This is a genomic window from Litorihabitans aurantiacus (assembly GCF_030161595.1).
GTDB lineage: Bacteria > Actinomycetota > Actinomycetes > Actinomycetales > Beutenbergiaceae > Litorihabitans > Litorihabitans aurantiacus.
Genome location: NZ_BSUM01000001.1, coordinates 979,507 through 1,210,192, shown reverse-complemented (window position 1 = coordinate 1,210,192; position 230,686 = coordinate 979,507). Strand labels below are relative to the sequence as shown.

Below are 230,686 nucleotides of genomic sequence, written 5' to 3'. Positions count from 1 at the left end.
GACGCCTGCTTGCGGTGCACGACGCCGAAGCCGTCGGAGACGAACGCGTCGACGCCGCCGCCCAGGGCCGCGAGCTCCGCGGCGAGCTCGGCGCGCTCGGCGTCGACCTTTGAGGTCTCGCGCGCGTCGAAGCGCACGTTCTCGAGCAGCGCGAGCGAGCCGTCGGTCAGCGCGGCGACCGTGGCCTGCGCGCTCTCGCCGACGAGGTCGCCCGCGAGCGCGACGTCCTGGCCGAGCAGCTCGCCGAGGCGGGCCGCGACCGGGGCGAGCGAGTACTTCTCCTCCGGCGCGCCCTTGGGGCGGCCGAGGTGCGCGGTGACGACGACCTTCGCACCGCCGTCGAGCAGCGCCTGGAGCGTCGGGAGCGCGGCGCGGATGCGGCCGTCGTCCGTGATGGTGGTGCCGTCGAGCGGCACGTTGAAGTCCGAGCGGACGAGCACGGTCCTACCGCGCAGGTCACCGAGGTCGGCGAGCGTCTTCACTGGGGGTGTCTCCTCTCCGCCCACGGGGCGGACGACAGGGATGGAACGGGGCCGAGATGCGCCCGCGCCCGCACCCCGGCAGGGGTACGGACGCGGGCGGCGGTCACATCGGGCAGGTCAGAGCTTGCCGCCGACGTACTCGGTGAGCTTCACGAGGCTGGAGCTGTAGCCCCACTCGTTGTCGTACCAGGAGACGACCTTGACCAGGTCGCCCGACACCTTGGTGAGGCCGGCGTCGAAGATGCTCTGGTGCGGGTTGGTGATGATGTCCGAGGAGACGATCGGGTCCTCGGTGTACTCGAGCGTGCCGGCCATGGGGCCCTCGGCGGCGGCCTTGACCGCAGCGTTGACCTCCTCGACCGTGACCTCGCGCGAGGCGGTGAAGGTCAGGTCCGTGGCGGAACCGGTGATGGTCGGCACGCGCAGCGCGTAGCCGTCCAGCTTGCCCTTGAGCTCCGGCAGCACGAGCGCGACGGCCTTGGCGGCGCCGGTCGTGGTGGGGACGATGTTCTGCGCGGCGGCGCGGGCGCGACGCAGGTCCTTGTGCGGACCGTCCTGCAGGTTCTGGTCACCCGTGTAGGCGTGGATCGTGGTCATGAGACCACGCTCGATGCCGAACGCGTCGTTGAGCGCCTTGGCCAGGGGGGCGAGGCAGTTCGTGGTGCAGGACGCGTTGGAGATGATGTGGTGCGCGGCCGGGTCGTAGTCGGTGTGGTTCACACCGACGACGAACGTGGCGTCCTCGTTCGAGGCGGGCGCGGAGATGATGACCTTCTTGGCGCCGGCGTCGATGTGCGCCTTGGCCTTGGTGGCGTCGGTGAAGAAGCCGGTCGACTCGATGACGATGTCGGCGCCCAGCTCGGCCCAGGGGAGGTTGCTGGGGTCGCGCTCGGCGAGGGCGCGGATGGCCTTGCCGTCGACGACGATGCTGCTGTCGTCGTAGGTGACCTCGGCGGGCAGCACACCCAGGACCGTGTCGTACTTGAGCAGGTGGGCGAGCGTCTTGTTGTCCGTGAGGTCGTTGACACCGACAACCTCGATGTCGGCGCCCGAGGCGACGATGGCGCGGTAGAAGTTGCGGCCGATGCGGCCGAACCCGTTGATCCCGACGCGGATGGTCACGATTGGTCCTCCAAGCGTGCAGTGCACGCGGTCGTCCGTGGCTCGCCCTGCACGGGCGGCCGGAGGGGGTCGTCCCTTTTCTCCGTGCTCAACCGTACTACGCCAGGACCCCTCGGGGCCCGGGACCTCCGGCCCCCGGCCGGGCGTCTCGCAGGGCGGAAGCCGACGTCGGACGGGCGCGTCAGAGGTCGAGCATCTCCGGCGTCAGGATGCTCTCGGTGTCGGGGACGCCGAGCTCGCCGGCGCGCTTGTCGGCCGTCGCGAGGAGGCGGCGGATCCGGCCGGCGACGGCGTCCTTCGTGAGCTGCGGGTCCGAGAGCGCACCGAGCTCCTCGAGCGAGGCCTCGCGGTGCTCGAGCCGGAGCCGGCCGGCCTCCACCAGGTGGTCGGGGACCTCGTCCCCGAGGATCTCGAACGCGCGCTGCACGCGTGCGCTGGCGGCGACGGCGGCGCGGGCCGACCGGCGCAGGTTGGCGTCGTCGAAGTTGGCCAAACGGTTCGCGGTCCCCCGCACCTCGCGGCGCATGCGCCGCTCCTCCCACACGAGCACCGCGTCGTGCGCGCCCATCCGGGTGAGCAGCGCGGCGATCGCGTCGCCGTCGCGCACCACGACGCGGTCGACGCCGCGGACCTCGCGCGCCTTTGCGGCGAGGCCGAGCCGGCGCGCGGCGCCCACAAGGGCGAGCGCCGCCTCGGGACCGGGGCAGGTCACCTCGAGCGCGGCCGAGCGACCGGGTTCGGTGAGCGACCCGTGGGCGAGGAACGCGCCGCGCCAGGCGGCGACGGTGTCGGTCACGCTGGCGGAGACCACCTGCGGCGGCAGGCCGCGGACCGGGCGGCCGCGCGAGTCCAGCAGGCCGGTCTGGCGGGCGAGCGCCTCGCCGTCGCGCACCACGCGGACCACGTACCGGTTGCCCTTGCGCAGGGCGCCCCCCGACACCACGATGATGTCGCTCGCGTGCCCGTAGACCTCCGCGATCGCGACGCGGATGCGGCGCGCGGCCGCGGCGTTGTCGAGCTCCGCCTCGATGACGATGCGGCCCGAGATGATGTGCAGACCACCGGCGAACCGCAGGGTCGCGGAGACCTCGGCCTTGCGGCTGGAGATGCGATCGACGCGGACCCTGGCCAGTTCGTCCTTCACGGCAGCGGTCAGAGACATGCCGGACATCCTGCCACGGCCCTCACCCGCGGGCGACGTCGCCCCAGGTCGCCGAGAAGGCGTCCCGGTAGGCGGCGGCGAGGCGGAGCGGGTCGTGCCGGGCGGTGCCGTCGTCGGCCCGCACCTGCCGCAGCAGCAGCCGGGCGCCGAGCCCCGCCGCCACGCGCTCGAGGTCGCCGACGTCGTCGACCCACCCCGGATCCGCGATCACGACGTCGAGCCGCAGCTCCGGATCGACCTCGGCCAGGACCCGTACGTGGTCCGCGGCCGAGAACCCGTCCGTCTCCCCTCCTGCTGCTGCAGGTTCAGCGTGAGCGCGAGGTGGTCGGCGGCGTGGATCGCCTCGCGCAGCCGCGGCACCTGGAGGTGCGGGAGCACGGAGGTGTACCAGGAACCCGGTCCGAGCACGACCCAGTCGGCCGCGTCGATCGCCTCCAGCGTCTCGGGGCACATCTCGGGGTCCTCGGGCAGGAGGCGGACGCGCGAGACCCGGCCGCTCGTCACGGCCACGCGGCTCTGGCCGCGCACCACGATCTCGGCCTGCCCGCGGGTGACGTCCGCCTCGATCACGAGCGGTTCGGCCACCATCGGCAGCACACGGCCACGCACGCCGATGAGCTCACCGATCTGGTTCAGGCCCGCGACGGCGGAGCCCGCGTGCTGCCACGCCGCGGCGAGCAGCAGGTTGCCGAGCGCGTGCCCGTCGAGGTCACCGTTGGTGGTGAACCGGTGCTGCAGTATGTCGTGCCACGCGCGACCGCGCGGCGTGTCGTCGCACAGCGACGCCATCGCCATCCGCAGGTCGCCGGGCGGGAGGACCCCCATCTCGCTGCGCAGCCGACCGGAGGAGCCGCCGTCGTCCGCGACCGTGACCACGGCCGTGAGATCGGGTGTGAGGTGGCGCAGCGCGAGCAGCGACGCACCCAGCCCGTGCCCTCCCCGAGGGCGACGATCCGCTGCGGCTGCAGGCGCAGCGGGTCCAGGGCGCGCTCGGCCACGGCTACTCCCGCCCCAGGTCGCGGTGCAGGTTGCGCACCGAGAAGCCGCGCTCGCGCAGGATGTCCCCGAGCCGCTCCGACATCGCGACGGACCGGTGCTTGCCGCCGGTGCACCCGAACGCGATCGTCAGGTACGGCTTCTGCTCGGCGAGGTAGCCGGCCGTGATCGGTTCGACGAGGTCGGCGTAGCGCTCGACGAACGCGGCCGCTCCCGGGAGGTCGAGCACGTAGCTCGAGACGGCCTCGTCCCGGCCCGTGAGGTGCCGCAGCTCCGTGACCCAGTAGGGGTTCGACAGGAAGCGGACGTCCACGACGTGGTCGGCATCCAGCGGGATCCCGTACTTGAAGCCGAAGGACACCACGGTGATCGCCAGCGGCCGCTGCCCCTCCCCGCGACCTCCGACCGCACGCGGGCCGCGAGCTCGTGCACGTTGAGGCGCGAGGTGTCGAGGTAGACGTCGGCACGGCGGCGCAGGTGCTCGGTGAGCGTCCGCTCGGCCGCGATCCCGTCGAGGATCGTGCCGGCGTCCTGCAGCGGGTGGGGCCGCCGGACCTGCTCGTAGCGGCGCACGAGCGTGGCGTCGTCGGCGTCGAGGAAGACGATCCGGTACTCGATGCCGTGCGCCCGGAACGACTCGATGACGCCCTCGAGCTCGTTGAAGAACTCCTTGCCCCGGGCGTCGACGACGGCGGCGAGCCGGCGGACCCCGCCCGTCGGGGACATCATCCCGACCAGCGGTGCGAGGAGCCGCGGGGGCAGGTTGTCGACGACGTACCAGTCCAGGTCCTGCAGGACGGCGGCGACCCGCGTGCGCCCCGCACCCGACATCCCGGTGACGATCAGCACCTCCGTGCTCTCGGCAGCCGGCTTGGTGGCCGTCGCCTCGAGCAGCGGGATGCCGCCGGGAACCGTGGGTGGGTCGTGCTGGTCGCGGCTGTCGGGGTGCTTGGGCTGCGCAGGCGGGGGGCGATCGGCTGAGCGTCGGGCGCGTCGGCGGTCATGACTCCAGGATGCCAGCACCGCCCAGCGCCTCGTGGATCACGACGGCGAGCTTCGGCCCGATCCCCGGCACCTCCGCGATCACGTCGGGGCTCGCGGCGCGCACCGCCTTGACCGACCCGAACCGCGACAGGAGCGCGGCCTGCCGGGACGGTCCCAGACCGGGCACGTCGTCGAGCACCGACCGGGTCATCGCCCCGCTGCGACGCTTGCGGTGGTGCGTGATCGCGAACCGGTGCGCCTCGTCGCGCACGCGCTGCAGCAGGTACAGGCCCTCGCTCGTGCGCGGCAGCACGAGCGGGAACTCCTCGTCCGGCAGCCAGACCTCCTCGAGGCGCTTGGCGAGGCCGACGAGCGCGACGTCGGTGACGCCCAGCTCGTCCATGGCCCGCTTCGCAGCCGCGACCTGGGGCGGTCCGCCGTCGACCACGACCAGCTGCGGGGCGTAGGCGAAGCGCTGCGGCCGGCCGGTCGCGGGGTCGATGCCCCGCACGATCGGGACGCCGTCGTCGTCGACCTCGTCCTGGCCCGCGCGCTCCGCCGCCATCCGCTTGAAGCGGCGCGTGATGACCTCGTGCATCGCCTCGGTGTCGTCGCGCGCACCCTCGCCGTCGGCGCCGCGCACGACGAACTGGCGGTAGGCGCTCTTGCGCGGCAGCCCGTCCTCGAACACCACCATCGACCCGACCTGGTGGGTGCCCTGGAGGGTGGAGATGTCGTAGCACTCGATGCGCAGCGGGGAGGCCGGCAGCTCGAGTTCGGTCTCCAGGTCCGACAGCGCCTTCGAGCGGGCCGTGAGGTCGCCCGCACGGCGCGTCTTGTGGAGCGCGAGGGCGCCCTCGGCGTTGGTGCGGACCGTGGCGGCGAGCGCGCGTTTGTCGCCGCGCTGCGGCACCCGCACGCCCACCTTCGCTCCCCTGATCCCCCGCAGCCACGTCTCGAGCTCGCTCGCGTCCTCCGGGAGCGCGGGGACGAGGACCTCGCGAGGGACGTCCGCGCCCTTCTCGGCGTAGATCTGCTGCAGGAGGCGCTCGACGAGCGCGCCGTCGTCGAGGTCCTCGACGCGCTCGGAGATCCAGCCCCGCTGCCCGCGGATGCGGCCGCCGCGCACGTGGAAGACCTGCACCGAGACCTCGAGGTCGTCCTGCGCGAGGGCGAAGACGTCGGCGTCCGTGCCGTCGTCGAGCACGACGGCGTTCTTCTCGACCACGCGACGCAGGGCGCCGAGGTCGTCCCGCAGGCGGGCCGCGCGCTCGTAGTCCATCTCGGCTGCCGCCTCGCCCATCTGCCGCTCGAGCCGGCGGACGAAGGACCCGGTGTCGCCCGCCATGAAGCGGCAGAAGTCCTCGGCCAGGGCGCGGTGGTCCTCGGGCGAGATCTTGCCCACGCACGGGGCCGCGCACTTCTCGATGTAGCCGAGCAGGCACGGCCGCCCGCTCGCGGCCGCGGTCCGGTAGACGCCGGAGGTGCAGCTGCGGATGGGGAAGACGCGCAGGAGGAGGTCGACCGTCTCGCGGATCGCCCAGGCGTGGGAGTAGGGCCCGAAGTACCGCGTGCCCGTCCGCTTGGCGCCTCGCATCACCGAGACGCGCGGCACGGTCTCGCCCATGGTGACGGCGAGGTAGGGGTAGGACTTGTCGTCGCGGTACTTGACGTTGAAGCGCGGGTCGAACTCCTTGATCCAGGAGTACTCCAGCGACAGGGCCTCGACCTCGGTCCCGACCACCGTCCACTCCACCCGGCTGGCCGTGGTGACCATCCGGGCCGTGCGCGGGTGGAGCGAGGGCAGCGGCTGGAAGTAGTTCGCCAGCCGCTGCCGCAGGCTCTTGGCCTTGCCCACGTAGATCACACGGCCCGAGGGGTCGCTGAAGCGGTAGACCCCGGGGCGGTCGGGGATCTCCCCGGCGCCGGCCGGTAGTCGCTGGGGTTCGTCACAGTGTCTCAGGCTGCCTCAGGCACCGGCGCCCACGCGCTGCTCGACCGGGAGGAGGTCCTGCAGGAACGCGCCCGTGTGGCTCTCGGGCACCCGGGCGATGCGCTCGGGGGTGCCCTCCGCGACGACGGTGCCGCCCCCGGCACCACCCTCCGGGCCCATGTCGATGACCCAGTCGGCGCTGCGCACGACGTCGAGGTTGTGCTCGATCACGAGGACCGAGTTCCCCTTGTCCACGAGACCCTGCAGCACCTGCAGGAGCTTGCGGATGTCCTCGAAGTGCAGACCGGTGGTGGGTTCGTCCAGCACGTAGAACGTGCGGCCGTTGGACCGCTTCTGCAGCTCGCTCGCGAGCTTGACGCGCTGCGCCTCGCCGCCCGACAGCGTGGTCGCGCTCTGCCCGAGGCGGACGTAGCCGAGACCGACGTCGACCAGCGTGGTGAGGTGCCGCGCGATCGCGGGCGAGGCCGCGAAGAAGTCGGCGGCCTCGGCGATCGGCATGTTGAGGACGTCGGCGACCGTCTTCCCCTTGAAGTGCACCTCGAGCGTCTCGCGGTTGTAGCGCGCGCCGTGGCACACCTCGCACTGGACGTAGACGTCGGGCAGGAAGTTCATCTCGATCTTCAGCGTGCCGTCGCCCGAGCACGCCTCGCAGCGGCCGCCCTTGACGTTGAAGGAGAACCGACCGGGCGTGTATCCGCGGACCTTCGCCTCCGTGGTCTCGGCGAACAGCTTGCGCACGTGGTCCCACACCCCGGTGTAGGTGGCCGGATTGGAGCGCGGGGTGCGCCCGATCGGGCCCTGGTCGACGTGCACGACCTTGTCGAGGTTGTCGAGGCCGGTCACGCGCTTGTGCCGCCCGGCCACGCGCCGGGCGCCGTTGAGCTCGTTGGCCATCACGGTGTGCAGGATCGAGTTGACCAGGGTCGACTTGCCCGAGCCGGAGACGCCCGTGACGGCGACGAGCTGCCCCAGCGGGAACGTCACCGTGACGTTCTTGAGGTTGTTCTCGTGCGCACCGACCACGGTGACCTCGCGCCCCTTCGTGCGGGGACGCCGCTTCTCGGGCACCGGGATGCTGCGGCGCCCCGAGAGGTAGGCACCCGTGAGCGACTCCTTCGACGCCAGCAGGCCCGCGTAGTCGCCCGAGTGGACGACGTGACCGCCGTGCTCGCCGGCGCCTGGACCGATGTCGACGATCCAGTCGGCCATCCGGATGGTGTCCTCGTCGTGCTCGACGACGATGAGCGTGTTGCCGAGGTCGCGCAGCCGCGTGAGGGTGTCGATGAGGCGGCGGTTGTCGCGCTGGTGCAGGCCGATGCTCGGTTCGTCCAGCACGTACAGGACGCCGACGAGTCCGGAGCCGATCTGCGTGGCGAGTCGGATCCGCTGCGCCTCACCGCCCGACAGCGTCGCCGACGGGCGGCCGAGGGTGAGGTAGTCCAGCCCGACGTCGAGGAGGAAGCCCAGCCGGGCGTCGATCTCCTTCAGCACGGCGCCGGCGATCGCACGCTCGCGGACGCCGAGCTCGAGGCCCTCGAGGTAGCTGCGCGCGTCCCGGATCGAGAGGTTGCAGACGTCGGCGATGGAGTGCCCGGCGACGCGCACCGCGAGCACCTCGGGCTTGAGTCGCGCGCCGTCACAGACGGGGCACGCGACCTCGCGCATGTAACCCTCGTAGCGGTCCTTGGACCAGTCCGACTCGGTCTCGGCGTGCCGGCGCTGGATGAACGAGATGACGCCCTCGAACCCGGTCGAGTACTGACGCTCACGACCCCAGCGGTTCTTGTAGCGGACCTTGACCTCGTGGTCCTGGCCGTACAGGACGGCCTTGCGGGCCCGCTCGGGGAGCGCGCGCCACGGCACGTCGACCGAGAACCCGAGCTGCGCACCGAGCGCCTCGAGCTGGCGCTTGTAGTAGTCGGCCTGCCCCTGCGCCCACGGCGCGACGGCGCCCTCGGCGAGGGTGCGCTCGTCGTCGGGCACCACGAGGTCGGGGTCCACCTCGAGCCGGGTGCCGATGCCGGTGCACTCCGGACAGGCGCCGTAGGGCGCGTTGAAGGAGAAGGTCCGCGGCTCGATCTCCTCGAGGGTCAGCGGGTGCTCGTTCGGGCACGCGCGCGTCTCGGAGTAGCGCCGCTCGCGCTCCGGGTCCTCCGCCTCCCGGTCCACCAGCTCGACCAGCAGGACACCCTCCGCGAGGCGGAGCGCCGTCTCGACCGAGTCGGTGATGCGCTGCTTCGCGCTGGCCCGGACGACGAGGCGGTCGACGACGACCTCGATGTCGTGCTTGAGCTTCTTCTCCAGCGTCGGGGGCGAGGCGAGCTGGGCGACCTCGCCGTCGACCCGGGCCCGCGCGAAACCCTGCGCCTGGAGGTCGCGGAACATGTCGGAGTACTCGCCCTTGCGGCCGCGGACGACCGGCGCCAGCACCTGGAAGCGCGTGCCCTCCTCGAGCTCGAGGAGCTGGTCCACGATCTGTTGTGGGGTCTGCGACGTCACCCGCTCGCCGCACGTGGGGCAGAACTGCGTCCCGGCGCGCGCGAACAGCAGCCGCAGGTAGTCGTAGACCTCGGTGATCGTGCCGACGGTCGAGCGCGGGTTGCGGTTGGTGGACTTCTGGTCGATCGACACCGCGGGCGAGAGGCCCTCGATGAGGTCGACGTCGGGCTTGTCCATCTGCCCGAGGAACTGCCGCGCGTAGGACGAGAGCGACTCGACGTAGCGACGCTGGCCCTCGGCGAAGATCGTGTCGAACGCGAGGGAGGACTTGCCCGACCCGGACAGGCCGGTGAAGACGATGATGCGGTCACGGGGAAGCTCGAGGGAGACGTCGCGGAGGTTGTGCTCGCGGGCGCCCGAGATGATGAGACTCACCCGAGGAGCCTACTCGCCCCCTCTGACATCTCGTACATCCGTTCGACCTCCCACCTCCCCGCGAGAGGATTACCGACCCTCGCCGAGAGCATTGCCGACCCTCCCCGAGAGGATCGCCGACGCTCCTCGGGGATGATGGTCGCCGCCCGGGATTCTCCTGGGTCGTGCCCACCCGAGGAGATCCCCGTGCCCGTGTTCGCCGTCGAGTACACCTACGACGCCCGCGCCGACGAGCGCGCCGCCGTCCGGCCCGCCCACCGCGAGTTCCTCGCCGGCCTGCTCGAGCGGGGGACCTGCTCGCCTCCGGACCGTTCGACGACGGATCGGGCGCGCTCCTGGTCGTCGTCGCCGACTCGGCCGACGGCGCACTCGCCGTCCTCGACCCCGACCCGTTCCGCGCGGCGGACCTCCTCGGCGGGCGGTCCGTGCGCGCGTGGACTCCCGTGATCGGGCCCTGGTCCGACGTGTCCTGAGGCGTCACCGCGCCGCCACGCTGCCGAGTCGGCGCGCGGGCGAGAACGACGAACGGCCCCGCCTCGTGGCGGGGCCGTTCGTCGTCGGGGTGACATCCGACCGGTATCGACAGGCATCGACCGGCGCTGCGCCGGCCGGTGCCGTGACGGTCGGCGTCGCGAGAGTCGGCGCCGGCTGCGTCAGTCGGTGCTGCGGGGATCCGCCGGGACGGTCGGGCTGGGGCTCTTCTCGGGGTTGCGCCGCTTCCCGATCGTGAGCGAGGCCCACGTCGTGATCGCGAGGACGACGACGATGACCACCAGCGAGAGCCACGTCGGCACCTCGGGGATGATCTCGATGTGCTCGCCACCGTTGAGCCACGAGAGCTCGTTGGTGTGCATGGCGTGGATGATCAGCTTGACGCCGATGAAGCCGAGGATCGCGGCCAGGCCATAGTTGAGGTAGACGAGCTTGTCGAGCAGGCCGTCGATGAGGAAGAAGAGCTGGCGCAGGCCGAGCAGCGAGAACGCGTTGGCGGCGAAGATGATGAAGATCTGCTCGCCGCCCGAGAGCTGCGTGGTGACTCCGAAGATCGCCGGGATCGAGTCGACCGCGAACAGCAGGTCGGCCGAGCCGATGGCCAGCATCACGATGAGCATCGGCGTGATGAAGCGGCGGCCGTTCTGCTTCACGACCATCTTGTCGCCCACGTAGTCCTCGGTGGTCGGCAGCACGCGGCGCGCGAGCCGGACGAACCAGTTCTCCTTGAACTCCTCGTCCTCGTCGGCCTTGTGGCGGGCCTGCGCCCACGCCGTGTAGAGGAGGAACGCACCGAACAGCCAGAAGATCCACGAGAAGTTCTCGACGAAGGCGTTGCCCGCGATGATGAAGACGGTCCGCATCACCAGGGCGATGACGATGCCGATGAGGAGCACCTTCTGCTGGTACTCCCGCGGCACGCGGAAGCTCGCCATGATCAGGACGAACACGAACAGGTTGTCGATGCTGAGGGACTTCTCGAGCAGGTAGCCCGAGAAGTAGGCGACGCCGTGCGTCGTGTCCCAGGCGAGCAGGATGGCGACGCCGAAGACCAGCGCGATCGCGACGTAGGCCGCCGACCAGATGCCGGCCTCCTTCAGCGTCGGCGCGTGCGGCGTGCGCACGTGGCCGACGAAGTCGACGGTCAGCATGACGACGATGAGGGTTCCGGTGACGATCCAGAACCAGGTGAGCACGTCCAAGGGTTACCTCCGGTGGGGACAGCTGGGACACCGGAGGTCTCCCCCACCGCAGGTTCGCGGTCGGCCGCACCGAGCCGCGCCGGGCGCGAACCGTGATGACGATGCTGGCTGTTGCGGGGTACTCCCCTCCATCGGGCTCGATGCTAGTGCACGGCGCGCGCGACGGGCACGAGCCGTCACGCCGACGCGGCCACCATCTGTCTCAGCTCCTTCTTCAGGTCGGAGATCTCGTCACGCAGCCGCGCCGCCACCTCGAACTGCAGCTCGGCCGCCGCGGTGTGCATCTGGTCGGACAGCTCCTGGATCAGGGAGGCGAGGTCGGACGCGGCCGCGCCGGCCAGCCGCTCCCTGGCCGAGGACCCGCCCGCGGCGGCGGACGTCGAGGACCCCGACTTCTTCTTGCCCGCCTGGCGGTAGCCGCCGGCGAGCAGCTCCTTGGTGTCGACGTCCTCGCGCGCGAGCTGGTCGGTGATGTCGACGATGCGCTTGCGCAGCGGCGTCGGGTCGATCCCGTTCGCGACGTTGTAGGCGACCTGCTTCTCGCGCCGCCGGTTGGTCTCCTCGATCGCCAGCGCCATCGAGGGAGTGATCTTGTCCGCGTACATGTGGACCTGACCCGAGACGTTGCGCGCCGCGCGACCGATCGTCTGGATCAGCGAGGTGCCCGAGCGCAGGAAGCCCTCCTTGTCGGCGTCGAGGATCGCGACGAGGGAGACCTCCGGCAGGTCGAGGCCCTCGCGCAGCAGGTTGATGCCCACCAGGACGTCGAAGACACCCATGCGGAGCTCGCGCAGCAGCTCGATCCGGCGCAGGGTGTCGACCTCGGAGTGCAGGTAGGCGACCTTGATCCCGCGCTCCACCAGGTAGTCGGTGAGGTCCTCAGCCATCTTCTTCGTCAGCGTCGTGACCAGCACGCGTTCGTCGCGCTCGGCCCGCTCCCGGATCTCGCCCAGGAGGTCGTCGATCTGCCCCTTGGTCGGCTTGATGACCACCTCGGGGTCGACGAGACCGGTGGGCCGGATGACCTGCTCCACGACGCCGTCGGACTGACCGAGCTCGTACGCGCCCGGCGTCGCCGAGAGGAAGACCGTCTGACCGATCCGCTCGAGGAACTCCTCCCACCGCAGCGGTCGGTTGTCCATCGCGCTCGGCAGTCGGAACCCGTGCTCCACGAGCGTCCGCTTGCGCGAGGCGTCCCCCTCGAACATCGCACCGATCTGCGGGACGGTCTGGTGCGACTCGTCGATGACCAGGAGGAAGTCCTCGGGGAAGTAGTCCAGGAGCGTGTGGGGCGGCGAGCCGCCCTCGCGTCCGTCGATGTGGCGCGAGTAGTTCTCGATGCCCGAGCAGGTGCCGATCTGGCGCATCATCTCGAGGTCGTAGGTCGTGCGCATGCGCAGGCGCTGTGCCTCGAGCAGGCGGCCGGACTGCTCGAGCTCGGCCAGCCGCTCCTCGAGCTCGGCCTCGATCGTGCCGACGGCGCGCGTCATCCGCTCCGGTCCGGCCACGTAGTGGGTCGCCGGGAAGATGTGGGTCTCGGTCTCCTGGCGCACCACGTCACCCGTGAGCGGGTGGAGGGTCGCGATCGACTCGATCTCGTCCCCGAAGAACTCGATCCGGATCGCCAGCTCCTCGTACACGGGGATGATCTCGACCGTGTCGCCCCGCACCCGGAACGTCCCGCGGTTGAAGGCCATGTCGTTGCGCGTGTACTGCATCGTGACGAACTGGCGCAGCAGAACGTCGCGCTCCACGACGTCGCCCACGCGCAGCTGCACCATCCGCTCCACGTACTCCTGCGGCGTACCGAGGCCGTAGATGCACGAGACGGAGGCGACCACGACGACATCGCGCCGCGTCAGCAGCGAGTTGGTCGCGGAGTGGCGCAGGCGCTCCACCTCGTCGTTGATCGAGGAGTCCTTCTCGATGTAGGTGTCCGACGAGGGCACGTACGCCTCGGGCTGGTAGTAGTCGTAGTACGAGACGAAGTACTCCACCGCGTTGTTCGGCAGCAGCTCGCGGAACTCCGTGGCGAGCTGCGCGGCGAGCGTCTTGTTCGGCGCCATCACGAGGGTCGGCCGCTGCACCTGCTCGATGAGCCACGCCGTCGTCGCGGACTTGCCGGTACCCGTGGCGCCCAGGAGCACGATGTCCTTCTCGCCGCCCTTCAGGCGCGACGTCAGCTCGCTGATCGCCTGCGGCTGGTCACCCGCCGGCTGGTACTCGGAGACCACCTCGAACGGGGCGACGGTGCGCTGCAGGTCGGTCACGGGTCTCATGTCTCCACGTTACGTCCGACCACCGACATCGACGGTCGGGGAGTCCCGGGGGCAGGATGGAGCGAGAGACCGGGACAGCCCCGGCGGTCACACCAGGAGGACACCATGCCCAGGCCCGTCATCAGCAACGCCAGCACCGCATGGAAGGGCGACCTCGCCTCCGGCTCCGGCACGACCACGGTCGCGAGCGGGGCGTTCCCCGCCGTCGACGTCAGCTGGCGCACCCGCGCCGAGGGCGAGGGCGGCCAGACGACGCCCGAGGAGCTCATCGCCGCGGCGCACGCGTCCTGCTACGCGATGGCGCTCTCGCACGAGCTCGCCGGCAAGGGCACGCCGCCCACCACGGTCGACACCTCCGCCTCGGTCACGTTCGTGGCGGGCGAGGGCATCACGGGCATCGCCCTCACCGTGAGCGCGACCGTGCCGGACATCTCCGAGGAGGACTTCCTCGCCGTCGCCGAGGCCGCCAAGGCCGGGTGCCCGGTCAGCGCGGCGCTCGCCTCGGTGCCGATCACGCTCGAGGCGACGCTGCAGGGCTGACCCACCGGGTCACCCCACCGCACGGACGACGGGACCGGACCGCGACGCACCACGCCGCGGTCCGGTCCCGTCGCTCGTCCCACCGACGCGGGGAGCGCGACCCGGCCCTCGTCAGAAACCCACGCGCGCCGCCGCGAGCGGCACGATCCGCTGGTCCCAGAGCCGGGCGACGGCGTCGGTCGTCACCTCGATCGCCGCACCGGTGTCGATCAGCACGTCCGCGACGGCGCGTCGGTCGGCGTCGCTCGCCTGGGCCGCGATCCGCGCGGCCGCCTGCTCCCGCGTCATGCCGCGGGCGACGGCGCGCTCGAGCCGCACCGGCTCGGGCGCGTCGGCCACGACGACGAGGTCGTAGCGCGGGGCCAGGCCGTTCTCCACCAGCAGCGGGACGTCGTGGACGATCACCTCTCCCGCGGCCGCCGCGTCCACCACGCGGGCGAAGCGCTCCCCCACCGCCGGGTGGACGACGCCCTCCAGGTCGCGGCGCGCGGCCTCGTCCGCGAACACGACGCGTGCGAGCGCCGCGCGGTCCAGCACCCCGTCGGGTCCGAGCACGCCGGACCCGAAGCGCTCGACCACAGCGGCCAGCCCCGGTGTGCCCGGCTCGAGCACCTCACGCGCGAGCGCGTCGGCGTCGACGACCTGCGCACCCCGCTCCGCGAGCAGCCGCGCGATCGTGGACTTGCCCGAGGCGATGCCTCCCGTGAGTCCGACCAGCACCGGCCCCGCGCCGGCCCGCGCGGCGGTCACGAGATCTCCCCGCCCACGACGTGCAGGTCGGCTCCCGCGTGCCCGAGCGCCGCCCGGACGATCTCACGAATCGCTCGCACCGTCTCGGCGAGGGCGAGATCCTCCACGGCCGGGACGTGGACGAACCCCACGCGGGCCTGCGGCGCGAGGTCGAGCGCGTGCACGAAGGTCGCGTTGCACACGAAGGTCCCGGCCGACAGCGAGATCTCGACCGGGAGGTCCTGCGCTCGGCACGCTGCGAGCGCCGCCTTCACGGGCAGTGTCGCCTGCCGGGCGAGCGGCGCCCCGGGTGAGACCTCGGCGTCGATCGGCTGCCCGCCGTCGTTGTCGGGGATGCGGGCGTCGGCGAGGTTCAGCGCCACGCGCTCGATCCGGACGCGGGCCGAACCACCCGCGAGACCGGTGGCGATCACGACGGCGGGGGCGTGCTCCTCCACCAGATCGGCGAGCCGCTCGCGCACCTGGTCGAAGACGACCGGCAGCCGGGCGACGGCGAGCCGCGCCCCCTCCGCGCGCTCGTCCCAGTCGCGCGCGAGCACAGCGACCGCGTCCCAGGAGGGGTTCGTGTCGGCGCCGGCGAACGGGTCGAACCCGGTGAGCAGGACGGTCGGGAGCTCGCTGGTCGAGGGCGGTGCGGTCACCGACCGAGCCTAGGCGTTCGCCGGCGAGGCCCGACCGTCCGCGTCACGCCTCCGTCGCCGTCATCACGTGCTTGACGCGCGTGTAGTCCTCGAGGCCGTAGACCGACAGGTCCTTGCCGTACCCCGAGTGCTTGAAGCCGCCGTGCGGCATCTCCGCCACGAGCGGGATGTGGGTGTTGATCCACACGCACCCCGCGTCCAGGTCGCCCGCGAGTCTCGCCGCCTGCGCGACGTCGCGGGTCCAGACGCTCGCCGCGAGCCCGTACTCGACGCCGTTCGCGAGCTCCAGCGCCTCCGCCTCATCGTCGAAGGGCTGGACCGTGAGGACCGGGCCGAACGTCTCGGTCTGCACGATCGCGTCGTCCTGGCGGACACCGGTCACGACGGTCGGCGCCAGGAAGTACCCGACGTCGCCGACACGACCTCCGCCCGTGGCGATGCGGGCGTGCGCGGGCAGGTCCGCGAGCACCCCGGTCACCCGGGCGAAGTGGGTCGCGCTGTTCAGCGGGCCGTAGTAGGCGTCCTCGGCGCCGCCGACCGTGAGCGCCTCGCTGGAGGCGACCAGGGCCTCGACCATCGCGTCGTGGATCTCGCGCGCCACGAGCACGCGCGTGACGGCGGTGCAGTCCTGGCCGGCGTTGAAGAAGGCGGCCCCCACCAGCGCCTCCGCCGTCGCCGCGACGTCGACCCCCGCGAACACGAGCGCGGGTGCCTTGCCGCCGAGCTCGAGGTGCGCACGCGCGAGCGTCCCGGCGGCGGCTCCCGCCACGGCTCGACCCGCCCGCACCGATCCGGTGATGGCCACCAGCCCGGGCGTGGGGTGGGAGGTGACCAGCTCGCCGGTGGAGGCGTCGCCGAGCACGAGGTTCACCACGCCGTCGGGCAGGATCCCCGCCGTCAGGCGGACGAGCACGAGCGTCGAGGACGGCGTCGTGTCGCTCGGCTTGATGACGACCGTGTTCCCCGCCGCCAGCGCCGGCGCGAGCTTCCACAGCGCCATCATGATCGGGTAGTTCCAGGGCGTGACCTGGCCGACCACACCGATCGGCTCGCGCCGTACCTGCGACGTGTGGCCCTCGAGGTACTCCCCCGACGCCGTACCCGTCATCGTCCGCGCGGCGCCGGCGAAGAACCGGACGTGGTCCGCCCCGGTGAGGACCTCCTCGGCGCGGATCGCCTCGCGGGGCTGGCCCGTCTCGCCGTGCTGGGAGTCGACGAGCTCGTCGGCGGCCGCCTCGATCGCGTCCGCCCAGGCGAGCAGCATCCGCTGCCGCTGCCCCGGCGTCGTGCGGCGCCAGGCACCCCGGGCGCGCGACGCCGCGGCGTAGGCGGCGTCGACGTCGACCGCGTCGCTCACGGGCGAGACCGCGACGACCTCCTCGGTCACCGGGCTCACGACGTCGAGCCGCCCCGTGCCGTGCGCGTCCACGAGACGACCGTCGATCCAGTTCTGCAGCACCATGGGTGGGTCTCCTTCTCAGGCGGGGGTGAGCGCGTACTTCACGGACTGGTACTCCTCCAGGCCCTCGGACCCGCCCTCGCGGCCGAGGCCCGAGGCCTTGACGCCGCCGAAGGGCGCGGCCGCGTTGGAGACGACGCCGACGTTGATCCCGGTCATGCCGGTCTCGAGTCGCTCCACGAGACGCTGCGCGCGGGCGAGGTCGCGCGTGTAGGCGTAGGACACGAGCCCGAACTCGGTGCCGTTCGCCAGCGCGACCGCCTCGTCCTCGTCGGCGAAGGTCTGGATCGTCACCACGGGTCCGAAGATCTCCTCGCGCAGGATCGCCGCGTGGGCGGGGACGTCGACGACGACGGCGGGGGCGAGGTAGCTGCCGCCGGGCGGCAGGTCGTCGGGCAGGTCGCGCGAGGTCAGGACCCGCGCGCCGGCCGCGACGGCGTCGTCGACCAGCGCGGTGATGCGCTCGACGGCGCGCGCGTCCACGAGCGGTCCGATCGTCGTGCCTTCCCGATCCCCCGGCCCGACCCGGAGCGCCTCGACCTGCGCCACGAGCCGAGCCGTGACGTCCGCCGCGACGGACTCGTGGACCAGGAAGCGGTTGGCGGCGGTGCACGCCTGCCCGACGTTGCGGAACTTCGCCTGCATCGCGCCCGCGACGGCGGCCTCGACGTCGGCGTCGTCGAACACGAGGAACGGCGCGTTCCCTCCGAGCTCCATCGACGTGCGCAGCACCCTCCGCCGCCTGCGCCAGCAGCGTGCGGCCGACCGGGGTCGACCCCGTGAAGGACAGCTTGCGCAGCCGCGGGTCGGCGATGATCGGGCCGCTCACGCCGCGCGAGTCGCTGGTGGGGATCGCGTTCACGACGCCGTCGGGCAGGCCCACCTCGCGGAGCAGATCGACGAACGCGAGGGTCGTGAGCGGCGTCAGCTCGGCGGGTTTGACGACGCTCGTGCATCCCGCGGCGAGGGCCGGAGCGATCTTGCGGGTGGCCATCGCGAGGGGGAAGTTCCAGGGGGTGATGAGCAGGCACGGCCCGACGGGCACCCGCGTGACGATCACCCGCCCGGTGCCCTCGGGGTTGCGCCCGTAGTGACCGCCGATCCGTGCCGCCTCCTCGCTGAACCAGCGCAGGAACTCCCCGCCGTAGGTGACCTCGCCGCGGGACTCCGCCAGGGGCTTGCCCATCTCCGCCGTCATGAGCGCGGCGAACTGCTCGCGGCGCTCCATCAGGAGGTCGAACGCGTCGCGCAGGATCGTCGACCGCGCGCGGGGGCGGTCGCGCCCCACTCCGCCTGCGCGGCCACGGCGGTGTCGAGGGCGGCGGCACCGTCGGCCACCGAGGCGTCGGCGACGGCGGCGATCACCTCGCCCGTGGCGGGATCGACGACGTCGAAGGTCGCGCCGGTCGAGGCGTCGCGCCAGGCGCCGCCGATGAAGAGCTGGTGCGGGGTGGTGGGTGCCGTCACGTCGGGTCCGTTTCGTCGGGGCGAGAAAGTTCGGACGGGTGTCAGGAGGCCGCGAGGGCGCCGAGCAGCACGTCGAGACCCTCGTCGAGGAGGTCGAGGGGGATGGTGAGCGGCGGGAGCAGCCGGACGACGTTGCCCCACGTCCCGCACGTCAGCACGATGACGCCCTGGGCGTGCGCGGCCGCGACCACGCGCCGGGTGAGGTCCGCGTCCGGCGCACCGCTCGGATCCACGAGCTCCATCGCGATCATGGCACCCCGGCCCCGGACGTCGCCGATGCGCGGGTCAACGGCCTGCGCGGCGCGCAGACGGGCGAGAACGCGTGACTCGATCGCGCGTGCCGCGCCCGTGAGATCGTCGGCCTCGTAGGTCTCGATGGCTGCGAGGGCGGCGGCGCACGCGAGCGGGTTCCCGCCGTAGGTGCCGCCCAGACCACCCGCACCCGGGGCCTCCATGAGCTCGGCCCGGCCGGTCACGGCCGAGAGCGGCAGCCCGCCGGCGATGCCCTTCGCCGTGACGACGAGGTCGGGGACGATCCCCGCGTGCTCGCTCGCGAACATCGCCCCGGTCCGCGCGAACCCCGTCTGCACCTCGTCGGCGACGAACACGACGCCGTGCTCTCGGCACCACTGCGCGAGGCCCTCGAGGAAACCGTCGGCGGGGACGACGAAACCGCCCTCCCCTGGATGGGCTCGATGATGACGGCGGCCAGGTCCTCGACGTCGACCTGCGTGGTGATGCGGTCGATCGCGCCCGCCAGCGCCTGCGGACCGGTCAGGCCGTCGCGGTAGGGGTAGGAGGTCGGCGCGCGGTACACCTCGGGCGCGAACGGGCCGAAGCCCTGCTTGTACGGCTTGACCTTGGCGGTCAGGGCCATGGTGAGGCTCGTGCGGCCGTGGTAGGCGTGGTCGAAGGCGACGACGGCGGTGCGCCCGGTCGCGGCGCGCGCGACCTTGATCGCGTTCTCGACCGCCTCGGCGCCCGAGCTGAACAGCGCCGTCCGCTTCTCATGGCCGCCGGGGGTGAGCGCGTTCAGCTTCTCGGCGACGGCCACGTACTCCTCGTACGGCGTGACCATGAAGCAGGTGTGGGTGAAGTCCGCGACCTGCGCCGTCACGGCCGCGACGACCCTGGGGGCGCTGCTGCCGACCCCCGTGACCGCGATGCCCGACCCGAGGTCGATGAGCGAGTTGCCGTCGACGTCGACCACGACACCACCGCCCGCCCGGGCCGCGAAGACCGGCATCGTCGTCCCCACGGCCGTGGGGACGGCCGCCCGCTTGCGGCGCATGAGCCCGGCCGAGATCGGCCCGGGGATCGCCGTCACCAGCGATCGGACCTGCGGGAGGTCACCTTCCCGCGGGGCTGCGCCGCACCCGTGCCGGACTCGCTCGGCGGGGAGGTGGTGGTGGTCACGTGGATCTCCTTCGGCGCGGTCGCGGGCCGCAGCGGTGCGGCTCCTCGCCCAGGGTAGACGCCGCCACCGACGACGACGGCGCCCGCCACCTCCGCAGAGGTGGCGGGCGCCGTCGGTGCTACGCGTGGAGCCTGAGGATCAGGCGCCGGTGAGCTTCTCGCGGAGGGCGGCGAGAGCCTCGTCGGACGCGAGCGTGCCGCTCGGGCCGGACGGCGTCGAGGAGTAGCTCGACGACGAGTCGCTCGACGAGGAGGAGCTGCTGCTGCTCGTGGCCTCGGCCGGAGCCTCGGCGTCGGCCTCGATCGCGCTGGCGACCTGCTTCTTGTGCGCCTCCCAGCGGGACTGGGCCTCGGCGTACTGACGCTCCCACTCCTCGCGCTGCGCGTCGAAGCCCTCGAGCCACTCGTTGGTCTCGGGGTCGAAGCCCTCGGGGTACTTGTAGTTGCCGGCCTCGTCGTACTCCGCCGCCATGCCGTAGAGGCTGGGGTCGAAGTCGTCGGAGCTCGGGTCCACACCCTCGTTGGCCTGCTTGAGCGAGAGCGAGATGCGGCGACGCTCGAGGTCGATGTCGATGACCTTGACGAAGACCTCCTCGCCGACCTTCGCGACCTGCTCCGGCAGCTCGACGTGGCGCACGGCGAGCTCGGAGATGTGCACGAGGCCCTCGATGCCGTCCTCGACGCGCACGAACGCACCGAACGGGACGAGCTTGGTGACCTTGCCCGGGACGACCTGGCCGATGGCGTGGGTCCGGGCGAACTGCTGCCACGGGTCCTCCTGCGTCGCCTTGAGCGACAGCGAGACGCGCTCGCGGTCGAGCTCGACGTCGAGGACCTCGACCGTGACCTCCTGGCCGACCTCGACGACCTCGGAGGGGTGGTCGATGTGCTTCCAGGACAGCTCGGAGACGTGGACGAGACCGTCGACCCCGCCGAGGTCCACGAACGCACCGAAGTTCACGATGGAGGACACGACACCCGGACGCACCTGGCCCTTGGCCAGCGTCGACAGGAAGGTCGAGCGGACCTCGGACTGCGTCTGCTCGAGCCAGGCGCGGCGCGAGAGGACGACGTTGTTGCGGTTCTTGTCCAGCTCGATGATCTTCGCCTCGATCTCCTTGCCGACGTACGGCTGGAGGTCGCGGACGCGACGCATCTCCACGAGGGACGCGGGCAGGAAGCCACGCAGACCGATGTCGAGGATGAGGCCACCCTTGACGACCTCGATGACGGTGCCGGTGACGACGCCGTCCTCCTCCTTGATCTTCTCGATCGTGCCCCAGGCGCGCTCGTACTGGGCGCGCTTCTTGGACAGGAGGAGACGTCCCTCCTTGTCCTCCTTCTGGAGGACCAGGGCCTCGACGACCTCGCCGACCTTGACGACCTCGTCCGGGTCGACGTCGTGCTTGATCGAGAGCTCGCGGGAGAGGATGACCCCCTCCGTCTTGTAACCGATGTCGAGGAGGACCTCATCGCGGTCGACCTTGACGATGGTGCCCTCGACGATGTCGCCGTCGTTGAAGTACTTGATGGTCGCGTCGACGGCGGCGAGGAAGTCCTCGGCCGAACCGATGTCGTTGACCGCGACCTGCGGGACAGCCGGGGCGGGGGTGGAGATGGTCATGTAGGAGAGACTCCGTTGCGGACAGAAGTAGTGCGGACAGGTGGTCGGCGCCGGTGATCGCCGCCAACCCGATCGCAGGCGATCAGGGCGCGACGGACGCACGGCACCGCCGAGAAGCCTACCGCGCGCGGGAGACCGCGGCAAAGCCGAGGCGTGACACGCTGATCTGCACCAGCCCCTGGCGCGTTCGTTACCAAAACGTTATGTTCGATGTGTCAGGCATCACCCGAACGTCAGGAACGAGAGGTGAACGAACCATGAGCACGACGCACACGTCGAGCAGCACTCGTCGCACGCTCCGCACCATCCTCACCGTCGGGGCCGCCAGCGCCCTCCTCGCCGCCCCCACCGCCGCCGCGTCGGCCGACACGGTCAGTCCGCAGGGTGTCTGCGGCGGCGAGGCGATCTTCGAGGTCCTCTCCTCGGAGAGCACGTTCACCCGAGTGGGTGAGACGCAGCACAACATCAACAGCACAGCGTCCCCGCAGACGGCGACCTTCAGCTCGCAGACGTCGGGCACCGTGTCCGTGTCGACGACGGCGACGATCTCCGGCGGGATCTCGACCGCCTTCGCCAAGATCGAGGCGAGCGTGGGGGTGACGGCGTCGGAGAGCCTGACCGTCACGACCGGGAACTCGACCACCGTGGACGTCCCGGCCAACTCCACGGCCTACGCGGAGTACGGCGCCAACACGGTGACGGTCCGCGGGAAGTCCTACACCCTGAACAACGCCTGCAACCCGATCAACGTCACCTACCCGACGATCACGGCTCCGACCTCGGTCGGCTGGAAGACCTACTGAGCGACGCCCGCCCCGCACGGGGCGACGAGACACGGCCCCGGGTCCCCGTGCGGGACCGGGGCCGTGCTCACGCCAGGGCGCGTGCGACGTCGAGCAGGCTGTCCGGCACGTGCTTGACGCGACCCGCCACCTCGGCGAGCGGGACCAGGACGACCTCGCCGTCCTGCACCGCGGTCATCACCCGGTCCTCGCCCCGCGTCACGGCGTCGATCGCCGCGACGCCGAACCGCGACCCGAGGATGCGGTCGGCCGCCGTCGGCGTGCCTCCGCGCTGGATGTGACCGAGGACGGTCACGCGCGTGTCGAACCCCGTCCGCTGCTCGATCTCGTGCTTGAGGCGGTCGCTGATGCCGCCGGCGACGATCTGCCCGAACTGACCGACCTGCATCTCGTAGTCCATCGACGTGCCCTCCGCCGGCGTCGCCCCCTCGGCGACCACGACGATCGAGAACGAGGCGTGCGCGCGGTGGCGGTGCTTGAGGAAGCGGACGACCTGGTCGATGTCGAAGGGACGCTCCGGCGCCAGGACGATCTCGGCGCCGCCGGCGATCCCCGCGGTGGCGGCGATCCAGCCCGCGGTCCGGCCCATGACCTCGACGATCATGACGCGGTTGTGGGACTCCGCCGTCGTGTGGATGCGGTCGATCGCCTCGGTCGCGATGGTGACGGCCGTGTCGAAGCCGATCGACGACTCGGTCGCCCACACGTCGTTGTCGATCGTCTTGGGGATCGCAACGACCTTGACGCCAGCCTCGGCGACCTTGCTCGCGGCGTGCAGCGTGCCGTCCCCGCCGATGCAGATGAGGGCGTCGATGTGCTCGTTCTCGATCGTCGACATCACGGCGTCCATCCCGCCCTCGACGGCGTGCGGGTGGAACCGCGCCGTCCCCAGGAGTGTGCCGCCGATCGGCAGCACGTTGCGGATGTCGGCGCGCGTCAGCGGCTGGATGTCGCCCTCGGCGACGCCCTTCCAGCCGTTGCGGAACCCGACGATGTGGTGCCCGTGCTCCCCCACACCACGCTTCACGACGGCGCGGATCGCGGCGTTGAGGCCGGGGACGTCGCCGCCTCCGGTGAGCAGTCCGACTCGCATGGGCAGGGGTCTCCGTCTCGCTGGGGATCGTGGGGAGGCCGCCGTCGGCGTGCCGGATCCAGACTATCGCCGGGCGCGGCGCGCGCCGCGAGACGAAGGTCCCGGACGGAGGATGGCGGGGTGACTGACGACGGACGGACGCCGCCCCCGCTCCCCCGCTGGCCGAGGCGGGGTACGGCCCCGTCGAGCACGACGCCGGCGCGACCGCCCGGCGCTGGTGGGACGCCGAGGCCGGCGACTACCTGGCGGAGCACGGTGACGCGCTGGGCGACGTCTCGTTCACCTGGGGCCCCGAGGGCCTCACGGAGCTGGACGCCGAGGCGCTCGGCACACCCGTGTCGCTCGCCGCCGCCCGGGTGCTCGAGGTGGGCGCGGGCAGCGCACCCTGCGCCCGGTGGCTCGCGAGCCGCGGGGTCGACGTCGTGGCCAGCGACGTCTCCGGCGGCATGCTCGCGGCGGCGCGCGAGGCCAACCGGCGCACCGGGGTGACGCTCCCCCTCGTCCAGGCCGATGCGCTCGCGCTGCCGTTCGCGGACGCGAGCCTCGACGTCGTGTTCACGTCCTACGGCGTGGTGCCCTTCGTGCCTGACGTCGGTGCGCTGCACCGCGAGGTCGCGCGCGTCCTGCGCCCGGGCGGGCGGTGGGCGTTCTCGACCACGCACCCCGTGCGGTGGGCGTTCCCGGACGACCCGGGACCGGGCGGGCTCACCGCGACCCGCTCCTACTTCGACCCCACGCCCTACCGCGAGCTCGACGACGGCGGTCGCGTCCTCTACGCCGAGCACCACCGCACGCTCGCCCAGCACCTGGCAGAGGTGACCGCGGCCGGGCTGACCCTCACCCGCATCATCGAGCCCGAGTGGCAGCCCGGGCGCAGCACGTGGGGTGGCTGGAGCGAGCTGCGGGCCCGGCACCTGCCGGGCACGCTCCTGGTCGTGGCGGACCGGCCCGCGTGAGCTCGTTCAGTGACCGGCGTCGCGCCAGGACCGGCCGAACCCGACGCTGACGTCGAGCGGGACCTCGAGCGCCGCCGCGGCCCCCATCTGCGTGCGCACGAGGTCGGTGACCTCCTCGCGCTCGCCCGGAGCGACCTCGAGCACGAGCTCGTCGTGGACCTGGAGGAGCAGGCGGGAGGCCAGGCCCCGACGCTCGAGCTCGCCGGTCACACCGATCATCGCCACCTTGACGACGTCGGCCGCCGACCCCTGGATCGGCGCGTTCAGCGCCATCCGCTCCGCCATCTCGCGCCGCTGGCGGTTGTCGCTCGTGAGGTCGGGCAGGTAGCGCCGCCGGCCGAGGATGGTCGACGTCCAGCCCTCGCCGCGCGCCTCGTCGACGACGCCGGTCAGGTAGTCGCGCACACCTCCGAACCGGTCGAAGTAGTCGTCCATCAACCCCTTGGCCTCGCCGGCGCTGATGCCCAGCTGCTTCGACAGCCCGAACGCCGACAGGCCGTAGGCGAGCCCGTAGGACATCGCCTTGATCTTGGCGCGCATGGCCGAGGTGACCTCGGCCGGCTCGACGTGGAAGACCCGCGACCCGACGTAGCGGTGCAGGTCCTCGCCGGAGCGGAACGCGTCGATCAGACCCTCGTCGCGCGAGAGGTGCGCCATGATGCGCATCTCGATCTGCGAGTAGTCCGCCGTCAGCAGGCCCTCGTACCCCTCACCGACGACGAAGCCCTCGCGGATGCGATAGCCCTCGGCCGTGCGGATCGGGATGTTCTGGAGATTCGGGTCGGTGGAGGACAGTCGTCCCGTCGCCGCGACCGTCTGCTGGAAGGTGGTGTGGATGCGGCCGTCCGGTGCGACGGACTTCAGCAGGCCCTCGACCGTCTGCCGCAGCCGGATCGCCTCGCGGTGCGCGAGCAGGTTGCCGAGGAAGGGGTGCTCGGTTCGGGCGAAGAGGTCGGCGAGCGCATCCGCGTCCGTGGTCCAGCCGGTCTTGGTCCGCCGCGTCTTCGGCATGTCGAGCTCGACGAACAGGACCTCCTGGAGCTGCTTGGGCGAACCGAGGTTGACCTCGTGCCCGATGGCCTCGTAGGCGCCCAGCGCGGCACGCTCGACCGCGGCGTCGAACTCACCCGCCAGACCCTCGACGTAGGCGACGTCGGCGGCGATCCCCGCGCGCTCCATGCCGACGAGCGTGGCGAGGACGGGCAGCTCGACCTGGGCCATCAGGGCCGTGGCGCCGCGCGAGGCGAGATCGGTGCGCAGCGGTTCGGCCAGCTCGCGGACCGCCACGGCGCGTGCCGCCGCCGTGCGGGCGCCCGAGTGGTCGCCGTCGAGCCCGAGGTCGAGCATGCCGTCGGACTCCGCGTCGACCCCGGTGGGCAGCTCGCGCTGCAGGTAGCGCACGGTGAGGTCGCCGAGGTCGTAGGTGCGCTGGTCGGGGTGGCACAGGTAGGCGGCCAGCAGCGTGTCGACGGCGACGCCGGCGAGCGTGAGGCCGCGACCGTGCAGCGCGTGCGAGGCCGTCTTGGCGTCGTGCACCGCGATCGGGGCCGCGGGGTCGGCCAGCCACGCACCCAGGGCCTCGAGGTCGGCGTCGTCGATCGTGGCGAGGTCGAGCGCGACGGACGTGCCGCTCTCGTCCGCGATCGCCACCGCCCACGCGTCGCCGCCGCCCTGCAGGGCACGACCCGCGACGTCGAGCCCCAGCTCCTGGCCGGCGCGGTCCGCCAGCCACGAGCCGAGGTCCCCCGGGGCCAGGTCCGTGACGGTCAGCGCGAGGCCCTCCACCGACTCGGCCGCGGCGTCGTCCTCGGGGAGCATCTGCAGCAGCCGGTCGCGCAGCACCCGGAACTGCAGCGCGTCGAAGACCTGGTGGACCGCCTCGCGGTCGATGGGCGCCCGCGCGAGGTCCTCGAGCGTGAGGGCGATGTCGACGTCGCGCAGCAGTCCGTTGATCTGACGGTTGGTGACCACCTGGGCGAGGTGGGTGCGGAGGTTCTCCCCGCCTTCCCCTTGATCTGGTCCGCCGAGGCCACCACGTTCTGGAGGCCGTCGTAGGCGGTGATCCACTTCGCGGCCGTCTTCGGCCCGACGCCGGGCACGCCGGGGAGGTTGTCGCTCGTCTCGCCGACGAGCGCGGCGAGGTCGGGGTAGCGCTCGGGCGGGACACCGTACTTCTCCTCGACCGCCTCGGGCGTCATCCGAGCGAGGTCCGAGACCCCCTTGCGCGGGTAGAGGACGGTGACGCGGTCGGTCACGAGCTGGAAGGTGTCGCGGTCGCCGGAGCAGATGAGCACCTCGGCGCCCCGCTCCTGCGCGCGCGTCGCGATGGTCGCCAGGACGTCGTCGGCCTCGATCCCCTCGATCCCGAGGTGCGGGACCGTGAGGGCGCCGAGCACCTCCTGGATGAGCGCCACCTGCCCGCGGAACTCGTCGGGCGACGCCGAGCGCGTGCCCTTGTACTCGGGGTACTGCTCGGTCCGGAACGTCGGACCGGAGCGGTCCCACGCGACGAACACGTGCGTCGGCTTCTCGTCGCGGACCAGGTTGATGAGCATGGAGGTGAAGCCGTAGACGGCGTTCGTGGGCTGACCGTCGGTCGTCGCGAAGTTCTCCACGGGGAGCGCGAAGAACGCGCGGTAGGCCATCGAGTGCCCGTCGATCAGGAGCAGCTTCGCCCCGTCGACCAGGTCGATCGATGTGGTGGCCGGTGCGTCGATGTCGTCGTGGTCGCTCACGGTGCCAGCCTAGGTGGCATGTCCGACATCGAGACCGACGACGCCCCCCGGGCGACGGCGCCCCGCCCGGCCGCGCTCCCCCGCACGCACGGCACGCTGATCGACAGGCTGGGGATGGAGATCGACCCCGACTCGGTCTCCCCGTCCTCCTGCACCGCCCGCATGCCCGTCGAGGGCAACACCCAGCCCTTCGGGCTGCTGCACGGCGGCGCGACGGCGGCGCTCGCCGAGACGGTGGGCTCCTACGCCGCCCAGGCGCACGCGGGCCCGGGACGCTCCGCCGTCGGGCTCGAGCTCTCGATCACCCACCACCGCGGGGCGCGGGACGGGACCGTCACCGCCGTCGCGACCGCGGTCCACCTGGGTCGCACCAGCGCGACCTACCTGGTGGAGGTGACCGACGAGGCCGAGCGACGCATCAGCTCGGCGCGCCTGACCTGCCTCCTGCTCGACGGCGCAGGCTCGCCGCCCGCGTCGACGTCCGGCGCGTCCTGACCGCCGGCACCGTCCACCAGCGGCAACCCGCGGGGCGGCGTGCTCCCGGTCATGGCGCGCCGCCGCGCGATGAGCGACTCCAGCCCGGAGCGCGGCGCGTCGTGGTCGAGGCGGCGCTGGAGGACGGCGGTCGCGCAGGAGCGCCGGGACCCGACGGCGGAGAACCCGAGGCGGGAGAGGAATCGCTGCTCGCTGCGCGAACCCGAGACCGGCAGCGTGACGATCGTGGCGACGTCGGCGCCTGCCGCGAACGCCACCTGGTCGGACATCAGCGCGCGACCGACGCCGCGGCGGCGCCACTCGGGCCGGACGAAGAGCACCTCGATCTGGAGCCACGGCACCTCGGCGAACAGACCGGGCTGCTGCACCTGCGAGATCGCCGCCCCGACGTGCACGTCGCCGACCGTCGCGACGGACACCCGGCCCGGGTGGTGCTCGACGAACGCGCGCAGGCGTTGCAGCAGCACGCCGGGGGCCGGGACGCCGAGCTGGGCACCCATCGGGTGCTCCCCTCCGGCCTCTCCCAGCACGACGGCGAGCATGGGGAGGTCGCCGGCCTGCGCCGACCGAACCACGACCTTGTCACGACCCACCGGTCCACTCCCTTGCTGCTCGAGCCCCGGGATGGAACATTACGCCCAGCGTGACAACCTGGTGTCCCGCTCTCGTTAACACGATCGTCACACTCGACAACCCGTCTGACACACGACGGGCCTAGGTTCTGCCAAGCCGAGCGCCGCCCCGAGGCGGTGAGCGGCGACCGACCTCTGCCCCACGACTTGGAGCTGCTCGTGCTCGACACAGCCCACCGAGCCGCGCCCCGCCGACACCGGCGGCGCGGCATCGGACTCCGTCCCGGCATCCTGCTGGGACTGCTCGTCACCGCCCTGCTCGGCATCGTCGCCGTGCCCGCGGTGGCCGCCCCGACCGACGCCGCGTGCGTCCCCGACACCTCGACCGCCTGCATCCAGGGGACCCTGCGCACCTCCGGCGGGGACCCCGCCGTCGGCGTCCGGTTCACGGTGACCGGCCCCGCGGGCGAGTTCGAGGCCACCACGAACGACGCCGGCCAGTGGAGCGTCGCCGTCACCGAGGCCGGCCCCTACGACGTCACCCTCGACGAGGCCACCCTCCCCGCCGGTGAGACCCTGCGCGACCCTTCCGGCAATCCCAAGACCGTCCAGGCGGACCTCGGTCGTCGCCCGGGCGCGCTGTTCGCGCTCGGCGACCCCGCCGCGGCGCCCGCGCCGTCGCCGACCGCGTCCAGCGACGCCGGCTCGGGCGAGGGATCGGGCGACGAGCCCGCCTCCCCCGCCCCGGCACCCGACGCCGGCGCGGGTTCGGAGGCGGGCGCGTCGGGCGAGAGCGCGGCGGCCGAGAGCTCGGGGAACAACCGGATCCTGCAGCTCGTCGTCTCCGGTCTCGTGTTCGGCCTGCTCCTCGCGCTCGCCTCGGTGGGCGCGAACCTCATCTACGGCACCACGGGCCTGAGCAACTTCGCGCACGGTGACCTCGTGACGCTGGGAGGCCTGCTGGCCTTCTCGGCCGTCCGCTGGTGGGGTATGCCGCTGTGGTCGGCCATCATCCTCGCGACCGTCGGTGGCATGGTGATCGGGTGGGTGCTCGACGCCGCGATCTTCGGCCCCCTGCGCCGCCGCGGTGTCGGTGTGACGCAGCAGCTGATCGTGACGATCGGTCTCGCCCTGGCGATGATCAACCTGTACCTCGTGCTCTACGGGGCCAGCCCGCTGCCGATCGTCTCGAGCATCTCCGAGCGGATCAACCTCGGACCGGTCTCGCTCTCGCAGCAGACGATGGTCTCGGTGGTGATCGCCGGTGTCGTGCTCGCGGCGGTCGCCCTCGTGCTCCAGCGGACCCGCATCGGTCGTGCGACGCGCGCTGTCTCCGACAACCCCGCGCTCGCCGCCGCCTCGGGCATCAAGGTCGCCTCGATCATCCGCGGCGTCTGGGTCTCCTCGGCGGGACTGGCCTCCCTCGGCGGTGTCCTCATGGGCCTCTACCTCGGGTCGACCCGGTTCAACTTCGGGTCGGTCCTGCTGCTGCTCATGTTTGCCGCGATCACGCTCGGCGGTCTCGGCTCCCCGCTGGGCGGCCTCCTCGGGGCGCTGGTCATCGGGCTCGTCGTCGAGCTCTCGACCCTCGTGCTCCCCAACGACCTGCGCTACGCCAGCGCGCTGGTCATCCTCATCGTCGTCCTGCTCGTGAGACCGCAGGGCATCCTGGGCCGAGCCCAGCGGATCGGATAGGTGCTCGATCATGGACTTCGCATCCCTGCTCACTGACGTCCTGCGCGAGGCGACGGGCCCCACGGCCATCGCCTACGCGCTCGCGGCCATCGGACTCAACGTCCACTTCGGCCTCACCGGCCTCATCAACATGGGTCAGGCCGGCTTCATGCTGCTGGGCGCCTACGGCTTCGCCATCTCGACCATCGCCGGGCTCCCGCTCGTGGTCGCGTTCCTGATCGCCGTCGCCGTCGCCGTCGTGTTCGCGCTGATCCTCGGACTCCCGACGCTCAAGCTCCGCGGCGACTACCTCGCCATCGTCACGATCGCCGCCGCGGAGATCGTCCGCTTCATCGGACGGTCCGTCGGCCTGAACGACCTGACGGGCGGCTCCCAGGGCCTCCTCGGGAACCAGTTCAAGCACACCTTCGAGGGCGCCTCACCCTTCGCCGACGGGCTCGTCGCGATCGGTCCGATCTCGCTCCAGATGAACTCCTCCAACTCCTGGTGGCTGCGGATCGTGGGATGGAGCCTGGTGGCGCTCGCCTGCCTGATCGTGTTCCTGCTGCTGCGCAGCCCGTGGGGCCGCGTCCTGCGCGGCATCCGCGAGGACGAGGACGCCGTGCGCTCGCTCGGGAAGAACGTTTACACGTTCAAGCTCCAGGCGCTCGTGCTCGGAGGCGTGTTCGGAGCCGTGGGAGGGATCGTCATCTCGCTGGCGAGCTCGGTGCAACCGGACTCCCTCGGCCGCCCCGTCACGTTCAACACCTGGACGATCCTGCTCCTGGGCGGTGCCGCCACCGTGTTCGGACCCGTCCTCGGGTCGATCCTGTTCTGGGCGGCGCTCGTGCTGGTCCGCGGGATCATGCGTGGCGTCATCCCCCCGGACGTCCTGTCCTCGACCGAGATCGAGCCGCTCGGCTTCGTCCTGGTCGGCATCACCCTCGTCCTGCTGATCGTCTTCCGACCACAGGGGATACTCGGAGACAAGAAGGAGCTGGCGATCAATGGCTGAGTCACCCGTGACGACCCCGTCCACCCTCTCGGGCCCCGACGGCGGCGTGGTCGACGTCCAGGCCGCGCGCGCGGCCCTGGCCGGAGTCGCCCACTCCCCCGGCGTCGCCAAGCCCACCCCCTGCTCGTGGCCGACGGCGTGCGCCGCACCTTCGGCGGAGTCAACGCGGTCGACGTCGAGCACCTCGAGGTGCAGAGCAACGTCATCACCGCGCTCATCGGGCCGAACGGCGCCGGCAAGACCACGTTCTTCAACCTCATGACCGGGTTCGACCGGCCCGACGCCGGCACGTGGACCTTCGACGGAAAGTCCCTCGCGGGCATCCCGGCGTCCCGCGTGTCGAAGTCGGGCATGGTCCGCACGTTCCAGCTCACGAAGGCGCTCTCGCGCATGACGGTGCTCGAGAACATGCGGCTCGGCGCGCGTGCGCAGGTCGGCGAGGGCATGGGCGCGGCCCTGCTGCGCCCCCTGTGGCGCAGGCAGGAGCGCGCGATCACCGAGAAGGCGATGGACCTCCTCGTCCGCTTCAAGCTCGACGCGAAGAAGGACGACTTCGCCGGATCGCTCTCGGGCGGTCAGCGCAAGCTGCTCGAGATGGCGCGGGCGCTGATGTCCGACCCGACGCTCGTGATGCTGGACGAGCCGATGGCCGGCGTGAACCCGGCGCTGACGCAGTCGCTGCTCGGTCACATCACCGACCTGCGCGACAGCGGTACGAGCGTGCTGTTCGTCGAGCACGACATGCACATGGTGCGTCACATCTCCGACTGGGTCGTCGTGATGGCCGAGGGCAAGGTCGTCGCGGAGGGTCCGCCCAAGGAGGTCATGGACGACCAGGCCGTGATCGACGCCTACCTCGGGTCGCACCACGACACCGACCTCGGCGACGACTCGCTGCTGGACGAGGACACGACGATCTCCGCCGAGGCGATGGCCGAGGCAGAGGCTGAGGCGCAGGAGGACGCGAAGTGAGCACGACGATCGACCGCGAGACGGTCCACCGCGGCGCGCCGTCCGGCGAGCCGCTGCTGTTCGCCGACAACCTCGAGGCCGGGTACCTCCCCGGCGTCAACATCCTCCAGGGCTGTTCGCTCGTGCTCCACCCGGGCGAGCTGGTCGGCATCATCGGCCCGAACGGTGCCGGGAAGTCGACGCTGCTCAAGGCGCTCTTCGGCCTGGTGAACATCCGCTCGGGCAGCCTCACCCTCGAGGGGCAGGAGATCACCAACCTCCGCGCCGACGCGCTGGTCAAGCGGGGCGTCGGTTTCGTCCCGCAGACGAACAACGTCTTCCCGAGCCTGACGATCGAGGAGAACCTGCAGATGGGCGTCTACCAGACGCCCGCGAAGTTCGCCGAGCGGGTCGGGGTCGTGATGGACCTGTTCCCCGAGCTCGGCAAGCGCCGTCGGCAGCGCGCCGGGGCCCTCTCGGGCGGTGAGCGACAGATGGTCGCGATGGCCCGGGCGCTCATGCCCGAGCCGTCGGTCCTCCTGCTCGACGAGCCGTCGGCGGGTCTGTCCCCCGTCCGCCAGGACGAGGCGTTCCTGCGCACGCGTCGGATCAACAAGACCGGTGTCTCGGTCATCATCGTCGAGCAGAACGCGCGCCGCGCGCTGCAGATCTGCGATCGCGCCTACGTGCTCGACCAGGGACGCAACGCCTACTCCGGGCCCGGTCGCGAGCTGATGAACGACCCGAAGGTCATCGAGCTGTACCTCGGGACCCTGGCGGCCGACGTCGACGCGGCGCGCGCCGCCGAGGACGCCTGAGCCAGGGCTCTCACCGAGGCCCGAGACGCACGACGGCGCCCGCCTCCCCTCGGGGAGGCGGGCGCCGTCGTCGTCCCACCACGACCCCGCGCCTGCAGCAGCGCGCACGCGCCCCAGCGCCTCTGTGCCCCGAGGCCCCCTCCCTCGCGCCGGCGCACGCGCATGACGCCGCGGCCCGGACCCCCGCGGCCACGCACCACGCGGGGGGATGCCGAGGAAGGACCAGGGGTCGTGGGGAAGGACTGCTCTGGTCCTTCCCCACGACCCCTGGTCCTTCCTCAACGGAGGGTGGCGCGATGGACGGCCGTCTGCTCGAGGACGTCCAACGGGGCTGCGGAGACGTGGGGAGGCCCGGAGCGACCTGGGAGGGGCGAGGGTGAGGAGGAAGCACGACCGGACCGGGCAACCGGGTAGCAGCGAGCCACGGGCGCAGCGGCGCGCGAGCGGACCGCAGCACGACGACGGCCCCGGTGCAGGTGCACCGGGGCCGTCGGGTGCCGAGCGGGCTCAGCGTGGTTCAGCGGCGATCAGGAGGAGGGAACCTCGCCCTGGACCGACTCGACGAACGTGTACGTGTTGTCGGCGCCGAACTGGTAGATGCCGATGAACGCCGAGGACGGGTCGTTGGCGTCGTTGAACGGACCGACACCGGAGACGGCCTGGTAGGCGATGTCCTCGCCGTCCTCGATCAGCGCCGAGCACTCCTCCCAGCCGGTGCACTCGGTGCCGCCGTCGGCGCCCGAGACGGCCGCCATGTTCTCCTGGATCGCCTGGCCGGAGGCCTCGCCACCCTTGAGCGCGGCGAGGGCCGCGAGCATCGTGGCGTCGTAGGACTCGGCGCCGTAGGAGAAGTCGTTCAGGCCCGGGTCGACCTCGAGCAGGCGACCCTGGAACTCCTCGGTCGGGAAGGCACCCGGGAGGGTGCCCTTCGCGCCCTCGAGCGTGCCTTCGGGGAAGCCGACGTCACCCTCGGTGCCGAAGTTCTGCAGGTTGCCGTCGACGAAGTAGACGCGGCTCATGTCCCAGCCCTGCGCGGCGAGCTCGCGCACGATCAGCGGCGTCTGCGTCGTGAACGCGATGACCGCGATCGCGTCGGGGCTCGCGGCGATGGTGTCGGAGACGATCGAGGAGAAGTTGCTCTCGTTGGGGTCGAACTCCTGGCCCTGCGAGCCGTAGACGAGCGTGCCGCCGGCCTCGGTCACGACACCCTCGACGACGTCGCGCAGCGAGGTGCCGTAGGGGTCGTTGAAGACGATGGTCGCGACGTCCGCGGCGCCGTCGGCGATCATGAGGTTCGCGAGCGCGTCACCCTGGACCGTGTCCGGCGGCGCGGTGCGGAAGTAGAAGTCGCTGTAGCCCGAGAGGTCGGTGGCCGTGTTGGCCGGCGAGATCTCGACGATGTTGGCGCCCGTGATGTCGTCGATGACGTTGAAGGTCACGCCCGAGGAGGCGGCGCCGATGATCGCGTGCACGCCCTCCGAGATGAGGCGCTGCGACGACTCCGTCGCGACGGCCGCGTTCTCGGTGTCGGAGGAGTCCGTGTGGGTCACCTGGACGTCACTGCCGAAGATGCCACCGGCCTCGTTGATCTCCTGGACCGCGAGGTCGACACCCGCGATCTCGGGCGGGCCGAGCTGGGCGAGCGAACCGGTCACCGGCAGCAGCGTGCCGATGTGGAGGGCGTCGCCGCCGCCGTCGCCGGAGCCGCCGCCGTCGGTGTCGGTCGAGTCGCCCTCGTTGCCGCTGCTGCACGCAGCCAGGACGAGCGCGACAGCGCCCGCAACCGCCGCGACGCGCGCGATGGATCGGTTCATGTGGTTCTCCTTGTCATGGCCAGCCACCGGACGGCGGCACGGTCGTAGGGGAAGCACACCTCAGTTGTGTGTCGGGCGTGTGACGCGATAGTCACGCTGCTATCACGGTTGACAACGATGCGGTAACGCCCGCTGCCGCCGCGCACCCGACAGGGACGGCGTCAGTCCTCGTCGCCGACCTGGTCGATGACGGCGTCGGCGACCTCGCGCATGGTGAGTCGGCGGTCCATGGACGTCTTCTGGATCCAGCGGAACGCCTCGGGCTCGGTCAGGCCCATCCGGGTCATGAGGAGGCCCTTGGCGCGGTCGACGCGCTTGCGAGTCTCGAAGCGGTCGGCGAAGTCGGCGACCTCACCCTCGAGCGCCACGATCTCGGAGTGGCGGTGGAGGGCGATCTCGATCGCGGGCAGCAGGTCTGCCTGCGTGAAGGGCTTCACGACGTAGGCCATGGCTCCGGCGTCGCGAGCGCGCTCGACCAGCTCGGTCTGCGAGAACGCCGTGAGGAGCACCACGGGCGCGATGCGGTCGCGGCCGATGCGCTCGGCGGCGGAGATCCCGTCGAGGACGGGCATCTTCACGTCCATCACCACGAGGTCGGGCTTGAGGTCGGTGGCGAGCTGCACCGCGGTCTCGCCGTCGCCGGCCTCGCCGACGACGTCGAAGCCCGCGTCCACGAGCGTCTCCACGACGTCCATGCGGATGAGGGCCTCGTCCTCGGCCACGACGACGCGCCGACCCCGGCCGATGCCCGCGGGGGTCTCCTGCGACTCGTCCTGCGGGGCGGCGTCGTCGGCGGCGAAGTTCTCGTTCTCGGTGCTCACCCGGGTAGCCTAGTGCCCCGCGCGCCCCGGTAGCCCAACTGGCAGAGGCAGTCGGCTCAAACCCGGCACAGTGTGGGTTCGAATCCCACCCGGGGCACCCCCGTCGCACCCGTCGGACCGGCCGTGACGGCCCGTGACCTGCGACGACACCCCAGACGGTCGGTGACGGAGCCGTCAGTGAGATGGCTCACGAACGTCGGCCGAACCGCCTCCGGCGAGGTGTCGCAGAGCCCCGCGCCCCGCCTGCGCCCCGGTGCTGAAGCACGCCTGGAGCAGGTACCCGCCCGTCGGCGCCTCCCAGTCGAGCATCTCGCCCGCCAGGAAGACACCCGGGAGCCGACGCAGCATGAGGTGCTCGTCCACCTCCGACCACGCCACTCCCCCGGCGCTCGAGATGGCACGCTCGATCGGCATGGTAGCCGTCACCGTCACGGGGGCGGCCTTGACCAGTGCGGCGACGACGGCGGGGTCGGCCGGCAGCGCACCGCCGCCGGCCTCGCGCAGCAGACCGATCGCCGCGAGATCCAGCCCGAGCGTGCGACGCAGCCAGGTGGTGCCCGAGTCCCGCGGGCGACGGCGGCGCAGGCGCCCCTCGAGGTCGCCGGCGGTCGCGTCCGGACGCAGGTCGACCTCCAGCGTGCAGGTGCCCCGGGCGTCCAGCGCCGCGCGGACCGCCGCGCCGAGCGCGTAGACAGGGCCGCCCTCGACACCCGTCGCCGTGAGCATCGCGTCGCCGCGCACCTCGGCACGGCGCTCTCCCCGCACGCGCAGCGCCACGTGCTTGAGGGGGACCCCGGCGAAGCGCTCGACGAACACCTCCGACCACGCCACGCGCAGCCCGACGTTGGCGGCGCGCCAGGGGGCGAGCTCGACACCCCGTACCGCGAGATGGTCGGTCCAGGAACCGTCCGAGCCGAGACGCGGCCACGACGCACCCCCGAGCGCCAGGACGACGACGTCGGGCGCCACCGTGCGCACGTCACCGTCGGGCGCGGCGACCAGCAGCGCGGGCGGCCCGCCCGACGGTGCCGCCCCGTCGGCCCACCCGACCCAGCGCTGCCGGGTCTCGATCCGCACCCCCTGCTCGGCCAGTCGCCCACGCCACGCGCGCACGAGCGGGTTGGCCCGGAACGCCTCGGGGAAGACCCTTCGGCTGGACCCGACGAAGGTCGGCTGTCCGAGCCCGGCGCACCACGCCCTCAGGTCGGCGGGGTGAACGCGTCCCACCCAGGTGCCAGGTGGTCCGCAGCAGCGCCGTAGCGGCGCAGGAACACCTCCCGCTCGTCGGTGTGGGTGAGGTTGAGACCGCCGTGGCCCGCCAGGAGGAACTTGCGCAGCACCGACGGCATGCGCTCGTGGACCGTGACGGCCGCTCCCCCGCGGCGAGCACCTCGGCCGCCATCAGCCCGGCCGGACCACCGCCGACCACGCTCGCCGTCGGGCGCACGTCGTGCCCGCCGAGCGGCGACGTCGGGGGACGCCGACGGCCGGCCTCCCCGAGGGAGACCGGCCGTCGTCGGGACCCGGTGCGATGACCGGCTCAGGCCTGCGGCTGGTGCCGGTCGGTGTCGTCACCGATCGTGTGCACCTGCACCAGGTTGGTGGTGCCGGAGCGGCCCACCGGGGCGCCGGAGACGACGACCACGCGGTCGCCCGGGGCGACGTAACCGCCGTCCTGGAGCGAGGCGTCCACGGCCGCCACCATCGCGTCGGTGTGCGGCACGGTCGGGGTGACGATCGTCGTCACGCCCCAGCTGAGCGCGAGCTGGCGGCGCGTGGCGGCGTCGGGCGTGAACGCGATGAGCGGCAGCTCCGAGCGCAGGCGCGACATGCGGCGCGCCGAGTCGCCCGACTGCGTGAACGTCACGAGGTACTTGGCGTCCAGCGTCTTGCCGATCTGGTTCGCGGCCGCCGTGATCACGCCGCCGCGCGTGTGCGGCGTCCACGTGAAGGCGGCGATGCGCTCCAGGCCGTGCTCCTCGGTCGCCTCGATGATGCGGGCCATCGTGCGCACGCAGTCGATCGGGAACTGGCCCACGGAGGTCTCGCCGGACAGCATGACCGCGTCCGCGCCGTCGAGCACCGCGTTGGCGCAGTCGGACGTCTCCGCGCGCGTCGGGCGCGGCGAGCTGATCATCGACTCGAGCACCTGCGTGGCGACGATGACCGGCTTGGCGTTGCGACGGGCGAGCGCGACGGCCTCCTTCTGCACGAGCGGCACGCGCTCGAGCGGGAGCTCCACACCGAGGTCGCCGCGGGCGACCATGATGCCGTCGAACGCGTCGACGATCTCGGCGAGGTTGTCGACCGCCTGCGGCTTCTCGATCTTCGCGATGACGGGGGCCTTGTAGCCCTCCTCCGCCATGATCGCCGCGACGTCGTCGTAGTCCTTCGCGCTGCGCACGAACGAGAGCGCGATGAAGTCCGCACGCAGGCCCAGCGCCCAGCGCAGGTCCTCCTCGTCCTTGTCGCTCATCGCGGGCACGGAGACGGCCACGCCGGGCAGGTTGATGCCCTTGTTGTTCGAGACGGGCCCGGGGACCTCGACGACCGTGACGACGTCGGTGTCGGTCACGTCCGTGACGCGCACGGTGACCTTGCCGTCGTCGATGAGCAGGCGGTCGCCCGGCGTGCAGTCGCCCGGCAGGCCCTTGTAGGTCGTGCCGACGAGCTCCTTGGTGCCCTCGACGTCGCGCGTCGTGATGGTGAAGACGTCGCCGACGGCGAGGTCGTGCCTGCCCTCGACGAACCGCTCGAGGCGGATCTTCGGACCCTGGAGGTCGACCAGGATCGCGACGGCGCGGCCCGCGCGGTCGGCCGCGGCGCGCACGTGCTCGATGATCTCGGCGTGCTCGGACGCCTCGCCGTGGCTGCGGTTGATGCGCGCGACATCCATGCCGGCGTCGACCAGCTCCTGGATCTTCTCGGGGAGGCCGTCGCGGGGCCCATGGTGCAGACGATCTTTGCTCTACGCATGTCTTCAGCCTAGTTGGGGTCGGGAGTGCGTCACGCCGCGCTCAGGCGGCGAAACCGTGGTCGGAGGGGGTCACGGGCGAGGGGAGCTCGGTGGACCCGGTGAGGTAGGTGTCGACGGCGGCCGCGCACGCCCGGCCCTCCGCGATCGCCCACACGATGAGGGACTGGCCGCGGCCGGCGTCGCCCGCCACGAAGACGCCGGGGACGGCGGTGGCGTAGTCGTCGCCCCGCTCGATCGGCCCGCGCGGCGAGACCGCGAGGCCGATCTGGTCCGCGGCGGTCGTCGCGTCGGGGCCGGTGAAGCCCATGGCGATCAGCACGAGGTCGGCCGGCACCTCGCGCTCGGTGCCAGCCTTCGGAGCGCGCCGCCCGTCCTCGAGGTACTCGGTCTCGGCCACGCGCAGACCGGTGACGCGGTCGGTGCCGAGCAGCTGCACGGTCGAGGCGAGGAACTCGCGGTCCCCGCCCTCCTCGTGCGAGCTCGAGATCTCCATGATGCGCGGCGTCGTCGGCCACGGCTGGTCGGCCGGGCGCTCGATCGGCGGCTCCTGCCCGATGGCCAGCGTGGTGACGCTCGCGGCACCCTGGCGCAGCGCGGTGCCGAGGCAGTCCGATCCGGTGTCACCGCCGCCGATGATGACGACGTTCTTGCCCTGCGCTGAGATCTGGTCGGTCACCTCGGCACCGCCCACGACCGCGTTGGCCTGCGAGAGGTAGGACATGGCCCACTCGACGCCCGGGAGGTCGTCCCCCTCGACCTTGAGGCCGCGCGGGACGCTCGCGCCGACCGCGACCACGACGGCGTCGAACCGCGCGCGCAGGTCGTCCCACGTCATGTCCTGCCCGATGGTGACGCCGGTGCGGAAGCGCGTGCCCTCCGCCTCCATCTGCGCCACGCGGCGGTCGATGTGGTGCTTGCCGAGCTTGAAGTCCGGGACGCCGTAGCGCAGCAGACCGCCGATCGCGTCGTCCTTCTCGAACACGACCACGGTGTGACCGGCGCGGGTGAGCTGCTGCGCGGCGGCGAGCCCGGCGGGGCCCGAGCCGACGACGGCGACGGTGGAGTCGGTGAGCCGCTCCGGCACGACCGGGACGACGAGCCCGCGCTCCCACGCCTCGTCGATGATCGAGACCTCGACGTTCTTGATCGTCACCGGCGGCTGGTTGATCCCCAGCACGCAGCTGCTCTCGCACGGCGCGGGGCAGATGCGGCCCGTGAACTCGGGGAAGTTGTTGGTCTCGTGCAGCCGGTCGATGGCGTCGGCCGGCTGGTCGCGCCACACCAGGTCGTTCCACTCCGGGATGAGGTTCCCGAGCGGGCACCCCTGGTGGCAGAACGGCACGCCGCAGTCCATGCAGCGGCCGGCCTGCCGCTTGAGGTACGGGCTGCCCTCGGTGCGCTGCTCGTGCACCTCCGCCCAGTCCGCCAGCCGCAGCTCGACGGGCCGGTAGGTCGGGAGCTCGCGCTCGCGGGTGCGGAGGAATCCGCGGGGATCAGCCATGAGCGGCCTCCAGGATCTCGTCCCAGGCGCCGGGCGCGGCGGGGTCCAGGCCCCGGTCCGCGGCCTCGGCGAGCACCCGGGTCATGCGGGCGTAGTCGGCGGGCACGATGCGCGTGAAGCGGTCCAGCGTGCCGGAGAGGTCGGTCAGGAGCGAGGCCGCGAGCGGGGAGTCCGTCTCCTCGCGGTGGCGTCGGAGCAGGTCCGCGACGAGCTCGCGGTCGGTGTCGGACAGCGGCGAGAGCTCGAGCTCGCCCGACGCGGCCGCGGCCGCGTTGACCTGGCGGCTGTCGAGGTCGAGGACGTACGCGGTACCGCCGGACATCCCGGCCCCGACGTTGCGGCCCGTGCGGCCTAGCACGAGCACGACGCCACCGGTCATGTACTCCAGGGCGTGGTCCCCCGTGCCCTCGACCACGAGCGTGGCGCCGGAGTTGCGGACGCCGAAGCGCTCGCCGGCGAGACCGGAGAGGAAGACCTCGCCCGAGGTCGCGCCGTAGCCGACGACGTTGCCCGCGATGACGTGCGCGGCGGGGTCGAAGCTCGCGGCCCGGTCGGGGCGCACGACGATCCGTCCGCCCGAGAGCCCCTTGCCGACGTAGTCGTTGGCGTCGCCGAGCAGGCGCAGGGTGATGCCGCCGGGCAGGAAGGCACCGAGCGACTGACCCGCCGACCCCGTGAGGGTGATGTCGATCGTGTCGGGTGCCAGGCCGCCGTCGCCGTAGCGCTTGGCGACCTCGTGGCCGAGCATCGTGCCGACGGTGCGGTTGACGTTGCGGACCGGCAGCGAGATGCGGACCGGCTCGGCGCGCTCGAGCGCGTCGGTGCTGAGGGCGATGAGCTGGTTGTCCAGCGCGCGGTCGAGCCCGTGGTCCTGCGCCTGCGTGCGCACGAGCGAGGACCCGGGCACGGGCTCGGGTCGGGCCAGCACGGGCCCGAGGTCGAGCCCGCGCGCCTTCCAGTGGTCGACGGCGTCGCGCGCGTCGAGCACCTGGACCTGGCCGACGGCCTCGTCCAGCGTGCGGAAGCCGAGCTCGGCGAGCAGCTCGCGGACCTCCTGAGCGATGTACTCGAAGAACGTCACGACGAACTCCGGCTTCCCGGTGAACCGGGCGCGCAGCTCGGGGTTCTGCGTGGCGACGCCGACCGGGCAGGTGTCCAGGTGGCACACGCGCATCATGATGCAGCCCGAGACGACCATCGGCGCCGTCGCGAAGCCGTACTCCTCCGCCCCCATGAGGGCGGCGATCACGACGTCGCGACCCGTCTTGAGCTGCCCGTCCACCTGGACGGTGATGCGGTCGCGCAGGTTGTTCAGCACCAGCGTCTGCTGGGTCTCGGCCAGGCCGATCTCCCAGGGCGTCCCCGCGTGCTTGAGCGAGGTGAGCGGACTCGCGCCCGTGCCGCCGTCGTGCCCCGAGATGAGGACGACGTCGGCGTGCGCCTTGGAGACGCCGGCCGCCACGGTACCGACGCCGAACTCGCTGACGAGCTTGACGTGCACGCGCGAGGCGGGGTTGGCGTTCTTGAGGTCGTGGATCAGCTGGGCGAGATCCTCGATCGAGTAGATGTCGTGGTGCGGGGGCGGCGAGATGAGCCCGACGCCGGGGGTCGAGTGCCGCGTCGCCGCGACCCACGGGTACACCTTGTGGCCCGGGAGCTGACCGCCCTCGCCGGGCTTGGCACCCTGCGCGAGCTTGATCTGGAGATCGTCGGCGTTGGTGAGGTACTCGGCCGTGACGCCGAAGCGACCCGAGGCGATCTGCTTGACCCGGCTGCGGCGCTCGGGGTCGTGCAGGCGGTCGACCTGCTCGCCGCCCTCCCCCGTGTTGGAGCGCCCGCCGAGCCGGTTCATCGCGATCGCGAGGGTCTCGTGCGTCTCCTGCGAGATGGAGCCGTAGGACATCGCCCCGGTGTTGAAGCGCTTGACGATCTCGCTGACGGGCTCGACCTCGTCGATCGGCACGCTCGGCCGGTCGGAGTCGAGCTTCAGGAGCCCGCGCAGCGTCATCAGGCGCGTCGAGGCGTCGTTCACCCGGTCGGTGTACTTCCGGAAGATGTCGTAACGGCGCTCGCGCGTGGCGTGCTGCAGCCGGAACACCGTCTCGGGGTCGAACAGGTGCTCCTCGCCGCCGCGGCGCCACTGGTACTCGCCGCCGACGTCGAGGTTGCCGTGCGCGGCCTGGTTGCCCGACGGCGGGTAGGCCACCGCGTGCCGCGCCGCGACCTCGGCGGCGACGACGTCGAGGCCGATGCCGCCCAGGCGCGAGGTCGTGCCCGTGAAGTAGGCGTCCACGAGCTCGTGGCTGAGCCCGACCGCCTCGAACACCTGCGCACCGCGGTAGGAGGAGATCGTCGAGATCCCCATCTTGCTCATGACCTTGAGCACGCCCTTGCCCAGGCCCTTGATGAGGTTGGCGACCGCCTGCTCGGGCGAGACGCTCAGGTACCCGGTCCGCGCGAGCTCCTCGACCGACTCCATCGCGAGGTAGGGGTTCACCGCGGCGGCGCCGTAGCCCACCAGCAGCGCCACGTGGTGCACCTCGCGCACGTCACCGGCCTCGACCACGAGCGAGATCTGCGTGCGGGTGTGCTTGCGCAGGGTGTGGTGGTGCACCGCCGCGAGCAGCAGGAGGGACGGGATGGGCGCGAACTCGTGGTCGGAGTTGCGGTCGGAGAGCACGAGGAAGCTCGCGCCGTTGGCGACCGCGCGGTCGACCTGCCGGCAGATCTCGCGCAGGCGCTCGCGCAGGCCCTCCTCGCCCTCGGCGACGCGGTAGGTCCCGCGCACGACGACGGAGCGGAACTTCCCGATCATCTCCGGGTCGCGGTCGACCTTGACGATCTTGGCGAGCTGGTCGTTGTCGAGCACCGGGAAGGGCAGCACGAGCTTGCGCGCGTGCAGCGGCGTGTCGTGCAGGAGGTTCGGCTCGGGGCCGATCGCCCCGCCGAGCGAGGTCACGAGCTCCTCGCGGATCGCGTCCAGCGGCGGGTTGGTCACCTGCGCGAACATCTGCGTGAAGTAGTCGAACAGCATCCGCGGGCGGCCCGAGAGGACCGCGATGGGCGTGTCGGTGCCCATCGCCCCGAGCGGCTCGGCCGCGTTCGAGGCCATCGGGGTCAGGAGGATCCGGAGCTCCTCCTCGGTGTAGCCGAAGGTCCGCTGCCGGCGCAGCACCGAGGCCGCCGTGTGGCGCACGTGCTCGCGGTCCGGGAGCTGGTCGAGGGAGACCGAGTGCTCGGCGAGCCACTGCGCGTACGGGCGCTCGGCCGACAGGGCGGCCTTGATCTCGTGGTTGGCCACGATGCGGCCGGCGCCGGTGTCGACGAGGAACATCTTGCCGGGCTCGAGGCGGCCCTTGCTCACGACCGTGGCGGGGTCGATGTCGAGCACACCGGCCTCCGACGCCATCACGACGAGACCGTCCTGCGTGACCCAGTAGCGGCCGGGGCGCAGCCCGTTGCGGTCCAGCACGGCGCCGATGAGGGTGCCGTCGGTGAAGGTGAGGCAGGCAGGGCCGTCCCACGGCTCCATGAGCGCCGAGTGGTACTCGTAGAACGCCTTCAGCGCCGGATCCATCGTGGCGTGGTTCTCCCACGCCTCGGGGATCATCATCAGGACGGAGTGCGGCAGCGACCGGCCGCCGAGGTGCAGCAGCTCCACCACCTCGTCGAACGTCTGGCTGTCGCTCGCCCCCGGGGTGACCACGGGCATCAGCGGCGCGAGCTCGCCCAGGACGTCGCTGCGCAGCATCCTCGCGCGCGGCCATCCAGTTCCGGTTGCCCTTGACGGTGTTGATCTCGCCGTTGTGCGCGATCGAGCGGAACGGCTGGGCCAGCGGCCAGGACGGGAACGTGTTCGTCGAGAACCGCGAGTGGACCAGCGCGAGCTCGCTCGCGTAGCGCGCGTCCGACAGGTCGGGGAAGAACGGCTCGAGCTGTGCCGTCGTGAGCATGCCCTTGTAGACGATGGTCCGCGAGGACAGCGAGGCGAGGTAGATCTCGAGCTGGCGCTCGATCCGCTTGCGCACGCGGTAGGCGCGGCGCTCCAGGTCCATCCCGGAGAGGGCGGCGCCGTCGCCGTCCGACCCGGCCACCACGAGCTGGCGGAAGGTGGGCATGCTGGCGCGCGCCGAGGGGCCGACGAGGTCGACGACGACGGGGACGTCGCGCCAGGCGAGGAGGTCCAGCCCCTCGTCGGCCACGATCGCCGCGATGTCCTGCTGCGCGCGGGCGGCGTCGGCCTCCTCGCGCGGGAGGAAGGCCATGCCGATCGCGTAGCTGCCGAGCGGCGGGAGCTCGGCGTCGATCACGTCGCGCAGGAACGCGTCGGGCACCTGCGTGAGGATCCCCGCGCCGTCGCCGGTGTTGACCTCGGCGCCCACCGCGCCGCGGTGGTCGAGGTTCAGCAGCGCCGTGAGGCCGGCGTCCACGATGTCGCGGCCGGGCGTGCCGCGCATCGTCGCCACGAAGGCGACGCCGCACGCGTCGTGCTCGTCCTCGGGTCGGTACAGCCCGGTCGGCCCGGGGGCCGCGACGGCCTCACCCGAGGTCCGTGCGGACTCGTGCGCCCACTGCGTGCTCACCATGCGGCGACCGTCCTCACTCCCCGTCCGTTCGACGGGGACTCAACGCCAGAGAAGTACGGGACGTCGTCGGCCCACAGATCCACGAATATACCTGCCTTTTACTCTTCCGCCACCGAACGACCAGGTGCTGGACGCTCGGCTGTCGCGGTCCGATCACGTGCCGCCGCGTCGAGCGGGTCCTCCTCGACGAGGGCCTCGGGGTCGCCGTCGCCGGCCTCCTCCGCGGTGCCCGCCCCGGCGCCCGCCCCGGCGCCCCGACCGGACTCGGGTGCCGGCTCCGGCGCCCGCCCGGGCAGCCAGATCTCCTCGGCCTCACCCGTGCGCCCACCGGGGTGCCGGCGGCCCACGACCACGAACGCGACGAGCGCCGCGACGCCCACGAGGATGGACGTCCACACGTTGAGCCGCAGCCCGGCGATCAGCTGCGCCTCGTCGATCCGCAGCGACTCGATGACGCCGCGGCCGGCCGTGTACAGGACGACGTACAGCAGGAACACCCGCCCGTGGCCGAGCCGGAACCGCCGCTCGGCCGCGATGAGCGCGGCCGCCGCCACGAGGTTCCAGATCAGCTCGTACAGGAACGTGGGGTGGAACAGGACGTCCGGGAACCGGTCGATCTGCAGACCCCACGGCAGGGTGGTCTCCCGGCCGTAGAGCTCCTGGTTGAAGTAGTTGCCGATGCGGCCCACCGCCTGCGCGACCAGCAGGCCGGGCGCGAGCGCGTCGGCGAACGGCGCGAACCGCAGTCCGGCGCGGCGCAGGCCGATCCACGCGCCGACGGCGCCGAGCGAGATCGCACCCCAGATCCCGAGCCCGCCGTTCCAGATCTGCGGGATGAGCTTCAGGTCGCCGTCGGGGCCGAAGTAGGCGTCGGGCGAGGTGATCACGTGGTAGATCCGCGCACCGATGATGCCCATCACGACCGCCCAGGTCACGACCGTCCCGACCTGCTCCTCGGGTCCGCCGCGCGCGCGGTAGCGGCGCACCAGCAGCACGTAGGCGAGGATGCCGCCGATGAGGATGGCCAGGGCGTAGGCCCGCAGCGGGAACGGCCCGAGGTACCAGGTGCCCTGGGTCGGGCTCGGGATGCCGGCGGCCAGCGTGGTCATCGGCCCTCTCCCCGCACTCCGGCGGCCAGCGCGGCCGTCGTGGATCGCAGCGCCTCGAGGTCGCCGTCCGTGCCCAGCGCCCGCACGAGCGCCGAGCCGACGATCACGCCGTCGGCGTAGGTCGCGATCTCGGCCGCCTGCACCGGGGTGGAGACGCCGAGGCCGACGCAGACGCGCTCGGCACCCGCGGCGCGGGTGTCGGCCACGAGCCGCTGGGCGGCCTCGCCGACGCTCGTGCGCGTCCCCGTGACCCCCATGACGGAGGCGGCGTAGACGAAGCCGCGGCTCGCCGCGGCGGTGAGCGCGAGCCGCTCCGGCGTCGAGCTGGGCGCGACGAGGAAGACGCGATCGAGCCCGTGCGCGTCGGAGGCGGCGACCCAGTCGGCGCCCTCGTCGGGGACGAGGTCCGGCGTGATCAGACCCGCTCCCCCGGCGGCGGCCAGGTCGCGCGCGAAGGCGTCGACGCCGTAGCGCAGGATCGGGTTCCAGTAGCTCATGACCGCGACGGCGGCGCCGGTCTCCGCGATCCGCTCGACCGCCCCGAACACGTCGCGCGTGCGCACCCCGCCCGCGAGCGCGCGGTCGGCGGCGTGCTGGATCACCGGACCGTCGAGGACCGGATCGGTGTAGGGCAGACCGAGCTCGACGACGTCGGCACCCGCCTGGACCATCGCGCGCGCGGCGGCGACCGACGTCTCGAGGTCGGGGAAGCCGAGCGGCAGGTAGCCGATGAGCGCGGCGCGACCCTCCGCGCGCGCCGCGTCGATCGCGGCGGCGGTCGTGGTCCCCGTGGCGCGGGACGCCGCGGTCACGCGCGTCCCTCCTTCGCCTCGGCGTCGCCGGGTTCGAGGACCTCGAACCAGCGGCCCGCCGTCGCCACGTCCTTGTCCCCGCGACCCGAGAGGTTGATGAGGATCACGGGGAGCTCCTCGGCGTCGGCGTGCGCGGCCTTCACGCGGTCGGCCACGCGGATCGCGCCGGCGAGCGCGTGCGCGCTCTCGATCGCCGGGATGATGCCCTCGGTCAGGCACAGCAGGCGGAAGGCGTCCATCGCCTCGGTGTCGGTCACGGGCGCGTAGGTGACCCGGCCGATCTGGTGCAGCCACGCGTGCTCGGGGCCGACGCTCGCGTAGTCGAGACCGGCGGAGATCGAGTCGGTGGGGAGGATCTGGCCGTCGGCGTCGTGCAGGACGTAGCTCTTGGCGCCCTGCAGCACCCCGACCGATCCGCCGGCGAACCGGGCAGCGTGCTCGCCCTCACCGGAACCGTGACCGCCGGCCTCGAAGCCGAACAGCGCCACGCCGTCGTCGTCGAGGAAGGCGTTGAAGATGCCGATCGCGTTCGACCCGCCCCCGACGCACGCGGTGACTGCAGCCGGCAGCGCGCCGGTGCGCTCGAGCAGCTGCGCGCGCGCCTCCTCGCCGATGATCCGCTGGAAGTCGCGCACCATCTGCGGGAACGGGTGCGGACCGGCGGCGGTGCCGAGCAGGTAGTGGGTGGTCTCGACGTTCGCGACCCAGTCGCGCAGCGCCTCGTTGACCGCGTCCTTGAGCGTGCGCGAGCCGATCGTCACCGGCACGACCGTGGCGCCGAGCAGCCGCATCCGCGCGACGTTCAGCGCCTGCCGCTCGGTGTCCTTCTCCCCCATGTAGACGATGCACTCCAGGCCGAGCATCGCGCACGCGGTCGCCGTCGCGACGCCGTGCTGACCCGCGCCCGTCTCCGCGATGACGCGGGTCTTGCCCATGCGCTTCACGAGCAGCGCCTGGCCGAGCACGTTGTTGATCTTGTGCGAGCCGGTGTGGTTGAGGTCCTCGCGCTTGAGGAAGACCCGGACACCGCCGATCCGCTCGGCGAACCGCGGCGCCTCGGTCAGCGGCGAGGGCCGACCGACGTACTCGCGCTGCAGCCGCCCGAGCTCGGCGACGAACTCGGGGTCGAGCTGCGCCTTCTGCCAGACCTCCGTCAGCTCGTCGAGCGCCGCGACCAGGGCCTCGGGGACCCAGCGACCGCCGAAGTCGCCGAAGTAGGGGCCGGCGGCGTCGGCCATGGGCGTGGTCGGCGGTGCCGGTGCGGGGGGCGGCGGGACTTCGCTCGTGGACACGGTGCTGGACCTTTCTGCGGCGGGTGCCGGGGCTGGTGCGGTTGCTGGGGTGCGGGGCGCTGCGGATCGGGGGTGGGCCTGCGCACGCGCCGCCGGTTCCGGGCCGCCCGCGTCCGCGCCGTCGTGCTCGGGGCGTCCCGCGGCCGCGGCCGGACGCGCGTCCTGCCCGGTGGCGGTCAGTGCCGCAGGGCGCGCAGCGCCGGGTGCGCCCCGGCGGCCACGAGGTCGGCGACGGCGGAGCGCGGGTCGCCCGAGCGCACGAGCGTCTCGCCGACCAGCACCGCGTCGGCGCCCGCACGGGCGTGCTCGACGACGTCGTGCGGGCCGCGCACGGCGGACTCGGCGATCTTGGCGACCCGGTCGGGCAGCACGTCCACGACCGCGGCGAACGTGCGCCGGTCGACCTCGAGGGTCTTGAGGTCGCGCGCGTTGATACCGACGATCTGGGCGCCGGCGTCGACGGCGCGGCGCGCCTCCTCGGCGTTGTGCGCCTCGACGAGGGCCGACATCCCGAGGGAGTGGATGCGCTCCACGAACGAGGTCAGCACGGTCTGCTCGAGCGCCGCCACGATGAGCAGCACGAGGTCGGCGCCGTGCGCGCGCGCCTCCCAGATCTGGTACGGGGTGACGACGAAGTCCTTGCGCAGCACCGGGATGTCGACGGCGCCGCGCACGGCGTCGAGGTCGGCCAGCGACCCCTTGAAACGACGCTCCTCGGTCAGCACGGACACGACCGCGGCGCCACCGGACTCGTACGAGCTCGCGAGGGCGGCGGGATCGGGGATCTCGGCCAGGTCGCCCTTGCTGGGACTCGCCCGCTTGATCTCGGCGATCACCTGGACGGCCTCGGCGACCTTGAGACGGTCGTGGCAGGTCTTCGCCGAGGGTCGGGCGGCAGCGCGCTGCTTGAGCTCGTCGAGGCTCGTGACGGCCTTCCTGGCAGCCACGTCCTGCTGAACTCCGGCGACGATGTCCTCGAGCACGCTCACGACGGTTCCCTCCGTTTGCTGTGCACCAGGGTAGGCCCCCGCGCACCGCGCCCACGACCACGCCTACCACCGCAGTCCGTCACGGCACCGCGAGAGGTCCGAGGAAGGGGGTCAGCACCGGGATGTTCCGCGCCACCGTGAACAGGACGAGGACGACCGCGACGGTGACGGCCGCACCGGTCGGCGGGCTCCACGGCGTCACGCCGCGCGCGGCGTCGCGCGTCCACCGCACCACGAGCACGAGGGCGACGGCGACGCCCACCACGACCAGGGGGTTGTGGGCCCACGCGCCCGCGAGATCGCCGTGCACCAGGTCGTGCGTCGCGCGCAGCCCGCCGCAGCCGGGGCAGGCGAACCCCAGGACGGCGCTCGGGCACACGCCGTAGCTCCCCGCGACGTGCGGCGAGCGGACGGCGAGGAGGGCGCCGCCACCGAGCAGCACGCCCGCGAGACCGGCCGGGAGCGACCACGCCCCACGCCCGCGGCGGGTGGCCGCGGGCGTGGGGCGTGGTTCGATCAACGGTCGAGCGCCGACGACGTCGGACTCAGTTGAAGTCGTTCATCATGTCGGCGAACTCGGGGCTGTTCAGCACGACGACCAGCATGATGATGCTCGCGACGATGCCGACCCCGCCGAGGATGACACCGGTGAGGCTGAGGCCCCGGTTGGTCGCGCGCCCCTTCGAGGCGGCGGAGAGGCCGAAGATGCCGACGACGACGGCACCGATGCCGATGAGCGTGGCGATCCACGTCGTGCAGAACAGCACGACCGACGCGATGCCGAGGCACAGCGCCACGATGCCGAGCGCGTTGCGCTGGGTCGGGTTCGACCCGCCGTAGGCACCCTGACCGGAGTAGGGCGAGGCGGCGTAGGCCGGGGGCTGACCGTAGGAACCGTCGTTCGGGGCTCCGGAACCGCCGGCGGCGCCGTAGGGGTTGGGGCTGGGCGGAACCGGTGCACCCTGGCCCTCGGAGTAGCCGCCGTACGCGGGCGGCTGCGAGGGCTGACCCTCCGAGCGGGCGCCGTAGCGGGGCTCGTCGTCGCTGGAGCCGTTCGAGGGCGGCGGGGGAAGGACACGGTGTCTCCTTGGCTTCGAGGTCGTGAGACCGGACGTCGGTCGAGCCTACTGGCCCTGCGCCGTCGCGAGGGGACCCAGCCACGGCGCGAGGGCGGGCAGGTTGCGCGCGACGGCGTAGCCGACCACCAGGGCGGCACCCGTCAGCAGGACCCACGGTCGGGCGGGCCGGCTCCGCGCTCGACCCCGGACCGCGCGCACCGCCCACGCCACCCAGAACCCGACCAGCAGCGCGACCGCGACGAGGGCGAGCGGGTTGTAGGCCCAGGCCGTGGCGACGTCGCCGTGGCCCAGCGACGCGAGCGCGCGCATCGATCCGCAGCCCGGGCACGCCAGACCGGTCAGAGCCAGCACGGGGCAGGTCGGGTACAGGCCCGGGGTGCGCGGGTCGCGCAGGACGAGGAGCACCAGACCGGCGACGGCGAGGGTGGCCGTGCCGATCACGGGCACCAGGCGCCGGGCCGGCCCGCCGGTCGCGGCATCGCCGTCGGCGGAGCCGTCGGACGACGGTGCGGCCGCGGGACGGCCCACGGCGACCACCGCCGTCAGTCCAGCGCGCCGGCGGCCAGCGCGATGACCAGGAAGATCGCGGCGACGACGGCGGAGACGATCGCCCAGGTGCGGGCGTTGTCCGAGGACCGCCGCGCTCCGTGCACGTCACCCGCGTACCACTTGGAGTTCACCTGCGCCGCGAACACGATCGAGACGACCCCGGCCGGGAGGCAGCACAGCACGGTCGTCAGGATCGCCCAGACGAGGTGGTTGGGCGGCGGGTACCCCGCGGGAGCGCTGCCGAACGGCGCCCCGGGAGTGCGGTAGGGACCGGGGGCGGCCCCGGGCCCGTACCCGCCCGGTCCGTACCCGGGGGCCGAGGCGGGCGGCGGGGGCGGAGGCGGGGGTGGTGTTCCGTAGCCCGACCCGTCGCCGTAGCCCGGCGGGGCGCCGTCGGTGGCGCCGCCGTCGTCGCGCGCGTCCTGCGTGCGGCCGTCACCGCCCCACCCGCCGCTCGGGCCGGGGAAACCGGCGTCCTCCGGCGTGCCGTAGCGCGGGGGCAGGTTCGCGTCGTCGTCGTCATCGCGCGACGGCGGGGGCGTGGAGCTCATCGCGCGGTGCTGGACGCCCCGGCGGCGGCCGCCTGCTCGCGGCGCTTGTGCGCGGCGGGCTCCGGCGCCGGCTGCCCGAGGCCGGCGGCGCGCAGCGCGACGCCGGCGACCAGGGTGAGCGCCATGACGATTCCGCCGGCCCAGACCATCGGCATGATGGCGGCGATCATCCCGGCACCCAGGACGGCGGACCCGATCATGAGGCCGTAGCAGACGAGCCACCCGGCGACCGTGCGGCCCTCGTTGTGGAAGGGCGAGGCGGGGGCAGCCGGTCGCCCTCGGGCTGGACGAGGACGAGGTCGCGGTGGGCCACAGGTGCTCCAGAGGTCGTGCGATCAGGGATGGTGCCATCGTAGTCGGCGCGCGGTGCGGGCCGCCGTCACCGGGTCGGGTCCTCGCCGCGCGTGAGGGCGTCCCAGTCGTCGACCTGGGCGGCCCGGGCCGCCGGCGTGTCGGTGGCGCCGCTGGACCGGGTCCCGGGTGCCTGCCCGCGAGGTGTCGACGACGCAGCAGACGCAGCCGACTCCGCCGTCGTCGCACCGGCTCGGGTCGGCCGCTCGTACCGGCTGGACCCGGCGGCCGCGGGGGCGGCGGAGGTGAGCACCCCGGCCGCCACGGCGAGCAGCACGGCGGTACCCGTCGCCCCCCAGCCCCAGGGCGTCGTGACGGGGTCGCCGCTGAGCTCGGGGACACCGCTCACCTCGGCGGCGGCGCGGAGCAGCGGCGTCGCGGGGTCGCGCAGCGCCGCCACGCAGGCGGCGACGGCGGCCAGGGCGGCCAGGGTCGCGGCGGCGGCCACGACGCGTGCGAGCACCCCGCGCGCCAGGAGGTGCGCGAGGCACGCGGCACCGACCACGAGCAGCAGCGCGCCCAGCACCGGGGACGCCGAGGTCCCCGGGACGGAGACCACCTCGGTCCCGGCGACCGGTCTGACCTCGGCGTGGAACCACGGCAGGGCGGCCAGCCCGAAGGTCACGGCCGCCAGCAGCGCGACGGCGGCCAGGGACCGGGTGCGGCGGCGAGACCCGCGCGCTGCCGGGGCGGCCGGGGCGGCCGGGTCCGTCGTCCCCGTCGGCGACGTCGTCATCGCTCCCCCGACCGCAGGCGCGCGGCGAGCTGCACGGCGCGGACGACGGCGGCCGCCTTGTTCACGCACTCGGCGTGCTCGGCGCTCGGCCTCGAGTCGGCCACGATCCCCGCCCCCGCCTGCACGTGCGCGGTGCCGTCCTTGATGACGGCGGTGCGGATCGCGATGGCCATGTCGAGGTTGCCGGCCAGGTCGAGGTAGCCGACCGTCCCGCCGTAGACGCCCCGGCGCGCGGGTTCGAGCTCGTCGATGATCGCCACGGCACGCGGCTTCGGCGCGCCGCTGAGGGTGCCCGCCGGGAACGTCGCGGTCAGCGCGTCCAGGGCGCCGGCGCCCGGACGCCGCACGCCCGTGACCGTCGAGCACAGGTGCATCACGTGGCTGAACCGGCGCACGTCCATGAACTCGCTCACCCGGATGGTGCTCGGGTCGGTGACCTTGGACAGGTCGTTGCGCCCCAGGTCGACGAGCATGAGGTGCTCGGCACGCTCCTTGGGGTCGGCCAGCAGCTCCGCGGTCAGCTCGGCGTCCTGCGCCGCGTCCTTGCCCCGGGGACGCGAGCCGGCGATCGGGTAGGTCATCACGGCGTCGCCCTGCACCTGGGCGAGGGTCTCCGGGCTCGAGCCGACGACGGCGAACGGGGCGCCGTCGGCGTCGGTCAGGTGCACGCAGTACATGTACGGGCTCGGGTTGACCGCGCGGAGCGCGCGGTAGACGTCGATCGGCGGCGCCGGGCAGTCCAGGTCGAACCGCTGGGAGAGCACGATCTGGAACGCCTCGCCGTCGCGGATGCGCTGCTGGGCGATCTCGACGGCGGCCTCGTAGTCCTCCTGCGTGGTCCGCGGGCGCACCTGCGGGACGTCGGCACCGGTCTCGGCACCGCCGTCGCCCACCCCCGCCGCGACGGTGACGGGCGCGGCGAGGTCGCGCGCCATCGCATCGAGTCGCGCGACGGCGGCGGCGTGCGCCTGCTCGACGCGCGCGCTCGTGCCGTCCCCGTTGATGGCGTTCGCGATCAGCCATACGGCGCCGGAGTGGTGGTCCACCACCGCGAGGTCCTCCACGAGGCAGAGCGCGACGTCGGGCACGTCGACCTCGACGACGGAGCGCGGCACCAGCGTCGGCTCCCAGTAGCGGATCGCGTCCCACCCGATCGCGCCGACGAACCCGCTCGTCAGCGGCGGCAGCCCGGCCACCGGATCGGTGGCGAGCTCTCGCAGCGCGTCCGCCAGGACCGTCAGCGGGTCGCCCTGCGTCATGACGCCCGCCGGGACGTCGCCGGTCCAGACGGCACGGCCGTCGCGCGAGGTGAGCGTGGCGCGCGAGCGGACGCCGATGAAGGAGTAGCGCCCCCACGACCCGTCGGCGGCCGCCGACTCCAGGATGAACGAGCCCGGCCGGGCCTGCGCGAGGGCCCGGTAGACCCCGACCGGGGTGAGGTGGTCCGCCAGCAGCCGGCGCACGACCGGGACGACGCGGTGGGTGGCGCCCAGGTCGCGGAACTCGGGCAGCTCCGGCCAGGTGCGGCCCCAGCCCAGGTCCTCCGGCAGCGCCGCGCTCACGCGGGCACCTGCGGGTCGGTGTCCGCCGGTCCAGTCGCCGCCGCGGCGCTCCCGAGGACGACGGGCAGCTCGCCCCCGGCCAGGAAGCAGGTTCGCTCCCCCGTGTGGCATGCAGCGCCGACCTGCTCGACGCGCACGAGGAGCGCGTCGCCGTCGCAGTCGATCGCGACCGAGCGGACGTGCTGGGTGTGACCGGAGGTGTCGCCCTTGCGCCAGTACTCGCCGCGCGAGCGGCTCCAGAACGTCACGCGGCCCGTGGTCAGCGTGCGGTGCAGCGCCTCGTCGTCCATCCACCCGAGCATGAGGACCTCGTCGGAGCCGTCGTCCTGGACGATCGCGGCGACGAGGCCGGCGGCGTCGCGCGTCAGGCGCGCGGCGATGGTGGGATCGAGGGAGGTCACCCGAGCATCCTTCCACGGTGGCCGCCGTGCCAGGATCGAGCCATGAGCCACGCACACGGCTTCCGCGCCGACCCCCGCACGGGCCCCCGGGCCGATCTCGTGGCCGCCCTGCGCGCCGCCGACCCGGAGGATCCGACGCTGTGCGAGGGGTGGCGGGCGCGCCACCTCGCCGCCCACGTCGTGCTGCGCGAGCGCCGTCCCTGGAGCGTCGCGGTCGGAGCCGTCCGGGGCCAGGACCCGACGGCGGACCTGGCGGCCACCGCCACCGACGCGGCGGGCTACGCGCGTCTCGTCGACCAGGTCGAGCAGGGCCCCTCCCGGCTCAGTCCCCTGGAGTGGGTCCCCGCCGCGAACCTGATGGAGTTCGTCGTCCACGCGGAGGACGTGCGCCGCGGGGACGGCCCACCCGCGCAGCCGCGCGAGCTCCCGGAGCGCCTGCAGGTGGGCCTGTGGCGGTCGGTCCGGGCGATGGCGTCCCTGCGCTACCGCCGCGCGGCCGCCCGCGGCGGCGTCGGGCTCGTGCTGGTCTCCCCCACCGCCCGCGCCGTGCTCGCCCGTGGCCCGCGCAGCGCGGTGCTCAGCGGGACGCCGACCGAGCTCGCGCTGTGGATCACCGGCAGGGAGCGCGCGTCGCTCGCGCAGGTCACCGGCCCGGACGACGCCGTCGCGGCGTTCCTCGCGGCGGTCTAGCTGGTCGAGGCCAGCCAGGAGGCGAACATGCCCGCGTAGCCGCGCCCGTCGGCGAGCAGCTGCTCGTGCGTGCCGACCTCCGCGATCTCGCCGTCGTGCACGACGACCACGAGGTCGGACTGCGCGGCCGTCGAGAGCCGGTGGGCGATCGTGATCGAGGTGCGGCCGGCCATCGCCCGCGTCAGCGCGCGCGCCGTGCGCAGCTCCGTGGCCGGATCGACGGCGGAGGTCGCCTCGTCCAGCACGAGCAGATCGGCCCCGACCACCTGGGTGCGCAGCAGCGCCACCAGCTGGCGCTCCCCCGCCGACAGCGACTCCCCGCGCTGACCCACGGGCGTGTCGAGCCCCTGCGGCAGCGAGGCGACCCAGTCGCCGAGCTCGAGCTCGGCGACGGCGGCCTCGACCCGTGCCCGCGCGTCGGGGGCGCCGGGGTCGGGCAGCCCGTAGGCCACGTTCGCCGCGACCGTGGTGTCGAACAGGAAGCCCTCCTGGGTGAGGGTGACGACACGGCGGCGCAGGTCGCCGTCGGCCACCTCGCGCAGGTCGACGCCGCCCACCAGCACCCGCCCGGTCCCGGGATCGGTGAACCGCGTGACGAGGCGCGCGATCGTCGTCTTGCCCGACCCCGTGCGCCCCACGACGGCCACCCGCGTGGTGGCCGGCACCTCGAGCGTGACGTCGCGCAGCACCGGCGGACCACCGGGGTAGGCGAACGTGACCCCCTCGAGGCGGACGTCGAGCGCACCGGCCGGGAGCGGCGTCGGGCGCGCCGGCGCCACGACGTCGACGGGCGTCTCGAGCAGCGACAGCACGCGCCGCCAGCCGGCCACGGCGTTCTGGAGCTCGTTCAGCACCTCGGTCGCGTTCTGGACCGGGCCGACGAACAGCTGGACCAGGAACAGCACCGCCAGGAGGTGCCCCACGCTGATGTCGCCGGCCACGCCGAGGAACGAGCCCACGACGACCACGACGGCGAGCGCGAGGCCCGACAGCAGGACGCCCGTGGAGAACGCGGCTGCGGCGAGCGTCTGGGCCCGCACGGCCGAGTCCCGGTGCTCCCGCACCGCCGTGTCGAGGCGGTGCTGCGTCCGGCCGCCGATGCCGTAGGCGCGGATGGTGTGCGCGCCGACAACCGACTCCGACACCGCTGCGAGCATGGTCCCGACGCGCACGCGCACCGTCAGGTAGGCGGCGTTCAGCGCCTTCTGCGCGCGCGGCGCCAGCAGCGCCATCGGCAGCAGGCAGAGCCACACCAGGAGCGTGAGCTGCCAGGAGTAGATCGCCATCGCGACCGTGGCGGCGAGGATCTGCAGCGAGGACAGCACCAGCATGATGCCGCCCCACTGCACGAACTGGCTGATCGTGTCGACGTCGCTCGTCACGCGCGAGACCAGCGCGCCGCGGCGCTCGGAGTTCTGGCTCAGCACCGACAGGTCGTGCACGTGCCGGAACGCGGTGGTGCGCAGCTGCGCGAGGCCCGCCTCGGCCGCCGCGAAGAGGCGGGCGTTCGAGATCGCCGAGCACGCCGAGGCCACCAGCAGCACGCACGCGGCGATCAGCGCCGTCGTGACGACGACGCCGACGTCCGGCCCGCCGGGCGCGAGGACACCCAGGTCGGTGGCCCGCTGGACGGCGAACGGCACGACGACGCGCCCCGCCGTCGCCAGCGCCGCCAGCAGCAGCGTCAGCCCGATCCCGCGCAGCATCAGCGGGGACTCCCGGACGCCGCGCCGGACCGTCGCGACGACGCCGAGCTCGGCCGCGGGCGTGACGCCCGCGCTGCCGGCGCTCATCGCTGCACCTCGCTGTCGTGTCGCGCACCGTCCGCGCCGGCGCCGTCGACGCCGTCGTCGTCGCGGTCGCGCTCGTAGGCCTGCAGGAGGTCGGCGAAAGCGGGCGAGGTGCGCTGCAGCTCACCGACGGGTCCGACCGCCGTGACGCGGCCGCGCTCGAGCAGCACCACGACGTCGGCGAGCGCGATCGTCGCCGGCCGGTAGGCGGCCATCACGACGGTCGGCGGCTGCTCCTCGGACTCGGCGAGGCCCGCGAGGATCTCGCGCTCGACCACCGGGTCGAGCGCGGAGGTCGCGTCGTCCAGGAGCAGCAGGCGCGGGCGGCGCACGAGCGCCCGCGCGATCGCGACCCGCTGACGCTGCCCGCCGGACAGGCTCGTGCCGCGCTCGCCGAGCACGGTGTCGAGGCCGTCCGGCAGCGCGCGGACGACGTCGTCGACCCGCGCGCGCCGCAGCGCGGACCACACCTCCTCGTCCGGGGTCGGCTCGGCGTCGGGCGCGTCCAGCGCGACGTTGCCGCGCACGGAGTCGTCGAAGACGAACGCGTCCTGCGCCGCGTAGGCGACCATCCGGGAGAGCTCCGCGTGCCCGAGGCCGGCGGCGTCCACGCCGTCGATGCGGACGGTGCCGGTGGTCGGACGGGTGAGCTGGCTGACGACGTCGAGCAGCGTCGACTTGCCCGCGCCCGTCGCCCCGACCACCGCGACCCGCGTGCCGGGCGCGACGTCGAGGTCGACGTCCCGCAGCAACGTCGCCTCGCCCTCGGGACCGCTCACGACCAGGCCGACGCCCCGGAGCTCGACGCCGGCGCCGCCCGGGTGCTCCCCCGCGGCGAGGGCGCCCGTGCGGTGGTGGTCGGTGGGCGCCTCGAGCACGCTCGAGATGCGGTCGTGCCCGACCAGCGAGCGCGGCAGCTCGCCCAGCACGAAACCGATCGCGCGGACCGGGAAGGTCATGACCGTCAGCAGGTACGCGGCGGTGACGACGTCACCGGTGGCTGCTCCGCCGTCGCGCACCTGGACGGCACCGACGACCAGGACCAGGAGCGTGGCGGCGGCCGGGATCAGGTCGATGACGGGGTCGAAGACCGCGCGGATGCGGCCGGCGCGGGTGCTCGCCGCCCGCAGCCGGTCGGTCGCGACGGCGAACGCCGCCTCCTCGCGGTCCGCCGTCCCGAGCGACTTGACCACGAGCGCGGCCTCGAAGCTGGCGTGCGCGGCGTCGGCCACGCGACCACGCTCCTCCTGGGTCTGGGCGACCACCGGTGAGACGGCGCGGCGGTAGACGGCGTTGGCGATCACGACGACGGGCAGCACGGCCAGCCCGATGAGCCCGAGCGCCCAGTTGGCCGCGAACATCGCGCCACTCGCGGCGACCAGCATGATCAGCACGCCGATGGCGAACGGCAGCGGGACGAAGACCCCGGCCGCCGCCTCGACGTCGGAGCTCGCGTGCGCCAGCAGCTTGCCGGTGGGGTTCCTGCGGTGCCACGCCATCGGCACCCGGAGGTAGTGCCGCGTGACGCGGCGGCGGTGCGCCGCCTGGACGTCGAACGCGACCATGCCGGCGTAGATGCGACGCAGGGCGACCGAGACGCTCGTGACGACCGTGGCCAGCAGCAGGACCCCGCCCATCAGCCACACCTGGCCGGTCGTGACACCCTCGCCCTGGACCGCGGGCACGATGACGGTGTCGGTGGCGCGGCCCAGGAGCCAGCCCGAGGCGACCGTCCCGAGGCCGTAGAGCGTCGAGAACACGATCGCGATGGTCGCGGCCCGCCGCTGCTCGCGCAGCCCGCGGCCGATCAGCGTCGCGGACCGCCTCAGCTCACCCCCGCGCAGCCTGGCGCCGCTCACCGGACCACGTGGCCCGCACCACGCAGCGCGTCCTTGACGGCGCCGATGCTCAGCGTGCCGAAGTGGAAGACGCTCGCGGCGAGCACGGCGTCGGCGCCCGTGGCTGCCGCCTCGACGAAGTGGTCGGTGCTCCCCGCGCCCCCGCTCGCGACCAGCGGCACGTCGACGGCGGCGCGCACCGCGGTCAGCATGGCCACGTCGAAGCCGTCGGTCGTCCCGTCCGCGTCGATGGAGTTCAGCAGGACCTCGCCGGCGCCGCGGTCGGCGGCCTCCGCCGCCCACGCGACCGCGTCGATACCGGTGCCGCGCCGCCCGCCGTGCGTGGTGACCTCGAACCCGGACTCCGTCTCGACACCGGGGGCGCACCGGCGCGCGTCGACCGACACCACGAGGACCTGGTTGCCGAACCGGCGGGTGATCTCGCCGATGAGCTCGGGGCGGGCGATCGCCGCGGTGTTGACGCCGACCTTGTCGGCCCCGGCGCGCAGGAGCGCCTCGACGTCGGCGACGCTGCGCACGCCTCCCCCGACGGTGAGCGGGACGAAGACCTGCTCGGCGGCGGCGGTGACGGTCTCGAGCGTCGTGGCGCGGCCGGAGCTCGACGCGCTGACGTCGAGGAACGTGATCTCGTCGGCACCCTCGGCGTCGTAGCGTCGGGCGAGCTCCACCGGATCGCCCGCGTCCCGCAGCCCCGCGAACCGGACCCCCTTGACCACCCGGCCGGCGTCGACGTCCAGGCAGGGGACAACGCGCAGAGCAACGGGCATGACGTCCAGTTTACGCCCGCGGGAGTCCGTCACCGGCCCCCGGAGGAGCTACTGGCCCGACGGCGGCGGGTCGGTCGGGCGGGTGTCGCCCGGCGGCTGCAGGTCCTGCTCCGGATCGGGGACGGGCTCGAGGTCGGTGCCCTCGGACGGGTCGGCCTCGGTGCCCGTGGGGACCGCGACGTCCGCGGTCGCGAGCACGTCGAGGACCGTCACGAGCGTCTCGTTCGAACCCGCCTCGCCGGAGGGTGCCACCACGAGGATCTGCGAGCCGACCGTCTGCTCGAGCAGGGCGCCGCGCAGCGGCGGGGTCAGGTCGGACAGGGCGAGCGAGCGGGGAGCGCTGCCCCACGTCGAGTCCACCACCGCGCCGTCGCTCCACCGCACCGAGGTCAGCTGGAGGACCACGGACTGGTCGGACGACACCTGGGGGCCGTCCCCCTTGATCGTGACGGCGAACCGGGTCCCCGTCGGCGGGGGCTCGTCCTGCGGGAGCTCGGGCGTTGGCGCCCCGTCCGGGCCGAGGGTGAGCGTCGGGAGTCCGGGCTCGCCCTCGCGCGCGGCGCCCGTGGCGCGCAGCGGGAGGACGTCCAGGACGAGCACGTGCGGCGTCGGCCGGGCGGCGCTGCCGATCTCGACCAGCTCGACCCGGCTGCCGACGGTGACGCCCTGGAGCAGGTCGTGCAGCGGTGCCCCGAGGGAGTCGGCGGACATCGTGCGGACCTCGGGGAGCCCGGGGTAGGTGTCGGCCACCGTCTCGCCCGTGGCGATGTCGAGCGCGACGAAGTCGATGAGGAGGGGCTGGCCCTCCACGACCGCCGGCCCCTCGCCCTCCAGGAGCACCTGCGAGCTCGTCGCCTCGACCGTCCGGCCGCCGGCGATCGTGATGGTGGGTCGGACGCCGAACTCCCCCGCGACGGCGACCGTGGCCGTCGGGGTCGGCTCCGGTTCGGGCTGGGCACGGCACCCCGCCAGGGCGCCGATCGCGAGCGTCGCGGCCAGGACCGCGGCCACGGCGGGGCGGCGCGCGGGACGTCGAGGTGCTCCCAGGCGCGTCACGGGCGCATGCTCGCGATCAGACGGTCCACGCGCTCGTCGTGCGCGCGGAACGGGTCCGAGCACAGCACCGTGCGCTGCGCGACGTCGTTGATCTTCAGGTGGACCCAGTCGACCGTGTGGTCGCGCCGCGCCTCCTGGGCGGCGCGGACGAAGTCGCCGCGCAGGCGCGCGCGCGTCGTGGCGGGCGGGTGCTCGGCGGCGTGGCCGACCTCCTCGGGGGTGGTGAGGCGCTGCACGAGACCCTTGCGCACCATCGGCTCGAGCAGGCCGTCCTCCGGGGAGATGTCGTGGTACGCCAGGAGGAGCCGAGCGACCTTCGGGTCGTCGAGGGGCACGCCGGCGCGCTCCCGGTACCGGGTCACCAGACGCTCCTTGATCGCCCAGTCGAGCTCGGTGTCGACCAGGTGGTGGTCGCCGTCGGCGACGGCGGCCAGGCCGCGCTCCCACAGGTCCAGGGTCCAGGCGGTGCGCTCGGACGTGTCGCCGGTGCCGCGGACGAACTCCTGCGCGCGGGCGAGCAGCTCGGCCTGCACGTCGATCGCCGTCGTGCTCGCCCCGGAGCTGCGCCGCAGCGGCGCGCGGCCGGTGAGGTCGTGGCTGATGTCGCGGATGGCGCGCACGGGGTTCTCCAGCGCGACGTCGCGCAGGTGCACACCGCTCTCGAGCATGCGCAGCACCAGGTCGGTCGTGCCCAGCTTGAGCATCGTCGTCGGCTCGGCCATCGAGGAGTCTCCGACGATGACGTGCAGGCGCCGGTAGCTGTCGGCGTCGGCGTGCGGCTCGTCGCGCGTGTTGATGATCGGGCGCGAGCGGGTCGTGGCCGAGGAGACCGTCTCCCAGATGTGGTCGGCCCGCTGCGAGAAGCAGTAGCGCGGCCCCTTCGGGCCGGCGAGCACGTGGCCCGCCCCCGTGAGGATCTGGCGCGTCACGAAGAACGGGACGAGCACGTCCGCCGTGCGCGCGAAGTCCGCGCGGCGCCGGATCAGGTAGTTCTCGTGGCACCCGAAGGAGTTGCCGTGCGAGTCGAGGTTGTTGCGCAGCAGGTGCAGGCGCCCCGGCACCCCCTCCTCGCGCATCCGGGTGTGCGCGTCCGTCAGGAGGTCCTGCAGGATCCGGACGCCGGCCGCGTCCTGCACGACGGCGTCGCGCACGTCGTCGGTCTCGGCCGTGGCGTACTCGGGGTGGCTGCCGACGTCGAGGTAGAGCCGGGCGCCGTTGCGCAGGAACACGTTGCTCGACCGGCCCCACGCCACGACCGTGCGGAAGAGGTAGCGCGCCGCCTCGTCCGCGCTCATGGCGCGACCGCCGGGCGCCGAGCACGTGATGCCGTACTCGGTCTCGAGACCGAAGATCCGGCGCGTGGCGACGTCGCGGGCGGGAGTCTGCTGCTCAGCCACGCGGGTCGGCCCCCGCTCCGCCCGCCCCCGCGAGCTCGCGCTCGGCGTCGAGACGTCGGAAGCTCCGGCGCACCGCGCCGCGGTCGAGGACGGCCGCCTCGAGCTGCCCCGGCGGGATCGCCCGGGTCGCTCCGTCGTCGGACTCCTCCAGCGCTCGCAGCGCGAGACGCAGCGCGTCGGCCCGCGTCAGGTCGGGGCGCCAGTGCTGGGCCACCACCTGGTGGCGCAGGTCGGCCTGCCCCCCGATGACGACGTGGTGGGACTCCTCCGCGAGCGTGCCGTCGAAGGAGAGCCGGTACAGCTGGTCGGCCTCGGGGCGCGCGCCGACCTCCGCCACGACGAGCTCGACCTCGTACGGCTTGGTCTCGGCGGTGAAGATCGTTCCGAGCGTCTGCGCGTAGGAGCTCGCGAGACCGCGGACGCTGACGTCGGAGCGGTCGTAGGCGTAGCCGCGCAGGTCGGCGTAGCGGATGCCGGCCACGCGCAGCGACTCGAACTCGTGGTACTTCCCCACGCCCGCGAACGCGATCCGGTCGTAGATCTCGCTGATCTTGTGCAGCGCCCGCGAGGGGTTGTGGGTGGTGAAGACGATCCCGTCCGCACAGGTGAGGGCGACGACGGCGCGACCGCGCGCGACGCCCTTGCGCGCGTAGTCGGCCCGGTCCTTCATCATCTGCTCGGGCGAGACGTAGAACGGGAGGCTCACGAGCGTCCCCCTGCGTCCGGGCGCGCAGCGCGAGCACGCTCTCGACGTGGCCGGCGAGCTCCTCGTGCGGCACGCGGCGGTAGCCGGAGGCGTCGACCACGGCGACGACGGGCAGGATCCCGCGGACGAGGTCGACCCCGCCGGTGGCGGAGTCGTCGTCGGCGGCGTCGAGCAGCGCGGCGACCGCGACCTCGACGGCCTCGGTCTCGGTGAGACCGGGTCGCCACAGGTTCTTCAGGCTGCCGCGCGCGAACACGGCGCCCGACCCGATGCAGTGGTGGTTCCGCTCCGTGTACCGGCCGCCGACGACGTCGTAGGAGTAGAGGCGGCCGGGTCCGGCCGGGTGCGCGCCGTCGGTGCTGGCGGTCGCTGCGCCGTCGACCCCGCCGAACAGCGGAACCGCGACCAGACCCTGTGTCGCCAGGGGAGGTTGGCGCGCACGAGGCGCGCGAGCCGGTTGGCCTTGCCCTCGAGCGAGAGGGGCGTGCCCTCGAGCTTCTCGTAGTGCTCGAGCTCGAGCTGGAAGAGGCGCACGAGGTCCAGCCCGATGCCGGCCGCCCCGGCGATGCCGATGACGGAGGCCTCGTCCGCGGCGAAGACCTTCTCGATCTCGCGGTGCGCGATGTAGGTGCCCGACGTCGCTCGGCGGTCGCCCGCCATCACGACGCCACCGGGATGGGTCAGCGCGACGATCGTCGTGGCGTGCGCCTGCTCGAGGTCGGCCTCGCCCGGGCGCGCGTGCTGCTGCCGCGCGGCGAGGAGCTCGGGGGCGACGTCGCCGACGAAGTCCACGAAGGAGGACGTGCCGGGCGCGAGGTAGGAGGCGGGCAGGCGGGGACCGAGGGTCACTGGCCGCCCTTCTGGACGAATCCGCGCACGAAGGACTCGGCGTTGGTCTCGAGCACGTCGTCGATCTCGTCGAGGAGGTCGTCGACCGCGTTCGTGGAGGCCGCGGGGGCGGTGGGGACGGGGGCGGGGGCGTCGTCGTCGCCCTCGCCGGGGCGGTGGCTGCTGAAGTGCTGGGACGTCACGGTGTCCTCCTCGTGTCTCGGTCCGATCCTATGCGTGCGGGGTCTGGACGGGCGGCGCGGGCGGGGCGAGCAGCTCCGCCACCAGGGTGTCGGCCGTGGGGTGGCGATCGAGGAGCTCGCCCATCAGCGCGCGCGTGCCCCGGCGCGGATCGGGCATCGGCACGCGGACGAGCGAGGGCTGGCTCGCGACGTCGAGCACGACGCCGTCCCACCCGGCCGCGGCCACGGCGTCGCCGTACCGGCGCAGCGCCTCGCCGCGGAACCACGCGCGCGTGTCGGTCGGAGGCTCGTGCACGGCCCGCTCGGCCTCGTCGGCCGGGACGATCTCGGCCACGCCGCCGGCCGCCCGCAGGCGGGCGCAGATGCCGCGCTCGGGGCGCACGTCGGACCACTGCAGGTCGATCGCGGCGAGCTTCGCGTGGTCCCAGCCCAGGCCGTGGCGCTCCTTCACGCCCTCCAGGACGCGCAGCTTGGCGAGCCACTCGACCTCGCGCGCGGCGGCGTCGTGATCGTGCTCGAGGAGGTCGAGCGTCCGCTCCCAGGCCACCAGGACCGCCGCGTCGTCGGGGTCGAGGGCGTCCCCGATCGCCTCGCGCACCCCGGCCGCGTAGTGCCGCTGGATCTCGAGCGCGGTGAGCGCGGTCCCCTCCCCCGCCACGTCGAGCCGGGCGCTCAGGGTGAGGTCACGGCTGACCTCCGCCACGGCCGCGACCGGGTCGGCGAGGTGCAGCGCCTCCCAGGCGAACGGGACCTCGACGCCGGAGTCCTCGCGCGCCGCGGCCTCGAGCACCGCCAGCACGAGCGAGGTCGTGCCCAGCTTGAGGTGGGTGGCGGTCTCGAAGCAGTTCGCGTCGCCGATGATGACGTGCAGGCGCCGGAACCGCGACGCGTCGGCGTGCGGCTCGTCGCGCGTGTTGATGATCGGGCGGCGCAGGGTCGTCTCGAGGCCGACCTCCGCCTCCATGTAGTCGGCCCGCTGGGACAGCTGGTACCCGGGGGTGTCCCCCGCCGGACCGAGTCCGACGCGTCCGGAGCCGACCATCACCGTGCGCGTGACGAGGAACGCCGTCAGGTAGTCGACGATGTCGCCGAAGGGCACCGCCCGGTCCACGAGGTAGTTCTCGTGGGTGCCGTAGCTCGCGCCCTTGCCGTCGACGTTGTTCTTGTACAGCGCGACGTCCGGGGTGTGGGGCGAGGCCGCGAGCGTGCGGACCGCCGCGAGCATCACGTGCTCCCCCGCGCGGTCCCACACCGCCGCGTCGCGGGCGGTGAGCACCTCCGGGCTGGAGTACTCGGGGTGCGCGTGGTCGACGTAGAGCCGCGCCCCGTTCGTGAGCAGCACGTTGGTCGCGGCGGCGTCCTCGCGCACCGGGTGGGTGGCGCGACGGCGGCGGGTCGGTGCCGCCGCCGCGGCGTGGTCGGTGTGCTCCGACCCGGGGGCGATCCCTCCCGGCCGGGCTCGTCGGTGAGCTGGCTCGGGTGCGCGCGGGACCGGTCGATCCGCCACCCGCGGGCGTCGGCCAGCGGGTCCTCGCTCTCGTAGCTCCACCGTGCGCGCGGCGGCTCGGGCAGCGACTGCGCGTAGGCGGCCACGACCAGCGCCGACAGCGCCATCGGGTTGTCCCGGCCACCCCCTGCGCCACCCGTGCCCAGGACGCCGTACTCGGTCTCGATCCCCATCACGCGCACCGCTCCACCCTACGGTCCGTGCGGACACCCGACGCCGGTCCGCCCGCCCCGGCTCGGCCGGGCGGTTGAGCGGTCGACCCGCCCCGGCGGGCGGCCGGCTGGGCGGTCGATCGGTCCGGCCAGCTCGCCGCGGCACTCCCGATCGGGCGGTCCGGTGGTCGCCCCGGGCGGTCCGGCCGCCTCGTGGGGCGGTCCAGAACTCGCTTCGGGCGGTTTGACGAAGCCGTCGGGCTGTTCGACGGCACCCCGTCGGAGCGGCGAGGGGCTGTGACCTGCGGCGATGCCCACGGCGGCGCCGGCGAACGTCGCTGAAACCGCCCGAGGAGTTCAGCCGACCGCCCGACGGCACCGTCAAACCGCCCGACGACGCAGTCAGACCGCCCGACGGAAAGGTCCGACCGCCCGACACTGTCGGCGGACCACCGGGCGGACGGTGTCCCGTCGTGAGGTGCCCCGGTGCCGTCGTGAGGTGCGCCGCGTCGTCCGGGATCAGAACGAGCCGCTGACCTGCGACGACGCCGGCAGGCCCGCCGCGGTCCCGCCGCCAGACCTCGGGACGGGACGGCCGGACCTCGCGACGGGACGGGACCTACAGGTACTGCCCCGGGTCCGCCGTGGTCTCGACCGACCGGGCGACCGGACCCGAGGCCGCCGCCGCGGCCCCCTTCGGCGCCACGATCGTGCGGATGAAGACGATCCGCTCGCCCTTGCGGCCGGACACGCGCGCCCAGTCGTCGGGGTTGGAGGTGTTCGGCAGGTCCTCGTTCTCGTGGAACTCCGCCCGGACCGCCGCCAGCAGGTGGGTCAGGGAGATCCCACGCGGCTCGCCGGCCAGGAACGACTTGATCGCGGCCTTCTTGGCGCGGTCGACGACGTTGCGGATCATGGCCCCGGAGGCGAAGTCCTTGAAGTGGAGCACCTCGCGGTCGCCGCTGGCGTAGGTGACCTCGAGGAACTCGTTCTCGCGGCCGACGGCGTACATCGACTCGACCGCCGCGTCGATCATGGCGGCGACCGTCCGCGCGGCGTCGCCGTCGTGCTCGGCGAGGTCGTCGGGGTGCAGGGGTAGGCCGGCCCGAAGATACTTGGGGAAGATGTCGCGCGCGGCCTCGGCGTCGGGCCGCTCGACCTTGATCTTCACGTCCAGGCGGCCGGGCCGCAGGATCGCGGGGTCGATCATGTCCTCGCGGTTCGAGGCGCCGATGACGATGACGTTGTCGAGGCGCTCGACGCCGTCGATCTCCGCCAGCAGCTGCGGGACGATCGTGGTCTCGGTGTCGGAGGAGATGCCCGTGCCTCGCGTGCGGAACAGCGACTCCATCTCGTCGAAGAACACGACCACGGGCACGCCCTGCTCGGCCCGCTCGCGCGCCCGGGCGAAGATCAGCCGGATGTGACGCTCGGTCTCGCCGACGAACTTGTTCAGCAGCTCCGGCCCCTTGACGTTGAGGAACGAGCTGCGCACGGCGTCCTGCCCCGCGGCGTCGCCCACCGTCCGTGCGAGCGACGCCGCCACGGCCTTCGCGATGAGTGTCTTGCCGCACCCCGGGGGCCGTACAGCAGGAGACCCTTGGGCGGCGTGAGCCCGTGCTCGCGGAACAGCTCGGGGTGGCCGAACGGGAGCTCGACGGCGTCGCGGATCGCCTCGATCTGGTCGGCGAGGCCACCGATGTCCTCGAACTCGACGTCGGGCAGCTCCTCGAGAACGAGCTCCTCGACCTCCGAGCGCGGCACGCGTTCGTGCACGAAACCGCTGCGCGAGTCGATCGTCAGCGCGTCGCCGACGCGGACACCGGCCTCGAGCAGCTGCCCCGACAGGCGCACCACCCGCTCCTCGTCGCCGCGTCCCACGACCAGCGCGCGGTCCGCACCGAGCAGCTCCTTGACGGTGACGACCTCACCGACGCGCTCGAACTCCCCGGCGGACACGAGCGCCATGGTCTCGCTGAGCTGGACCTCCTGCCCGGGGCCGAGCGCGCCGAGGTCGACGGCGGGCGAGACCGGCACCCGCATCTTCCGGCCGGCGGAGACGATGTCGGCCGTGCCGTCCTCGTGCGCGGCGAGGAAGGCGGCGTAGGTCGCGGGCGGTCGGGTGAGCTGCTCGACCTGGTCGCGCAGCTCGGCCAGCTCCTGGCGCGCCCGCACCAGCACGGCCGTGAGGCGCTCGTTCTTCTGGGCCAGGGAGGCCGCCTCGCGGCGGGCGTCGTCGGGGGTGCTCATGCCTGCTCCTCCACGCCGTCACCCTCACCCTCGTGCACGGCCGCGTCGCGGATCGCGCCGGCGTGCCGTCCGGCGCGGCGCGCCTTCTTCGGCGTGACGCCGCGCTCCCCGAGGTCCTCGGGGGTCCAGTCCTCGCCGATCTGCACGCGGGCGGCGTCGCGCGCGAGGGCCTCGAGCTCCGCGGCGTCCTCCGTCTGCGTCGACTTCGCGGGGCGACGACGGCGCAGCGGCGCGGCCACGCCGTCGGCCATCCGGCGGCTCGTGACGAGGAATCCGGTGTGGGCCACCATCCGGTGCGACGGGCGCACCGCGAGGCCCTCGAGGTGCCACTCGCGCAGCATCGTCTCGGACGCCAGCGGCTCGGTGAACCGGCCGTCGGCCTTGAGGTCCTCGGCGAACCGCGACAGCTGCGTCGTCGTGGCGACGTAGGCGAGCACGACCCCACCGGGCGCGAGGGCTGTCGCGACGGCGTCGATGTTCTCCCACGGCGCCAGCATGTCGAGCACCACCCGGTCGACGGCGCCGGCGGCGCGCGCCGTCGGCAGGACGTCCGCGAGGTCGCCCACCGCGAGCTCCCACGCCGGGTGCGTCCCGCCGAAGAAGGCCTCCACGTTCCCGGTCGCGATCGCCGCGAAGTCGTCGCGGCGCTCGACCGAGAGCAGGGACCCGTGGTCGCCGACGGCGCGCAGCAGCGACATCGTCAGCGCCCCCGAGCCCACCCCGGCCTCCACGACCCGGGCGCCCGGGTAGACGTCGGCCATCGAGACGATCTGGGCCGCGTCCTTGGGGTAGATGACGGCGGCGCCGCGCGGCATCGAGAGCACGTGATCGGACAGCAGGGGCCGCAGCGCGAGGTAGGCGACACCCCCGACGTCTCCACGATCGTGCCCTCGCTCGCCCCGATCAGCTCGGTGTGGCGGAAGTAGCCCCGGTGGGTCTGGAACGAGCCGTCGAGGCGGAGCGTGATGGTGGATGGCTTGCCGCGCGGGTCGGTGATCTGCACCCGGTCGCCCTCGCGGAACGGTCCGCGCCGGGCGGCGGCACCGGTGGGTGCGTCGGCGGGTCGGCCGGCGAGCTCGTCGGTGGACGGTGCACGAGGGGGTTGAGCGGTCACTCTCACCAGCCTAACGACCACCCGGTGCCAGCGCGGCGAGCACGGCCGCGCGCGTGGTCGTCGCGACGACGCCCGGCGCCACGAGCACGACGACGACGCCGCCCGCCTCGATCCCCCGGGCCAGCGCGGCCAGGGCGTCGGCGCCCGTCACGGCGGTCAGGACCGCCTCGGGCGGCAGACCGCGTGCGGCCGCACCGACGGGGGTGCCCGCGCGCAGGTGCGGCGGGACGCCACGGACCGCCTCGGGGTCCAGCAGCGCGACCGGTGCTCCGGCGGGGTCGAGCAGCACGACGTCGGGCGGCGCCGCGCCGTCGGGCACCGCCGCCGCGCGCAGGACGTCGGGCAGCGCCTCGATCGGCGTCGCCGCGTCCAGCGCGACCGCCGCGCGCAGCATCGGCCGCAGGTCGAAGCCGGCGGCGCTGCGCCGCGCCCGCCCGACGGCGATCGAGCGGCTCGCCCCGCTCCACACCAGCCCCGCGACGAGCAGGCCCCAGACCGCGGTCGTGAGGACGGGCCGCTCCCCGCGCAGCAGCGGCGGGAGCAGGACCACCAGCGCGATCACGACGGCGATGGCGCGCCCCACCCAGCCCGCCCCGATCGTGGCGCGGTCCCGGTCGCCGGTGACGCGCCAGAGCAGCGCCTCGAGGATCCGCCCGCCGTCCAGCGGGTTGCCCGGCAGGAGGTTGAAGGCCGCCACGACGACGTTCGCCCACGTGAGCGACGCCACCACGACGGCCACGAGCCCGAGCGGGATCGCCTGCAGCGCGAGCCACCCGAGTCCGGCGAGCAGGAGGTTGGCCGCCGGGCCGGCGGCCGAGACGAACGCGCTCGCCCCGGGGGTGCGCAGCTCGGCGTCGAAGCTCGTGTGGCCGCCCCAGAACGTCAGCACGTACTCGCGCACGCGGGCACCGATCGCCCGCGCCGCGGCGCCGTGCGCCAGCTCGTGCGCCAGGACGGAGGCGAACAGCAGCACGGGGAAGGTCGCGGAGGCGCCGACGGCGGCCGCGAACCCCAGGTCGGGTGCCACCCTGCGGACCGTGGGCAGGAAGATCACGGTCAGGACGGCCGCCACGAGCAGCCAGCTCGGCGCCAGGTAGACGGGTGAGCCGCCCACCGTCCCCAGGCGCCACCGCCTCACGCGCCCGTCCGCTCCCGCGCCGCGTCCAGCGGACCGGTCAGCGCCACGAGGTCGGCCAGGCCGAGTCCCAGGAGGGTCTCGGTGCGCGCGTAGCGCTCGCTGGCGGGCAGCTCGAGCATGTGGGGCACGACGACCGTGGCCGCCCCCGAGGCGACGGCCGCGGCGGATCCCGTGGCGGAGTCCTCGACCGCGATGCAGCGGGTGATGTCGACCCCGAGCAGGTCCGCCGCCGTCAGGTACGCCTCGGGATCCGGCTTGCCGCGGGTCACCATGTCCCCGGCCACCACCACGTGGATGGCTCCGGGCGGCAGGAGCGACGCGATGAGCTCCGCCTGCACGCGGTAGGACATCGTGACGATCGCCTGCGGGACGCCGGCGGCAGCGACGTCGGCCACGAGCTCGCGGGCCCCCGGTCGCCAGTCCGGCCCCACCTCGGCCACCCGAGCGTTGACCACGCCCACCAGGTGCTCGACGACCTGCGCGGGCGTGAGATCGACGCCGCGACCCACGAGGATCTCGGCGCTGTCGGGCAGCGCCTTCCCCACGAGACTGAGGGCGTCCTCGTGGGTCCAGGTCCCCCGTGCGCGGCGACGAGCTCGTGCTCGGCCTCGATCCACAGGGGTTCGGTGTCGACCAGCGTGCCGTCCAGATCCCACAGGATCGCCTGCGGCGGTTCGTGCGTCACGGTTCTCCTCGTCCGCGCGCCACCGCGGCGCGCCCGCCCATCCTCTCAGCCGCACCCGCACACGTGCGCTGGCCCGTGCGCGTCCGTCGCTCGGACGGGACCGCCTGCGTAGGCTGGGCGGGTGACGGACTCGCAACCCACGCTCGTGCTCGCCGCCTTCGAGGGCTGGAACGACGCCGGCAGCGCCGCGAGCGAGGCGATCGCCCAGATCGCGACCGCCTGGGGCGCCACCGAGATCGCCGCGCTGGACCCCGAGGACTTCTACGACTTCCAGGTCAACCGGCCCGTCGTCGGGCCGCCGGTGGGCCGGGGAGGTGATGAGGACGGCGACGGCGACGCGGGCCCCGGCACGGACGGCTCGGACCGCTCCGACCGCCCCGACTCGCCCGAGGACGGCCCGCGCACGCGCGAGCTCACCTGGCCCGCCACGACGGTCTCCGTCACGACGTCGCCCGTGACGGGCCGCACCGTCCTGCTCGTGCAGGGCATCGAGCCGTCCATGCGCTGGCGGCAGTACTGCCGCGAGATCCTCGCCGTCGTGGGCGAACGCGGTCCCGCCACCTTCGTCGGCGTCGGCGCGCTGCTGGCCGACGTCCCGCACACGCGACCCATCCCCGTCCAGAGCACCAGTGACGACCCGGTCCTGCAGGCGATGCTCGGCATCGACGCCTCGGAGTACTCCGGGCCGGCCGGGATCATCTCGGTGCTCGGCCACGCCGCGCGCGAGGAGGGGATGCGGACGCTGTCGGTGTGGGCCGCCGTGCCGCACTACGTCGCGCAACCGCCCTCCCCCAAGGCGACCCTGGCGCTGCTCGCTGCGCTGGAGGAGGTCGTGGGCGAGCCGCTGCCGATGGGTGAGCTGCTCGAGGACGCGCGCGCCTGGCAGCGCGGCGTGGACGAGCTGGCCGAGGAGGATCCGGAGATCTCGGAGTACGTGCGCCAGCTCGAGGAGGCCAAGGACACGGCCGACCTGCCCGAGGCCAGCGGCGAGGCGATCGCGCGCGAGTTCGAGCAGTACCTGCGGCGGCGCGACCCCGGCCACGGCCGCGACGGCGGCCCCGCGCGCTGACGCCCCGCCGTCAGGCGGGCCTCGTCAGAGGGCGACGCCGAGCAGGGCGTCGACGGCGTCGCGCACCAGCGCGCCGCCCTCGCCCGGGGCCGACGCCGCCCAGGCGTCCAGCTCAGCCAGTGCCGTGGGTGCGTCGAGATCGTCCGCGAGCGCGGCGCGGATCCTGGTGACGACGGCGTGGGTCGCCTCCGACGCCTCGGCGCGCTCGGCCCCCGCGACCGCCGCGCACCACGCCGCGAGCCGGGCCGCGGCGTCGTCGAGCTCGACCTCGTGGAACTCCCACGAGTCGGAGTAGCGGTGCGCGAGCAGCACGAGCCGGATGGCCATCGGCTCGATCCCGCGCTCGCGCAGGCGGGAGACCAGGACGAGGTTCCCGCGGGACTTGCTCATCTTCTCGCCGTCGAAGGCGAGCAGGCCCGCGTGCACCTGCGCCGTCACGGGCCGCGCGTCGCCGGAGATCATCCGCAGGTGGCTGGTGGACATCTCGTGGTGCGGGAACCGCAGGTCGCGTCCGCCGCCCTGCACGTCCACGGGTGCCCCGAGCGTCATCGCGGCGATCGTGGCGCACTCCACGTGCCACCCCGGCCGACCGGCCCCGAGGTCGCCGCCGGGCCAGGAGGGGTCGTCGGGGCGCGCGACGCGCCACAGCAGCGGGTCGAGCGGGGACCGCTTGCCCGCTCGGTCGGGGTCGCCCCCCATGGCGGCGAACTCCGCGACGCGGCCCGCGTCGTCCCGGGCGTCGCCCATCGGCTCGAGCCCGAACCGGGGGTCGGCCGCGAGGTCGGCGTACACGTCGCCGTCGCCCTGCCCGTCCTCCCCCGGTCCCACCCGGTAGGCGGCGCCGTCCGCGAGCAGGCGCTCGACGGCGCGCACCACGTCGGGCACCGTCTCGACCGCGCCGAGGTAGTGGTCGGGTGCGATCACCCGCAGCGCCTCCATGTCCGCGCGGAACAGGTCGGTCTGCCCGGCCGCGAGCTCGCGCCAGTCCACGCCCGTCGCCCGCGCGCGCTCGAGCAGCGGGTCGTCGACGTCGGTGACGTTCTGGGCGTAGGTGACCGCCAGGCCCGCGTCGCGCCAGGCGCGCACGAGCAGGTCGTAGGTGACGTAGGTCGCCGCGTGGCCGAGGTGGGTGGCGTCGTAGGGCGTGATGCCGCACACGTAGAGGCTCGCGCGACGGGGGCCGCCGACGGCCCGGCGCTGCCGGGTCGCCGAGTCGAACGCCACGACCGTGGTGCCCTCGGGACGGTCCGCCGAGCCTCGCACCGACGGGTCTGCGGGCAGCACGGGAATCTCGGGAGAACGCCAGGAATGCACCCCAGGAGTTTACCGACGACGATGGGGGCGTGACGACGCAGCGGCGGGTGACGGCGCAGGGCGAGATGCTCGCGCGCGAGCAGGACGATCCGGGTGCCTGGGCGGCCGCGACGCAGCGCTGGGTGCCCGTGGCCCTCCCGAGCGAGCGCGGGGCGTGGCCGGACGCCGTCGGGCGCGCCCTCGGCGAGGACACGGGCGACGACGCCGGCGTGTCGCCCGACCACGACGCCGAGGCACCGGCGGCGTCCCTGCGTCGCGTGACCGAGGCGGCGCTGGCGCACCGCCCCGCGGCCTCGCTCCCGGACGACGCCGTCGCGCTGCGGGTGCCGCTCCTGCAGCTCGGCGAGGAGGAGGACGTGGTGCGCGCCACCACGGTGACGCTCGTGGTGGTCGGCCCGACGAGCGTGACCGCCACCAGCGACGCCGCCGCCCTCGACGCGCTCGACGAGCGGCTGCGGTCCCTCCCATCGGGGCGCCGACGCGGCGGTGCGGTGGTGGCCCGGACCCTGCTGGTCCTCGCGCTCGAGCAGGCGGGCGAGCTGAGCGACGCCGTCTCGGAGCGGACCGCCCGGTGGGAGGGGGTCGTGTTCTCGGCCGGCGGGGGCGACGTCGACGTCGAACGCCTCTACCGCCTCAAGCGGGTGATCGCGGACTCCCGGCGCCACCTGCTGCCGGTCGTGACGCGGCTCGCCCTGGTCACCGACGCCGCACCCGACCTGGGCCCCGGCGTCGTGGACCACCTCGAGCGGCTCGAGCAGGGTTTCCGGCGCGTGCTGGAGGCGCTCGAGGGCGACGACCGCCTGCTGGGCGACATGCTCACGGCGCAGCTGACGCTGACGCAGGTGCGGCAGAACTCCGACATGCGCAAGATCTCCGCCTACGCCGCGCTCGCGGCGGTCCCGACCGCCGTCGCCGGCATCTACGGCATGAACTTCCGCTACATGCCGGAGCTCGACTGGCACTGGGGCTACCCCGCGGTGCTGGCGTTCATGGCCGGTCTCGTGCTGCTGCTGCAGCGGCTCTTCCGTCGCTCCGGCTGGCTGTGACCCGTCAGACCGTGGGACTGAGGACCCCGGTCGCCAGCAGGATCGCGAGCACCCCGGCCAGGCCGAGACGGTAGACCACGAACGGCAGGTAGCCGCGGCTGGAGACGATCTTCAGGAACCCGATGATGACCGCGAACCCGACGACGAAGGCCGCCGCCGTCGCGAGGAACGTCGCCCCGGCCCCGACGGCGATCCCGCCGTCGCTGTGGCCGCCGATCGCCTTCGCGAGCTGGTAGCCGCCCGAGCCGAGCACCGCCGGGATCGCGAGCAGGAAGGAGTACCGCGCCGCGGCCTCGCGGGAGTAGCCCATCGCGAGACCGGCCGTGATCGTGCCGCCCGAGCGCGAGACGCCCGGGATGAGCGCCATCGCCTGGGCGAACCCGTAGGCGATGCCGTCGCGGCCGTTGAGGACCCTGAGGTCCTTGACCTGTCGCCCCCACCGGTCGGCGGCCCAGAGCAGCAGCGCGAAGAACGCGAGCGTGAACACCGTGAAGCGCAGATCGCGCAGCGCCCCCTCGATGGCCTCCTGGAACAGCACGCCCAGGACGACGATCGGGATCGAACCCACCACGATCAGCCACGCCATCCGCGCGTCCGGATCGGCCAGTCGGAGCGGGTTGTGCCAGCGGCCGCCGGCGCGGATCTCGGGCAGCGTGGCCCACCACCGGCGCACGACCTGCACGATCGTGTGCCGGAAGTAGATGAGGACGGCCAGCTCCGTGCCGATCTGCGTGATGGCCGTGAACGTCGCCCCGACGTCCTGGCCGTCGAGCATCAGCGCCCCGACCACCCGCAGGTGGGCGCTGGAGGAGACCGGGAGGAACTCCGTCAGGCCCTGGACGACACCGAGCACGATTGCTTCCCACCACGTCACCGGGCCAGCGTAGACGGGCACGTACCCTGAGGCGATGCAGCCTCGCCGGTCCGGAACGAGCGGTCTCACCACCTCCCCCGTCGGGCTGGGGACGATGACGTGGGGGCGCGACACCGACGAGCACGAGGCCCGCGCGCTGCTGGAGACCTTCCTCGACGCGGGCGGGTCACTCGTGGACACCGCCGGCTCCTACGGCGACGGCGCCGCCGAGGAGACCCTGGGCGCGCTGGTGGCCGACCTGGGGGTGCGTGACGCCGTCGTGCTGAGCGGGAAGTCCGGCGTGCGGCGCACGGCGGACGGCATGCGCCGCAGCGCGGGGCGGGGCGCGCTGCTCGACGACCTCGACGCGAGCCTCGCCCGGCTGCGCACGGACCGGCTCGACCTGTGGCAGGTCCAGGTGCCCGACGACGTCACCCCCGCCGCCGAGACGCTCTCCGCGCTCGAGATCGCGGTGCGGAGCGGCCGGGCGCGGTACGTCGGCGTCTCCAACTACTCGGGGTGGGCGACGGCGCAGCTCGCCACCCTCGCCGCCGGCGCCGGGCTGCCGCTCGCCGCGACGCAGGTCGAGCACTCGCTGCTCGAGCGCGGGCCGGAGCGCGAGGTGATGCCCGCGGCCGCCGCGCTCGGGCTGGGGGTGATCGGCTGGTCGAGCCTGGGACGGGGCGTGCTGACGGGGCGCTACCGCCGCGCCCGCCCTGCGGACTCTCGCGCGGCGTCGGCGCACCTGCGCGGTTTCGTCGAGCCCTACCTGACCGACGCCGCGGCCCGCGTCGTGGAGGCGGTCGCGACGGCGGCCGAGGGGCTGGGGTGCAGCTGCGCGGAGGTCGCGCTGGCGTGGGCGCGCGACGCCCCGGGGAAGACGGCCGCGATCATCGGCCCGAGGACGGCGGCGCAGCTCGAGACGGTGGCCGACCACGTCGCGGGCGAGGAGGGGAAGCTGCCGGAGGAGATCCGCGCGGTGCTCGACGAGGTCACGGCGCCCGTGCTGGGTTACCCCGAACGCCGCTGACCCGTCCGCGAGGTACTTGCGGGAGACCGCGAGGTACTTGCGGGAGACCGCGAGGTACTTCTGGGGCTTCGCGAGGTACCTCTGGGAGACCGCGGAGTACTTCCGGGACGGACGTCAGTCCTCGTCGTCGAGGTCGTCCTCGTCGTCGAAGTCGTCGTCGTCCTCGTCGTAGACGTCGAACGGCGTGTCGACCCCGAAGGCCGTGAACAGCGCGTCGTCGTAGGTGTCGAACGCGTCAGCCAGGGTGCCGGCCGCATCGAGCACCGTGTGCGCCTCGGGATCGCGGCTGGAGCGTGCCGCCTCGAGGTGAGCCTCGAAGGCTGCGACGAGGCGATCGAGGGCAGCGCGCGGGTCCGTGGCCATGCCGCCACGATATCCCGGCTGGGGCACAATGGCACAGCCGATACCCGTGCCGAGGGAGCGTGAGAGACCTGGTGAGCACCCCCACCGCGAGCCGCGGGAGCTACGAGTTCCGCGTCCTGACCCTGCCGCGCACCGCCTCGCGCGGCGACGTCCGCCAGCTCCTGACCGACGAGGCCGAGTACGGGCGCTGGGAGCTCGCCCGCTCGCGGCTCTACATCGGTGGGACGCGCAAGATCTGGCTGCGCCGCAAGGTTCTGCGCGTGACCTCGACCCTCTGAGTCTCGCCGCCGCGGGGCCGCCCGACGACGGCCCCGCGGTGGTCCGTCAGCAGGTGCGCAGCAGGCGGTCGAGCACGCGCGCGCCGAACTGCACCGCGTCGACCGGGACCCGCTCGTCGACGCCGTGGAACATGCCGGCGAAGTCGAGCTCCGGCGGGAGGCGCAGCGGAGCGAACCCGTAGCCCTCGATCCCCAGCAGCGACAGCGCCTTGTTGTCCGTGCCGCCCGAGAGCATGTACGGCAGCACCCGCGCCCCGGGGTCCTCGGCGTCGATGGACGCGATCATCGCGTCGACCAGGTCGCCCGCGAACGGGGCCTCGAGCCCGATGTCGGTCGTGACCGGCTCGATCCGCACGCCCTCCCCCGCGAGCTCGCGCAGCGTCGCCATGGCCTCGTCCTCGCGCCCCGGGAGGAAGCGGAGGTCGACGACGGCACTCGCCTGCGACGGCACCACGTTCGCCTTGTAGCCCGCGTCGAGCTGCGTGGGGTTGGTGGTCGTGGAGAGCGTCGCCCCGACGAACTTGCTCGCCGAGCCCAGGGAGGCCACCAGCGCGTCGATCGAGGCGCGATCCTCCTCGTGCCACGTCGTGCCCGAGAGGTCGGCCACGCCGTCGAGAAGCGAGCGCACCGTGGGCGTGAGGTCCTGCGGCCACGCGTGGGCGCCGATGCGCGCGACGGCGCCCGCGAGCCGCACGAGCGCGTTGTCGACCGGCACCTGGGAGCCGTGCTGCGCCGTGCCGTCGGCCACCAGCCGCAGCCACGCGAGCCCCTTCTCCGCGGTCTGGAGGAGGTAGGCGCGGCGGCCGTCGACGTCGACCGAGAAACCCCCGACCTCGCTGATCGCCTGCGACGCGCCCTCGAAGAACTCGGGGTGGTGGTCCACGGCCCAGTGCGAGCCGAGCCGGCCCCCGGCCTCCTCGTCGGCGAAGAACGCGACGGCGAGGTCGCGCGGGGGCCGGCGCCCGTCGCGCTTCATCTCCCGCAGGACGGCGAGCATCATCGCGTCCATGTCCTTCATGTCGACGGCGCCGCGGCCCCAGATGAGGCCGTCCATCTCCTCGCCGCCGAACGGGTCCATCTTCCAGTCGCTGGCCTCGGCAGGCACGACGTCGGTGTGGCCGTGCAGCACGAGGGCGGGCCGCTCGGCGTCCTCCCCGTCGATGCGCAGCAGCACCGTGGCCCGCCCCGGCTCCGACTCGACGATGACGGGGTCGTAGCCGACGTCCGTCAGCTCGGTCATCACGTACTCCGCGGCGGCGCGCTCCCCGGACCGCTGCCGTCGCCGTAGTTGGAGGAGTCGATGCGGATCAGCTCGCGGCAGATGCGCACCGCCTCGGTCTCCATGAGCGACGGCGTGCCCGCGCCGTCGTCGGATGCGCGCACCGCGGCGCTCACTGCAGGCCCCGGCGGACGAGGAGGGGCGTGATGTCGGCGTCGCGCCCGCGCAGCTCGCGGTAGAACGACAGCGGCGGTGCGCTGTGCCCCCGCGAGAGCAGGACGTCGCGGAAGCGCCGCCCGCGCGAGGCGTCGAGCCCGCCGTTCTCGCCCTCCTCGAACCAGGCCTGCGTGTCGGCGTCGAGCACCTCGCTCCAGATGTAGGAGTAGTAGCCCGCGTCGTACCCGCCGCCGAACGTGTGGTTGAAGTAGGTCGAGCGGTACCGCGGCGGCACCAGCTCCAGGAGCAGCCCGGCGTCGGCCAGGGCGCGCTGCTCGAAGCCGGCGACGTCGGCGGGATCGGTCGGGACGTCGTCGGGCGCCAGGTGGTGCCAGGCCTGGTCCAGGAGCGCCGCGCCGAGGTACTCGGCGGTGGCGAAGCCCTCGCCGTAGCCGGCGGCCTCGCGCAGGCGGGCGACGACCGCGAGGTCGAGCTGCTCGCCGGTCGCGTGGTGGCGGGCGTAGCGCGCGATGACGTCGGGGTGCGTCGCCCACATCTCGTTGACCTGCGAGGGGTACTCGACGAAGTCGCGCGGGACCGAGGTGCCGGACAGCGACGGCAGCCGGACGTCGGAGAGCAGGCCGTGGAGCGCGTGCCCGAACTCGTGGAAGGTGGTGATGACCTCGTCCCAGGTGAGCAGCGTGGGCTCACCGGCCGGGGGCGGGGCACGTTCAGCGTGTTGGTGACGACGGGACGCTGCCCCAGCAGGTGGGACTGGTCGACGAAGCTGGTCATCCAGGCGCCGCCGCGCTTGCCCTCCCTCGCCCAGTAGTCGCCGAGGAAGAGACCGATGCCGGTGCCGTCGGAGTCCAGCACCTCCCAGGTGCGCATCCCGTCGGCGTAGACGGGGAGGTCGGGGCGCTCGACGAACGTGATGCCGTAGAGCTGGGTGGCGGTCCAGAACACGCCGTCCACGAGGACGCGCTCGAGCTCGAGGTAGGGGCGCAGGGCGGCCATGTCGACGTCGTAGCGAGCGCTTCGCACCTTCTCGGCGTAGTGGCGCCAGTCGGCGGAGGTGAGGGCGACGCCGTCGGGCAGCTCAGCCTCGAGCTCGGCCGCCTCGGCGCGGGCGTTGCGGGCCGCCGCGGGCGCGAGCTGGTTCAGCATGCCCATGACCGCCTCGCTCGTCCCTGCCGTCCCGTCGGCCGCCACGTAGGCGGCGTGGTGCGGGAAGCCGAGGAGCTGCGCGCGTTCGGCGCGCTTCGCTGCGAGCTCGAGGATCGTCGCGCGGGTGTCGGAGTCGGGGTCGACACCGGTGCCGCGGCTGGTGGAGGCCTCCTGCACCCGGGCGCGGAGCTCGGGGCTGGACGCGTCCACGAGGATCGGCTGGGAGGTGGGGAGGATGAGGGTGACGAGGTGGCTCGCGTCGCTGCCGCGGTCGGCCGCCGACTGCGCGAGGGCGGCGCGGTCGCCGTCGGACAGCCCCGCGAGGAGAGCGGTGTCGTCGACGGCGACGGCGGCGTGCTTCATGCCCGCGACGACCTGCTGGCCGAAGCGGGTCTCGAGGCTCGTGAGCTCGGCGTTCAGCGCCCGCAGGCGCGTCTGCTCGTGCTGCCCCAGCGCGACGCCGGCGCGGCGGGCGTCGGCGAGGAGGCGCTCGAGCAGGTGGGCGGACTCGCCATCGAGATCCTCGTCGCCGGCGGCGATCGTCTCGTAGCGGGCGAAGAGCCGGGGGTCGAGCAGGAACGCGTCACCGTGGGCGGCGAGCAGGGGGGCGACGTCGGCCGCGATCGCGTCGAGCTCGTCCCCACCGATCGAGGAGGTGTAGACGTAGAAGACGTGCAGCGCGCGCCGCAGCAGCGCGCCGGAGCGCTCGAGCGCCTCGACCGTGTTGACGAACGTCGCCGGTTCATCGTTCGTCGCGATCGCCTCCCACTCCGCGCGCTGCTGCGCGAGACCCGCGTCGATCGCGGGGCGGAAGTGCTCGTGGCGGATCTGCGGCAGCGGCGGGAGCGCGTAGTCGAGCGTCGAGGGCTCGGCGAACGGGTTGCTCGGGTCGAGGTGGACGGTCGCGGGAGAAGCCATGCCTCCATCTTGCCCGCTCGCGCCGCGTGGACCGGTCGGCAGCCCTGCTGCTGGGCGCCGCATCTCGGCTAGCTCAGCGCCCAGCTGCCGACGGCGTGGTCGTAGGCGACCCCGTGCCGCAGGCTCACGTGGATGTGGCTGTCGTGCGGGTTGCTGCCCGTGTAGGGCCGCCACGCACCGGCCGTCCGCAGGTAGATGCGGGAGCGGAAGATGACGTAGGCGACGCGGGGGTCCTTGGTCAGTGCTTCGGCGAGCACCTGCGGATCGCCGGTCCGCAGGTCCTTGTCGATGTCGAAGGCGCGCACGACGCCGCACGCCGTCCGGTCGGGGTTGTGGTCGGAGACCCGCGCCTGGTGGGCGAGGTCGCCGACGGTCCCGTCGGTGGTCTTGTCCCGACCGGGGAAGGCCTGGTTGATCTGGGTCCGGAGCTCGGCCAGCGCCGGCGCCAGGAACCAGCTGCCGTGGGGCGACACGATCCACTGGTCGCTGAGCCGGACCAGGTGACCGCGCTCGAAGGACTGGCACTGGTTGCCCGCCCCGCGCATGGACACCGGACCGAGGGGGTATCCGAGGCTGCCACCGCCACCGCCGCGCGCCCGGTGCTCGGCGTCGAACGTCCCTACCACCGGGTGCACCCCGTCGGGGCCGTCGTAGAGCACCCCGCGCTCGAAGATCTGGTATCCGAAGGGTCCGCCCTGCCGCACCGTCTCGGCGACGGGGTAGCCGAGCGAACCCGTGCCCCCACCCGAGGATCGGTGGGCCGCGTCCAGGGGGCGACGACCGGGAAGGTGCCGCGAGGACTCGTGTAGACGACGCCGTGCCGGAAGGTCTGGTAGCCGAAGGTCGAGTTCTGCATCCGCAGCGGCGCCGTCGGGTACCCGAGCGACCCCGTCCCACCGCCGAGACGACGGTGCACCTCGTCGGCGACACCGACGACGGGCCACGTCCCGGCGCTCCCGCGGTAGACGACCCCGCGCTCGAAGCGCTGGAACGCCCCGGCGGCGCCCTCGTCCACGACCGGTGCGAGGGGGTAGCCCAGCGCACCGGTTCCGCCGCCCTGGCCTCGGTGGGTCTCGTTCCACACGCCGACCACCGCGGCGAGGCCCACGGGCGACTCGTACACGACCCCGTTCTCGAACACCTGGTAGGTCCACGCCGGTGCGCCCGCCTCCGTTCGCGACGACGCGCGCGGGTAGCCGAGCTCCCCGAGACCGCCTCCGCGTGCGCGGTGCGCGCGATCCTTCTCGCCCAGGACGGCGACCGTCGCGCCGCCGGTGTAGACGACGCCACCCTCGAACATCTGGAACCCGCGGTCGGTGGTCGTCGCGGACTCGCCGGCGCGCGGCTCGGGCCGCCAGGGTGCGGACGCCCGACCCAGCACCCCCGACATCCCGCCCAGGGCCTCGTGGACCTCGCGGACGGGCGGCAGGACCGGTACCTCGGTCTGCGTCACGCTCGCTCGCGACCCCTCGGCTCGCCCGGTGGCCGGGGACTGCGGCTCCACTCCTGTCGACGGCGCCTGCACCGGGCCGTCCGCGGGCGCGGGGGTCGGGGCCCCCACGTCCTCGGTCGGCCCCGGCTCCGGCTCATCGTCGCTCGGGGTCGGCTCCGCACCGGTCGGCGTCCCCGTCCCCTCGGGTTCCCCGGGCGTCGCCGTCGGATCGGCAGCACCGGGGGTCGACGACCCCGTGGGGTCGTCCGTGGGGTTCGCCGTGGGCGGGGTGCTCGGGTCCACCCCGCCGACGGGGTTCGGGCCGTCAAGGACGGGCGCGGCCCCCTGGTCCGGAGCCGCGACAGCCGCCGGGACAGCCATCACGAACGCGAGCGTCAGCGCGACTCCGAGTCCCCACCCGCGGACCCTCGGACGTACGGACGGTGTCGACGAGGTTCGCGGCCGGAGCGGGGTCGTCTTCGTCATCATGCTGGCATCGAACCTTCGCTTGAACCTCGTTTTGACGCAGGAGGAGATCAAGGTACAGCACAGGGCTGCGAACCCGGCACGGCGGGGAGGCTGCGGAGCCGGGGGTTCAGGCCCCCGCGAGCTCGAGGAACTCCTGCGGGGTGACGATGCGCACGCCGAGCTTGCCCGCCTTGACGTACTTCGCCGACGTCGACGGTTCGGACACCAGCAGGCTGGTAGCCGCCGAGACGGAGCTCGACGAACGGCCGCCGCGCGCCTCGATCATCTCGGCGACCGTCGTACGGGTGTAGCCGGGCACGGATCCGGACACGACGATCGTCATACCCGCGAGCGGGAGGTCCGTCGCGTTCGAGTCTCGCTCGCTCCCCGTGTTCACCCCGTGCTCGGCGAGAGCCGCCAGGACGGCCGCCCCGCCGTGCTCGTGCAGGCCCTGGTGGATGACCTCGGCCTTTATCGGACCGATGCCGTCGACGTCGGCGAGCTCCGCGACCGTCGCCGCGACCAGTCGTTCCCGCGTCGGGAAGGCCGCGGCGAGACGGCGCGACGTCGTGCGACCCGTCATGCGCATCCCGAGCGAGGTGATGACCCGGTTCCAGGGTGCGCTGCGGGCGCGCTCGATCTCCCGGACGATCTTGGCCGCGTTCTTGCTCCCGAGGGTGCGGTTCTCCGACAGCGGCAGCGCGGTGAGCGTCTCCTCGGACAGGGTGAACAGGTCGGCGACCGTCAGCACGTGGTCGTTCTCAACGAGCGCCGCCACGATCTCGGAGCCGATGCCCTCGACGTCGAGCGCGTCCCTCGTCACGGCGTACTCGATGAGACCGCCGACCGACAGGGTCGGGTCGGTGGAGCGCCACAGCAGCGTGCTCTTGTCCCAGGGGTTCCCGTTCGGGTCCGTCTCGGGCGGGACCCAGGGTGCCGAGTCGGCCGGTCGTGCCGCGACGACGACCGTCTCGATGTAGGGGATGACGTCGCCGGCGCGCTTGATGACCACGGTGTCGCCCTCGCGGACGTCCCGCTCGAGCATCCAGGGGGCGTTGTGGCCGGTGGCGTAGGTGATGGTGGTGCCGCCCACGAAGACGGGGTCGACCTCGACGCGGATCGACAGCCTGCCGGTGCGGCCCACCGTGGTGGTGATGGCGCGGACCGTGGTGGTGGCCTGCTGCGCCTCGTACTTGTAGGCGACCGCCCACTTCGGCGCGCGCGAGCCCATCCCGAGGCGCAGGCGGTCCGCGTCGTCGTCGGCCTTGACCACGGCGCCGTCGATCGGGAAGCCGAGGCGGTCGCGCTCGGCGTCGAGCAGCGCGACGCGAGCGACGACGTCGTCGCCGTCGGTGGTCGGCAGCGCGTCCAGTCCCTCGACGAGCCCGTTCGCGGTCGTGATCCCCAGCTCACCGGCCGTGAGGAGCCGGCGCGCGTAGGAGGGGTCATCGATGGTGCGCTGCTCGGTGGTCAGCGGGACGACGTCGTAGGCGGCGAACCGCAGGAGGCGGGCGTAGCCCGTGTCCCCCTTGCGCAGGATGCCGGCGGCGCCGTTGCGCTGGTTGATGAAGGGGGACCCACCGAGCTCGGCCCGGACCTCCTGCGCCCGTGGGAAGTCGGCGTCGGCCATGAAGACCTCACCGCGCACCTCGACCGAGACGGCCGCGTCGGCCAGTCGCGGCGGGAGGCCGACGACCTCGAGGGTGCGCACCTTGGAGGTGATGTTCTCCCCCGTGCTGCCGTTGCCGCGCGTCGCGACCAGCCGCAGCTCGCCGTCGAGGTAGACGGCGCGCACCGCGAGGCCGTCGAGCTTCGGCTCGACCAGCACCGGCCCCGCGACGGCGGCGACCAGCGCCGCGACCTCGTCGAGCGTCCTGGCCTTCTCCATCGAGCCCATGAGCGAGGGGTGGACGACGTCGCCACCCTTGGACTGCCCCGCGGCGACGGCGGTGAGGAGGTCGGCGACCGAGGCCTCCAGGGCCGGGTCGGCGGCCACGCCGGCGCGCAGCGCGTCGATCGCGGCGTCGTACTCGGCGTCGGACATCAGCTCCTCGACGCCGTCGTAGTACGCCGAGGCGGCGGCACGCAGCCGCCTGGCGAGCGCCGTCAGCTCGGCTGTCGTCTGGTCGGTCGTGGTCACGGTGTCCTCGGAGCTGGTGGCGGTGCGGCACCTGCAGGTGGCGGCCCGCGAGGGGTTCTCGGGGCCGCGTCGTCACTGTAGTGCGGACCCCCGACACCGGGCCGGGACCGGTCACGATCCGCACCAGGACGCCGATTAGTCGCGCCGCCAACCGCGTGCTAGTGTCTTCTCCGCTGCCTGAAGCGGCCGGGAGACCGGCGGTCGGGCGGACCACCTGTCCAGGTGGCGGAATTGGCAGACGCGCTAGCTTGAGGTGCTAGTGCCCTAACGGGCGTGGGGGTTCAAGTCCCCCTCTGGACACACTGTGTTGTCTCAGGACACCGCGAACGAGTGAACCCCCAGCGATGGGGGTTCACTCGTTTCTGCGTCGTATCCGTGATGACGGATCCAGCAACCGAATCCGTTGTCGTAGAGGACCAGAACCGGCGCTGCTAGCCCATCTCGGAGTCGTCGGGGTAGGTGGAGGCGGGTGGGGGCGGATCGGTCTCCCCGATCGCGCAACCCCTGATGCCCTCTTCGGTGCCGATCTTCCGATCGCCCTTCGGCCACGAGGTGTAGGAGTGCGCGGTGTCGTCCAACGACTCCACCGTGATCGAAGGACGCTCGTCCAGGTCGGTCAACCACCACACACCGGTGGTCGTCTCGTCCGAGACCGGGTCTCGGAAGGCTATGGCGATGACCCAGGGGTTGTCCGGGGCAGCGATGAGACGAGCACAGGTCCCCACCAGCTCGAGGTCGACGCTCGAGTTCTCGAGGATGAGCTCGGCCTCGTCGAGATAGGTGCCGTAGTGACCCTCGCCCGTCCCGAACGCGTTGCACCCCGACAGACCCAGGACCAGGGCGGGCAGCAGCACCAGGCGTTGACGCCTCCGTCTGATCTCAGGTGCCACTGTTGAACTCCACCTACCAGTTGGGCGGTGCAACCGACCGCCGCCGCGGCCTCGTGCCGTGTCGGACGAGTATGCGTCCTCGCGAGCTAACGGTACGACCCCGCCGTGGCGGTTCATCGACCTGCGAGCGAGCACCCAGCTGACATGGAGAAGGTCCGACAGCTCCCGATCGACCCCCGAACGCCGTGGGGTCTCGGATCGAGCTCGTTCCCTCCCCGGTGCCACCACCGGTCCCGCGTGCGATGCTCGCCTCGTGACCTCGATCCGCCACGTCCTGTTCCCCGGCCGCCACCACCTCGTCACCCGGTTCCAGGTCGAGCGCCTGCGCGAGATCCTCGCGGGCACCGCCCACGACGACGGGGGCTCCCCCGTCTGCGTGGCCGAGGACGCCGTCGTGGTCTGGGCGATCACCTCCGCGACGCACCGCGGCACGCGGCGCAACCCCGTGCCCGGCCACCGTCGCGAGGCCATGATCGAGCTGGCGGCGGCTGCGGCGGGGCTGCCCTCGCTCGTCACCCCCGTCCCCGACGTCGCCCGCAGCCCACGTTTCGCCACCACCGTGGTGCGCAGCGCCGGGCTGGACCTCGGCGTCGAGCTCGACCCGTCGTCCACCGTCGTGGCGTGCTCGACGCCGGACGTCGCCGTGATGTACCGCGCGGCGGGGTTCCGGGTGGTCGGCGTGGAGGACGCCCGGGACCCGCAGTCCGCGCGGCCCTGGGACGTGCTCGAGCTCGCGGTGCGCGACGCCGCCGGGTGGCGCGAACTCGTCGACCCCGCCGCGCTGGCGCACCTCGAGCGGTACGGGTTGCTGGCGGCGATCCGGACCGCCCACGAGGACCCGACGGTCTCGGCTGACGGCGACCTGACCTCCACGCGCGACTACGCCACGTACACGAAGTCGTTCGACGACGGCTCGGACCGCAAGTGGGCCCAGGTGCGGCCCCACGTGGTGCCGGGACGCGTCGTCGATCTCGGGTGCGCCGCCGGCGGCCTGCTCGAGCGTGCCTCGCGCGAGGCGCGCCTCGGCGAGTCCGACCTCTTCGGCATCGACGTCTCCCGTGCGCTCGTCGCCGAGGCCGAGCACCGCCGCGACCAGGGCGCGTTCGCCAACCCCAACGTGTTCTTCGCCCAGCGCAACCTGCTGCACGCGCCCGTCTTCGAGCCCCGGTCGGTGCACACGACGCTCTCGATCGCCCTCACCCACGAGATCGCCAGCTACGGCCGCGGCCGCGACGACCTCCGGCTCCTCGCGGAGCGGATCTTCGACCAGACGGCCCCCGGTGGTGTCTGGATCAACTCCGACGTGCTCGGTCCCGCGGAGGGCGAGCGCGTCGTCGACCTCGTGCTCGACGGCGACGACGCCGGCCGCGCCGTCGACATGACCGGCTGGGACTCCGACCGGGTCGAGGCGCACCTGGCCGCACTCACGCCGTCGCAGACGCTCACGCAGTTCGCCCACGACTTCCCGCGACTGTCCGGTGGCCGGTGCCGACCGGAACGGGTCGCGCCCGGCGTCGCGCGGCTCCCCTGCGGGACGCGATGGAGTTCCTCACCACCCGCGACTACCGGCGCAACTGGCTCTCGGAGTGCCACGAGCGCTTCACCGACATGGAGTACGACGACTGGGTCGCGCTCCTGACCGAGGTCGGGTTCGAGCTCGAGCCGGCGAGCGGACCGTGGCGCAACGACTGGCTGGTCGCCCACCGGCTGTCGGTGGGTGCCACCCTGCGCGACCCCGGCACCGGTGAGGGCCTCCCCTGGCCGGACACGCACGTGCTGACGGTCGCCCGTCGGCCCGTCTGAGCCCGTCCGTCGGGCGGCGTCGCCGTCGGACGTGCTGCATCCTGGTCCCGTGAGCCCCGCGACCGACACCGAGACCGTCACTCCCGAGCGACCCCGCGGGCTGCGCCACTCCCGGCGCTTCCTGTTCGCCACGATGGGTCTGTCCGCGATCGTCTGCCTGATCGCCTCGGCCGTGCTGTCGATCGACGCGATCCTGCTCGCCGCGAACCCGGAGACCGAGCTGGGGTGCAACATCAACGCGGCGATCTCGTGCGGCGCGGTCGGGGTCTCGCCGCAGGCCAACGTCTTCGGGTTCCCCAACGCCTTCATCGGTCTCGCGACCGAACCGGTCGTCCTGACCATCGCCGTCGCGGGGTTCGCCGGCGTGCGCTTCCCCGGTGGTTCATGTTCGCCGCGAACGTCGGCTACCTGCTGGGGCTGGTCTTCGCGTACTGGCTGTTCTTCCAGTCCATGTTCGTCATCGGGGCGCTGTGCCCGTGGTGCCTCACGATCACGGTCTTCACGACCGTCACCTTCTTCACGATGGTCCACGTGAACGTGCTGGAGCGGAACCTCTACCTGCCGCCGCGCGCCCAGGCGATCGCCGGGAAGCTCGTGCGGCTCGACGTCGATCTCTTCGTCCCCGCCGTTCTCCTGGCGGCCATGGTCGTCGGCATCCTGCTGAAGTACGGCACGATCTTCTTCTCCTGAGCCTGGCCTGGGGCGCCCGCCCGCTGCGCGTACGATCTCAGCGATGTCCGCCACGCCCCCCGCCCCGACCCCGGCAGCCGCAGCACCGACGGCGTCGGACCCGCTGGCCCACCTCGTGTTCTTCGAGCCCTGCATCCCCGGCAACTCCGGCGCAGCCATCAGGCTGGCGGCGCTGACGGGTGCGCACCTGCACCTCGTGGAACCCCTCGGGTTCGAGATGTCCGAGGCACGCCTGCGGCGCGCGGGCCTCGACTACCACGACCTGGCGCACGTGAGCGTGCACCCCGACCTCGACGCGGCGCTGGCGGCGACCGGTGACGGCCGGGTCTTCGCCTTCACCGCGGCGACCGACGTGACCCTGCCGCAGGTCGAGCTCGCGCGCGGCGACGTGCTCCTGTTCGGCCCCGAGCCCACCGGGCTCCCGGAGCACGTGCTGACCGACCCCCGGGTGACGTCGCGCGTGCGGATCCCCATGCGCCCGGGCCTGCGGTCGCTGAACCTGGCCAACGCCGCGACGGTCGCCGTCTACGACCTCTGGCGGCAGGTCGGGTACGACGGCGGCGTGTGAACCCTCCGTCGCCGCCGGTCACGGCGTAGGTTCGTCCGGTCAGACAACGAGAGGCGCTCGCATGGGCCAGCAGTCGCACCGTCGCACGGCGGGCGTGACCCAGCGCTCGACCGCACCCCGACGCCGTCAGGGTTCGCCCGTCCGGACGTCCGACGTCACGGGTGCCGGCGTGATGGGGATGGATCCGGACGCCGTCCGGGCCGGCGACGGCACTCCCGCGTGGCTCCGCCGGGCGGGTGGCTACTCCTGGCGGATGCTCGTCGTGGTCGCCGCCGTCGCGATCGTGGTGTTCGCGGTGCTGCAGGTGCAGGTCGTCTTCATCGCCGTGTTTCTCGCGCTGGTGGTCACGTCGGTCCTCGAGCCCGTGGTCTCGTTCCTCGCCCGGGTCATGCCGCGGCCGCTCGCGACGGCGCTGGCGATGCTCCTGTCGGCGGCGACGTTCCTCGGCATGCTGACCTACGTCGTCTACTCGGTCACCGTGCAGGCACCGACCCTCGCCCGCGACTTCAACACCGGCGTCACCCAGATCCTCGACTTCCTCGAGAACGGGCCGCTCCCCTTCAGCATCACGAACGACGACATCACGGGGTGGATCGCCGACGGCCAGCGCTGGCTGCTCGAGCACAGCGGTGACATCGCGGGCACGGTCTTCAGCAACGCCGGGAGCGTGTTCGAGGTCTTCACGATCCTCGCCCTCGGCGTGTTCACCACGGTGTTCTTCCTCGCCGTCGGACGATCGATGTGGGTGTGGTTCCTCAACCAGCTCCCGGCGCGCTCGCGCCTGAAGATGCACGAGGCGGCCGGTGCCGGCTGGTACACGTTCGCCGGCTACGCCCGCGGGACGGTCATCATCGCCGTGATCGACGGCGTCCTCGCCTACATCCTCCTCACCATCGTGGGCGTCCCGCTCGCGGCTCCGCTGTCGGTGCTGGTCATGATCGGTGCCTTCATCCCGCTGGTCGGCGCCCCCGCCGCGATGATCGTGGCCGCGGTGGTCGCTCTCGCGGCCAACGGACCGATCGAGGCGCTCATCGTGACGCTCGGCATCGCCGGGATCGGCCAGGTCGAGGGGCACCTGCTGCAGCCCCTGATCATGGGGCGCCAGGTCTCGCTGCACCCGGTCGTCGTCGCCCTCGGTGTCACGGCCGGGACGTTCCTCGGCGGTCTGCTCGGGGCGATCGTCGCCATCCCGCTCATCGCCGTGACGTGGACGGTGTACAGCCGCCTGCGTCGCAAGGAGGCACCGCTCGACGGCGAGCTCGCGACCGTCAAGGAGATCGTGACGAAGGACCTGGTTCTCAAGGGTCGCTCGCGCACGGCCCGGCGGGCGGACGACCCGGGCGCCGTGCGCGGTGAGAACGTGCGGTGGCGCGGGACGAAGCACGACCGCACGCGCGACGACGACGCCCCCGCCACGGACGACGACGCCTGAGGCTCGCTCGGGCGACGCCCGGGGCGCCCGGCGGCCGGTCACTGGAAGTCCCGTGAGGACGTCGCGACGGCGAGGCGCAGCGGCCGCATCCCGTCGGCCAGCAGGTTCACCACGCCGTCGGTGCGTTCGATCGTGCCGCGCACCACGAGGGCACGGCTGCGGATCGCGGTGCGGCGGTGCCGGGCCCACAGCCCGGCCGAGCACACGACGTTGAGCATGCCCGTCTCGTCCTCCAGGGCCAGGAAGGTCACACCCTGCGCCGTCCCGGGTCGCTGCCGGTGGGTCACGACCCCGCCGACCTCGACCCGCACGCCGTCGTCGACGGCCACGAGCGAGCTCACCGGCCGCACCCCCTGCGAGCGCAGGCGGCCACGGGCGAAGTGCGTGGGGTGGTGCTCGGGTGAGAGCCCGCTCGCCCAGACGTCGGCCACGGCGGTCTCGACGGCGTCCATCTCGGGCATCACCGGGGCGCTCGCCCCCACGGCGGTCCCGGCGAGCACCTCCTGCACCCACGTGCCGCCGGTGGCGTGGTGGGTGCGACCGGCCTCGCCGGCCAGTGCCCCGGCCGCCCAGAGCGCCTGACGGCGGCTGCCGCCGAAGGCGCGCAGCGCGCCGGCGGTGGCGAGCGACTCCAGCTGCCTGGAGCTCAGGCGCGCCCGGCATGCGAGATCGGCGGCGTCGGCGAAGGGCCGCTCGTCCCTGGCGGCGACGATCCTGGCCGCCGTGGCCTCGCCGATCCCTCGGATCGGGGCGAGGCCGAGGCGCATCGCGAAGGCGCGGTCCTGCTCGGGGTCGGCGACGACGTCGGCGGCGGGGTCCTGCTCGGGGTCGGCGGCGGTGCCGGCGCCGGCGTCCTGCCGCACCTCGTCCGAGCCGCCGTCGTCCCACGTGGGGGCGTCCGCACCACGCGCGGACAGGCGTGCGGCGTCCTCGATCCAGGTCTCGTGCGCGAACGTGGGCCGCGGGCGCAGCCCCCGGACGCCCCGCACCTCGCCGACGCCGTCCCCACCGCCAGCGCCGTCGCTGCCGCCACTGCCGTCGTCACCGCGGGGACGAGCACCGGCGCGCTCGACGTGCGCGTGCACCCGCGAGGCGACCACGCACGCGCGACGCACCCGGATGCCGTGCCGGCGCGCGTCGGCCACGAGCGAGCTCGGCGAGTAGAACCCCATGGGCTGCGCACCGAGCAGCCCGGCGTAGAACGCCTCGGGGTGGTGGGCCTTGAGCCACGTGGAGGCGTAGACGAGGTAGGCGAAGGAGAACGCGTGCGACTCCGGGAAGCCGAAGTCGGCGAAGGCTCGGAGCTTGTCGTAGATCTGCTCGGCCACGTCCGCCCCGATACCGCCGTCGGTCATGCCTTGCAGCAGCCGCCCCCGCAGCGCTTCCATCTTGTCGCGCGAGCGCTTGGAGCCCATGGCTCGCCGCAGCTGGTCGGCCTCGGCGGCGCTGAAGTCCGCGACGTCGATCGCGATCTGCATCAGCTGCTCCTGGAACAGCGGGACCCCGAGGGTCTTCTCCAGGGCGGGGCGCAGCTTCTCGTGCAGGTAGGTGATCGGCTCCCGGCCGTTCTTGCGGTGGATGAAGGGGTGCACGGAGTTGCCCTGGATCGGACCGGGGCGGATGAGGGCGACCTCGATGACGATGTCGTAGAAGCGCATGGGCTTGAGGCGGGGCAGCGTCGCGATCTGGGCCCGTGACTCGACCTGGAACACCCCGACCGTGTCGGCCTTCTGGAGCATCTCGTAGACCGCCGGGTCCTCCTGCGGCAGCGAGTGCAGCGCGAGCTGGACACCCTCCACCTCGGCCACGTGCTCGAACGCGAGCCGCAGCGCCGTGAGCATGCCGAGCCCGAGCAGGTCGAACTTCACCAGGCCGGCGTCCGCGCAGTCGTCCTTGTCCCACTGCAGCACCGTGCGCCCGGGCATCGTGGCCCACTCCACGGGGCAGACGTCGATCACCGGCCGGTCGCACATCACCATGCCGCCGGAGTGGATCCCGAGGTGGCGCGGCAGCCGCAGCATCCGGTCGGCCATGTCCAGGACGTGCTCGGGGATCTCGGCGAGGTCGGCCGCGGTGGCCGGACCGTTGATCGGCGGCAGCGGGTCGTGCGAGTCGACCCCTTCTCCCGCGGTGCGGGCACGGCGGCGGCCGCGGACCCACCGGGGCCCGCGGCCGGGCCGGCCGGCCCGGCCGACGCGGCCGACGGCGCCGCCGGCGTCCCGGCAGGAGCACCCGGCACCGCCCGCCCGGTCACCGCCGGGTCGCCGTGCCACCAGGGCTGCGCTGGTCCCTTCCCGCGCAGGTTGCCCCAGCGCTCGATGCCCTTGGACCAGGCGTCCTGCTGGCCGACGTCGTAGCCGAACGCGCGCGCGGAGTCCCGCACCGCCGATCGCGCCCGGTAGGAGATCACGTTGGCGACCTGGGCGGCGAACTCGCGCCCGTAGCGGTCGTAGACGAACTGGATCGCCTCCTCGCGGCGCCCGGACTCGATGTCGAGGTCGATGTCGGGCGGTCCCGTGCGCCCGTCGGACAGGAACCGCTCGAACAGCAGCCGGTGCTGCACCGCGTCGACGGCGGTGATGCCGAGCGAGTAGCACACCGCCGAGTTGGCCGCGCTGCCCCGCCCCTGGCTCAGGATGCCGGAGCGGCGGCAGAAGTCGGCGATCTCCGCCACGATGAGGAAGTACCCGGGGAAGTCCAGCCGGGTGATGAGCGCGAGCTCCTTCTCGATCGTGGCATAGGCGTCGGGGTGGCGGGCGTCGTGCCGGGGCCCGTACTTCTCCCGCGCGCCCCGCAGGGTCAGCTCGCGCAACCACGTCGCCTCGGTGTGCCCCTCGGGCACCGGGAACGGCGGGAGGTTGGGGGCGACGAGGTCCAGGCTGAACGCGCACTCCTGCGCGAGCCGGGCCGACGCCGCCACCGCCTCGGGGTGCGCCGCGTGGCGCGCGAGCATCTCGGCGCCGCTGCGCAGGTGGGCCGGGTGGGGCGGGAGCCAGCCGTCGATCTCCTCGAGCGAGGAGCGGGCGCGGACGGCGGCGAGCACGTCCGCCAGCGCGGCGTCGCGCGGGCGGGCGGCGTGCACCCCGCCGGTCACGACGGCGGTGACACCGGCCGTGCGCGCCAGGTCGACCAGGATCGCGTTGCGCTCGCCGTCGGTCGGTCGCCCCTGGTCGGTCAGCTCGACGGCGACGTTGTCGCGTCCGAAGAGCGCCACCAGCCGGTCCAGCTCCCGGCCCGCCGCGCGGGGGTGCCACACCCGCCCGGAGCCGTCGGGGTCGAGCGCACGCCGCAGCGGCCCCTTGCGGCACCCGGTGAGCACGAGCCAGTGGCTGCTCGACGGGCCCCCGCCTGCTCCGCGAGCACCTCCAGCGGGTCCAGCCCGACGGCGCGCCCGTAGTCGCGCACCCCCTTGCGACCCGTCACCAGGTGGGCCGTGGCGATGGCCCGTGAGAGGCGGGCGTAACCCTCGGGGTCACGTGCGAGCACCACCAGGTGGGTGGAGTCCGGGTCCGGGACGCCGGTCCGCTCCGTGGCGGCCGCCAGCCCCAGCTCGGCCCCGATGACGGTCGGCAGGTTCACCGCGGCAGCCGCCCTCGCGAACCGCACGACCCCGTGCAGACCGTCGTGATCGGTCAGCCCGAGCCCGGACAGCCCCAGACGCACCGCCTCCGCCACGAGCTCCTCGGGCTGGTTCGCGCCGTCGAGGAAGCTGAAGGCGGAGTGGGTGTGGAGCTCGGCGTAGGGCACGACCGTGCTGGTGCTCCCCCTGCTCCCGGCGCTAGTCATGCACGCCCTCCACCCACCACGACCCCTCCCGGAAGCACAGCAGCACCACACCACCGGGATCGGTGTCCACCTGGACCCACGCACCGCGGCGGCGCTGCCCCCACCACCGCTCGGTCACCGGCCACGGGCCGGCCGTCGCCACGACCGGGTGGGTTCCCGGCCGCAACCACCCCAGCCCGACCTGGCGACCGGGGCCGCCCACCACCGCGGGCCCCCCGGGCACCGAGGCACCAGGAGGCGACGGCGTGGGCACGCGCAGCTGCGCGGGCGCACCGCTCAGGTGCCCGCGAGGGTCGACCACGACGAGCTCGCCCGCCGCGGTGAGCAGCGCGGCCGGGCGCGCCTCGAGCGGCACGATGCTCGGGTAGGGCGGCGGGATCTGCCCGGGCCAGGGCGCGTCGGTCCGCCGCAGCCCGGTGCTCTCGTCACCCCACACGACGGCGCGCACCCGGTCGCGCGGTGAGCGCCCGCCCTCGGGGACCGGCACGAGGACGCGCTCGGGGCCGATCAGCCCCTGCACGCGCTCCGCCGCCCGCCCGGCCTGCACCTCGCCCCGGGCGCGACGACCCCACAGCCCGTCCTGGGCCGCCCCGGCCGGTCCGACCTCGCGCGCGACGAGCTCGATCCGGGCCAGCGGGGCGCTCGGCGCCCGCCCGCTGCGCCCGCTCAGCCACCCCTCCAGCTGCCACCGCACCCGGTCGGTGAGCTCGCTCGCGGTGAGCGCGCCGTCGATGCGCCAGGTGCGCACCAGCTCGCGCCCGGTCGTGGCCCTGGCCGCCACCTCCAGCCGGGCGCACACCGCGCCGCGGCGCAGGAGACGGTTCTGCAGCTCCTCCGCGAGCCGGCGCGCGGTGAAGGCCGCCGTGTCGATCCGCTCGGCCGGCGGGTCGAGGGTCGCCGCCGTCGTGATGTCGGGGTCGGGCCGGTGCACCACCGGCCGGCGCGCGTCGAGCCCCCGGGCCAGGCGGTGCGCCTGCGACCCGAGCCCCCGAACCGTGCGGCCACGTCGCCGCCGCGCAGCGCCGCGACGTCGCCCAGCGTGTGCAGCCCGAGGCGGCGCAGCAGCTCCACGAGGTCGGTCCAGGCCGCGCTCGCCTCCCTCGTCGTGGCGGCGTGCAGCAGTGTGCGCACGTCGCGGCCGGCCAGGAACTCCTGCGAGCGCCCTGCCGGGACGAGCACACCCTCGCGCGCGGCGAGCACCGCGGTGAGGTATCCCTCGGCCACGCCGACCTGGCACTCGGCCCCGGTCTCGTCCGCCACCACCCCGACCAGCGCGTCCGCGAGCGCCTCCTCACCGCCCCGGTAGCGGGCCGGCCCCCGGCGGCGAACAGCACCATGCCGGGGCGGACCACCTCCAGGTCGGCCACGTGGTGCTCGCACGCCTGGACGAGGGGTTCGAACTCGCGCACGTCCCTGCCCGTGTCGGCGGGGACGAGGACCAGCTCGGGGCAGAGCTCCTGGGCGGACCGACGGCGCATCCCCCGCCGCACCCCGAGCGCCCGGGCGGGGGCGGAGGCGGCCACGACTCCCCGCGCGTCGTGCACCGCCACCGGGAGCTCGGACGGCAGCTGCTCCTGGGCGGCCGCGGCCACGACGGGCCAGTCGGGCACCCACAGGACGCCGAGCCGCGGCGACCGCTCCGGCGGCCTCGCCACCGACGCCGCCGTCGCTCCTGACGACCGCGAGCCACCGTCGGCGGTGCGCTCGGGGACGGGCAGCGAGGCCATCAGCCGGCCCGCCGCTCGAGCAGATCCGTCGGCGGGGTGGGCGGCGCGGCCGGCAGGACGGCGGGGAGCTCGACGAGACCGGTGACGCCGCCGACCCGACCGATCTGCACGCGCCGCGTCCGCCCCGCGCCCAGCCCGCGCCCGCTGCTGGTGACCGTGAGGTCCTCGGACACCAGGCGCCCGTGGGTGCGCAGCCCACCACCGGCGCGACGGGTGACCGTGAGCGTCACCTCGCTGCCGGGCCATGGCCGGGCGCTGAGCAGCACGGCGCCGCGGTGTCGGACGCGCTGGGCGAGCGCCCGCCGGTCCCGCTCACCCAGCGCGACCCGCTCTCCCACCACCACGACGTCGAACCCGTCGGTCAGCGCGCCCAGGACCCCCGCGGCGTCGGGCCCCGGATCGGGGACCAGCGCGCAGCGGGCGGGGTCGAGACCGGTGTCGAGCGCGGCGGCGAGCCCCAGGTCGGGGTGGGAGACCAGGGCGCACCACGCGCCGTCGGACGTCAGCGCCGCCGTCAGGTGCAGCAGGAGCGCCGTGGAGCCCTCCACCACGAGCGCGCTGCCGCGGCGCACCGCGCCGTGCGGCAGGAGCGCCGCGAGGGCGGGCGGGGCCGGGAGCCAGCTCGCGTCGGACGGGAGGATGCTGGGTGCCGCGACCTCGTCCTCCTCGCGCGCCTCGACACGTTCAGCACCCTCGGGCCTCGCCACGACGGGGGCCGCCGCGACACCGCTGCGCCCCCACGCCACCGGCCGCAGCCCCGAGGCGGTCTCGGCTTGCTCCAGGGCAGCGCGCACCCGCTCCAGCCGCTGCGCGCGATCGTCCTCCAGCACCGCCGACCTCATCTCCATCCCCTCCCGAGCGAACACGTGTTCGATGGAAGATGTCTAGTACAGGGGTACGACATCGGGCTGTCAACGCCGAGGACCTGCCCGGGAGGCGTGGATCCGCGCCGGTGCGGGGCACCCGCGTGGACACGCCGTGGCACGACACGCCGGACCCGCGGTCGCCCGTAGGCTGGAGGTCCACCCCCCACGAGAGGACCCCGGTGTTCCGCACGCCCCGCCGCCTGTTCCGCACGTTCGCGTTCGCCGAGATGGTCTCGTGGGCGCTGCTCATCGGCGGGATGGTCCTGCGCGCCACCGCCGACCTCGACGTCGCGGTCACGATCGGCGGCGCGATCCACGGCCTGGTCTTCCTCTGCTACGCCGCGACGGCGCTCGTCGTGGCGCTGAACCAGCGCTGGCCCGTGCTCACCAGCGCGCTCGCCGTCGGCAGCGCGGTCGTCCCGTTCGCCACGCTCCCGACCGAGCGCGTCCTGGACCGCCGCGGCCGGCTCGAGGGCGCCTGGCGGCTGACCGAGAGCGGGCACCCCCGCGACCGCCGGTGGCACGACCGCGCGCTGCGCTGGGCGCTGCGCCACCCGGTTCCGCTCGCCGGGGGCTCGCGATCGCCGTCGTGGCGCTCTACGTCGTCCTGCTCGTGGTCGGCCCTCCCGGTGGTCCGCGGGACGAGGCGCTCGCCCTGCTCTGAACGACGCCGCAGCAGTGGCGCCGATGAGTAGCGTGGCGTCATGGACGCCCCGACCCTCCCCCTGCTCGACTCCTCCGCCTTTCGCCGCGTGCTCGTGGTGGTGGCCCACCCGGACGACGCCGAGTACGGCACCTCGTGCGCCGTCGCCGCCTGGACCGCCGCCGGCGTCGAGGTGACCTACCTGCTCCTCACGCGCGGCGAGGCCGGCATCCGCTCGATGGAGCCCGCCGAGACCGCGGTGCTGCGCACGCGCGAGCAGATCGAGGGCTCGGAGGCGGTCGGGGTCACCGACGTGCGCTTCCTCGACCTCCCCGACGGCGCGCTCGAACCCACGCTCGACCTGCGGCGCGAGATCGCCCGGGTCATCAGGGACGTGCGTCCCGACGTCGTCGTCACGGGCTCGTGGGAGGTCGAGGCGCCCTGGGGCCTCAACCACGTCGACCACCGCGTGTGCGGCATTGCCGCGGTGGACGCGGTGCGTGACGCCGACAACCCGTGGATGTTCCCCGAGCTGCGGGAGAGCGGCCTCGAGGCGTGGGCGGCTCACACCCTCCTCGTCGGCGGTCACTCCCGTCCGACGCACGGGGTCGACGTCACCGGTGAGCCGCTGGAGCGCGGCATCGCCTCGCTCGCCGCGCACCGCGTCTACCTCGAGGCGATCCCCGAGCACCCGCCGGCCCGCCCGTTCGTGACGGGGATGACGGCGGGGCAGGGCGAACCGCTCGGCGTCGCGCACGGGGTGCTGTTCCGCGTCCAGGAGATGTAGGACGAACGGCGGGGCCCACCGGTGAGGTGGACCCCGCCGTCGCGATCGGATCAGACGTCGATCACCGTGCGATCAGACGTCCTGCCCGAGGTGGTGCAGGCGGAACATGAACGCCGCCATCGCGTCGCGGTTGACCGGCGAGAGCGGGCGGAAGACCCTGGTCCCGTCGTTGCCGGCCCCGTCCCACCCGGTCGCGATCCCGTTCTCCGCCAGCCACGCGATCTCCGCGTAGAACTGGTTGTCGGTGGAGACGTCGGCGAACGGCGAGGTGGCCGGCGCCGGGGCGCCGTCGACCTTGCCCTGCAGGTCGCCGAAGCGGTACAGGAACGCCGCCATCGCATCCCGCGCGATGGGCTCCAGCGGCCGGAACTGCGCCGAGCCGTCGGCCTGCACCCAGCCCGTGGAGATCCCCGACTCCGCCAGCCACGCGATCTCCGTGAAGAACTGGTTGTCCGTGGAGACGTCCGTGAACGGCGAGGTGGTCGGGTCCTCGAAGTCCGGCGAACCGGCCAGGCGGTAGAGGAACGCCGCCATCGCGTCGCGCGCCACCGGCGTCACCGGACGGAACTCGCGCGTGCCGTCCTCCAGCTCCCACCCGGTGGAGATCCGGTTCTGAGCCAGCCACGAGATCTCCTCGTAGAACTGCGTGCTCGGCGTGACGTCGACGAACGACACGCCCGTGGGGGGCGACACGCCCTCGCCCTCCGGACCGGCCCACAGCAGCGCCGTGGCCACGTCCGGGTAGGCACCCGTCGGGTGGGTGCGGTAGAGCGGGCTGGTGGCGAACGCGACCGCGCGGGAACCGCTCTCGCCGACCGCGGAGATCACCGAGGGCTGCCCCGCGAACTCGACGGGTCCGGGCACGGGCACCGGGGTGGCGGCGTTCGTGGCCGAGCGCCAGTGGCCCGCGAGGTAGGTGCCCCACGTCTGCTCGACGCGCACGTTCTCGCCGAGGCCGGTGAAGTAGCTCGGCGAGGAGAAGAATGCCGCGGGCTCGGACGTGCCGGACAGCAGCCCGTCGGTCGTGGTGTCCACCTCGACGATGCCGTTGGCGTCGCTGCGGCCGGTGACGCGGGTGGCGTCGAAGACCCCGAACGTGGTGCCCACCGTGGTCACCGGACCCGACGCCCCCACCAGGCCCCCGCCGCGGGCGAGGTACGCCTCGAGCGCGGTCCGTCCGGCCACCTGCGCCTCGCTCGTGTTGAACGCGAGGTTCGACCCGAGGTAGAGCACGTCGATCGCGTCGTAGTCGGTGAACGTGTTGTTGACGAACACCGGGTCCACGAAGCCCATCTGCGACAGCGCGAGGAACGTGTCGCCGCTGCCGTTGCTGCCGGTGTAGCCGACGCGCAGCGCCGAGACGCCCGCGGCGCCGTCGGGCAGATCGCCGTCGGTGGCCGCCAGGTCGACGCCGAACTCGCTCGCGAGCGCGACGGCCGCGGTGCGGCCGGACGGGTCGATCACGTAGGTGCCGTCCCCGACCGAGGAGATCGGGACGCCGGCGTTCAGCAGCGCGTTCAGCACCCGCACCTCGGCCACGCCCTCGAGCCGGAGCGCGAGGTAGGCGGAGTCGGCGACCTGCGAGGTCAGCTCCACGCCGTCGACCGGGGTGGTCGCGACGGCGAGCGCGGGGTCCCCGGTGTCGCCGATGCGGTCGACGGTGGCGCCCCACAGGCGACCGAGCGACCAGGCGGAGATGTCGTACATCGTCGGCACCTTGTCGGTGATGTCGCTGCCGTCGGCCAGCAGGACGTTCGCGAGACCGCGCAGCGGCTGGTGCATGTCCACGAGGTAGGTGCCGGCGGGGTAGTCCACGCCGTCGACCGTGGTGGCGGCCTGCGTGCGCTGCACCTCCACGCCGTGCGCGAGCAGCTGCTCCACGAGCCGGGCCGCGTCGGTGCGCGAGGACTGCCGCTCGCCCGCGGGGATGAGGTAGGCGCGCGGGAACTCGGTGCCGGTCACGTCGGCCTCGTCCCAGAGCGCGGCCCACTGGTCCGGGCCCGGGTAGTTCGCCGGATCCGGGTTCGCCGGGATCTCGCGCAGCGGCTCGCCCGCGGCGCCGCGACGGAAGATCTCGATCTGGTTCTCGATGAGCTCGGCCTCGTTCGCCTGGATGTAGTCCAGCGTCGAGTCCAGGACCTGGTGGCCGACCTCGCGGTTGTGCTCGAGGCGACGCGCGTCCTCGGTGGGGTTCGCGGGGTTGGTCCGGCCCGGCCCGAGCTCCACGGTGTAGGAGATCGCACCCTGGAACTGCACGTACTGCGCGGTGAAGATCGGCGGGAAGCCGTCCCAGCCGGACGGGGTGTCGCGGTAGGGGATGCGGATGCCGCCGTTGTACAGCGGGAAGCCCGAGCCGGAGAACTCGGCCAGGTAGTCCTGCTCGATCTGCAGGGCCGCGGCGTAGGCGTGCGGCATGAGCAGGTCGTGGTCGTAGTTCTCGCCCTGGGGCGGACCGGTGGGCTCGACCTGGAGGTAGTTGGTGTAGCCGTGCATGTCGATGAAGAACAGCGGCTGGATGTCGGCCGTGAGGTCGCGCACGACGGCGGTCTCCGGCGTCGTGTTGGTGATGAAGTCCCGGTTCGGGTCGAGTCCGAGCGCGGTGGCGCGCGTGCCGTTGACCCGGCCGTCGGGGTTGTTGCTCAGGGTGACGTAGAGCCGGGAGCCCTCGACGAGCTCGAGGGCCTCGGGGTCTCCAGCGTCGAGGCGGTCGAGCAGGTCCTCGACGTAGGAGATGGCGGCGTCGGTGCCGTCCCACTCGTTGCCGTGGATGTTGTTGTTGAACCAGATCGGCTTCTTGTAGCCGGCGGCGAGCGCGGCGTCGGTGGCCGCGGCGGCCGAGTCGTGCTTGATCGCGTCGCGCCAGGCGTCCTGCTGCGCGCTCTGCTCCGCCGTCTCCGGCGCCGTGATCGTCACGAGGTAGAACGGTCGGCCCTGGGTGGACTCGCCCACGATCTCGGCCGAGACGTACTCGCTGCCCAGCCAGCCGTTGACGCGCGGCGCGATCTCGTGGAACGGGATGGCCCCGCGTGCGATCGAGCGGTCGGCCGGGTCGAACGGCTGCGGGGGCAGCGGTGTCTGCCGCGGGTAGGGCAGGCCGTCGTCGTCCGGCAGCGCGGCCGTGGTGACCGTGCCGCTGATCGGCACCGGTGCCGCCGTGGCGATGGCGGTGGGCGCCAGCGCCAGGGCCGTGATCGAGGCGAGTGTCAGACCCGCCCCGAGGATGCGTCGATTCATCCGTTCCCTCTCAGGTGGTGCTGCGGCCCGCGCGGACGCGCCACCTGGGTTCCGGCGGGCGGTGAGCGGGACGCAGTGCTGGTTCCGGCCCACGCGACCCCCGGCCGGTGCGGACGCCGTCGTGGCGCCCGGCACAGTCTCCGCCCTGCGCGTTACCGGCGCGTTGCCCGTCCGTTACCTGCGAGGTCGCCCCTCGGTGTCACCGTCGACGTCGGCCCTCGCACCGGGGACGCAGACGACCGCGGGGCCGGACGCGATGCGTCCGACCCCGCGGTCGTGGTGCTCAGTGCCGGGCTCGCGCCCGGCAGAGCGATGCTCCGAGCGAGTGGCTCAGATGGCGGTGATGTTCGAGGCCTGCGGGCCCTTGGGGCCCTGCGTGACCTCGAAGGAGACGCGCTGGTTCTCCTCGAGCGAGCGGTAGCCGTCAGCCACGATCGCGGAGAAGTGAGCGAAGACGTCGCTGCCGCCGTCGTCGGGGGTGATGAAGCCGAAGCCCTTCTCGGCGTTGAACCACTTCACGGTTCCGTCAGTCATGAGTATTCCTTCGAGTAGGTGCCGGACCCGACCGTCGGGCCCTAGCCACGGTGCCCGGCGCCTATCCTTCAGGTGAAGACAACGCCCCTCACCACGAGGGTTGGGGGCGCTCAGACGTGCGATTCACTGCAACCGAGCCTCACATTACAGGCCTGGCACCCGATCGTGGCAACCCCCACACGAGGAGTTCCCCATGCAGCAGCTGCAGCAGCAGCGACCCCTGTCCCGCGCCGGTCGGAGCGTGTCCGCGATCGGCCTGGGGACGTGGCAGCTCGGCGCCGACTGGGGCGAGGTCGAGGAGGGCGACGCACTCGCCGTCCTCGACGCCGCGGTGACCGACGGCGTGACGTTCCTGGACACGGCGGACGTCTACGGTGACGGCCGGTCCGAGCAGCTGATCGGCACGTTGCTCGCGGCACACCCCGGGCACGGCCTGACGGTCGCGACCAAGATGGGCCGCCGCGCCCCGCAGGAGCCGTCGAGCTACACGCCCGCGAACTTCCGCGCCTGGACCGACCGCTCGCGGCGCAACCTCGGTGTCGAGACCCTGGACCTCGTGCAGCTGCACTGCCCGCCGAGCGCGGTGATCGACTCAGGCGCGACCTACGACGCGCTCGACGCCCTCGTGGCCGACGGCGCCGTCGCCGCCTACGGCGTGTCGGTCGAGACCTGCGACCAGGCGCTGGCCGCGATCGCGCGGCCGGGTGTCGCGAGCGTCCAGATCATCCTCAACCCGTTCCGGCTCAAGCCGCTGGAGCGGGTCGTCCCGGCCGCGGCCGCCGCGGGTGTCGGGATCGTCGCCCGGGTGCCGCTCGCCTCGGGTCTCCTCAGCGGCCGCTACGACGCCGCGACCACCTTCGCGGCCGACGACCACCGCACCTACAACCGCCGGGGCGAGGCCTTCGACCAGGGCGAGACGTTCTCGGGCGTGGACTACGCCGTCGGGCTCGAGGCCGCGGCCGCGCTGGCGCAGGCGCTGCCCGACGGCGTGCCCCTCCCCGCGGCGACGCTCGCCTGGATCGCCTCGCGCCCCGGCGTCAGCACGGTCATCCCCGGTGCCCGCTCGGTGGCCCAGGCGCGCGCCAACGCCGCGGCGGCCGCGCTGCTGGAGCCCGGATCCGGGTTCGACGTGGAGGCGTTCGACGCCGTCGTGCGCGCGACCTACGACGCCCACCTGCGCGGGGCGGTCCACGACCGCTGGTAGGACGCCGGCCCCACGGACGCGAACGCCCCCGTCACTGCGAGGTGACGGGGGCGTTCGTGCAGGTGCGGGTGGCGGCGTGCTCAGCGCTCGTGGCCGCTGCGGTGCGCGACGTAGCTGCTCAGCAGCCCGACGGCGTACCGCTCGCGCCGCTGCATGCTGTCGCGGTACGCCTCGGCGCCGGGGGCGCCCAGGGTCCGGAGCAGGCGGCGGACGGCAGACCGCTGGCCGTGCCCGGGTCGCGGGTGCGTGGTCGTCATGGTCTGACCTCCTTCCGTGGTGCGTGGCGCCGGTTCGCGGCGCGCGTCGATGTCACGCCGGTGGGCGTGGACGAGGGGGTGACCACCTCGAGCGGACCAGGTCGACGCGCGGGGTGATGACTCCATCCTACGGACCTCCGGGTCGGACGACCCGGCTTTTTCCGCGGTTCGGCGTGCGTCGTGGGTCACCCCCGGCGGGCTCGGCCCGGCGGGGTTAGCCTGACGGCGTGGATCTCTCGCGACCGGTCGCGCCGGCCCCCTACGACCAGCTCCCGCCCGTCCCCTCGTTCGAGCTGACGAGCCGGGACCTCATCGAGGGCGCGCCCCTCGGGGAGGACTTCGTCGCGCACGGGGGTGATCGCTCCCCGCACCTGGCGTGGTCCGGCTTCCCGCCCGAGACGCAGAGCTTCGTGGTCAGCTGCTTCGACCCCGACGCCCCCACGCCCGCCGGCTTCTGGCACTGGACCGTGCTCGACCTGTCCGCCGACACCACCGAGCTCGAGGCCGACGCCGGCGCGAGCGACCTCATGCTCCCGGGCGCCGCGTTCCACGTGCGCAACGACGGTGGGTCGCACGCGTACACGGGCGCCGCTCCCCGGTCGGCGACCGGCCGCACCGCTACGTGTTCGCGGTGCACGCGCTCGACGTCGACACGCTCGACCTCGACCCCGACGCGAGCCCGACGGCGGTCGCGTTCACCGGTCTGTTCCGCACCCTGGCACGCGCGACCCTCACGGCGACCTACCAGCGCTGATCGGGCAGGCTGGGGGGATGACGGATCAGGACCACCGCCCCACCCCCGCCCCGCTCGACTGGACGCCGGCGCTCGAGCACCCCGACGCCGTCGCCGCGCCGGTGCGCGCGGCGCTCGAGGCGTGGGCCGCGCACGAACCGCGCGTTGCGACAGAGGTTCGCGTGGCGCTCATCGACCCCGAGCTCGCCGACACGCAGGCTCTCACCGACGCCTACGGGCTCGACCTGGCGATCAGCGCGAACTGCGTCCTGGTCGGGGGCCGACGCGCCGGCGAGGAGCGGGTGGCCGCCGCCGTCGTGCGCGCGACCACCCGGGCCGACGTCAACGCGACGATCAAGCGCCTCCTCGACGTGCGCAAGGCGTCCTTCCTGCCCACCGAGCAGGCGGTGGCCGACTCGGGGATGGAGTTCGGTGGAATCACGCCGCTCGGCCTGCCGGAGGGCTACCGCATCCTGCTCGACTCCCTCGTCGCCGAGGGCGAGGCGCTGATCGGCAGCGGGCTGCGCACGTCCAAGCTCCTGCTGCCCGGGGACCTGCTGGCCTCCTGGCCTCGCGCCGAGGTCGTCGAGGGTCTCGCGCGCTGACGTCTCAGACCTGACGACCGCGCACGGACGACAGCGCGAGCACGACGGCGCCGGCGGCGAGCACCAGGCCGACGAGCGACGTCGTCACGACACCGGAGTCGAAGGCCGCGCGCGCCGACTCCGCGAGCACCGCGCCGACGTCGGCGGGCAGGCCGTCGGCGACGGTGAGCGCGCCGGCCAGGGTCTCCCCGCCCGCGCGGCGTCGTCGGCCGCCACCCCGGCGGGGACCACCAGGTTCGCGGCGTAGCTCGCGGCGAGCACACCACCGAGGACGCTCGTGCCGAGGACGGCGCCGAGCTCGTAGGCGGTCTCGGACACCGCCGAGGCGGCGCCGGCCTTCGCGGGCGGGACGGCCGCCACGATGATGTCGTTCGACAGCGTCTCGGCGCTGCCGATCCCGATGCTGAGCACCGCGAACGCCGCCGCGATGACGGGCAGGCTCGCGTGGCCGCCGGTGACGGCGAACACGACGTACGCGAGCCCGGCCATCGTCAGGCCGCAGGCCATCAGCACACCCGGGCGCACGCGCCGGACGATCCGCACCACCAGGAGCGAACCCACGATCATCGCCACCGTCCCCGGCACCAGGACCAGACCCGCGTGCATCGGACCGAGCCCGACCACGAGCTGCAGGTGCTGGCTGAGGAAGTACAGCAGCCCCACGAACGAGAACACGCTCAGCAGGTTCACCAGCACCGACCCCGTGAAGGCGGGCACGGCGAAGAGGCGCACGTCCAGCAGCGGGTTGCGCTGGCGCAGGAGGCGACGGACGAACAGGGTCCCGGCCGCGAGCCCGACGGCGAACGCCGCCGCGCCCGCGAGGTCGGCGCCGACCGTGGCCAGGTGCTTGATGCCCCACACGATCGGGGCGAACGTCGCCATCGAGAGCAGGATCGACGCGACGTCGAAGCGTCCCGGGGCGGGGTCGCGCGACTCGCGCACGAGGATCGGTGCGAGCACGAGCAGCGGCAGCAGGAACGGCAGCGCCAGCAGGAAGATCGATCCCCAGAACGCGTGCTCGAGCAGGAAGCCACCGACGACCGGGCCGATCGCACCGCCCGCGGCGAACCCGGTCGCCCACACGGCGATCGCCAGCCGCCGCTGCGTCCGGTCGTGGAACATCCCGCGCAGCAGCGACAGCGTGCACGGCATCAGCGCCGCACCGAAGAGACCGAGGAGCGCGCGGGCGACCAGCAGCATCTCCGCCGACGTCGCGTAGGCGGCCAGCACGGAGACGGCCGCGAACCCGACGGCACCGATCAGCAGGAGGCGGCGGCGCCCGATCCGGTCGCCGAGGTTGCCCATGCTCACCAGCAGGGAGGCCAGCACGAGCGGGTAGATGTCGACGATCCACAGCTGGGTCGCCGCCGTGGGCTGGAGGTCCAGCGCGATGTACGGGAGCGCGAAGCTCAGCACCGTGTTGTCGATCGAGACGATGAGCACGGGGAGCATCAGGACGGCGAGTCCCCACCAGTCGCGCCGGGTGGCGCGGGGGGCGGCGTCGGACAGGGCGGCGGGGGTCGGGTGCAGGGCGGTCGTGCTCATGGCTTTAACCTACCGTCTGGACGGTTAGCAGTTTCAACCCCCTAGGGTGGTGAGTCCGGCCACACCGGCCGCCGCACAGCCGTCCACCCCGCCGACAGCGCCCGCCCCGTGAGGAGCCGCCCGATGCCCGGACCACGCCGCGACGCCGCCCGGACCCGCGCCCGCCTGCTGGAGGCCGCCGGCGGCGCCATCAGCCGGCAGGGCGTGAACGTGAGCCTGGACGTGATCGCCCGCTCCGCCGGGGTCTCCAAGGGTGGGCTCCTGCACCACTTCCCCACGCGCGAGGAGCTGCTCGTCGCCGTCATGCGTCACCTGCTCGCCGAGTTCGACGCCGCCGTCGAGCACGCGCTGCTGGCCGAGCCGGAGGGTGAGCCCGGCAGGCTCGCACGCGCCTACGTGGCCGCCGTTTTCGACGACCTCGCAGACGGGGAGCGCGCCCGCGAGAAGGTCACGCTCATGGGCATGATCGGCAGCAGCCCGGGCGTGGAGGAGCACGTCCGGATGGACGACGAGGCGTGGCGCGTCCGGCTCGAGGACGACGGTCTCGACCCGGTGCGCGTGCAGGTCGTCACGAAGGCGGCCGACGGCGCCACGGGCGCCCTCCTGTGGAGCAGGACCGACGCCGGGGCCTACGACGAGCTGCGGCGCACCCTGATCGCGATGACCCGGACGACCGGCCCGCTGCTGCCCTGACCGCGCCGGCGCAGCGTAGCGGCCGGCGCGGCGGTCGTCAGGGCTCCGGTGGATCAGCGGTGCAGCGCCCGCCGCGCGAGCGCGTTCCCCAGCAGCTGCGCGACCTGCACGATCGCGATGATCACGACGACGACGAACGCCGTCAGCGGCCAGTCGAACTGCCGGTAGCCGTAGACGATGGCGAAGTCGCCGATCCCCCGCCGCCCACGTACCCAGCCATCGCGGACATGTCGAGCACACCCACGAAGAGGAACGTGTAGCCGAGGATGAGGGGCGCCAGCGCCTCGGGGATCAGGATCGTGACGATGATGCGCCACGGGCCCGCACCCATCGCCCGCGCCGCCTCGATCACCCCGGGGTCGAGGTTGACGAGGTTCTGCTCGACCAGGCGCGAGAACGCGAACCCCGCCATCAGGATCATCGCGAACGTCACCGCCTCGGTGCCGAGCGTGGTGCCGACGACGACCTTGGTCAGCGGGTAGATCGCCGTGAGGAAGATGATGAACGGGATCGGCCGGATGATGTTGACCGACACGTTCAGCAGCGTGAATCCGCCGCGGTTGCCCAGCAGGTTGCCGGCGCGCGTCACGTAGAGCCCGACGCCGAGCACGAGTCCCAGCAGACCGCCGCCGAGCATCGTCCACCAGACCATGTAGCCGGTCTGGGCGAGCGCGAGCAGGAACGCGTCGCCGTTCTCCTCCCAGTTCATCGCGCCACCCCCGCGTGCGCCGGGAGGGCGAGCGGCGCCGCCGCCGTCCCGAGGTCGCTCGCCCCGGCGCGCGCACGCACGTCGGCCACGAACCTGTCGACGGCGGCGCCCTCCCCGACGATCTCGAGCGTCAGGGAGCCGAACGGCCGCTCACCGATCTCGGTGATCCCGCCGAAGATGATCGTGCCCTCGACCCCGTGCTCGCGCAGCGTGCGGGTGAGGTAGCCCGACGCCCCGCCGTCGGCCTGCATCCGCAGCAGCACCAGCCGGCCGGGGTGTCGGCGCCGCAGCCGCTCGAGCACCTCCGTCGTGGGGACGTCGTGGAGGGACGAGCCGACGAACCGCGCCGTCGCGGGGTGCTCCGGAGCGGCGAAGACCTGGTAGGCGTCACCGACCTCGACCACGCTCCCCCGCTCCATCACCGCCACGCGGTGGCACAGGGCGCGCACCACCTCCATCTCGTGCGTGATGACGACGATCGTGACGCCGAGCTCGGCGTTGACGCGCCGCAGCAGCGCCAGGACGTCCGCGGTCGTCTCGGGGTCGAGGGCGGAGGTCGACTCGTCGGCCAGCAGGATGCGGGGCGACGTCGCGAGCGCGCGGGCGATGCCGACGCGCTGCTTCTGGCCGCCCGAGAGCTTGTTCGGGTACACCTTCGCCTTGTCCGACAACCCGACGAACTCCAGCAGCTCCGCGACGCGCGCCCGACGCTCCGCCCGGCCCACCCCGGCCACCCGCAGCGGGTACCCGACGTTGCCGGCCACGGTGCGCGAGGTCAGCAGGTTGAACTGCTGGAAGATCATCCCGATGCCGGCCCGCACGGGTCGCAGCCGCCGCTCGCTCAGTCGCGTCAGCTCGGTGCCCGCCACCGTGACCGTCCCGGAGGTCGCGCGCTCGAGCGCGTTGATCAACCGGACCAGCGTGCTCTTGCCCGCACCGGAGTACCCGATGACCCCGAAGATCTCGCCCTCGTGCACGTCGAGGTCGACGGCGTCGACCGCCGTCACCGCCCCGTGTCGCCCCGGGAACACCTTCGAGACCCCGCGCAACGAGATGATCGCCTCTGCCATGTGACCGCTGCTCGCCTTCCGCCGTCCCCGCCCTCCTCGACCCGCCTCAGCCCTGCGCGCGCAGGTCCTCCTCGATCCCGGCCAGGATCTCCTGGAGCTCCTCCGGGGAGTTGTCCTTGAACACCGCGGTGCCGCCCGAGTCCTCCTGGGCCGCGGCCTCGACCTCGGGCGAGTGCCAGATGTCCACCAGCGTGGCGTAGTCGGCGTCGTCGGCGTTGCCCGAGGAGGCGACCCAGACGTTGATGTAGGGCTCGGCGGCCTCGCCGTTCGGGTCGTCGCTGAAGACCGCGTCCTCGGCGCTCAGCCCGGCGTCGCCGACGAAGTCGTTGTTGATGATCGAGGCCGCCACGCTGCCGGTCTGCAGCGCGATGGCGGTCTGCGCGGCGTCGACCGGTGTCACCGTGACGCGCGAACCCTCGGCCACGACGTCCTGCACCGTCGAGAAGGCGTCACCACCGTCGGCGAGCTCGACCAGCCCCGCCTCCTGGAGCACCAGCAGCGCCCGGGCCTGGTTGGTCTCGTCGTTCGGGATCGCGATCTGGGCGCCGTCGGGGATGTCCTCCACGCTGTCGTGCTCGAGCGAGTACAGACCGAGCGGGTAGACCGCCGTCGCGCCGATCGGCGTCAGGTCCGTGTCGGAGGCGACGTTGAACCGCGCCAGGAACTGCAGGTGCTGGAACTGGTTGAGCTCGAGCTCGCCCTGGTCCAGACCCTGGTTCGGGAGCTGGTAGTCGGAGAAGTTGGTCAGCTCGACGGTGAGACCCTCCTCGGCCGCCTTCTCCGTGAAGATGCGCCACTGCTCGTCGGCGGAGTTCACCACGCCGATGCGGATCACGTTCGCGGCGTCGCCGTCGCCGTCCGAGGCACCCCCGCCGGTGGACGAGCCGGGTGCCGCGCACGCGCTCATCATGAGGATCCCGGCGGCGACGGCGAGGACGAGCGGGCGCAGGGACGTGCGGGACATGACGAGCCTTCCTTCGGGCGGAGCCGGTCGATCCGGCCGCGACGACCCTGCCGCACGCGTCCGGAGAACCCTGCACCGGATCGGCGGATCTCACCATGCGGTCGGGTGACCTGCGCCACCCCCGGTCCGGCGGGAGCGGCGACACCCCGGCGGAACCGCGGAATCTCGCGCGCGGGGAGCCGACGGAGCGCGGCGCACCCTAGGATCGTCGGGTGACCGTTCCCCTGACCGAGAATCGCGTGTGGACCGTTCCCAACGTGATCTCGTTCGGTCGACTGGTCGTCCTGCTCCCCCTCGTCGTCTGGCTCCTGCTCACGGGACGTATGTGGTGGGCGCTCGCCGCCCTCGTGCTCCTGAGCGCGTCGGACTGGATCGACGGCTTCCTGGCGCGCCGCCTGCGGCAGACGAGCACGCTCGGACAGCGCCTGGACCCCGTGGCCGACCGCATCGCCATCCTCGTCGTGGGCGGGGCGATGGTGGTCGCAGGGATCATCCCGTGGGGACCGGTCGCGGTGATCCTCGCGGTCGACGTCGCGCTCGCCGTGCTGGCCACCCTCTGGTTCCGCGGCTCCCCGGACCTCGACGTCAGTCGCATCGGGAAGTGGCGCACCGGCGCGCTGCTCCTGGCCCTCCCCGTCCTCATCGTCGCCGCCGGCACGGACGTCGCCTGGCTGGGCGTGCTGGGCTTCGCGCTCATGTACGCCGGGGCGTTCGGTCACGTGCTGGCCGGGATCGGTTACGCGCGCGGGATGGCCCGCCGTCGTACCCGGCGCCCGGTCGCCGCGGCCTGACCACGTGGCACGGCAGGCAGCGGTGAGGGGCGCCGTCGAGGCTCGACCAGCACCCACGAGGCGGTCCTGGTACCGCCCGGCGCTGCGTCGCGCGCTCGTCGCCTGCCTCGTCACCGCCGGGGTGGTGGCCGGCGTCGCGGCGCCCGCCACGACGTCGCCGACCGCGCGGGACGACATCGAGCAGCTGTGGACCGAGCTCGGCGGACCGCAGGGTGTACTCGGTCGCCCCACGCAGGACCTGGTGGCGATCAGTGGCTCCCCCGGGGCCTGGCGCAGCTTCGAGCGCGGGGCGGTCTGGTGGTCGTCGGAGACCCGCGCCCAGCCGGTGCGCACCGAGTTTTTGCCCGCCTACCAGGCGCGCGGCGCCGAGCGCAGCGCCCTGGGCTACCCCACCGGGAGCGAGACCACCGTCACCGGCGGCAGCGTCCAGACCTTCCAGGGCGGTCGCCTCTACCGGACCGGCGACGACGGCACCGTCAGCGCGCTCACCCCCGGCGACATCGCGACGACCTGGGAGGCCGCGGGGGGCCCGACTCCGACCTCGGACTGCCGACCAACGACTCCTCCCCCGCCTCCGACGGCGCCGGCTCGTGGCAGCGGTTCGAGAACGGCACCCTGTTCTCCTCCCCCGACGCCGGCACCCACCCGGTGGGCACCGGGTTCCTGCCCGCCTACCAGGCACGCGGAACCGAGGGCGGCGCCCTGGGCTACCCGACCGGGAGCGAGACCGCCGTCACCGGCGGCAGCGCCCAGACCTTCCAGGGCGGACGCCTCTACCGAGCCACCGACGGCGACGTCGTCGGCGCCGTCACCCCGGGGGACATCGCGAGCACCTGGGAGGCCGCGGGGGGCCCGACTCCGACCTCGGACTGCCGACCAACGACTCCTCCCCCGCCTCCGACGGCGCCGGCTCGTGGCAGCGGTTCGAGAACGGCACCCTGTTCTCCTCCCCCGACGCCGGCACCCACCCGGTGGGCACGGGGTTCCTGCCCGCCTACCAGGCACGCGGAACCGAGGGCGGCGCCCTGGGCTACCCGACCGGGAGCGAGACCGCCGTCACCGGCGGCAGCGCCCAGACCTTCCAGGGCGGCGACCTCTACTGGTCCTCCGACCACCGCACCGTGGCGGCGATGACCCCCGGTGACATCCGCGCCCGCTGGAGCGAGCTCGGCGGTCCGGACTCGCCGCTCGGCCTGCCCACCGGCGAGAAGGTCGCGCAGGGACGAGGGTCCTACCAGCTGTTCGACGGCGGCGTGATCACCTGGTTCCCCGGGATCGGGGCGAAGGTCGTCGACCACGAGAGCTTCACGAGCTGGCAGCGCGACCCGTCGCTCTCGGGCTGGCCCGTGTCGGACGGCTGGAGCTCGCCGCGCGGTCACCACGTCCAGTGGCAGCTGCGCACGACGATCACCCGGGACGGTCGGACCTCCTCGGACGAGGAGATCGGCTCCGGGACGGCGGTCCTCCTGTGCGACTCGCAGTGCGCGGGCGACCGGTCCTGGCCGGAGACCGGGGCCCGCGCGGCCGGGTTCGACCGCCTCGTCGAGCGCAGCTGGGGTGGGATCGGCTACGCGGTGGGTGGTGAGCTCGGGACGTCGATGACCGACGCGCTCGCGTCGGGACGGGTCCTCCTGCCCGAGGGTGACCCGGGCGTCGTCGTCGTGACCCTGGGCGGGAACGACGCCGGCGGAGGCAGGTCCGACCAGCAGATCATCGAGCAGGTGCGCGCGCTCGTCGGTACGGTGCGGTCGCACTACCCGGACTCCCCGATCGTCGTCAACGGGGTGATGAGCCGGAGCGGCCCGGAGCACGACCGGCGCAGGCAGGTCGACCGCCTGGTGACCCAGGAGGCCGCGAGCCTGGGGGTCGGGACGATCTCGGTGGCCGGGTGGGGCGACGACGTCGCCGACTCCTACGCCGACGGCGTGCACCTGTCGCAGCAGGGTCACGACGCCGTCGGCGCCAGGTACGGCCAGGCCCTGCGCAGCGCGCTGCGCTGACCGGGCCACGGGGCTCGGCGGGGCTCAGCGGATGTCGGCGCGCCCTCGGGAGCGAGTCGCCCCGATCAGCGCGGCGATGCCCAGCAGCACCGCACCGCCGGCGAACGCGAGCACCTCGGCACGCTCGACGACCACTCCCGTGACCGCCGCCCCGACGGCCTGACCGGCGGTGAGCGCGGTGAACAGCGCCGCGGTCGCGGCGCCGGGGTCCGACGGCCGCACCTCGCCGGCCCACGCGATCAGCACCCCGCTGAGAGCGGTGTAGGCGCCGCCGAAGAGCGCGAGGGCCACGGCGGCGACGGCGATCCGGTCCGGAGCCGCGACGAGCGCCAGCGTGGCGACCGCGCAGGCCCCCGCCGTGACGCCCCAGCTCGGGCGCAGCCCGATCAGGCGCACCGCGTCACCGCTCGCGGCGCCCAGCACCGCCGCCACGCCCAGCAGCACCCACAGCACCGCCGAGGTCCGCTCGGGCAGGCCGCCCGTCTGCGTCACGAGCTCGCGCCCGAACGTCCACACCGCCGCGCTGCCGGCGCCGGCGAGGGCGGCAACGAGGAGGGGACGCACGAGGTCGGCGCCACGGCCGTCGCCGTGCCCGGCCGGCCCCACGCTCGATCCGCGGGGCCCCGTCCCGCGCCGCGGCCACGCCGTCCCCCGATCGACGACGGCGGCGGTCAGGAGCGCCGCGGCCGCGGCGCACCACCACAGCGGCCGCCACGCACCGGGGAGGGCCAGCACCACGAGGCCCGCGACGGCGACTCCCGCACCCGTCCCGGCGTTCACCACGGCCTGGGCACGAGCCGCCCGCCCGCGCGGGACGGTGGAGTCGACCGCGACGACCAGCGCCGGTGACGCGGCACCGGCGGCGCCGCCGGCGATCAGGACGCCGCTCGCGAGGGCGGGGGCACCACCGGCGGTCGCGACGACGACCGCCCCCACGGCCGCGAGCGCGGTGGCACCCCAGAGCACGGCCCGGGGCGAGCGGACGACGACGGCGCGCGCCGCGACGGCCGCCACGCAGTACGCGGCGAAGCTGCCCGAGGCGATCGCCCCGGCGGTCGCGGCGCGGAGATCGAACGCGGCCGTGAGCTGCGGCAGCTGCAGCCCGTATCCGTAGCGGACGATCCCGTAGCTCACCGCGATCAGGCCGGCGCCGCCGGCGACCACGCGGGCGGGGCTGACCCGGACACCGGCTGAACGTAACGATCGTTTTACCATAGTGATCGTTACACTATCCGCATGGGTACCTCCGACGCGAGACCCGCCGCGCGGGATCGCCTCCTGGACGCCGCGGACGACCTCTTCCACACCCAAGGCATCGCCGCGACCGGGGTGGACGCCGTCCTGCGCCTCGCCGGTGTCGCACCGGCCACGCTCTACGCCCACTTCGCCGGGAAGGACGGGCTGGTGGCCGCCTACCTCGAGCGTCGGCTGGAGCGGTGGCGCTCGACCTGGGACGAGGCGCTGGACGCGTGCGGCGAGGACCCGGTCGCGCGCGCGACCTGCATCTTCGACGCCCTGGAACGCTTCCCGGGCGAGGACGGATCGGGCGCCCCACCGCCGTCCCGCGGCCACGGGTGCGCCTTCCTCGGCGCCGCCGTCGAGATCACGGACGTCGACCACCCCGCGCACCGCGTCCTCGTGGCCGACACGGCGCTGCTGCACGAGCGCCTGGGCCGGCTCGCCGACGAGACCGGCGCCGCACGACCGGAGGCGCTGGCGGCGGAGCTGCTCGCCCTGTACGACGGCGCCCTCGCCGCCCGCGTCAGGTCCCGCCTCGTGGACCGCGGGTGGCCGACGCCGCCCTGGCGGGAGCTCGCCGCAACGACCGTCGAGCGGCACCGCACCTGAGGGACGACGACGGCGCCCCCGCGGAAACCCGCGAGGACGCCGTCACCCCGGTGGCCCGGCGGGGGCTACGCGCTCACTCCCCCGTCGGCAGCCCAGCCTCGACGTAGCGGAACAGGAACGCTGCCATCGCATCACGCGCGACCGGCGCGACCGGCCGGTAGATCGCCGTCCCGTCGTTGCCCCGCCACCCCGTCGCGACGCCGCTCGAGACCAGCCACGTGATCTCGTCGTAGAACTGGGTGGACGGCGTCAGGTCGGTGAACGGTGAGGTCGCGGGAGCCTCGTGCGCAGGTGCGCCCGCGAGCCGGTGCAGGAACGCCGCCATCGCGTCGCGCCCGATCTTCTCCAGCGGCCGGAAGGACGCCGTCCCGTCACCGTTTTCCCACCCCGTCGAGATGCCCCGGGCGTGCAGCCACACGATCTCCTCGTAGAACTGATCCTCCGGACTCACGTCCGTGAACGGCGAGGACGCCGGCAGCTCGACCTCGGGCGACCCAGCCAGGCGGTACAGGAACGCCGCCATCGCATCCCGCGCGATCGGCTCCAGCGGACGGAACGAGGCCGTCCCGTCACCGTTGTCCCAGCCCGTCGAGATCCCGCGCTCGGCGAGCCACTCGATCTGGGTGAAGAACTGGTTGTCGGCGCCGACGTCGGAGAACGACGGCTCCGGCTCCGGCTCCGGGTCGGTCGGGGTGGAGAGCGCAGACAGGTCCCAGCCCTGGGCCTCGTAGTCCGTGAGGTAGTCCGCGAGGGCGACCTCACCGATGCGCGGTGCGACGTCGCCGTCGGCCACCACCACCGTGACGGGAGCCTCGTCCGTCCCGTAGCCCCAGAACGTCGCGGTGCTGGCACCGCAGTCCGCCCCCGACCGGAAGGTGAGGGTGGCGCCGGGTGCGAAGGTGACTTCGCGCAGCTGCTCCACGTTGTTGAAGGGCCGCTCGGCCGAACCGTCACCGGCCCGCTCCACGCTGCAGTCCACCACCGCACCGTCGATGGTGCGCGACGCACCCGGCGTGTTCTGCCACAGCGAGACCTCCGCCAGGTGCGGCGTGCCACGAGTGCTCTCGAGCGTCACCCGGACCTGATCCGCGACGACGGTCTCCTCCATCTCCAGGATGCTGCTCGCGCCGACGGTGACACCGGTCCCGATCGTCCGCCACTCACCGTCCTGGCGCGCCTCGAGGGTGTATCCGGAGACCTGCTGGCCGTGGTGGTAGGTGTCCTCCGCCAGCTGCACCCGGTCGAAACCGGTCGCCTCGGGCAGGGTCACGACGTAGGAGCCGTCCTGCGACGTCGCCGAGGTCAGGTAGTTGCCGTCGGCGACCTCGAGAACATCCGAGGTCCCGTCGGCGGTCGTCACGGTCACCGGAGCACCGATCGCCACGTTGGTCGTGTACGCCTCCGCGAGCAGCTCGGCCGACCCCGCCAACGCCTCGTTCGACGCCGGGGCGAACAGGCCCGTCCGCGTCGGCGGGACGTTCATCAGGTAGACGGAGTTGCGCCCGACCGAACGGTTGTAGATGTCGAACAGCTGCTGGGGTGACTTCGGCTCGTCGTCCTCCTTCGCGAACCACCCCTCGGTGAGCGGGAAGTCCGACTCCGAAGGCCACCACCGCAACACCTGGGCACCGAGGAGCGTCACGTGGTCGACGAGCTCGTCGTCCGCGCCGGACACCGCCTTCCCGACGACCGGCTTGACCTCCCCCCGGGTGTGGACGAGGTGGCGGCGCTGCTCCAGGACGCGACGGGTGCCTCCCCGTGCTCGTTGCCCACCCATCGGACGTCCTCGCCCACGATGGACACGAGTGCACCGGGCTGCAGCTCCTGGATCAGCTCGTCGAACGCCCGGAAGTCGTAGACCTCCGGAATGTCGGTGTTGCCCGGCGCGCCGTCGAACCAGACCTGGGTGACGGGGCCGTACTGCGTCAGCACCTCGTAGAGCATGTTCAGGAACAGCGCACCGTAGTCCGTGGCCTCGTAGGTGAAGGTCGGCAGATCCTGCCCGGCCCGGTCGTCACCCTCGACGAGTGTCGGGATGGTCCGCGGGCTCGGTGTGCTGCCGTTCCCGAACACCCCCGCATCCTCCTGGAAGGAGTCGGCCGGCGAGAGGTAGATCCCCAGCTCCAGCCCGTACTTCTCCACGGAGGCCGACAGGTCCGCCAGGATGTCGCCCTGCCCGTCGCGCCACGGCGAGGACATGACACCGAAGTCGGTGTAGCGCGACTGCCACCCCACAAAACCGTCGTGGTGCTTGGCCGTGTAGATCACCCGTCGGTAACCGGCGTCGGCCAGCGCACGGACCCACTCATCCGTGTCCACCTCCTCCGTCGGATCGAACAGCGTCGGATCCTCGTCGCCCTCACCCCACTCGACCTGCGTGAACGTGTTGATCCCGAAGTGGATGAACGCGCTCAGCTTGTCCTGCTGCCAGTCCCACTGCTCCGCACTCGGACGAAGCATCGACGCCGCCTGCAGGATGTCGTCGGCACAGTCCGTGGGCTGCATCTCGATCACCTGGGCAGGCTCGGTGAACTCCCGCGCGACACAGCTCGCGTTCAGGTCCACCTCCTGGAGGGTGAAGTCGCCGATCTCGAAACCGTCGGCGAGCGTGGCGAAGCGCACCGCGTCCATCGAGCCACGGATGCCGCGCTCGCGCCCTCCGGGGTTGGACTCGTTACCGAACGCGACCGTCTCCGTGACCGCGTCGGAGACGTCGGGAGGGGTCGGACTGGTGACCGCGGGGAGCAGTCTGCCGTCGACCGCCACCACCAGTCGGTGCTCGCCGTCCTCCGGCACGTAGGCCACCGAGAGGGTGTGCGGGCCGGCGGGCAGCGTGACGTCCCGCGCCCGGGTGTCCCATCCACCGCTGCCGTTGCGGGCGTCGAAACCGTAGCGCAGGAGTCCGCCCTGCATGCGCACGTACAGGCTCCCGCCGAGGGAGACGATGGTGTCGAGGTCGTCGGGCTCCGCGCCCGCCGTCAGCGAGACCTCGGCGATGAACCCGCTCTCGAGCGCCTGACGCGACGTGACGCCGTCGACCGACACGTCCAGCCCCGAGGACCTGCTGGGGAGCTCGAGCGCCGAGCCGGCGACGATCTCGTCGCCAGCACGACCGCGCGCTGTTCCCTCCAGGGCCTCGGTCGGCGCCGCCCGGTAGGAACCGTCGTCGGCGATCGACCCGTCGAGCTGGAGGTTCACGAGCTCGGTCGCAGCGGCCCGGGGCTGGAGCTCGAAGACGGCCGGGGCCGTCTGGGTGACGCCGCCCGCCACCCGGACCTCGTGAAGATCACCCGTCAGGCCCCGTCCGGACCGGTCAGCGCTCACGTCGGTCCCGAATCCGAAGCTCGCGCCGAGGTCCGTAGCGACTGTCGCGGGGGCGTCGGCCGCGACCTCGGGCAGCGCCTCGCCGTCGAGGTAGGCCTCGAGGCGCCCGCCGCCGTCGGGCGCGCTGTAGAGGAGGGAGAGCCGGTGCTCGGCACCCGCCTCGGGCGCCGGAACCGCCTCCTCGTGGAGCACGGACCCGTCACCCGACTCGAAGCCGTAACGCAGCTCACCGTCGGTGATCTCCGCCCGTAGGTGCCCACCAGCCGACACGAGCGTCGCCGTCCCGCCCTGCTCGGCAGCAGGGGTGAACACCGCCTCCAGCACGACCGTCCCCGTCATCGCGTCCTCGCCGAGCACGGGTTCCCGGGCGTCGAAGAGGATGCCCTGGTCCGGACCCGTGAGCGTCACACCGACGCCGGGCGTCTGCACCTCTCCGCCCTGCGCCCGTCGGAGGCTGCCGCGCAGGACCTCGTCCCCCTGACTCGTGTACGCCTCCGTCCCCACCAGGCTCCCGGCGAACGCCACGTTCAGGGCGTCGGTCGGTGCCGCCAGCGTCGGGGCCGTCGGGACGGCCGTCAGGAGCGCGCCCCCCACCGCCGCCGCCAGGCCACCCGCCCACCACCGTCGATGATGTGCTCTCGTCGAAGACGTCATGGTCATCCCTCTCGGTCGCTCGCCCCACGGCCTGATCCGGCCCTCGACGCCCGCCATCAGACGTCGGATGTTCGTGGACGTTAGCGAGTCGGGGTCGCACCGTCCAGGCCTGGTCCAGCATCTGAGTTATCGATGCCAGGAATACGACACGGGATGCGAGCACCGCGCGCGTCAGGACAGCGGCGCCGCACGGGTGGCGTAGAAGGCCACCGCGCTCGAGGCGGCGACGTTCAGCGAGTCGACACCGTTCATCATCGGGATCGTGACACGGGCGTCGAGCAGGGCGTCGGCACGGTCCGTGAGACCGTGGCCCTCGGTGCCGAACACCAGCGCGAGGCGTTCGTGCCGCGCCGCCGCGAGGGAGTCCAGCGTCACGGCCCCCTCGCCGAGGGTCATGCCCGCGACCACGAACCCCAGGTCCTGCAGCACGGTGACGCCGGAGGGCCAGGGATCGATCCGCGTCCAGGGCACCTGGAAGACCGTCCCCATCGAGACGCGTACGCTGCGCCGGTACAGCGGATCCGCGCAGCGCGGCGTCACCAGGACGGCGTCGACACCGATCCCGGCGGCGCTGCGGAACATCGCGCCCACGTTCGTGTGGTCGACGACGTCCTCGATCACGGCGACGCGCCGCGTGTCCCGCACGACATCGGCGACGGCGGGCAGCGCCGGGCGGTTCATCGCCGCCAGCGCTCCGCGGTGCAGGTGGAAGCCGGTGATGCCCTCCAGCACCGCCTCCGGGGCGGTGTAGACCGGGGCGTCGGGGAAGGCGGCCACGACGTCGGACATCTGCTCGAGCCAGCGCGGCGCCATCAGGAACGACCGCGGCACGTGGCCGGCCGCGACCGCGCGTCCGATGACGGTCGAGGACTCGGCCATGTAGAGCCCGGCACCGCTCTCGTAGCGCGTGCGCAGCGCGACGTCGGTGAGTCCGGTGTACTCGGCGACCCTGGGGTCGGCGGCGTCGGTCAGCTCGATCGGGGCGGGGCGGGTCACCCCGTCATTCTCCCCGGCGCGGCCGGCTCCCCCGGCGTCGACCAGGCCCGCCTCCTCGTCGTCCTCGACCGCGGCGGCGAACTGGCTCGCGTGCAGCCGCGCGTAGGCTCCCCCGGCGGCCAGCAGGTCCGGGTGCGACCCCTGCTCGACGATGCGCCCGGCCTCCATCACGACGATCAGGTCCGCGCCGGTGATCGTCGAGAGCCGGTGCGCGATGACGAAGGACGTCCGACCCACGCGCAGCGCGTTCATCGCCTGCTGCACGAGCACCTCGGTCCGGGTGTCGACCGAGCTCGTCGCCTCGTCGAGGATGAGGATCGCCGGGTCGGCGACGAAGGCGCGAGCGATGGTGAGGAGCTGCCGCTCCCCTGCGACAGCGAGGTCCCCTCGTCGGCGAGCACGGTCTCGTACCCCTGCGGGAGCGAGCGGACGATCGCGTCGACGTGCGTGGCACGCGCCGCCCGCAGCATGCGCTCGCGCAGCTCCGGCGTCACCTCGCCCCCGGGCTCGGTCTGGAGCGGGTAGCAGATGTTCTGCTCGATGGTGCCCTCGAACAGCCAGGCGTCCTGGAGCACCATGCCGATGCTGCGCCGCAGGTCGTCGCGCGTCATCTCACGGGTGTCGACGCCGTCGAGCGTGATGCGGCCGCCGTCGATCTCGTAGAACCGCATCAGGAGGTTGACCAGCGTGGTCTTGCCCGCTCCGGTGGGGCCGACGATCGCAACCGTCTGCCCGGGTTCCGCCACCAGGTCGAGCCCCGTGATGAGCGGGTGCGCGTCGTCGTAGGAGAAGTCGACGCCCTCGAACGCCACGCGACCCCGCACCTGGCCCGGGCTCGTCGCCGGCGAGGGGTCGCTTGCCTGCTCGGGGGCGTCCAGCAGCGCGTAGACGCGCTCGGCGGAGGCGGCGCCGGACTGCAGCATGTTCATCATCGCGGCGATCTGCGTGATCGGCTGGGTGTACTGCCGCGAGTACTGGATGAACGCCTGCACGTCGCCCAGGCTCATCGTCCCCGAGACGACCCGGATGCCGCCGAGCACGGCGATCAGCACGTAGGTGAGGTTGGCGACGATCCCCATCGCGGGCTGCATCGTGCCCGAGATGAACTGCGCCCGGAACGAGGACGCGAACAGCTCGTCGTTGCGCTCGTCGAACGTCCGCCGGGCCTGGTCCGCGCGGCCGTACACCTTGATGAGCGAGTGGCCGGTGTACATCTCCTCGACGTGGCCGTTCAGCTCGCCCGTCGTGCGCCACTGCCGGATGAACTGCGGCTGCGACCGCCGCGCGATCATCGCCGTTACGAGCGCCGAGAGCGGCACGGCCACGAGCGCCACGGCCGCCAGGACCGGGGAGATGACGAACATCATCGTCAGCACGCCGACCACGGTGACCACCGAGGTGACGAGCTGGGCGAGCGTCTGCGAGAGGGACTGCGCGAGGTTGTCGACGTCGTTCGTCACGCGCGAGAGCACGTCGCCGCGCGAGGTGGAGTCCAGGTACGACAGCGGGACGCGGCCGAGCTTGTCCGACACCCGCTGCCGCAGCCGGAACATCGTGGCCTGGACCGCGACGGCGATGATCCGCGACTGCAGCCACGACAGGACCGACGAGCCGACGTAGACCGCGGCCACCACCGCGAGCAGCCGGGCCAGCGCCGCGGTGTCGAGGCCCTGCCCGGGGGTGAACGGCACGGTCGCCAGCAGGTCGGCGCGCGGGTCTCCCGCCTGCGCGAGCCGGTCCAGGGTCTCCTGCCGTCCGACGCCGGCGGGCAGGTCGCGCGCGAGGACCCCGCCGAAGACGAGGTTGGTCGCGTCACCGAGCAGGCGGGGCCCGAGGACCGCGAGCACGACGGATGCGATGCCCAGCACGACGCTGACCGCCAGCGCGAGGCGGTGCTCCCGCATGTCGGCCAGCAGCCGCCCGATCGTCCCCCGCAGGTCCAGCGGCTTCTCCGCCGGCATGCCGAGCGTGCCCCCGGGCCCGCCCTGACGGGTGCGGCGGCCCTCGGCGACGACCGCCGCGTCGCTGCGTCGCTCGCTCACCGCGCCTCCTCCAGCGTCATCTGGGACGTGACGATCTCGCGGTAGGTCTCGCTCTCCTCGAGCAGCTCGTGGTGCGTCCCGCGCGCCACCAGCCGGCCCTCGTCCAGCACCAGGATCTGGTCGGCGTCGCGGATGCTCGCCACGCGCTGGGCCACCACGATCACGACGGCGTCGCGCACGTGCGGCCGCAGGGCCGCGCGCAGCGCGGCGTCCGTCGCGACGTCGAGCGCCGAGAAGGAGTCGTCGAACAGGTAGATCCGGGGTCGGTGGGCCAGCGCCCGGGCGATCGAGAGCCGCTGCCGCTGGCCACCGGAGACGTTCGTCCCGCCCTGGGCGATCTCGGCCTCGAGCCCGCCGTCCATCTCGCGCACGAACGACTCCGCCTGGGCTGTGCGCAGCACGTCCCACAGCTCCTCCTCGCTCGCCCCCGCGCCGCCGAGCCGGAGGTTGCTGGCCACCGTGCCGGAGAAGAGGAAGGCGCGCTGCGGCACGAGCCCGATGCTCGCGCTGAGGTGCTCGGGCGCGAGGTCGCGCACGTCGACGCCGTCGATGCGGACGCTGCCCTCGCGCGCGTCGAACAGCCGCGCGACCAGGTTGACCAGCGTGGACTTGCCGGACCCGGTCGAGCCGATCACCGCCGTCGTCATCCCCGGCTCCGCGACGAACGAGACGTCGTGCAGCACGTCCTCCTGCGCACCCGGGTAGCCGAAGCTCACGCCGTCGAGCTCGAGCCGGCCGGTGACGTGCTCGGGCACGACGGGGTCGGCCGGGGCGAGCACCGTCGGCGCGGAGTCGAGGACCTCGCCCACGCGCGTGGCGGAGACCGCCGCGCGCGGACCGATCATGATCATCATCGAGCTCATCATCACGGCCATGAGGATGAACATGATGTAGCTGAGGAACGCCGTCAGGGCGCCGATCTGCATCTCGCCCGCGTCCACGTACCGGCCGCCGAACCACAGCACCGCGACGCTGGAGAGGTTCATGACCACCATGACGGCCGGGAACATCAGCGCCATCAGCTTTCCCACGCGGACCGAGACCTCGGCGAGGTCGGCGTTCACGACGGCGTAGCGCGCCCGCTCGAGGTCCTCGCGGACGAAGGCGCGGATCACGCGGATGCCCGTGATCTGCTCTCGCATCACCCCGTTGACGGCGTCGAGGCGCGTCTGCATGCGGCGGAAGTAGGGCACCATGCGCGAGACGATAAGGGCGACGACGCCCACCAGCACCGGCACGATCACGAGCAGGAGCGCCGAGAGCTTGACGTCCTCCTGGAGCGCCATGACGGTGCCGCCCACCAGCATGATCGGCGCCATCACGATGATCGTCAGGGTCATGAGCACGAACATCTGGATCTGCTGCACGTCGTTCGTCGTGCGCGTGATCAGCGAGGGCGCACCGAACGTCCCCATCTCCTGGGCGGAGAAGCGCTGCACGCGGGCGAACAGCGCGGCCCGGACGTCCCGCCCGAGCGCCATGGCCGTGCGCGCGCCGAAGTAGACGGCGACGACGGCGGCCACGCCCTGCGCCACCGTGACCGCGAGCATGATCGCCCCGAGCCGCCAGATCGCCCCGATGTCGCCGACGGCGACGCCCTCGTCGATGATCCGGGCGTTGAGGTTGGGCAGCAGGAGCGACCCGATGGTCTGCAGCAGCTGCAGCAGGACGACGACGGCGACGGCGCCGCGGTAGGGCCGGAGGTGGTCTCGGAGCAGTCGGACGAGCACGATCTGACGCTACGCCAGATCACCGACATCGTGGCCCCGGCCGGCAACCCGCGTCACCCCCGTGAAGAAGAAGCAACGGTCGCAAGAGAGAACCTCAGCGGTCCTTCCTCACGACCGTTGCTTCTTCCCCGCCGACGGCGCGGCGGGTGGTCCTACTCGGTCGGGCGGGGTGGCACGCCCTGGCCGCCGAGGTCCTGCCCCGGCTCGGTGAAGTGGTGCGCGTCCGGCGTGCTCTCCCCCGCCGGCTGCTGCCCGACCTCGTGCCGGACGTCACGCCGTCGGCCCGACAGCGTCCCGGACTCGCGCGCCTCGCCCGAGGCCTCGCTCGCCGAGCTGCGGGCCTGCGCCAGCGCCTCGGCCGGATCCTGCAGCGCCGTGCCGGCGAACGGGTCGTCGTCGCTGTCGCTGGCCTCGCGCCGCGCCCGCTCGGTGGCGGTCTCGCGCCGCTCGCCGTCGTCGGCCGACGGCGGACCCGCGACGGGGTCCACCCCGAACGCACCGGCGATCCCGCTGAGTGCCGCGGTGAACTCCGTCGGCACGATCCACATCTTGCTCGAGGTGCCGTTCGCGATCTGCGGCAGCATCTGCAGGTACTGGTAGGCCAGCAGCTTGGGGTCGGCGTCGCCGCGGTGGATGGCGTCGAACACCTGGGTGATGGCCTTGGACTCACCCTGGGCCTTGAGGATCGCGGACTGCGCCTGGCCCTCGGCCCGCAGGATCGCGGACTGCTTCTCACCCTCGGCGGTGAGGATCTGCGACTGCTTGACACCCTCGGCCGTGAGGATGGCGGCGCGGCGGTCGCGCTCGGCGCGCATCTGCTGCTCCATCGACCCCTGCACGCTCTGGGGCGGGTCGATCGCCTTGAGCTCCACGCGGTTGACGCGGATGCCCCAGCGACCGGTCGCCTCGTCCAGCACACCGCGCAGCTGACCGTTGATCTGGTCGCGGCTGGTGAGCGTCTGCTCGAGGTCCATCGAGCCGATCACGTTGCGCAGCGTCGTGACGGTGAGCTGCTCGATACCGGTGATGTAGTTCGCGATCTCGTAGGTCGCCGACTTCGGGTCGGTCACCTGGAAGTAGATGACCGTGTCGATGCTCACCACGAGGTTGTCGGAGGTGATGACCGGCTGCGGCGGGAAGGAGACGACCTGCTCGCGCAGGTCGACGCCGGCACGGACGCGGTCGATGAACGGGATGAGGAAGTGCAGGCCGGCGTACATCGTCGAGTGGTAGCGGCCGAGCCGCTCCACGATGAGCGCCACGGCCTGCGGCACGATCCGCACCGCCCGCGCGATCGCGGTGATGACGAAGATCGCCAGCAGCGCCAGGACGACGATGCCGATGATGGTCGAGGGTTCCACGTCAGGACCTCCGGTCGATGGTGATCAGGTCTCAGGGGGCGGCGGGCGGCGCGGCCGAGGGGTAGGAGCCCGGCGGGTAGGACGGCGCGGGCGGACCACCACCGGGTCCGGTGAAGCTGCCGAACCCGCCCGGGGCGTCGCTGATCCCGCCGCCGGCGGCCTCGCGGGGCGCCACGACCGCCGTCGCGCCGTCGATCGCGACGACCGTGACGGGCGACCCGACGGTGAGCTCGCCCGTGCCGTCGAACCGCGCCGACCACACCTCGCCGGCGAGCTTGACGCGCCCGGCGAGGCCGGAGACGGAGGCGAGCACGACGGCGTCGCGCCCGATCAGCGCGGAGACGTTCGTCGCGGTCTCGGGCTCCTGCTTCCTGAAGCGGCGCAGCGCCCACGGGCGGATGGCCACGAGCAGGAGGACGGAGACGACGGCGAAGACCGCCACCTGCACGGCCAGCGGGGCGCCCAGGGCGGCCGCAACGGTGGCGGCGAGCGCGCCGCCGGCGAACATGAGGAAGAGGAGGTCGACGATCAGGACCTCGACCACCCCGAGGATCAGGCTGAGAGCCAGCCACCACACCCACTCCATCGCGGCACCTCCGTGGATCGACGGTTCGATGGCGACGTCGCCGGGAGGCCACGCCGTGCGGCCCGCCGGCGGCGGACCCGATACTCCAGTGTAAAGAGTTCGTCAAGCCAGCGGCGGACCGTGTCGCCGTCAGGCGCTGCGGCGGCCCCGCGACCCGCGGGCCGCGGCGGCCCTCGCGGCCCAGCGCCCGTCCCGGTGCTCGACCTCGAGCTCGACGCCGAACGTCGCGCTCAGGTGCTCGGCCGTGAGGACCTCCTCGAGCGGACCGGCCGCCTCGACCGTCCCGTCGCGCAGCAGGAGCGCGTGCGTGAAGTGCGGGGGGATCTCCTCGACGTGGTGCGTGACGACCACGAGGACGGGCGAGCGGTCGTCGGCGGCGAGCTCCGAGAGCGCCGCCACGAGCTCCTCGCGACCGCCGAGGTCGAGCCCGGCCGCGGGCTCGTCCAGCAGCAGCAGCTCGGGGTCGCTCATCAGCGCACGCGCGATCTGCGTGCGCTTGCGCTCGCCCTCCGAGAGCGTGCCGTAGGTGCGCTCCGTCATCGACCCCATGCCGAACGCGGCCAGCAGCGCGCGGGCGCGGTCGGTGTCGAGCTCCTCGTAGGTCTCGCGCCAGCGCCCGGTGACGCCGTAGGAGGCGGTCTGCACGGCGTCGAGCACGCTCTCGTCCGGCGGGATGTGCTCGGCCAGCGCCGCGCTCGCCAGCCCGATGCGCGGGCGCAGCTCGAACACGTCGACGCGGCCCAGCCGCTCCTCGAGGACCTCGACGGTCCCGCTCGTGGGGTGCATGCGGGCCGAGGCCAGCTGGACCAGCGTCGTCTTCCCGGCGCCGTTGCGGCCCAGCACGACCCACCGCTCGCCGTCCTCGACCTCCCAGGTGAGGTGGGAGACGATCTCGCGCCCTCCGCGTCGTACCGTCACGTCGTCGAACGAGAGCGCAGCCATGGCACGACCCTACTAAGCCGGAGCCTCGGTGCCGTGCTCGGACACGGCCGGGTGCGCCGCTCACGGACGGGCACCGGGGGCGTCGTAGGTTGGTGCGGTGCTCGCCGACCGTCTGCTCCCCCGCGCCGTCACGCTCGCCCTGCTGTGGCCCGAGCTGCAGGGGCCGCGCACCGGGATGCTCCTGTTCGGCGACGACGAGCCGCACACCCTCGGCGCCGCGCCCCTCCTGCCCGCCACCGCCGACTGGGACGTCGTGGCCACGTGGGGTCTGGTCCCCGCCCCCGGCGACCCGCAGGGGCTGCCGCCGGGCGTGGCCGCCCGCGCGGCCGAGGCCGGTGAGGCGTGCGTGCTCCAGCACCGCGACGGGCGCACGAGCGTGCTGGTCCCCGACGTGATGCCCTTCGGCTCGGACCTCGAACCGGGCGTCCTCGTGCGGTGGCGATCGCACGACGCCGCGGGCGTGCGCGCACCGGTCGGCAGCCCGGGCGAGGCCCGGCTCGCGCTGCACGAGGCGATGACGCACGCGATCGACGAGCTCACCGCGCTCGACGTCGCGCGCGAGCGCCCGGAGCTGCGCGAGGCGTTCCTCGATCTCACGGGCACACCCGACAGCCGGACCCAGGCCCTGACCTACGCGCTCGACGACCGCCGGGCCGAGCTGCTCGTGCGCGCGTTCCGGCTGCTGGAGATCGTCCGGCTGGCCTCGCAGGACGAGGGCGCCGCCGTGACCGCCACGACGATGGGCGCGCGCGGCGCGGTGCTGCTGGACCTGGCGCGGGCCGCGCGCACCGCCGTCGGGGTCGCGACGGCGCAGCGCACCTGAGCGGAGCGCCGAGCCCGAGCACCCGCGTCGAGGTCGAACGCGTCAGGCCTCGAGCACCGCGCGGTAGACCTCGATCGTGCGCTCGCCGATCGCCGACCACGAGAAGTGGTCCTGCGCCCGACGGCGGGCCGCCACCCCCATCGCGCGGGCGCGCGCGGGGTCGGACGTGAGCGCGGTCAGCGCGGCGGCGAGGTCGGCCTCGAACGTCTCGGGTGCGAGGGGGTGCCGGTGCCGTCGGTCTCCTGCTCGAGCGGCACGAGCAGCCCGGTCTCGCCGTCGGCGACCACCTCGGGGATGCCGCCGGTCGCGGACGCCACCACCGGCAGACCCACCGCCATCGCCTCGAGGTTGACGATGCCGAGCGGTTCGTAGATCGAGGGGCAGGCGAAGACCGTGCACGCCGCGAGGACGGCGACCAGCTCCTCGCGCGGCAGCATGTCCGGGATCCACACGACACCGGTCCGCTCGCGCTGGATCTCCTCCACGAGCGCCGTGACCTCGGCCATGATCTCGGGCGTGTCCGGCGCACCCGCACACAGCACGACCTGGACCTCCGGGTCGAGGCGCCGCACGGCGCGCAGGAAGTACGGCAGCCCCTTCTGCCGCGTGATCCGGCCGACGAACACGACCGCCGGCCGGTCGGGGTCGACACCCCGCGCCCGGGCCAGCTCGAGCGCGCGGGGGTGAGGGCGCCGTCGTCGGCCCCGCCCTCGGCCCCCTCGGCCACCGGCCGCGACCACCGCTCGAGGTCGATGCCGTTGTGGACCACGTGCACCCGGGCCGGGTCCACGTCGGGGTAGGAGCGCAGGATGTCGGCGCGCATGCCCGCGCTCACCGCGATGACGCCCGTGGCTCCCAGGTACGCGGTGCGCTCGGCCCAGCTCGACAGGGCGTACCCGCCGCCGAGCTGCTCGGCCTTCCAGGGGCGCAGCGGCTCGAGGCTGTGCGCCGACAGCACGTGCGGCACGCCGTGCAGCAGCCCGGCGAGGTGACCGGCGAGGTTCGCGTACCAGGTGTGGGAGTGCACGAGGTCGGCGCCCGCCACGTCCTGCGCCATCGGGAGGTCGACGCCGAAGGTCGCCAGCGCGCCGTTCGCGCCCTCCAGGCGCGGGTCGCTGCCGTACCCGGTGACGGTCGGCAGGCCGGGGCCGGACGGGGCGTCGGGGCGGGGGCCGTCGAAGCAGCGCACGCGCACGTCCAGGTCACCCGCCAGGACGGCGGCCAGCTCGGCCACGTGCACACCGGCGCCGCCGTAGACGTGGGGCGGGTACTCGCGGGTGAGGAGGTCGACGCGCATGCCGCGATCCTGCCAGGTCGCGAGGTCGAGGAACCACCGTGCCGCGGCGACGCAGCGATCGTGGCCGGAAGTCCACCCCACCCCCTAGGGTCGATCCATGGCAGCCAAACGCGTCCTCGCAATCGTCCTCGCCGGCGGTGAGGGTAAGCGGCTCATGCCCCTCACCGCTGATCGGGCAAAGCCGGCCGTCCCCTTCGGGGGCATCTACCGCCTCATCGACTTCGCACTGTCGAACATCGTCAACAGCCAGTACCTGCACGTCGTCGTGCTCACGCAGTACAAGTCCCACAGCCTGGACCGCCACATCGCCAAGACGTGGGACATGTCCCGGATGCTCGGCAACTACGTCGTCCCCGTCCCCGCGCAGCAGCGCATGGGGAAGAACTGGTACCTCGGCAGCGCCGACGCGATCTACCAGAGCCTCAACCTGCTCGACGACGAGCGGCCCGACATCGTCGTCGTCGTCGGCGCGGACAACATCTACCGCATGGACTTCTCCCAGATGGTCGACGCCCACGTCGCCTCGGGGGCCCGGATGACGGTGGCGGGCATCCGCCAGCCGCGCCACCTCGCCGACCAGTTCGGGGTCATCGAGGCCGATCCCGAGGACCCCCGCCGCATCAAGGCGTTCCTGGAGAAGCCGGCGACGGCGGAGGGGCTCGCGGACTCCCCCGACGAGATCCTCGTGTCGATGGGCAACTACGTCTTCGACGCCGACGCGCTGGTCGAGGCGGTCCGGCGCGACGCCGAGAGCCCCGACACCCGCCACGACATGGGCGGCGACATCGTGCCCGCGTTCGTGGAGCGCGGCGAGGCGGCCCTGTACGACTTCATCGAGAACGACGTGCCGGGAAGCAACGACCGCGACCGCGACTACTGGCGCGACGTCGGCACGATCGACGCGTACTACGAGGCCAACATGGACCTCATCAACATCGAACCGGTCTTCAACCTGTACAACGACGACTGGCCGGTCTACACCGGGTACACCGGGCTGCCGCCCGCGAAGTTCGTGCACTCCTCGCCCGAGCGGATCGGGCTGGCGGTCGACTCGATCATCTCCCCCGGGGTCGTCGTCTCCGGCGCCGAGGTGCACGGGTCCGTGCTGTCGCCGCACACGAAGCTCAACTCGTGGTCGCGCGTGGACGACTCCGTCATCCTCGACAGCGTCACGGTCGCGCGCCGCGCGCACGTCAACCGGGCGATCCTGGACAAGTTCGTCGTGATCGAGGAGGGGGCCTCCGTCGGGCTGAACCGCGAGCTCGACGTCGCGCGCGGGTTCACCGTCACGCCGTCGGGCATCACCGTGGTGCCGAAGGGCACCCGCGTGGGCGTGGACAGCGTGACTCCGTACGCGTTCGGCCGGACACTGGGGGCGTGACCAGCACGCAGCCGATCAGCGACCCGACCACCACCTCGACCCCCGACGGCGGCGTACCGGTTCCGCGGCGGCTGGTGGTGATGGACGTGGACTCCACGTTCATCACCGCCGAGGTCGTGGAGCTGCTCGCCGAGCACGCCGGCGCCCGGGCCGAGGTCGCGGCCATCACCGAGGCCGCGATGCGCGGCGAGCTCGACTTCGCGGCCTCGCTGCACGCGCGCGTCGCGACGCTCGCGGGCCTGCCGACCTCCGTCTTCGAGGACGTGCGTGCCCGGCTCGAGGTCTCCCCCGGCGTCCCCGAGCTCGTCGCGTTCCTCGCGGAGCGGAGGTGGCCGCTCGCGCTCGTGTCCGGTGGGTTCATCGAGGTGGTCCGCCCGCTGGCGGCGTCGTTCGGCATCACGCGCACGCGCGCCAACGCGCTCGAGGTCGACGGCGAGGGCCGCCTGACCGGGCGGGTGTCAGGACCGGTCGTGGACCGGGCGGCCAAGGCGGCCGCCCTGCGGGAGTACGCCGCGGCCGACGGCGTCGACCTCGCCGACACCGTCGCGATCGGCGACGGCGCGAACGACCTCGACATGCTGGCGCTGGCGGGGACCGGCGTCGCGTTCAACGCGAAGCCGGTCGTCGCGGAGCAGGCCGACCACGCGATCACCGGTTCGCTCGCCGCGGTGATCGACCTCCTGCGGTAGCGGACGTCAGTCGGTCGGTGTCCGGTCGACCGCGACCAGGTCCGCGCCCCGCGGCGCGAGGTCGGACCAGGGCGAGTCGACCTCGAGCACGCACCGCGTCGCCGTCGGGACCCCGGCCGCGACGAGGTGCGCCGCGCTCGAGCCCGCGCTCGCGAGGCGCCGGGCGAGCGAGCTGATCACGGGCTCGTGGCCGATCACCAGCACCGTCGCCACCGCGTCGTCGACCTCGGTCAGGAGGCCGGCGACGTCACCGGCGTCGGCGTCGTAGAGGTCGTCGCGCACCTCCACGTCACCGTGTCGGGGCAGCCCCGCCGCCACCTGCTCCCAGGTCTGCCGCGTGCGCACCGCGCTCGAGACCAGCACGAGGTCGGGTGAGAACCCGCGCCCCGCGAGCGCGCGCCCGGCGGCGGCCGCCTGGCGGAGCCCCGCCGACGTGAGCTCGCGGTCGTGGTCGGAACCGTCCGCGTCCGCCCACGGCTGCGCGCTCGCGTGGCGCATCAGCACGAGCGTGCGGGGCACGGGGACGGGCACGGTCACTACTGCCCCATCGCGTGGAACCCGCCGTCGACGTGCACCATCTCGCCCGTCGTCGCCGGGAACCAGTCCGAGCAGAGGGCGACGACGGCGCGCGCCGCCGGCTCCGGGTTCTTCGAGTCCCAGCCGAGCGGCGCGCGCTCCGACCAGTTGCTCTCCATCTGCTCGAACCCGGGGATCGAGCGGGCCGCCGTCGTCTTGATCGGACCGGCCGAGACGAGGTTGACCCGGATGTCGCGGGCGCCGAGGTCGCGCGCGAGGTAGCGCGACGTGGCCTCGAAGGCCGCCTTCGCCACACCCATCCAGTCGTAGACCGGCCACGCGAAGCGCGCGTCGAAGGTCAGCCCGACGACGGAGCCGCCCTCCGTCAGCAGCGGTGCGGCCGCGACGGCGAGGGACTTCAGCGAGAAGGCCGAGACCTCGACGGCGGTGGCGACGTCGGCCCACTCGGCCTCGAGGAACTTGCCGCCCATGACGCTCTGCGGTGCGAACCCGATCGAGTGCACCACGCCGTCGAGACGGTCGGTGTGCTCGCGCAGCGCGGCCTCGAGCCCGGCGAGGTGGTCGGCGTCGGTGACGTCGAGCTCGACCACGGGCGCGAGCCGCGGCAGGCGCTTGGCGGCGAGCTGCGTCAGCTTCGCCTGCCGACCGAAGGAGGACAGGATGACCTCGGCCCCCTCCTCCTGCGCCAGGCGCGCGGCGTGGAAGGCGATGGACGCGTCGGTGAGGACGCCGGTGATGAGAAGGGTCTTGCCGTCGAGCATGCCCATGGGCTGTCTCCTGTGCGGTGGGGGCGCCGGGTTCGTCGGGGCGCCGAGGTGGATGGGTACCGGGGTGGGCGGACCGGGGGCGGTCAGTGCCCCATGCCGAGACCGCCGTCGACGGGGATGACGGCGCCGGTGATGTACGCGGCGTCCGGGCCCGCGAGGAACTCCACGACGCCAGCCACCTCCTCGGGCTCGGCGAAGCGGCCCGCGGGGATCGAGGCGCGCGCGGTCTTCTGCAGGGTCTCCGACAGCTCGTCGGTCATCGCGGTCCGGATGTACCCGGGGGCGACGACGTTCGCGGTGATCCCCCGACCGCCCAGCTCGCGCGTGATCGAGCGGGCGACCCCCACGAGGCCGGCCTTGCTCGCCGCGTAGTTGACCTGCCCGGGTCCCCCGAACAGGCCCACGACCGAGGAGATCAGCACGATGCGGCCGCTGCGCTGCTTGATCATGCCCTTGCTGGCGCGGCGCGCGCAGCGGAAGGCGCCGGCGAGGTTGACGTCGATCACGGCGTCGAAGTCCGCATCGCTCATCCGCATCAGGAGACCGTCGCGCGTGATGCCGGCGTTGGCCACGAGCACGTCGACCGGGCCGAGCTGCTCCTCGATGGCGGTGAATCCGGCGTCGACCGCGGCCGAGTCGGTGACGTCACCCGGGACGGCGAGCACGCCGTCGGGGACGTCGCTGCCGCGCGAGAGGGTGGCGACGCGGTCTCCCGCAGCGACGAACCGCTCGGCGATCGACCGACCGATCCCCCGGGTGGCTCCGGTGACGACGACGGTACGGGGCGGGCGAGACGGGTTCTGCACCGGGTCAACCTACCGGATGGGTCGCGCGCGACGCCGTCGCGCCCACCTCTCGGGAGGCGGGGATCGCGGGGTGCGGGCGTACGCTCGAGACATGGATCAGGTCCCCTCGATCACGTCGGCCCAGCGCTCGCGCGGGCAGGACGTCTCGGGGCGCGCGATGCAGTACGCGATCATGATGGGCATCCGCGTCGCGTGCTTCTTCGCGGCCATCTTCACCGAGGGCTGGCTGCGGTGGACCTTCGCCGCGGGCGCCGTCGTGCTGCCCTACATCGCGGTCGTCATCGGCAACGCGGGGCGGCGCCGCCGGGCCTCCGACAACGCCGCGAACCTGCTCGACACCGGCGCCCTCCCCCACGAGCCGACGCCGCGGTGGGAGCCCCCTCGCCCGGGCGGGACCGCGTGAGCGCGCCCGTCCGCGCGGGCGACAGGGCCGAGGTCGTCTGCAGCTCGAAGGGCTGCACCGCGTCGGCCGCCTGGGTCATCGCGTGGCGCAACCCGCGCATCCACGACGCGACCCGGCGCAAGGAGTGGGCGGCCTGCCCCGACCACCTCGACCACCTGCGCGGCTTCCTCGCGGCGCGATCCTTCCCGCTCGAGGTGCGGGCGCTCGACGACGACGCCCCGGACGGCTCGTGACGCCCGAGCGTCGGCGCGCTGTCGGGGTGGTCCTGGGTGTCGTCGCCGGCATGGTCGCGTGCGCGCTGCTCGGGTGGTGGCAGCTGGAGCGGCACCTCGACCGCGCCGCCCAGGTCGGCCTCATCACCGACAACCTGGACCGCCCGGCGGAGCCGCTGGCCGAGCTGCTGCCGGGCGAGGACCTGGCAGCCGGCGACGTCTGGCGCACCGCGTCGGTCACCGGTGAGTGGGTGGACTCCTCCGGCGTGCAGCTGCGCAACCGGCCGGTGCAGGACGCGAACGCGTCCCACGCGCTCGCCCTCTTCCGGACCGACGAGACGCCCGCGCGGGTGCTCGTCGTCGACCGCGGCTGGTGGCGGCAGACCGACGTCGTCCCCGACGGCGCGCTGGAGGTGCCCGGCTCCGGACCGACGACCATCGAGGTGCGCCTGCGGGCCCAGGAGGACCTGGACTCGCGCCCCAACCCCGCCGGCGAGGTGTTCCGCGTCCACCCGGTCAGCGTGCTGGAGCAGTCGGGGCTCGCGGCGGGCGACCTCGACGGCGAGCTCGTCGAGAGCGCCTACGGCATGATCACCGATCCGCCGCCGAGCGGGGTGCTCGGTGGGCTGCCCGATCCGGACACCAGCCTGCGCTCGCACCTGTCCTACGCGCTGCAGTGGTGGTTCTTCGGCGCCGCGCTGCCGGTCGGTGCGGTCATCATCAAGCGTCGGGGCGACGCGGAGGTGGCAGCGCTGGCGCAGGAGGCGCAGGAGGCGCGCGCGGGGGCCGACGGCGGTGCGTCGCCGTCCGGCGCGCGGCGGCCCGCGCGTCGTCGTCGCACCTCGATGGAGGACGAGGAGGACGCGCTGCTCGACGCCGCGGAGGCGGCCGAGCGGGCCGCGCGCGACGTCGAGCGGGTCACGCCAGGGAGATGAGCTCCGCGTAGCCGGCGTTCCACATGTCCTCGTCGCCGTCGGGCAGGAGCAGCACCCGCTCCGGTTCGAGCGCCGCGACCGCGCCCTCGTCGTGCGTCACGAGCACGACGGCGCCCGTGAACGTCTTCAGCGCACCGAGGATCTCGGCGCGGCTCGCGGGGTCGAGGTTGTTCGTCGGCTCGTCCAGGAGCAGCACGTTGGCGCTCGAGACCACCAGGACGGCGAGAGCCAGGCGGGTCTTCTCGCCGCCGGACAGGACGCCGGCCGGCTTGTCGGCGTCGTCCCCCGAGAACAGGAACGAGCCCAGCACGCTGCGGACCTGCGTGTCGGTGAGGTCGGGCGCGTTGCGGCGCAGGTTCTCCACGACCGTGGCGGACGTGTCGAGCGTCTCGTGCTCCTGCGCGTAGTAGCCGATCTTGAGACCGTGACCCGGTTCGATCTGCCCGGTGTCGGGCTTCTCGACACCGCCGAGCATGCGCAGCAGGGTCGTCTTGCCGGCGCCGTTGAGGCCGAGGACCACGACGCGGGAGCCGCGGTCGATCGCCAGGTCCACCCCCGTGAAGACCTCCTGCGATCCGTACGTCTTGGACAGGTCGCTGGCCCGCAGCGGGGTGCGCCCGCACGGGGCGGGGTCGGGGAAGCGCAGCTTGGCCACGCGGTCGACGGCGCGGACCTCCTCCAGTCCCGACAGCATGCGCTCGGCGCGCCGCGCCATGTTCTGCGCGGCGACGGCCTTGGTCGCCTTCGCCTTCATCTTGTCGGCCTGCGCCATCAGCGTGGCGGCCTTCTTCTCGGCGTTGGCGCGCTCGCGGCGGCGGCGCTTCTCGTCCGTCTCGCGCTGCTGCAGGTACGCGTCCCACTTGAGGTTGTAGATGTCGATCTGGCCGCGGTTGGCGTCCAGGTGGAACACCTTGTTGACGGTGGCCCGCAGGAGGTCGGCGTCGTGCGAGATCACGACGAACGCCCCCGGGTAGGCCAGCAGGTAGTCGCGCAGCCACACGATCGAGTCGGCGTCGAGGTGGTTGGTCGGCTCGTCCAGCAGGAGCGTCTGCGCACCCGAGAACAGGATGCGGGAGAGCTCGACGCGGCGGCGCTGACCGCCCGAGAGCGTGCGCAGCGGCTGCTCGAGCACCCGGGTCGGGAGACCGAGGTTGCTCGTGATGGTGGCGGCCTCGGCCTCGGCGGCCCAGCCGCCCTTGGACAGGAAGGTCGCCTCCAGGCGGCCGTAGCGCTCCATGGCCTTCTCGCGCTCGGTCGGGGTGCCCGACGCCATGACCTCCTCGGCCTTCCGCATGTTCCGGATGGTGGCGTCGAGCCCGCGCGCGGAGAACACCCGGTCGCGCGCCAGCACGTCGGGGTCGCCGGTGCGGGGGTCCTGCGGCAGGTAGCCGACGTCGTCGCTGCGGACCACCTGGCCGCCGCTCGGCTGGCCCTCGCCCGCGAGGATCTTCGTCAGCGTCGTCTTGCCGGCGCCGTTGCGGCCCACCAGCCCGATGCGGTCACCCGAGTCGATGCGGAAGGACGCGTCGGACAGCAGGGTGCGGGCGCCGATGCGGATCTCGAGCGCAGAGGTGGTGATCACGTGGCCCCATGCTACGGGCCGCGCCGCGCGCCCCGGGGTCGGTCGGCGGTGTCGTGGCCCACGTGCGGCCCGGCGGACTCAGCCGCGCAGGCGTCGCACCAGGGCCCACGACCCCGGCAGGAGCAGCGCGGCCACGACCGCCTTGATCGCGTCACCGATCAGGAAGGGGACGACGCCGAGGCCCAGCGCCGTGGCGAGGTCGACGCCGAGGAACGCCATCAACCAGGGCACACCGGCCGCGTAGATCACGGCGCCGCCGAGCAGCATGAGGCCGATGGTCGCCAGCGGGCGGCGGTCGCCGCCGCGCCGCGCCAGCCCGCCGACGAGCGCGGCGGCCATCACGTACCCCAGCAGGTAGCCGAAGGAGGCGAACTGCCAGCCCGAGGCCCCCTCCGCGAACCAGCCGACCCCCGCGATGCCCGCGAGGAGGTAGAGGCCGAGCGACGCCGTCGCGCGCACGGGGCCGAGCGCCGCGCCGACGACGAGCGCGCCGAACGTCCCCAGCGAGAGCGGCACGGGGGTGAAGCCGAGCGGGATGAGCACCTGGGACGCGAGCGCGACGAATGCGGTGCCGCCCAGGACGAGCGCGACGTCGCGGACGCGGGACGTGGCGACGAGGTCGGCGAGGACGCGGGGTGCGGGGCGCGGGGTCACGGCTGCTGTGGTCACCCGACAACCGTAGAGGGCGAGCGCGGGCGCGGCGACGCGGTGCCACGCACCAACGAGCGACGCGACGTCTGTAGGAAACCTCCTACGGCGGCGTGGGACCCGACGGCGCGCCTACGATGACGCACCGGAGAGAGGCTGGCACATGACGTTCAACAGCGACGCGGACATCTCGAGCAGGCGCGTGCGCCGCGGCGGTGGTCGCCGCGGGGTCGCCGTCGGCGGCGGGATCGGGGGCATCGGCCTCATCGCCGTCGTGCTCTTCCAGCTGTTCACCGGGCAGCAGGTCGACCTGTCCGGCCTCACGGGCGAGGGGCAGGCGCAGTACCAGCCCGGACAGGGCGAGGACTCCTACGTGGAGTGCCTCGAGGGCGGCGACCAGGCCAACCGCGAGATCGACTGCCGCATGAGCGCGACGGCGCTGTCGCTCGACGCGTACTGGGAGGACGCGCTCCCGGCCCAGGCGGGCATCGCCTACCGGCTGCCGGAGTTCCTGCTCTTCTCCGGGCAGGTGTCGACCGGCTGCGGCGGCGCGACCTCCGCCGTCGGACCCTTCTACTGCCCACCGGACGCCACCGTGTACATCGACACCTCGTTCTTCGACGAGCTGACCTCGCGCTTCGGCGCCGACGGCGGCCCGCTGGGTGAGCTGTACGTGGTCGCGCACGAGTTCGGCCACCACATCCAGAACGAGCTGGGCACGATGGCGGCGGTCGACCGCCGCGGGACCGGCCCGACCTCCGACGCGGTTCGGCTCGAGCTGCAGGCCGACTGCTACGCCGGGATGTGGGTGGGTGGCGCCGCCGACGCGACCGACGCGAACGGCAACGCCTACCTCGAGCGACCCACGGACGCCGAGGTCGCCCAGGCGCTCTCGGCCGCCTCCGCCGTCGGCGACGACCACATCCAGGAGACCTTCTCCGGCGAGGTCTCGCCGCACACCTGGACGCACGGCTCCTCGGAGCAGCGCCAGCGCTGGTTCACGACCGGGATGACGCAGGGCACGCTGACCGCCTGCGACACGTTCGCCGTCGGCGACGACCTCTAGGCGGCGACCGCGGGACCCTCCACCTGCGCCGCGACCTGCACGAGGATCCGGCGCAGCACCTCGGCGCGGTCGAACTGCAGCGCGTACGTGCGCGCCCGCTCCTCCCACGCCGCGCGCTGCTCCGGCGTCATCGCGAGGATCTCGGTCAGCACCTGCGCGATCGAGTCGGGGTCGGAGATCTCGACCGTCTTGGCGGTGTCGCCCACCGCCTCGGGCACCCCGCCGGTCGTCGTGGTGGCGACCACTCCCCCGCCCGCGAGCATCTTTTCCACGACGGCGATGCCGAACGTCTCCACGAACTCCGGCCGGGGCAGGGTCGGGAGCACGAACGCGACCGCCCCCTGCATGAGGGCCGGCTTCTCGGCGTCGTCGACATCGGTGAGGACCTGGATGCGGTCCGCCAGCGGCGAGGCCGCGGCCATGGCCCGGATCTCCTCCTCCTGCGGTCCGCGCCCGGCGATGACGAGGCGGACGTCGCCGGTCGCCGTCGCCTCCGACCGCTCGAAGCCGGCGATGAGGTCCGGGACGCCCTTCGCCTCGGTCAGGCGGGACAGGAACAGCACGTAGGGCGCGCCGGCGAGGCCGCGACGCTCGAGCACCGCGGCGACGTCGGCCTCGTCCGTGCCGGTGTAGGACGCCGTGTCGAGCGCCGGGTAGGAGATCGCCACCCGGGCCTGCGCCTGGGTGGCGAACGTCGTGCCGTGCCGCGCGTCGATCTCGGCGGCCGAGCTCACGATCAGCTCCTTGGTGTACTCCGAGACCGCCACGACGACGTCGCTGGCGAGGTAGGACGTGAGCACGTGGGCGGCCGCGCCGAACCGGCCCTGCTGCACGCAGGTGCGCACGACGTTGGTGATGTCGGAGCCGACCGCCTCGGCCACCGTCACGACGTCGACCGGCAGGCCCGTGCGGCGCGCGGCGTCGACCGCCTCGGTGACCGCGAGGGTGTGCGGGCTCAGGTACAGCGAGAGGCAGACCGTGGGCACGCCGTCGGTGAACAGCTCCACGAGCCGCCCCACGAGGCCGGCCTGCCACCGGCCGTCCGGCACGCGGTAGTCGCCCACCGGGTCCGGGCGCTCGACCGTGATGCCGGGCGAGTACGGCATCACCCGCTCCAGCGGTTTGAGCGGCAGACCGGCGGCCTCGAGCCGGTCGATCGGCCACGTGAGGATCGTGACCTCCTCGAAACCCTGCAGCAGCGCGGCCTCGGCGAGGTTGCGCGCCTCGACGGAGTGGCCGCAGATGACTGGATCGGCGCGCACCACGATGACGAGGCGCCGGTAGCGGTTCAGCGCCTCGTGCTCGGCGGCGCTGAGGGTGGTGAGGACGGGTGCGGACATCTCGGTCACCTCTCGGGGGTGGACGGCGGTCGGTGGGTGGTGCCCCAGGAGGTGGGGCGGTCGGACATGGTCAGGACGAGCTCGCCGCCCGCGTGCAGCCGCGAGCCCGAGAGCCAGGGGCCGAGCAGCGGTACGCCGTCGAGCGTGGCGCTCTCGATGTGCTGCAGGGGCGGCGGGTCGTCGCCGTCGCCCTCGCGGAAGTTGCGTGTCAGGACGTCGAACCGGCCGCCGGGGACGGTCAGGCTCGCGGAGGCGTGCGACGGCGCGTGCAGCAGCACCGTGTTCTGGCCCGCCACGGGGAACAGGCCCAGCGCGGCCCAGACGTACCAGGAGGACAGCCCGCCGGAGTCGTCGTTGCCGGCGAGGCCGCCGCGGCCGGTGCCGAACATCTGGTGGACGCCCGCGTGCACGACCTCGTCGGTGCGGTCCGGCCTGCCGGAGTAGAGGTAGGCCCAGGGGGCCTCCATGTCGGGCTCGTTGTTGAGGCCCTCGAAGCGGTGCAGCGCGTAGCCCGCGGCCATCTCCTCCAGGCCGGGCGCGAGGCCCGGTTGCACCACGGGCGCGGCGCCGTACCCGAAGAACTCGTCGAGCATCGCGGTGAACGCGGCGTCACCGCCCGCGAGGTCGACGCGCGCGCGCATGTCGTGCAGCAGCCGGAAGGAATAGTTCCACGGCCCGCCCTCGTAGAAGGTCGAGGCGCGCAGGAGCCCGGTCGCGGGGTCGAACGCGGCCGGCCACCCGGCGGCGAGCCGCCCGGACTCGGCGGCCAGCGCGCCGTCGCCCTGCCGCAGCGCGACGGCGCGGGTGCACCAGTAGCCGAACGCGAGGTCGAGCGTGTGGCTGACCGGGTGGGTGATGCCCTGGCGCAGGTACTCCTCGCCATAGGTGCGGCGCAGGTCCGCCTGCATGTGCACGAGCGCCCAGTCCCAGTCGATCCCGGGCAGGTCGAGCTGGCTGAGGTCGGCCAGGAGCGTGTGCGCCAGGGCGCTGCCCTGCCGCGAGAACCGGTCGGCCCCGCGCGCCATCCGGTACCCGATCGGGAAGTTGCCCTCCTCCTCGCAGATCCGCAGCAGCGCGTTGCCGAGCGCCACGCTCGCGTCGGGTCGCAGCAGGGTGAGCAGGGGCAGCTGCGTGCGGTAGACGTCCCAGAGCGTGCACAGGTCGTAGACGAACGGTCCGTCGGTCGGCCAGAACGGGCTCTCGTCCTGTGCCACGCACGGCTTGATGAGGGAGTGGTAAAGCGCCGTCGCCATGATGCTGCGGCGGCGGGTGGGAGCCTCGACCTCGACGCGCCCCAGGTGGTCGGCCCAGGTCCGGCGCGTCGCGGCCCACCGGGTCTCGAACGCCGACGGCGGCGCGGTGACGACGGCGGTGGGCGCCGCCGTCGCCGTCGTGCTGCTCCCGGCGGGGACCGACGGCGCGAGGTCCGCGCGCAGGTTCGCGGCGGCCTGGTCGGTCCCCCGCAGCGAGAAGCCGATGCGCAGCTCCACGACCTGGCCGACGGTGGTCGGTCCGGCCCACATCACCCCGAAGGGGCGCAGGGTGGTGGGGCGGATGTCCGAGAACTCCAGGCGCGAGCCGCCGGGCATGAGGCGGCGGTCGTACCACAGGAGCTGGCGCAGGCCGGGGGTGTCGCACTCGAGGTGGAACGCGAGCGGTGCGCCCTCCACGACGATCTCGCCGCACGCCACCCCGGGGGCGAGGTTGGCGAGGTGGGCGCGCAGCGGGACGGTCTCGCCGTAGGGGATCGCGAGCCCGCCGACCGAGAGGTCGACGACGACCCGCGCGTCCCGGTGCTCGGGGAACGTGTAGCGGTGGACGACGCTCTTGGGCCCGACGGTCAGCTCCGCCACGACCCCGCTGTCCAGCACGGCCCGGTAGTAGCCCGGGCTCGCCTCCTCCTCGACGATCTCCCAGCTGCGGCCCAGGTCGTCGAGCGGCGCGAGCAGCGGCGTCACGCGCAGGTAGTTGTAGTACTTGCGGATGGCGCCGGTGCCGGACTGCTGGAAGTGCGTGAAGCCCGAGGCGCGCAGCTCGTCGGTCAGCGGGACGGGCAGGCCCTCGGTCCCGAGGTCGTAGCGGCCGTAGCCCGTGGGGTAGGCGCCCGAGTAGGCGCAGGCCGAGACCATGCCGAGCGGGTGGGTGGCGCCGGGGTGGGTGTTGCCGACCTGCGGCTTGGGCCACCACCAGGTCGCGGCGAGCCCGGTGCGGGGCGGGAGGTCGGTGGCCTCGGTACCGAGGAACGGGTCCACGAGCTCGAGCACAGGCGGTCCGCCCCTTCGCCAGGACGCGTGCGGGTCACGACGTCTGCTCGGACGCTAGGAGCGCCACGTGTCCGGCGGGTAAAGATGACGTCACGAGTTGACGAAGCCGTGGGGGTGATCCGCGACGACGCCTCCTACAGTGGGACGCCTCCTACAGTGGGAGGACCACGGGGTCGGTCGCCACGGCACCGACCGCCGCGGTGGTTCGCCCACTCGACGAGGAGACAGCGCTGTGAAGACCTTCCCCATGCCCGGCACCGACCTGGTGGTTCCGAACGTCGTGCTCGGCCTCATGCGGATCCAGGACAAGACCGACGAGGAGGTGCGCACCCTGGTGGGGACCGCCCGCGACGCCGGCATCACGTTCCTCGACCACGCCGACGTGTACGGCTCGCCGCTGCACGGCTGCGAGCGGCGCTTCGCCGAGGCGATGCGGCTGACGTCGTCCGAGCGCGAGCAGCTCGTCATCCAGACGAAGGCCGGCATCGTGCCCGACGGCCCGTACTTCGACTTCTCCTACGAGCACCTGATCGCGTCGGTGAACGGCTCGCTGGAGGCCCTCGGGACCGACTACATCGACATCCTGCTGCTGCACCGCCCCGACGCCCTGGTGGAGCCCGAGGAGGTCGCGCGCGCGTTCGACGAGCTCGCCGCGGCGGGCAAGGTGCGCGCCTTCGGGGTCTCCAACCAGACGCCGGGCCAGATCGACCTGCTCCGCAGGCACGTGTCGCAGCCGATCGTGGCCAACCAGGTGCAGCTGTCGATCACGCACGCCCCGGTCGTGGCGCAGGGCGTCGCGGCCAACATGCAGGGGCTGGACCAGTCGATCGACCGCGACCTCGGCCTGCTCGACCACGCCCGGCTGCACGACATCACGCTGCAGGCGTGGTCGCCCTTCCAGGCTGGGTTCTTCGACGGCCCCTTCCTCGGGTCCGACCGTTACCCCGAGCTGAACGCCGTGATCGACCGGCTGACGGAGAAGTACGACGTCCCGGCCGAGGCGATCGCCGTCGCCTGGATCACGCGCCACCCCGCGCAGATGCAGGTCGTGCTCGGGACGACGACGCCGGAGCGCGTGACCGCCGCCGCGCAGGGCTCCGACCTGCCGCTCACGCGCGCCGAGTGGTACGAGCTCTTCCGCGCGGCGGGCTACACGGTGCCGTGACCGGCGCGCAGGACGCGCCGGGTCCGGCCGGGGCGGGCGCCGCCGGGGTCGACCCGGCGGCGCCGGCGGCACCGGCTGTTCTGGCGGCGCTCCGTGCCGAGACGCTGCGACGGCTGACGGCCCTCGGGGCGGGCGTCGCGGACGTCGTCGAGGCCGCGCAGGGCGCCAACACCGACGACGAGCACGATCCCGAGGGCGCCACGATCGCGTTCGAGCGCGAGCAGCTGCGCGCCCTCGCGGCGCGCGCCCGGGCGCAGCTCGCGGAGATCGACGTCGCGCTCGCGCGCGTGGCCGCCGGCACCTACGGCCGCTGCGAGGTCTGCGGCGAGGCCGTCGGTGCCGGTCGGCTGGAGGCGCGCCCGACGGCGTCGCGCTGCATCCGGCACGCCTGAGGGCGACGGCGGCGCGTCACCTCACCACGCCGTCGCCACCGCCGCGTGGGTGGCGAGGATCCCCTCCGTCGTGCCTGCGGGGGCGCGACCGATCCCGCACTCGGTCGCGACGCCGAAGTCCTGCACGTGCTGCTGGGCGGCGGCGATCCGTCGCTGCGCGCCCTCGAGCCCGTCCTGGCGGTGCACGAGCCCCAGGTAGAGCTCCCCCACCGGCGAGAGACCGACCAGCGGCGCGAAGTAGGCGGCGTCGTCGCGGTCGATCGGCACGGGCAGGTGCGCGAACGTCAGCCCGCGCGCCGAGCTCGCCAGGACGGCGTTCGCGAACCGCACGATCACGCCGGTGTCCTCGGGCTCGACGAAGTGCGTCTCGGCGACGTCGCCGTAGCAGAAGTGGGCGCCGACCTCGACGGCCGCCGGCACTGCGTCGAGCAGCGCGGCGACGCGCGCGACGAGGCCGTCGAAGGGATCGCCCTCCCACCAGTGCTGCAGGGCCGTGCCGTAGCCGGCCCGCTCGACGATGCCGAGCTCGGAGCACACGTCCCACTGGAGGGCGAGGTCCTGCTGCGGGATCGATGCGGTGAGGACGTCGAGCTCGCGCAGCATCGCCGCGGTGTAGACGGGCTCGAAGGCCGCCCGGTCCTCGCCATGGAAGAAGGCGGAGACGATCGCCACGGGCGTGGGCAGCGAGACCTGGAACCGGGTACCCGCAGCCACGGCACCCTCCCGCCGCAGCCGCGCGAAGATCGCGTACGACTCGACGGCGGCCTCGGCGTAGCCCAGCGGCGGCAGCCGCAGCTCGTCCGCGGCGACGCCCTCCACGATGCGCAGCGGACGGAAGTCGTGCCAGGCGCCGAGCGGGATCGGCTCGTCCCCCACGCGCTCGATGCCCTCGGCCTCGGACAGGACGTCGGTCTGGAACATGATCCAGTGGAACCGGCGTCCGACCTCGCCGTCGGGGATGCGTCGCAGCCGGCCTCCCAGCACCTCGGCCGCGGTGCGGATCGTGGTCTCGGCGTCGTCGTAGTTCACGCTGCCCACGAGGTGGGCGCCCTGGGGTCGAGTCATGTCGGCACCGTAGCGAGGGCCGCCCCACCCGGGACGGGGCGCCCAGCACTCGGGCGCCCCGTCCCGGCGGCTCAGGCCGGCGGCGCCGGGTCGAAGCGTGCCGCCTCGACCACGGCCGCCGCCACGTGGGCGACGGCGGCGGCGAACCGCTCCGCCCCCTCCTGCGCGGTGGCGGTGGTCGGGTCCCCGATGTGGCCGTCCGGTCCGAAATCGTCCGAGAGCCAGCCGAAGGACACGGGCTTGCCGAAGCCGACGAGCTCGTAGGTCGCCAGGTGCTCCGGCACGCGGCGCACCGCCCGGTCCATCTGCACCAGCTCGGGTCGCAGGTGGAGCATGAGCGAGGTTTCGGCGTGACCGCCGTGGATCCCGAGGCCCATCTCGCCGCCGGCGGTGGGTCGGGCGCGCTGGTCGGGCGGCGGCCCGCCCAGGTGGGCGAAGAACGTCCGCAGGCCGAACCGGCGGCGCAGCTCGCGGCACGCCACCTGGCCGAGCGCCGAGTTGCCGCCGTGACCGTTGACGAACACCAGGCGGGTGATGCCGCTGGTCTGCAGGGAGCGGCCGATGTCCACCAGCGTGGCCATCAGCGTCTCCCACGACAGCCAGATCGTGCCGGGCGACCAGTGGTGCTCGTCGGACTTCGTGTAGGCGAGGCCGGGCAGCAGCACGACACTCGCGCCGCCGTGCTCGGCGACCTCGGCCACCGCGGCCTGCGCCACCTCGGTGGCGGTGACGTAGTCGGTCGAGACCGGCAGGTGCGGACCGTGCTGCTCGATGGCACCGAGCGGCAGCACCGCGACGGTGTCCACCGGCAGGGCGGCGACCTCGGGGCCGGTCAGGTCGATGAAGCGGGGTGCCGGCACGCTCACTCCCCCATCGAGATCGAGGTGTCGATGAACTCGTTCGTGTAGAGCGAGGTCGGGTCGATGTCCGCGTCGGCGATGGTGCCGGCCTCGAGCAGGATCTCGCCGAAGTCGGTCACGACCTGCGCCATCCGGTCGGGGTCGAGCTGGCCGAACACCCCGCTGGCCTCGTCGTCGCGCACGATGTCGAGCGCGAGCTGCTGCTGCACCGAGAAGTCGGCCACCTCGGTGGAGTACGTCCACCCGGTCGCGTAGGCCTCCACGAGCTCGACGATCAGCTCGTTCGTGGCGGTGGGGTCCTCGAGGTAGTCCAGCTGCGAGCGCTGCATGATCGGCACGAGCTTCGCGAGGCAGTCCGCCTCCTCCGTGATCGTCGCCTCGCGCGCCGTCAGCGCCTGCGGGTAGACGTCGAAGCCGACCTCCGAGAGCAGCTGGAACCCCACGGGCCTGCCCCACTGCGCGATCTCGTTCTCGTAGATGTAGGGCTCCGCGGTCGCGAACCCCTGCTGCAGGATCGCGGGGTCGGAGACGAAGCGCTGCGGCGTGCCCTCGTAGCTCGTGTCGATCTGCGACTGCGTGATGATGCCCTGGGACTCGAGCAGTGCCGGGATCACCTCGCCGGAGGTCACGAGCGGGTCGCCCGCGGCGGCGGCCTCCTCGATGGTGGTCGCGCCGTCGTGCGTCTCGGGGTCCCACATGATGATCTGCGGGCTCGAGGTGAGCTGGGACGCGACGGCGACCACCGGCTGATCGGCCGCCGAGACGATCGCGACGTCGGTGGTGACGGCGCCGAGCATGATGTCGGTGTCGAGGTACATGAGGGCGGGCACCGGCTGGAAGTTGACGCTCGGCCCGCCGGGGCGCACCTCGACGTCGACCCCGGTGTCGGTGCCGTCGACGACGAGCGAACCGGTTACGGACTTCGCGTCGGCGTCGATCGTGTAGTCGGGGCCGACGAGGTTGTACATCGACCCGTGCTCGGCCTGCGGCTGCCAGTCCTGCTGCAGCACGACGGTCGAGGGGCACACGTCGGCGAGGTCGAGCGGACCGCCCGTCTCGGCGGCGTCACCGGCGGGTTCGGCGGCCGCGTTCTCGGCGTCCGCCGAACCGCAGGCGGCGAGCGTGAAGGCGAGTCCGGCGGCGGCGAGGACGGCGGCCGCGGGCCGCAGCGACGAGCGGCGCAGGGTGGTGCTGAGGGTCACGAGAGCTCCTGGGTGCGTGGGGTGCGTGGGGCGGGTGGGGCGGGCGTGGTGCTGCGTGGGGCGGGGCGAGCTGTGGCGGACGCGGGCCGAGGGGCTCTCAGCGCGTCGTGGAGCCGAAGAGCCGGCCGACGACGGCGCGGTCGAGGGCCGCGAAGATCGAGAAGACGAGCACGCCGAACAGGGCGGTGAGGATGATCGCCAGGAAGAGCGAGTCCATGCTGAGCCGCAGCGTGTAGGTGCGCAGCAGGCCCCCGATGCCGGGGCTGCCCTGCTGGAAGAAGAAGTCGCCGACGATCGCGCCGATGACGCTGAGGCCCGCGGCGTTGCGCAGACCGGTGAAGATCGCGGGCACGGCCGCGGGCAGCTGCAGCCGGGTCAGCCGCTGCCACCGCGTGGCGCGGTTGAGGGTGAACAGGTCGTGAGCGGCGGCGGTGGCCGACTGCAGGCCGAACAGGGTGTTGGCGATCATCGGGAAGACGGCGATGATCACGCAGACCACGATCCGCGCGCCGAAGCCGTACCCCATCCAGATCCCGATGAGCGGGGTGAGGGCGAGGATCGGGATGGTCTGGAGGATGACGGCGTAGGGGTAGAGGATCCGCTCCGCCCACCGCGACTGCGACATGACGATCGCCCAGCCCATCCCGAGCGCGACGGCGATCGTCAGCCCGGAGACGGCGACCATCACGGTCTGCCCGAGCGCGTCGAGCATCGGGTCGATGACCTGCGGGTTGCCGAGGGTGTTGCGCAGCACCTCGTGCGGCGGCGGGAGCAGGAACCGGCGGCTCGGCTCGAGCACGACGAGCGAGACGAGGTACCAGACCGCCACGATCCCGCCGAGGGCCGCGAGGATCGGGGCCGCCTTGGCGAGCACGGTGCGCCACCACGGGCCGCGACGGCGGCGGGCGGGGGTGGTCGCCGTCGGGCTCGCACCCGGGGCGGGCGACGGCGTCGAGCCCGGTGCCGGGCGCGTGGACGTGGTGGTCGCGGGGGTCGCGGTGTCGGTCACGAGTGCTCTCCCAGGGCGGCGGAGACGGCGCCGGCGATCTCGCCGAACTCCGGTTCGTAGCGGAGCTCGGGCGGGCGGGGGTAGGACCACGGGATGGGGACGTCCGCGACGATCCGGCCGGGACGGCCGCTCATCACGAGCACCCGCGTGGACAGGTAGACGGCCTCCGAGACGGAGTGGGTGATGAAGAGGCCGGCGAACTGCTTCAGCGCGAACAGGCGCTGCAGCTCGGTCTGCATCTTGAGGCGGGTGATCTCGTCGAGGGCGCCGAACGGCTCGTCGAAGAGCGCGAGGTCGGGTTCGGCCACCAGGGCGCGGGCGATCGACACGCGCATGCGCATCCCGCCCGAGAGCGCCCGGGGGTGCTGCCTCTCGAACCCCTCGAGCCCGACCAGCGCGAGCGCCTGCGCGGCCCGCTCGCGACGCTCGGCCGCGGGGACGCCCCGCAGCTCGGGCACGAGCTCGACGTTGCGCTGGGCGCTGCGCCACTCCAGGAGCGTCGGCTCCTGGAAGACGTAGCTGGTGGCGGACGCGTCGACGGTGATCCCGCCGCCGGTGACCTTCTCGAGCCCGGAGGCCAGGCGCAGCAGGGTGGACTTGCCGCAGCCGGAGGGGCCGACGACGGAGACGAACTCGCCCGGGGCGATCGTGAGGGAGACGTCGGTCAGGGCGGCCGTCCCCGTGTCGAAGGTCTTGTCCACGCCGTCGAGGACGAGCGTCTGCTCGCCCGCGACCGGCGGGTGGACGGGTGCGGTGGCGGCCATGGTCACCTTCCGGGGGTGGGGGTCGGGTGCGTGGTGTCGAGCGCGAGGCTGGAGGCGACGCGGGTGTCGGCCACCACGCGTCCGCGGTGCACGACGACGCGCGCGTCGTGCGTCCCGGCGACGACGTCGCCGAGGTCGGAGTCCGGGACGAGCACGAAGCTGGCCTCGTCCCCGGTGTCGGTGCCCGCCACGGGCATCCCGGTCGCCGCCCGAGCGCCCGCGGTGACGGCGTCCAGCGCCTCGCGCGGCCTCAGGTGCGCGCCCGCGACGAGCAGCGACGCGGTCTCGAAGGGGTCGGCGCGGCCGACGGGGTTGAAGGGGTCGCGCAGGTTGTCGCCGCCCGCGCCGAAGGTGATGCCGGCGTCCAGCAACGCGCGCGCCGCGGTGATGCCCCGCGGCACGAGGTGGGTCGCGTCCCACCCCTGCAGGTAGAGGTTGGTCTGCGGCAGGCCGACGACGGCGACGCCCGCCCGCCCGACGACGTCGAGCACCTCCGCCAGCCGCGCGGGCTCGAGCGATCCGAGCCGCACGCAGTGGCTGGCGGTCACCGGGGTGCGCAGGTCGCGCCGCAGCACCTCGTGCGCGAGGTCGAGCAGGTCGAGGCTGCCGGGATCGACCTGCTCGTCGGTGTGCAGGTCGAGCGGGAGCCCGCTCTCCTGCGCCAGGTCGAGCAACCGACCGGTCTCGGCGCGCGGGTCGGCGGCCAGGTGCGGGCAGCCGCCGAGCGCGTCCGGCCCGAGGGCGATCGCGTCGCGGATCAGCGCGTCGTCGGCGCGCTCGCTTGGGAGCAGGCACACCTGCAGCGTGAGGACCTCCCGGAGCTCCTCGCGCAGCCCGACGAGCACGCGCACGGCCGCGAGCGGGTCGCCGCCGGCGTCGAGGTTGACGTGGGTGCGCACACCGGTGAACCCGCGCGCGAGGTAGCGGCGCAGCGCCGCGAGCGCGCGGTGGCGCACGTCGGCGGCGTCGATGCCCGGCGCCAGGGCCCGCCAGCTCTCGACGGCGCCGACGAGGTCGAGCCCGGCGCCGGGCGGGATGCGGCCGGCGGTCAAGGCCTTGTCGAGGTGCGCGTGCGGTTCGACGGGACCAGGCACGAGGCGCCAGCTCGTGGCGTCGAGGACCACGCCCGCCGACTTCCCCGCCGCGTCACCTGCACCGGACGGGTCGACGACGACCGCGCCCGCGATTCGCACGTCGGCCACGCCGTCGTCGAGCAGCCGCACGCCCCGCAGCCCGCTCAGCACGGTCCCCGTGAGGTGCGGGGAGCGCGAGGGGGTCCGACGTCGAGCGTCACGATGTCCTCCGGGGCATGATGGACGGGCGGCGGGGCGATGGCCAGTGTTGATCCGACTAACATCGACGACGCTAGGCGGGCCCTGTTTCACCGTCGTAACGGGACGGGTCGCAACGTGTGAACCGACCGGCGACGCCGGACCGGAGAACGATGACGAGACGACGAGGACGCGCATGACGAGCACGGACGAGAGCGGCTGGACCGACGCCGACCGGCGCCTGGGTCAGGCGATCCGCCGCACCCGGCACGCGCGCGGCCTCACACTCGTGCAGGTCGCAGCCGAGGCCGGCCTGTCCCACCCGTTCCTGTCCCAGCTCGAGCGCGGACTCGCACGCCCGTCGATGCGCTCGCTCTTCGTCATCGCCGAGGCGCTGGGCACGACGCAGCAGGCGCTCCTCGCGGAGGCCGGGGCCGCGGAGCCGATCGACATCGACGCCGGCGGCGGCGCACGCCTCCTCGGACCCCTGCCGCCCGACGTGGCGGTCACCGAGTTCGTGGGTCCGCAGGGCGACTTCGGCGACTTCTTCCGGCACGACCACGCCGAGCTGCTCTACGTCGTCGCGGGATCGGTGGAGGTCGAGCACGAGGGCCGGCCGGGCGGCTCGATCGAGCGGCGCACCCTCGGTCCGCGCGAGACCGCCGGCTACCCGGGCGGGGTGGCGCACCGCTTCCGCCAGGTGGGCGAGCAGACCGCCGTCCTGCTCGTCGTCCACGGCGGCGTCGGTGCCTGAGGCGGTCGGGGACGACCCGCTGCGGACGATCGCCACGTGGGCGGCCCCGCCCGCCTCGACCACGGCCACGGCGCCCGACGGCGCCGCCCCACCCGTGCTGATGGCGCTCGCGACGGCGGGGGCGGACGGTGCACCGCACAACCGCACCGTGGTCGTCACCTCGATCGACGGCGTCGGCCTGCGCTTCCACTCCTCCACGCCGACGGCGAAGTCGCGCGACCTGCACGAGAACCCGCGCGCGAGCGGCGTGCTCCTGTGGCCGGACGCGGGGCGGCAGGCGGTGGTGAGCGGCGCCGTCGTGCAGCTGGACGCGGCGACGTCGGCGCGCGCCTACCTCACCCGGCCGCGGCAGCTGCGCCTGCTGGCGTGGGTCTACGAGGACCTCGGTCAGGACCTGGCGGACCCGTGGGCCGACGTCCCCGAGGACGTCGTGCAGGCGGGGATGCGCGCCGCCGTCGGGCGCGAGGACACCGCTCCCCCGAGCTGGACCACGTTCGCGCTCGTCCCGGACCGCGTCGAGCTGTGGCGGGCGGGGTCGGAGCTCGTCGCCGCGGCGCGCACGCGGTTCCTGCGCGACGGCGAGCGGTGGGTCCGCCGCGGCGCCCTGCCCTGAGGCGGCCCCGGCGCCCTAGCGGATGGAGCCCTTGGTCGGGCCGGCGTAGTCGGGGTTGAGCTTGCCGGGGTTGAGCAGACCGCGGGGATCGGTGATCGCCGCCGTCCGGACGGTGCGCGCGAGCTCGAAGTCCACGTTCCACTGGTGCGGGTTGTGGACCCCCACCCCGATCTCCCCCAGGCGCGCGATCGCCGCCGCGACGTCCTCGGGGCCGGTGTAGGCACCCGCCAGCATGCCGATGGGCACGGTGTGCCCCGCCTCGATGTGGAGCAGGCCGTCGGCCACCGCCGCGTGCACCTCGTCGATCCGCTCGACGAGCGCGTCACCGCCGACCTCGAGGTGGAAGTAGTGGCCGGGTCGCGTCCGCATCAGCCACTCGATCGGGTGGTTGTAGGAGAGCACGCTGAGCTGCGCGCCGACCTGGCGGCCCTCGCGCACCTCCTCCACCCGCCCTCCCGCGCCCTCGACCAGCGCCGTCGCGGCCGCGATCGCCTCCGGCGCGAGGATCGCCCGCAGACTGGCCCGCCCCGCCGGGATCGCCGGGTCGTCCGGCAGGGCGGCGCTGACCTCGACCGTGTCGGCCGAGACCAGCCGGGGCAGGGGGTCGAGCCGGCCGATCTCGCGGATCACCGCGAGCGCGCCACCGAATTCGGGGAAGGAGGCGTAGAACGCCCGCCACTCGACCAGCGGCTCGAGGCGCACCGTGGCCCGCGCGATGATCCCCGCCGTGCCGTAGTTGTGCACGAAGTGCTGGGCCTCCTCGCCGCTCACGTGGCGCAGGCCCCCGCCGTCGGCGGTCACCACGTCCAGTTCGAGCACGAAGCCCATGTGGTTGGAACCGTGCGCGATGGTGCCCGTCCCGCCGGAACCGCCGGCGATGAACCCGCCGATGCTGGAGTTCATCGTCGAGGGGTACATCCACAGCTCCTGCCCGGTGGCCCAGGCGGCCTGCTCGAGCGCGAGCATCGTGGCTCCCGCCTCGGCCGTGATCGCCCCGTCCTCGACGGCGACGACGGCGCGCGCCCGACTGACGTCCAGCACCAGTCCGCCCTCGTGCGGGATCGCCTGACCGTAGTTGCCGGTCCCCTTGCCGCGCGGCGTGACCGGGACGCCGAGCTCGACGGCCGCGGTCACGGCGGCAGCGATCTGCTCGGCGTCCGCGGGCAGCGCGACGAGGTCGGCGACGCCGAGGGGCAGCAGCTCGCTGATGACCGGGGACATCCGGGCGCCGTCGACCGAGGCCCGCTCGCGCACCCGCTGGTCGCGCGAGACGCCGCGGGGGCCGAGGAGGTCGGTCAGGCGCGCCTCGAGCGCGTCGATGACGTCGGGATCGGTCATGGGTGTCCCCTCCGGGTGACGCTGGATGTCGTCGCTGCCGACGGTGTCGGATCGACCCGACCTCCGCTAATGTTGACTGTATCAACATCACGCCGTCCTCGGCGCCGCGGGTGTCCCGACGCTAGACCTCTCGTGTTTCGCCCGTGGCACCGGCACGTGAACGCACCGACCGATCCGTCCCCGGGAGCAGACCGTGAGCTTCTTCAGCGACGTCGAGCGCGAGCTCACCGTCATCGACCGCACGCCGCTCACCGCGGACGTCGTCGCCCTCGACCTGGCAGCGACGAACGGTCGACCCCTGCCGGTGTGGACCCCGGGCGCGCACGTCGACCTCGAGGTGGCCCCGGGCGTCGAGCGGCAGTACTCCCTGTGCGGGGACCTCGCCGACCGCACGCGCTGGCGGGTCGCGATCCTGCGCGAGCCCGCGGGGCGCGGCGGGTCGCTCGCGGCACACGCGCTCGCCGTCGGCACGGTGCTGCGCGCCCGTGGTCCGCGCTCGAACTTCGCCTACGAGCCGCGCCCGGGCTCCCCCGTGACCTTCGTGGCCGGCGGGGTCGGCATCACGGCCGTCCTGCCCATGCTGTCTTCGGCCGCGGAGGCAGGTGCGGACTGGGAGCTGCACTACTGCGGGCGCGAGCGCACCCGCATGGCGTGGGTGGAGGATCTCGCGGCCCGTCACGGCGCACGGGTCCACGTCCACGACTCCGCCGCCGGCGACCGGCTCGACGTGAGCGCCCTGGTCCGCAGGCGCGGGACGGGCGGGATCTGGGCCTGCGGGCCCGCGCCGCTGCTGGACGCCCTGCACGAGGCGGCCGCGTCCGTCCCGGGAGCGCAGGTGCACGTGGAGCACTTCACGCCCCAGGAGCTGAGCGCCCCGGTGTGGGAGGGACCGTTCGAGGTCGAGCTCGCGGCGAGCGGCGAGGTGGTGGTCGTCCCCCCGCAGACCTCGGTGCTGGAGGCGCTCGAGTCGCACGGCGCGATCACGGTCTCCTCGTGCCGGGAGGGCACGTGCGGCACGTGCGAGACCGTGGTGCTCGAGGGCGACGTCGACCACCGCGACAGCGTGCTCACGCAGTCCGAGCGCGAGGAGAACCTCAGCATGATGACGTGCGTGTCGCGGGCAGCCTGCCCGCGGCTCGTGCTCGACCTCTAGGAGATGCCATGACCTCCACGCCCCACCTGCGCGCCGTGCAGCCGGCCGACCTGGCTCCGCCGGCGGCCCGTTACGCGCACGCGATCGAGTCGACCGGTGCGACGCGCTGGCTCCACACCTCCGGCGTCGTGCCGACGGCGCCCGACGGCTCCGTACTCGGGGCGCTGCCCGACCAGGCCGCCCAGGTGTGGCGCAACCTGTCGGCGATGCTGGCCGACGCCGACATGGGGGCGGGCGACGTCGTCTCGGTCACGACCTACGTCGTGCCGGGGCAGGACCTCGGTGCCGTGATGGCGGCGCGGGACGCGTTCCTCGGCGAGCACCGGGCGGCCTCGACGCTGGTGGTCGTGGCGGAGCTGGCGCAGCCGGCGTGGCTGGTGGAGGTGGCGCTGGTCGCGTGCCGCTGACCGGTCGGGCGCGAGCGTGTCGGGTGCGTCCCGTCAGCCCGTGAGGTCCTGGGCCAGCACGACCCCGTTCCCGTCCGGGTCCTGGAGCATCGCGATCCTGAACTGGCCGCTCGGGACCGTCGCCGCGTCGGGGACCTCGAGACCCCGGCCGGCGATCTCGGCCAGCTCGGCGTCCACGTCCTCGACGCCGAGGGTGACGCCGCCCGATCCTGCCCGCTCACCGTCGTCGACGAGCTGCAGGCCACCGCCGTCGGGGAAGGACCACTCCAGGTCGGTCGGCATCGGCACCCGGTCGGGCTCCCGACCGAGCAGCGCGACCCACCAGGCGCGCGAACGCTCGAGGTCGGAGGACGGGACGACGGCGAGGGCGGTGCGGACGGCCATGACGACTCCTCGGGAACGGATCGGTCGACGCTTCCCGCGGGATACTACGCCTCCGTCCGCCTCGCGGGGAGGGCGGCTCGTGTGGGCCCAGAGGGACTCGAACCCCCGACGTCCACGGTGTAAACGTGGCGCTCTACCAGCTGAGCTATAGGCCCGGCGGTGGCCCGCCGTCGCGACGGCTGGCCACCGGTGGATCAGATCGAGATCACTCGGTCTCGGCGGGCATCATGCACTCCATGGCCGAACCCTGCAGCGACTCGGTGAGGACGGTCTCGTCCTCGTCGGAGAGGTCGTAGTCCTCGTCCCGGTCGGCCATCGCGCGCAACGCCTCGTCCGAGACGTCGGAGTTGACGAGGGCCTCGGCGAGGCAGTCGGCCGCCTCCTGCGGGATCTCGACGCCGTCCAGCCCCAGCTCCTCAGCGCCCTCCGTGAAGACGGACGACAGCTCGTCGGCGGACGGACGCTCGGCGGCGCCGCCGCCGCAGGCGGACAGGACCATCGCGGCGGCGATGGGGAGGGCGAGGAACAGGGTGCGCTTGGACATGGGTGATCCCCTCACGTGGGTGGGCGGTTCGGGCGCCCGGGTCAGCGGGCGGGGTCCCGAGGGTTGCTGACTCCTCGATCCTAGGGCGAGGCGAGGCCGAACCTGTGGTTCTTCACCGGGTACCTCTCCCCCGCCCCCCGACCTGCGCGAGAGCGAGGTGCGTGCTACGAGGCTCGCGCGACGGCGTCGACCCGCCCCTCGTAGTACGCCACGGGCCGCGGCAGCGGAACGGTGAGCGCCACGGCGCTCGCCCGCTCCGGCCAGGCGGAGGTGCGCGCGATCCCCCGCCGCGTGGCGAGGGCGTCCACCACCCAGGCGAACACGAGCGAGACGATCGCGGTGATCAGCACACCGGCGAGCGACCCCTCGGAGGAGCCGTTGACCGTGGAACCCAGCGCCCCGCTCGCGAGGAGGCCGAACACCGTCACGTTGTTGACCACGTGCAGCGCGATCGCGGCCTCGAGACCACCGGTCCGCAGGGTCACCCACATCGCGGTCAGGGCGAAGACCGTGACGTCGAGCAGCCCCCACAGCCCGTACCCGTGGCTGAACACGAAGGCCGCGGTCGGCAGCACCCACACGATCACGCGGGCCCAGGCACGGCGCGGCAGCCACGACCCCAGCGCCTGCACGAATATCCCGCGGAAGACGTACTCCTCCGCCGCCGCCTGGAACGGCACGAGCAGGATCACCACCAGCAGCGGGAGCCACAGCCGGTCCCACGGCGTCCACTGCGGCGCCGCGACCTCCTCGCCCATGACCGCGCTCAGACCGAAGCTGATCGCGAAGTTGGCAGCCAGCGTCACGACGGCCACGACCGTGCACAGCCCGAGCCAGCCCCACCGCAGCCGCAGCGCGACCGAGGAGACGTGGCCGAGCGGCTTCATCCCCGCGGCGAGGAGCCCGAGCCAGACGGCCACGAGCCAGATCGCGATCGAGCCCAGCGCGAGCACGAGCACGACCGAGTCGGTCGCGTCGAGCTCCCGCATCCGGTCGAGCAGGCCCTCGATCGCCTCCGGCGACGTCCCGAGCTCACCCGCCGCGACCATCGCGATCATCACCGCGGCGGCGACCAGCGTCGACCCGAGGATCGCGGCGGCCGCGAACACCCCGAGCCCCAGCAGGGGCCGCCACCACGCCCAGCGCAGCGTGCGCGGGAGGCGGTCGTACGGCGTCGCCGCATCGCCCGGGGGCGTGACGCCGCGCTTCGGCACCGGCGAGACGGCGGAGGTCCCGGGTGGGAACGTCGGGGTGCTGGTCACGCCGTCACGCTACCGGCCGCCAGCGCCCGCACGGCGGCGACGGCGAGCCCGACGTCGCGCGCCCGGCCCCCGGGGGCAGCGTCGCGCCAGACCTCGACGCCCGTGCCGTCGAGCAGAACGGTGTGCCGCCGCGCCCACCCGGTCGCGTCGTCGAACGCGTCCAGCGACCGCGCGAGCGCGCCGTGCGGCCAGTGGTCGGAGGCGACCTCAACCCCCGCACCCTCGTGCACGCGCCACGCCTCGAGGGTCGCCGCGGTGTCGCACGAGACGACGAGCACGCGGGCGGGGCGCAGCCGCGGGAGCGCGGCGTCGAGGTCGCGCAGCTCGGTCGCGCAGACCGGTGTGAAGGCGCCGGGCACCAGCACGAGGAGCGACGGCGCGCCGGCCAGGTCGCGCGAGGTCACGCGTCGACCGAACGGCAGGGCGAGGTCGACGGCGACGGCGGAGCGCGCCCCGGCTCCGGCACCCACGTCGGTCACGCCGTCGCGACCATCCCGGGTGATCGTCGCTACCGGCCGCGGCCGGGGGCCGACAGGCGCACGCCCAGCCAGCCGGGGGCCGCGGCGAGCGACGTCGTCGGCTGCAGCCCCGCGGTGCGGGCGGCCTCGCCGATCTCGGCGGCCGGCACGTGGCCCGCGCTGCCCATCTTGGGCACGAGGACCCAGATCAGGCCGCTGTCCTCCAGCGTGCTGGCGGCGTCCACGAGGAGGTCCTCGAGGTCGGTCGCGTCGCCGTCGTCCTTGCGCCACCAGACGATCGCGGAGTCGGTGACGTCCCCGTAGTCCTCGTCGACGAGCTCGACGCCGACGACGTCGGCGAGCTCGTCACGGAGCGCGTGGTCGACGTCGTCGTCGAACCCCCACTCCTGGATGACCTGGTCCTTGCTGAACCCGAATCGACCGGCGCCACTCGCCGCCGGGTCGGTCGTCGCTGTCACGTCCTGAGCCTCTCGTGGTGTTCGTCACGTCGTGCTGCGGCACCGGGCGACGCCGCATTCGTTTCCCGGGAGACTACCGCCCCTCACCGCCCGCGCGCCCGTCCGGGCCCGAGCCGTCCACGGGTCCGTCACCCGGAACGGGAGGAGCGTCCGTCGCCGCGGATCGATAGGCTGTCACGGGCGCCGCGGACGACACGTCCGCACGCGCCCAGGTTCGCCACGCGACGGACCGCGCACCGGCCCGGCGCTACCGCGGTGGGCCACGACCTCAATGAGCTGGAGAGTCCGTGACCACATCAGACTCCACCTTCGCCGGTGATGACGCCGTGCAGGAGCGCACCGAGTGGATCGACTCCGTCGACGCCCTCGTCGAGCACCGCGGGACCGACCACGCGGGCGACGTGCTCTCCGCCGTCGTCAAGCACGCGACGCAGCGCGGGCTGGCGATCCCGAGCGGTGTGACCACGCCGCACGTCAACACCATCGGTCTCGACCGCGAGCCGGACTACCCCGGTGACGAGGAGATCGAGAACCGCTACCGCGACTACCTGCGGTGGAACTCGGCCGTCATGGTCACGCGGGCCCAGCGCCCAGGCGTCGGCGTCGGCGGGCACATCTCCTCCTACGCGTCGGTCGCGACCCTGTACGAGGTCGGCCTCAACCACTTCTTCCGCGGCAAGGACCACGCGGGCGGCGGTGACCAGATCTACTTCCAGGGTCACGCCTCCCCCGGCATGTACGCCCGCGCCTTCATGGAGGGCCGCCTCTCGGCCGACCGCCTCGACGGGTTCCGCCAGGAGCTGTCCCACCCGCACGGCGGCCTCCCGTCCTACCCCCACCCGCGCCTCATGCAGGACTTCTGGGAGTTCCCGACGGTCTCGATGGGCCTCGGCCCGTCCTCGGCCATCTACCAGGCGTGGACCAACCGCTACCTCGAGCTGCGCGGCATCAAGGACACGAGCCAGCAGCGCGTGTGGGCCTTCCTCGGCGACGGCGAGATGGACGAGCCCGAGTCCCGCGGCATGCTCCAGCTCGCGGCCCAGCAGAAGCTCGACAACCTGACGTTCGTGGTCAACTGCAACCTGCAGCGCCTCGACGGCCCGGTGCGAGGCAACGGCAGCATCATCACCGAGCTCGAGGGCTTCTTCCGCGGCGCCGGCTGGAACGTCGTCAAGGCCGTGTGGGGCCGCGAGTGGGACGAGCTGCTCGCCCGCGACACCGACGGCGCGCTGGTCGACATCATGTCCTCCACCACCGACGGCGACTACCAGACCTTCAAGGCGGAGTCCGGCGGCTTCATCCGCGAGCACTTCTTCGGGCGCGACCCGCGCACCAAGGCGCTCGTGGAGGACGTCTCCGACGACACCCTCTGGGCCATGAAGCGCGGCGGCCACGACGCCCGCAAGGTCTACGCCGCCTACAAGGCCGCCACCGAGTTCACGGGCGCCCCGACCGTCGTGCTCGCGCACACCGTCAAGGGCTACGGCCTCGGCCCGGGCTTCGCGGCGCGCAACGCGACGCACCAGATGAAGAAGCTCAAGCCCGAGGACGCCAAGCTCCTGCGCGACTCGCTCGAGATCCCGCTGACCGATGCGCAGCTGGAGGAGGACCCCTACCTCCCGCCGTACTTCCACCCCGGCAAGGACGCGCCCGAGATCGAGTACATGCTCGAGCGCCGGCGCGAGCTCGGTGGCTTCGTCCCCGAGCGCCGCTCCTCCTTCACGCCCGTCACGACGCCGGGCGACAAGGCCTACCAGCTCCTCGCCAAGGGTTCGGGCACGCAGGAGGTCGCCACCACGATGGCGTTCGTCCGCCTGTTCAAGGACCTCGTGAAGGACAAGGAGTTCGGCAACCGGATCGTGCCGATCATCCCGGACGAGGCGCGCACCTTCGGACTCGACTCGATCTTCCCGAGCGCGAAGATCTTCAACACGCTCGGCCAGAACTACCTGCCGGTCGACCGCGAGCTCATGCTCTCCTACAAGGAGTCCGAGGCCGGTCAGATCATGCACACCGGGATCAACGAGGCCGGCTCGGCCTCGGCGTTCCAGGCCGTCGGCACGTCCTACGCCACGCACGGCGAGGCGCTCGTGCCGTTCTACATCTACTACTCGATGTTCGGCTTCCAGCGCACCGGCGACCAGTTCTGGGCCGCGGGCGACCAGCTCACGCGCGGGTTCCTCATCGGCGCGACGGCGGGGCGCACCACCCTCACGGGCGAGGGCCTCCAGCACGCCGACGGCCACTCGCCGCTGCTCGCCGGGACCAACTCGGCGATCGTTCACTACGACCCGGCCTACGGGTACGAGATCCGTCACATCGTGCGCGACGGCATCGAGCGCATGTACGGCTCCGAGCGCGTCTCGGGCCTCGAGGGCGACCCGAACGTCATGTACTACCTCACGGTGTACAACGAGCCGATGGTCCAGCCGAAGGAGCCGGAGGACGTCGACGTCGAGGGCATCCTGCGCGGCATCTACCGCCTCGCGGAGCCCGAGGGCGAGGGCCCGCAGGCCCAGCTGCTCGCGTCCGGCGTCGCGGTGCCGTGGGCGCTCGAGGCGCGTCAGATCCTCGCCGAGGAGTGGGGCGTGCGTGCCGGCGTCTGGTCGGTGACTTCCTGGTCGGAGCTGCGCCGCGACGCGCTCGCCGCCGACCGGGCGGCGTTCGTCGAGCCCGGCAGCGAGGCGCGCGTGCCGTACGTGACGCAGAAGCTCCAGGGCAGCGGCGGACCCTTCGTGGCGACGTCGGACTACGACCACCTCGTGGCCGACCAGATCCGCGCCTGGGTCCCCGGCGACTACGCGACGCTCGGCGCCGACGGCTTCGGCCTGTCGGACACCCGCTCGGCCGTCCGCCGCCACTTCCTCATCGACAGCCACTCCCTCGTGGTGCGCACGCTCCAGCAGCTCGCGCGCCGCGGCGAGATCGACTCCTCCGCACCGGCGCAGGCGATCGAGAAGTACCGCCTGCTCGACGTCACGGCCGGCACCACCGGCAACGCGGGCGGCGACGCCTGAGTCGCTGACCGGCTCGCACACGACGGCGGCCGCCCTCCCCGCGGGGAGGGCGGCCGCCGTCGTGCGTGGGTCCTTCCCGTAGCCCGCCACCGGCGCCGGACCCTCGCCCAGAGCGGCTACGTCTCGCTCACAGCGGCTGGTGGTCGACGGCGAGCACCCGCCGCCGCATCGCTGCAGGTCAGAGGGCTGCCGCTGGCGCGACGCCACCGCCAGCCGCTGTCAGCGAGACCCAACCGCTGTGAGCGAGGGGTCGACGGCGTGGCCGACGACGCGGACGGTCGCCCTCCCGTGCTGGAGAGCGGCCACCTGTTGCATGCCGCTGTTGCCGTCGACCCCGCCGTCGACCTTCCGCCGAGAATGCGTGTGGCTGCTCCCCGAGTCGGTGGAGCAGCCACACGCATTCTCGGGGCGGGTGAGGGTCAGGCGTGCTGCGCCTCCGCGGCCTCGACCGTGCGGGTCAGGTCGGCCGGCGCCGACGCCAGCGAGTCGAGCAGTCGCCGCGCCTCCTCGATGCGGCCCGTCTCGAGCGCGGCGTGGATGATCTCGCTCGCCGCCTCCGGGTCGCGGGAGGCCAGCTCCCAGTGCGCGACGCCGAACGTGATGGCCTCGGCGGGGGCGTCGGCGTCGCGGAGCATCGCGACGGCGTGGGTGAGGGCCAGCCCCGTCGTCTCGCGCTCGCACGCGAGGTGGAGCCGACGCATGGCCGCCTCGTGGTCGGCGGCCAGCGACAGCCGCGCCATGACGATCAGCGGCAGCCACGCGACGGGCTTGCCCGCCAGCTCCTCCGCCAGGGCCCACACGGCGTGGTCCTGGGCGACCCGGGTGTCGGGGGCCGCTGTCAGCGGGTCGACGTGGGTGCCCTCGTCGGCGCGTTCGCGGACGATCTCGACCAGGGCGTCGAAGGCCGCCTCGTCGTTGGGATCGTGGGCGAGCTGATCGCGCAGCTCGGACTCCTCCGGCGAGGACTCGCGGTGGGTCAGGACCCGCTGCGCGGGTGCAGGGCGGTCTTCTCGTTCGCCGAGACGTCGCAACCAGCTCATCAATGCCATTTTTTTACCCTAGCCGTTCCCCGCCCGGATGACAGGAGGCATCTTCCCCGTTCCGCGTCATGGCCCGGACGGGTAGCGGTGTCAGACGCCCCGCCTTGTGGCAGACCTACAAGGCCCGACGCCGTACAGTGACGGCGTGGCACCCAGACGCAGCGCGGATCCCGAGACGATCGCGCGGCTGCGGTCCCGCACCGACCTGCTGACCGCGGCGGCCCTGCGCCGGCTCGACTCCGACGTCGCCTGGTACCGCGCGCTCCCGGCCGACGACCGCTCCTGGATCGGCCTCGTGGCCGCGTCCGGCATCACGACCTTCATCGACTGGTACGAGAACCCGGCGCCGACCACCTACAACGCCGCGGAGATCTTCCGCGCCGCGCCGCCGGAGCTCATCCGCTCCATCTCCCTGCAGCACGCGCTCGCGCTGGTCCGCATCGTCGTCGAGATCGTCGAGGAGCACACCGACGAGATCGCGACGCCGGCCCGGGCGACGCAGCTGCGCGAGGCGGTCCTCGTCTACTCGCGCGAGGTCGCCTTCTCGGCGGCCGAGGTCTACGCCCGGGCGGCCGAGGCGCGCGGGGCGTGGGACGCGCGGATGGAGGCGCTCGCCGTCGACGCCCTCCTGCGCGGTGACGACGAGGGGCTGCGCTCACGCGTCTCCGCCCTGGGCTGGAGCGGTTCCGGCCGCGTGCTCACGATGGTCGGCACGCTCGAGGGGCCCGTGGACGAGGGGGCGGCCGCCGATCTGCGCCGAGCCGCCCGGCGCACCGCCGCCGACGCCCTGGTCGGCATCCACGGCCAGCGCGTCGTCGTCGTCCTGGGTGGCGACGGCGACCTGCGCCGCTCGGCCGACGCCCTGCTGCACCGTCTCTCCCCGGACCCGTAGTCCTCGGACCCGAGGTCGACGACGTCACGCGGGCGGGCCGCTCGGCCCGCATCGCGCTCGCCGGGCTGAGCGCGGCGCGCGGCTGGCCGGCGCTCCCCCGCCCCGCCCTGGCGGCGGACCTGCTGCCCGAGCGCGCGCTCGCGGGCGACGAGGACGCGGCCGCCGCGCTGCGCGAGGTGCACCAGCGGCTGGACGCCGCGTCGGGGCCCCTGGTCGAGACGCTCGCGGCCTACCTCGAGTCCGGGCGCTCGCTCGAGGCCGCGGCGCGCGCTCTGTTCGTCCACCCGAACACGGTGCGCTACCGGCTGCGCCGCATCGCCCAGGTGTCGGGCTGGGACGCCGCCGACGCGCGCGAGGGGTTCGTCCTGCAGGTCGCGCTCGTCCTCGGCCGACTCGCGGGCGCCGGCGCCGCTTCGTAGGAAACCTCCAAACGACGCGCTCGGCCTTGTCCGGCGCGGCATCCCTGCCCGCCACCGGCGAGAGGGCATGCTGGTGACGTGCTCGCGATCCTCGCACCCGGTCAGGGTGCCCAGACCCCCGGCATGCTCACCCCGTGGCTCGACCTCCCCGGCGTCGCCGAGCAGGTCGGTGCGCTCGGTGAGGCGGCCGGCATCGACCTCCTCACCCACGGCACCACCTCGGACGCCGACACGATCCGTGACACGGCGGTGGCGCAGCCCCTCATCGTCGCGACGTCGCTGATCGCGTTCGCCGCGCTCGCCGACGGCCGCGACGCCGCCTCGTTCGTCGGTGTCGCCGCGGGTCACTCCGTGGGTGAGTTCGCCGCGGCGAGCGTGGCCGGGCTGTTCGACGCGAGCTCCGCCGTCGCCCTCGTCTCGGCGCGCGCCCGCGCGATGGCGCAGGCCGCCGCCGCGAACCCGTCGGGCATGACCGCCCTGCTGGGCGGCGACCCCGACGAGGTGCTGGCCGCGATCGAGCGTGCGGGCGCCTGGCCCGCTAACGTCAACGGCGCCGGGCAGGTGGTCGCGGCCGGGTCGCACGAGGTGCTGGCGGCGCTGGCCGCCGAGCCCCCGCGAAGGCGCGCGTGGTCCCGCTGCAGGTCGCGGGTGCGTTCCACACCCCCTCATGCTGAGCGCGCACGAGGCGTTCGACGACGTCGTGGCCACCTGGGACGCGGCCGACCCGCGCGTGCCGCTGCTCTCCAACGCCGACGGCGCGGTCGTCACGGACGCCCGCGAGGTGCTGCGCCGCCTGTCGAGCCAGATCATCTCGCCCGTGCGCTGGGACCTGTGCCAGGCCGCGCTCGGAGCCGCGGGCTCCCACCCCGTGACCGGGCTCGTCGAGCTCGCCCCCGGCGGTGTGCTCGCCGGCCTCGCGCGACGAACCCTCCCCGACGTCGCCCGCGTGGCGATCAAGTCCCCCGACGACCTCGAGGGCGCACGCGCGCTCGTGGCCGAGCACGGCGAAGGAGTCGCATGACCGTCCAGCTCCAGCAGATCAGCCCGGTCGCGGGCACCCGCATCCTCGGTGTCGGTGGCTTCCGCGGCGAGCAGGTGGTCGACAACGACGCGATCGTCGGCCCGATCCAGTCCTCCGACGAGTGGATCCGGCAGCGCACGGGCATCGCGACGCGTCGTCGCGCGAACCCCGAGACCACGATCCTCGACATGGCGAAGGCCGCAGCGGGTGAGGCGCTCGAGGTCTCCGGCCTCACCCCGGCCGAGATCGACGTCGTCCTCGTCTCCACGGTGACCTACTTCGAGCAGACGCCGTCGCTCGCCGCCCGCGTGGCCGACGCGATCGGCGCCACCCCGGCCGCCGCGTTCGACGTCTCGGCCGCGTGCGCCGGGTACTGCTACGGCATCGGCCAGGCGGACGCGCTGGTCCGCTCGGGGCAGGCGCGGAACGTGCTCGTCGTCGGCGTCGAGCGCATGAGCGACTTCATCGACCCGACCGACCGCAGCATCTCCTTCCTGCTGGGCGACGGCGCCGGCGCCGCCGTCGTGGGCGTCTCCGACACCCCCGGCATCGGCCCGACCGTGTGGGGCTCTGACGGGTCGATGGCCGGGCACATCTCGCAGACCACCCCGTGGCTCGAGCTGCGCCAGGACCGGGGCGACGGCGTGCCCGCGGCGATCGCCGCCGAGGCGTGGCCGACGCTGCGCCAGGAGGGTCCGAGCGTCTTCAAGTGGGTCATCTCCTCGATCCCCGAGGTGGCGCGCCGCGCCGTCGCCGCCGCCGGCCTCACGCTGGACGACATCGAGGTGTTCATCCCGCACCAGGCCAACATGCGCATCATCGACCAGCTCGTGAAGATGCTCGGGCTGCGCGAGGACGTGGTGGTCGGTCGCGACATCGCCGACACCGGCAACACCTCGGCGGCCTCGATCCCGCTCGCGACCGAGCGCCTGCTCCGCGAGGGTCAGGCCCGCTCCGGTCAGGTCGCGCTGCAGATCGGGTTCGGCGCCGGGCTCGCCTACGCGGCCCAGGTCGTGATCCTGCCCTGACCTGACCGGGTGCCCGTCGCCCGACGACGTCGCATCCGCCCCGCTCCCCGCGTGCCCGGTAGGACACGGCGCGCGCGGCTGGAACACTTGACCCGCACCACCCAGCCCGACCCATCAAGGAGAAGCACATGGCTCACACCGAGCAGGAGGTCCTCAGCGGCCTCGCCGAGATCGTCAACGAGGAGACGGGCCTGCCGACCGACTCGGTCGAGCTGGAGAAGTCCTTCACGGACGACCTCGACATCGACTCGTTGTCGATGATGACGATCGTCACGCAGGCCGAGGACAAGTTCGGCGTCACGATCCCCGACGACGAGGTCAAGAACCTGGTCACCGTGGGTGACGCCGTCCGCTTCATCACCGGCGCCCAGGCCTGAGACACGCCTGGTACCTCGGTACCCCCGGCGCGACGGCCGCCCGCCCCCGGGCGCAGCGGCCGTCGCCCACCCCCTTCACCTCACGAGGAGACGACTTCGATGGCTGACGCACGCAGCGTCGTCGTGACCGGTCTCGGTGCGACCACACCGATCGGCGGCACGGCGACCGACACCTGGCGGGCCGCGCTCGCCGGCACCCCCGGCGCCGCCACGATGACGCACGACTGGGTCACCGGACTCGAGCTCCCGGTGACGTTCGCGGCCGAGGTCGCCGTGGAGCCGTCGGAGATCCTCACCGTCCCCGAGACGCGCCGCATGGACCGCTCCGCCCAGGTCGCTCTCGTCGCCGCGCGCGAGGCGTGGGCCGACGCCGGGTCCCCCGAGGTCGAGGGCACGCGCCTCGGCGTCGTGGTCGGCACCGGTCTCGGCGGCCTGTGGACGCTCATGAACGGCTGGGACACGCTCAAGGAGCGCGGTCCGCGCCGCGTGCTGCCGATGACGGTCCCGATGCTGATGCCAAACTCCTCGGCCGCCTACGTCTCGATCGAGCTGGGTGCCCAGGCGGGCACCCACGCGACGGTCTCCGCGTGCGCCTCCGGCGCCGAGGCCATCGTCTCGGCGATGGAGATGATCCGCTCGGGCCGTGCCGACGTCGTCGTGGCCGGCGGAACCGAGGCGTGCGTGCACGCCCTCCCGATCGCCGCGTTCGCCCGCATGCAGGCGCTGTCCACCCGCAACGACTCCCCCGAGACCGCCTCGCGCCCCTACGACGCGACCCGCGACGGGTTCGTGCTCGGTGAGGGCGCCGGGATCGTCGTGCTCGAGAGCGAGGAGCACGCTCGCGCCCGCGGCGCGAAGATCTACGCACGGCTCGCGGGCGCCGGCATGAGTTCGGACGCCGGTGACATCGCCGCGCCCGACGCCGGCGGTCAGGCCCGCGCGATGCGGCTCGCCCTGACCGACGCCGACCTCACCGCGGCCGACGTCGTGCACGCCAACGCGCACGCGACCTCCACCCCGGCCGGCGACATCGGCGAGGCCGAGGCGATCGCCGAGGTGATGGGCGACGTCGTCGTGTCCGCCACGAAGTCGATGACGGGGCACCTGCTCGGTGGCGCCGGCGCGCTGGAGACCGTGTTCACGGTGCTCGCGCTCGCCGACCGCACCGCGCCGCCCACGATCAACCTGAACGACCCGGACCCGCGTCTGCCGGTGGACGTCGCGACGTCGCCGCGTGCGCTGCCGGAGGGTCAGATCGCGGCGCTGAACAACTCCTTCGGCTTCGGCGGCCACAACGTCAGCCTCCTGCTGACCACCGTCTGACCCGCGAGAGGATTGCCGACCCTCCCCGAGAGGATTGTCGACCCTCGGCGAGAGGACTGCTGACCTCCGGCGCGGGCTCCCTCGCCCAGGGAGGCACGGCCCCGGACGCCACCGGCATGTCGGCGACGACATGCCGAGCCAGGGCTCGCCGTCGAACCGATACGCCTCCCTGGGCGAGGGACGCCGGGCCACCTCCGGCCGCCGCGACGTGGATGCGCGGCCGCGTCAGCCGACCCGGTGGAGCCAGCGCACCGGAGCACCCGCACCGGCGTACCGGAACGGCTCGAGCTCGTCGTCCCACGCTTGGCCGAGCGCGAGGTCCAGCGCCTGCGCCATGCGCTCCGGGTCCGCGGCGTGCACGAGCGCGGCACGGATGCGGTCCTCGGGCACGACGACGTTGCCCACCCGGTCCGTCTGGGCGTGGAAGATCCCGAGGTCGGGGGTGTGCGACCAGCGCGACCCGTCGGTCGTCGCCGTGCCCTCCTCGGTCACCTCGTAGCGCAGGTGGTCCCAGCCGCGCAGGGCGGACGTGAGACGGGCACCCGTGCCGGCCGGACCGGACCAGGAGATCTCGGTGCGCAGCGCGCCGGTGGCAGCAGGCTGCGCCGTCCAGTCGATGACCGGACGGTTGCCGAGGACGGACGTGGCCGCCCACTCGACGTGCGGGCACAGCACTCGGGGCGCAGAGTGCACGAAAAGAACACCGCGGGTGGAACCCGTCATGTCGACCCTCCAGTCGCTCGAGTGACGTCTTCCCCAACGCGCTCGACCGTGACAGGAGTGGCGAATGACAACGGCGTGAGACCAGTGTGCCCGACGAACCGCCGTTCGTGCACCCCGAGGGCGCCGAGGCGGCGCTCAGATGTCGCGCAGGGCGCGCATCGCCTGCTTGCGCACCCCCGCTCCAGCCGGTCGAGGTAGAGCATCCCGTCGAGGTGGTCGACCTCGTGCTGCAGGCAGCGGGCCATCAGACCCTCGCCCTCGACCGTCACCTCCGCGCCGTCGAGATCGGTCCCGACGACGCGCGCCCAGCTCGCACGCTTCGTCGGGAACCAGAGGTTCGGGACGGACAGGCAGCCCTCGTCGCCGTCCTGGGTCTCGTCGGACGTGGCGACGACGGCGGGGTTCAGCACGTAGCCGATGTCACCGTCGATGTTCCACGCGAAGGCGCGCAGACCGACGCCGATCTGATTGGCGGCAAGCCCGGCCCGGCCCTCGTGGTCGACCGTCTCGAGGAGATCGGCCACGAGGGTGCGCACCCGGTCGTCGACCGTGGTCACGGGTGAGCAGGGCGTGCGGAGGACGGGGTCGCCGATGAGGCGGATGTCGCGGAAGGCCATCGGGTCGGCGGCTCAGCCGGGCAGGCGCCAGGAGGCGCTGGGACCGCCGAGGCCGAAGGTCGGCTCGTAGGTCACCCAGGTGGAGCCCTCGGAGATGTCGACGACGACCCAGCCGCTCACCGACGCACCCGGCTGGATGTCGCGCGGGAGCTCGCCGTCGATGGAGCAGAACGTGAAACCGACGCCGGTGTTGGCGGCGTCGCTGTAGGCGTTGAAGTAGAAGTCGTTCAGCGAGAACGCCTCGCCGTCGGGCGTGGGGTTGGCGACCGTGACGTCGAAGTTCAGGGCGATGAGACGGCCCTCGGGCGGGACGCCGAGGTCGCTGCTGCACTGCGGGTCCCAGGCCATCTCGTTCAGCACGATCGTCGCCTCGAGGTTGCCGTCGAAGTCCTTGATCTCGTACGGCGCTCCGAGTGCGGTCTCGATGGTGCCCGCCGGGCCGCTGCCCTGACCCGCCCCCGGGTCGTCGGTCGGCTCGTCGGTCGTCGGGTCGTCGGTCGGGTCGTCCGTGGTCGGGTCGTCGGTCGGCTCGTCCGTGGTCGGGTCGTCCGTCGTGGGGTCGTCGGTCGGGTCGTCCGTGGTCGGGTCGGACGTCTGGGAGGTGCCCGTGGCGGTGGGCTCCGGCTCGTCGTCGCCGCCCTGAAGCGCGTTGACGAGCACGAAGGTCCCGATGCCGAGGATCAGCACCGTGCCCCCGATGATCCCGGCGAGAAGACCGACGTTGCGCTTCTGGCCGGATCCACCCGGACCGCCGGGTCCCCCGGGACCACCCGGTCCCCCGGGTCCGAAGCCACCCTGGCCGAAGCCCTGGCCACCCTGCCCCTGGCCGAACCCGCCCGCGGCGTAGCTCGGCGCGCCGTCGTACCCACCGGGTCCGGTGGAGTACGGGAGCTGGGTGGTCGGCTCACCGGAGTAGGGCGCGGGTGCGGCGGAGTACGACGGCGAGGCCCCGGCGCCCGAGCCCGGGACGCCGAAGCCCTGGCTGGGCAGCTGCTGCGTCGGCTGCGACGGCGGGAACGGCTGACCCTGCGAGTGCTGACCGGGCAGCGGCTGCCCGTGCGACCCCGGGAACTGCTGGCCCTGCGACCCGGGCGACGACGTCGACCCCGAGGCCGGACCCGACGGCTCCCCGAAGGAGGCCGGGGGCAGCTGCTGGGTGGGGTCGGACGCGCTCGGCGGCGTCTGCGCCGCCGGCGGCGTGGCGGCCGAGCCCGCGGCGGGCTCCTCGATCCAGAACTGCCAGTCACCGGGGGGCGCGGGCCACGCGGGGTCGGGCTCCCACCCCTCCGGCGGGGACCATCCCTGGGGCGGCGTCGGCCAGCCGGGCGGCGGGTTGAACTGGTAGGCCACAGGGGTCCCTCTCTCGAAAACCGGGTTCGGCGTCATTCTCGCAGACACGCGCCCGCTGCGGCGGGATGGAAGCGCGATGGAGGACGACGGTGCAGGCGCCTGCCTACGCTGCACCGGTGACCTCCCCGACCCCCTCCCCGACCGGACCCGACGACGCACGTCGAGCCGCGCCGTCGACCTCCCGCGCCCTCGACGGCGCGGACGCCCTCGAGCCGCTGCGCGATCTCTTCGTCGGCAGCTCCTCCGGCGTCGTCTACCTCGACGGGAACAGCCTCGGGCGCCCCCTGCGCGCGACGGCGACCTCGCTCGCCGCCTTCGTCACCGAGCAGTGGGGCGGCCGGCTGATCCGGGGCTGGGACGAGGGCTGGTCCGGCCTGCCGCTCACGCTGGGCGACGACCTCGGCCGCGTCGCGCTCGGCGCAGCGCCCGGGCAGACCTGGGTCGGCGACTCCACGACCGTCACGCTCTACAAGCTCCTGCGTGCCGCGGTGGCCGCGCAGCGCGGCGAGGAGGGCGACGGTGATCGCGACGAGATCGTCATCGACACGGACAACTTCCCCACCGACCGCTACGTGGTCGAGGGGGTGGCGCGCGAGTGCGGCATGACCGTGCGGTGGCTGCCGGTGTCGACGAGCGCCGGCGTCGACGTGGCGGGGCTCGCCGAGGTCCTGTCGGAGCGCACGGCCGTGGTGGTGCTGAGCCAGGTCGCGTACCGCTCGGGCTGGCTCGCGGACGTCGCGGCGATCACGGCGGCGGTGCACGACGTCGGCGGGCTCGTGCTGTGGGACCTGTGCCACTCGGTCGGGTCGGTGCCGATCGAGCTGGACGCGCACGGCGTCGACCTCGCGGTGGGCTGCACCTACAAGTACCTGAACGGCGGGCCGGGCTCGCCGGCGTTCGGCTACGTGGCGCGGCGCCACCAGGAGCGCCTCGCGCAGCCGATCCAGGGCTGGATGGGCCACGCCGACCCGTTCGCGATGGGGCCGAGGTACGCGCCGGCCAGCGGACCGCGGCGGTACCTGTCCGGTACGCCGCCGATCCTCGGGATGCTGGCGATGCGGGACATGGTCGCGCTGCTGGACGAGGTCGGCATCGCGGCCGTGCGGGCGAAGTCGCTGGCGCTGACGGAGCACGTGATCGCGCTGACCGACGAGCGGCTGGCTCCGCTCGGCGTCACGCTCGCGTCCCCGCGCGACGGCGACCGGCGCGGCGGGCACGTCACGCTCACCCACCCGCGCATGCGCGAGGTGGTCACCGCGCTCTGGCAGCGGGACGTGCTGCCGGACTACCGCGACCCGCACGGGCTGCGGATCGGGCTGTCGCCGCTCTCGACGTCGTTCGCGGAGGCCGAGGCGGGGGTGGACGCGGTCGCGGAGGTGCTGCGCGATCTGGCGGGCTGAGTCGGTGTGGACGAACCACCCCGCGGGCGCTGGTAAAGTTCTCTGCGCGATCCCGCATAGCTCAATTGGCAGAGCATCCGACTGTTAATCGGACGGTTGATGGTTCGAGTCCATCTGCGGGAGCACCCCGAACCCCCGTCACCACCGGTGACGGGGGTTCGTTCGTTCCCGGCCCGGTCCCCGGCGATCGACTGCTGCGTCCGACGCGGTTAGGGGCCACTATCCGCGCCCTGCGCAGCAGTGGATCGGTTATCCGCGCCCTGCGCAGCGGTCGTTCGAGGGCGTCACGCCGTCAGTCCAGCCCGACGGCGGCGCGCGCCTGCGCCTCGGCCTCGTCCGCCGCGCGCAGCACCTCGGGCGACGCGACGTCCGTCCCGACGACGCTGACCTGGCTCGTGAGCGCGCCCTCGCCGTCGCGCCGGATCACCGCACGCACCTGGACGCCCCCGGGGAGGTCGCGAACCACCTGGTGCGCGATCGAGGCCTCGACGCGCTCGCGCACAACCTGCGGGAGCCCCGGGTGGTCGTCCGCGAGCGCCACGCGCCGCGTCGTCCCGTCGATCCAGCGCACGTGCACCGAGGAGGTGTCGGCGTCCCAGGACGCGCTGTCCACCTCGTGCCACGGGCGCCGCTCGACGGCGGACCAGCCGGCGGGCGCAGCGCCGTCGCCGTCGTCCCCCTCCTCCGCGACCACGACCCACTCCCGCGCGCCCAGCACGAGCCAGCCCCCGCCGACCACGGGCGCCGCTGCGATCGGCTGCACCGCCGCCGCCCGCACGACGTCGGCGGGCGGACGGGGAGCACGGCGCGGGCGACGAGGGAGCAGGGCCATCCCTCGACCGTAGCCCCGCCCGCGCCACAGCCGCGAAGCACCGTTGCTGTGAACGGTCACAGATGAAACCCGACCGCTCCCGATCCGATACGCCCGCGAAACGCGCGCACGGTCGGATGAGACCGCCGGGGGCACCGACACCAGAACCGAAAGTGGGCCATGCCGCTCTCATCCCCACCCCCGCGTCAGGAACCTGCCGCCTCCTGGATCACGCACCGCCGTCGTCCGCTCGCCGTCCTCGCCGCCATCGCCGTCGCCACCACCGGCGCCGCCGTCGCGGCGACCCCCGCGGGCGCCCTCACCTACGTCACCGACGAGCGCGGTGTCGTGTGGCAGATCCACGACGCCGCGCCGCCGTCGCTCGACACCGGCAGCATCCGCGTCGCCACCGGCTCGCCGATCCAGGGCTTCGGCAGCATCCTCGTGCGCGTCGACGGGCTCGACGCGGCCGACGAGCCGCGCCTGAACGGCGAGATGGCCCGCGGCTACGGCCTCACCCAGACCGCCGAGGGTTCGTTCGACACCACGCAGGCCCTCGACCTCGGGGGCGTCCTGGCCACGCGCGACGTCGACCTCGACGCCGCCGGCGCGACCGCCCGCTTCGTGGACTCCTTCACCAACACGACCGACCGCGAGCTGACGGTCAACGTGTCCTTCGGCGGGTCGCTCGGCTACGGCACGGGGACGAACCAGAGCCTCGTGCGGGCGACGTCGTCCGGCGACACCACGGTGGACGCCGCCGACTCCTGGGCCGTGATGAGCACGAGCGTGGAGAACTCGCGCCCCGTCGGCGTCGCGCTCGGCGCCCCCGGGAGCCTCAGCGGCACCGGTAATCAGCAGCGCGACCCGTTCACCACCCCGCTGTCCACGTCGGGCCACGAGGCCTCGTTCTACGGGTTCATCGACGAGCTGACGCTCGAGCCGGGCGCCTCGGCGTCGCTGGCCCGCTTCGTGCACGTGGGTGTGCCGGGCGCCGACCGGCTCGCGCAGGCCGAGCAGCGGCTCGCCGCGATCGCCGCCGCCCCCGACCTCGGGGGCCTGCCGCTCGCGCAGGTGTGCTCGGTGGCCAACTGGGACGTGACGGCGCTGCCGGGCTACGACGCCGCCGCGTGCGACGCCGCCGGCCCGATCCCGATGCCCGCCGCACCGCAGACCCCGGCCGCCGTGACCTCGGTGGCCTACGACGTCGTCGGACGCACGATCGAGGACCTGCAGGCCGACATGGTGGCCGGCGTGGTGACCTCGGAGGAGATCACGCAGGCCTACCTCGACCGGATCGCGGTGTACGACGGCGGCCCTCAGGGCTTCCACGCCTACCTCCATGTCGCGGGCGACGCGCTCGACCAGGCGCGCGCCGCGGACGCCGAGCGGGCCGCGGGAGGGTCGGGTGAGCTCCTCGGCATCCCGATCGCGCTGAAGGACCTGTTCGACACCTCCGACATGCCGACGACGGGCGGCACGCGTGCGCTGGAGGGCTTCCAGCCGGCGCAGGACGCCTTCCAGGTCGCGCGGCTGCGCGAGGCCGGTGCCGTGCTGATCGGCAAGGCCAACCTCTCGGAGTTCGCCAACTCCGGCGGGCAGAGCGAGTCTGGCTGGATGCAGACGTGGAACGCGCTCTACCCCTCGAAGACGTCGTACGGCTCCTCGGGCGGCTCCGCCGTCGCCGTCGCCGCCAGCATGGCGAGCGCCGCGATGGGCACGCAGACCGGTGTCTCGCTCTACGCACCGACGACGGGCGCCTCGCTCACGACGTTCCGCGGCACCGACGGCATGGCCAGCGGCCACGGCGTCATCCCGCTGACCTGGTACCAGGACTACGCGGGCCCGATCGCGCGCACCACGACCGACCTCGCCTATCTGCTGAACGCCACCACCGGGACCGACGCCGGTGACCCGCTCACGGTCGAGGCGGACGCGCGCCGCCCCGCCGACTGGACCGACTCGCTCGACGCCGCGGCGCTCGAGGGCAAGGTCGTGGGCTTCATCCCGGCCTCGTTCGTCTCGAGCTATGCCGACGACGGCACGGGCGAGTCCACGCGCGAGCGGCTCGACGAGCTCGTGGCCGCCGGGGCGACGCTGCAGGAGATGCCGGCGCCGCCGGTCGTGCCCGGTGCTCCGGGCGGCAGCCGCGGCATGGAGGGCTGGGCCCGCTACATCGAGCTGCACGACAACTTCCCGTTCGTCGACGGCAACGCGATCCTCGCCTCCGACAAGGTGCTCCCCTACAACCGGCGATCGCTCGGCACGACGCCGCGGCTCACCCCCGAGCAGGTGCAGGCGTGGGACGACTACCGCAAGCGCTACAAGGCGGAGATCGCGGCCTGGATGGACGCCGCGGGCGTCGACGTCGTGGCCTACCCCGGCTTCCTCAGCGACATGTACAACAACGACGCCGCGGCCAGCCAGCTGACCTCCGACCGCGCCAGCGGCGTGCTGACCTCGAACGTGGGGCTGCCGACCGTCGTCGTGCCGGTGGGCCTGAACCCGCACGGGTACACGACGTCGCTGCAGCTGGTGGGGCGCGCGTGGGACGACGCCGCGGTGCTCGGGATGGGCTACGCGCTGGAGCAGGAGGCGGACGCGCAGCAGCACACGACGTTCGCGCCGCCGCTGGCCTACGACCCGGACTTCACCGACGTCGACCGCAGCAACCAGTTCTTCCGCGAGATCTCCTGGCTCGCCGACCGCGGCATCTCCACCGGCTGGGCGGAGGCCGACGGGACCGCGACGTTCCGACCGCTGCTGCCGATCGCCCGCGACGCCATGGCCGCGTTCCTCTACCGCTACGTCGCCCCCGTGGGCTACGAGGCGCCGGAGGTCTCGCCGTTCACCGACGTGGCCGTGGGCGACCAGTTCTACACGGAGATCGCGTGGCTGGCGGAGTCGGGCATCTCCACCGGGTGGGAGGTCGGCGAGGGGGCCTTCGAGTTCCGGCCGCTCGACCCGATCGCGCGCGACGCCATGGCGGCCTTCCTCTACCGCCTGGCGGACTCGCCCGACGTCGAGGCGCCGGGCACGACGCCGTTCACGGACGTCGCCCCCGGCGACCAGTTCGCCACCGAGATCGGCTGGCTCGCCGCCACGGGTGTGTCCACCGGCTGGCAGGGCAACGACGGCACGGCGATCTACCAGCCGCTGAACCCGATCGCGCGCGACGCGATGGCCGCGTTCCTGTACCGGTTCGACCGGCTCGACCTCGGCGTGGGTGCCGGCGGGAGCGCCGGGTGACCGCGGTGTGACCGTCGCACCAGGCGGATGACGACGGCGGGTGGGCACCTGCGCCGCGCAGGTGCCCACCCGCTCGCCCGTAGGATCGTGCTCGCCGGTTCGCCGGCGCGGCCCCCTTAGCTCAGCCGGTCAGAGCAGCGGACTCATAATCCGTCGGTCCTGGGTTCAAGCCCCAGAGGGGGCACCACCGGAGGGGTCGGCAGAGGCGCCCCTCCCTCCCCCAGCGCCGCGACCATGTGGCGCAGCAGCCGCCGTGCGGCGTCCCTATCGCCGTCGTCGAGGCCCGCGAGCATGCGCTCCTCGACGGACCGCACCCCCGCCGTCGCGCCGGCGAGAGCCCGGCGACCCCGCGGCGTGAGCTCGGCGGGAAGCGCCCGGCCGGCGGCCGCGGCGGCGGGCCGCGTGACGGCGCCGTCGCGCTCGAGCGCCTGCAGCAGCACGTGCATCGACTGCCGCGTGACGAAGACGCCGCGCGCGAGCTCGGATCCGGACAGGCCCGGACGCTGCGCGAGCAGCTCCAGGCACGCGTAGTGCGTCACCGTCATGCCGAGCGGTCGGAGCTCATCCTCCATCGCCGCGCGCAGCGCGCTCGCGGCCTGCTTGAGGAGATAGCCCAGGGACGTGTCGAGATCGACACCCTGCTCGCGTTGACCCATGTCAGCAGTCTGACATATCGTCCTGGTCGTCAGAAAACTGACACGTCAACGAGGAGGACACCATGCCCGTCACCGGACCCGACTTCATCTCCCTCCAGGTCAGCGACCTGGACGCGTCCCAGGCGTTCTACGAGACCTACCTGGGCCTGGTGCGCTCACCCGCCGGACCGCCCCACGCCGTCGTCTTCACCACCCAGCCGGTGGCGTTCGCGCTGCGCGACGTCGTCCCCGGGACCGACCTGACGGTGGTCGACCGTCCCGGGCTCGGCGTCGCCCTGTGGCTGCACGCGACCGAGGTGCAGGCGATCCACGACCGCCTCCGCGCCGACGGGCACCCGATCGTCGCCGACCCGATCGACGGCCCGTTCGGCCGCACGTTCACGTTCGCCGATCCCGACGGCTACCACGTCACGCTCCACGACCAGGCTTGAGCGGATCGCGCCGATCACCGATCCTTGGCGGGCGCGCGGGCGTCGGCGGGCGCGCGGGTCTCGGCGCGCCCCGGCCCGACCGACGGCGAGCGCACCGACCACCCCTGTCGCCGCCGGCCGAGCAGTGCTAGACCGGAGGGATGAGCACATCGACACGCCACACCGCTCACCTCCCCCGCACCCTCGTCGGCCTCACCGCCGCGGTGCTCCTCGTGGCCGGCTGCAGCCCGGGCGGCGACGCGCCGTCCCCCGCGCCGTCGGAGACCTCCTCGACGACGGCGAGCTCGCCCGCACCCAGCACCGACCCGTCCTCGAGCAGCTCCTCGAGCGCGCCGTCGCCGACGTCGTCCACCACCGCACCCACCTCCTCGCCGTCGGCCTCCGGGTGCCCGGCCACCGAGGCGGGCACCCCGCCCGGGGCCGCGACCACGCAGGTCGTGGACGTGGACGGCGACGGCGCCGCCGACACCGCCTGGCTCACCGGCGGCGCCGACCGGACCTTCGGCATCACCACCGCGTCCGGGGCGACGTCCTCGCTCCCGATCGACTCCGCCAGCCCGATCGCGGCCTCGGCCGTCGTCGGGACCGTGTCCGCGGTCGACGGCTCCGACGTCACGGTCGCGCTCGTCGACCTCGGCCGCGAGGCGCGGCTGCTGACCTTCGTGGACTGCGCCGTCACGGCGACGACGGACTCCTCCGGCGCCCCCTACGTCTTCGACCGCGGCTTCACCGGTCAGGGCACGGGCGTGGGCTGCTCCGACGTCGACGGCGAGAACCGGCTCGCCGGCCTGCTCGCCTCCCAGGAGGGCGACGGCTGGACGGTGACGCGCACGCTCATCGACCTGGACGACAGCGGCCGGCTCGCCTCGAACGGCACGAGCGAGGTCGTCGCCTCGGGCGCCGGCCAGGACGAGCCGGTGGTGACGACGGCGCAGGAGGTCTCGTGCGGCGACCTCGTCGCGGGCGCGGGCGGGCTCAGCGAGCCGGCGTCCTGACCGTCCGCGCACCGGCCACCAGCCGGCGGTGGCCGGCCGCGCCCGGGAACGAGAAAGCCCCCTCGTCGTCGCGGCGCAGGGGGCAGAGCCGCGACGTCGAGGGGACCTTCGGGAACCACTGTAAACGGTCACAGCCGCTGATATGTCACTACTGATGAATCCTGACGCGATCCTTGCACGAGCCTCCGGCGGATCGTTGCAAGATCGCGCCACGGCCGCGTCATCTTGAGCGCACCCCTACGCGGGAGCGGTCAGGTGTCGCTGAGCCGGCGCCGCTCGTCCTCGAGCGCGTAGACCTGTGCCCACGCCGCGCCCGAGTCCGGGTCGCCCGGGTCCAGCGCGAGCGCGTGGGACTTGAGATCCCCGATCCGCCGCGTGAGACCCAGCCGTCGCAGCGCCGTCACCACACCGAGGGTGTACCCCTCCATCTCACCGGCGACGGCCGGGATCGGCGCCACGGTCATCTCACGAACGAGCGGGGCGAGCGTCGCCGTCGCGCCCTCGAGCACCTCGGTGACCCAGCGCGCCGAGGCGGCGCGGTGAGCGTCGGCGGTCCCGCCGAGCTCGACCGTCGTCCGCGCCGGCGCGGCGACGCCGCCCGCGGCGCGCAGGGCGTCGTGCACCGCGCGGTGGCTCGGCACCTGGAACGTCTGCGCATCGAGCGCGTCGAACCCGGCGGGGGCGGCGAAGGCGGGGAACTGCAGCGCGACCTCGAGCACCTGGCGCTCGAGACGCGCCACGGGGTCGGTGAGGACCGGGGCGCGCGGCACCGGCGCCTCCGCTCCCCCGCCCTGGCGGGGATCCCGGCCGTCACGCCCACCGCCCGGTCCCCCGCGCTGCTGACCGCCCGAGTCCCCCGGGCGCGACGGCGGTCGACGCCGCGACGCGTCCGTGACGGCGCGGCGCACGTCGGCCGGTTCCATCTGGACCCACCCCGCGAGCTGCCGCGCGTACTCGGCCCGCAGCGCGACGTCGCGAATGGTGGCGACCACGGGCGCGGCGACGCGCAGCCCCGCGACCCGACCCTCCGCCGTCGCCATGTCGACGTCCGACAGCGCCGTGCGGATGGCGAACTCGAAGAGCGGCTCGCGGTCGGAGATGAGCTTGCGCACGGCGCCGTCGCCCTGCTGGACGCGCACCTCGCACGGGTCCAGGCCGTCGCTCGAGACCGAGACGAACGTCTGGGCGGCGAACTGCTGATCCTCGTCAAAAGCACGCATCGCGGCCTTCTGACCGGCGGCGTCGCCGTCGAACGTGAAGATGACCTCGCCGCCGACGGCGCGTCCCGAGGACAGCAGGACGCCCGTCGCGCCGGTCTGCGAGTCGCCCAGCAGCCGCCGGATGATGCGCGTGTGGTCGGTGCCGAACGATGTGCCACAGGTGGCGACCGCCGTCGTGATGCCCGCGAGATGACAGGCCATGACGTCGGTGTAGCCCTCGACGACCACCACCTGGCGTCCCTGCGAGATCGCCTTCTTCGCAAGGTCGATCCCGTACAGCACCTGCGCCTTGTGGTAGATCGGCGTCTCGGGGGTGTTGAGGTACTTGGGGCCGGGGTCGTCGTCGTACAGCCGGCGGGCGCCGAAGCCGATGACGTCGCCCGTGAGGTCGCGGATCGGCCACATCAGGCGGCCACGGAAGCGGTCGTAGTGGCCGCGGTTGCCCTGCGAGACGAGTCCGGCGGCCGAGAGCTCGGCCTGCGTGAACGCGCGGCCCTGGAGGTGGCGCAGCAGCGAGTCCCACCCCTTCGGGGCGTATCCGACACCGAAGTGCGCCGCCGCCGCGCGGTCGAAACCGCGCTCGGCCAGGAACGCGCGCGCGGCGCCCGCCTCCGGCGAGGTCAGCTGCTGCGCGAAGAACTCGGCCGCGACCCGGTGCGCCTCGACCAGCCGCTGGCGCTTCCCGGGCTCCTCGCGCGGCCGCGAGGGGGCACCGGTCGCGTCCTCCTCGTAGCGCAGCGTGACGTTGTAGCGGCCCGCGAGCCGCTCGACGGCCTCGGCGAACGGGAGGTGGTCGATCTTCTGGACGAAGGAGATGACGTCGCCGCCCTCGCCGCAGCCGAAGCAGTGCCACAGCTGGACGGGCGGGCGAACGTGGAAGGAGGGGGTGCGCTCGTCGTGGAACGGGCACAGGCCCTTCATCGAGCCGACCCCGGCGCTCTTCAGCGCCACGTGCTCGCCGACGACCTCCTCGATCTTGGCCGTCTCCCGCACCGCCGCGATCGAGTCACGGTGGAGGAGGGCCATGCCCCCGAGTCTAGGTCCGGGCGGGCGCGGGACCGCCCCGTGTCACCCCTCCTGGGGATCGCGGGCATTGCGGTCGTCGCGCCACGCGATCCACCGCTTCGTCAGCTCCAGGTCGTACTCCGGCCCGCCGGTGCTGACCGTGAAGAAGGTGGCGCCTGCCGCCAGCAGCTCCTCGCCGATCTCCTCGGGCTCCTTGCCGACCCCGACCGACCGCTCGACCGCCGCGTCGTCGCGCCCGACGGCGGCGGCGTGCTCGGTCAGGAGCGCCGAGCGCTCGCGCAGCGCGTCGGCGTCGCCGAAGGAGTGCCACACGTCGGCGTGCTCGGCGACCAGGCGCAGCGTCTTGCGCGGGCCGGAGCCGCCGATCATGATCGGGATCTCGCGCACGGGCGCGGGGTTGAGCTTCGACCAGCGCTCCTTGATGCGCGGGAGCGCCCGGCCGAGGTCGGCGATCCGGCTGCCGGCCGTGCCGAACTCGTAGCCGTACTCGTCGTAGTCGCGCTCGAACCAGCCGGCCCCGATGCCGAGGATGAGCCGGCCGTTCGAGATGTGGTCGACCGTGCGGGCCATGTCGGCCAGCAGCTCGGGGTTGCGGTAGCTGTTGCAGCTCACGAGGGCGCCGATCTCCGCGCGCTCGGTCTGCTCGGCCCAGGCGCCGAGCATGGTCCAGCACTCGTAGTGCAGGCCGTCGGGCTCACCGCTGAGCGGGAAGAAGTGGTCCCAGTTGAAGATGACGTCGACGCCGGCCTCCTCCGAGCGCAGGACGGCCTCGCGGAGCTGGGCGTAGGTGGCGTGCTGCGGCTGGAGCTGGACTCCGATGCGGATCGCGGTCATGTGATCCACGCTACGCCCGGGTCGCGCCTGCCGTCAGGGCCGGGGCGAGCGGGCCCTGGCGGGCGCCGTCACCGCCCGACCGTCCTCGCTGGGAGCGGCTGCGTCTCGCCCACAGCGGCTGGTGGGGTGCGCGCCGTCGAGCGCAATGCTCTGACCAGCGGCGACGCTCGGATCTCCCTGGCGATCCCGCGGCCAGCCGCTGTGCGCGAGGCCCCAGCCGCTGTGAGCGAGGGCGACGACGCCGCCGAACCGCCCGGGTCGCGCCCGCCGTCAGGCCTGCTGCACCAGCCGCCCGTGCCACGCCATCGCCGACAGGTCGGTCAGCGACGCGACCTGGTCGATCACGACGCGCAGCCGCGCGGCGTCGTCGTCCGCCTGGCGGTGGTCGGCGAGGAACGACGGTTCGAGCGTCAGCTCGGGCCGCTCCACCAGCACCTCGACGAGCTCGGAGACGATCTGCCGCTGGTAGCGGTAGACGGGCTCGTGCTCGCGCGGCGCCATGACGTAGAGCGCGGCGATGCCCTTGAGCACGGCGATCTCGGCGCGCGTGGTGGGCGGCACCTCGAGCCGCGCCGTGTAGCGCTCCAGGTCGCCCGACCCGTGGCTCGCCCGCGTCGCGTCGACGCTCGCCCCGACGAACCGGCCGATGAGCTGGCTGGCCATGTCCTTGACGTGCGCGAGGCTCTCGCGCGTGCCGTCGTAGGCCTCGACCCACAGCGGGCTGGCGAGCAGCCGCTGCAGGGCCGCGCCCAGCTCGTCGTCGCTCTCGGTCGGGTCGTACCACGCGCGCACCTGGGCGACAACGCGGTCCTGCTCGGCCGGTTCGGCCAGCCGGCGCGGCTCCACGCGCCAGCCGACGATCGCGTCCTCGACGTCGTGCACCGAGTAGGCGACGTCGTCGGCCAGGTCCATGACCTGGGCCTCGAGGCACGTGGTGCGCTCCGGCGCCCCCGCGCGCATCCAGGCGAAGACCTCGAGGTCGTCGTCGTACACGCCGAACTTGCGGCTGCGGCGGCCGTCGACCCGACGCGGCGCGTCCTCGCGCCGCCACGGGTACTTGGCCGACGCGTCCAGGCTCGCCCGCGTGAGGTTCAGGCCGATGCACCGGCCGTCCTCGCGGAATACCTTGGGCTCGAGGCGCGTGAGGATGCGCAGGGTCTGGGCATTGCCCTCGAACCCGCCCGCGTCCTCCGCGACCTCCGCGAGCGCCGCCTCGCCGTTGTGTCCGAAGGGCGGGTGCCCCAGGTCGTGCGCGAGGCAGGCGGTGTCGACGACGTCGGGGTCGCAGCCCAGCTGCTTGGCCAGCTCGCGGCCGACCTGGGCGACCTCGAGGGAGTGCGTGAGCCGGGTGCGCACGAAGTCGTCCGTGCTGGGCGCGAGCACCTGCGTCTTGGCACCGAGTCGGCGCAGCGCCGAGGAGTGCAGCAGCCGCGCGCGGTCGCGCTCGTACGGCGAGCGGCGCACGTTCTTGGACGCCTCGGGCAACCAGCGGTCGACGTCGCTCACGCCGGAGGCGTGCATCATCAGGGGCGGTTGCCAGGACATCGCCCACCAGCCTAGTGGCGCGGGGCCGCACCGGCCGGGTGCCGCCCCTCCCCTAGTCTCGATCCATGACTGTCACGGGGCGACGGACGACGGCGGCACTCCTGCTCGCGGGCACGCTGGCGGCGTGCAGCCCGGACCCGCCGGTCGACCTCGACGCCGCCGAGCGCTGGTTCCAGGACGTGACGAGGACCGCGCCGGTCTTCGGCGGTGGCGGCCGGACGTCCGTGATGCCGGAGGACGACACCGCCCTCCGTGGGAACCAGGTCATGCAGGAGAACCTTCCCGACATCGCCCTGACCGAGGTCCGCGCCGCATGCTACGGCGGCGGCGTGGTGACCCTCGTCGTCGAGGTGCGGACGAGCGACACCGCGCAGACCCGGGGCGACGAGCTCCCGTGCGACGAGGAGCTCCACGACCTCGGCATCACGGCCGACGGCGTGACGACCGTCGGGTTCAGCGCCTACGCACCCGAGGACGCGCAGACCAGCTACCTGGTGGTGCTCGAGCAGTCCTCGTGACGCGATTTGGTCCACCCCCACCGCGCCGACAGAATGGCGCGATGAGTGCGAGCGTCCAGGACATCTGCACCACCCACCCCGTCTCGGTCCCCCGGACCGAGGGTCTGCAGTGGTGGCACACCGCCGTGATCTACCAGATCTACCCGCGCTCGTTCGCGGACAGCGACGGCGACGGCCTGGGTGACCTGCCCGGCATCACCGCGCGGCTCGGTCACCTCGCGCGCCTCGGCGTCGACGCCCTGTGGCTCTCCCCTTCTACACCTCGCCGCAGGCCGACCACGGCTACGACATCGCCGACTACCGCGACGTCGACCCGATCTTCGGCACCCTCGCGGACGCGGACGCGCTGATCGAGCGCGCCCACCAGCTGGGCCTGCGCGTCGTCGTCGACCTCGTGCCGAACCACACCTCCGACGCGCACGCGTGGTTCCGCGCGGCGCTCGAGTCGGCCCCCGGCAGCGCCGAGCGTGCCCGCTACCACTTCCACGACGGCCGCGGCGAGGACGGGCAGGAGCCGCCCAACAACTGGCAGAGCGTGTTCGGTGGGCCCGCCTGGACCCGCACCACGAACGCCGACGGCACGCCCGGCCAGTGGTACCTGCACCTGTTCGACACGCGGCAGCCGGACCTGAACTGGGAGAACCCGGAGATCCGCGACGAGTTCCGCTCGGTGCTGCGGTTCTGGCTGGACCGCGGCGTGGACGGGTTCCGCGTCGACGTCGCGCACGGCATGGTCAAGGCCGAGGGCCTGCCCGACTGGGCCGGCCACTCCTCGATGATCTCCGAGGCCGAGACGGGCGACGGCGACGAGGGAGAGCAGGCAGGCGACGACGTCGACCTCGGCAACGTCGGCCCCATGTGGAACCAGCCCGGCGTGCACGAGATCTACCGCGACTGGCACGCGGTGCTCGAGGAGTACGGGGCCGACCGCATGCTCGTGGCCGAGGCGTGGGTCTCCCCGCTGCCCGAGCTCGCGCGCTACGTCCGCCCCGACGAGATGCAGCAGGCGTTCAACTTCGCCTTCCTCGCCTCGCACTGGCACGCCGACGAGCTCCGGAGCGTCATCGAGCACTCGATCCAGGTCAACGACTCCGTCGGCGCCCCGACCACGTGGGTCCTGTCCAACCACGACGTCGTGCGGCACGCCACGCGCTTCGGCCTGCGGTCGGCCGGGGGAACGTCGCGCCGGTCGGGCCCGACGACGACCAGGGCGACCCCGAGCTCGGCCTGCGCCGCGCCCGGGCCGCGACCCTGCTGATGCTGGCGCTGCCCGGCTCCGCCTACCTCTACCAGGGCGAGGAGCTCGGGCTGCCCGAGGCGACCACGCTCGAGATGGCGGTCCGGCAGGACCCGACCATCGCGCGCGGCGGCGGCCTCGGCCGCGACGGCTGCCGCGTCCCGCTGCCGTGGGAGTCCGCCGCGCCGGCGTACGGCTTCTCCCCCACCGGCGAGAGCTGGCTGCCGCAGCCCGCGGTGTACGGGCGCCTCGCGCTCGACGCGCAGAAGGGCGACCCCGCCTCGACCTACGAGTTCTACCGGCACGCCCTGCGCACCCGGCGCGACTACGCGCTCGGGTCCGGCGGGCTCGCGTGGATCGACCTCGACCTGGCCGACGTGCTCGGGCTGTCCAACGGCGAGCTGGTCGTGATCGCGAACACGGGTGAGAGGCAGGTCCGCCTGCCCGAGGGGCTCGAGCCGATCATCGCGAGCGCCGACCTCGACACGCACGCCGACGGCGCGCTCTACCTGCCGGGCGACACCACGCTGTGGGCACGGCGCACCCACCCCGAGCCGCTGCGCAAGCCCTTCGGCCCCGACTGAGTCGGGCGGGCGCCGCCGGCCCGGTCAGGGCGGGGCGGCGGCGCCCCACCCCGCGTCGAGGGCGAGCTCCCACACGAGCGCGCCGCGGCGGGCCGGGAGCACGACGGCGTCGCCCGCCACCCGGGGCGCCTCACCGCGCAGCACGGTCGGCTCCGCCCCGCCGAGGAGTTCCAGCGGCAGCCGGACGTCCTCGCCGTCGGCGCGCGCGACGTGCACCAGCAGCCGCTGCTCGGCGTGCTCGCGCAGATACGTGAGCGAGTCGACCCCGACGTGCGCCCACCGCAGGCCCCCGCGCCGCAGCGCCACGTGCTCGCGGCGCAGCGCGATCCACGCCCGGTAGTCCTCCCAGGTCGCGCCGTCCCACGCGGCCGGGTCCCAGGGGAACGGTGTGCGCGCGTGCTCACCGTTCGTCCCGGTCAGCCCGATCTCGTCGCCCGCGAAGACCGAGGGCACACCGGGCATCGTCATCTGCAGCGCGAGCGCCAGCAGGTGCAGGTCGCGACCAGCGCCGTCGTGGTCGACCCCGCCCTTGACGCCACCGCCGGCCACGGTGCGGAACCGTGGCGTGTCGTGCGAGCTGAGGTGCAGCGTGGACGCCGCCAGGGCGGACCACGGCATGGCCGCGTGCACCTCGCGCATCGTGCGCGTGATCGCGTGCGCGGGCAGCACGGGGATGTCGACCGGCAGCCCGAGGAAGTGCAGGCCGTGCTCGACGGCGTCGCTCCCACCCGTGCCCGCGCCCGGCGCTCCCCCGTTGAGCCACGTCCACAGCGGGCGGGTGAAGCCCTGGTAGTCCATGGTCCCGTCCCAGCCGTCGCCGCTCAGGTCGGCGCCGGCGTCGTGCCCGTGCTCGGCCAGCAGCCACGCGTCGGGGTCGACGGCGTGCATGGTCGCGCGGATCTCGCGCGCGACCTCGTGGGTGAGGTCGTCCGCGCCGAGCCGCCCGGTCATGTTCGCGACGTCGATGCGCCAGCCGTCCAGGCCGGCGGCCGTCCAGCGCCCGACGACGGAGTCCGCGCCCCGGTACAGGCGCCGCCGCAGCTCGGTGCTCGTGTGGTCGAGCTTGGGCAGCGAGGGGACGTCGAGCCAGGAGACGTACTCGTGCGGGTGCTCCGTGAAGGAGTAGAAGGCCGCCTCGGGTGAGTCGGCCTCCGCCTGGGCCGCGAGGAACCACTCGTGCTCGCGACCGGTGTGGTTCGTGGTGAGGTCGCCGAGCACGCGCAGGCCGCGGGCGTGGGCCGCGGCGATGAGACGCAGCAGCGCGTCGTCCCCGCCCAGGGCGGGGTCGATGCGGTCGAACGTGACGGCGTCGTAGCGGTGGTTGGACCGGCCCTCGAACATCGGCGTCAGGTAGAGCACCCCCGCGCCGAGCGCGACGACGTGGTCGAGGTGGGCGGCCACGCCGTCGAGATCGCCGCCGTACCACTGGCGCTCGACGCCGGGGCCGCTGCCGATGACGGGCTCGTCCCACGCCGCCTCGCGCGCCCACGCGGGCGGCGCGGTGTCCGGCGAGGACCGCGCGAACCGGTCGGGGAAGATCTGGTAGGCGACCTCGTCGGCCACCCAGTCCGGCGGTGCGTGGTCGACCCGCAGGAGGAAGTCGGCACCGTCGGAGGTGTCGCGCGCGTGCACGCCCTCGGCGTTGAGCCAGCGGTAGGCGCCGTCCGGACCGCCGAGGAAGAACCGGTAGCTCGTGACGGGGTTGGTCAGCGGCAGCGCCACGTGCCACCAGCGCCCGCCCGCGGTGCGCCCACCGGCGCGTGCCGGGGTGAGGGCGGGCTCGCCGTCGCGCAACGAGCGCAGGACCACGCGGTCGGCGCCGTCGCGGCCGTCGGCGAGGTCGGGCACCAGCACGCGCAGACCCGCCGTGCCGCCGAGCCGGTACGGACCGGGATCGACGAAGCGGGCGGAACCGTCGTGGTGGGGATCGCGCAGGTCGGGGCGGCTCATCCCTTCACGGCGCCCGAGGTGATGCCGCCGATGATGTAGCGCTGCAGGTACTGGAACAGCAGGATGATCGGCACGGCGATGACCACCGAGCCGGCCGCGAACCAGCCCAGGTTGTTGGACTGGTCCGCCGCCAGCACGCCCTGCATGCCGACGGCGATGGTCTTGACGTCCGTGGAGCGCAGGAAGATCGAGGCCAGCAGGAACTCTCCGATCACCCCGACGAAGACCAGCAGCCCGGAGATCACGAGGATGGACTGCAGCAGCGGCAGCAGAATGCGCACGAACACCTGGAAGTGGCCGGCGCCGTCGATCTTGGCGGCCTCGTCCAGCTCGATCGGGACCGTGTCGAAGAAGCCCTTGATCAGGTAGACCTGCCCGAGCGAGCCGCCGAGCATGATGAGGATGTAGCCCGCGAGGCTGTCGAGGCCGAAGGCCGGCAGCACCTCACCCACCACGCTGAACATCTGGAACAGCGCGACCGTGACGAGGATCTGCGGGAACATCAGGATCAGCAGGAGCGAGAGCAGCCCGGCGCGACGGCCGCGGAAGCGGAAGCGCGAGAACGCGTAGGCGGCGAAGCAGCTGAAAAGGAGCTGCACCAGCACGACCACGGCCGCCACGACCACCGTGTTGAGCGCCCACCGGAAGAAGGGCCGCGAGGGGTTGCTCCACAGCTGCTCGAAGTTGACGAAGCTGATGACGCGCGGGATGAGGTCGGTCGAGGCGACCGAGCCGATCGGGTTCAGCGCCGCCGAGACGATGTACAGGATCGGGATGACGGCGTAGATGCACGCCAGCACGCCCACGAGGTAGCGCCAGGAGAGCTGGCGCCACCAGCGCGCGCCCCGCAGCCTGTCGGCCGGGGCGCCCTTCGGCGGTCGACGGCGGCCGAGGCGGCGCGCCTCGGGGTCGGCGGGGGCTTGACGACGGCGGTGGTCGCCACGGTCGCCGCCAGAGGATCGGGTGCGGAGGTCATGTCAGCTCATCTCCTCGAGCTTGCGGGTCCCGCGGAACTGGATGGCGGCGAGCACGCCCGTGAGGACGAACAGCAGCACCGAGACGGCCGAGGCGAAACCGATCTGCGACCCGCCGCTGCCGAACGCGAGCCGGTAGGTGTAGCTGATGAGGATGTCGGTGCCGCCCGCCGTCGGGTTGTCGGGCGTGAACGGGCCGCCCTCCGTGAGCAGCTGGATCGCGTTGAAGTTGTTGAAGTTGAACGCGAACGAGGACACGAGCAGCGGCGCCGTCGAGACGAGCAGGAGGGGAAGACCACGCGCCGGAACTGGCCGAAGCCGGTCGCGCCGTCGATCGCCGCGGCCTCCTTCAGGTCGGAGGGGATCGACTGCAGGGCGCCCGTGCAGATGAGGAACATGTACGGGAACCCCATCCAGAGGTTCGTCAGGAGCACCGCGACCTTCGCCCACGTCGCGTCCCCGAACCAGTCGATCCCCGTGCCGAGCATGTCGTTGACGAGCCCGTAGTCCCTGTTCCAGAACCCCGCCCAGACCATGAGCGAGATGAACCCGGGAATCGCGTACGGCATGATCAGGAACGACCGGAAGGCGCGCTGGCCCCGCATCCGGGTCTCGTTGAGCGTGGTCGCCAGGAACAGGCCGAGCAGGAACGTGCTGCCGACCGACCCGACGGCGAAGACGATGGTCCAGCCGAGGATCGAGATGAACGGGCCCGTGATCCGCTGGTCGGAGAAGACGCGCTCGAAGTTGAACAGCCCCACGTTCTCCGACCACGACTGGGTCGCCAGGCGCTGACCGTCGGGGTCCACGAAGTAGGAGCGGTCACCCGACGGTGCGCGCTCGGCCGTGTAGACGACTCCCGTGTCGTCGTTAGTGATCGTGTCCGCGTCCTCGTCGTAGATCAGCGGCGTGCGCATCTCGATCGCCTGGAAGCCCTGGGCCTTGATGACCGTGTCGTCGTCGACCGGGACGGCGAAGCCGTCGAGAGGCTGACCCGACCCGCTGAGGTCGTTCTGCTCCTGGCGGGTGAGGATCGTGTACCCGTCGGCGGCCGTGATCGTGCCGGCCTCGATCGTGACGGCGTCGGCGGGGAGCTCGGTGAGGCCCTCCTCCTCCGAGCCCACGAACGCCTGCTCGGTGGCGGCGTCGACCAGCAGCATCTCGAACGGGCCGGTGGTCGTCGCGCCCTGCGTTCCGACGACGAGGGAGTAGACCGCGCCGCCCTCGACCTGGACGGCGGACGTGCCCACGATGCGCGCGATCGCCGCGTCCTTGCTGGATCGCGTGCCGTCGCTGTAGTTCGTCGTCGAGAGCTGGAACGTCAGCACGATCGGGTAGATGAGGAACAGCACCAGCATGAGGACGCCGGGCAGCAGGTACTTGGCCGGGACGACGCGACCGGTGAGGTAGACCGCGACGACGACGAGGACCGTCGCCCACAGCAGGGCGAGGAAGGCCCAGTTCGCCGTCGCCACGAGGGTCGGCGTGAGGGCGATGGCCAGGGCCAGCACGAGCCCGAGGCTGACGATCTTGACGATCAGGCCGCCCGAGGTGCGGGCGTCGATCGTGAGGGGGTGCCGACGGCGCGGCGGGCCGACGTCGCGACGCTGCGGCGTGGGCGTGAGGGTCTGGGTCACGAGACGCTCCCGGGTGGTGACGAGGGTGGGCCGGTCCGCTGCGGTGCGGACGTGGGCGCTCCCGGGGCCCGGCCGCGCTGGCGGCGGACCCCGGGAGTCGCGTCAGGAGCTGGCGATCGCCGAGCTGATGGTCTCGCCCGCAGTCACCATGGTGGCCGCCGGGTCGGCGCCGCCGATGATCGCGGCGTAGGCCTGGCCGAGCGGCGTCCAGACCTGGTCCATGGCGGGGATGGCCGGCATGGGCTGGGCCTGGTCGGCCGCGTCGCCGAACACGCCGACCAGCGGGTCGGCCGCCGCGGCGGTCTCGCGCACCGACGTCATCGCCGGCGGCAGGTTCGCGTTGTCGAACAGGATCTGCATGGTCTCCTCGGTGTTGAGGGAACCACCGGTGGTGCCGGTCACGAACGCCTGCGCGAAGCTCTTGTTCGCGCCGTTCGAGGCCACGTAGAACGCCTGCGCGCCCATGAACGGGACGGCGGGGCCGCCGTCGGCGAACCCGGGGATCGGCTGCACGGTGAAGCCGTCGGCACCGAGGCCGGTGGTCACGTCACCGAGGGCCCAGGGGCCGGAGATGAGGCACGCGGCGCGGCCGTCCGCGAACAGCGCGATCGCGTTGTCGCCGGAGATCGCGGTCGAGAGGACACCCGACCCGGAGGAGCCCAGGGTGGCGAGCTTGGCGGCGGCGGCCTGGCCGGCCTCGGTGCCGACGCCGAGGTCGGCGGGGTCGGGGGTGCCGTCGGCCGTGACGCCGAAGAGGTAGCCGCCGGCCGAGGTGTAGAGCGGCTGCATGTTGTAGGGGTCGCCGTCGACGCCCTGCGGGATGTTGAGGGCCGAGTCCACCTGACCGGCGTCCTTGGCCGCCTGACCGGCGGCGATGGCGTCGTCGATCGTGGCGTAGGTGTCGGGCGCGTACTCGGTGTTGCAGTACAGCACGAGGGACTCGACGCCGTAGGGGACGCCGTAGAGCTGGCCGTTGTAGGTCACGGCGGAGACGGCGCGGTCCGCGTACCCGCTGAGGGAGTCGCCCGAGATCTGGAGCGGGTCGATGGCGCCGTTGGAGACGAGCTGGCCGATCCAGTCGTGCGCGCCGACGAGGACGTCGGGGCCGTTGCCCGCCTCGTTGGCCGTGATGAAGTCGGTGCGGGTGTTGACGATCGCCTGCACACCGACCGAGATGCCGTTCGCCTCGCCGAACGCCTCCGCGGCGGCGGTGACGGCGTCGAACTTGACGTCGTCCGTCCAGATCACGAGGTCCTGGTCGCCGCGGACGGGCGCCTCCTCCTCGCCCTCGCTCTCGGCGGCGGAGGTCTCCTCCTCGGCAGAGGTCTCGTCAGTTCCGCCCGTGGCGGTCTCGTCGGTGCCGCCACCTCCCCCGCCGCACGCCGTGAGCAGCAGGGCCGCCGTGGCGAGGGCGGCCGTGATGGTTGATCTGCGCATGAGCTCGCTCCCGTGGTCTCGGATCGACAGCGCGCTCCGGCCCTCGTTGGCCGGGTGACGCGACGCTGCGTTGCGGGAACGGTACTGCAAGTTGCTGCAACGTGGGGGCGTCTTGCGCAAACCGTGGCATCCGTGACGCAACTGTGACGCAACCAACAGCGCACGGAGCGCGCCCGGCACCGCGACTGGACCGCGGTATCGACGGGAGCGCGCGCAGGGTTTGCGGTACCTTGCAGCGGATGCCGCGACGGGTCGGACGCCCGGTCCGACGCCGACCACACCGCGAGGCACCGCCGCCCACCGAGGAGCAGACGTGACCACCCACGACGTGCCGCGCACCCGTCTGGCCGATCTGGCCGAGCACTCGGGGGTCAGCACCGCCACGGTGTCGCGCGTCCTCAACCGCAAGCCGGGTGTCGCCGAGTCGACGCGCCAGGCGGTCTACCACGCGCTCGACCTCCTGGGGTACGAGCGGCCGCGGCGGATGACGGCGCCGTCGGCCGGCCTGGTCGGCCTCGTCGTCCCCGAGCTGTCCAACCCGGTCTTCCCCGCGTTCGCGCAGGCGATCGAGACGGCGATGGCGCACCACGGCTACACCCCGCTGCTGTGCACGCAGACCTCGAGCGGCGTGACGGAGGACGAGTACGTCGAGACCCTGATGTCGGCCGACGTCGCCGGCATCGTCTTCGTCAACGGCCTGCACGCGGACTCCCAGGCGCCGGTGGCGCGCTATCAGCGCCTGGCCGAGCGCGGCGTACCGTTCGTGCTGGTCAACGGCCACCGCGACGAGCTCGCCGCACCGTCGGTCTCGGTGGACGAGCGCCTCGGGATGGACCTGGCCGTGCGCCACCTCGCCTCGCTCGGGCACCGTCGGATCGCGCTCGCCGTCGGGCCCGACCGCCTCATCCCGGCCGCGCAGAAGCGCGAGGGTTTCGTGACGGCGATGAAGCGGTGGGTCGGGCCGGACGCCGAGCACCGGGTGCTGACGTCGCTCTTCACGGTCGAGGGCGGGGAGGCCGCCGCGCGCGTGCTCCTGCGCGAGGGTGCGACGGCGATCGTGTGCGGCAGCGACATCATGGCGCTCGGCGCCGTCCGGGCCGTGGCCCAGGCCGGTCTGCGGGTGCCCGAGGACGTCTCGATCGTCGGGTTCGACGACTCGCCCTTCATGAACTTCACCTCGCCGCCGCTGACGACGCTGCGCCAGCCGGTCGACGCGATGAGCCAGGCCGTCGTGGACACCGTGCTGTCAGCCATGGCCGGCCGGACCGACCCGATCGAGCTGCGCTTCGCCCCCGAGCTGATCGTGCGCGGCTCGACGGCGGCCGCCCCCACCCCGCCCCCGTCGCACCGCTAGCTCGCGAGGGCTCCGTGGTGCTCGGGCGGCCACGGATCCGTCACCCCGTGTGGGGTCGGAAGATCTCCGAGACCACCGCGACGGCCCGGTCGGCCTCGCCCTGCGCGATCGCCTCCACCAGGTCGTGGTGGAGCTCGTGCGCCCCGCCCACCTCCGCGTCCTCGTCCCGCATGTGGACGGCGAACACCTCGATCATGCTCGAGTACAGCTGGAGGTAGAGCGGGTTGTGGGTCGCCACCACGACAGCTCGGTGCAGGTCGAGATCGGCCCGGGCGCGCAGCTCCGGCTCGGCCTCCTGCCAGCTGCCGAGCCTCGTGGCACGGAGCGTCCGCAGGCGATCGACGTCGGCAGGCGTGCGACGCAGCGCCGCCAGGGACGCCGCGGTGCTGTCCAGCGCGAGGCGGAGCTCCAGGTAGTCCCGACGACTCCCCCGGCCAGCTGACGCCGCAGCGGGCCCGAGAGCTCCGAGTCGGAGATCACGAAGGTGCCCCGCCCCTGCTCGCGGCGGAGGAGACCCGCGTGCACCAACGACTGCAGCGCCTCCCGGACCGTGTTGCGCCCCGCATCGACCGAGGCCACGAGGTCGGGCTCGGTCGGGATGCGCTGCCCCACCGGCCACCGACCGGCGACGATCTCGTCCCGGAACCGTGAGGCCACCTGATCGATGAGCCCCACTCGACGCACCGCCGGTGGTGTGGCAGACTCGCCGTGATTCATCCCATGATCCCATCATCCGACTAACTCATCGAGGAGTTCAGGGTGGCCCTTTCCTCACCTCTGCGCAACGCGGGAACCCGGACGAGGTTGGCCGTGTGGGCGGGACTGGCGATCGCGACGACGGCCGTCAACCTGCGCACCGCCGTCACCGGCTTCACACCGCTGCTGGAGATCATCGGGCGCGACCTGGGCTACGGCGTGGCCGTGGCCGGGCTCCTGGGGACGATCCCCGCAGCCTCGTTCGGCGTCTTCGGCTTCCTCGCTCCGGTCGTCACGCGGAAGTTCGGCCTCGAACGCACCGCCGCCGCGGCGCTCGGGCTGACGACCGTGTCGCTGCTCCTGCGGGCGCTCGCGCCCTCGACAGCCGTCCTGATCGCCTCCACCGTCCTGGCGCTCGCGGGGATCGGCGCCGCCAACGTGGTCATCGTTCCGCTGGTCAAGGCGTGGTTCGCCGACCGGCTGGCGCTGTGGACCTCGCTCTACCTCATCCTGATGCAGACCGGCCAGTTCGTCGCACCTCTCCTCGCGGTACCTGTGGCCGAGAGGTCCTCCTGGCAGGTGTCGGTGGGGGTGTGGGCAGCGCCGGCAGCGCTGGCAGCCGTGGTCTGGCTGGTCCTGGCGCTCAAACTCCCCGCCGACCACCACGCGCCTCCGCCCCCTCCTGCGGACGGGCGGAAGGTGCGCATCACCCGGTCGGGCACGGCCTGGGGGCTGGTGATCCTGTTCGCGATGATGGCGTTGTCGAACTACGGCATCATCACCTGGCTCCCTGCCGTCCTCACCGATGCCGGCGGGAGCGCCACGCTCGGCGGCTCGATGGTCGGGCTCTACTCGGCCTGGGGAGTCGTCGCAGCGCTCGTCGTACCTCAGCTGGCCACACGGCTGACCAACCCCTTCGTCGTCGTGGTGGTCTGCTCGGCCGTCCTGATCGCCGGCTACCTGGGACTGGTGCTGTCACCCCTCGGGGGAACGCTGGTCTGGGTGTGCGCACTGGGTGTCGGGGTGAGCACGTTCCCGTTGTGCATGACGCTCATCAACCGCCGCACCCGCAGCCCGCAGACCGCCTCGACGGTGTCGGGCTTCGTGCAGGGCACCGGGTACGCGCTGGCGTGCTTCGGACCGATCAGCCTCGGCCTCCTCCGCGAGTCCACCGGATCGTGGTCGACCCCGCTCCTCGTCCTCGCCGCCACCGCCGTGCCAGGTGTCCTGGCCGGGTGGTTCGCCTGTCGACCTCGGTTCATCGACGACCCCGCCCCGGCCGCCGGAGCCACGCCGGCCGCCGCATCCCGCTGACGTCCCGCGGCGCCACCCGCTCCGCGGGACCCTCCGTCCTCACCCATCACCGCCGATTGGAGCACCCCTGATGTCTCGTCCGATCACCCTCTTCACCGGCCAGTGGGCCGACCTCCCCCTGGAGGAGGTCGCCGAGCTGGCCGCGGGCTGGGGCTACGACGGCCTCGAGATCGCCTGCTGGGGCGATCACCTCGACGTCTGGCGAGCCGCCGAGGACCCCGCCTACCTGCGCTCGCGCAGGGAGATCCTCGACCGGCACGGCCTGTCGGTCCACGCGATCTCCAACCACCTCAAGGGACAGGCCGTCTGCGACGACCCCATCGACGAGCGCCACCGCGCGATCCTGCCGCCCCAGGTCTGGGGCGACGGGGACGCCGAGGGCTGAGACAGCGGGCGGCCGAGGAGATGAAGCTGACCGCCAAGGCCGCCCGCGGTCTGGGCGTGGACACCGTGGTGGGGTTCACGGGCTCGTCGATCTGGAAGTACATCGCGATGTTCCCACCCGTCGCCCAGTCCCTCATCGATGCCGGCTACCAGGACTTCGCCGACCGCTGGAACCCGATCCTGGACGTCTTCGACGGCGAAGGTGTGCGGTTCGCGCACGAGGTGCACCCCTCCGAGATCGCCTACGACTACTGGACGACCGTGGCCGCCCTGGACGCGATCGACCATCGCGAGGCCTTCGGTCTCAACTGGGACCCGTCCCACTTCGTCTGGCAGGACCTCGACCCCGTCGGATTCATCTGGGACTTCCAGGACCGGATCTACCACGTCGACTGCAAGGATGCGAAACGTCAGCTCGGCAACGGCCGCAACGGCCGCATGGGCTCCCACCTTCCCTGGGCCGACCCGCGCCGCGGTTGGGACTTCGTCTCCACGGGACACGGCGACGTGCCGTGGGAGCGGTGCTTCCGCACCCTGAACGCCATCGGCTACGACGGACCGCTGTCCATCGAGTGGGAGGACGCCGGGATGGACCGCCTCATCGGCGCTCCCGAGGCGCTGGAGTTCGTCCGACGGCTGGCCTTCACCCCGCCCGCAGCGGCGTTCGACAGCGTCTTCGCCGTCTAGAGGTCGGACACCGCGTCCGACCAACCCGAGCGCAGCAGGCGCTGGCACGACTCGTGCGCAGCACCGACCACCAGGTCTCGCTCCCGCGGAACCCCGACGAGTCCGTCGTCGCCCCTCGCGACCCCCGTGAACTCTCGCGAGGGGCGCGAGGCGGCGGCGATCAGCCGCCCGAGACGCTCAGCCGCCCGAGACGCTCAGCTCGGCCTCGTGCAGCGAGGCCGCCAGCTCGGCGTCGATCTCGCGCGAGTCGAGCCAGCCCTGCGGCACGCTGGGGATCTTCGGCGTCCCCGCACGACCGCGCTGCCCCTCGGCCGCCTCGCCGGGATAGGGCTGGTCGAGGTCGAGCGCGGCGAGCTTGGCGTCCAGGTCGGCCAGCGAGTCCACGAGCGCGAGACCGCGCCGCGCGTCACCCCCCACCGCGTAGCCCTTGAGGTACCAAGCCATGTGCTTGCGCAGCTCGCGCAGCGCGCGACCCTCGTCGCCGTCGAAGTGCTCGATCATCAGCTCGCCGTGCCGGCGCAGCACCCGAGCCACGTCCCGCAGGCCCGGACGCACGCCGCGGCCCGTCCCGGCGAAGCCGGCCACCAGGTCGGTGAACAGCCACGGCCGCCCCTGGCACCCGCGCCCGACCACGACGCCGTCGCACCCCGTCTCCGCCACCATGTCCAGCGCGTCCTGCGCCGACCAGATGTCCCCGTTCCCGAGCACCGGGATGTCGGTCACGGTCTCCTTGAGACGCGCGATCGCGTCGCGGTGGGCGTGCCCCGAGTAGTACTCCGCCGCGGTGCGCGCGTGCAGCGCGACCCACGCGGCGCCGGCGTCCTGGGCGCGGAGGCCCGCCTCGAGGTAGGTGAGGTGATCGGCGTCGATCCCCATGCGCATCTTCACCGTCAGCGGCACGTCGCCGCGCGCCGCCTCGCGCACGGCGACGCGCACGATCGCGGCGAACAGGTCGCGCTTCCACGGGAGCACCGCTCCCCCGCCGCGCTTGGTCACCTTGGGCACCGGGCAGCCGAAGTTGAGATCGATGTGGTCCGCGCGGTCCTCGCTCACGAGCATCCGCACCGCGGCGCCGACGGTGGCCGGGTCGACGCCGTACAGCTGCACGCTGCGGACGGTCTCGTCGGGCGCGGGCGTGATGATGCGCATCGACTCGGGCGTGCGCTCCACGAGCGCGCGCGACGTGACCATCTCGGACACGAAGATGCCCTCGGGCACGTCGGCCCCGAGCACGGCGTCCGCCCCGGACTCGCCGGCCGCCGGCAGCCCGGCGCGGGCGGCCTCGCGGCACAGCTGGCGGAACGGCGCGTTGGTCACGCCCGCCATCGGCGCGAGGACGACGGGTGTGCCGAGCGTGCGGCGACCGAGGGTGAGACTCACTCCTCCATGGTCCCAGACCGGCGCTCGCGCAGATCACGACGGCGCAGCGGCGCGCCCGCGCCCGGCTCGCGCTCGCCGTCGCCCGAGGACGCCTCGGATCCCGCGGCCGGGTCGGGAGCCGATCCGGCCGAGCCCGACGGCGTCGCGGCCGCCACGACCGCTGTCCCACCCCCGGCGGCGATCACCACGCCGCCGAGCTGCCGCTCGTCGCGGCGCGACGTGCGCACGAGTGCCGCGGCGATCGCCGTCGTGACGGGGATGGCGAGCACGAGACCGATGGAGGACACGAGCGTGCGCACGAGCTCCTCGGCGATGCTGGAGGAGGTGATGAGCTGCACGGGTGAGCGATCGTAGATCGAGGCGATCATGAGCATCGGCAGCGCGGTGCCGACGTAGGCGAACGCGAGCGTGTAGACGGTCGAGGCGATGTGGTCCCGCCCGATCCGCATGGCCCGCAGGAACACGCGCCGGCGCGGCACCGTCGGATCGCTGGCGTGCAGCTCCCACACGGCGCTGGCCTGCGTGATGGTGACGTCGTTGAGCGCGCCGAGCCCCGCGATCACGAACCCGCACACGAGCAGGGCGCGCATGCTGATCTCGGGGAACGTCGACATGACCTGGTATCCCTCCTCCGACCCCGTGCCGAGGAGGTTCGAGCCGGCGGCGGAGGCGATGGCGAGCACGGTCGTGACCGCCAGGCCGACGAACGTGCCGAGCAGCGCCGTCGTGGTCCTGATCGAGACCCCGTGCGCGAGGTAGACCGAGACGAACATCATGGCGCTGGAGCCCACGAGCGCGACCAGCAGCGGCGAGACACCCTCCATGAGGGCGGGCAGCACGAACAGCCCGATCACGGCCAGGGAGGCCGAGAGCCCGACGACGGCGGCGAGCCCGCGCCATCGCGCGACGAGCGCCACCAGGGCGACGTAGGCCACCGCCAACCAGATCAGCGGCACCTCGCGCTTGTAGTCCACGAGGGTGAAGCTCGCACCGGCCTCGAGCTGGTCGGCCTGGAACAGCACGAGGATCTCGGCACCGACCGGGATCGGCTCGCGCAGCACGTCCTCGCCGACCGACACGGGCACCTCGACGCCCGCGCCGTCACCGGTCAGCAACTCGGCCACGACCTCCGCGCCCGGCGTACCGGGCACGTCGGTGATGCGCGCCGTCTCGAAGGACAGCCCCGAGGCCGTCATCGGGATGGAGCCCGCGATCGACTCGCCCTTCGGCCACAGCGCGACGAGCCCGGCGATCGTCCCCAGCAGGAGGGGGACGACGATCGCGGCGAGCATGATCCGGGCCCGGCGCAGCTCCCGCGCGGGGAGCTGCACCGGACCGTGGCCGTGGGCGTGGCCGTGCGCGTGGACGGAGCCGTCAGTCGGGGCCGGGTCCGAACCGGGCCCGCCCTGCTCCGCGCCGCCGCGCCGCTGCTCGTTCACGCGTGGGTCACGCCCCGAGCAGGCGCGCGCCCAGGTACGAGGCCACCTGCGAGAGCGCCACGCGCTCCTGCGTCATGGTGTCGCGCTCGCGGATGGTCACGGCGTCGTCGGTGAGCGTGTCGAAGTCGACGGTGACGCAGAACGGCGTGCCGATCTCGTCCTGGCGGCGGTAGCGGCGGCCGATGGCACCGGCGTCGTCGAAGTCGACGTTCCAGTGCTCGCGCAGCTCGGCCGCCAGCGCGCGCGCCTTGGGCGAGAGGTCGCCGGAGCGGGACAGCGGCAGCACCGCGGCCTTGACCGGCGACAGGCGCGGGTCGAGCTTCAGCACGGTGCGCTTGTCGACTCCACCCTTCGCGTTGGGCGCCTCGTCCTCGTGGTAGGCCTCCACGAGGAACGCCATGAGCGAGCGCGTGAGGCCCGCGGCGGGCTCGATGACGTACGGCACCCAACGCTCCCCTTCTCCTGGTCGAAGAAGGACAGGTCCTTGCCGGAGTGCTCGGTGTGCGTCTTCAGGTCGAAGTCGGTGCGGTTCGCGATGCCCTCGAGCTCGCCCCACTCGCTCCCGGTGAAGCCGAACTTGTACTCGATGTCGACCGTGCGCGTGGAGTAGTGCGAGAGCTTCTCGGCCGGGTGCTCGTACAGGCGCAGGTTGTCCGCGGCGATGCCGAGGCTCGTGTACCACTCCATGCGCGTGTCGATCCAGTACTGGTGCCACGTCTCGTCGGTGCCCGGCTCGACGAAGAACTCCATCTCCATCTGCTCGAACTCGCGCGTGCGGAAGATGAAGTTGCCCGGCGTGATCTCGTTGCGGAACGACTTGCCGATCTGGGCGATGCCGAACGGCGGCTTCTTGCGCGCCGCCGTCGCGACGTTGCCGTAGTTGACGAAGATGCCCTGCGCGGTCTCGGGGCGCAGGTAGTGCAGCCCGGACTCGTCCTCGACGGGGCCGAGGTAGGTCTTGAGCATCATGTTGAAGTCGCGGGGCTCGGTCCACTGCCCGCGGGTGCCGCAGTTCGGGCAGGCGACGTCGCCGAGGCCGTTCTCGGGCGCCCGACCCTTCTTCTCCTCGAACTCCTCGAGCAGGTGGTCCTCGCGGAACCGCTTGTGGCAGGAGAGGCACTCGGTCAGCGGGTCGGTGAAGACGCCGACGTGGCCCGAGGCGACCCACACCTGGCGCGGGAGGATGACGGCGGAGTCGAGGCCGACGATGTCGTCCCGGCGCGTGACCATCGCGCGCCACCACTGGCGCTTGATGTTCTCCTTCAGCTCGACGCCGAGCGGTCCGTAGTCCCAGGCGGAGCGCGAACCCCCGTAGATCTCACCCGACTGGAACACGAAGCCCCGGTGCTTGGCGAGGGCGATGACGGAATCGAGACGGGAGGGCATGATGCTCCTGGCGGCGTTCGAGCGCGCACCTGGCTGGTGCGCGGCGCAGCCACCCAAACTACAGCGCGAGCACGGTCAGCCGCCCGGCTGCCCGTCCGCAACCGTGGCGGCGATCGCCGGGCCACGTGACCGCCACCACTTTTTGACAACGATTCTCAATGGGGCGAGAATCGTTCTCATGCAACTCCGGTTCCGTCGTGCCCTCGTCCCGATCTCGGCCCTCGCCCTGGCCCTCCCGCTCGCCGCGTGCGGCGACGGTGGCGGTACCGCGAGCGACGCCGCCGGCGACACGGTCGACGTGCTCGCCTCCTTCTACCCCCTGCAGTACCTCACGCAGCGCGTGGGCGGCGACGCCGTCACCGTCTCGAGCCTCACCCCCGCAGGGGCCGAGCCGCACGATCTCGAGCTCTCCCCCGCCCAGGTCGCGAGCGTGGGACGCGCGGACCTCGTGGTCTACCTCTCGGGGTTCCAGCCCGCCGTCGACACCGCCGTGACCGAGGCGGCCCCGACCGCGATCGACGTCGCCGGCGCCGCCCGTCTGCGCGACGCCGCGCACGAGGAGGAGCACGACCACGAGGGCGAGGAGGAGGGCCACGACCACGGGACGCTCGACCCCCACTTCTGGCTCGATCCGATCCGGATGGCCGACGCGGCCGACGCCGTCGCCGCGCAGCTGAGCGAGGTCGACCCCGACGGCGCCGCGGACTTCGAGGCGAACGCCGCCACGCTGCGCACCGAGCTCGAGGGCCTGGACGGGTCCTACCGCACCGGCCTCGCGCAGTGCGAGACCACCACGATCGTCGTCGCGCACGAGGCCTACGGGTACCTCGCGACCGCCTACGGCCTCGAGCAGGAGGGCATCTCGGGCATCGACCCCGACGCCGAGCCCTCCCCCGCACGCCTGCGCGAGATCGAGCAGGTCGTGCGCGACACGGGTGTGAACATCATCTTCACGGAGTCGCTCATCGACCCCCGCGTGGCGGAGGTGCTGGCCGGCGACCTCGGCATCACGACCGGCGTGCTCGACCCGCTGGAGAACCAGGCCGACCCCGAGGCGGACTACCTTGACGTGATGGAGAGCAACCTGGCCTCGCTGCGCGACGCGCTGACCTGCGCGTGAGCGCGCCCCGCACCGGCGTCGAGGAGACGCCTGCCGCCGTCGTCGACGTCCGCGGCCTCTCGGTCGACCTCGGCGGCTCGCGCATCCTGCGCGAGGTCGACCTCACCGTGGCGCGCGGGGAGTTCGTGGCGCTTCTCGGCGCCAACGGGTCCGGCAAGTCGACGCTGGTGCGCACCCTCGTGGGCGTCCTGCCGCCCGCCGCGGGAACGGTCACGATGCTCGGTGCCGACGTCACGCGCCGCGCCGGCGTCCCGTGGGGCCGCATCGGATACGTCCCGCAGCGTTCGACGGCGACGGCGGGCGTCCCCGCGACCGTGGTCGAGGTCGTCCGGTCCGGCCTCCTCGCCGCGGGTCGGCTGCGTCCCCCGCGCGACGGCGAGGCGCGGGTCCGCCGCGCCCTGGCGCGGGTGGACCTCGCCGACCGCGCCGACCGCGCCGTCGCCGAGCTCTCCGGCGGCCAGCAGCAGCGCGTCCTCATCGCCCGCGCGCTCGCCCGCGACCCCGAGCTGCTGCTGCTCGACGAGCCCCTGGCCGGTGTCGACGCCGCGAACCAGGAGTCGTTCGCCCGCACGATGGCGGGGCTGCGTGACGACGGCGTCACCGTGCTGGTCGTGCTGCACGAGACCGGCCCGCTGGCGCCGCTCATCACGCGCGCCGTCGTGCTCCGGCACGGCGCGGTGGTGCACGACGGCGAGCCTCCTCGCCCGGCGCCGGGTCACGACCACGACGACCACGACCACCAGCACCCGCACGACGGCGACCACCTCGAACGCGACGACGCGCGCGGCCCGGACGACTGGCGCCGCGGCTACCCGCACGGCGACCGCCCCACGGGCGACCGCTCCGCCATCCGCATCTCCCCGGGAGGGTTCGCGTGACCACGCTCGTGGAGATGTTCTCCTCCCCCTGATGCAGCGCGCGCTCGTCGCCGCGGTCGTGGTCGGCCTCGCCGCCCCCGTGATGGGCACCTATCTCGTGCAGCGGCGCCTGTCGCTGCTCGGTGACGGCATCGGCCACGTCGCCCTCACCGGCGTCGCGGCCGGGTGGCTGGTGGGCAACGCCATGTCGCTGACCCCGCACGACGCCCTCGCGATCCCGGGCGCCGTCGTCGCCGCCGTCATCGGGTCGCTCGCGATCGACGTCGTCCGCGACCGCGGTCGCACCAGCGGCGACGTCGCCCTCGCCCTGCTGTTCTACGGGGGCATCGCGGGCGGGGTGCTGATCATCGGCCTCGCGGGCGGCACGACGGCGAACCTCATGGGCTACCTGTTCGGCTCCATCGCGACGGTGAGCCAGGCCGATCTCGTGCAGATCATCGTGCTCGGCGCGCTCGTGCTCGGCGTGGGGATCGGCCTGCGCCCGGCGCTGTTCGCGGTCTCGCACGACGAGGAGTTCGCCCGTTCGCTCGGGCTGCCGGTCCGTCTGCTCAACATGATGATCGCGATCGTCGCGGCGCTGACGGTGACGGTGGCGATGCGCGTGGTCGGCCTGCTGCTGGTCAGCGCGATCATGATCCTGCCCGTGGCGATCTCCCAGCAGGTGGCGACGTCGTTCCGCGCCACCATGCGCCTGGCGATGGGGGTGGGGGTGCTCGTGTGCGTCAGCGGGCTCGTCATCACCTACTACCGCCCGCTGTCGCCCGGCGCCGTCATCGTGTGCCTGGCGATCGCCGTCTACGCTGGTGTGGCCGCGCTCCGACCGCTCCTGGCGAGCCGGGCGCGGCGGACCGACCCGTCGCGCGGGCCGATCGACCCGCACCCGGACCACCCGGACGACGTGCTGGTGGCCCGATCGGCCGCGTGCGAACCGGCGGGAACGACGACGAGGGAGTAGCGGTGCAGCGCACGACGAGGCAGCGGACGGCGGTCGCGGAGCTGCTCGACGACTCCGAGCAGTTCCGCAGCGCCCAGGAGGTGCACCGCATGCTCGCCGACCGCGGCGAGTCCGTCGGTCTGGCGACCGTGTACCGCACCCTGCAGGCGCTGGCGGACGTCGGTGAGGTCGACTCGCTGCGCGGCCCCGACGGCGAGGTGCGCTACCGCCGGTGCGACCAGCGGTCCCACCACCACCACCTCGTGTGCCGCAGGTGCGGGACCGCCGTCGAGCTCGACGCCGCCGCCGTCGAGGAGTGGTCCGGCCGGATCGCGTCCCAGCACGGGTTCACCGACGTCGAGCACACCATCGAGCTGTTCGGCCTCTGCGCCGCCTGCAGCGCCCGGGCCTGACCCGGCGGACGCACCGCCGTGCCCGCCGCCCTCGACGGGGCCTCGTTCTGGCCCCTGTTCGCGTTCTTCCTCGGGGTGGTGCTGCTGCGCACCCAGCTGACGTACTGGATCGCCCGGCTCGTGACCCGCTGGTCGCTGGACCACACCCGTCCGCGCCGTCCGTGGGTGACCCGCGTGCACCGGTGGCTCCAGGGCGAGGGCACCGCCCGGGGCCTGCGCACGGTGGAGCGCTGGGGCGTCGTCGCCGTCCCGCTCTCGTTCCTCGCGACCGGGACGAAGACCGTCGTGAACGCGGCGGCCGGCGTCGTGGCGATGCCGTTCGCGAAGTACCTGCCCGCGATGCTGCTGGGCTGCGTGGCCCACGCCGTGATCTACGCGACCGTCGGCTGGGCGGCGTGGAGCGCCGCGCTCGCGGCGGCGACGGGCTCGCCGTGGGGTCTGGCGGTCCTCGCGCTCATCGCGCTCGCGGTGGCGTTCTGGATCGTGCTGCGGGTTCGTGCGCGACGGCGCGACGCCGGTCTCGCGCCCTGAGGCTCCTCCCGCCCAGGCGTCAGGGGTGGTGGTCCTCGGGAGCCACGCAGAACTCGTTCCCCTGCGGGTCGGTCAGCGTGAACCAGCGCGCCGCACCCTCCGTGCGCTCCCCCAGGCTCGCGGCACCGGCGGCGACGAGGCGCTCGTGCTCGGCGTCGAGGTCGCCGTCGACGACGAGGTCGAGGTGGACCCGGTTCTTCCCGGGCGTCACCTCCTCCACCCTCTGGAACGCGAGCGCACCCGCCTCCGTGGCGACGACGACGAACCAGCCCTCGTTCTCCGCGACGACCTCACCGCCGAGGACGTCGGCCCACCACCGCGCGAGCGGCAGCGGATCGGTCGAGTCGGTGGTGATCATGCCGAGGTGCAGGGCCATGCCGCCACCCTAGAAGGGCCCACCGACACCGTGGGGGTGTGGGACGCGAGTCTCAGCGCCCGGGCACACCGTGTCAGCTCCCCTCGGCCCGGGCCGTCAGCTCCCCACGGCGTCGACCGCCCCGCCGTAGCGGCGGTCGCGGCGCGCGTACTCCAGCACGGCGGCCCACAGGTCGCGGCGGTCGACGTCGGGCCACGCCTTCTCGAGGAAGACGAACTCGGCGTAGGCCGACTGCCAGATGAGGAAGTTCGAGGCGCGCTTCTCGCCGCCGGTGCGGATGAACAGGTCGACGTCGGGCATGTCCGGCTCGTCGAGGTGGCGGGCGATCGTCTGCTCGCTGATCCGCGACGGGTCGATCCGGCCCGCGGCCGCCTCGGCCGCGATGGTCCGCACGGCGTCGGCGATCTCGGCACGCCCGCCGTAGTTGACGCACATCGTCAGCGTGCAGGTGGTGTTGCCGGCCGTCAGCGCCTCGGCCTCCTCGAGCTCGGCGATGACGCTGCGCCACAGCCGCGGCCGGCGGCCCGCCCACCGCACCCGCACGCCCCAGGAGTTCATGACATCGCGACGGCGTCGCAGCACGTCGCGGTTGAAGCCCATGAGGTAGCGCACCTCCTCGGGCGAGCGCTTCCAGTTCTCGGTGGAGAACGCGTACGCGCTCACGTGGGAGACACCGAGGTCGATGGCGCCGGCGACGACGTCGAGCAGCACCTGCTCCCCCGCCGCGTGCCCCTCGGTCCGGGGCAGGCCGCGGGCGTTCGCCCAGCGGCCGTTGCCGTCCATGACGAGCGCGACGTGCTTCGGCACGAAGCGGGCATCGATCCGCGGCGCCGTCTCGCCCGAGGGGTGCGCGGGCGGCGCGACGACCTCGTGCGGCTGCCACGCCGTCGGCCCCGCGGCGGTGCGGCGCCTCACGCGCGCACCACGTGGCGCAGCGAGCGCAGCTGGCGCTCGAGGTGCCACTGCAGGTACACGGACACGAGGCCGCTGGACTCGCGGCGGTGGCGCTCGTCGCTCGCATCGGCGACGGCCCAGTCGCCCGCGAGGAGCGCGCCCAGGAGCAGGAACGTCTCGGGCGCCGGGGCGGCCGCCCCCGGCGGGCGGCACGCGGTGCACAGCGCCCCGCCCATCGGGGCGGAGAACGCGCGGTGCGGACCGTCCAGCCCGCACCGGGCGCAGGCGCTGAACGTCGGGGCGTAGCCGGCGACGGCGAGCGCGCGCAGCAGGTAGGAGTCCAGCACGAGCGTGGCCGCGTGCCTGCGGTCGGCCAGCGCCCGCAGGCCGCCGGCCAGCAGGAGGTGCTGCTGCGTGGCGGGCTCGTGCTCGACGTCGGTGAGGCGCGCGGCGGTCTCGACCATCGCCGTCGCTGCCGTGAACAGTGAGTAGTCGGCCATGATCGCGCGGCCGTGGGGGGCGAGGGTGTCGACCTGCGTCACGACGTCGAGGGTGCGACCCGTGTAGAGCTGGACGTCGATCACGCCGAACGGCTCCAGCCGGCCGCCGAACTTGCTCGAGGTGCGGCGCACCCCTTGGCGACGGCGCGGACCAGCCCGTGCTCGCGGGTCAGCATCGTGAGGATGCGGTCGGCCTCGCCGAGGTCGTGCGTGCGCAGCACGATCGCCTCGTCCCGGTACGTCCTCACCGGGTCATTCTCCCCCACCCCACCGACATCGCGGAGCAGCCGCGCCCACCCGGCGTCCCTGCACGCGACGCCACCGCCTCACCGCTGCCCCGCTGACTCCCGCCGACACCCCGCCGCCGTCGCCCTCCCGCCGAGGAAGGACCAACGGTCGTGGGGAAGGACCTGGATGGTCCTTCCCCACGACCGTTGGTCCTTCCTCGCGGATCAGAGGGCGCCGATCGGAGGTGCGGGAGCGCGAGGGCGCGGCGCGCCCGTCGGAGCGGTCAGCGCACGGCGCGGTTGACCGCCGAGACGATGGCGCGGAAGGACGCCGTCGTGATCGAGGGGTCGATCCCGGCCCCCAGAGCACCTGGCCGTCAACCTCGGCCTCGACGTACGCGGCGGCTGCGGCGTCCTCGCCCTGCGAGAGCGCGTGCTCGGCGTAGTCCATCACCGAGACGTCGACGCCGCGCTGCCGCAGGATCGCCGAGAACGCGTCGATCGGGCCGTTGCCGAGCCCGGTCAGGTGGTGCTCGACCCCGCCGTCGACCAGCGTGACCTCGAGCTCGGTGTCGCTGCCGTCACCGGCGGACGTCAGGCGCGTGGAGCGCAGCGCGAACCGGCCCCAGCTGTCGAGGTCGGAGGTGGCCGGCGCCGGCAGGTACTCGTCCGTGAAGATGGTCCACAGCGTCTCGGCCGTGACCTCGCCGCCCGAGGTGTCGGTGTGCTGCTGCACCATGCGGCTGAACTCGATCTGCAGCCGGCGCGGCAGGTCCAGGTGGCGTTCGGTCGACATCAGGTAGGCGATGCCGCCCTTGCCCGACTGGCTGTTGACGCGGATGACGGCCTCGTAGGTGCGCCCGACGTCGCGCGGGTCCACCGGCAGGTACGGCACGGTCCACGGCACGGCGCTCTCGTCGCCCCCGCCGCCGCCACGTCGGCCTCGCGCTTGGTCAGCCCCTTCTTGATGGCGTCCTGGTGCGAGCCGGAGAACGCGGTGTAGACGAGGTCGCCGCCGTAGGGGTGGCGCGGGTGGACGTCCATCTGTCCGCAGTACTCCACGGTGCGGCGGATGTCGTCGATGTCGGAGAAGTCGATCCCGGCGTCCACGCCCTGCGAGATGAGGTTCATCCCCAGCGTCACCAGGTCGACGTTGCCCGTGCGCTCGCCGTGGCCGAACAGGCAGCCCTCGACGCGGTCGGCCCCCGCCATGACGGCCAGCTCGGCCGACGCGACGGCGGTGCCCCGGTCGTTGTGGGGGTGCACCGACAGCACGACGTGCTCGCGGCGGCTCAGGTTCCGGCTCATCCACTCGATCTGGTCGGCGTAGACGTTCGGCGTCGCGCGCTCGATCGTGGCCGGCAGGTTGAGGATGATCTCGCGGTCGCCGTCGGGCTCCCAGACGTCCATGACGGACTCGCAGACCTCGAGCGCGTAGTCGATCTCGGTGTCGATGAAGATCTCGGGCGAGTACTCGTACCCGACCACCGTGCCGTCGTCGAGGTACTTGGCGAAGTAGTCCATGACGTCGCGGGTGCCCGAGACGGCGATGTCCTTCGTGCCCTGGCGGTCGGTGCGGAAGACGACGTCGCGGAAGACCGGCGCCGTCGCGTTGTACATGTGGACCGTGGCGCGGTGCGCGCCGACCAGCGACGAGACCGTGCGCTCGATGAGGTCGGTGCGCGCCTGCGTCAGCACCGAGATCGTCACGTCCTCGGGGATCTTCTCGGTCTCGATGAGCGAGCGCACGAAGTCGAAGTCGGTCTGGCTCGCGGCCGGGAACCCGATCTCGATCTCCTTGTAGCCCATGCGGACCAGGAGCTCGAACATGCGGTGCTTGCGCGCGGGGTCCATGGGCTCGATGAGCGCCTGGTTGCCGTCGCGGAGGTCGGTGGACAGCCAGCGGGGGCGGCGGTGATCCGCTTCCCCGGCCACGTGCGGTCGGGCAGCTCGATCCCGTTGACCTGGTGGAACGAGGGGTACTTCGCCAGCGGCATCGGCGTGGCGCCCAGCTCGGCGGGGCTGTTGGTGGAGGGGCGGTGGCTCATGGCTCGATCTTCCTTCGTCGCTTCGACGTGCTCCGGCGGGCAGCAGGAACGCCGCGACGAGGAGCCAGCCGAGTCAGGCCTCGTCGCGGCAGCGAAGGAGCAGAGCACCTACGAGCAGCACGCCGTCACCCTAACCCACACTCGCGGGCGCCCGACGACGCGTCCTCATCGCGGCGGTGGCGTCGAGGTCACCCGCACGACCAGGGCGCCGACCTCGACGCGGTCGCCGTCAGCGAGCGCGACCGCCTGCCACGCGGTGATCAGGCGGCGGTCGCCCCCGCGCACCACGTGCGTGCCGTTGCTCGAGGCGCGGTCGGTGACCGCGACCGCCTCGTCGCCCACGTCGAGGAGCAGGTGCGTCTTCGACACCGCGGGGTCCTCCACGACGAGCGGCAGCAGGCCGTCCTCCCCCGCGCGGGCCGACGGCGCGCGGCCGAGCAGCCAGCGTCCCGGGCCGAGCGCGCGCGGCCGGTCGCCGTCCTCGAGCACGACGGCGAGCCGCGGCCGGGCCCCGAGGTCGGCGCGGGTGACGGTGTTCTCCGGCAGGTCGCTGCGCGCGACCGTCTCCTCGGGGAGGTCGCCGGCGGCCGTCGCCGGCCACCCGGGCGGAGGTCCCGGTCGGGTGGTCGTGGCGAACGGGGTGGGGTCACCGGGGTCGAGCGGCAGGGGCCTCGGCTCGAGCGGGATACCGGTCACAATCGCGGGAGACCCCGCCGTCGACGCCGGGCCGCTCGCCGCCGCCGGGCCGGTCGTGGGCTTGGGTTGCGCAGGAACCGGTGGTGCGGGAACAGATGGCGCGGGTGCAGGCGCCCTGAACGGCTCGACCCCGACCGGCAGTCCCGATCGGGGCGCCACCGGCGCGAAACCGTCGCTCGCGCGCACCTCGGACTCGTCGCTCGTGCGACCCGCGTGCCCGCGCCGACCGCGGTGGATCCGCAGCGTCGTCGTCGCCGCCAGCACGATCGCCACGAGGGCGGGCAGTACCGCGGCGACCCCCGCCAGGACCTCACCCGCTTCAGCGGGCCCGCCGCGCCCACCCGGGGCACCAAGAACCCCGGTCACCGCGAGGAGCGTCATGACCACGCCCACCGCGAGCACGCCGCACCCGATGAGGCGGAGCACCCCCACACCGCGCAGCAGGCTGGTGAGCTGCGGGACGCCCGCCCCGGGCGCACCCGCGGTCCTCGCGAGCGGCGCCAGCCACAGCTGGAGCGCGTGCGAGGCCCGCCACCCCTCCCGCACCGGGGCGACGGCGAGCAGCACGCCGAGCAGCCCGAGCCCGATCCCGAGGACGATCACGCCCGCCGTCGGACCGACCGGCGTCACCGCCGCGGACTCGGACCCGCCCGCCCCGACCCGCCCGGTCGCGAGCGCGACGCCGCCACCGACGAGCAGGAGCGCCACGACCTGGCGGACGAACCGGCTCGGCCGCGCGAGAGTCTCGCTCAGCGTGGCGATCGCCCGGACGCGCACGGCGCCGCCCCCACCACCCCCTGCGCCCGCAGCGGCAGCCCGCCGGGGCGCGTCACCGACGAAGGCGCGCGCCCGGTCCGGCGTGGAGTCCAGGAGCGCCGCGAGGGCGCGGCTCGGCGTCGGTCGCGGGGACGGCGACGACGGCGGGCGGGGCGCGGAGGACACCGTCAGTCCCGGCGCCGCAGCGAGGCGAAGGTGGTGCGGGCCCGGAACCGGCGCCACGGGGAGGTGTGGCGGCGCAGCTCCTTCTCGGTCCCGTGCACCTGGGTCCAGAACCCCGCGGCCTCCTCCTCGTCCGCAGGGACCGGACCGAACACCGCGGCGTCGGCACGCAGCGCCAGCGCCCCGCTGGACCCCGCGACGTCCCCGAAGTGCCGCTCGATCGCCCCGGCCTGCTCGCGCCGCGTCGCCGTCGGCGTCCGGACGAGACCGAGGTCGCGCGCGGTGTCCTGCAGCTCGAGCCAGCCGCCCGCCACGCGCGCGGCGCCGTCGCCACGCCGCCGCCGCCGTCGCCTTCGACCGCCCTTCAGCGCGAGCGCGAGGACGGCGGGCAGCAGGAGGAGCACCAGCGGGATCCCGAGGTAGCCGGCCCACCGCACGACGGCGGGCAGCTCGGGCTCCTCCTCGGGGTCCTCCTGCGGCTGCACGTCGGCGTTCCCGGCCTCGAGGCTCGGGACGTCGGGCGCGGGGACCGGCGGGGGCGGCGGCTGCAGCATCTGCGGCTGCGGACGGTCCGCCGGCGCCGGGTCCTCGGAGATGGGGATGTTGTTCTCGTCGGGCGTCGGGTCGTAGGTGACCCACCCGACGTCCTCGAACCGGACCTCGACCCAGGCGGTCACGTCCTCGCCCGTGACCTGCCACGTGCTGCCGTCGTCGCCCTCACCGCGCTGGTAGCCGTAGACCACTCGCGCAGGCCACCCCATCTCGCGCGCCATGAGCGTCATGAGCGCGGCGTACTGCTCGGCGTCCCCGATCATCTCGGTGTCCTCGATCATCAGCGCCATGCGCGCCGCGCCGTGGCCGGCCTCGGAGGGGACGTCGCCCTCGAGCCCGTGCGAGAAGAACCCCTGCTGCGCCAGCCCGTCGGCCATCGCCTGCACCTTGGCGGCGTCGGTGGTCGCGCCCTCCGTGAGCCGGGCGGCGAGGGCTCCCAGCCCGTCGGGCTGGCGCTGGACGGTCGGGAGGGACACCTCGCTCAGCACCTGGCCACCCAGCTGGTCGCCGCGCCGCTCCGCGACGGGTCGGACGGTGAGCGTGAACGCGTCGCCCTCCCGCAGGCGCTCCGTCACGATCGCCGTGGTCGTCTGGGCGTTGAAGAAGACCGAGCGCGCGAGGTCGCCCGCGCGCTCGCCGTCGAACGTCACGTCCTCGACGCGGCCGAGTGTCGGCAGCCACACGTCGTCGTAGGCGCCGACGGTGACACCGATGTCGATCGCGCTCTCGTCGATCTCGGGCACGAAGCGGTCGGTCGCGCGCAGGTACCGACCGCCCGCGGGCGTGTCGCCGTTGCTGACGTCCCACACGAGGCCGCTGTAGCTGTCGAGCGTCGCGATCCGCACCCGCTCGAGATCCTGCGGCACGCCCTCGAGGGTGAGCAGGACGTCGGTCTCGTGGTCCTTGAGGTTCGCGCGGAAGCCGGCGAGCGGGCTCGGGTACTCCTCGTCGAGCGGCGGCGGGTCCACGTGGTCGCGCAGCACGAGGCGCGTGGAGTCCGGCGCGCCCAGCAGGGTGCCGCCGGCGACGCCGAGCACGGCGGCCGCGGCGATGACGGCGGTCCCGATCGGACGTCGGAGCTCGACGCGTCCCGCGCGCCACGCGGGCCATCCCAGCCCCGCGACGACCCCGACGCCCGCGACGACGGCGGGCGCGACGACGTCGGACGTCCCCATCAGCACCGCCCCGACGAGGACCACCGCGGGCACGATCAGCGCCAGCGCGCGCAACGCCTTCGCCCGCAGCGCGATCGTGCCGGCGACGACGGCGCCCACCAGCGCCAGGAGGTAGACCACCGTGAGGAGACCGTCGGCGTCCCCGAGCGGCGGCTGCAGCGTCAGCACCTGCTTCCACACGCGCACGACGGCGATGCCCAGCGTCCGCCACGTCTCGAGCGTCGGCAGGACGCCCGCGATCGCCGTCGTCGGGGCCGTGAGCGCCGCGGTCACGACGAGGACGCCGAGCGTCGCGGCCGCCATCACGACGGCGTTCCACCGGCGCCGCGCGCCCACCAGGGCGACGCCCGCCCCGAGCGCGACACCGATGATCGCGGCCGCGAGGAACCCGCCCGAGCGGTAGACCGGCCACAGGGGCGCGAGCGCGAGGAGCACCAGGACGCTGGGGACGGCGAGGTCGACGGCGCGCTGCACCGTGCCGCTCGCCCCGGTGCGGGTCGCGCGACGCGCCCCCACCTGGACCGGCGCCTGCGAGGTGCCTCCGGGTGGGCCGCTCACAGCTCGCTCCGGTGCTGCGCGCGTGGAAGGTCGGCGAGGTCGCCGAGCACGATCGAGGTGAGTCCGGGCAGGCGACGCACCGCCGTGGGCGCACCGGGCTGGGCCCGGACCGCGATGACCTGGGCGCCGAGCGGCAGCACCGACGCCATCGCGCGCACCTCGCGCGGGCCCGGCTCGGAACCGACGCCGAGCACGATGATCGCGGCGCGCGGGTAGTCGCGCGCGACGGCCCGGCACGTCTCCGTCAGCGTCTGCCCGCCGGCACCCTGCTCGACGGCGGTGAGGGAGTCCAGCAGCGCGTCCGGCGTCGAGGCGCGCAGGGTCTCGCGCGTGGTGACCGCGGCGATGTCGCGCTGCTCGCGCACGGCCTGGAGGGCGTAGGACCCGAGCGCCGAGATCGCGAGCTCGAACTCCTCGGCGTCCTTCCCGTAGTCCTCGGGTCGGCACGAGAGGGCGATGACGAGCTGCGAGCGGCGGGTCTCGACGAACTGGCGCACCATGAGCGTCCCGGTGCGGGCGCTCGAGCGCCAGTGGATGCTGCGCCGGTCGTCGCCGGGGGCGTACTCGCGCAGCGCGTGGAACGTGAGGTCGGAGGCGGTCAGGTCCTGGGACTCGCGGCCCTCGAGGTCGTGCACGAGCCCGGAGTGGCTGCTCGTGAGCCGGACGGTGCGCGGGTGGACGTAGAGGTCCTGCGGCTTCGTCCACGTCACGGTGCGCCGCACGAGTCCGACCGGGTCGCCGCGCACCGAGCTGACCGGGCCGACGCTGATGACGGCGCGCCGAGACGTCGGGATCGCGAAGAGGTCCTCGTGCTCCTGGCCGGCCGCCAGCGAGGGCAGCGCGAACCCCGCCCGACCGGCACCGACCGGGAGCTCGATGCGCGCGGGCAGCACGCGCCGGTCCCCCACGTTGCGCACCGTGATGCCGCCGACGGCGCGGTCCCCGACCGTCACGCGGTGCTCGCGCAGCCGCAGCCGCACCTCGTAGGGGTGGCGCCCGATCATGAACGCGGACGCCGCCAGCAGCACGGCCCCGAGGCCCCAGCCGAGGGCCGCCAGCTCCACCCAGCCGAGCTGGTGGGCGGCGACGAGGGCGGCGACGGCGACGGCGAGCGCGACCCACGCCGTCGGGCTCGCCCACCCCAGCACCGGCGTGACCTGGCGCAGCCCCGCCTGCAGCGTGGAGCGCGTGGCGCGCGTGCCACGGAACAGCCGACCGAGCGTGGTCGTGCCGGCGACGGGCGTCGGCCGGCGGGAGGTGGAGGACGGGGCGGACATGCTCAGGCGCGCTGCTGCGGCGGTGCGACGTCGGCGAGCACGCGGGCCAGGGCGACGGCGGAGGTGGCGCCGTCGAACTCGGCCTCGGCGTCCATCACCATGCGGTGGGCGAGGACGGGCTCGGCGAGGTCCTTGACGTCGTCCGGCACGACGTAGTGGCGGCCCTGCGACGCCGCCCAGGTCTTCGAGGCCCGCACCAGCGCCAGGGCGCCGCGGACGGAGACGCCGAGGCGGATGTCGGCCGCCTGCCGCGTGGCCGCGGCGATGCGCGAGACGTAGTCGAGCACGGCGGGGTCGACGTAGCAGGTGGCGGCGAGGTCGATCATCTCGACGACGGCCTGGGCGGTGATCACGGGCGAGAGCGTCGCGGACCGGTCGCGGACCGCGGCGCCGGACAGGATGTTCACGGTCGCGTCGTGATCGGGGTAGCCCAGGGAGGACTTCATGAGGAAGCGGTCGAGCTGCGCCTCGGGGAGGCGGTAGGTGCCGGCCTGCTCGATCGGGTTCTGCGTCGCGATCACGAGGAACGGGCGCCCGACGTCGTGCGCCTTGCCGTCGATCGTGACGCGCCCCTCCTCCATCACCTCGAGCAGCGCCGACTGCGTCTTCGGAGAGGCGCGGTTGATCTCGTCCGCCAGCACGATCGAGGCGAAGATCGGGCCCGGGTGGAACTCGAACTCGCGCTTGTTCTGGTCGAAGATCGTGACGCCCGTGACGTCGCTGGGCAGCAGGTCCGGCGTGAACTGGATGCGGCTGTGGCTGGCCTGCACCGTCGCCGCGAGCGAGCGCGCGAGCGACGTCTTCCCGGTGCCCGGGTAGTCCTCGAGCAGCATGTGACCACCCGAGAGCAGGCACGTGAAGGCGAACTTGACGGCCTCGGGCTTGCCCAGCACCGCCTGACCGACGTTGTCGACCAGCCGGGTGAAGGTCTGGGAGAACCAGGAGGCCTGCTCGGTGCTCATGGAGGCGACGGCGGGGGCGGTGGTCACGTGAGTTCCTTCTGACGCTGTGGGTTGGCGGATCGGGTGTGGTGTCAGCCGCAGATGCGTTGGCCGGCGCCCTCGGCGCACCAGGTGAAGTTGGTGTCGACGAATCCCGAGAACCGCGTTCCCCGGTAGACGCCGCTTCCAGAGAGCGAGACCCCGGAGTAGGTGCGGACGAGCCCGCCGTTCTCGTAGTGCTGGAGGGTGTAGGTGCCACCCGGGAGGTCGGTGTAGCGCATGTCGTTCCAGGCGCACTGGAACCGTCCGGTCGTCACGCACACCCCACCCTGACCGTCGTCGATCCGCTGGGCCTCACGCTCCCGCGCATTTCTCACGGAAGGCACGACTGGCGGAGGGGGCGGCGGGCGTGGGTCGGTTCGCACCGGTCCGGCGCTTGCCGTCGTCTCCTGGTCAGGTCCCGACACCGCGTAGCGGACATCGATCGAGAACGCCTGGTCGTAGTCACTGCCGCGATTGACCACACCGTTGCCCGGAACGTTCTCCCAGCCCTCGTTGTTGACGTTGAACTGGAAGTGGCGCAGGGGCCGCCCGTTGGGGCCGGAGGCCGGCGCCGTGATCGTGAACCGAACTCCCTGCGCACCGACCTTCTCCCCGCGCACGCTCGGGTTGCCGATCGGCCCGTACGGAGTCGCGGCGTTACTCGCGCCGCTCGCCGGTCCGCAGTAGGTGTTGCACGCGCGCACCTGCACGGTGTAGCTGGTGCCGTTCTGCAGCCCGCCGATCACCTTGCTGTCCGGCAGGCGGTTGAACCCGCCGCCGTTCAGCGCGTACTCGAACCGGTTGATCGCCTGACCGTTGTCCGACGGCGTCCCGTGCGTCACCCGCACCTGGTTGTTGGTCCCGGTCGGCTCGAGCGAGGCGGACGGCACCTGGGCCGGCTGCCCGAAGGAGCGAACGGACTCCGACGCACCGGACGTCTCCGAGGGGCCGGCCTTGTTCGACGTCGAGACGGTGAAGGAGTAGTCCTGCCCGTTCTCGGCCGCGTAGGTGTAGGAGGTCTGCCCCGGCGGGAGCGTGATGGCGGCCTGCGGGGCGCCACCGCGGAACGGCGTCAGCACGTAGTCGCGCAAGGCATCGCCGTTGTTCGCGGGCGCCTGCCAGGACACCTGAATCTGCCCGCCGATCGGCGTGTCCACGCGGGTCGCCCGGGGTGCCTGCGGCGTGTCCGGCGGCGCCGCAGGGATCTCGGGGGCGGACCAGCCGGACCACTCCCCGGGTCCGGGGCGCTGTTGCGCGCCCGGACGCGGAACGTGTACGCGGTGCCGTTCTGCAGCTCGCCCCACGTGGTCGCGTTGACCACCCCCACGCTGCGCTGACCGCCACCTGTCGCGGGTGAGATCTGCACGTCGTAGTCGATGATCGGCGAACCCTCGTTGCCGGGCGTCGCCCAGGCGACGTCGATCGCACGGTCGCCGAACTTGAGCGTGGGCGGTCCGGGGGCGTCCGGCTTCACGTCCGGACGCGCGACGGCCGAGGCCGCGCTGGCCGGCCCCGGGCCGACCTTGTTCGCGGCCGTCACGGTGAACGTGTACTCGACGTTGTTCGTCAGCCCGCCGATCACGCACGTGGTGCCGCCGCACTCCTGCGCGCCACCGGCCCACGTCACCGTGTACCCGGTCAGCGGCGCGCCGTTGTCGATCGGCGCGGCCCACGAGAGCGTGACCTCGCGGTTGCCGACGGCCTCGACGCGCGGTGCCGACGGCGCCGCCGGCACACCGATGACGTTGGCCCGCACGCGCGCCTGACGCTGGCGGTCGGGGTCCTGCGTCGCGTCCTGGACCGTGTAGAGGATCGAGAGTCTGCCCACGAAGTCGCCGGCCGGCGTCACCGAGATGGTGCCGCCGGAGACGGCGACCTGTGCCGCACCCGTCTCGGGCTCGGCGCTGACGATCTCGAAGGATTGACCCGGGAACGGGTTGGTGTCGTTGGCGAGCACGTCGATGCTCGCCGTCTGGCCCTGCTGCACCTCGCCCAGGTCGTCGTCGACGGCGACCGGGAGCGGCGCGCTGCTGGCGACAGCGTTCGCGACCATCGTCCCGACCACGGGTTCGTTGACCCGGTCGCTGACGGAGATCTGGAACTCGCCCTGCGTCCCCTTCTGCGTGTCGAGGGCGGCGGTGACGTGGAGCTCCGTGCCGCCCACCAGCTCGGCCGTGAAGCCCTCGGGCTGACCGAGGAGCTCGAACACGAGACGGGTGCGGTCGGTCGGGTCGCGGTCGTCGGCGAGGTTCTGCAGCTGGATGACCTGCGGCTCGTCGACCCCGGCCTCGACGTCGATCTCCGTGCTGGAGATGGTCGGCGGGGTGTTGCCGTTCGGCTCGACCTCGATCGGGATCGTCAGCACCGAGACCTTGCGCTCGGGGTCGTTCAGGTCGGCCGCGTCGGTCACCTCCAGCGTGATGCCGGCGGGACCGACGTAGTCGGCCGTGGAGGTGAACGTGAGCGTGCTCGGGCCGGTCACGGGCGGCGTGCCGTCGGAGTTCGTCGCCAGGGCCTTGCTCGGGTCCGTGACCTGCACCGGATCGCCCGAGACGGTGACGACGAGGTCGTTCAGCTCGATCTCGAGCCGCTCGTTCGTCAGCACCTTCAGCGGCTCGAGGTCGGTGCGCAGCGCGGGTCCCGAGTCCTCCGTCCCCGGCACGTCGACGAACGCCCACGTGGTGAGCCCGTCGCCGTCGGTGATCTGGTACGTGACGACCTGTCGCGTCGGGGTGAGCGCGACGGTCAGCTGCTGCCCGCCGTCGACGGTCGTGAGCCCCGCGTTCGGCTGGTCCTCGGGGACGGCCAGCACGAGGTCACCCACGTCGCCGTCGGGGTCGTAGTCGTTGGCCAGGACGTCGACGTCCACGCGGTCCTTGCCGATGATCTCCGGCACCGGGACGAGATCGTCGACGGCGACCGGCGTGTGCAGCGGCGCGTCCGGCGACACCTCGAGCGCGAGCGTGGCGACGGCGCGGCCGCCGTTCCCGTCGAACACCTCGAACGTGATGCCGTACGTGCCCGACTCGGCCGGGGTCTGCACCACGAGCTGACCGTCCTCGGCGACGTCGACCGGCAGGCCCGCGCCGTCGAGCACGCCCCCGACCTGGAGCTGGTCGCCGTCAGGATCGGTCGCGTACTCGAGCACGTCGATCGTCACGGTGCGCTCGGGGCGGTGGTGCGCCTGCACCGGCGGCACGACCGGCGCGCTGTTGATCGCCGGCGGAGGCACGATGCCCACCGAGATCGTCCCGGTCGCGGTCTGCCCGGGTCGGTCGCGCACGAGGAAGGTGAACGTGTCGGTCCCGACGGCGTTCCCGAAAGGCACGTAGTCGATGTAGTCGGTCCCGATCTCGACCACCTGACCGAGCTCGGGCGCGCTGCCGAGACCGAGGAGCTGGACGGAGTCGCCGTCGGGGTCGATGCCGATCAGCGTGATCGGGATGCGGATCCGCTCGCGCTGGAACGCTCGCGTGTCGACGTCGACCGGGACGGGTGCGGCATTCCCCTCGGCAGCAGTCACGTTGATCACGACCTGGGCCGATCCGCTCTGGCCGTTGACGTCGGTCACGGAGTACGTCGCGAGCTGCTGCCCCGGGTCGGTCGGCGCCTGGTAGCGCAGCACGTCCTGCGTGGCGAACATCAGCCCGGCCTCGGGCCCCTCGACGAGCGTCTCGTCGAGGTGGAACTCGAGCGCGTTCGGGTGGTGGTCGTTGGAGAGCACCGGAATCGTCACGTAGTCACCCGCGCGCACGCTGACCGTGTCGCGGACGGCCACCGGAGGCTGCGGCTGCGCGTCCGCCCGGAGCGGGATCACCTGGACCTCGCCGACGGCGGATCCGGTCTCGTTCGCCACGGTGTAGCCGACCCGGACCGGCTCGCCGAGCACCCGGTCGCTGGTGATGCGCAGCAGCCGGTGCTCGATGACGGCGACGTTGAGGCCGTACCCCGTGGGGACGTCGACCTGCTGGACCGCGAGCACGCCGCCGCGGGGGTCGGTGTCGTTCTGCAGCACGTCGACCAGCACCTCGCCGCCGGGCGGGAGCATGGCCGTGTCGCGCATCGCGATCGGCGCGCCGTCGGCCGGGGACTTCACGTCCACCCGGATCAGGCCCTCGCCGGTCGCGCCCTCGTCGTCGGCGATGAGGTACGTGGCGTAGACGGTGCCGGGCTGGTCCGGCGTGAACTCGATGGTCCCGTCGCCGTAGTTCGGCGAGGTCTGACCGCTGCCGAACGGCGCCGCCTGCGCGAGCCGCGGCCGCTGGCCGGAGGTGTCAGAGTCGTTGTCGAGCGGGTTCAGCACGATTGTCTCGCCCACGAACGCCGTCGCGAAGTCGAACTCGGCGCGCGGCGGCTGGTTGCCCGGGACGACCTCGACCTGGATCGGGATCGGTGTGACCTCGTAGCCGTCGAAGACCTCGAGCGTCACGGTCTTGAGCGCGTTGGAGACCCCCGCGTCCGAGAACGTCACGTTTCCGTCGGGGGTGGTGCGTACGGCGTCGCCCTCGCTGTCCACGCTCGCCGAGCTGAGGGTGAGCTCGTCGCCGTCGGGGTCGCGGATGTCCGCCAGCACGTTCTGCGTCACGCTCGCCCCGCTCGCGACGCGGATCGTGATGTCGCGCAGCGCCTGGGGAGGCGAGTTCTCGCCGTCGGGCACCACGCGGAGCGTGACGAGGGCGTCGTCGGTGCCGCCCCGGCCGTCGTCGGCGGTGTAGGTGAAGCTGCCCGTCCCCGAGGCGTCCGGCGGGACCACCACCTGCAGCGCCCGGCCGCCCATGACGAGCTCCGGCGTCCCGAACCCCTCGGAGAAGTCGGCCGGCGGGAGGATGGTCAGGAGGTCGCCGTCGGGGTCGGCGTCGTTGTCCAGGAGCGGCAGGATCCGCGTCGTGCCCGGGCGCAGTCCGAGGTCGTCGTCGTTCGCGGTCGGCGGCCGGTTCTCCTGGTCGCGGTCGAGCGGGACGTCCTCCTCGACGGTCTCGTGCGAGTCCTCCTCCTCCTGCTGGGAGTTCGGCGGCGGCGAGGTGTCCAGCCAGTCCTGCACCGGGACGAGCTGGTTCTCGATCATCCAGACCGCACCCGTGCCCAGGTCGTTGAGCACCACGTAGCCGTGATTCACGCGGTAGGTCAGCCGGGCGTCGGCGCCCGGTCCGGGGACCTCCTGGAGCACGCCCTCGTCGTTGCAGTACCGCACGGCCGAGGACGTCTCGGCGCTCCACGCGCCGAAGGCGCAGCCGTTCACCACGACCGGGACCGCGGGCGTCCCGGGCGCCGCCACGCGGGTCAGCCGCACCTCACCCCCGTCGAGCGGGATCCGCACGAGCGCGTCCCGCGTGGCGATCGTGACGTCGTCGCGCGCGTCGCCGCCGTCCTGCAGGGCGACCTCGTCGGCGTCGACCTCCTGCTCGATCTCCGCCACGGCGTCGGACAGCAGGATCGACTCGCGCTCGGGCTGGACGATCTCGACCTGCGGGAGGTTCTCCTCCTCGACGCGCACGACGCGCGCGACCGACAGGACGGGGTCGGTCCCGACCGTGGTCAGCGTCAGGTCGGCGTCCTCGAGGTCCTCGGGGTCGAGGATCAGCTCGGTGAGGTCGGTGGTCTCGAGCTCGGGGGTTCGAGGTCCTCGACGTCGGCACCGTCGAGCCCGGTCGCGGCGAGGGCCGCCCCGGCGTCCGACGGCGACGCGTCGTCCGCGGGTGCCTCCTCGTCGACGGGCGCGTCGCCCTCCTCGTCCTCGGCCCCCTCGCCGCGCGCGATCGCGGTCATGACGGCGACGTCGGAGGCGGTCAGCGCGGTCAGCGCGCGCGTGTCGGGGTCGAAGACCCAGGTCGTGCCCTCGACGTCGACGTCGAGCACCGATCGCGGCGAGACGCGCAGCGTCGGCGGCAGCTCCTCGTCCTCGAGCGCGGCGAGCGTGTCGGTGGTGACGATCCGCAGGTCACCCGTGCCCGGGTCGAGCACCGCGACCGTGCCCGCGCCGAGGTCGATCGTCCGACCGGCCGGGACCGCGGCGCCGCCGGCGCCCACGACGCCCGCGGTGTCGATGCGCTCGACGCGACCGAGGCCGTCGTCGACGACGAGCACGTCCTCGTCGTCCTGCAGGATGTCGAAGGCCGCCGTCGAGGAGGACAGCTGCGCGTCCACCTCGGCGATGGGGTAGTTGAGCCGCCCGATCCGGGTGTCGTTGGTCCCGGTGACCCAGACGCCACCGTCGTTCAGGCTGACGTCCGCCGTGGCCACACCGTCGTAGGTGAGGCTGAGGGCGACGACGGTGCCGACGACGAGGCTGACGACGGTGGCACTGGCGATGGTGCTCCGGCGCCGCGAGCGCTCAGCCAACGATGCTCCCTGAAGTTCGGTGAGCCCCCAGGGTAAGCGAGCGGTCGCGCACGCGGGAATCGGGAACGGCCGGAGGCACGGGCGGCGGGCTCAGTCCTCGGCGGTGCTCGACGCCTGCGCCGGGGACTCCGCCGGTTCGGCAGCCGCTCGCGCCAGTGCCGCCTGCTCCTCGAGGAACGGCAGGTCGGCGGCCGTCACGAGTCGTGAGGCGACGGCGTGCTCGACGAGCCGCGCGCGCCGGTTGACCGCGAGCTTGCGCGGGCCACCGCGCAGGCCGCGCACCCCCTGGCGCGCCAACTTGTCGCACACGTTGTCGAGCTTGCGGTTGAGCCTCGTGATCGTCCACCCGAGCCGCGCCGCGGCCTGCGCCGAGGACGGGATCGCCGTCGTGCTCCCCCGGCCGCGCAGCACCGGTTCGGCGAGGGCGACGACGAGCGCCCGCTGCGAGTCGGTCAGCACGACCGGGCCGATCGTCGTGTCACCCTGCTCGACCTCGGCGGCGACCGGCTCGTACGCCGGCTCCTCGCCCACGATGAGCAGCTCGTACGTCGTCGGGCCCGCCGTGAACAGGACGGTCGTGCGCGCGAACACCAGCGGCAGCCGCGCACCCGGCGCGATCCACGCCTGCACGTTGCCGTGGGCGTCGGCCACCGTCGCGGGGATCAGGGAGCCGACGTTCTCGAGCCACCACAGGTCGCCCGAGCGCGTGATCGCGAGGAATCGCCGGTGCAGGTAGGGGTTGTCGTCGATCTCGAGGTCGCCCTCGCGCCCGACGACGAACGCCTCCTCGGGGTCGACGTCGAACCACTCACCGCAGAACTCGACCTGCACGGCCGGTCTCCTCCCTGTCGAGCTGTCTCATGCGCAGACGGTGTAGTCCTTCGACACGCGCATGTCGATCACGGTACGGATCTCGACACAGACGGTCGACTCCGACTGCCCGGTCAACGTCACCTCGGTCCCCTCGACGGTGTCGTTCTCCCCGGTGTTCGGGATGCGGTAGCTGTACGTCGCACCGTCCACGCCGTCGGGCGCGTCCCAGGTGACCACGATCGTGGAGGACGTGCCCGCGTCGCGGGCAGCGCGGACGTTCACCGGTTCCGGCACGAACGTCGTCCCCGTCGGCCCCCCGGTCTCGGTGACCGACGGTGTTGGCGTGGCGTCCAGGTCGCCGTCGTCGTTCCCGAGGTTCAGCAGCACGACGGCGGTGATCGCCACCGCCACCAGCGCACCCCCGACCGTCCACCCGAGCCACGGCCGACGCGCGGACGAGGCCGGCGCAGCCTCGGGATCGACCAGCTGCTCCCGCTCCTGCGGACGGTCGGCCTCGGGCGGGCGCTCCCACGCCGGCCTCGAGCGGGCCGGCGCCGCCCAGACGGCGGGGTCGTCGGGGCGCCGCGGCACGCGGACCGGGGTGATCGCCCGGTGCGTCGGGTCGGCGGCCGCAGCCGCCGCCGGCGCCGTCGTGACCTGGTAGCCGGCGATGCCGGTGGTGCCACCGACACCCGCCGGTGCCGCCGCGGGCGGGAGGCCGGGCGTCCAGGCCCCGCCCACGCCGTCGCCCGCTCCCCCACCGGGGTCGATGTCGATCACCGGACGCACCTGCGTCTCGCCGAAGACCACGCCACCGCCGGACCCCGGCTCGCTGACGCGACGCACGTCGGGCACGTCGATCGGGGTCGGGGCGAGGTGGAGGTCGAGCTCGACCCGCTGCAGCGCGCGGCCGAGGTCGAGCGCCGTCGCGAACCGGCGCGACGGCCGCTTGTCCATCGCCCGCGCGAGCACCTGCTCGAGCGACGCCGGGACGTCCTGGCGCCCGATCGGCGGCGCCGGTTCGCGCGTGATGCGCGAGATCAGGTCGAAGGCCGCGTTGCTGCCGCCGACGACCTCGAACGGCGAGCGCCCGGCCAGCACGGTGTACAGCGTGGCGGCCAGGGAGTAGATGTCGGCCTGCTCACCGCGCGGGGAGTCGTCGGCGAAGAACTCCGGGGCCGCCCACGGGATGGACATGCCCGTCTCGGTGTCGGCCGCGTTCGCCCCCATCACCGAGATGCCGAAGTCCGTCAGCGCCGGCCAGCCGTAGTCGTTGGTGAGCACGTTGGCGGGCTTGATGTCGCGGTGCAGGATGCCCGCGCGGTGCGCCGTCTCGATCGCACCGGCGAGCCGCACCCCGATCCGCAGGGCCTCGGCGATGCCGAGTCGCTCGGAGCGGTAGCGCTCGGACAGGTTCGGCCCGGCGCAGTACTCCATGACGAGGAACGGGCGGCCGTCGGCCGCGACGTCGGCGTGGTAGACCGTCACGATCGCGGGGTGGCTGGAGACGTGCGCCATGAGGTTGGCCTCGTCGACGAACGCCATCTGCTCCGATCCGGGCACGATGCGCAGCACCTTGACGGCGACCTCGCGGCGCGGCATCGCCTGGCGGTACAGGAAGACGTCGGAGAAGCCACCCGAGCCGAGCAGCCGCTCGTGGGTGTAGCCGGGCAGCTCGGGGGTGTGGCGGGGGACGGCGCGAGCTCACGCGGGCACCACCGTCGCCCTCATCGCTCCACCACGATCACGACGCCGTCGCCCAGGTCGATCCGCGATCCCACCGAGGCGGACGTGCCCTCCCCGGGGTGCAGGCGGTGCGGGACCTGGCCGGGCCGGGCCACGACCGTCCCGTTGGTCGAGCGCAGGTCGGTGACCAGCACGTCCTCGCCGTCGAGGCGGAGCTCGCAGTGGGTGCGCGAGATGTCCTGCTGCGGGCTGGGGACCACCACGAGCCGGGCGTCGACGCCGGTGCGCGCCTCGGGCGCCCGCCCCACCAGCACCGGGCGGTCGAGCTCGACGTCGATGCCGTGCGAGAACGCCAGGCGCAGCCGAGGGGCCTCCGGCTCGGCCGCGGGCTGCGCCCACGGCGAGACCGTCACGAGGCCGGGGCCCGCCTCGCGCAGAGCGGCCACCTGGTGGTCCAGGATCGTCCCGCCGTCGTGGTCGCCGTCGTCGTCCAGGTCGGGTGAGACGGGCGGCGGGGCGTTCGGCGCCGGGGTCGGGGCGCTCGGTGCCGGCGCGGGTGACACTCCCGTCACGAGCTCGGGTGCGAGCGGCGTCGCGCCGGCGTCGTCGGTCGACGGCGCGGCCCCGGTGGGGTCCCCGTCCGGGACACGGTCGACGGCGGGGGCGCCCGCGGCGCCCGCCGCTTCCGGTCGCTGCGGGACGACGCCCGCGCCACCGGGGTTCACGACGCCGTAGCCGCCGTCGTACGCACTCTCGTCCTGGTGCGGGTGGAGCGTCACGTCGAGCGGCGGGTCCGGCGGGAGCAGCGGTTCGGTGTCGTTCGGGGTGTCGGGCTCCGCGTCGGGGAGGACGGGCGCCGCCTCCGTCGACTCCTCCGTGACGTCGGGGGTGGGCTCGTCGGTTCCCTCGATGTCGTGAGCGTCGGCGTCGGCGTTGTCGGCTGCGTCGTCGGTGTCGGACTCGGCGGGCGCCTCGACGACGGCCTCGTCCTCGCCGGCGACGGCGACAGGCGCGTCGTCGCCCGGCTGGTCGTCAGGAACGTCGTCACCGACCGGTTCGACCTCGGCCGGCTCGTCGCCAGCTGCCTCGTCGTCCGCGGTCTCGTCCGGGACGGGGACGTCGCGCGGCTCCTCGTCGGCGGGGACGGGAGCGGGCACCGGCACCACCGCCGGGACGGGCGACCCGGCGTCGGCGTCGGAGACGGAGACCGGACCCGAGACGTCGTCCTCGCGCCCGGGTGCGCCGTCGGCGACCGCGCCGGCCTCGTCGTCGGCGGGCAGGCTCATCGTGACGGTCGCTCGCGAGGACCGCACGACCCCGGCGAGGAGGGGCAGGTCCTCGCCCACCACCGACTCCTGCGCCCCCGCGCCCGCGACGCGGGCCACCACGACCTCGAGCGCGCCGTCCGTGACGGTCAGCGTCTCCTCCCGCCACGTCGCCACGCCCTGACCGCTGATCGTGGCCCCGCCGGCGCGGACCTCGACGTCACCGCGGACGAGCGCGCGTGCGCGCCCCGAGTCGAGCACCACGACGGCGAAGGTCGGCATGTCGGCGAGCGAACCCACCAGAGGAGCGACGAGGGCGGCCAGCCCCTGGCCCGCCCGCGCGGCTTCCCACACCCGGGCGACGACGTCGGCCGCGACCCGGTGGTCGAGCAGCGCGACCGCGCCCGGGGTGACGACGACGGAGTCCGGACCGGGGGTGTAGACGCTCCAGGCGCCTGCGTCGTGGCTCGTCATCGCTGCTCTTCCTCGTCCCTGGGTGCGGATCACGTCCGCCAGCGATCCTACGACGACGCTCTCACGACAGCGGCGAGAAGGCTCCCCAGTAGGCCGAGACGACCAGGACTCCCAGGAGACCCCCGACCGCGAGCCAGCCGCCGGCCGCGCGGACCAGACCGCTGCGACCGCGGCCCCGTCCGTGCGCGAGGAGGCGCCGCACCGCGCGGACCCCGGTCCAGACCGACAGCACGGCGAGCGCCTGCACCGCCACCCAGCCACCCCAGACCACGACGCCGTTGCCGCTGTAGGCGAGCGCGAGCTGCGCCACGGCGACGATGTAGGCGACCAGTGCCACCACGACCGCCGCGGTCGCGACCGTGAACGCGGCGAGCCCCCGGCCCACACGGGGCGTCGGGGCGCTCACGACGGCGGCGACCTCCGTCTCTCGCGAGACGCCGGGTCCACCGGGCCCGTCGGATCCACCGCTGTCGGCGGACACATCCGCGCCCGCCGCCCCCACACGGCCGCGACGCCGATCGGCGAGCACCGCCGCGACGGATCCTCCGGCCAGGACGAGCAGACCGCCCGCGGCGACACCGACCGAGATCAGCGGGACGCGCAGCATCATCTCGCCGTCGGCGTACCAGCGCGGCTGCGGCACGGCCGAAGCGAGGTGGATCTGGCGCGGCGTCGCCCCCGCGACGGCGGGGCCCGCCTCCTCGGCCGCGCGCGGGTCGAGCATCCAGGTGGCGAGGCCGTCGAGGAAGGCGGGGACCACCGGATCGGTCGAGCTGCCGACGCGGATGCCGTGGTTCGCGTCCTGGTAGTAGCGCACCATCAGCTGCTCGGCGCCACCGGGGATGGCCCCCAGGACGAGCTGGGGACCCTGGACCGTCGGCATCGACAGGTCCTGCGTCCCGTACGCCATGAAGATGGGCTGCGTGGTGCGCTCCAGGTACGGCAGCACGTCGAAGTCCGCGTACGCGAGGATCCCCCGGGCCAGTGGGCCCCCGTGGCGCGCGGGATCGCGCGCAGGAGCGTCTGGGGGACGCCCACCTCGCGCAGGTAGGCGTCGACGGCGAACGCCGCCTGCTGCCGCGGGGGCACGACCGGGGCCGAGACGAGCGCGACGAACGCGACGTCGTCGTCCCCCGCCGCGAGCACCGGTGCCACCCAGGCACCCTCGCTCTCCGCGTAGAGGCCGACGCGGTCCGGATCGACCCCGTCCAGCGTGCGCGCGAGCTCGAGCGTCCGCCCGTAGTCCGCGGCCATCGCCTCGTAGTCGCGGTGGAGCGTGGAGTAGGTGTCCAGCCGCTTGCTCGGTGAGACCGCGACGATGCCCGCGCTCGCGAACGCGGTGGCGTGCTCCGCGAACGCGTCGGCGAGCCCCGTACCCGCACCGTGGAGGAACACGACGGCGGGCGCCGGCCGCGGCGCGTCCACGGGCTCGACGATGAGCACGTCGGTCGTGACGCCGCCACGGCCCGTCTCGTCCGCCGGCTCGAGCTCGACCTCGACGATGCGCGACCGCGTGTCGTACCGCCCGAGCACCGCTGCGCCGTCGCCCGCGCCGTCCGCCGGCCCGGCCCCGACCCAGACGTCGGGCGAGGCGACCGTGACCGTGGCGCTCACCGGCTCGGGGTTCCAGCGCGGCCCCGCCGACGTCCCCACGAGCGCCAGGACGAGAACCCCGACCAGGACGGCGGCCGCCGTCCGCATCGGCGGCGTGCTCAGCCGTGCCGCGAGCGCGCGGCGGCGCGCGCCGGGCCGCCGCTGCGTCTCGACCCCGGGCGTCTCCTCCTGCGACATCGAGCCTAGAAGCCCAGCCGCTGCAGCTGCTTGGGGTCGCGCTGCCAGTCCTTGGCGACCTTCACGTGGAGGTCGAGGTAGACGCGCGTGCCGAGCAGCGCCTCGATGCCCGCGCGCGCCCGGGTGCCGACGTCGCGCAGCCGCGAGCCCTTCGCGCCGATGACGATGGCCTTCTGGCTCTGCCGCTCCACGAACACCGTGACGTGCACGTCCAGCAGCGGACCCTGCTTCTCGGTGCGCCCGGGGCGCTCGACCATCTCCTCCACCACGACGGCGAGGGAGTGCGGCAGCTCGTCGCGCACGCCCTCGAGGGCGGCCTCGCGCACGAGCTCGGCGATCATCACGCGGTCGGGCTCGTCCGTGAGCTCGCCCTCGGGGTAGAGCGGCGGACTGACGGGGAGGTGGGAGCACAGCACGTCGGCGACGACGTCGACCTGGTAGTCCTCCAGCGAGCTGACCGGGACGATGTCGGCCCAGTCGCCGAGGCGGTCGATCTCGATGAGGTGCTGCACCAGGCGCTGGCTCTCCACGAGGTTGGCCTTCGTGGCGAGCGCGACGACGGGGGTGCGCACCTCCGCGAGCGTGCGGGCGATGAACTCGTCACCGGGGCCGACCTTCTGGTCGGACGGCAGGCAGAACGCGATGACGTCGACCTCCGCCAGCGTCCCGATCACGAGCTCGTTGAGCCGGTTGCCGAGCAGCGTGCGGGGTCGGTGCAGCCCCGGGGTGTCCACGAGCACGAGCTGGGCGTCGTCGCGGTGCACGATGCCCCGGATCGTGTGCCGGGTGGTCTGCGGACGGTCGGAGGTGATCGCGACCTTGGTGCCCACGAGGGCGTTGACGAGCGTCGACTTGCCGGCGTTGGGTCGTCCGACGACGCAGGCGAAACCCGCGCGGTAGCTCTCGGGGTCGCGCGGGCTGGCGTAGGTGGGCGCTGCCCCGCTCCGGTCGGTCATCGCGCCGTCCGCCCCGCGAGGAACGTCAGCAGCAGCGTGCGCTGCAGCTCGAACATCTCCTCGCGCTCCTCGGGCTCGGCGTGGTCGAAGCCGAGGAGGTGCAGGATGCCGTGCGTGACCAGGAGGAGCATCTCCTCCTGGGCCGAGTGGCCGGCCTCGCGCGCCTGGGTGGCGGCGACCTCGGGACACACGACGACGTCGCCGAGGATGCCCTCGTCCGACGGCTCGCCCTCGCGCCCCGGGCGCAGCTCGTCCATCGGGAAGGACATCACGTCGGTCGGACCCGGCTCGTCCATCCAGCGCACGTGCAGCTCGGTCATCGCCGGGACGTCCACGAAGATGACCGACAGCTCGGCCTGCGGGTGCACGTGCATCTGGTCGAGCACGTAGCGGGCCAGCGCGGCGAACTCGACCTCGTCGACCTCGTGCGCGCTCTCGTTGCTGATCTCGGTGCTCATCGGCGCTCCCCCGCGGAGTCCCAGCGCGCGTAGGCGTCGATGATCTCGCCCACCAGACGGTGGCGCACGACGTCGGAGGACGTCAGGCGGCAGACGGCGACGTCGTCGACGTCGCGCAGGATCTCGGTCACGACCCGCAGGCCGGACGTGGTGCCCGAGGGCAGGTCGACCTGCGTGACGTCACCGGTGACGACCATGTGCGAGTTGAAGCCCAGGCGGGTCAGGAACATCTTCATCTGCTCGGGCGAGGTGTTCTGCGCCTCGTCGAGCACGATGAACGCGTCGTTCAGGGTGCGACCGCGCATGTACGCGAGCGGCGCCACCTCGATGACGCCCGAGGCCATGAGACGCGGGATCGAGTCGGGGTCGACCATGTCGTGCAGCGCGTCGTAGAGCGGACGCAGGTAGGGGTCGATCTTCTCCGTCAGCGATCCGGGGAGGAACCCGAGTCGCTCCCCGCCTCGACGGCGGGGCGGGTCAGCAGGATGCGGGAGACCTGCTTGGCCTGCAGCGCCTGCACGGCCTTCGCCATCGCGAGGTAGGTCTTGCCCGTGCCGGCGGGACCGATCCCGAACGTGATGGTGTTGCGGTCGATGGCCTCGACGTACTCCTTCTGCCCCACGGTCTTCGGCCGGATGGTGCGGCCTCGCGTCGACAGGATGTTCATCGTCAGCACGCTCGAGGGCGAGGTGGCCGCGGGCGAGCGGAGCATCCCGATCGCGCGCTCGACGGCGTCGGCCGACAGCGGCTGCGCCGAGCGGGCGATCTGCGCGAGCTCCTCCAGCAGCCGCTCGGCGAGCGAGACCTCGTCCGCCGGACCGTCCAGCGTGATGACGCTACCGCGCACGTGCACGTCCACGCGCGGGAAACCGCGCTCGATCGTGCGCACGACCTCGTCGCGCGGGCCGACGAGCGCACGCATGTCGACGTCGTCGGGCACCGTGACCTGGTGCGTCACGGGACCACTCGACGACCCGGAGCCGCCACCGCGGTTCACGCCCGTCACCGGCCCGCCAGCTTGTCGCGCAGCCGCGAGAACATCCCGGCACCGACCGGCGCGAGCCGACCCTGCGGTCGCTCCTCGCCGCGCAGCGTCGCGAGCTCCCGCAGGAGCTCCTCCTGCCGCTCGTCGAGGTGGGTGGGCACCGTGACGTCGAGGTGGACGTGCATGTCGCCGCGGCCGTGCCCGCGCAGCCTGCCCATGCCCCGGCCGCGCAGGGTGATGACGTGGTCGCCCTGGGTGCCGGCCGCGACGTCGACCTCCTCGTCGCCGTCGAGCGTCCGCAGCTCGAGGACGGTGCCGAGCGCGGCCGCCGTCATCGGCACGGCGAGCGTGCAGTGCAGGTCGTCGCCGCGGCGCGTGAACACCTCGTGCGGCAGCTCGCGGATCTCCACGTACAGGTCGCCCGCGGGGCCGCCGCCCGGGCCGACCTCGCCCTGTCCGACGAGCTTGATGCGCGTGCCGTTCTCGACGCCGGGCGGGACGTCGACCGTGATGGTGCGGCGGGCGCGCACGCGACCCTCGCCCGAGCACTCGGGGCACGGCTCGGGGATAGTCGAGCCGAACCCCTGGCACGCGTCGCAGCGCGCCTGCGTCATGACGTTGCCGAGGAACGAGCGCGCCACGCGCTGGACCGACCCGCGGCCGCCGCAGACCGTGCAGGCCTTCGGCGAGGTGCCGGGGGCGGCGCACGAGCCGTGGCAGGTGCCGCAGACAGCGGCGGTGTCGACTGTGAGGTCGCGCCGGACGCCGAAGGCCTCCTCGGCGAGCTCGAGCTCGATGCGCACGAGCGCGTCCTGCCCACGGCGGGCGCGCGGGACGGGGCCGCGCGCGCTGCCGCCGCCGGCCGCGCCGAAGAACGTCTCGAAGATGTCCTGGAAGCCGAACCCGGCGCCCTCGCCGCCGGCCCCGCCCATGCCGCCGGAGTCGTAGGCGCGCCGCTTGTCGGGGTCGGACAGGACGTCGTTGGCGGCGGTGATGTCCTTGAACCGCTCCGCACCCGCCTCGCCGGCGATGTCGGGGTGGTAGGTGCGCGCGAGCTTGCGATAGGCGCGCTTGATCTCCTCGGTGGTGGCGTCCCGCGCCACACCGAGGACCTCGTAGTAGTCCGTCACGTGTTCGTCAGATCCTCGTACGTCGGGGTTCGGGAGCGGTCACGGGGTCACGACCCGTGAGAGGTAGCGGGCGACGGCGCGCACCGCCGTCATCGTCGTGGGGTAGTCCATCCGGGTGGGGCCGAGGACGCCGAGGAAAGCCACGGCGTCCTGCGGGCTCGCCCCACCGTAGGGCGAGGCGACGACGGACGTCTCGCTCAGCCCGGCGTAGCGCGTCTCGGTCCCGATGCGGACCGCGACGTCGCTGTGCTCGCGGCCGGGGCCGCCGCCCTGCTCGGCGGCCATCTCCGCGAGCAGGCGCATGAGTACGACCTGCTCCTCGATGGCCTCGAGCACCGGGGAGATGGTGCGGGAGAAGTCGAACCCGGCGCGGGCCAGGTGGGCCGTGCCCGCCATCACGATCCGGTCCTCGACCTCCTCCGTCAGCGTCTCGCCCACCACGGCGGCGACGGCGTGCACGAGCGCCGCCAGCGCGGGCGGGACGTCGTCGGCGATGCCCTCGAGCGCCGGCCGCAGGGCCGGCATCCGCAGACCCGCGGCGGCCACGTTGATCCGCGCCCGCAGGTCCGCGACGACGACCTCGTCCAGGTCGCCGACGCCGGCGGGGACCTCGAGCATGCGCTGCTCGACCCGGCCGGTGTCGGAGATGAGCACGATCAGCACCCGGGTCGGAGCGACCAGGACGAGCTCGACGTGGCGCAGCCCGGAGCGCCGCAGCGACGGGTACTGCACGACGGCGACCTGCTGCGTCAGCTGCGACAGCAGCCGGACCGTGCGGTTGACCGCGTCGTCGAGGTCCACCGACTCGGCGAGGAAGGACTCGATCGCGCGGCGCTCGGGACCGGTGAGCGGCTTGAGCGTCGCGAGGTGGTCGACGAACAGCCGGTACCCGGAGTCGGTCGGGATGCGCCCGGCAGAGGTGTGGGGCTGCGTGATGTACCCCGCCTCCTCGAGCGCCGCCATGTCGTTGCGGATCGTCGCGGGCGAGACGCCCAGCGCGTGCCGCTCCACGAGGGTGCGCGACCCGACCGGTTCGCGGGTGGCGACGTAGTCGCTGACGATGGCGCGCAGCACGTCGAGCCGTCGGTCCTCGCTCACGCCGCCTCCTCGTCCGCTCGTCGTGGGTGCGGGCCGGTCCTCGCACTCTCGGGGGTGAGTGCCAATTCTACGCCCCGCCCCCGACACCGGCGGGGTGGCGCCGCGGCGTCGGGCGCAGACGCGGATATCGTGCCCCGGTGCCCCCCACCGACCCCTACGGCCCCGACGTCCTGTCCAGCGACCCCCGCGTGCGCACGGGCTCCCGCAAGGTCGCGCGCGAGGAGGCCGCCGCCGTCGGGCTGGTGGTCGAGGACGTCCAGAGCGGGTACGTCGGCGCGGTGCTGCGCGTCGAGCGCACGAACGGGGGCGACGTCGTCGTGCTCGAGGACCGGCGCGGCGCGCGGCGGTCCTTCCCGCTGGGTCCGGGCTTCTGGGTCGACGGCGATCCGGTCGTCCTCGTGCGTCCCGCCCGCCGGGCGGCCCCGGCGGTGACGGCGCGGACCGCGTCGGGGTCGCGCGCCGTCGTCGGCGCTCGCGCCCGGGTGGCCCGCGCGTCGCGCATCTGGGTGGAGGGCAGGCACGACGCCGAGCTGGTGGAGAAGGTCTGGGGCGACGACCTGCGCATCGAGGGCATCGTGGTGGAGCTGCTCGAGGGCGCCGACCACCTGGTGGAGGTGCTGGAGACGTTCGCCCCCGCTCCCACGCGGCGCGCCGGGGTGCTGCTGGACCACCTCGTGGCCGGGTCGAAGGAGCGACGCCTCGCCGACGACGCGCTGCGCGCCCTCGGACGGCGGTCCGAGCACGTGCTGATCCTGGGGCACCCCTACGTCGACGTGTGGCAGGCCGTCCGCCCGCAGCGCGTCGGGCTGACGGCGTGGCCGCACGTGCCGCGCGGCACCGACATCAAGACCGGTACCCTCGCCGCGCTCGGGCTGCCGCACGCGACGCAGGCCGACGTCGCGCGCGGGTGGGCCAAGATCCTCGGTCGGGTGCGTGACTACAAGGACCTCGACCCGGCCCTGCTGGGCCGGGTCGAGGAGCTCGTCGACTTCGTCACGCTGCCCGAGGGCTGAGCGGGCTCCGAGGCCGGGTCAGGCGGGCACGACCTCGCCGCGGAAGCCCGTGTACAGCGCGGCCAGGGCGAGCGAGACGATCGGCACGGCGGCGAGGAGTCCGACGCCGCACGCGAGCGTGCCCGCCACCACCAGCCCGAGGGAGATGAGCATCAGGAGCAGGACCTGGCCGAGGTTCGCCCCGACCGTCCGGGCGGACGCCGCGAGGGCCGCGGCGAACCCCTGGTCGGAGTCCGCGAGGTGGTGCGGCACGAACAGGACCAGCACCCACCCCACGAGCGCCGCGAGTCCGAGGACGAGTCCGCCGCCGGCGCTCGGTAGCAGCTCGGGCAGCACCGAGAGCGCGACGGCGACACCGACGTAGGCCGCCCAGCCGCGGGGCAGCGCGAAGAACTCCGAGAACCGCAGGCTGCCGGTGCGGACCGCCCGCAGGGACCCGATCGCCAGCAGGAGCGCGCTCGCACCCGTGACGACGGCGGTGACGAGCGCGACGATCAGCGTGCCGGTGTAGCTCAGCCCGTCCTCCCGGAAACCGGCCTCGGTCAGGTCGCCGTAGGGTCCCTCGAGACCGGCGGCGGCGAGCACCGAGGTGAGGGAGAACTCGAGCGCCACGGAGACGGCGATGAGGATGACGAAGAGGCCGATCATCGGCCCCGCGGCCCGTCCGAACCTCGAGAACGCGAGCGACGTCGCCGCACCGGCGGTGGCGGGTGCCGGGCGGCTGGATCCGCCGTACGGCGCGCCGGGTGGACCGTAGCCGGGCGAGGCGTAGCCGGACGGCCCGTAGCCCGGCGGTGGGCCGTAGGGGTTGCCCCCGCCCCACGGCCCGGCGTCCGTGGGTCCGCCGGAGGAACCCACGTAGCCGCCGCCGTAGCCGGGCGGCGGGGGCGGCGGGGCGGGCCAGCTCCTGACCGGCTCGGCGTCCTGCGGGGCCGGTGAACCCCAGGCCGGGCCCGCAGGACCCGTGCTCCCGTACGACCCGCCGCCCGCCGGTCGGTCGTCGTCGGCGGGCGGCCAGGGCTGGTGGGGGTGCTCATGGCGGCATCGTGTCAGAGCGACGGCGACGCGTGGGGAACCCGTTCAGGCCGGGACGTGCCCGTTCGTCGAGCGGCGGTAGGCGTGGGCCAGGACGAGCGACCCGAGCGGGATGGTGACCAGGGCGCCGGCGAAGCAGACGAACACGCCGGCGAGCGAGACGAGCACCGCGACCGCAGTCACACCGGCGTTGTCCAGCGCGAGTCGGATCGACCCCTTGATCGCGTCGATCGCTCCTGCGCCCCTGTCCACCACGAGGAACACCGCGAACGCCCCGAAGAAGTTCACGATCAGCGTCCCGATCCCCGTGAACGAGAGCAGCCCGGCCGCGAGACCCATGAGCACCACCAGCAGGATGCCCTGACCGGCGTTGCGGAAACGGAAGAAGTCCCCGAACTCGGCCCGACCGGTGTCGGCCACCCGGAGGTAGCCGTGCGTGAGCGCGAGGGTGGACAGGAACGCCGCGACCATCGAGAGGATGCCGACGATGATGACGCCGCCGATGCCGAAGGACGTCGCTGCGGCGAACCCGAGCTCCGTCGTCGCCGCCGAGGACGTCCCCGCGACCGCGCCCGCGATCGCGAACCCGACGCCGGCGATGATGGCGATCCCGACGCCCCAGACGAGAGCCGCTCCGATCATCACGCCCCAGTTAGCGGCGAACCGCGGCCACGCCCAGCTGAATGCGGCGCCGACGTCGCTCGAGCCTGAGCCGCCGGAGCCGTACCCGGGCGGGGGCGGCGGCGGGAAGCCGGCGTCGTGCGGCTGTGGCGCCCCGGAGTACCCGGGAGGCGGCGGGAATCCGCCCTGCTGCGGCGAGGGGTAGGCGCTCGCCGGGGGCGGTGGGGCGCCGTAGGGGCCCGGCTGCGCCGGGGGCGGCGGGGCGCCGTAGGACCCCGGCTCGCGGTCGGGGCTGCTCGGATCGGTCATGACGGAGTCCTTCCACGGGGTGCGGTGCGCGAGCAAGCCAACCGGCGCGCCGGGAGCGGTGTCAAGGGAACCGGCGCGGGCGGGAGGGGCGGATCCGAGGCGGACGGCCCGCCTCAGGTCAGCCGGTGCACCACGGTGTCGGCGAGCAGCCGCCCCCGCCTCGTGAGTGTGATCGTGCCCGGGCGGAACGTCACCAGCTCCTCGGCGATCAGCCCGGCGACGGCGCGCGGGTCGAGCCCCGCCGTCGGGAAACCCTGGGCGAGGCGCGTGCCGAGCATGACGCGCTCCAGCCGCTGCGCCTCGTCGTCGAGGATCTCCCGGCCGTGCGCGGGCGAGTGCCCGGCCGCCAGGCGGTTCGCGTAGGCGCGAGGGTGCTTGACGTTCCACCAGCGCACCCCGCCCACGTGGCTGTGCGCGCCGGGGCCGATCCCCCACCAGTCGTCACCGCGCCAGTAGGCGAGGTTGTGGCGGCACCGGTCCGCCGGCGTGCGCGCCCAGTTGCTGATCTCGTACCAGCCGAGCTCGCGCCCGAGGATCTCGTCGGCGAGCTCGTACTTCGCCGCCTCGTCGTCCCCCGTCGGCGCCGGCAGCTCGCCGCTGCGAACGCGGCGGTGCAGGGCGGTACCCGGCTCGACCGTCAGCGCGTAGGCGGAGACGTGGTCGGGCTCGAGCGCCAGCGCGGCCTCGAGGCTGATACGCCAGTCCGCCAGGCTCTCCCCCGGCGTCCCGTAGATGAGGTCGACCGAGACGGCGAGGCCGGCCTCGCGGGCCCAGCGCACGACGTCGGGCACGCGCCTCGGGTCGTGCGTGCGGTCGAGCGTCGCGAGCACGTGCGGCACCACGGACTGCACGCCGAAGGAGACCCGCGTGAACCCGGCCGCGACGAGGTCGGCCAGGTACCGCGGCGTCACGGAGTCCGGGTTGGCCTCGGTGGTGACCTCCGCCCCGGGCGCGAGACCCCAGGTCTCGCGCACGCCGTCGATCATCGCGGCGAGGTCGGCCGCGGGCAGGAGCGTCGGCGTGCCGCCACCGACGAAGACCGTCGCGACCTCGCGCGCGGACAGACCCGCACGCCGCAGCACGTCCGCCCCCAGCGCGATCTCCGCGAGCGCGCTGCTGGCGTAGGTCGCCTGGCTGGCGCCCTCCCCGAGCTCGGAGGAGGTGTAGGTGTTGAAGTCGCAGTAGCCGCAGCGCACCCGGCAGAACGGGACGTGCAGGTAGACACCGAACGCCCGGTCCGCGGCGCCGTCGCGGACGGAGGTGGGGAGCGCGCCGTCGAGCGGGGCGCTCTCACCCTCGGGGAGCTGTGGACTCACGCGCGCGCCCGTCCGACAGTCCTACTTCTTGGCATCCTTGGCGTCCTTGCCCGAGGAGGCGTCGGAGGAGAGCGCGGCGATGAAGGCCTCCTGCGGCACGTCGACCCGGCCGATCGTCTTCATGCGCTTCTTGCCCTCCTTCTGCTTCTCCAGGAGCTTGCGCTTGCGGGAGATGTCGCC

At 73.4% G+C, this 230,686-nt stretch carries 177 protein-coding genes, 5 tRNA genes and 35 pseudogenes (2 of these 217 running past the window's edge); 70 read left to right on the top strand and 147 right to left on the bottom strand.

Translation table 11 applies throughout. The features are described 5' to 3' along the window. The 9 genes and pseudogenes from QQK22_RS05620 to uvrA form a co-directional block, all read right to left on the bottom strand. Window positions 1-482 (bottom strand): annotated as a pseudogene (locus tag QQK22_RS05620) (phosphoglycerate kinase); it reaches 726 nt to the left of the window's first position. 117 nt (window positions 483-599) lie between these two features. Next, window positions 600-1,604: a type I glyceraldehyde-3-phosphate dehydrogenase gene (gap, locus tag QQK22_RS05615; RefSeq protein WP_284250035.1), complete on the bottom strand. Its 1,005-nt coding sequence runs from the start codon at window positions 1,602-1,604 to the stop codon at window positions 600-602. A 181-nt stretch (window positions 1,605-1,785) separates the two neighbouring features. Next, entirely contained in the window at window positions 1,786-2,766 is a 981-nt protein-coding gene (whiA, locus tag QQK22_RS05610; RefSeq protein ID WP_284250033.1) for a DNA-binding protein WhiA, read from the bottom strand. Between the two features lie 22 nt (window positions 2,767-2,788). Continuing rightward, window positions 2,789-2,977: a hypothetical protein gene (locus QQK22_RS19225; RefSeq protein ID WP_431310135.1), complete on the bottom strand. Its 189-nt coding sequence runs from the start codon at window positions 2,975-2,977 to the stop codon at window positions 2,789-2,791. Then, window positions 2,974-3,672 (bottom strand): gluconeogenesis factor YvcK family protein, encoded by a 699-nt coding sequence (locus QQK22_RS05605; RefSeq protein ID WP_431310183.1) that lies wholly within the window; start codon window positions 3,670-3,672, stop codon window positions 2,974-2,976. The genes QQK22_RS19225 and QQK22_RS05605 overlap by 4 nt, the downstream gene beginning before the upstream one ends. A gap of 94 nt (window positions 3,673-3,766) precedes the next feature. Then, window positions 3,767-4,123, bottom strand: coding sequence for a RapZ C-terminal domain-containing protein (locus QQK22_RS19220; protein ID WP_431310134.1), 357 nt, complete (start codon window positions 4,121-4,123; stop codon window positions 3,767-3,769). An 89-nt stretch (window positions 4,124-4,212) separates the two neighbouring features. Continuing rightward, window positions 4,213-4,593: pseudogene (locus QQK22_RS19215) on the bottom strand (RNase adapter RapZ); the annotation flags it as partial. 169 nt (window positions 4,594-4,762) lie between these two features. Beyond that, window positions 4,763-6,699, bottom strand: a pseudogene (gene uvrC / locus QQK22_RS05595) (excinuclease ABC subunit UvrC). A 16-nt stretch (window positions 6,700-6,715) separates the two neighbouring features. After that, window positions 6,716-9,574 carry an excinuclease ABC subunit UvrA gene (gene uvrA / locus QQK22_RS05590; RefSeq protein ID WP_284250032.1) on the bottom strand — a complete coding sequence of 953 codons (2,859 nt, stop codon included), beginning with the start codon at window positions 9,572-9,574 and terminating at the stop codon, window positions 6,716-6,718. 186 nt (window positions 9,575-9,760) lie between these two features. On the opposite strand from uvrA, the gene QQK22_RS05585 reads away from it, so the two are divergent. Next, window positions 9,761-10,021: a YciI family protein gene (locus QQK22_RS05585; protein WP_348525510.1), complete on the top strand. Its 261-nt coding sequence runs from the start codon at window positions 9,761-9,763 to the stop codon at window positions 10,019-10,021. A 206-nt stretch (window positions 10,022-10,227) separates the two neighbouring features. On the opposite strand, the gene QQK22_RS05580 is transcribed toward QQK22_RS05585, so the two are convergent. Both QQK22_RS05580 and uvrB read right to left on the bottom strand, forming a co-directional pair. Next, window positions 10,228-11,268 (bottom strand): TerC family protein, encoded by a 1,041-nt coding sequence (locus QQK22_RS05580; protein ID WP_284250030.1) that lies wholly within the window; start codon window positions 11,266-11,268, stop codon window positions 10,228-10,230. 176 nt (window positions 11,269-11,444) lie between these two features. After that, entirely contained in the window at window positions 11,445-13,547 is a 2,103-nt protein-coding gene (uvrB, locus tag QQK22_RS05575) for an excinuclease ABC subunit UvrB (RefSeq protein ID WP_284250028.1), read from the bottom strand. A gap of 105 nt (window positions 13,548-13,652) precedes the next feature. On the opposite strand from uvrB, the gene QQK22_RS05570 reads away from it, so the two are divergent. Next, a complete protein-coding gene (locus QQK22_RS05570; RefSeq protein WP_284250026.1) occupies window positions 13,653-14,087 on the top strand; it encodes an OsmC family peroxiredoxin in 435 nt (144 codons plus the stop codon). 111 nt (window positions 14,088-14,198) lie between these two features. Here the strand turns inward: QQK22_RS05570 and coaE are convergent, their stop codons facing one another. The 6 genes and pseudogenes from coaE to rpsA form a co-directional block, all read right to left on the bottom strand. After that, window positions 14,199-14,837 carry a dephospho-CoA kinase gene (coaE, locus tag QQK22_RS05565; protein ID WP_284250024.1) on the bottom strand — a complete coding sequence of 213 codons (639 nt, stop codon included), beginning with the start codon at window positions 14,835-14,837 and terminating at the stop codon, window positions 14,199-14,201. Continuing rightward, window positions 14,834-15,478, bottom strand: a complete 645-nt coding sequence (locus QQK22_RS05560) for a pyroglutamyl-peptidase I (RefSeq protein WP_284250021.1) — start codon at window positions 15,476-15,478, stop codon at window positions 14,834-14,836. Before QQK22_RS05560 ends, coaE begins: the two co-directional genes overlap by 4 nt. Window positions 15,479-15,521: 43 nt before the next feature. After that, window positions 15,522-16,940, bottom strand: a complete 1,419-nt coding sequence (locus QQK22_RS05555; protein ID WP_284250020.1) for an aminobutyraldehyde dehydrogenase — start codon at window positions 16,938-16,940, stop codon at window positions 15,522-15,524. Between the two features lie 15 nt (window positions 16,941-16,955). Beyond that, window positions 16,956-18,404: pseudogene (locus tag QQK22_RS05550) on the bottom strand (NAD-dependent succinate-semialdehyde dehydrogenase). 41 nt (window positions 18,405-18,445) lie between these two features. After that, a pseudogene (gene gabT, locus QQK22_RS05545) lies at window positions 18,446-19,734 on the bottom strand (4-aminobutyrate--2-oxoglutarate transaminase). Window positions 19,735-19,959: 225 nt separating this feature from the next. Beyond that, on the bottom strand, window positions 19,960-21,444 hold the full coding sequence (gene rpsA / locus QQK22_RS05540) for a 30S ribosomal protein S1 (protein ID WP_284250017.1): 1,485 nt from the start codon (window positions 21,442-21,444) through the stop codon (window positions 19,960-19,962). Window positions 21,445-21,701: 257 nt separating this feature from the next. Between rpsA and QQK22_RS05535 the strand changes: the two genes are divergently transcribed. Further along, window positions 21,702-22,247: a hypothetical protein gene (locus tag QQK22_RS05535; protein WP_284250015.1), complete on the top strand. Its 546-nt coding sequence runs from the start codon at window positions 21,702-21,704 to the stop codon at window positions 22,245-22,247. Window positions 22,248-22,314: 67 nt separating this feature from the next. Here QQK22_RS05535 and QQK22_RS05530 read toward each other — a convergent pair whose 3' ends face one another. After that, a complete protein-coding gene (locus tag QQK22_RS05530; RefSeq protein WP_284250013.1) occupies window positions 22,315-23,340 on the bottom strand; it encodes a 6-phosphofructokinase in 1,026 nt (341 codons plus the stop codon). Between the two features lie 335 nt (window positions 23,341-23,675). On the opposite strand from QQK22_RS05530, the gene QQK22_RS05525 reads away from it, so the two are divergent. Next, on the top strand, window positions 23,676-24,296 hold the full coding sequence (locus QQK22_RS05525) for a class I SAM-dependent methyltransferase (protein WP_348525509.1): 621 nt from the start codon (window positions 23,676-23,678) through the stop codon (window positions 24,294-24,296). A gap of 6 nt (window positions 24,297-24,302) precedes the next feature. Here QQK22_RS05525 and polA read toward each other — a convergent pair. Then, a pseudogene (gene polA / locus QQK22_RS05520) lies at window positions 24,303-26,941 on the bottom strand (DNA polymerase I). A gap of 108 nt (window positions 26,942-27,049) precedes the next feature. Here polA and QQK22_RS05515 point away from each other — a divergent pair. Next, on the top strand, window positions 27,050-27,526 hold the full coding sequence (locus tag QQK22_RS05515; protein ID WP_431310133.1) for a PaaI family thioesterase: 477 nt from the start codon (window positions 27,050-27,052) through the stop codon (window positions 27,524-27,526). On the opposite strand, the gene QQK22_RS05510 is transcribed toward QQK22_RS05515, so the two are convergent. Next, window positions 27,412-28,119 carry a GNAT family N-acetyltransferase gene (locus QQK22_RS05510; protein WP_284250011.1) on the bottom strand — a complete coding sequence of 236 codons (708 nt, stop codon included), beginning with the start codon at window positions 28,117-28,119 and terminating at the stop codon, window positions 27,412-27,414. The two genes, QQK22_RS05515 and QQK22_RS05510, sit on opposite strands and share 115 nt — an antisense overlap. A gap of 198 nt (window positions 28,120-28,317) precedes the next feature. Here QQK22_RS05510 and QQK22_RS05505 point away from each other — a divergent pair, with 198 nt between their 5' ends. The 4 genes and pseudogenes from QQK22_RS05505 to QQK22_RS05490 all read left to right on the top strand — a co-directional run bounded on the left by QQK22_RS05505 (window position 28,318) and on the right by QQK22_RS05490 (window position 32,556). Next, entirely contained in the window at window positions 28,318-29,793 is a 1,476-nt protein-coding gene (locus QQK22_RS05505) for a branched-chain amino acid ABC transporter permease (protein ID WP_284250009.1), read from the top strand. A gap of 10 nt (window positions 29,794-29,803) precedes the next feature. Continuing rightward, complete coding sequence (locus QQK22_RS05500; RefSeq protein ID WP_284250007.1) at window positions 29,804-30,787, top strand: branched-chain amino acid ABC transporter permease; 984 nt, start codon at window positions 29,804-29,806, stop codon at window positions 30,785-30,787. After that, window positions 30,780-31,759, top strand: a pseudogene (locus QQK22_RS05495) (ABC transporter ATP-binding protein). Before QQK22_RS05500 ends, QQK22_RS05495 begins: the two are co-directional and overlap by 8 nt. Next, complete coding sequence (locus tag QQK22_RS05490) at window positions 31,756-32,556, top strand: ABC transporter ATP-binding protein (RefSeq protein ID WP_284250005.1); 801 nt, start codon at window positions 31,756-31,758, stop codon at window positions 32,554-32,556. Before QQK22_RS05495 ends, QQK22_RS05490 begins: the two are co-directional and overlap by 4 nt. A gap of 527 nt (window positions 32,557-33,083) precedes the next feature. Here the strand turns inward: QQK22_RS05490 and QQK22_RS05485 are convergent. Next, window positions 33,084-34,370 carry an ABC transporter substrate-binding protein gene (locus QQK22_RS05485; protein ID WP_284250003.1) on the bottom strand — a complete coding sequence of 429 codons (1,287 nt, stop codon included), beginning with the start codon at window positions 34,368-34,370 and terminating at the stop codon, window positions 33,084-33,086. Between the two features lie 161 nt (window positions 34,371-34,531). Beyond that, on the bottom strand, window positions 34,532-35,191 hold the full coding sequence (locus QQK22_RS05480) for an ANTAR domain-containing response regulator (RefSeq protein ID WP_284250001.1): 660 nt from the start codon (window positions 35,189-35,191) through the stop codon (window positions 34,532-34,534). Between the two features lie 23 nt (window positions 35,192-35,214). On the opposite strand from QQK22_RS05480, the gene QQK22_RS05475 reads away from it, so the two are divergent. Further along, a tRNA-Leu gene (locus QQK22_RS05475) sits at window positions 35,215-35,288 on the top strand. Window positions 35,289-35,365: 77 nt separating this feature from the next. Here QQK22_RS05475 and QQK22_RS05470 read toward each other — a convergent pair. The 17 genes and pseudogenes from QQK22_RS05470 to hisI all read right to left on the bottom strand — a co-directional run bounded on the left by QQK22_RS05470 (window position 35,366) and on the right by hisI (window position 53,686). Further along, window positions 35,366-36,418, bottom strand: a complete 1,053-nt coding sequence (locus QQK22_RS05470) for a TIGR03862 family flavoprotein (protein ID WP_431310132.1) — start codon at window positions 36,416-36,418, stop codon at window positions 35,366-35,368. Next, window positions 36,391-36,531 carry a hypothetical protein gene (locus QQK22_RS19210; protein ID WP_431310131.1) on the bottom strand — a complete coding sequence of 47 codons (141 nt, stop codon included), beginning with the start codon at window positions 36,529-36,531 and terminating at the stop codon, window positions 36,391-36,393. Before QQK22_RS19210 ends, QQK22_RS05470 begins: the two co-directional genes overlap by 28 nt. 200 nt (window positions 36,532-36,731) lie before the next feature. After that, a pseudogene (gene pyk, locus QQK22_RS05465) lies at window positions 36,732-38,167 on the bottom strand (pyruvate kinase). A gap of 41 nt (window positions 38,168-38,208) precedes the next feature. Continuing rightward, a complete protein-coding gene (locus QQK22_RS05460; protein WP_284249999.1) occupies window positions 38,209-39,669 on the bottom strand; it encodes a glutamate synthase subunit beta in 1,461 nt (486 codons plus the stop codon). After that, window positions 39,662-44,255 (bottom strand): annotated as a pseudogene (gene gltB / locus QQK22_RS05455) (glutamate synthase large subunit). The gene QQK22_RS05460 and the pseudogene gltB overlap by 8 nt, the downstream one beginning before the upstream one ends. A 98-nt stretch (window positions 44,256-44,353) precedes the next feature. Beyond that, window positions 44,354-45,364 (bottom strand): prolipoprotein diacylglyceryl transferase, encoded by a 1,011-nt coding sequence (gene lgt / locus QQK22_RS05450; RefSeq protein WP_284249996.1) that lies wholly within the window; start codon window positions 45,362-45,364, stop codon window positions 44,354-44,356. Continuing rightward, window positions 45,361-46,176, bottom strand: a complete 816-nt coding sequence (gene trpA, locus QQK22_RS05445; RefSeq protein WP_284249994.1) for a tryptophan synthase subunit alpha — start codon at window positions 46,174-46,176, stop codon at window positions 45,361-45,363. Before trpA ends, lgt begins: the two co-directional genes overlap by 4 nt. Next, the gene (trpB, locus tag QQK22_RS05440) at window positions 46,173-47,414 is read right to left on the bottom strand and encodes a tryptophan synthase subunit beta (RefSeq protein WP_284252558.1); all 1,242 of its coding nucleotides are present in this window, start codon (window positions 47,412-47,414) and stop codon (window positions 46,173-46,175) included. The genes trpA and trpB overlap by 4 nt, the downstream gene beginning before the upstream one ends. Window positions 47,415-47,644: 230 nt before the next feature. Beyond that, window positions 47,645-48,457: an indole-3-glycerol phosphate synthase TrpC gene (gene trpC / locus QQK22_RS05435; protein WP_284249992.1), complete on the bottom strand. Its 813-nt coding sequence runs from the start codon at window positions 48,455-48,457 to the stop codon at window positions 47,645-47,647. A 79-nt stretch (window positions 48,458-48,536) separates the two neighbouring features. After that, window positions 48,537-48,977, bottom strand: coding sequence for a DUF2752 domain-containing protein (locus QQK22_RS05430; protein WP_284249990.1), 441 nt, complete (start codon window positions 48,975-48,977; stop codon window positions 48,537-48,539). Window positions 48,978-49,002: 25 nt separating this feature from the next. After that, complete coding sequence (locus QQK22_RS05425) at window positions 49,003-49,254, bottom strand: hypothetical protein (protein ID WP_284249988.1); 252 nt, start codon at window positions 49,252-49,254, stop codon at window positions 49,003-49,005. A gap of 327 nt (window positions 49,255-49,581) precedes the next feature. Continuing rightward, on the bottom strand, window positions 49,582-50,073 hold the full coding sequence (locus tag QQK22_RS05420; RefSeq protein WP_284249986.1) for a DUF2752 domain-containing protein: 492 nt from the start codon (window positions 50,071-50,073) through the stop codon (window positions 49,582-49,584). 5 nt (window positions 50,074-50,078) lie between these two features. Continuing rightward, window positions 50,079-50,636: a CD225/dispanin family protein gene (locus QQK22_RS05415; protein WP_284249983.1), complete on the bottom strand. Its 558-nt coding sequence runs from the start codon at window positions 50,634-50,636 to the stop codon at window positions 50,079-50,081. Further along, a pseudogene (locus QQK22_RS05410) lies at window positions 50,633-50,869 on the bottom strand (hypothetical protein); the annotation flags it as partial. The pseudogene QQK22_RS05410 and the gene QQK22_RS05415, both read right to left, overlap by 4 nt. 146 nt (window positions 50,870-51,015) lie before the next feature. Next, a complete protein-coding gene (locus tag QQK22_RS05405) occupies window positions 51,016-51,723 on the bottom strand; it encodes a Trp biosynthesis-associated membrane protein (RefSeq protein ID WP_284249981.1) in 708 nt (235 codons plus the stop codon). After that, on the bottom strand, window positions 51,720-53,285 hold the full coding sequence (locus QQK22_RS05400) for an anthranilate synthase component I (RefSeq protein WP_284249979.1): 1,566 nt from the start codon (window positions 53,283-53,285) through the stop codon (window positions 51,720-51,722). The genes QQK22_RS05405 and QQK22_RS05400 overlap by 4 nt, the downstream gene beginning before the upstream one ends. Next, window positions 53,282-53,686, bottom strand: a complete 405-nt coding sequence (gene hisI / locus QQK22_RS05395) for a phosphoribosyl-AMP cyclohydrolase (protein WP_284249977.1) — start codon at window positions 53,684-53,686, stop codon at window positions 53,282-53,284. The genes QQK22_RS05400 and hisI overlap by 4 nt, the downstream gene beginning before the upstream one ends. Window positions 53,687-53,728: 42 nt before the next feature. Between hisI and QQK22_RS05390 the strand changes: the two genes are divergently transcribed. Continuing rightward, window positions 53,729-54,376: a TIGR03085 family metal-binding protein gene (locus QQK22_RS05390; RefSeq protein ID WP_284249975.1), complete on the top strand. Its 648-nt coding sequence runs from the start codon at window positions 53,729-53,731 to the stop codon at window positions 54,374-54,376. Here QQK22_RS05390 and QQK22_RS05385 read toward each other — a convergent pair. From QQK22_RS05385 to QQK22_RS05320, 14 genes and pseudogenes are all read right to left on the bottom strand, one after another. Further along, window positions 54,373-56,169 (bottom strand): ABC transporter ATP-binding protein, encoded by a 1,797-nt coding sequence (locus tag QQK22_RS05385; protein WP_284249973.1) that lies wholly within the window; start codon window positions 56,167-56,169, stop codon window positions 54,373-54,375. The genes QQK22_RS05390 and QQK22_RS05385 overlap by 4 nt on opposite strands. After that, a complete protein-coding gene (locus QQK22_RS05380; RefSeq protein WP_284249971.1) occupies window positions 56,166-58,025 on the bottom strand; it encodes an ABC transporter ATP-binding protein in 1,860 nt (619 codons plus the stop codon). Before QQK22_RS05380 ends, QQK22_RS05385 begins: the two co-directional genes overlap by 4 nt. Then, window positions 58,022-58,792, bottom strand: a complete 771-nt coding sequence (gene hisF, locus QQK22_RS05375; RefSeq protein ID WP_284249969.1) for an imidazole glycerol phosphate synthase subunit HisF — start codon at window positions 58,790-58,792, stop codon at window positions 58,022-58,024. Before hisF ends, QQK22_RS05380 begins: the two co-directional genes overlap by 4 nt. Window positions 58,793-58,840: 48 nt before the next feature. Then, window positions 58,841-59,848, bottom strand: a complete 1,008-nt coding sequence (locus QQK22_RS05370) for an FKBP-type peptidyl-prolyl cis-trans isomerase (RefSeq protein ID WP_284249967.1) — start codon at window positions 59,846-59,848, stop codon at window positions 58,841-58,843. Continuing rightward, entirely contained in the window at window positions 59,845-61,245 is a 1,401-nt protein-coding gene (gene pafA / locus QQK22_RS05365; RefSeq protein ID WP_284249965.1) for a Pup--protein ligase, read from the bottom strand. The genes QQK22_RS05370 and pafA overlap by 4 nt, the downstream gene beginning before the upstream one ends. Then, window positions 61,238-61,951, bottom strand: a complete 714-nt coding sequence (gene prcA / locus QQK22_RS05360) for a proteasome subunit alpha (RefSeq protein WP_284249963.1) — start codon at window positions 61,949-61,951, stop codon at window positions 61,238-61,240. Before prcA ends, pafA begins: the two co-directional genes overlap by 8 nt. Before the next feature lies 1 nt (window position 61,952). Continuing rightward, window positions 61,953-62,800: pseudogene (gene prcB / locus QQK22_RS05355) on the bottom strand (proteasome subunit beta); the annotation flags it as partial. Beyond that, window positions 62,797-62,982: a ubiquitin-like protein Pup gene (locus tag QQK22_RS05350; protein WP_284249962.1), complete on the bottom strand. Its 186-nt coding sequence runs from the start codon at window positions 62,980-62,982 to the stop codon at window positions 62,797-62,799. The pseudogene prcB and the gene QQK22_RS05350, both read right to left, overlap by 4 nt. Window positions 62,983-63,010: 28 nt before the next feature. Continuing rightward, entirely contained in the window at window positions 63,011-64,351 is a 1,341-nt protein-coding gene (dop, locus tag QQK22_RS05345) for a depupylase/deamidase Dop (protein ID WP_284249961.1), read from the bottom strand. Window positions 64,352-64,578: 227 nt separating this feature from the next. After that, window positions 64,579-64,662 (bottom strand): annotated as a pseudogene (locus QQK22_RS05340) (hypothetical protein); the annotation flags it as partial. Window positions 64,663-65,260: 598 nt separating this feature from the next. Then, window positions 65,261-66,891 (bottom strand): annotated as a pseudogene (gene arc / locus QQK22_RS05335) (proteasome ATPase). After that, window positions 66,888-68,005 (bottom strand): annotated as a pseudogene (locus QQK22_RS05330) (tRNA (adenine-N1)-methyltransferase). The pseudogenes arc and QQK22_RS05330 overlap by 4 nt, the downstream one beginning before the upstream one ends. A gap of 10 nt (window positions 68,006-68,015) precedes the next feature. Continuing rightward, on the bottom strand, window positions 68,016-69,143 hold the full coding sequence (locus QQK22_RS05325) for a site-2 protease family protein (protein WP_284249960.1): 1,128 nt from the start codon (window positions 69,141-69,143) through the stop codon (window positions 68,016-68,018). Next, window positions 69,140-69,688 carry an HAD family hydrolase gene (locus QQK22_RS05320; RefSeq protein WP_284249958.1) on the bottom strand — a complete coding sequence of 183 codons (549 nt, stop codon included), beginning with the start codon at window positions 69,686-69,688 and terminating at the stop codon, window positions 69,140-69,142. Before QQK22_RS05320 ends, QQK22_RS05325 begins: the two co-directional genes overlap by 4 nt. A 261-nt stretch (window positions 69,689-69,949) precedes the next feature. On the opposite strand from QQK22_RS05320, the gene QQK22_RS05315 reads away from it, so the two are divergent. Beyond that, window positions 69,950-70,897 carry a PAC2 family protein gene (locus QQK22_RS05315; RefSeq protein ID WP_284249956.1) on the top strand — a complete coding sequence of 316 codons (948 nt, stop codon included), beginning with the start codon at window positions 69,950-69,952 and terminating at the stop codon, window positions 70,895-70,897. Window positions 70,898-70,921: 24 nt separating this feature from the next. Here the strand turns inward: QQK22_RS05315 and mshC are convergent, their stop codons facing one another. After that, entirely contained in the window at window positions 70,922-72,211 is a 1,290-nt protein-coding gene (mshC, locus tag QQK22_RS05310) for a cysteine--1-D-myo-inosityl 2-amino-2-deoxy-alpha-D-glucopyranoside ligase (RefSeq protein WP_284249954.1), read from the bottom strand. Between the two features lie 29 nt (window positions 72,212-72,240). Between mshC and QQK22_RS05305 the strand changes: the two genes are divergently transcribed. Further along, entirely contained in the window at window positions 72,241-73,257 is a 1,017-nt protein-coding gene (locus tag QQK22_RS05305; protein ID WP_284249953.1) for a CorA family divalent cation transporter, read from the top strand. A 4-nt stretch (window positions 73,258-73,261) separates the two neighbouring features. Here the strand turns inward: QQK22_RS05305 and QQK22_RS05300 are convergent, their stop codons facing one another. Then, complete coding sequence (locus tag QQK22_RS05300) at window positions 73,262-74,131, bottom strand: undecaprenyl-diphosphate phosphatase (RefSeq protein WP_284249951.1); 870 nt, start codon at window positions 74,129-74,131, stop codon at window positions 73,262-73,264. A gap of 34 nt (window positions 74,132-74,165) precedes the next feature. Here QQK22_RS05300 and QQK22_RS05295 point away from each other — a divergent pair, with 34 nt between their 5' ends. Continuing rightward, window positions 74,166-75,140, top strand: a complete 975-nt coding sequence (locus QQK22_RS05295; protein ID WP_284249949.1) for an aldo/keto reductase — start codon at window positions 74,166-74,168, stop codon at window positions 75,138-75,140. Window positions 75,141-75,254: 114 nt separating this feature from the next. Here the strand turns inward: QQK22_RS05295 and QQK22_RS05290 are convergent, their stop codons facing one another. Further along, window positions 75,255-75,503: a DNA primase gene (locus QQK22_RS05290; RefSeq protein ID WP_284249948.1), complete on the bottom strand. Its 249-nt coding sequence runs from the start codon at window positions 75,501-75,503 to the stop codon at window positions 75,255-75,257. A gap of 71 nt (window positions 75,504-75,574) precedes the next feature. Between QQK22_RS05290 and QQK22_RS05285 the strand changes: the two genes are divergently transcribed. Beyond that, window positions 75,575-75,781 carry a DUF5703 family protein gene (locus QQK22_RS05285; protein ID WP_284249946.1) on the top strand — a complete coding sequence of 69 codons (207 nt, stop codon included), beginning with the start codon at window positions 75,575-75,577 and terminating at the stop codon, window positions 75,779-75,781. A gap of 46 nt (window positions 75,782-75,827) precedes the next feature. Here the strand turns inward: QQK22_RS05285 and QQK22_RS05280 are convergent. The 5 genes and pseudogenes from QQK22_RS05280 to ligA form a co-directional block, all read right to left on the bottom strand. Further along, window positions 75,828-77,125 (bottom strand): annotated as a pseudogene (locus QQK22_RS05280) (M20/M25/M40 family metallo-hydrolase). Window positions 77,126-77,172: 47 nt separating this feature from the next. Further along, window positions 77,173-78,686, bottom strand: a pseudogene (locus QQK22_RS05275) (M3 family metallopeptidase). Between the two features lie 623 nt (window positions 78,687-79,309). Then, complete coding sequence (locus QQK22_RS05270; protein ID WP_284249944.1) at window positions 79,310-79,900, bottom strand: hypothetical protein; 591 nt, start codon at window positions 79,898-79,900, stop codon at window positions 79,310-79,312. Continuing rightward, window positions 79,861-80,694 carry an LGFP repeat-containing protein gene (locus QQK22_RS05265; RefSeq protein ID WP_284249943.1) on the bottom strand — a complete coding sequence of 278 codons (834 nt, stop codon included), beginning with the start codon at window positions 80,692-80,694 and terminating at the stop codon, window positions 79,861-79,863. Before QQK22_RS05265 ends, QQK22_RS05270 begins: the two co-directional genes overlap by 40 nt. 574 nt (window positions 80,695-81,268) lie before the next feature. Further along, the gene (gene ligA / locus QQK22_RS05260; RefSeq protein WP_284249942.1) at window positions 81,269-83,281 is read right to left on the bottom strand and encodes an NAD-dependent DNA ligase LigA; all 2,013 of its coding nucleotides are present in this window, start codon (window positions 83,279-83,281) and stop codon (window positions 81,269-81,271) included. A gap of 216 nt (window positions 83,282-83,497) precedes the next feature. On the opposite strand from ligA, the gene QQK22_RS05255 reads away from it, so the two are divergent. After that, a tRNA-Leu gene (locus tag QQK22_RS05255) sits at window positions 83,498-83,581 on the top strand. A gap of 131 nt (window positions 83,582-83,712) precedes the next feature. Here QQK22_RS05255 and QQK22_RS05250 read toward each other — a convergent pair. After that, window positions 83,713-84,171, bottom strand: coding sequence for a hypothetical protein (locus tag QQK22_RS05250; RefSeq protein ID WP_284249941.1), 459 nt, complete (start codon window positions 84,169-84,171; stop codon window positions 83,713-83,715). Window positions 84,172-84,424: 253 nt separating this feature from the next. Here QQK22_RS05250 and QQK22_RS05245 point away from each other — a divergent pair, with 253 nt between their 5' ends. From QQK22_RS05245 to QQK22_RS05220, 5 genes and pseudogenes are all read left to right on the top strand, one after another. After that, window positions 84,425-85,810: a class I SAM-dependent methyltransferase gene (locus QQK22_RS05245; RefSeq protein WP_284249940.1), complete on the top strand. Its 1,386-nt coding sequence runs from the start codon at window positions 84,425-84,427 to the stop codon at window positions 85,808-85,810. Then, window positions 85,780-85,974 (top strand): hypothetical protein, encoded by a 195-nt coding sequence (locus QQK22_RS05240; protein WP_284249939.1) that lies wholly within the window; start codon window positions 85,780-85,782, stop codon window positions 85,972-85,974. The genes QQK22_RS05245 and QQK22_RS05240 overlap by 31 nt, the downstream gene beginning before the upstream one ends. Before the next feature lie 133 nt (window positions 85,975-86,107). Continuing rightward, window positions 86,108-86,664 (top strand): annotated as a pseudogene (locus QQK22_RS19205) (vitamin K epoxide reductase family protein). Window positions 86,665-86,707: 43 nt separating this feature from the next. Continuing rightward, window positions 86,708-87,232 carry a tRNA (cytidine(34)-2'-O)-methyltransferase gene (locus QQK22_RS05225; protein ID WP_284249935.1) on the top strand — a complete coding sequence of 175 codons (525 nt, stop codon included), beginning with the start codon at window positions 86,708-86,710 and terminating at the stop codon, window positions 87,230-87,232. 61 nt (window positions 87,233-87,293) lie between these two features. Beyond that, entirely contained in the window at window positions 87,294-88,664 is a 1,371-nt protein-coding gene (locus QQK22_RS05220) for an AI-2E family transporter (RefSeq protein ID WP_284249934.1), read from the top strand. Window positions 88,665-88,702: 38 nt separating this feature from the next. Here the strand turns inward: QQK22_RS05220 and QQK22_RS05210 are convergent. The 4 genes and pseudogenes from QQK22_RS05210 to QQK22_RS05195 form a co-directional block, all read right to left on the bottom strand. Continuing rightward, window positions 88,703-92,450: pseudogene (locus QQK22_RS05210) on the bottom strand (PHP domain-containing protein). Further along, complete coding sequence (locus QQK22_RS05205; protein WP_284249933.1) at window positions 92,443-93,384, bottom strand: DNA polymerase Y subunit UmuC family protein; 942 nt, start codon at window positions 93,382-93,384, stop codon at window positions 92,443-92,445. The pseudogene QQK22_RS05210 and the gene QQK22_RS05205 overlap by 8 nt, the downstream one beginning before the upstream one ends. A gap of 541 nt (window positions 93,385-93,925) precedes the next feature. Then, a pseudogene (locus QQK22_RS05200) lies at window positions 93,926-94,177 on the bottom strand (hypothetical protein); the annotation flags it as partial. Then, window positions 94,177-95,043, bottom strand: coding sequence for a hypothetical protein (locus tag QQK22_RS05195; RefSeq protein ID WP_284249932.1), 867 nt, complete (start codon window positions 95,041-95,043; stop codon window positions 94,177-94,179). The gene QQK22_RS05195 and the pseudogene QQK22_RS05200, both read right to left, overlap by 1 nt. Window positions 95,044-95,222: 179 nt before the next feature. Between QQK22_RS05195 and QQK22_RS05190 the strand changes: the two genes are divergently transcribed. After that, complete coding sequence (locus QQK22_RS05190) at window positions 95,223-95,738, top strand: DUF3817 domain-containing protein (RefSeq protein WP_348525508.1); 516 nt, start codon at window positions 95,223-95,225, stop codon at window positions 95,736-95,738. A 9-nt stretch (window positions 95,739-95,747) separates the two neighbouring features. Then, window positions 95,748-96,473 carry a PIG-L deacetylase family protein gene (locus QQK22_RS05185; protein WP_284249931.1) on the top strand — a complete coding sequence of 242 codons (726 nt, stop codon included), beginning with the start codon at window positions 95,748-95,750 and terminating at the stop codon, window positions 96,471-96,473. 72 nt (window positions 96,474-96,545) lie between these two features. Here QQK22_RS05185 and QQK22_RS05180 read toward each other — a convergent pair whose 3' ends face one another. Then, entirely contained in the window at window positions 96,546-99,707 is a 3,162-nt protein-coding gene (locus QQK22_RS05180) for a M14 family zinc carboxypeptidase (RefSeq protein WP_284249930.1), read from the bottom strand. A 330-nt stretch (window positions 99,708-100,037) separates the two neighbouring features. Further along, on the bottom strand, window positions 100,038-100,241 hold the full coding sequence (gene cspE / locus QQK22_RS05175; RefSeq protein ID WP_284249929.1) for a transcription antiterminator/RNA stability regulator CspE: 204 nt from the start codon (window positions 100,239-100,241) through the stop codon (window positions 100,038-100,040). A gap of 193 nt (window positions 100,242-100,434) precedes the next feature. On the opposite strand from cspE, the gene QQK22_RS05170 reads away from it, so the two are divergent. Beyond that, window positions 100,435-101,445, top strand: a complete 1,011-nt coding sequence (locus QQK22_RS05170; RefSeq protein WP_284249928.1) for an aldo/keto reductase — start codon at window positions 100,435-100,437, stop codon at window positions 101,443-101,445. 80 nt (window positions 101,446-101,525) lie between these two features. On the opposite strand, the gene QQK22_RS05165 is transcribed toward QQK22_RS05170, so the two are convergent. Beyond that, window positions 101,526-101,702 carry a hypothetical protein gene (locus QQK22_RS05165; RefSeq protein ID WP_284249927.1) on the bottom strand — a complete coding sequence of 59 codons (177 nt, stop codon included), beginning with the start codon at window positions 101,700-101,702 and terminating at the stop codon, window positions 101,526-101,528. A 227-nt stretch (window positions 101,703-101,929) separates the two neighbouring features. On the opposite strand from QQK22_RS05165, the pseudogene QQK22_RS05160 reads away from it, so the two are divergent. After that, window positions 101,930-102,456, top strand: a pseudogene (locus QQK22_RS05160) (YbhB/YbcL family Raf kinase inhibitor-like protein). Between the two features lie 17 nt (window positions 102,457-102,473). Next, window positions 102,474-103,040, top strand: coding sequence for a YbaK/EbsC family protein (locus tag QQK22_RS05155; protein WP_284249926.1), 567 nt, complete (start codon window positions 102,474-102,476; stop codon window positions 103,038-103,040). Between the two features lie 4 nt (window positions 103,041-103,044). Here the strand turns inward: QQK22_RS05155 and QQK22_RS05150 are convergent. After that, a pseudogene (locus QQK22_RS05150) lies at window positions 103,045-104,585 on the bottom strand (MFS transporter). 123 nt (window positions 104,586-104,708) lie between these two features. Between QQK22_RS05150 and QQK22_RS05145 the strand changes: the two are divergent. Next, on the top strand, window positions 104,709-105,278 hold the full coding sequence (locus QQK22_RS05145; protein WP_284249924.1) for a TetR/AcrR family transcriptional regulator: 570 nt from the start codon (window positions 104,709-104,711) through the stop codon (window positions 105,276-105,278). A gap of 53 nt (window positions 105,279-105,331) precedes the next feature. On the opposite strand, the pseudogene QQK22_RS05140 reads toward QQK22_RS05145, so the two are convergent. The 3 genes and pseudogenes from QQK22_RS05140 to QQK22_RS05130 form a co-directional block, all read right to left on the bottom strand. Further along, window positions 105,332-105,987: pseudogene (locus QQK22_RS05140) on the bottom strand (methionine ABC transporter permease). Then, complete coding sequence (locus tag QQK22_RS05135; protein ID WP_284249921.1) at window positions 105,984-107,057, bottom strand: methionine ABC transporter ATP-binding protein; 1,074 nt, start codon at window positions 107,055-107,057, stop codon at window positions 105,984-105,986. The pseudogene QQK22_RS05140 and the gene QQK22_RS05135 overlap by 4 nt, the downstream one beginning before the upstream one ends. A gap of 46 nt (window positions 107,058-107,103) precedes the next feature. Next, window positions 107,104-108,021, bottom strand: coding sequence for a MetQ/NlpA family ABC transporter substrate-binding protein (locus QQK22_RS05130; RefSeq protein ID WP_284249920.1), 918 nt, complete (start codon window positions 108,019-108,021; stop codon window positions 107,104-107,106). Window positions 108,022-108,233: 212 nt separating this feature from the next. Between QQK22_RS05130 and QQK22_RS05125 the strand changes: the two genes are divergently transcribed. From QQK22_RS05125 to QQK22_RS05120, 4 genes and pseudogenes are all read left to right on the top strand, one after another. Beyond that, complete coding sequence (locus tag QQK22_RS05125; protein WP_284249918.1) at window positions 108,234-108,812, top strand: CDP-alcohol phosphatidyltransferase family protein; 579 nt, start codon at window positions 108,234-108,236, stop codon at window positions 108,810-108,812. 4 nt (window positions 108,813-108,816) lie between these two features. Continuing rightward, window positions 108,817-109,335 (top strand): annotated as a pseudogene (locus tag QQK22_RS19200) (LGFP repeat-containing protein); the annotation flags it as partial. Continuing rightward, window positions 109,323-109,658 (top strand): annotated as a pseudogene (locus QQK22_RS19195) (LGFP repeat-containing protein); the annotation flags it as partial. The pseudogenes QQK22_RS19200 and QQK22_RS19195, both read left to right, overlap by 13 nt. Then, the gene (locus tag QQK22_RS05120) at window positions 109,646-110,812 is read left to right on the top strand and encodes an SGNH/GDSL hydrolase family protein (protein WP_431310182.1); all 1,167 of its coding nucleotides are present in this window, start codon (window positions 109,646-109,648) and stop codon (window positions 110,810-110,812) included. The pseudogene QQK22_RS19195 and the gene QQK22_RS05120, both read left to right, overlap by 13 nt. A gap of 24 nt (window positions 110,813-110,836) precedes the next feature. Here QQK22_RS05120 and QQK22_RS05115 read toward each other — a convergent pair whose 3' ends face one another. Continuing rightward, window positions 110,837-111,976 carry an MFS transporter gene (locus tag QQK22_RS05115; protein ID WP_284249914.1) on the bottom strand — a complete coding sequence of 380 codons (1,140 nt, stop codon included), beginning with the start codon at window positions 111,974-111,976 and terminating at the stop codon, window positions 110,837-110,839. 72 nt (window positions 111,977-112,048) lie between these two features. Here QQK22_RS05115 and QQK22_RS05110 point away from each other — a divergent pair, with 72 nt between their 5' ends. Beyond that, entirely contained in the window at window positions 112,049-112,660 is a 612-nt protein-coding gene (locus QQK22_RS05110) for a TetR/AcrR family transcriptional regulator (RefSeq protein ID WP_284249913.1), read from the top strand. 73 nt (window positions 112,661-112,733) lie between these two features. Here the strand turns inward: QQK22_RS05110 and QQK22_RS05105 are convergent, their stop codons facing one another. From QQK22_RS05105 to QQK22_RS05070, 8 genes and pseudogenes are all read right to left on the bottom strand, one after another. Continuing rightward, the gene (locus QQK22_RS05105; RefSeq protein ID WP_284249912.1) at window positions 112,734-114,335 is read right to left on the bottom strand and encodes an S-layer homology domain-containing protein; all 1,602 of its coding nucleotides are present in this window, start codon (window positions 114,333-114,335) and stop codon (window positions 112,734-112,736) included. Next, window positions 114,299-116,578, bottom strand: a complete 2,280-nt coding sequence (locus QQK22_RS05100; protein ID WP_284249910.1) for an alpha-L-fucosidase — start codon at window positions 116,576-116,578, stop codon at window positions 114,299-114,301. The genes QQK22_RS05105 and QQK22_RS05100 overlap by 37 nt, the downstream gene beginning before the upstream one ends. 231 nt (window positions 116,579-116,809) lie before the next feature. Then, window positions 116,810-117,634, bottom strand: a complete 825-nt coding sequence (locus tag QQK22_RS05095; RefSeq protein ID WP_284252554.1) for a TrmH family RNA methyltransferase — start codon at window positions 117,632-117,634, stop codon at window positions 116,810-116,812. A gap of 57 nt (window positions 117,635-117,691) precedes the next feature. After that, a pseudogene (locus QQK22_RS05090) lies at window positions 117,692-119,595 on the bottom strand (ABC transporter ATP-binding protein); the annotation flags it as partial. 77 nt (window positions 119,596-119,672) lie between these two features. Next, window positions 119,673-121,406: an ABC transporter ATP-binding protein gene (locus tag QQK22_RS05085; RefSeq protein WP_284249909.1), complete on the bottom strand. Its 1,734-nt coding sequence runs from the start codon at window positions 121,404-121,406 to the stop codon at window positions 119,673-119,675. A gap of 152 nt (window positions 121,407-121,558) precedes the next feature. Then, entirely contained in the window at window positions 121,559-122,767 is a 1,209-nt protein-coding gene (locus tag QQK22_RS05080) for an SPFH domain-containing protein (protein WP_284249907.1), read from the bottom strand. Window positions 122,768-122,798: 31 nt separating this feature from the next. After that, complete coding sequence (locus tag QQK22_RS05075; protein WP_348525505.1) at window positions 122,799-123,353, bottom strand: NfeD family protein; 555 nt, start codon at window positions 123,351-123,353, stop codon at window positions 122,799-122,801. A 129-nt stretch (window positions 123,354-123,482) separates the two neighbouring features. Further along, window positions 123,483-124,295 carry an ABC transporter ATP-binding protein gene (locus tag QQK22_RS05070; protein WP_284249904.1) on the bottom strand — a complete coding sequence of 271 codons (813 nt, stop codon included), beginning with the start codon at window positions 124,293-124,295 and terminating at the stop codon, window positions 123,483-123,485. A 97-nt stretch (window positions 124,296-124,392) separates the two neighbouring features. On the opposite strand from QQK22_RS05070, the gene QQK22_RS05065 reads away from it, so the two are divergent. Then, window positions 124,393-125,118, top strand: coding sequence for a hypothetical protein (locus QQK22_RS05065; protein ID WP_284249902.1), 726 nt, complete (start codon window positions 124,393-124,395; stop codon window positions 125,116-125,118). 42 nt (window positions 125,119-125,160) lie between these two features. Here QQK22_RS05065 and glgA read toward each other — a convergent pair. Continuing rightward, window positions 125,161-126,415: pseudogene (glgA, locus tag QQK22_RS05060) on the bottom strand (glycogen synthase). Window positions 126,416-126,512: 97 nt separating this feature from the next. Between glgA and glgC the strand changes: the two are divergent. Together glgC and serB are read left to right on the top strand one after the other, a co-directional pair. Further along, window positions 126,513-127,796 carry a glucose-1-phosphate adenylyltransferase gene (glgC, locus tag QQK22_RS05055; RefSeq protein WP_284249900.1) on the top strand — a complete coding sequence of 428 codons (1,284 nt, stop codon included), beginning with the start codon at window positions 126,513-126,515 and terminating at the stop codon, window positions 127,794-127,796. After that, window positions 127,793-128,485, top strand: coding sequence for a phosphoserine phosphatase SerB (gene serB / locus QQK22_RS05050; RefSeq protein WP_284249897.1), 693 nt, complete (start codon window positions 127,793-127,795; stop codon window positions 128,483-128,485). The genes glgC and serB overlap by 4 nt, the downstream gene beginning before the upstream one ends. Window positions 128,486-128,491: 6 nt before the next feature. Here the strand turns inward: serB and QQK22_RS05045 are convergent, their stop codons facing one another. The 3 genes from QQK22_RS05045 to fabG form a co-directional block, all read right to left on the bottom strand. Next, complete coding sequence (locus QQK22_RS05045; protein WP_284249895.1) at window positions 128,492-129,022, bottom strand: SixA phosphatase family protein; 531 nt, start codon at window positions 129,020-129,022, stop codon at window positions 128,492-128,494. Then, entirely contained in the window at window positions 129,022-129,789 is a 768-nt protein-coding gene (fabI, locus tag QQK22_RS05040) for an enoyl-ACP reductase FabI (RefSeq protein WP_284249894.1), read from the bottom strand. The genes QQK22_RS05045 and fabI overlap by 1 nt, the downstream gene beginning before the upstream one ends. An 83-nt stretch (window positions 129,790-129,872) precedes the next feature. Continuing rightward, window positions 129,873-130,595, bottom strand: coding sequence for a 3-oxoacyl-ACP reductase FabG (fabG, locus tag QQK22_RS05035; protein WP_284249892.1), 723 nt, complete (start codon window positions 130,593-130,595; stop codon window positions 129,873-129,875). Between the two features lie 91 nt (window positions 130,596-130,686). Here fabG and QQK22_RS05030 point away from each other — a divergent pair, with 91 nt between their 5' ends. The 3 genes from QQK22_RS05030 to QQK22_RS05020 are packed head-to-tail and all read left to right on the top strand — an operon-like array spanning window position 130,687 to window position 132,145. Then, window positions 130,687-130,998, top strand: coding sequence for a DUF3099 domain-containing protein (locus tag QQK22_RS05030; protein WP_284249889.1), 312 nt, complete (start codon window positions 130,687-130,689; stop codon window positions 130,996-130,998). Next, window positions 130,995-131,231 (top strand): hypothetical protein, encoded by a 237-nt coding sequence (locus QQK22_RS05025; protein WP_284249887.1) that lies wholly within the window; start codon window positions 130,995-130,997, stop codon window positions 131,229-131,231. Before QQK22_RS05030 ends, QQK22_RS05025 begins: the two co-directional genes overlap by 4 nt. Continuing rightward, on the top strand, window positions 131,228-132,145 hold the full coding sequence (locus QQK22_RS05020) for an SURF1 family protein (protein WP_284249885.1): 918 nt from the start codon (window positions 131,228-131,230) through the stop codon (window positions 132,143-132,145). Before QQK22_RS05025 ends, QQK22_RS05020 begins: the two co-directional genes overlap by 4 nt. On the opposite strand, the gene abc-f is transcribed toward QQK22_RS05020, so the two are convergent. Together abc-f and QQK22_RS05010 are read right to left on the bottom strand one after the other, a co-directional pair. Then, entirely contained in the window at window positions 132,129-133,727 is a 1,599-nt protein-coding gene (gene abc-f / locus QQK22_RS05015) for a ribosomal protection-like ABC-F family protein (protein ID WP_284249883.1), read from the bottom strand. The genes QQK22_RS05020 and abc-f overlap by 17 nt on opposite strands. A 78-nt stretch (window positions 133,728-133,805) precedes the next feature. Next, window positions 133,806-134,396 carry a biotin transporter BioY gene (locus QQK22_RS05010; protein WP_284249881.1) on the bottom strand — a complete coding sequence of 197 codons (591 nt, stop codon included), beginning with the start codon at window positions 134,394-134,396 and terminating at the stop codon, window positions 133,806-133,808. Between the two features lie 142 nt (window positions 134,397-134,538). Here QQK22_RS05010 and ypfJ point away from each other — a divergent pair, with 142 nt between their 5' ends. Continuing rightward, window positions 134,539-135,441, top strand: coding sequence for a KPN_02809 family neutral zinc metallopeptidase (gene ypfJ, locus QQK22_RS05005; RefSeq protein WP_284249878.1), 903 nt, complete (start codon window positions 134,539-134,541; stop codon window positions 135,439-135,441). Here ypfJ and QQK22_RS05000 read toward each other — a convergent pair. Together QQK22_RS05000 and QQK22_RS04995 are read right to left on the bottom strand one after the other, a co-directional pair. Then, a complete protein-coding gene (locus QQK22_RS05000; RefSeq protein WP_284249876.1) occupies window positions 135,438-136,781 on the bottom strand; it encodes a glycosyltransferase in 1,344 nt (447 codons plus the stop codon). The two genes, ypfJ and QQK22_RS05000, sit on opposite strands and share 4 nt — an antisense overlap. Window positions 136,782-136,786: 5 nt before the next feature. Beyond that, the gene (locus QQK22_RS04995) at window positions 136,787-139,045 is read right to left on the bottom strand and encodes a glycoside hydrolase domain-containing protein (protein ID WP_284249874.1); all 2,259 of its coding nucleotides are present in this window, start codon (window positions 139,043-139,045) and stop codon (window positions 136,787-136,789) included. Between the two features lie 232 nt (window positions 139,046-139,277). On the opposite strand from QQK22_RS04995, the gene QQK22_RS04990 reads away from it, so the two are divergent. Together QQK22_RS04990 and QQK22_RS04985 are read left to right on the top strand one after the other, a co-directional pair. Next, a complete protein-coding gene (locus QQK22_RS04990) occupies window positions 139,278-140,210 on the top strand; it encodes an aldo/keto reductase (RefSeq protein ID WP_284249872.1) in 933 nt (310 codons plus the stop codon). Then, window positions 140,207-140,602, top strand: coding sequence for a TraR/DksA family transcriptional regulator (locus QQK22_RS04985; RefSeq protein ID WP_431310130.1), 396 nt, complete (start codon window positions 140,207-140,209; stop codon window positions 140,600-140,602). The genes QQK22_RS04990 and QQK22_RS04985 overlap by 4 nt, the downstream gene beginning before the upstream one ends. 21 nt (window positions 140,603-140,623) lie before the next feature. On the opposite strand, the gene QQK22_RS04980 is transcribed toward QQK22_RS04985, so the two are convergent. From QQK22_RS04980 to QQK22_RS04955, 6 genes are all read right to left on the bottom strand, one after another. Further along, complete coding sequence (locus tag QQK22_RS04980) at window positions 140,624-141,667, bottom strand: hypothetical protein (protein WP_284249870.1); 1,044 nt, start codon at window positions 141,665-141,667, stop codon at window positions 140,624-140,626. Between the two features lie 71 nt (window positions 141,668-141,738). Continuing rightward, complete coding sequence (locus QQK22_RS04975) at window positions 141,739-142,527, bottom strand: creatininase family protein (protein WP_284249868.1); 789 nt, start codon at window positions 142,525-142,527, stop codon at window positions 141,739-141,741. Between the two features lie 2 nt (window positions 142,528-142,529). After that, window positions 142,530-143,729 carry a substrate-binding domain-containing protein gene (locus QQK22_RS04970; protein WP_284249866.1) on the bottom strand — a complete coding sequence of 400 codons (1,200 nt, stop codon included), beginning with the start codon at window positions 143,727-143,729 and terminating at the stop codon, window positions 142,530-142,532. Window positions 143,730-143,826: 97 nt separating this feature from the next. Continuing rightward, window positions 143,827-144,738 (bottom strand): ABC transporter permease, encoded by a 912-nt coding sequence (locus QQK22_RS04965; protein WP_284249863.1) that lies wholly within the window; start codon window positions 144,736-144,738, stop codon window positions 143,827-143,829. Continuing rightward, window positions 144,735-145,502 (bottom strand): ABC transporter ATP-binding protein, encoded by a 768-nt coding sequence (locus QQK22_RS04960; protein ID WP_284252550.1) that lies wholly within the window; start codon window positions 145,500-145,502, stop codon window positions 144,735-144,737. The genes QQK22_RS04965 and QQK22_RS04960 overlap by 4 nt, the downstream gene beginning before the upstream one ends. A 2-nt stretch (window positions 145,503-145,504) precedes the next feature. Continuing rightward, the gene (locus QQK22_RS04955; protein WP_284249861.1) at window positions 145,505-146,746 is read right to left on the bottom strand and encodes an amidohydrolase family protein; all 1,242 of its coding nucleotides are present in this window, start codon (window positions 146,744-146,746) and stop codon (window positions 145,505-145,507) included. 223 nt (window positions 146,747-146,969) lie between these two features. Between QQK22_RS04955 and QQK22_RS04950 the strand changes: the two genes are divergently transcribed. Together QQK22_RS04950 and QQK22_RS04945 are read left to right on the top strand one after the other, a co-directional pair. After that, window positions 146,970-147,527, top strand: coding sequence for a helix-turn-helix domain-containing protein (locus QQK22_RS04950; RefSeq protein ID WP_284249859.1), 558 nt, complete (start codon window positions 146,970-146,972; stop codon window positions 147,525-147,527). Next, window positions 147,520-148,140, top strand: a complete 621-nt coding sequence (locus tag QQK22_RS04945) for a pyridoxamine 5'-phosphate oxidase family protein (protein ID WP_284249857.1) — start codon at window positions 147,520-147,522, stop codon at window positions 148,138-148,140. Before QQK22_RS04950 ends, QQK22_RS04945 begins: the two co-directional genes overlap by 8 nt. Before the next feature lie 15 nt (window positions 148,141-148,155). On the opposite strand, the gene QQK22_RS04940 is transcribed toward QQK22_RS04945, so the two are convergent. Next, window positions 148,156-149,478 carry an FAD-binding oxidoreductase gene (locus tag QQK22_RS04940; protein WP_284249856.1) on the bottom strand — a complete coding sequence of 441 codons (1,323 nt, stop codon included), beginning with the start codon at window positions 149,476-149,478 and terminating at the stop codon, window positions 148,156-148,158. Window positions 149,479-149,671: 193 nt separating this feature from the next. Here QQK22_RS04940 and QQK22_RS04935 point away from each other — a divergent pair, with 193 nt between their 5' ends. Further along, window positions 149,672-150,631, top strand: coding sequence for a PDR/VanB family oxidoreductase (locus QQK22_RS04935; protein ID WP_284249854.1), 960 nt, complete (start codon window positions 149,672-149,674; stop codon window positions 150,629-150,631). A gap of 8 nt (window positions 150,632-150,639) precedes the next feature. Continuing rightward, window positions 150,640-151,038, top strand: a complete 399-nt coding sequence (locus tag QQK22_RS04930; RefSeq protein WP_284249852.1) for a RidA family protein — start codon at window positions 150,640-150,642, stop codon at window positions 151,036-151,038. Between the two features lie 33 nt (window positions 151,039-151,071). On the opposite strand, the gene QQK22_RS04925 is transcribed toward QQK22_RS04930, so the two are convergent. From QQK22_RS04925 to QQK22_RS04900, 6 genes are all read right to left on the bottom strand, one after another. Continuing rightward, a complete protein-coding gene (locus QQK22_RS04925) occupies window positions 151,072-151,422 on the bottom strand; it encodes a VOC family protein (protein WP_284249850.1) in 351 nt (116 codons plus the stop codon). An 82-nt stretch (window positions 151,423-151,504) separates the two neighbouring features. Next, window positions 151,505-151,577: transfer RNA gene (locus QQK22_RS04920), tRNA-Val, on the bottom strand. A gap of 50 nt (window positions 151,578-151,627) precedes the next feature. Next, complete coding sequence (locus QQK22_RS04915; protein WP_284249848.1) at window positions 151,628-151,966, bottom strand: hypothetical protein; 339 nt, start codon at window positions 151,964-151,966, stop codon at window positions 151,628-151,630. Between the two features lie 164 nt (window positions 151,967-152,130). Further along, entirely contained in the window at window positions 152,131-153,228 is a 1,098-nt protein-coding gene (locus QQK22_RS04910; RefSeq protein WP_284249847.1) for a CPBP family intramembrane glutamic endopeptidase, read from the bottom strand. Further along, window positions 153,225-153,707, bottom strand: a complete 483-nt coding sequence (locus QQK22_RS04905; protein WP_284249845.1) for a redoxin domain-containing protein — start codon at window positions 153,705-153,707, stop codon at window positions 153,225-153,227. The genes QQK22_RS04910 and QQK22_RS04905 overlap by 4 nt, the downstream gene beginning before the upstream one ends. A 29-nt stretch (window positions 153,708-153,736) precedes the next feature. Next, a complete protein-coding gene (locus QQK22_RS04900) occupies window positions 153,737-154,165 on the bottom strand; it encodes a DUF3052 domain-containing protein (protein WP_284249842.1) in 429 nt (142 codons plus the stop codon). Between the two features lie 287 nt (window positions 154,166-154,452). Here QQK22_RS04900 and aceE point away from each other — a divergent pair, with 287 nt between their 5' ends. After that, window positions 154,453-157,182, top strand: coding sequence for a pyruvate dehydrogenase (acetyl-transferring), homodimeric type (gene aceE / locus QQK22_RS04895; RefSeq protein WP_284249840.1), 2,730 nt, complete (start codon window positions 154,453-154,455; stop codon window positions 157,180-157,182). A 419-nt stretch (window positions 157,183-157,601) separates the two neighbouring features. On the opposite strand, the gene QQK22_RS04890 is transcribed toward aceE, so the two are convergent. Then, window positions 157,602-158,231, bottom strand: coding sequence for a hypothetical protein (locus QQK22_RS04890; RefSeq protein ID WP_284249838.1), 630 nt, complete (start codon window positions 158,229-158,231; stop codon window positions 157,602-157,604). Window positions 158,232-158,367: 136 nt separating this feature from the next. Here QQK22_RS04890 and QQK22_RS18590 point away from each other — a divergent pair, with 136 nt between their 5' ends. The 6 genes and pseudogenes from QQK22_RS18590 to QQK22_RS04865 all read left to right on the top strand — a co-directional run bounded on the left by QQK22_RS18590 (window position 158,368) and on the right by QQK22_RS04865 (window position 163,282). Beyond that, window positions 158,368-159,114, top strand: a complete 747-nt coding sequence (locus QQK22_RS18590) for a hypothetical protein (RefSeq protein WP_348525504.1) — start codon at window positions 158,368-158,370, stop codon at window positions 159,112-159,114. 176 nt (window positions 159,115-159,290) lie between these two features. After that, on the top strand, window positions 159,291-159,533 hold the full coding sequence (locus QQK22_RS18585) for a PucR family transcriptional regulator (protein WP_348525503.1): 243 nt from the start codon (window positions 159,291-159,293) through the stop codon (window positions 159,531-159,533). A 78-nt stretch (window positions 159,534-159,611) separates the two neighbouring features. Then, window positions 159,612-160,554, top strand: a pseudogene (locus QQK22_RS04880) (ACP S-malonyltransferase). Then, window positions 160,551-161,582: a beta-ketoacyl-ACP synthase III gene (locus tag QQK22_RS04875; protein ID WP_284249836.1), complete on the top strand. Its 1,032-nt coding sequence runs from the start codon at window positions 160,551-160,553 to the stop codon at window positions 161,580-161,582. The pseudogene QQK22_RS04880 and the gene QQK22_RS04875 overlap by 4 nt, the downstream one beginning before the upstream one ends. 128 nt (window positions 161,583-161,710) lie before the next feature. After that, a complete protein-coding gene (locus tag QQK22_RS04870) occupies window positions 161,711-161,959 on the top strand; it encodes an acyl carrier protein (protein WP_284249834.1) in 249 nt (82 codons plus the stop codon). A gap of 99 nt (window positions 161,960-162,058) precedes the next feature. Then, window positions 162,059-163,282, top strand: a complete 1,224-nt coding sequence (locus tag QQK22_RS04865) for a beta-ketoacyl-[acyl-carrier-protein] synthase family protein (protein ID WP_284249832.1) — start codon at window positions 162,059-162,061, stop codon at window positions 163,280-163,282. Window positions 163,283-163,507: 225 nt separating this feature from the next. Here the strand turns inward: QQK22_RS04865 and QQK22_RS04860 are convergent, their stop codons facing one another. The 3 genes and pseudogenes from QQK22_RS04860 to QQK22_RS04850 form a co-directional block, all read right to left on the bottom strand. After that, the gene (locus QQK22_RS04860; protein ID WP_284249829.1) at window positions 163,508-164,005 is read right to left on the bottom strand and encodes a DUF3145 domain-containing protein; all 498 of its coding nucleotides are present in this window, start codon (window positions 164,003-164,005) and stop codon (window positions 163,508-163,510) included. A gap of 135 nt (window positions 164,006-164,140) precedes the next feature. Beyond that, a pseudogene (def, locus tag QQK22_RS04855) lies at window positions 164,141-164,622 on the bottom strand (peptide deformylase). 12 nt (window positions 164,623-164,634) lie between these two features. Then, on the bottom strand, window positions 164,635-165,972 hold the full coding sequence (locus QQK22_RS04850) for a hypothetical protein (RefSeq protein ID WP_284249827.1): 1,338 nt from the start codon (window positions 165,970-165,972) through the stop codon (window positions 164,635-164,637). Between the two features lie 116 nt (window positions 165,973-166,088). Between QQK22_RS04850 and QQK22_RS04845 the strand changes: the two genes are divergently transcribed. Both QQK22_RS04845 and QQK22_RS04840 read left to right on the top strand, forming a co-directional pair. Continuing rightward, window positions 166,089-167,372 carry a kynureninase gene (locus QQK22_RS04845; RefSeq protein WP_431310129.1) on the top strand — a complete coding sequence of 428 codons (1,284 nt, stop codon included), beginning with the start codon at window positions 166,089-166,091 and terminating at the stop codon, window positions 167,370-167,372. A gap of 50 nt (window positions 167,373-167,422) precedes the next feature. Beyond that, a tRNA-Asn gene (locus QQK22_RS04840) sits at window positions 167,423-167,495 on the top strand. A gap of 169 nt (window positions 167,496-167,664) precedes the next feature. On the opposite strand, the gene QQK22_RS04835 is transcribed toward QQK22_RS04840, so the two are convergent. Continuing rightward, window positions 167,665-168,204 carry a hypothetical protein gene (locus tag QQK22_RS04835; protein WP_284249825.1) on the bottom strand — a complete coding sequence of 180 codons (540 nt, stop codon included), beginning with the start codon at window positions 168,202-168,204 and terminating at the stop codon, window positions 167,665-167,667. A 159-nt stretch (window positions 168,205-168,363) separates the two neighbouring features. On the opposite strand from QQK22_RS04835, the gene QQK22_RS04830 reads away from it, so the two are divergent. Together QQK22_RS04830 and QQK22_RS04825 are read left to right on the top strand one after the other, a co-directional pair. Further along, window positions 168,364-171,432 carry an amidase family protein gene (locus tag QQK22_RS04830; protein ID WP_284249823.1) on the top strand — a complete coding sequence of 1,023 codons (3,069 nt, stop codon included), beginning with the start codon at window positions 168,364-168,366 and terminating at the stop codon, window positions 171,430-171,432. Window positions 171,433-171,542: 110 nt separating this feature from the next. Beyond that, a tRNA-Ile gene (locus QQK22_RS04825) sits at window positions 171,543-171,619 on the top strand. Here QQK22_RS04825 and QQK22_RS04820 read toward each other — a convergent pair. Next, complete coding sequence (locus tag QQK22_RS04820) at window positions 171,576-172,088, bottom strand: MarR family winged helix-turn-helix transcriptional regulator (RefSeq protein ID WP_284252546.1); 513 nt, start codon at window positions 172,086-172,088, stop codon at window positions 171,576-171,578. The genes QQK22_RS04825 and QQK22_RS04820 overlap by 44 nt on opposite strands. A 62-nt stretch (window positions 172,089-172,150) precedes the next feature. On the opposite strand from QQK22_RS04820, the gene QQK22_RS04815 reads away from it, so the two are divergent. After that, window positions 172,151-172,519, top strand: a complete 369-nt coding sequence (locus tag QQK22_RS04815; RefSeq protein WP_284249822.1) for a VOC family protein — start codon at window positions 172,151-172,153, stop codon at window positions 172,517-172,519. Window positions 172,520-172,685: 166 nt separating this feature from the next. On the opposite strand, the gene QQK22_RS04810 is transcribed toward QQK22_RS04815, so the two are convergent. Continuing rightward, on the bottom strand, window positions 172,686-172,949 hold the full coding sequence (locus QQK22_RS04810; protein WP_284249820.1) for a hypothetical protein: 264 nt from the start codon (window positions 172,947-172,949) through the stop codon (window positions 172,686-172,688). A 7-nt stretch (window positions 172,950-172,956) separates the two neighbouring features. Here QQK22_RS04810 and QQK22_RS04805 point away from each other — a divergent pair, with 7 nt between their 5' ends. Further along, window positions 172,957-173,514 carry a hypothetical protein gene (locus tag QQK22_RS04805; protein WP_284249818.1) on the top strand — a complete coding sequence of 186 codons (558 nt, stop codon included), beginning with the start codon at window positions 172,957-172,959 and terminating at the stop codon, window positions 173,512-173,514. Between the two features lie 251 nt (window positions 173,515-173,765). On the opposite strand, the gene dnaG is transcribed toward QQK22_RS04805, so the two are convergent. From dnaG to QQK22_RS04790, 3 genes are all read right to left on the bottom strand, one after another. Continuing rightward, window positions 173,766-175,760 (bottom strand): DNA primase, encoded by a 1,995-nt coding sequence (gene dnaG / locus QQK22_RS04800; protein ID WP_284249816.1) that lies wholly within the window; start codon window positions 175,758-175,760, stop codon window positions 173,766-173,768. 42 nt (window positions 175,761-175,802) lie between these two features. After that, window positions 175,803-176,594: an LLM class F420-dependent oxidoreductase gene (locus QQK22_RS04795; protein WP_284249814.1), complete on the bottom strand. Its 792-nt coding sequence runs from the start codon at window positions 176,592-176,594 to the stop codon at window positions 175,803-175,805. A gap of 270 nt (window positions 176,595-176,864) precedes the next feature. Beyond that, complete coding sequence (locus QQK22_RS04790) at window positions 176,865-178,139, bottom strand: deoxyguanosinetriphosphate triphosphohydrolase (RefSeq protein ID WP_284249812.1); 1,275 nt, start codon at window positions 178,137-178,139, stop codon at window positions 176,865-176,867. 65 nt (window positions 178,140-178,204) lie between these two features. On the opposite strand from QQK22_RS04790, the gene QQK22_RS04785 reads away from it, so the two are divergent. From QQK22_RS04785 to QQK22_RS19180, 3 genes and pseudogenes are all read left to right on the top strand, one after another. After that, a complete protein-coding gene (locus QQK22_RS04785; RefSeq protein WP_284249810.1) occupies window positions 178,205-178,657 on the top strand; it encodes a hypothetical protein in 453 nt (150 codons plus the stop codon). Between the two features lie 41 nt (window positions 178,658-178,698). After that, window positions 178,699-179,915, top strand: a pseudogene (locus QQK22_RS19185) (alpha-amylase family glycosyl hydrolase). Then, the gene (locus QQK22_RS19180) at window positions 179,915-180,478 is read left to right on the top strand and encodes an alpha-amylase family glycosyl hydrolase (RefSeq protein WP_431310126.1); all 564 of its coding nucleotides are present in this window, start codon (window positions 179,915-179,917) and stop codon (window positions 180,476-180,478) included. Before QQK22_RS19185 ends, QQK22_RS19180 begins: the two are co-directional and overlap by 1 nt. A 24-nt stretch (window positions 180,479-180,502) precedes the next feature. Here the strand turns inward: QQK22_RS19180 and QQK22_RS04775 are convergent, their stop codons facing one another. The 4 genes from QQK22_RS04775 to QQK22_RS04760 all read right to left on the bottom strand — a co-directional run bounded on the left by QQK22_RS04775 (window position 180,503) and on the right by QQK22_RS04760 (window position 186,476). Next, window positions 180,503-182,428 (bottom strand): glycoside hydrolase family 13 protein, encoded by a 1,926-nt coding sequence (locus QQK22_RS04775; protein WP_284249808.1) that lies wholly within the window; start codon window positions 182,426-182,428, stop codon window positions 180,503-180,505. Next, window positions 182,425-183,228 (bottom strand): sugar ABC transporter permease, encoded by an 804-nt coding sequence (locus tag QQK22_RS04770; protein WP_284249805.1) that lies wholly within the window; start codon window positions 183,226-183,228, stop codon window positions 182,425-182,427. Before QQK22_RS04770 ends, QQK22_RS04775 begins: the two co-directional genes overlap by 4 nt. Before the next feature lie 182 nt (window positions 183,229-183,410). Continuing rightward, window positions 183,411-185,039, bottom strand: a complete 1,629-nt coding sequence (locus QQK22_RS04765) for an ABC transporter permease subunit (RefSeq protein WP_284249803.1) — start codon at window positions 185,037-185,039, stop codon at window positions 183,411-183,413. Between the two features lie 102 nt (window positions 185,040-185,141). After that, window positions 185,142-186,476: a sugar ABC transporter substrate-binding protein gene (locus tag QQK22_RS04760; protein ID WP_284249801.1), complete on the bottom strand. Its 1,335-nt coding sequence runs from the start codon at window positions 186,474-186,476 to the stop codon at window positions 185,142-185,144. 313 nt (window positions 186,477-186,789) lie between these two features. Between QQK22_RS04760 and QQK22_RS04755 the strand changes: the two genes are divergently transcribed. Then, window positions 186,790-187,830: a LacI family DNA-binding transcriptional regulator gene (locus tag QQK22_RS04755; protein WP_284249799.1), complete on the top strand. Its 1,041-nt coding sequence runs from the start codon at window positions 186,790-186,792 to the stop codon at window positions 187,828-187,830. A 40-nt stretch (window positions 187,831-187,870) separates the two neighbouring features. Here the strand turns inward: QQK22_RS04755 and QQK22_RS19175 are convergent, their stop codons facing one another. Further along, window positions 187,871-188,194 (bottom strand): FadR/GntR family transcriptional regulator, encoded by a 324-nt coding sequence (locus QQK22_RS19175; protein WP_431310181.1) that lies wholly within the window; start codon window positions 188,192-188,194, stop codon window positions 187,871-187,873. A gap of 125 nt (window positions 188,195-188,319) precedes the next feature. After that, window positions 188,320-188,547 (bottom strand): annotated as a pseudogene (locus QQK22_RS19170) (GntR family transcriptional regulator); the annotation flags it as partial. Window positions 188,548-188,640: 93 nt separating this feature from the next. Here QQK22_RS19170 and QQK22_RS04745 point away from each other — a divergent pair. Then, entirely contained in the window at window positions 188,641-189,840 is a 1,200-nt protein-coding gene (locus tag QQK22_RS04745) for an MFS transporter (RefSeq protein ID WP_284249797.1), read from the top strand. A gap of 70 nt (window positions 189,841-189,910) precedes the next feature. Continuing rightward, a pseudogene (locus QQK22_RS04740) lies at window positions 189,911-190,911 on the top strand (sugar phosphate isomerase/epimerase family protein). A 177-nt stretch (window positions 190,912-191,088) separates the two neighbouring features. Here the strand turns inward: QQK22_RS04740 and dusB are convergent. The 3 genes and pseudogenes from dusB to QQK22_RS04725 form a co-directional block, all read right to left on the bottom strand. Further along, the gene (gene dusB / locus QQK22_RS04735; RefSeq protein ID WP_284249795.1) at window positions 191,089-192,291 is read right to left on the bottom strand and encodes a tRNA dihydrouridine synthase DusB; all 1,203 of its coding nucleotides are present in this window, start codon (window positions 192,289-192,291) and stop codon (window positions 191,089-191,091) included. Further along, a complete protein-coding gene (locus QQK22_RS04730) occupies window positions 192,288-193,622 on the bottom strand; it encodes a YibE/F family protein (RefSeq protein WP_284249793.1) in 1,335 nt (444 codons plus the stop codon). Before QQK22_RS04730 ends, dusB begins: the two co-directional genes overlap by 4 nt. Window positions 193,623-193,737: 115 nt before the next feature. Next, a pseudogene (locus QQK22_RS04725) lies at window positions 193,738-195,116 on the bottom strand (glycine--tRNA ligase). Between the two features lie 178 nt (window positions 195,117-195,294). Here QQK22_RS04725 and QQK22_RS04720 point away from each other — a divergent pair. Genes QQK22_RS04720 through QQK22_RS04700 form a run of 5 tightly spaced genes read left to right on the top strand, consistent with a single transcriptional unit; the run spans window position 195,295 to window position 198,992 of the window. Then, on the top strand, window positions 195,295-196,236 hold the full coding sequence (locus QQK22_RS04720) for a metal ABC transporter substrate-binding protein (RefSeq protein WP_284249791.1): 942 nt from the start codon (window positions 195,295-195,297) through the stop codon (window positions 196,234-196,236). Further along, on the top strand, window positions 196,233-197,114 hold the full coding sequence (locus tag QQK22_RS04715) for a metal ABC transporter ATP-binding protein (protein ID WP_284249789.1): 882 nt from the start codon (window positions 196,233-196,235) through the stop codon (window positions 197,112-197,114). The genes QQK22_RS04720 and QQK22_RS04715 overlap by 4 nt, the downstream gene beginning before the upstream one ends. Before the next feature lie 31 nt (window positions 197,115-197,145). Beyond that, window positions 197,146-198,069 carry a metal ABC transporter permease gene (locus tag QQK22_RS04710; RefSeq protein ID WP_284249787.1) on the top strand — a complete coding sequence of 308 codons (924 nt, stop codon included), beginning with the start codon at window positions 197,146-197,148 and terminating at the stop codon, window positions 198,067-198,069. Window positions 198,070-198,071: 2 nt separating this feature from the next. Next, window positions 198,072-198,461, top strand: a complete 390-nt coding sequence (locus QQK22_RS04705; protein ID WP_284249785.1) for a Fur family transcriptional regulator — start codon at window positions 198,072-198,074, stop codon at window positions 198,459-198,461. A gap of 18 nt (window positions 198,462-198,479) precedes the next feature. Continuing rightward, complete coding sequence (locus tag QQK22_RS04700) at window positions 198,480-198,992, top strand: VTT domain-containing protein (RefSeq protein WP_284249783.1); 513 nt, start codon at window positions 198,480-198,482, stop codon at window positions 198,990-198,992. Window positions 198,993-199,011: 19 nt separating this feature from the next. Here the strand turns inward: QQK22_RS04700 and QQK22_RS04695 are convergent, their stop codons facing one another. The 21 genes and pseudogenes from QQK22_RS04695 to hrcA form a co-directional block, all read right to left on the bottom strand. Further along, window positions 199,012-199,368, bottom strand: coding sequence for a VOC family protein (locus QQK22_RS04695; RefSeq protein ID WP_284249781.1), 357 nt, complete (start codon window positions 199,366-199,368; stop codon window positions 199,012-199,014). Window positions 199,369-199,464: 96 nt separating this feature from the next. After that, window positions 199,465-200,283, bottom strand: coding sequence for an isoprenyl transferase (locus QQK22_RS04690; RefSeq protein WP_284249780.1), 819 nt, complete (start codon window positions 200,281-200,283; stop codon window positions 199,465-199,467). Then, window positions 200,280-201,010 (bottom strand): annotated as a pseudogene (gene recO, locus QQK22_RS04685) (DNA repair protein RecO). The gene QQK22_RS04690 and the pseudogene recO overlap by 4 nt, the downstream one beginning before the upstream one ends. A 263-nt stretch (window positions 201,011-201,273) precedes the next feature. After that, a pseudogene (gene leuA, locus QQK22_RS04680) lies at window positions 201,274-202,986 on the bottom strand (2-isopropylmalate synthase). A gap of 216 nt (window positions 202,987-203,202) precedes the next feature. Beyond that, entirely contained in the window at window positions 203,203-204,675 is a 1,473-nt protein-coding gene (locus QQK22_RS04675) for an FHA domain-containing protein (RefSeq protein ID WP_284249778.1), read from the bottom strand. Between the two features lie 2 nt (window positions 204,676-204,677). Further along, window positions 204,678-206,957, bottom strand: a complete 2,280-nt coding sequence (locus QQK22_RS04670; protein ID WP_284249777.1) for a transglutaminase-like domain-containing protein — start codon at window positions 206,955-206,957, stop codon at window positions 204,678-204,680. Next, entirely contained in the window at window positions 206,954-208,234 is a 1,281-nt protein-coding gene (locus QQK22_RS04665; RefSeq protein ID WP_284249770.1) for a DUF58 domain-containing protein, read from the bottom strand. The genes QQK22_RS04670 and QQK22_RS04665 overlap by 4 nt, the downstream gene beginning before the upstream one ends. A 2-nt stretch (window positions 208,235-208,236) precedes the next feature. Continuing rightward, window positions 208,237-209,196, bottom strand: coding sequence for an AAA family ATPase (locus QQK22_RS04660; protein WP_284252542.1), 960 nt, complete (start codon window positions 209,194-209,196; stop codon window positions 208,237-208,239). Window positions 209,197-209,267: 71 nt separating this feature from the next. Beyond that, window positions 209,268-210,374, bottom strand: a complete 1,107-nt coding sequence (locus tag QQK22_RS04655; RefSeq protein WP_284249768.1) for a fibronectin type III domain-containing protein — start codon at window positions 210,372-210,374, stop codon at window positions 209,268-209,270. Then, entirely contained in the window at window positions 210,290-214,711 is a 4,422-nt protein-coding gene (locus tag QQK22_RS04650) for an Ig-like domain-containing protein (protein ID WP_284249766.1), read from the bottom strand. The genes QQK22_RS04655 and QQK22_RS04650 overlap by 85 nt, the downstream gene beginning before the upstream one ends. A gap of 83 nt (window positions 214,712-214,794) precedes the next feature. Next, window positions 214,795-215,556, bottom strand: a complete 762-nt coding sequence (locus QQK22_RS04645; RefSeq protein ID WP_284249764.1) for a hypothetical protein — start codon at window positions 215,554-215,556, stop codon at window positions 214,795-214,797. Window positions 215,557-215,646: 90 nt separating this feature from the next. Then, window positions 215,647-216,387: an FHA domain-containing protein gene (locus QQK22_RS04640; protein ID WP_284249762.1), complete on the bottom strand. Its 741-nt coding sequence runs from the start codon at window positions 216,385-216,387 to the stop codon at window positions 215,647-215,649. Between the two features lie 27 nt (window positions 216,388-216,414). Next, entirely contained in the window at window positions 216,415-218,043 is a 1,629-nt protein-coding gene (locus tag QQK22_RS04635; RefSeq protein WP_284252541.1) for a serine/threonine-protein kinase, read from the bottom strand. 53 nt (window positions 218,044-218,096) lie between these two features. After that, complete coding sequence (locus QQK22_RS04630; RefSeq protein WP_284249760.1) at window positions 218,097-219,794, bottom strand: FHA domain-containing protein; 1,698 nt, start codon at window positions 219,792-219,794, stop codon at window positions 218,097-218,099. A gap of 61 nt (window positions 219,795-219,855) precedes the next feature. Beyond that, the gene (locus QQK22_RS04625) at window positions 219,856-220,677 is read right to left on the bottom strand and encodes a hypothetical protein (protein ID WP_284249759.1); all 822 of its coding nucleotides are present in this window, start codon (window positions 220,675-220,677) and stop codon (window positions 219,856-219,858) included. Further along, complete coding sequence (locus QQK22_RS04620; RefSeq protein ID WP_284249757.1) at window positions 220,614-221,585, bottom strand: alpha/beta hydrolase family protein; 972 nt, start codon at window positions 221,583-221,585, stop codon at window positions 220,614-220,616. The genes QQK22_RS04625 and QQK22_RS04620 overlap by 64 nt, the downstream gene beginning before the upstream one ends. A 5-nt stretch (window positions 221,586-221,590) precedes the next feature. Then, complete coding sequence (gene era, locus QQK22_RS04615; RefSeq protein WP_284249755.1) at window positions 221,591-222,541, bottom strand: GTPase Era; 951 nt, start codon at window positions 222,539-222,541, stop codon at window positions 221,591-221,593. Beyond that, window positions 222,538-222,999 (bottom strand): rRNA maturation RNase YbeY, encoded by a 462-nt coding sequence (gene ybeY / locus QQK22_RS04610; RefSeq protein ID WP_284249753.1) that lies wholly within the window; start codon window positions 222,997-222,999, stop codon window positions 222,538-222,540. The genes era and ybeY overlap by 4 nt, the downstream gene beginning before the upstream one ends. Further along, a pseudogene (locus QQK22_RS04605) lies at window positions 222,996-223,921 on the bottom strand (PhoH family protein). Before QQK22_RS04605 ends, ybeY begins: the two are co-directional and overlap by 4 nt. Window positions 223,922-224,001: 80 nt before the next feature. Beyond that, window positions 224,002-225,114 carry a molecular chaperone DnaJ gene (gene dnaJ, locus QQK22_RS04600; protein WP_284249751.1) on the bottom strand — a complete coding sequence of 371 codons (1,113 nt, stop codon included), beginning with the start codon at window positions 225,112-225,114 and terminating at the stop codon, window positions 224,002-224,004. Window positions 225,115-225,153: 39 nt separating this feature from the next. Then, window positions 225,154-226,212, bottom strand: coding sequence for a heat-inducible transcriptional repressor HrcA (hrcA, locus tag QQK22_RS04595; RefSeq protein WP_284249749.1), 1,059 nt, complete (start codon window positions 226,210-226,212; stop codon window positions 225,154-225,156). 137 nt (window positions 226,213-226,349) lie between these two features. On the opposite strand from hrcA, the gene QQK22_RS04590 reads away from it, so the two are divergent. Beyond that, a complete protein-coding gene (locus QQK22_RS04590) occupies window positions 226,350-227,225 on the top strand; it encodes a DUF3097 family protein (protein ID WP_284249748.1) in 876 nt (291 codons plus the stop codon). Between the two features lie 18 nt (window positions 227,226-227,243). Here QQK22_RS04590 and QQK22_RS04585 read toward each other — a convergent pair whose 3' ends face one another. The 4 genes from QQK22_RS04585 to lepA all read right to left on the bottom strand — a co-directional run. After that, the gene (locus QQK22_RS04585) at window positions 227,244-228,083 is read right to left on the bottom strand and encodes a hypothetical protein (protein WP_284249746.1); all 840 of its coding nucleotides are present in this window, start codon (window positions 228,081-228,083) and stop codon (window positions 227,244-227,246) included. A gap of 222 nt (window positions 228,084-228,305) precedes the next feature. Then, complete coding sequence (locus QQK22_RS04580) at window positions 228,306-229,190, bottom strand: hypothetical protein (RefSeq protein WP_284249744.1); 885 nt, start codon at window positions 229,188-229,190, stop codon at window positions 228,306-228,308. A 113-nt stretch (window positions 229,191-229,303) separates the two neighbouring features. Then, window positions 229,304-230,506 carry a radical SAM family heme chaperone HemW gene (gene hemW / locus QQK22_RS04575; protein WP_284249742.1) on the bottom strand — a complete coding sequence of 401 codons (1,203 nt, stop codon included), beginning with the start codon at window positions 230,504-230,506 and terminating at the stop codon, window positions 229,304-229,306. Between the two features lie 21 nt (window positions 230,507-230,527). Further along, window positions 230,528-230,686: the end of a translation elongation factor 4 gene (gene lepA / locus QQK22_RS04570; RefSeq protein WP_284249739.1), read on the bottom strand. 1,716 nt of this gene lie beyond the right edge of the window; the window shows 159 of its 1,875 coding nt (coding positions 1,717-1,875); the start codon falls outside the window, past its right edge — the gene reads right to left on this strand; its stop codon occupies window positions 230,528-230,530.

Excerpts from the sequence above, each read along its gene's own strand:
- whiA (WP_284250033.1), bottom strand. The coding sequence starts at position 2,766 with ATGTCTCTGACCGCTGCCGTGAAGGACGAACTGGCCAGGGTCCGCGTC.
- uvrB (WP_284250028.1), bottom strand. The coding sequence starts at position 13,547 with ATGAGACCCGTGACCGACCTGCAGCGCACCGTCGCCCCGTTCGAGGTG.
- QQK22_RS05570 (WP_284250026.1), top strand. The coding sequence starts at position 13,653 with ATGCCCAGGCCCGTCATCAGCAACGCCAGCACCGCATGGAAGGGCGAC.
- QQK22_RS05555 (WP_284250020.1), bottom strand. The coding sequence starts at position 16,940 with ATGGTGCTGCAGAACTGGATCGACGGTCGTCTCGTGGACGCGCACGGC.
- rpsA (WP_284250017.1), bottom strand. The coding sequence starts at position 21,444 with ATGACCATCTCCACCCCCGCCCCGGCTGTCCCGCAGGTCGCGGTCAAC.
- QQK22_RS05535 (WP_284250015.1), top strand. The coding sequence starts at position 21,702 with ATGAGCACGACGCACACGTCGAGCAGCACTCGTCGCACGCTCCGCACC.
- QQK22_RS05530 (WP_284250013.1), bottom strand. The coding sequence starts at position 23,340 with ATGCGAGTCGGACTGCTCACCGGAGGCGGCGACGTCCCCGGCCTCAAC.
- QQK22_RS05515 (WP_431310133.1), top strand. The coding sequence starts at position 27,050 with ATGTCCGACATCGAGACCGACGACGCCCCCCGGGCGACGGCGCCCCGC.
- QQK22_RS05500 (WP_284250007.1), top strand. The coding sequence starts at position 29,804 with ATGGACTTCGCATCCCTGCTCACTGACGTCCTGCGCGAGGCGACGGGC.
- QQK22_RS05485 (WP_284250003.1), bottom strand. The coding sequence starts at position 34,370 with ATGAACCGATCCATCGCGCGCGTCGCGGCGGTTGCGGGCGCTGTCGCG.
- QQK22_RS05460 (WP_284249999.1), bottom strand. The coding sequence starts at position 39,669 with ATGGCTGATCCCCGCGGATTCCTCCGCACCCGCGAGCGCGAGCTCCCG.
- lgt (WP_284249996.1), bottom strand. The coding sequence starts at position 45,364 with ATGACCACGCTGGCCGCCGGCATCCCGAGCCCGACCCAGGGCACCTGG.
- trpB (WP_284252558.1), bottom strand. The coding sequence starts at position 47,414 with ATGGCCGACGCCGCCGGCCCCTACTTCGGCGACTTCGGCGGTCGCTGG.
- QQK22_RS05415 (WP_284249983.1), bottom strand. The coding sequence starts at position 50,636 with ATGAGCTCCACGCCCCCGCCGTCGCGCGATGACGACGACGACGCGAAC.
- QQK22_RS05405 (WP_284249981.1), bottom strand. The coding sequence starts at position 51,723 with ATGACGACGTCGCCGACGGGGACGACGGACCCGGCCGCCCCGGCCGCC.
- QQK22_RS05390 (WP_284249975.1), top strand. The coding sequence starts at position 53,729 with ATGAGCCACGCACACGGCTTCCGCGCCGACCCCCGCACGGGCCCCCGG.
- QQK22_RS05385 (WP_284249973.1), bottom strand. The coding sequence starts at position 56,169 with ATGAGCGCCGGCAGCGCGGGCGTCACGCCCGCGGCCGAGCTCGGCGTC.
- hisF (WP_284249969.1), bottom strand. The coding sequence starts at position 58,792 with ATGCCCGTTGCTCTGCGCGTTGTCCCCTGCCTGGACGTCGACGCCGGC.
- QQK22_RS05295 (WP_284249949.1), top strand. The coding sequence starts at position 74,166 with ATGCAGCCTCGCCGGTCCGGAACGAGCGGTCTCACCACCTCCCCCGTC.
- QQK22_RS05290 (WP_284249948.1), bottom strand. The coding sequence starts at position 75,503 with ATGGCCACGGACCCGCGCGCTGCCCTCGATCGCCTCGTCGCAGCCTTC.
- QQK22_RS05240 (WP_284249939.1), top strand. The coding sequence starts at position 85,780 with ATGGAGTACGACGACTGGGTCGCGCTCCTGACCGAGGTCGGGTTCGAG.
- QQK22_RS05225 (WP_284249935.1), top strand. The coding sequence starts at position 86,708 with ATGTCCGCCACGCCCCCCGCCCCGACCCCGGCAGCCGCAGCACCGACG.
- QQK22_RS05220 (WP_284249934.1), top strand. The coding sequence starts at position 87,294 with ATGGGCCAGCAGTCGCACCGTCGCACGGCGGGCGTGACCCAGCGCTCG.
- QQK22_RS05185 (WP_284249931.1), top strand. The coding sequence starts at position 95,748 with ATGGACGCCCCGACCCTCCCCCTGCTCGACTCCTCCGCCTTTCGCCGC.
- QQK22_RS05180 (WP_284249930.1), bottom strand. The coding sequence starts at position 99,707 with ATGAATCGACGCATCCTCGGGGCGGGTCTGACACTCGCCTCGATCACG.
- cspE (WP_284249929.1), bottom strand. The coding sequence starts at position 100,241 with ATGACTGACGGAACCGTGAAGTGGTTCAACGCCGAGAAGGGCTTCGGC.
- QQK22_RS05170 (WP_284249928.1), top strand. The coding sequence starts at position 100,435 with ATGCAGCAGCTGCAGCAGCAGCGACCCCTGTCCCGCGCCGGTCGGAGC.
- QQK22_RS05165 (WP_284249927.1), bottom strand. The coding sequence starts at position 101,702 with ATGACGACCACGCACCCGCGACCCGGGCACGGCCAGCGGTCTGCCGTC.
- QQK22_RS05155 (WP_284249926.1), top strand. The coding sequence starts at position 102,474 with ATGACGGATCAGGACCACCGCCCCACCCCCGCCCCGCTCGACTGGACG.
- QQK22_RS05145 (WP_284249924.1), top strand. The coding sequence starts at position 104,709 with ATGCCCGGACCACGCCGCGACGCCGCCCGGACCCGCGCCCGCCTGCTG.
- QQK22_RS05135 (WP_284249921.1), bottom strand. The coding sequence starts at position 107,057 with ATGGCAGAGGCGATCATCTCGTTGCGCGGGGTCTCGAAGGTGTTCCCG.
- QQK22_RS05130 (WP_284249920.1), bottom strand. The coding sequence starts at position 108,021 with ATGTCCCGCACGTCCCTGCGCCCGCTCGTCCTCGCCGTCGCCGCCGGG.
- QQK22_RS05110 (WP_284249913.1), top strand. The coding sequence starts at position 112,049 with ATGGGTACCTCCGACGCGAGACCCGCCGCGCGGGATCGCCTCCTGGAC.
- QQK22_RS05075 (WP_348525505.1), bottom strand. The coding sequence starts at position 123,353 with ATGGAGTGGGTGTGGTGGCTGGCTCTCAGCCTGATCCTCGGGGTGGTC.
- QQK22_RS05070 (WP_284249904.1), bottom strand. The coding sequence starts at position 124,295 with ATGGCTGCGCTCTCGTTCGACGACGTGACGGTACGACGCGGAGGGCGC.
- glgC (WP_284249900.1), top strand. The coding sequence starts at position 126,513 with ATGGCAGCCAAACGCGTCCTCGCAATCGTCCTCGCCGGCGGTGAGGGT.
- fabI (WP_284249894.1), bottom strand. The coding sequence starts at position 129,789 with ATGGGCATGCTCGACGGCAAGACCCTTCTCATCACCGGCGTCCTCACC.
- QQK22_RS05030 (WP_284249889.1), top strand. The coding sequence starts at position 130,687 with ATGGATCAGGTCCCCTCGATCACGTCGGCCCAGCGCTCGCGCGGGCAG.
- ypfJ (WP_284249878.1), top strand. The coding sequence starts at position 134,539 with ATGACGTTCAACAGCGACGCGGACATCTCGAGCAGGCGCGTGCGCCGC.
- QQK22_RS05000 (WP_284249876.1), bottom strand. The coding sequence starts at position 136,781 with ATGTCCGCACCCGTCCTCACCACCCTCAGCGCCGCCGAGCACGAGGCG.
- QQK22_RS04980 (WP_284249870.1), bottom strand. The coding sequence starts at position 141,667 with ATGACTCGACCCCAGGGCGCCCACCTCGTGGGCAGCGTGAACTACGAC.
- QQK22_RS04960 (WP_284252550.1), bottom strand. The coding sequence starts at position 145,502 with ATGGCCGCCACCGCACCCGTCCACCCGCCGGTCGCGGGCGAGCAGACG.
- QQK22_RS04950 (WP_284249859.1), top strand. The coding sequence starts at position 146,970 with ATGACGAGCACGGACGAGAGCGGCTGGACCGACGCCGACCGGCGCCTG.
- QQK22_RS04940 (WP_284249856.1), bottom strand. The coding sequence starts at position 149,478 with ATGACCGATCCCGACGTCATCGACGCGCTCGAGGCGCGCCTGACCGAC.
- QQK22_RS04930 (WP_284249852.1), top strand. The coding sequence starts at position 150,640 with ATGACCTCCACGCCCCACCTGCGCGCCGTGCAGCCGGCCGACCTGGCT.
- QQK22_RS04925 (WP_284249850.1), bottom strand. The coding sequence starts at position 151,422 with ATGGCCGTCCGCACCGCCCTCGCCGTCGTCCCGTCCTCCGACCTCGAG.
- QQK22_RS04915 (WP_284249848.1), bottom strand. The coding sequence starts at position 151,966 with ATGTCCAAGCGCACCCTGTTCCTCGCCCTCCCCATCGCCGCCGCGATG.
- QQK22_RS04890 (WP_284249838.1), bottom strand. The coding sequence starts at position 158,231 with ATGGCATTGATGAGCTGGTTGCGACGTCTCGGCGAACGAGAAGACCGC.
- QQK22_RS04875 (WP_284249836.1), top strand. The coding sequence starts at position 160,551 with ATGACCGTCCAGCTCCAGCAGATCAGCCCGGTCGCGGGCACCCGCATC.
- QQK22_RS04870 (WP_284249834.1), top strand. The coding sequence starts at position 161,711 with ATGGCTCACACCGAGCAGGAGGTCCTCAGCGGCCTCGCCGAGATCGTC.
- QQK22_RS04865 (WP_284249832.1), top strand. The coding sequence starts at position 162,059 with ATGGCTGACGCACGCAGCGTCGTCGTGACCGGTCTCGGTGCGACCACA.
- QQK22_RS04860 (WP_284249829.1), bottom strand. The coding sequence starts at position 164,005 with ATGACGGGTTCCACCCGCGGTGTTCTTTTCGTGCACTCTGCGCCCCGA.
- QQK22_RS04835 (WP_284249825.1), bottom strand. The coding sequence starts at position 168,204 with ATGGCCCTGCTCCCTCGTCGCCCGCGCCGTGCTCCCCGTCCGCCCGCC.
- QQK22_RS04830 (WP_284249823.1), top strand. The coding sequence starts at position 168,364 with ATGCCGCTCTCATCCCCACCCCCGCGTCAGGAACCTGCCGCCTCCTGG.
- QQK22_RS04820 (WP_284252546.1), bottom strand. The coding sequence starts at position 172,088 with ATGGGTCAACGCGAGCAGGGTGTCGATCTCGACACGTCCCTGGGCTAT.
- QQK22_RS04815 (WP_284249822.1), top strand. The coding sequence starts at position 172,151 with ATGCCCGTCACCGGACCCGACTTCATCTCCCTCCAGGTCAGCGACCTG.
- dnaG (WP_284249816.1), bottom strand. The coding sequence starts at position 175,760 with ATGGCCCTCCTCCACCGTGACTCGATCGCGGCGGTGCGGGAGACGGCC.
- QQK22_RS04795 (WP_284249814.1), bottom strand. The coding sequence starts at position 176,594 with ATGACCGCGATCCGCATCGGAGTCCAGCTCCAGCCGCAGCACGCCACC.
- QQK22_RS04790 (WP_284249812.1), bottom strand. The coding sequence starts at position 178,139 with ATGTCCTGGCAACCGCCCCTGATGATGCACGCCTCCGGCGTGAGCGAC.
- QQK22_RS04785 (WP_284249810.1), top strand. The coding sequence starts at position 178,205 with ATGACTGTCACGGGGCGACGGACGACGGCGGCACTCCTGCTCGCGGGC.
- QQK22_RS19180 (WP_431310126.1), top strand. The coding sequence starts at position 179,915 with ATGCTGGCGCTGCCCGGCTCCGCCTACCTCTACCAGGGCGAGGAGCTC.
- QQK22_RS04775 (WP_284249808.1), bottom strand. The coding sequence starts at position 182,428 with ATGAGCCGCCCCGACCTGCGCGATCCCCACCACGACGGTTCCGCCCGC.
- QQK22_RS04760 (WP_284249801.1), bottom strand. The coding sequence starts at position 186,476 with ATGCGCAGATCAACCATCACGGCCGCCCTCGCCACGGCGGCCCTGCTG.
- QQK22_RS04720 (WP_284249791.1), top strand. The coding sequence starts at position 195,295 with ATGCAACTCCGGTTCCGTCGTGCCCTCGTCCCGATCTCGGCCCTCGCC.
- QQK22_RS04710 (WP_284249787.1), top strand. The coding sequence starts at position 197,146 with ATGCAGCGCGCGCTCGTCGCCGCGGTCGTGGTCGGCCTCGCCGCCCCC.
- QQK22_RS04695 (WP_284249781.1), bottom strand. The coding sequence starts at position 199,368 with ATGGCCCTGCACCTCGGCATGATCACCACCGACTCGACCGATCCGCTG.
- QQK22_RS04665 (WP_284249770.1), bottom strand. The coding sequence starts at position 208,234 with ATGTCCGCCCCGTCCTCCACCTCCCGCCGGCCGACGCCCGTCGCCGGC.
- QQK22_RS04660 (WP_284252542.1), bottom strand. The coding sequence starts at position 209,196 with ATGAGCACCGAGCAGGCCTCCTGGTTCTCCCAGACCTTCACCCGGCTG.
- QQK22_RS04630 (WP_284249760.1), bottom strand. The coding sequence starts at position 219,794 with ATGACGAGCCACGACGCAGGCGCCTGGAGCGTCTACACCCCCGGTCCG.
- QQK22_RS04625 (WP_284249759.1), bottom strand. The coding sequence starts at position 220,677 with ATGCCGACGGTCCAGGGTCCCCAGCTCGTCCTGGGGGCCATCCCCGGT.
- QQK22_RS04620 (WP_284249757.1), bottom strand. The coding sequence starts at position 221,585 with ATGTCGCAGGAGGAGACGCCCGGGGTCGAGACGCAGCGGCGGCCCGGC.
- era (WP_284249755.1), bottom strand. The coding sequence starts at position 222,541 with ATGACCGACCGGAGCGGGGCAGCGCCCACCTACGCCAGCCCGCGCGAC.
- ybeY (WP_284249753.1), bottom strand. The coding sequence starts at position 222,999 with ATGAGCACCGAGATCAGCAACGAGAGCGCGCACGAGGTCGACGAGGTC.
- QQK22_RS04580 (WP_284249744.1), bottom strand. The coding sequence starts at position 229,190 with ATGACCGATCCGAGCAGCCCCGACCGCGAGCCGGGGTCCTACGGCGCC.